At 72.6% G+C, this 220,704-nt stretch carries 217 protein-coding genes (2 of these 217 running past the window's edge); 129 read left to right on the forward strand and 88 right to left on the reverse strand.

Features of this window, described 5'->3' with window-relative positions; translation table 11 throughout:
* Both ABIQ69_RS01625 and ABIQ69_RS01630 read right to left on the reverse strand, forming a co-directional pair.
* On the reverse strand, window positions 1-522 hold the 5' portion of the coding sequence (locus ABIQ69_RS01625; protein WP_350348655.1) for a LytTR family DNA-binding domain-containing protein. The gene continues 219 nt to the left of window position 1, outside the view; 522 of the gene's 741 nt are visible here — the first part of the coding sequence; its start codon is at window positions 520-522; its stop codon lies beyond the left edge, outside the window.
* Window positions 519-1,712 carry a histidine kinase gene (locus ABIQ69_RS01630; protein WP_350348656.1) on the reverse strand — a complete coding sequence of 398 codons (1,194 nt, stop codon included), beginning with the start codon at window positions 1,710-1,712 and terminating at the stop codon, window positions 519-521. Before ABIQ69_RS01630 ends, ABIQ69_RS01625 begins: the two co-directional genes overlap by 4 nt.
* A gap of 196 nt (window positions 1,713-1,908) precedes the next feature.
* Between ABIQ69_RS01630 and ABIQ69_RS01635 the strand changes: the two genes are divergently transcribed.
* The 6 genes from ABIQ69_RS01635 to ABIQ69_RS01660 all read left to right on the forward strand — a co-directional run bounded on the left by ABIQ69_RS01635 (window position 1,909) and on the right by ABIQ69_RS01660 (window position 5,986).
* Entirely contained in the window at window positions 1,909-2,298 is a 390-nt protein-coding gene (locus tag ABIQ69_RS01635; protein WP_350348657.1) for a DUF485 domain-containing protein, read from the forward strand.
* Entirely contained in the window at window positions 2,295-3,911 is a 1,617-nt protein-coding gene (locus ABIQ69_RS01640; RefSeq protein ID WP_350348658.1) for a sodium/solute symporter, read from the forward strand. The genes ABIQ69_RS01635 and ABIQ69_RS01640 overlap by 4 nt, the downstream gene beginning before the upstream one ends.
* 378 nt (window positions 3,912-4,289) lie before the next feature.
* Window positions 4,290-4,829, forward strand: a complete 540-nt coding sequence (locus tag ABIQ69_RS01645; protein WP_350348659.1) for a hypothetical protein — start codon at window positions 4,290-4,292, stop codon at window positions 4,827-4,829.
* A 78-nt stretch (window positions 4,830-4,907) separates the two neighbouring features.
* Window positions 4,908-5,474 carry a hypothetical protein gene (locus ABIQ69_RS01650; RefSeq protein WP_350348660.1) on the forward strand — a complete coding sequence of 189 codons (567 nt, stop codon included), beginning with the start codon at window positions 4,908-4,910 and terminating at the stop codon, window positions 5,472-5,474.
* A complete protein-coding gene (locus ABIQ69_RS01655; protein ID WP_350348661.1) occupies window positions 5,456-5,572 on the forward strand; it encodes a hypothetical protein in 117 nt (38 codons plus the stop codon). The genes ABIQ69_RS01650 and ABIQ69_RS01655 overlap by 19 nt, the downstream gene beginning before the upstream one ends.
* 9 nt (window positions 5,573-5,581) lie before the next feature.
* Window positions 5,582-5,986: a hypothetical protein gene (locus ABIQ69_RS01660; protein ID WP_350348662.1), complete on the forward strand. Its 405-nt coding sequence runs from the start codon at window positions 5,582-5,584 to the stop codon at window positions 5,984-5,986.
* Between the two features lie 201 nt (window positions 5,987-6,187).
* On the opposite strand, the gene lpdA is transcribed toward ABIQ69_RS01660, so the two are convergent.
* Window positions 6,188-7,585, reverse strand: a complete 1,398-nt coding sequence (lpdA, locus tag ABIQ69_RS01665) for a dihydrolipoyl dehydrogenase (protein WP_350348663.1) — start codon at window positions 7,583-7,585, stop codon at window positions 6,188-6,190.
* Between the two features lie 9 nt (window positions 7,586-7,594).
* A complete protein-coding gene (locus ABIQ69_RS01670; RefSeq protein ID WP_350348664.1) occupies window positions 7,595-8,170 on the reverse strand; it encodes a signal peptidase II in 576 nt (191 codons plus the stop codon).
* Window positions 8,171-8,274: 104 nt separating this feature from the next.
* Between ABIQ69_RS01670 and ABIQ69_RS01675 the strand changes: the two genes are divergently transcribed.
* The 13 genes from ABIQ69_RS01675 to erm all read left to right on the forward strand — a co-directional run bounded on the left by ABIQ69_RS01675 (window position 8,275) and on the right by erm (window position 18,074).
* Window positions 8,275-9,273, forward strand: a complete 999-nt coding sequence (locus tag ABIQ69_RS01675; protein ID WP_350348665.1) for a DMT family transporter — start codon at window positions 8,275-8,277, stop codon at window positions 9,271-9,273.
* Window positions 9,274-9,423: 150 nt separating this feature from the next.
* Window positions 9,424-9,783 carry a GntR family transcriptional regulator gene (locus tag ABIQ69_RS01680; RefSeq protein WP_350348666.1) on the forward strand — a complete coding sequence of 120 codons (360 nt, stop codon included), beginning with the start codon at window positions 9,424-9,426 and terminating at the stop codon, window positions 9,781-9,783.
* Window positions 9,780-10,685, forward strand: coding sequence for an ABC transporter ATP-binding protein (locus ABIQ69_RS01685; RefSeq protein ID WP_350348667.1), 906 nt, complete (start codon window positions 9,780-9,782; stop codon window positions 10,683-10,685). The genes ABIQ69_RS01680 and ABIQ69_RS01685 overlap by 4 nt, the downstream gene beginning before the upstream one ends.
* Complete coding sequence (locus ABIQ69_RS01690) at window positions 10,682-11,458, forward strand: hypothetical protein (RefSeq protein WP_350348668.1); 777 nt, start codon at window positions 10,682-10,684, stop codon at window positions 11,456-11,458. The genes ABIQ69_RS01685 and ABIQ69_RS01690 overlap by 4 nt, the downstream gene beginning before the upstream one ends.
* Before the next feature lie 179 nt (window positions 11,459-11,637).
* A complete protein-coding gene (locus ABIQ69_RS01695) occupies window positions 11,638-12,396 on the forward strand; it encodes an ABC transporter ATP-binding protein (protein WP_350348669.1) in 759 nt (252 codons plus the stop codon).
* Window positions 12,393-13,742, forward strand: a complete 1,350-nt coding sequence (locus ABIQ69_RS01700; protein WP_350348670.1) for an FtsX-like permease family protein — start codon at window positions 12,393-12,395, stop codon at window positions 13,740-13,742. Before ABIQ69_RS01695 ends, ABIQ69_RS01700 begins: the two co-directional genes overlap by 4 nt.
* 9 nt (window positions 13,743-13,751) lie before the next feature.
* Window positions 13,752-14,081: a chorismate mutase gene (locus ABIQ69_RS01705; protein WP_350348671.1), complete on the forward strand. Its 330-nt coding sequence runs from the start codon at window positions 13,752-13,754 to the stop codon at window positions 14,079-14,081.
* Complete coding sequence (locus ABIQ69_RS01710) at window positions 14,078-15,061, forward strand: SDR family NAD(P)-dependent oxidoreductase (protein ID WP_350348672.1); 984 nt, start codon at window positions 14,078-14,080, stop codon at window positions 15,059-15,061. The genes ABIQ69_RS01705 and ABIQ69_RS01710 overlap by 4 nt, the downstream gene beginning before the upstream one ends.
* Complete coding sequence (locus ABIQ69_RS01715; protein ID WP_350348673.1) at window positions 15,058-15,324, forward strand: hypothetical protein; 267 nt, start codon at window positions 15,058-15,060, stop codon at window positions 15,322-15,324. Before ABIQ69_RS01710 ends, ABIQ69_RS01715 begins: the two co-directional genes overlap by 4 nt.
* A gap of 7 nt (window positions 15,325-15,331) precedes the next feature.
* Window positions 15,332-15,751 carry a pilus assembly protein CpaE gene (locus ABIQ69_RS01720; RefSeq protein ID WP_350348674.1) on the forward strand — a complete coding sequence of 140 codons (420 nt, stop codon included), beginning with the start codon at window positions 15,332-15,334 and terminating at the stop codon, window positions 15,749-15,751.
* Complete coding sequence (locus ABIQ69_RS01725; RefSeq protein WP_350348675.1) at window positions 15,748-16,290, forward strand: hypothetical protein; 543 nt, start codon at window positions 15,748-15,750, stop codon at window positions 16,288-16,290. The genes ABIQ69_RS01720 and ABIQ69_RS01725 overlap by 4 nt, the downstream gene beginning before the upstream one ends.
* 49 nt (window positions 16,291-16,339) lie before the next feature.
* Window positions 16,340-17,002 (forward strand): VIT1/CCC1 transporter family protein, encoded by a 663-nt coding sequence (locus ABIQ69_RS01730; RefSeq protein WP_350348676.1) that lies wholly within the window; start codon window positions 16,340-16,342, stop codon window positions 17,000-17,002.
* A gap of 238 nt (window positions 17,003-17,240) precedes the next feature.
* Window positions 17,241-18,074, forward strand: coding sequence for a 23S ribosomal RNA methyltransferase Erm (gene erm, locus ABIQ69_RS01735; RefSeq protein ID WP_350348677.1), 834 nt, complete (start codon window positions 17,241-17,243; stop codon window positions 18,072-18,074).
* A gap of 28 nt (window positions 18,075-18,102) precedes the next feature.
* Here the strand turns inward: erm and ABIQ69_RS01740 are convergent, their stop codons facing one another.
* Window positions 18,103-18,705: a helix-turn-helix domain-containing protein gene (locus ABIQ69_RS01740; RefSeq protein WP_350348678.1), complete on the reverse strand. Its 603-nt coding sequence runs from the start codon at window positions 18,703-18,705 to the stop codon at window positions 18,103-18,105.
* Window positions 18,706-18,767: 62 nt separating this feature from the next.
* On the opposite strand from ABIQ69_RS01740, the gene ABIQ69_RS01745 reads away from it, so the two are divergent.
* Both ABIQ69_RS01745 and ABIQ69_RS01750 read left to right on the forward strand, forming a co-directional pair.
* On the forward strand, window positions 18,768-19,544 hold the full coding sequence (locus tag ABIQ69_RS01745) for an ABC transporter ATP-binding protein (RefSeq protein ID WP_350348679.1): 777 nt from the start codon (window positions 18,768-18,770) through the stop codon (window positions 19,542-19,544).
* Window positions 19,544-20,854 (forward strand): FtsX-like permease family protein, encoded by a 1,311-nt coding sequence (locus ABIQ69_RS01750; protein ID WP_350348680.1) that lies wholly within the window; start codon window positions 19,544-19,546, stop codon window positions 20,852-20,854. The genes ABIQ69_RS01745 and ABIQ69_RS01750 overlap by 1 nt, the downstream gene beginning before the upstream one ends.
* Before the next feature lie 88 nt (window positions 20,855-20,942).
* On the opposite strand, the gene ABIQ69_RS01755 is transcribed toward ABIQ69_RS01750, so the two are convergent.
* From ABIQ69_RS01755 to ABIQ69_RS01770, 4 genes are all read right to left on the reverse strand, one after another.
* The gene (locus ABIQ69_RS01755) at window positions 20,943-21,197 is read right to left on the reverse strand and encodes a hypothetical protein (protein WP_350348681.1); all 255 of its coding nucleotides are present in this window, start codon (window positions 21,195-21,197) and stop codon (window positions 20,943-20,945) included.
* Window positions 21,194-21,742 (reverse strand): NUDIX domain-containing protein, encoded by a 549-nt coding sequence (locus ABIQ69_RS01760; RefSeq protein ID WP_350348682.1) that lies wholly within the window; start codon window positions 21,740-21,742, stop codon window positions 21,194-21,196. Before ABIQ69_RS01760 ends, ABIQ69_RS01755 begins: the two co-directional genes overlap by 4 nt.
* Window positions 21,743-21,767: 25 nt before the next feature.
* A complete protein-coding gene (gene purL / locus ABIQ69_RS01765) occupies window positions 21,768-24,044 on the reverse strand; it encodes a phosphoribosylformylglycinamidine synthase subunit PurL (RefSeq protein WP_350350057.1) in 2,277 nt (758 codons plus the stop codon).
* Between the two features lie 176 nt (window positions 24,045-24,220).
* Entirely contained in the window at window positions 24,221-24,682 is a 462-nt protein-coding gene (locus ABIQ69_RS01770) for a DUF3817 domain-containing protein (protein WP_350348683.1), read from the reverse strand.
* Between the two features lie 83 nt (window positions 24,683-24,765).
* On the opposite strand from ABIQ69_RS01770, the gene ABIQ69_RS01775 reads away from it, so the two are divergent.
* From ABIQ69_RS01775 to ABIQ69_RS01785, 3 genes are read left to right on the forward strand one after another with little or no spacing between them, the layout of a single operon-like run.
* Entirely contained in the window at window positions 24,766-25,311 is a 546-nt protein-coding gene (locus ABIQ69_RS01775) for a hypothetical protein (protein WP_350348684.1), read from the forward strand.
* A gap of 9 nt (window positions 25,312-25,320) precedes the next feature.
* Complete coding sequence (locus ABIQ69_RS01780; protein WP_350348685.1) at window positions 25,321-26,358, forward strand: hypothetical protein; 1,038 nt, start codon at window positions 25,321-25,323, stop codon at window positions 26,356-26,358.
* Between the two features lie 9 nt (window positions 26,359-26,367).
* Window positions 26,368-26,907, forward strand: coding sequence for an adenine phosphoribosyltransferase (locus tag ABIQ69_RS01785; protein WP_350348686.1), 540 nt, complete (start codon window positions 26,368-26,370; stop codon window positions 26,905-26,907).
* 27 nt (window positions 26,908-26,934) lie between these two features.
* Here the strand turns inward: ABIQ69_RS01785 and ABIQ69_RS01790 are convergent, their stop codons facing one another.
* Window positions 26,935-27,447 (reverse strand): tetratricopeptide repeat protein, encoded by a 513-nt coding sequence (locus ABIQ69_RS01790; protein ID WP_350348687.1) that lies wholly within the window; start codon window positions 27,445-27,447, stop codon window positions 26,935-26,937.
* Window positions 27,448-27,533: 86 nt separating this feature from the next.
* Between ABIQ69_RS01790 and ABIQ69_RS01795 the strand changes: the two genes are divergently transcribed.
* From ABIQ69_RS01795 to ABIQ69_RS01805, 3 genes are all read left to right on the forward strand, one after another.
* Complete coding sequence (locus ABIQ69_RS01795) at window positions 27,534-27,989, forward strand: Fur family transcriptional regulator (RefSeq protein ID WP_350348688.1); 456 nt, start codon at window positions 27,534-27,536, stop codon at window positions 27,987-27,989.
* Window positions 27,990-28,074: 85 nt separating this feature from the next.
* Complete coding sequence (locus ABIQ69_RS01800; protein WP_350348689.1) at window positions 28,075-29,583, forward strand: catalase; 1,509 nt, start codon at window positions 28,075-28,077, stop codon at window positions 29,581-29,583.
* A gap of 274 nt (window positions 29,584-29,857) precedes the next feature.
* Window positions 29,858-31,003, forward strand: a complete 1,146-nt coding sequence (locus ABIQ69_RS01805; RefSeq protein WP_350348690.1) for a M14 family zinc carboxypeptidase — start codon at window positions 29,858-29,860, stop codon at window positions 31,001-31,003.
* Window positions 31,004-31,079: 76 nt separating this feature from the next.
* Here the strand turns inward: ABIQ69_RS01805 and purQ are convergent, their stop codons facing one another.
* The 9 genes from purQ to ABIQ69_RS01850 all read right to left on the reverse strand — a co-directional run bounded on the left by purQ (window position 31,080) and on the right by ABIQ69_RS01850 (window position 40,360).
* Window positions 31,080-31,778, reverse strand: a complete 699-nt coding sequence (purQ, locus tag ABIQ69_RS01810; RefSeq protein WP_350348691.1) for a phosphoribosylformylglycinamidine synthase subunit PurQ — start codon at window positions 31,776-31,778, stop codon at window positions 31,080-31,082.
* A 14-nt stretch (window positions 31,779-31,792) separates the two neighbouring features.
* Window positions 31,793-32,122, reverse strand: coding sequence for a phosphoribosylformylglycinamidine synthase subunit PurS (gene purS, locus ABIQ69_RS01815; RefSeq protein ID WP_350348692.1), 330 nt, complete (start codon window positions 32,120-32,122; stop codon window positions 31,793-31,795).
* 134 nt (window positions 32,123-32,256) lie between these two features.
* The gene (locus ABIQ69_RS01820) at window positions 32,257-32,694 is read right to left on the reverse strand and encodes a hypothetical protein (protein WP_350348693.1); all 438 of its coding nucleotides are present in this window, start codon (window positions 32,692-32,694) and stop codon (window positions 32,257-32,259) included.
* 155 nt (window positions 32,695-32,849) lie between these two features.
* Window positions 32,850-34,109: an aminotransferase class V-fold PLP-dependent enzyme gene (locus ABIQ69_RS01825; protein WP_350348694.1), complete on the reverse strand. Its 1,260-nt coding sequence runs from the start codon at window positions 34,107-34,109 to the stop codon at window positions 32,850-32,852.
* Entirely contained in the window at window positions 34,106-35,134 is a 1,029-nt protein-coding gene (locus ABIQ69_RS01830; protein ID WP_350348695.1) for an amidohydrolase family protein, read from the reverse strand. Before ABIQ69_RS01830 ends, ABIQ69_RS01825 begins: the two co-directional genes overlap by 4 nt.
* A 3-nt stretch (window positions 35,135-35,137) precedes the next feature.
* Window positions 35,138-36,004: a tryptophan 2,3-dioxygenase gene (gene kynA, locus ABIQ69_RS01835; RefSeq protein ID WP_350348696.1), complete on the reverse strand. Its 867-nt coding sequence runs from the start codon at window positions 36,002-36,004 to the stop codon at window positions 35,138-35,140.
* 9 nt (window positions 36,005-36,013) lie between these two features.
* Complete coding sequence (locus ABIQ69_RS01840; protein WP_350348697.1) at window positions 36,014-38,269, reverse strand: GMC oxidoreductase; 2,256 nt, start codon at window positions 38,267-38,269, stop codon at window positions 36,014-36,016.
* Window positions 38,266-39,708 (reverse strand): MFS transporter, encoded by a 1,443-nt coding sequence (locus ABIQ69_RS01845; RefSeq protein WP_350348698.1) that lies wholly within the window; start codon window positions 39,706-39,708, stop codon window positions 38,266-38,268. Before ABIQ69_RS01845 ends, ABIQ69_RS01840 begins: the two co-directional genes overlap by 4 nt.
* 76 nt (window positions 39,709-39,784) lie before the next feature.
* Entirely contained in the window at window positions 39,785-40,360 is a 576-nt protein-coding gene (locus ABIQ69_RS01850) for a TetR/AcrR family transcriptional regulator (RefSeq protein WP_350348699.1), read from the reverse strand.
* A gap of 227 nt (window positions 40,361-40,587) precedes the next feature.
* Here ABIQ69_RS01850 and ABIQ69_RS01855 point away from each other — a divergent pair, with 227 nt between their 5' ends.
* On the forward strand, window positions 40,588-41,220 hold the full coding sequence (locus tag ABIQ69_RS01855) for a TetR/AcrR family transcriptional regulator (RefSeq protein ID WP_350348700.1): 633 nt from the start codon (window positions 40,588-40,590) through the stop codon (window positions 41,218-41,220).
* On the opposite strand, the gene ABIQ69_RS01860 is transcribed toward ABIQ69_RS01855, so the two are convergent.
* From ABIQ69_RS01860 to purD, 3 genes are all read right to left on the reverse strand, one after another.
* The gene (locus ABIQ69_RS01860; RefSeq protein ID WP_350350058.1) at window positions 41,217-42,077 is read right to left on the reverse strand and encodes a VOC family protein; all 861 of its coding nucleotides are present in this window, start codon (window positions 42,075-42,077) and stop codon (window positions 41,217-41,219) included. The two genes, ABIQ69_RS01855 and ABIQ69_RS01860, sit on opposite strands and share 4 nt — an antisense overlap.
* Window positions 42,078-42,159: 82 nt before the next feature.
* The gene (locus ABIQ69_RS01865) at window positions 42,160-43,113 is read right to left on the reverse strand and encodes a phosphoribosylaminoimidazolesuccinocarboxamide synthase (protein ID WP_350348701.1); all 954 of its coding nucleotides are present in this window, start codon (window positions 43,111-43,113) and stop codon (window positions 42,160-42,162) included.
* A gap of 20 nt (window positions 43,114-43,133) precedes the next feature.
* On the reverse strand, window positions 43,134-44,462 hold the full coding sequence (gene purD / locus ABIQ69_RS01870; protein WP_350348702.1) for a phosphoribosylamine--glycine ligase: 1,329 nt from the start codon (window positions 44,460-44,462) through the stop codon (window positions 43,134-43,136).
* 51 nt (window positions 44,463-44,513) lie between these two features.
* Between purD and ABIQ69_RS01875 the strand changes: the two genes are divergently transcribed.
* Both ABIQ69_RS01875 and ABIQ69_RS01880 read left to right on the forward strand, forming a co-directional pair.
* Window positions 44,514-44,885, forward strand: a complete 372-nt coding sequence (locus tag ABIQ69_RS01875) for a sterol carrier family protein (protein WP_350348703.1) — start codon at window positions 44,514-44,516, stop codon at window positions 44,883-44,885.
* Between the two features lie 67 nt (window positions 44,886-44,952).
* A complete protein-coding gene (locus ABIQ69_RS01880; RefSeq protein ID WP_350348704.1) occupies window positions 44,953-45,372 on the forward strand; it encodes a hypothetical protein in 420 nt (139 codons plus the stop codon).
* A gap of 67 nt (window positions 45,373-45,439) precedes the next feature.
* On the opposite strand, the gene ABIQ69_RS01885 is transcribed toward ABIQ69_RS01880, so the two are convergent.
* Entirely contained in the window at window positions 45,440-46,339 is a 900-nt protein-coding gene (locus ABIQ69_RS01885) for an alpha/beta hydrolase (RefSeq protein ID WP_350348705.1), read from the reverse strand.
* Window positions 46,340-46,473: 134 nt separating this feature from the next.
* Window positions 46,474-47,931, reverse strand: coding sequence for an amidophosphoribosyltransferase (gene purF / locus ABIQ69_RS01890; RefSeq protein WP_350348706.1), 1,458 nt, complete (start codon window positions 47,929-47,931; stop codon window positions 46,474-46,476).
* 343 nt (window positions 47,932-48,274) lie between these two features.
* Between purF and ABIQ69_RS01895 the strand changes: the two genes are divergently transcribed.
* Window positions 48,275-49,228 (forward strand): hypothetical protein, encoded by a 954-nt coding sequence (locus ABIQ69_RS01895; protein WP_350348707.1) that lies wholly within the window; start codon window positions 48,275-48,277, stop codon window positions 49,226-49,228.
* A gap of 46 nt (window positions 49,229-49,274) precedes the next feature.
* On the opposite strand, the gene ABIQ69_RS01900 is transcribed toward ABIQ69_RS01895, so the two are convergent.
* Both ABIQ69_RS01900 and ABIQ69_RS01905 read right to left on the reverse strand, forming a co-directional pair.
* Complete coding sequence (locus tag ABIQ69_RS01900; protein ID WP_350348708.1) at window positions 49,275-49,709, reverse strand: hotdog fold thioesterase; 435 nt, start codon at window positions 49,707-49,709, stop codon at window positions 49,275-49,277.
* A 193-nt stretch (window positions 49,710-49,902) separates the two neighbouring features.
* Window positions 49,903-50,514 carry a zinc-binding alcohol dehydrogenase gene (locus ABIQ69_RS01905; protein ID WP_350348709.1) on the reverse strand — a complete coding sequence of 204 codons (612 nt, stop codon included), beginning with the start codon at window positions 50,512-50,514 and terminating at the stop codon, window positions 49,903-49,905.
* Between the two features lie 80 nt (window positions 50,515-50,594).
* Here ABIQ69_RS01905 and purM point away from each other — a divergent pair, with 80 nt between their 5' ends.
* Together purM and ABIQ69_RS01915 are read left to right on the forward strand one after the other, a co-directional pair.
* Window positions 50,595-51,698 (forward strand): phosphoribosylformylglycinamidine cyclo-ligase, encoded by a 1,104-nt coding sequence (gene purM / locus ABIQ69_RS01910; protein WP_350348710.1) that lies wholly within the window; start codon window positions 50,595-50,597, stop codon window positions 51,696-51,698.
* Between the two features lie 5 nt (window positions 51,699-51,703).
* Window positions 51,704-52,462 (forward strand): LLM class flavin-dependent oxidoreductase, encoded by a 759-nt coding sequence (locus ABIQ69_RS01915; RefSeq protein ID WP_350348711.1) that lies wholly within the window; start codon window positions 51,704-51,706, stop codon window positions 52,460-52,462.
* A gap of 101 nt (window positions 52,463-52,563) precedes the next feature.
* Here the strand turns inward: ABIQ69_RS01915 and ABIQ69_RS01920 are convergent, their stop codons facing one another.
* Window positions 52,564-52,761 carry a DUF3073 domain-containing protein gene (locus ABIQ69_RS01920; RefSeq protein ID WP_350348712.1) on the reverse strand — a complete coding sequence of 66 codons (198 nt, stop codon included), beginning with the start codon at window positions 52,759-52,761 and terminating at the stop codon, window positions 52,564-52,566.
* Between the two features lie 145 nt (window positions 52,762-52,906).
* Here ABIQ69_RS01920 and ABIQ69_RS01925 point away from each other — a divergent pair, with 145 nt between their 5' ends.
* A complete protein-coding gene (locus ABIQ69_RS01925; protein WP_350348713.1) occupies window positions 52,907-54,076 on the forward strand; it encodes an NAD(P)-binding domain-containing protein in 1,170 nt (389 codons plus the stop codon).
* Here ABIQ69_RS01925 and ABIQ69_RS01930 read toward each other — a convergent pair.
* Window positions 54,060-54,956: an EamA family transporter gene (locus ABIQ69_RS01930; RefSeq protein ID WP_350348714.1), complete on the reverse strand. Its 897-nt coding sequence runs from the start codon at window positions 54,954-54,956 to the stop codon at window positions 54,060-54,062. The genes ABIQ69_RS01925 and ABIQ69_RS01930 overlap by 17 nt on opposite strands.
* Before the next feature lie 176 nt (window positions 54,957-55,132).
* On the opposite strand from ABIQ69_RS01930, the gene ABIQ69_RS01935 reads away from it, so the two are divergent.
* From ABIQ69_RS01935 to ABIQ69_RS02005, 15 genes are all read left to right on the forward strand, one after another.
* On the forward strand, window positions 55,133-57,124 hold the full coding sequence (locus ABIQ69_RS01935) for a beta-L-arabinofuranosidase domain-containing protein (protein ID WP_350348715.1): 1,992 nt from the start codon (window positions 55,133-55,135) through the stop codon (window positions 57,122-57,124).
* A 53-nt stretch (window positions 57,125-57,177) separates the two neighbouring features.
* A complete protein-coding gene (locus tag ABIQ69_RS01940; RefSeq protein ID WP_350348716.1) occupies window positions 57,178-58,887 on the forward strand; it encodes an ABC transporter substrate-binding protein in 1,710 nt (569 codons plus the stop codon).
* 6 nt (window positions 58,888-58,893) lie between these two features.
* Complete coding sequence (locus ABIQ69_RS01945; RefSeq protein ID WP_350348717.1) at window positions 58,894-59,853, forward strand: ABC transporter permease; 960 nt, start codon at window positions 58,894-58,896, stop codon at window positions 59,851-59,853.
* A complete protein-coding gene (locus ABIQ69_RS01950) occupies window positions 59,853-60,848 on the forward strand; it encodes an ABC transporter permease (protein ID WP_350348718.1) in 996 nt (331 codons plus the stop codon). Before ABIQ69_RS01945 ends, ABIQ69_RS01950 begins: the two co-directional genes overlap by 1 nt.
* Window positions 60,845-61,708 carry an ABC transporter ATP-binding protein gene (locus ABIQ69_RS01955; RefSeq protein ID WP_350348719.1) on the forward strand — a complete coding sequence of 288 codons (864 nt, stop codon included), beginning with the start codon at window positions 60,845-60,847 and terminating at the stop codon, window positions 61,706-61,708. The genes ABIQ69_RS01950 and ABIQ69_RS01955 overlap by 4 nt, the downstream gene beginning before the upstream one ends.
* Window positions 61,705-62,586, forward strand: coding sequence for an ATP-binding cassette domain-containing protein (locus ABIQ69_RS01960; RefSeq protein WP_350348720.1), 882 nt, complete (start codon window positions 61,705-61,707; stop codon window positions 62,584-62,586). The genes ABIQ69_RS01955 and ABIQ69_RS01960 overlap by 4 nt, the downstream gene beginning before the upstream one ends.
* Entirely contained in the window at window positions 62,583-63,914 is a 1,332-nt protein-coding gene (locus ABIQ69_RS01965; protein WP_350348721.1) for an alpha/beta fold hydrolase, read from the forward strand. Before ABIQ69_RS01960 ends, ABIQ69_RS01965 begins: the two co-directional genes overlap by 4 nt.
* The gene (locus ABIQ69_RS01970; protein WP_350348722.1) at window positions 63,911-65,374 is read left to right on the forward strand and encodes an aminopeptidase P family protein; all 1,464 of its coding nucleotides are present in this window, start codon (window positions 63,911-63,913) and stop codon (window positions 65,372-65,374) included. The genes ABIQ69_RS01965 and ABIQ69_RS01970 overlap by 4 nt, the downstream gene beginning before the upstream one ends.
* A 28-nt stretch (window positions 65,375-65,402) precedes the next feature.
* Window positions 65,403-66,071, forward strand: a complete 669-nt coding sequence (locus ABIQ69_RS01975) for a GntR family transcriptional regulator (RefSeq protein ID WP_350348723.1) — start codon at window positions 65,403-65,405, stop codon at window positions 66,069-66,071.
* A 139-nt stretch (window positions 66,072-66,210) separates the two neighbouring features.
* The gene (locus tag ABIQ69_RS01980; RefSeq protein ID WP_350348724.1) at window positions 66,211-67,398 is read left to right on the forward strand and encodes an FAD-dependent oxidoreductase; all 1,188 of its coding nucleotides are present in this window, start codon (window positions 66,211-66,213) and stop codon (window positions 67,396-67,398) included.
* Window positions 67,395-67,718: a (2Fe-2S)-binding protein gene (locus tag ABIQ69_RS01985; protein WP_350348725.1), complete on the forward strand. Its 324-nt coding sequence runs from the start codon at window positions 67,395-67,397 to the stop codon at window positions 67,716-67,718. Before ABIQ69_RS01980 ends, ABIQ69_RS01985 begins: the two co-directional genes overlap by 4 nt.
* Complete coding sequence (locus tag ABIQ69_RS01990) at window positions 67,715-69,202, forward strand: FAD-dependent oxidoreductase (RefSeq protein WP_350348726.1); 1,488 nt, start codon at window positions 67,715-67,717, stop codon at window positions 69,200-69,202. Before ABIQ69_RS01985 ends, ABIQ69_RS01990 begins: the two co-directional genes overlap by 4 nt.
* Window positions 69,199-70,131 (forward strand): dihydrodipicolinate synthase family protein, encoded by a 933-nt coding sequence (locus ABIQ69_RS01995; protein WP_350348727.1) that lies wholly within the window; start codon window positions 69,199-69,201, stop codon window positions 70,129-70,131. Before ABIQ69_RS01990 ends, ABIQ69_RS01995 begins: the two co-directional genes overlap by 4 nt.
* Before the next feature lie 32 nt (window positions 70,132-70,163).
* On the forward strand, window positions 70,164-71,165 hold the full coding sequence (locus ABIQ69_RS02000) for a proline racemase family protein (protein WP_350348728.1): 1,002 nt from the start codon (window positions 70,164-70,166) through the stop codon (window positions 71,163-71,165).
* A gap of 10 nt (window positions 71,166-71,175) precedes the next feature.
* Window positions 71,176-72,696 (forward strand): aldehyde dehydrogenase (NADP(+)), encoded by a 1,521-nt coding sequence (locus ABIQ69_RS02005; protein WP_350348729.1) that lies wholly within the window; start codon window positions 71,176-71,178, stop codon window positions 72,694-72,696.
* 67 nt (window positions 72,697-72,763) lie between these two features.
* Here the strand turns inward: ABIQ69_RS02005 and ABIQ69_RS02010 are convergent, their stop codons facing one another.
* On the reverse strand, window positions 72,764-74,872 hold the full coding sequence (locus ABIQ69_RS02010; protein ID WP_350348730.1) for an APC family permease: 2,109 nt from the start codon (window positions 74,870-74,872) through the stop codon (window positions 72,764-72,766).
* 132 nt (window positions 74,873-75,004) lie between these two features.
* Between ABIQ69_RS02010 and ABIQ69_RS02015 the strand changes: the two genes are divergently transcribed.
* Together ABIQ69_RS02015 and ABIQ69_RS02020 are read left to right on the forward strand one after the other, a co-directional pair.
* Window positions 75,005-75,739 carry a copper resistance CopC family protein gene (locus tag ABIQ69_RS02015; protein WP_350348731.1) on the forward strand — a complete coding sequence of 245 codons (735 nt, stop codon included), beginning with the start codon at window positions 75,005-75,007 and terminating at the stop codon, window positions 75,737-75,739.
* Window positions 75,736-76,098, forward strand: a complete 363-nt coding sequence (locus tag ABIQ69_RS02020) for a hypothetical protein (RefSeq protein ID WP_350348732.1) — start codon at window positions 75,736-75,738, stop codon at window positions 76,096-76,098. Before ABIQ69_RS02015 ends, ABIQ69_RS02020 begins: the two co-directional genes overlap by 4 nt.
* Window positions 76,099-76,149: 51 nt before the next feature.
* Here ABIQ69_RS02020 and crcB read toward each other — a convergent pair whose 3' ends face one another.
* Genes crcB through ABIQ69_RS02045 form a run of 5 tightly spaced genes read right to left on the reverse strand, consistent with a single transcriptional unit; the run spans window position 76,150 to window position 79,013 of the window.
* Window positions 76,150-76,533, reverse strand: a complete 384-nt coding sequence (gene crcB, locus ABIQ69_RS02025) for a fluoride efflux transporter CrcB (protein WP_350348733.1) — start codon at window positions 76,531-76,533, stop codon at window positions 76,150-76,152.
* Complete coding sequence (locus ABIQ69_RS02030) at window positions 76,530-76,949, reverse strand: CrcB family protein (RefSeq protein WP_350348734.1); 420 nt, start codon at window positions 76,947-76,949, stop codon at window positions 76,530-76,532. The genes crcB and ABIQ69_RS02030 overlap by 4 nt, the downstream gene beginning before the upstream one ends.
* Window positions 76,950-76,958: 9 nt before the next feature.
* Window positions 76,959-77,477, reverse strand: coding sequence for a GNAT family protein (locus ABIQ69_RS02035; protein ID WP_350348735.1), 519 nt, complete (start codon window positions 77,475-77,477; stop codon window positions 76,959-76,961).
* Between the two features lie 55 nt (window positions 77,478-77,532).
* The gene (locus tag ABIQ69_RS02040) at window positions 77,533-78,141 is read right to left on the reverse strand and encodes a PadR family transcriptional regulator (protein WP_350348736.1); all 609 of its coding nucleotides are present in this window, start codon (window positions 78,139-78,141) and stop codon (window positions 77,533-77,535) included.
* The gene (locus ABIQ69_RS02045) at window positions 78,138-79,013 is read right to left on the reverse strand and encodes a DUF4097 family beta strand repeat-containing protein (RefSeq protein WP_350348737.1); all 876 of its coding nucleotides are present in this window, start codon (window positions 79,011-79,013) and stop codon (window positions 78,138-78,140) included. The genes ABIQ69_RS02040 and ABIQ69_RS02045 overlap by 4 nt, the downstream gene beginning before the upstream one ends.
* A 342-nt stretch (window positions 79,014-79,355) precedes the next feature.
* Between ABIQ69_RS02045 and ABIQ69_RS02050 the strand changes: the two genes are divergently transcribed.
* Complete coding sequence (locus ABIQ69_RS02050; RefSeq protein ID WP_350348738.1) at window positions 79,356-80,114, forward strand: MerR family transcriptional regulator; 759 nt, start codon at window positions 79,356-79,358, stop codon at window positions 80,112-80,114.
* 94 nt (window positions 80,115-80,208) lie between these two features.
* Here the strand turns inward: ABIQ69_RS02050 and ABIQ69_RS02055 are convergent, their stop codons facing one another.
* The gene (locus tag ABIQ69_RS02055) at window positions 80,209-80,889 is read right to left on the reverse strand and encodes a hypothetical protein (RefSeq protein WP_350348739.1); all 681 of its coding nucleotides are present in this window, start codon (window positions 80,887-80,889) and stop codon (window positions 80,209-80,211) included.
* A 62-nt stretch (window positions 80,890-80,951) separates the two neighbouring features.
* On the opposite strand from ABIQ69_RS02055, the gene ABIQ69_RS02060 reads away from it, so the two are divergent.
* Window positions 80,952-82,406, forward strand: coding sequence for a PLP-dependent aminotransferase family protein (locus tag ABIQ69_RS02060; RefSeq protein WP_350348740.1), 1,455 nt, complete (start codon window positions 80,952-80,954; stop codon window positions 82,404-82,406).
* A 286-nt stretch (window positions 82,407-82,692) separates the two neighbouring features.
* Here the strand turns inward: ABIQ69_RS02060 and ABIQ69_RS02065 are convergent, their stop codons facing one another.
* Window positions 82,693-84,201: an LPXTG cell wall anchor domain-containing protein gene (locus ABIQ69_RS02065; protein WP_350348741.1), complete on the reverse strand. Its 1,509-nt coding sequence runs from the start codon at window positions 84,199-84,201 to the stop codon at window positions 82,693-82,695.
* Window positions 84,202-84,313: 112 nt separating this feature from the next.
* Window positions 84,314-85,408, reverse strand: coding sequence for a hypothetical protein (locus ABIQ69_RS02070; protein ID WP_350348742.1), 1,095 nt, complete (start codon window positions 85,406-85,408; stop codon window positions 84,314-84,316).
* 144 nt (window positions 85,409-85,552) lie between these two features.
* On the opposite strand from ABIQ69_RS02070, the gene ABIQ69_RS02075 reads away from it, so the two are divergent.
* From ABIQ69_RS02075 to ABIQ69_RS02090, 4 genes are all read left to right on the forward strand, one after another.
* Entirely contained in the window at window positions 85,553-88,909 is a 3,357-nt protein-coding gene (locus ABIQ69_RS02075; RefSeq protein WP_350348743.1) for an efflux RND transporter permease subunit, read from the forward strand.
* A 125-nt stretch (window positions 88,910-89,034) separates the two neighbouring features.
* Window positions 89,035-89,382, forward strand: coding sequence for a heavy metal-associated domain-containing protein (locus tag ABIQ69_RS02080; RefSeq protein ID WP_350348744.1), 348 nt, complete (start codon window positions 89,035-89,037; stop codon window positions 89,380-89,382).
* Window positions 89,379-89,972: a DUF305 domain-containing protein gene (locus ABIQ69_RS02085; RefSeq protein WP_350348745.1), complete on the forward strand. Its 594-nt coding sequence runs from the start codon at window positions 89,379-89,381 to the stop codon at window positions 89,970-89,972. Before ABIQ69_RS02080 ends, ABIQ69_RS02085 begins: the two co-directional genes overlap by 4 nt.
* A 95-nt stretch (window positions 89,973-90,067) precedes the next feature.
* Window positions 90,068-90,820, forward strand: coding sequence for a GntR family transcriptional regulator (locus tag ABIQ69_RS02090; protein WP_350348746.1), 753 nt, complete (start codon window positions 90,068-90,070; stop codon window positions 90,818-90,820).
* A gap of 28 nt (window positions 90,821-90,848) precedes the next feature.
* Here the strand turns inward: ABIQ69_RS02090 and ABIQ69_RS02095 are convergent, their stop codons facing one another.
* From ABIQ69_RS02095 to ABIQ69_RS02105, 3 genes are all read right to left on the reverse strand, one after another.
* Window positions 90,849-91,670: an ABC transporter permease gene (locus ABIQ69_RS02095; protein ID WP_350348747.1), complete on the reverse strand. Its 822-nt coding sequence runs from the start codon at window positions 91,668-91,670 to the stop codon at window positions 90,849-90,851.
* On the reverse strand, window positions 91,667-92,692 hold the full coding sequence (locus ABIQ69_RS02100; RefSeq protein ID WP_350348748.1) for an ABC transporter ATP-binding protein: 1,026 nt from the start codon (window positions 92,690-92,692) through the stop codon (window positions 91,667-91,669). The genes ABIQ69_RS02095 and ABIQ69_RS02100 overlap by 4 nt, the downstream gene beginning before the upstream one ends.
* 108 nt (window positions 92,693-92,800) lie before the next feature.
* Complete coding sequence (locus ABIQ69_RS02105; protein WP_350348749.1) at window positions 92,801-94,927, reverse strand: copper-translocating P-type ATPase; 2,127 nt, start codon at window positions 94,925-94,927, stop codon at window positions 92,801-92,803.
* On the opposite strand from ABIQ69_RS02105, the gene ABIQ69_RS02110 reads away from it, so the two are divergent.
* The 6 genes from ABIQ69_RS02110 (at window position 94,913) to ABIQ69_RS02135 (ending at window position 98,461) form a co-directional block, all read left to right on the forward strand.
* Entirely contained in the window at window positions 94,913-95,167 is a 255-nt protein-coding gene (locus ABIQ69_RS02110; protein ID WP_350348750.1) for a hypothetical protein, read from the forward strand. The two genes, ABIQ69_RS02105 and ABIQ69_RS02110, sit on opposite strands and share 15 nt — an antisense overlap.
* Before the next feature lie 208 nt (window positions 95,168-95,375).
* Complete coding sequence (locus ABIQ69_RS02115) at window positions 95,376-96,392, forward strand: NAD-dependent epimerase/dehydratase family protein (protein ID WP_350348751.1); 1,017 nt, start codon at window positions 95,376-95,378, stop codon at window positions 96,390-96,392.
* Between the two features lie 45 nt (window positions 96,393-96,437).
* Window positions 96,438-97,370, forward strand: coding sequence for an arginase family protein (locus ABIQ69_RS02120; protein WP_350348752.1), 933 nt, complete (start codon window positions 96,438-96,440; stop codon window positions 97,368-97,370).
* Window positions 97,371-97,391: 21 nt separating this feature from the next.
* Window positions 97,392-97,886, forward strand: coding sequence for a histidine phosphatase family protein (locus ABIQ69_RS02125; RefSeq protein ID WP_350348753.1), 495 nt, complete (start codon window positions 97,392-97,394; stop codon window positions 97,884-97,886).
* A gap of 133 nt (window positions 97,887-98,019) precedes the next feature.
* Window positions 98,020-98,151, forward strand: a complete 132-nt coding sequence (locus tag ABIQ69_RS02130) for a hypothetical protein (protein WP_350348754.1) — start codon at window positions 98,020-98,022, stop codon at window positions 98,149-98,151.
* Window positions 98,152-98,164: 13 nt separating this feature from the next.
* A complete protein-coding gene (locus ABIQ69_RS02135) occupies window positions 98,165-98,461 on the forward strand; it encodes a DUF503 family protein (protein ID WP_350350059.1) in 297 nt (98 codons plus the stop codon).
* A gap of 75 nt (window positions 98,462-98,536) precedes the next feature.
* On the opposite strand, the gene ABIQ69_RS02140 is transcribed toward ABIQ69_RS02135, so the two are convergent.
* Window positions 98,537-99,004 carry a VOC family protein gene (locus ABIQ69_RS02140; RefSeq protein ID WP_350348755.1) on the reverse strand — a complete coding sequence of 156 codons (468 nt, stop codon included), beginning with the start codon at window positions 99,002-99,004 and terminating at the stop codon, window positions 98,537-98,539.
* Between the two features lie 102 nt (window positions 99,005-99,106).
* Between ABIQ69_RS02140 and ABIQ69_RS02145 the strand changes: the two genes are divergently transcribed.
* Window positions 99,107-100,081 carry a WYL domain-containing protein gene (locus ABIQ69_RS02145; protein ID WP_350348756.1) on the forward strand — a complete coding sequence of 325 codons (975 nt, stop codon included), beginning with the start codon at window positions 99,107-99,109 and terminating at the stop codon, window positions 100,079-100,081.
* Between the two features lie 32 nt (window positions 100,082-100,113).
* Here ABIQ69_RS02145 and hutI read toward each other — a convergent pair whose 3' ends face one another.
* The 4 genes from hutI to ABIQ69_RS02165 all read right to left on the reverse strand — a co-directional run bounded on the left by hutI (window position 100,114) and on the right by ABIQ69_RS02165 (window position 105,122).
* A complete protein-coding gene (gene hutI, locus ABIQ69_RS02150; protein ID WP_350350060.1) occupies window positions 100,114-101,397 on the reverse strand; it encodes an imidazolonepropionase in 1,284 nt (427 codons plus the stop codon).
* Window positions 101,398-101,411: 14 nt separating this feature from the next.
* On the reverse strand, window positions 101,412-103,112 hold the full coding sequence (hutU, locus tag ABIQ69_RS02155) for a urocanate hydratase (protein ID WP_350348757.1): 1,701 nt from the start codon (window positions 103,110-103,112) through the stop codon (window positions 101,412-101,414).
* An 85-nt stretch (window positions 103,113-103,197) separates the two neighbouring features.
* Window positions 103,198-104,469, reverse strand: coding sequence for a HAMP domain-containing sensor histidine kinase (locus tag ABIQ69_RS02160; RefSeq protein ID WP_350348758.1), 1,272 nt, complete (start codon window positions 104,467-104,469; stop codon window positions 103,198-103,200).
* Complete coding sequence (locus ABIQ69_RS02165) at window positions 104,433-105,122, reverse strand: response regulator transcription factor (protein ID WP_350348759.1); 690 nt, start codon at window positions 105,120-105,122, stop codon at window positions 104,433-104,435. The genes ABIQ69_RS02160 and ABIQ69_RS02165 overlap by 37 nt, the downstream gene beginning before the upstream one ends.
* A 108-nt stretch (window positions 105,123-105,230) precedes the next feature.
* Here ABIQ69_RS02165 and ABIQ69_RS02170 point away from each other — a divergent pair, with 108 nt between their 5' ends.
* From ABIQ69_RS02170 to ABIQ69_RS02185, 4 genes are read left to right on the forward strand one after another with little or no spacing between them, the layout of a single operon-like run.
* A complete protein-coding gene (locus ABIQ69_RS02170) occupies window positions 105,231-105,794 on the forward strand; it encodes a hypothetical protein (RefSeq protein ID WP_350348760.1) in 564 nt (187 codons plus the stop codon).
* On the forward strand, window positions 105,791-106,915 hold the full coding sequence (locus ABIQ69_RS02175; RefSeq protein ID WP_350348761.1) for a peptidoglycan-binding protein: 1,125 nt from the start codon (window positions 105,791-105,793) through the stop codon (window positions 106,913-106,915). The genes ABIQ69_RS02170 and ABIQ69_RS02175 overlap by 4 nt, the downstream gene beginning before the upstream one ends.
* A gap of 5 nt (window positions 106,916-106,920) precedes the next feature.
* Window positions 106,921-107,571 (forward strand): ABC transporter ATP-binding protein, encoded by a 651-nt coding sequence (locus ABIQ69_RS02180; protein ID WP_350348762.1) that lies wholly within the window; start codon window positions 106,921-106,923, stop codon window positions 107,569-107,571.
* The gene (locus tag ABIQ69_RS02185) at window positions 107,568-108,770 is read left to right on the forward strand and encodes an ABC transporter permease (protein WP_350348763.1); all 1,203 of its coding nucleotides are present in this window, start codon (window positions 107,568-107,570) and stop codon (window positions 108,768-108,770) included. Before ABIQ69_RS02180 ends, ABIQ69_RS02185 begins: the two co-directional genes overlap by 4 nt.
* 57 nt (window positions 108,771-108,827) lie before the next feature.
* Here ABIQ69_RS02185 and ABIQ69_RS02190 read toward each other — a convergent pair whose 3' ends face one another.
* Both ABIQ69_RS02190 and hutH read right to left on the reverse strand, forming a co-directional pair.
* A complete protein-coding gene (locus tag ABIQ69_RS02190; protein WP_350348764.1) occupies window positions 108,828-110,267 on the reverse strand; it encodes a peptidoglycan DD-metalloendopeptidase family protein in 1,440 nt (479 codons plus the stop codon).
* Between the two features lie 197 nt (window positions 110,268-110,464).
* Entirely contained in the window at window positions 110,465-112,069 is a 1,605-nt protein-coding gene (hutH, locus tag ABIQ69_RS02195) for a histidine ammonia-lyase (protein WP_350348765.1), read from the reverse strand.
* A gap of 85 nt (window positions 112,070-112,154) precedes the next feature.
* Between hutH and ABIQ69_RS02200 the strand changes: the two genes are divergently transcribed.
* Together ABIQ69_RS02200 and ABIQ69_RS02205 are read left to right on the forward strand one after the other, a co-directional pair.
* Entirely contained in the window at window positions 112,155-112,949 is a 795-nt protein-coding gene (locus tag ABIQ69_RS02200; protein ID WP_350348766.1) for an IclR family transcriptional regulator, read from the forward strand.
* A gap of 134 nt (window positions 112,950-113,083) precedes the next feature.
* Window positions 113,084-113,743, forward strand: a complete 660-nt coding sequence (locus ABIQ69_RS02205; protein ID WP_350348767.1) for a DedA family protein — start codon at window positions 113,084-113,086, stop codon at window positions 113,741-113,743.
* On the opposite strand, the gene ABIQ69_RS02210 is transcribed toward ABIQ69_RS02205, so the two are convergent.
* Both ABIQ69_RS02210 and ABIQ69_RS02215 read right to left on the reverse strand, forming a co-directional pair.
* The gene (locus tag ABIQ69_RS02210; protein WP_350348768.1) at window positions 113,688-115,445 is read right to left on the reverse strand and encodes a glycosyltransferase; all 1,758 of its coding nucleotides are present in this window, start codon (window positions 115,443-115,445) and stop codon (window positions 113,688-113,690) included. The genes ABIQ69_RS02205 and ABIQ69_RS02210 overlap by 56 nt on opposite strands.
* A gap of 37 nt (window positions 115,446-115,482) precedes the next feature.
* On the reverse strand, window positions 115,483-116,079 hold the full coding sequence (locus tag ABIQ69_RS02215) for an antibiotic biosynthesis monooxygenase (protein WP_350348769.1): 597 nt from the start codon (window positions 116,077-116,079) through the stop codon (window positions 115,483-115,485).
* A 191-nt stretch (window positions 116,080-116,270) separates the two neighbouring features.
* Between ABIQ69_RS02215 and ABIQ69_RS02220 the strand changes: the two genes are divergently transcribed.
* Window positions 116,271-116,699: a cupin domain-containing protein gene (locus ABIQ69_RS02220; protein ID WP_350348770.1), complete on the forward strand. Its 429-nt coding sequence runs from the start codon at window positions 116,271-116,273 to the stop codon at window positions 116,697-116,699.
* Window positions 116,700-116,724: 25 nt separating this feature from the next.
* Here ABIQ69_RS02220 and ABIQ69_RS02225 read toward each other — a convergent pair whose 3' ends face one another.
* From ABIQ69_RS02225 to ABIQ69_RS02235, 3 genes are all read right to left on the reverse strand, one after another.
* Entirely contained in the window at window positions 116,725-117,549 is an 825-nt protein-coding gene (locus ABIQ69_RS02225; protein ID WP_350348771.1) for an anti-sigma factor, read from the reverse strand.
* Window positions 117,546-118,124 carry an ECF RNA polymerase sigma factor SigK gene (gene sigK / locus ABIQ69_RS02230; protein ID WP_350348772.1) on the reverse strand — a complete coding sequence of 193 codons (579 nt, stop codon included), beginning with the start codon at window positions 118,122-118,124 and terminating at the stop codon, window positions 117,546-117,548. Before sigK ends, ABIQ69_RS02225 begins: the two co-directional genes overlap by 4 nt.
* Before the next feature lie 101 nt (window positions 118,125-118,225).
* Complete coding sequence (locus ABIQ69_RS02235; RefSeq protein WP_350348773.1) at window positions 118,226-119,941, reverse strand: cytochrome c biogenesis protein CcdA; 1,716 nt, start codon at window positions 119,939-119,941, stop codon at window positions 118,226-118,228.
* Window positions 119,942-120,107: 166 nt separating this feature from the next.
* Between ABIQ69_RS02235 and ABIQ69_RS02240 the strand changes: the two genes are divergently transcribed.
* The 3 genes from ABIQ69_RS02240 (at window position 120,108) to ABIQ69_RS02250 (ending at window position 121,908) form a co-directional block, all read left to right on the forward strand.
* Complete coding sequence (locus ABIQ69_RS02240) at window positions 120,108-120,773, forward strand: fasciclin domain-containing protein (protein ID WP_350348774.1); 666 nt, start codon at window positions 120,108-120,110, stop codon at window positions 120,771-120,773.
* A 94-nt stretch (window positions 120,774-120,867) separates the two neighbouring features.
* On the forward strand, window positions 120,868-121,284 hold the full coding sequence (locus tag ABIQ69_RS02245; protein WP_350348775.1) for a DUF4383 domain-containing protein: 417 nt from the start codon (window positions 120,868-120,870) through the stop codon (window positions 121,282-121,284).
* 30 nt (window positions 121,285-121,314) lie between these two features.
* A complete protein-coding gene (locus ABIQ69_RS02250) occupies window positions 121,315-121,908 on the forward strand; it encodes a hypothetical protein (protein WP_350348776.1) in 594 nt (197 codons plus the stop codon).
* Window positions 121,909-122,007: 99 nt separating this feature from the next.
* Here ABIQ69_RS02250 and ABIQ69_RS02255 read toward each other — a convergent pair whose 3' ends face one another.
* Window positions 122,008-122,958, reverse strand: coding sequence for an aldo/keto reductase (locus ABIQ69_RS02255; protein ID WP_350348777.1), 951 nt, complete (start codon window positions 122,956-122,958; stop codon window positions 122,008-122,010).
* A 60-nt stretch (window positions 122,959-123,018) separates the two neighbouring features.
* On the opposite strand from ABIQ69_RS02255, the gene ABIQ69_RS02260 reads away from it, so the two are divergent.
* Window positions 123,019-123,375: a MerR family transcriptional regulator gene (locus tag ABIQ69_RS02260; protein ID WP_350348778.1), complete on the forward strand. Its 357-nt coding sequence runs from the start codon at window positions 123,019-123,021 to the stop codon at window positions 123,373-123,375.
* Between the two features lie 15 nt (window positions 123,376-123,390).
* Here the strand turns inward: ABIQ69_RS02260 and ABIQ69_RS02265 are convergent, their stop codons facing one another.
* The 3 genes from ABIQ69_RS02265 to ABIQ69_RS02275 are packed head-to-tail and all read right to left on the reverse strand — an operon-like array spanning window position 123,391 to window position 125,974.
* Window positions 123,391-124,401: a YihY/virulence factor BrkB family protein gene (locus tag ABIQ69_RS02265; RefSeq protein WP_350348779.1), complete on the reverse strand. Its 1,011-nt coding sequence runs from the start codon at window positions 124,399-124,401 to the stop codon at window positions 123,391-123,393.
* 10 nt (window positions 124,402-124,411) lie between these two features.
* Window positions 124,412-124,978: a GNAT family N-acetyltransferase gene (locus tag ABIQ69_RS02270; protein ID WP_350348780.1), complete on the reverse strand. Its 567-nt coding sequence runs from the start codon at window positions 124,976-124,978 to the stop codon at window positions 124,412-124,414.
* Between the two features lie 45 nt (window positions 124,979-125,023).
* Window positions 125,024-125,974: an alpha/beta hydrolase gene (locus ABIQ69_RS02275; protein ID WP_350348781.1), complete on the reverse strand. Its 951-nt coding sequence runs from the start codon at window positions 125,972-125,974 to the stop codon at window positions 125,024-125,026.
* A gap of 354 nt (window positions 125,975-126,328) precedes the next feature.
* On the opposite strand from ABIQ69_RS02275, the gene ABIQ69_RS02280 reads away from it, so the two are divergent.
* Window positions 126,329-128,452, forward strand: coding sequence for a DEAD/DEAH box helicase (locus ABIQ69_RS02280; RefSeq protein ID WP_350348782.1), 2,124 nt, complete (start codon window positions 126,329-126,331; stop codon window positions 128,450-128,452).
* Between the two features lie 23 nt (window positions 128,453-128,475).
* On the opposite strand, the gene ABIQ69_RS02285 is transcribed toward ABIQ69_RS02280, so the two are convergent.
* Window positions 128,476-130,590 (reverse strand): DEAD/DEAH box helicase, encoded by a 2,115-nt coding sequence (locus ABIQ69_RS02285; protein ID WP_350348783.1) that lies wholly within the window; start codon window positions 130,588-130,590, stop codon window positions 128,476-128,478.
* Between the two features lie 109 nt (window positions 130,591-130,699).
* On the opposite strand from ABIQ69_RS02285, the gene ABIQ69_RS02290 reads away from it, so the two are divergent.
* The 7 genes from ABIQ69_RS02290 to ABIQ69_RS02320 all read left to right on the forward strand — a co-directional run bounded on the left by ABIQ69_RS02290 (window position 130,700) and on the right by ABIQ69_RS02320 (window position 138,485).
* On the forward strand, window positions 130,700-131,080 hold the full coding sequence (locus tag ABIQ69_RS02290; RefSeq protein ID WP_350348784.1) for a hypothetical protein: 381 nt from the start codon (window positions 130,700-130,702) through the stop codon (window positions 131,078-131,080).
* Between the two features lie 205 nt (window positions 131,081-131,285).
* A complete protein-coding gene (locus tag ABIQ69_RS02295; RefSeq protein WP_350348785.1) occupies window positions 131,286-132,605 on the forward strand; it encodes an MFS transporter in 1,320 nt (439 codons plus the stop codon).
* A 172-nt stretch (window positions 132,606-132,777) separates the two neighbouring features.
* Entirely contained in the window at window positions 132,778-133,980 is a 1,203-nt protein-coding gene (locus tag ABIQ69_RS02300; protein WP_350348786.1) for an acetyl-CoA C-acyltransferase, read from the forward strand.
* A complete protein-coding gene (locus tag ABIQ69_RS02305; RefSeq protein WP_350348787.1) occupies window positions 133,977-134,744 on the forward strand; it encodes an enoyl-CoA hydratase/isomerase family protein in 768 nt (255 codons plus the stop codon). The genes ABIQ69_RS02300 and ABIQ69_RS02305 overlap by 4 nt, the downstream gene beginning before the upstream one ends.
* Window positions 134,741-135,610, forward strand: coding sequence for a 3-hydroxyacyl-CoA dehydrogenase family protein (locus ABIQ69_RS02310; protein ID WP_350348788.1), 870 nt, complete (start codon window positions 134,741-134,743; stop codon window positions 135,608-135,610). The genes ABIQ69_RS02305 and ABIQ69_RS02310 overlap by 4 nt, the downstream gene beginning before the upstream one ends.
* A 23-nt stretch (window positions 135,611-135,633) precedes the next feature.
* Window positions 135,634-137,727 carry a phenylacetic acid degradation bifunctional protein PaaZ gene (gene paaZ / locus ABIQ69_RS02315; RefSeq protein ID WP_350348789.1) on the forward strand — a complete coding sequence of 698 codons (2,094 nt, stop codon included), beginning with the start codon at window positions 135,634-135,636 and terminating at the stop codon, window positions 137,725-137,727.
* 38 nt (window positions 137,728-137,765) lie between these two features.
* Complete coding sequence (locus ABIQ69_RS02320) at window positions 137,766-138,485, forward strand: YdeI/OmpD-associated family protein (RefSeq protein WP_350348790.1); 720 nt, start codon at window positions 137,766-137,768, stop codon at window positions 138,483-138,485.
* Window positions 138,486-138,496: 11 nt separating this feature from the next.
* Here the strand turns inward: ABIQ69_RS02320 and ABIQ69_RS02325 are convergent, their stop codons facing one another.
* The 3 genes from ABIQ69_RS02325 to paaI all read right to left on the reverse strand — a co-directional run bounded on the left by ABIQ69_RS02325 (window position 138,497) and on the right by paaI (window position 140,958).
* On the reverse strand, window positions 138,497-139,126 hold the full coding sequence (locus ABIQ69_RS02325; RefSeq protein ID WP_350348791.1) for a TetR/AcrR family transcriptional regulator: 630 nt from the start codon (window positions 139,124-139,126) through the stop codon (window positions 138,497-138,499).
* 63 nt (window positions 139,127-139,189) lie between these two features.
* Window positions 139,190-140,443 (reverse strand): phenylacetate--CoA ligase PaaK, encoded by a 1,254-nt coding sequence (gene paaK, locus ABIQ69_RS02330; RefSeq protein WP_350350061.1) that lies wholly within the window; start codon window positions 140,441-140,443, stop codon window positions 139,190-139,192.
* Between the two features lie 95 nt (window positions 140,444-140,538).
* Window positions 140,539-140,958 carry a hydroxyphenylacetyl-CoA thioesterase PaaI gene (paaI, locus tag ABIQ69_RS02335; protein WP_350348792.1) on the reverse strand — a complete coding sequence of 140 codons (420 nt, stop codon included), beginning with the start codon at window positions 140,956-140,958 and terminating at the stop codon, window positions 140,539-140,541.
* A 119-nt stretch (window positions 140,959-141,077) separates the two neighbouring features.
* Between paaI and paaA the strand changes: the two genes are divergently transcribed.
* From paaA to ABIQ69_RS02365, 6 genes are read left to right on the forward strand one after another with little or no spacing between them, the layout of a single operon-like run.
* Window positions 141,078-142,028, forward strand: coding sequence for a 1,2-phenylacetyl-CoA epoxidase subunit PaaA (gene paaA, locus ABIQ69_RS02340; RefSeq protein ID WP_350348793.1), 951 nt, complete (start codon window positions 141,078-141,080; stop codon window positions 142,026-142,028).
* On the forward strand, window positions 142,028-142,333 hold the full coding sequence (gene paaB, locus ABIQ69_RS02345) for a 1,2-phenylacetyl-CoA epoxidase subunit PaaB (RefSeq protein ID WP_350348794.1): 306 nt from the start codon (window positions 142,028-142,030) through the stop codon (window positions 142,331-142,333). The genes paaA and paaB overlap by 1 nt, the downstream gene beginning before the upstream one ends.
* Window positions 142,330-143,205, forward strand: a complete 876-nt coding sequence (gene paaC, locus ABIQ69_RS02350; RefSeq protein WP_350348795.1) for a 1,2-phenylacetyl-CoA epoxidase subunit PaaC — start codon at window positions 142,330-142,332, stop codon at window positions 143,203-143,205. The genes paaB and paaC overlap by 4 nt, the downstream gene beginning before the upstream one ends.
* Window positions 143,202-143,702, forward strand: a complete 501-nt coding sequence (gene paaD / locus ABIQ69_RS02355) for a 1,2-phenylacetyl-CoA epoxidase subunit PaaD (RefSeq protein WP_350348796.1) — start codon at window positions 143,202-143,204, stop codon at window positions 143,700-143,702. Before paaC ends, paaD begins: the two co-directional genes overlap by 4 nt.
* On the forward strand, window positions 143,702-144,940 hold the full coding sequence (paaE, locus tag ABIQ69_RS02360) for a 1,2-phenylacetyl-CoA epoxidase subunit PaaE (RefSeq protein ID WP_350348797.1): 1,239 nt from the start codon (window positions 143,702-143,704) through the stop codon (window positions 144,938-144,940). Before paaD ends, paaE begins: the two co-directional genes overlap by 1 nt.
* A gap of 27 nt (window positions 144,941-144,967) precedes the next feature.
* Window positions 144,968-145,753, forward strand: coding sequence for an enoyl-CoA hydratase/isomerase family protein (locus ABIQ69_RS02365; RefSeq protein WP_350348798.1), 786 nt, complete (start codon window positions 144,968-144,970; stop codon window positions 145,751-145,753).
* Between the two features lie 21 nt (window positions 145,754-145,774).
* Here the strand turns inward: ABIQ69_RS02365 and mnhG are convergent, their stop codons facing one another.
* The 6 genes from mnhG to ABIQ69_RS02395 are packed head-to-tail and all read right to left on the reverse strand — an operon-like array spanning window position 145,775 to window position 152,162.
* Window positions 145,775-146,122, reverse strand: a complete 348-nt coding sequence (gene mnhG / locus ABIQ69_RS02370; RefSeq protein ID WP_350348799.1) for a monovalent cation/H(+) antiporter subunit G — start codon at window positions 146,120-146,122, stop codon at window positions 145,775-145,777.
* The gene (locus ABIQ69_RS02375) at window positions 146,119-146,391 is read right to left on the reverse strand and encodes a monovalent cation/H+ antiporter complex subunit F (RefSeq protein WP_350348800.1); all 273 of its coding nucleotides are present in this window, start codon (window positions 146,389-146,391) and stop codon (window positions 146,119-146,121) included. Before ABIQ69_RS02375 ends, mnhG begins: the two co-directional genes overlap by 4 nt.
* A complete protein-coding gene (locus ABIQ69_RS02380; RefSeq protein WP_350348801.1) occupies window positions 146,388-147,074 on the reverse strand; it encodes a Na+/H+ antiporter subunit E in 687 nt (228 codons plus the stop codon). Before ABIQ69_RS02380 ends, ABIQ69_RS02375 begins: the two co-directional genes overlap by 4 nt.
* On the reverse strand, window positions 147,071-148,660 hold the full coding sequence (locus ABIQ69_RS02385; protein WP_350348802.1) for a Na+/H+ antiporter subunit D: 1,590 nt from the start codon (window positions 148,658-148,660) through the stop codon (window positions 147,071-147,073). The genes ABIQ69_RS02380 and ABIQ69_RS02385 overlap by 4 nt, the downstream gene beginning before the upstream one ends.
* Window positions 148,657-149,139, reverse strand: coding sequence for an NADH-quinone oxidoreductase subunit K (locus ABIQ69_RS02390; RefSeq protein WP_350348803.1), 483 nt, complete (start codon window positions 149,137-149,139; stop codon window positions 148,657-148,659). Before ABIQ69_RS02390 ends, ABIQ69_RS02385 begins: the two co-directional genes overlap by 4 nt.
* Window positions 149,136-152,162, reverse strand: a complete 3,027-nt coding sequence (locus tag ABIQ69_RS02395) for a Na+/H+ antiporter subunit A (RefSeq protein ID WP_350348804.1) — start codon at window positions 152,160-152,162, stop codon at window positions 149,136-149,138. Before ABIQ69_RS02395 ends, ABIQ69_RS02390 begins: the two co-directional genes overlap by 4 nt.
* Before the next feature lie 86 nt (window positions 152,163-152,248).
* Between ABIQ69_RS02395 and ABIQ69_RS02400 the strand changes: the two genes are divergently transcribed.
* Together ABIQ69_RS02400 and ABIQ69_RS02405 are read left to right on the forward strand one after the other, a co-directional pair.
* Window positions 152,249-153,517, forward strand: coding sequence for a hypothetical protein (locus ABIQ69_RS02400; protein WP_350348805.1), 1,269 nt, complete (start codon window positions 152,249-152,251; stop codon window positions 153,515-153,517).
* Window positions 153,514-154,458, forward strand: a complete 945-nt coding sequence (locus ABIQ69_RS02405) for a sulfurtransferase (protein ID WP_350348806.1) — start codon at window positions 153,514-153,516, stop codon at window positions 154,456-154,458. The genes ABIQ69_RS02400 and ABIQ69_RS02405 overlap by 4 nt, the downstream gene beginning before the upstream one ends.
* A 22-nt stretch (window positions 154,459-154,480) precedes the next feature.
* Here ABIQ69_RS02405 and ABIQ69_RS02410 read toward each other — a convergent pair whose 3' ends face one another.
* Window positions 154,481-155,356, reverse strand: a complete 876-nt coding sequence (locus ABIQ69_RS02410; protein ID WP_350348807.1) for a class I SAM-dependent methyltransferase — start codon at window positions 155,354-155,356, stop codon at window positions 154,481-154,483.
* A gap of 149 nt (window positions 155,357-155,505) precedes the next feature.
* Between ABIQ69_RS02410 and ABIQ69_RS02415 the strand changes: the two genes are divergently transcribed.
* Window positions 155,506-156,471 (forward strand): FKBP-type peptidyl-prolyl cis-trans isomerase, encoded by a 966-nt coding sequence (locus ABIQ69_RS02415; protein ID WP_350348808.1) that lies wholly within the window; start codon window positions 155,506-155,508, stop codon window positions 156,469-156,471.
* Window positions 156,472-156,540: 69 nt separating this feature from the next.
* On the opposite strand, the gene ABIQ69_RS02420 is transcribed toward ABIQ69_RS02415, so the two are convergent.
* From ABIQ69_RS02420 to ABIQ69_RS02440, 5 genes are all read right to left on the reverse strand, one after another.
* Window positions 156,541-157,125 carry an ECF transporter S component gene (locus tag ABIQ69_RS02420; protein WP_350348809.1) on the reverse strand — a complete coding sequence of 195 codons (585 nt, stop codon included), beginning with the start codon at window positions 157,123-157,125 and terminating at the stop codon, window positions 156,541-156,543.
* 92 nt (window positions 157,126-157,217) lie between these two features.
* Entirely contained in the window at window positions 157,218-158,150 is a 933-nt protein-coding gene (locus tag ABIQ69_RS02425) for an energy-coupling factor transporter transmembrane component T (protein WP_350348810.1), read from the reverse strand.
* The gene (locus ABIQ69_RS02430; RefSeq protein WP_350348811.1) at window positions 158,147-159,925 is read right to left on the reverse strand and encodes an ABC transporter ATP-binding protein; all 1,779 of its coding nucleotides are present in this window, start codon (window positions 159,923-159,925) and stop codon (window positions 158,147-158,149) included. Before ABIQ69_RS02430 ends, ABIQ69_RS02425 begins: the two co-directional genes overlap by 4 nt.
* A gap of 111 nt (window positions 159,926-160,036) precedes the next feature.
* Window positions 160,037-161,455, reverse strand: coding sequence for a chromosome partitioning protein (locus tag ABIQ69_RS02435; RefSeq protein ID WP_350348812.1), 1,419 nt, complete (start codon window positions 161,453-161,455; stop codon window positions 160,037-160,039).
* Window positions 161,456-161,712: 257 nt separating this feature from the next.
* Window positions 161,713-163,029, reverse strand: a complete 1,317-nt coding sequence (locus ABIQ69_RS02440) for a nucleotide disphospho-sugar-binding domain-containing protein (protein ID WP_350348813.1) — start codon at window positions 163,027-163,029, stop codon at window positions 161,713-161,715.
* 174 nt (window positions 163,030-163,203) lie between these two features.
* Here ABIQ69_RS02440 and ABIQ69_RS02445 point away from each other — a divergent pair, with 174 nt between their 5' ends.
* Window positions 163,204-163,620 carry a transferase gene (locus tag ABIQ69_RS02445; protein ID WP_350348814.1) on the forward strand — a complete coding sequence of 139 codons (417 nt, stop codon included), beginning with the start codon at window positions 163,204-163,206 and terminating at the stop codon, window positions 163,618-163,620.
* 103 nt (window positions 163,621-163,723) lie between these two features.
* Here ABIQ69_RS02445 and ABIQ69_RS02450 read toward each other — a convergent pair whose 3' ends face one another.
* Window positions 163,724-164,773 carry an LLM class flavin-dependent oxidoreductase gene (locus ABIQ69_RS02450; RefSeq protein WP_350348815.1) on the reverse strand — a complete coding sequence of 350 codons (1,050 nt, stop codon included), beginning with the start codon at window positions 164,771-164,773 and terminating at the stop codon, window positions 163,724-163,726.
* A gap of 202 nt (window positions 164,774-164,975) precedes the next feature.
* Here ABIQ69_RS02450 and ABIQ69_RS02455 point away from each other — a divergent pair, with 202 nt between their 5' ends.
* From ABIQ69_RS02455 to ABIQ69_RS02465, 3 genes are all read left to right on the forward strand, one after another.
* Window positions 164,976-166,496: an FAD-binding oxidoreductase gene (locus tag ABIQ69_RS02455; RefSeq protein WP_350348816.1), complete on the forward strand. Its 1,521-nt coding sequence runs from the start codon at window positions 164,976-164,978 to the stop codon at window positions 166,494-166,496.
* Between the two features lie 165 nt (window positions 166,497-166,661).
* The gene (locus ABIQ69_RS02460) at window positions 166,662-168,014 is read left to right on the forward strand and encodes a DUF4407 domain-containing protein (RefSeq protein WP_350348817.1); all 1,353 of its coding nucleotides are present in this window, start codon (window positions 166,662-166,664) and stop codon (window positions 168,012-168,014) included.
* A 138-nt stretch (window positions 168,015-168,152) separates the two neighbouring features.
* Window positions 168,153-169,355, forward strand: a complete 1,203-nt coding sequence (locus ABIQ69_RS02465; protein ID WP_350348818.1) for a hypothetical protein — start codon at window positions 168,153-168,155, stop codon at window positions 169,353-169,355.
* A gap of 24 nt (window positions 169,356-169,379) precedes the next feature.
* Here ABIQ69_RS02465 and ABIQ69_RS02470 read toward each other — a convergent pair whose 3' ends face one another.
* Entirely contained in the window at window positions 169,380-169,766 is a 387-nt protein-coding gene (locus ABIQ69_RS02470; protein ID WP_350348819.1) for a hypothetical protein, read from the reverse strand.
* A 98-nt stretch (window positions 169,767-169,864) separates the two neighbouring features.
* Here ABIQ69_RS02470 and ABIQ69_RS02475 point away from each other — a divergent pair, with 98 nt between their 5' ends.
* The 4 genes from ABIQ69_RS02475 (at window position 169,865) to ABIQ69_RS02490 (ending at window position 172,435) form a co-directional block, all read left to right on the forward strand.
* Window positions 169,865-170,863: an LLM class F420-dependent oxidoreductase gene (locus ABIQ69_RS02475; RefSeq protein WP_350348820.1), complete on the forward strand. Its 999-nt coding sequence runs from the start codon at window positions 169,865-169,867 to the stop codon at window positions 170,861-170,863.
* Window positions 170,864-170,917: 54 nt separating this feature from the next.
* On the forward strand, window positions 170,918-171,718 hold the full coding sequence (locus ABIQ69_RS02480; RefSeq protein ID WP_350348821.1) for a hypothetical protein: 801 nt from the start codon (window positions 170,918-170,920) through the stop codon (window positions 171,716-171,718).
* A 73-nt stretch (window positions 171,719-171,791) separates the two neighbouring features.
* A complete protein-coding gene (locus tag ABIQ69_RS02485; RefSeq protein WP_350348822.1) occupies window positions 171,792-171,989 on the forward strand; it encodes a hypothetical protein in 198 nt (65 codons plus the stop codon).
* On the forward strand, window positions 171,986-172,435 hold the full coding sequence (locus tag ABIQ69_RS02490) for a hypothetical protein (RefSeq protein WP_350348823.1): 450 nt from the start codon (window positions 171,986-171,988) through the stop codon (window positions 172,433-172,435). The genes ABIQ69_RS02485 and ABIQ69_RS02490 overlap by 4 nt, the downstream gene beginning before the upstream one ends.
* Before the next feature lie 42 nt (window positions 172,436-172,477).
* Here ABIQ69_RS02490 and ABIQ69_RS02495 read toward each other — a convergent pair whose 3' ends face one another.
* Both ABIQ69_RS02495 and ABIQ69_RS02500 read right to left on the reverse strand, forming a co-directional pair.
* Window positions 172,478-172,756, reverse strand: a complete 279-nt coding sequence (locus ABIQ69_RS02495; RefSeq protein WP_350348824.1) for a glutaredoxin domain-containing protein — start codon at window positions 172,754-172,756, stop codon at window positions 172,478-172,480.
* 55 nt (window positions 172,757-172,811) lie between these two features.
* A complete protein-coding gene (locus tag ABIQ69_RS02500; RefSeq protein ID WP_350348825.1) occupies window positions 172,812-176,375 on the reverse strand; it encodes a TM0106 family RecB-like putative nuclease in 3,564 nt (1,187 codons plus the stop codon).
* Window positions 176,376-176,492: 117 nt separating this feature from the next.
* Here ABIQ69_RS02500 and ABIQ69_RS02505 point away from each other — a divergent pair, with 117 nt between their 5' ends.
* A complete protein-coding gene (locus tag ABIQ69_RS02505; RefSeq protein WP_350348826.1) occupies window positions 176,493-176,882 on the forward strand; it encodes an MmcQ/YjbR family DNA-binding protein in 390 nt (129 codons plus the stop codon).
* Between the two features lie 55 nt (window positions 176,883-176,937).
* On the opposite strand, the gene ABIQ69_RS02510 is transcribed toward ABIQ69_RS02505, so the two are convergent.
* The gene (locus tag ABIQ69_RS02510; protein WP_350348827.1) at window positions 176,938-177,570 is read right to left on the reverse strand and encodes a TetR family transcriptional regulator C-terminal domain-containing protein; all 633 of its coding nucleotides are present in this window, start codon (window positions 177,568-177,570) and stop codon (window positions 176,938-176,940) included.
* A gap of 69 nt (window positions 177,571-177,639) precedes the next feature.
* Between ABIQ69_RS02510 and ABIQ69_RS02515 the strand changes: the two genes are divergently transcribed.
* From ABIQ69_RS02515 to ABIQ69_RS02530, 4 genes are all read left to right on the forward strand, one after another.
* Entirely contained in the window at window positions 177,640-178,689 is a 1,050-nt protein-coding gene (locus tag ABIQ69_RS02515) for an agmatine deiminase family protein (protein WP_350348828.1), read from the forward strand.
* Entirely contained in the window at window positions 178,686-180,422 is a 1,737-nt protein-coding gene (locus tag ABIQ69_RS02520) for an amidase (protein WP_350348829.1), read from the forward strand. Before ABIQ69_RS02515 ends, ABIQ69_RS02520 begins: the two co-directional genes overlap by 4 nt.
* A 113-nt stretch (window positions 180,423-180,535) precedes the next feature.
* Complete coding sequence (locus ABIQ69_RS02525; protein WP_350348830.1) at window positions 180,536-181,291, forward strand: SDR family NAD(P)-dependent oxidoreductase; 756 nt, start codon at window positions 180,536-180,538, stop codon at window positions 181,289-181,291.
* A 37-nt stretch (window positions 181,292-181,328) separates the two neighbouring features.
* Window positions 181,329-183,191, forward strand: coding sequence for a DUF2207 domain-containing protein (locus tag ABIQ69_RS02530; RefSeq protein ID WP_350348831.1), 1,863 nt, complete (start codon window positions 181,329-181,331; stop codon window positions 183,189-183,191).
* A 25-nt stretch (window positions 183,192-183,216) separates the two neighbouring features.
* Here the strand turns inward: ABIQ69_RS02530 and ABIQ69_RS02535 are convergent, their stop codons facing one another.
* Complete coding sequence (locus ABIQ69_RS02535) at window positions 183,217-184,737, reverse strand: molybdopterin-dependent oxidoreductase (RefSeq protein ID WP_350348832.1); 1,521 nt, start codon at window positions 184,735-184,737, stop codon at window positions 183,217-183,219.
* A gap of 90 nt (window positions 184,738-184,827) precedes the next feature.
* On the opposite strand from ABIQ69_RS02535, the gene ABIQ69_RS02540 reads away from it, so the two are divergent.
* Window positions 184,828-185,772 (forward strand): NADP-dependent oxidoreductase, encoded by a 945-nt coding sequence (locus tag ABIQ69_RS02540; RefSeq protein ID WP_350348833.1) that lies wholly within the window; start codon window positions 184,828-184,830, stop codon window positions 185,770-185,772.
* A gap of 85 nt (window positions 185,773-185,857) precedes the next feature.
* Window positions 185,858-186,658: an SDR family oxidoreductase gene (locus ABIQ69_RS02545; RefSeq protein WP_350348834.1), complete on the forward strand. Its 801-nt coding sequence runs from the start codon at window positions 185,858-185,860 to the stop codon at window positions 186,656-186,658.
* 16 nt (window positions 186,659-186,674) lie between these two features.
* Here the strand turns inward: ABIQ69_RS02545 and ABIQ69_RS02550 are convergent, their stop codons facing one another.
* From ABIQ69_RS02550 to ABIQ69_RS02560, 3 genes are read right to left on the reverse strand one after another with little or no spacing between them, the layout of a single operon-like run.
* Window positions 186,675-187,385, reverse strand: coding sequence for an alpha/beta family hydrolase (locus ABIQ69_RS02550; protein WP_350348835.1), 711 nt, complete (start codon window positions 187,383-187,385; stop codon window positions 186,675-186,677).
* Window positions 187,386-187,412: 27 nt separating this feature from the next.
* Window positions 187,413-188,258 (reverse strand): TspO/MBR family protein, encoded by an 846-nt coding sequence (locus tag ABIQ69_RS02555; RefSeq protein ID WP_350348836.1) that lies wholly within the window; start codon window positions 188,256-188,258, stop codon window positions 187,413-187,415.
* Window positions 188,255-189,367 carry a YbdK family carboxylate-amine ligase gene (locus ABIQ69_RS02560; RefSeq protein ID WP_350348837.1) on the reverse strand — a complete coding sequence of 371 codons (1,113 nt, stop codon included), beginning with the start codon at window positions 189,365-189,367 and terminating at the stop codon, window positions 188,255-188,257. Before ABIQ69_RS02560 ends, ABIQ69_RS02555 begins: the two co-directional genes overlap by 4 nt.
* A gap of 202 nt (window positions 189,368-189,569) precedes the next feature.
* Between ABIQ69_RS02560 and ABIQ69_RS02565 the strand changes: the two genes are divergently transcribed.
* Window positions 189,570-189,788, forward strand: coding sequence for a hypothetical protein (locus ABIQ69_RS02565; RefSeq protein ID WP_350348838.1), 219 nt, complete (start codon window positions 189,570-189,572; stop codon window positions 189,786-189,788).
* 63 nt (window positions 189,789-189,851) lie between these two features.
* Here ABIQ69_RS02565 and ABIQ69_RS02570 read toward each other — a convergent pair whose 3' ends face one another.
* Window positions 189,852-190,928 (reverse strand): FUSC family protein, encoded by a 1,077-nt coding sequence (locus ABIQ69_RS02570; RefSeq protein WP_350348839.1) that lies wholly within the window; start codon window positions 190,926-190,928, stop codon window positions 189,852-189,854.
* Window positions 190,929-191,009: 81 nt separating this feature from the next.
* Here ABIQ69_RS02570 and ABIQ69_RS02575 point away from each other — a divergent pair, with 81 nt between their 5' ends.
* The 4 genes from ABIQ69_RS02575 to ABIQ69_RS02590 all read left to right on the forward strand — a co-directional run bounded on the left by ABIQ69_RS02575 (window position 191,010) and on the right by ABIQ69_RS02590 (window position 194,228).
* The gene (locus ABIQ69_RS02575; RefSeq protein ID WP_350348840.1) at window positions 191,010-191,474 is read left to right on the forward strand and encodes a MarR family winged helix-turn-helix transcriptional regulator; all 465 of its coding nucleotides are present in this window, start codon (window positions 191,010-191,012) and stop codon (window positions 191,472-191,474) included.
* Complete coding sequence (locus tag ABIQ69_RS02580) at window positions 191,471-192,325, forward strand: 3-hydroxyacyl-CoA dehydrogenase (protein ID WP_350348841.1); 855 nt, start codon at window positions 191,471-191,473, stop codon at window positions 192,323-192,325. The genes ABIQ69_RS02575 and ABIQ69_RS02580 overlap by 4 nt, the downstream gene beginning before the upstream one ends.
* Window positions 192,326-192,415: 90 nt before the next feature.
* A complete protein-coding gene (locus ABIQ69_RS02585) occupies window positions 192,416-193,246 on the forward strand; it encodes an MBL fold metallo-hydrolase (protein WP_350348842.1) in 831 nt (276 codons plus the stop codon).
* A gap of 58 nt (window positions 193,247-193,304) precedes the next feature.
* Complete coding sequence (locus ABIQ69_RS02590; protein WP_350348843.1) at window positions 193,305-194,228, forward strand: 5'-3' exonuclease H3TH domain-containing protein; 924 nt, start codon at window positions 193,305-193,307, stop codon at window positions 194,226-194,228.
* Window positions 194,229-194,308: 80 nt separating this feature from the next.
* Here ABIQ69_RS02590 and ABIQ69_RS02595 read toward each other — a convergent pair whose 3' ends face one another.
* Together ABIQ69_RS02595 and ABIQ69_RS02600 are read right to left on the reverse strand one after the other, a co-directional pair.
* Window positions 194,309-194,806 (reverse strand): hypothetical protein, encoded by a 498-nt coding sequence (locus tag ABIQ69_RS02595; RefSeq protein ID WP_350348844.1) that lies wholly within the window; start codon window positions 194,804-194,806, stop codon window positions 194,309-194,311.
* 65 nt (window positions 194,807-194,871) lie between these two features.
* Entirely contained in the window at window positions 194,872-195,309 is a 438-nt protein-coding gene (locus ABIQ69_RS02600; RefSeq protein WP_350348845.1) for a pyridoxamine 5'-phosphate oxidase family protein, read from the reverse strand.
* A 76-nt stretch (window positions 195,310-195,385) separates the two neighbouring features.
* Between ABIQ69_RS02600 and ABIQ69_RS02605 the strand changes: the two genes are divergently transcribed.
* Window positions 195,386-195,721, forward strand: coding sequence for a gamma-glutamylcyclotransferase family protein (locus ABIQ69_RS02605; RefSeq protein WP_350348846.1), 336 nt, complete (start codon window positions 195,386-195,388; stop codon window positions 195,719-195,721).
* Window positions 195,722-195,751: 30 nt separating this feature from the next.
* Here ABIQ69_RS02605 and ABIQ69_RS02610 read toward each other — a convergent pair whose 3' ends face one another.
* On the reverse strand, window positions 195,752-196,558 hold the full coding sequence (locus tag ABIQ69_RS02610; RefSeq protein ID WP_350348847.1) for a class I SAM-dependent methyltransferase: 807 nt from the start codon (window positions 196,556-196,558) through the stop codon (window positions 195,752-195,754).
* 88 nt (window positions 196,559-196,646) lie between these two features.
* Complete coding sequence (locus ABIQ69_RS02615) at window positions 196,647-197,675, reverse strand: LacI family DNA-binding transcriptional regulator (RefSeq protein WP_350348848.1); 1,029 nt, start codon at window positions 197,673-197,675, stop codon at window positions 196,647-196,649.
* Between the two features lie 164 nt (window positions 197,676-197,839).
* Between ABIQ69_RS02615 and ABIQ69_RS02620 the strand changes: the two genes are divergently transcribed.
* The 6 genes from ABIQ69_RS02620 to ABIQ69_RS02645 all read left to right on the forward strand — a co-directional run bounded on the left by ABIQ69_RS02620 (window position 197,840) and on the right by ABIQ69_RS02645 (window position 207,201).
* Window positions 197,840-199,132 (forward strand): sugar ABC transporter substrate-binding protein, encoded by a 1,293-nt coding sequence (locus ABIQ69_RS02620; RefSeq protein ID WP_350348849.1) that lies wholly within the window; start codon window positions 197,840-197,842, stop codon window positions 199,130-199,132.
* Window positions 199,129-200,031, forward strand: a complete 903-nt coding sequence (locus ABIQ69_RS02625) for a sugar ABC transporter permease (RefSeq protein ID WP_350348850.1) — start codon at window positions 199,129-199,131, stop codon at window positions 200,029-200,031. The genes ABIQ69_RS02620 and ABIQ69_RS02625 overlap by 4 nt, the downstream gene beginning before the upstream one ends.
* Window positions 200,031-200,957: a carbohydrate ABC transporter permease gene (locus ABIQ69_RS02630; protein ID WP_350348851.1), complete on the forward strand. Its 927-nt coding sequence runs from the start codon at window positions 200,031-200,033 to the stop codon at window positions 200,955-200,957. Before ABIQ69_RS02625 ends, ABIQ69_RS02630 begins: the two co-directional genes overlap by 1 nt.
* A 2-nt stretch (window positions 200,958-200,959) precedes the next feature.
* Window positions 200,960-202,885 carry a beta-L-arabinofuranosidase domain-containing protein gene (locus ABIQ69_RS02635; protein ID WP_350348852.1) on the forward strand — a complete coding sequence of 642 codons (1,926 nt, stop codon included), beginning with the start codon at window positions 200,960-200,962 and terminating at the stop codon, window positions 202,883-202,885.
* Window positions 202,886-202,910: 25 nt separating this feature from the next.
* Window positions 202,911-203,975, forward strand: a complete 1,065-nt coding sequence (locus ABIQ69_RS02640; protein ID WP_350350062.1) for a LacI family DNA-binding transcriptional regulator — start codon at window positions 202,911-202,913, stop codon at window positions 203,973-203,975.
* Window positions 203,976-204,225: 250 nt separating this feature from the next.
* Window positions 204,226-207,201: a PxKF domain-containing protein gene (locus ABIQ69_RS02645; RefSeq protein ID WP_350348853.1), complete on the forward strand. Its 2,976-nt coding sequence runs from the start codon at window positions 204,226-204,228 to the stop codon at window positions 207,199-207,201.
* Window positions 207,202-207,261: 60 nt separating this feature from the next.
* Here the strand turns inward: ABIQ69_RS02645 and ABIQ69_RS02650 are convergent, their stop codons facing one another.
* The gene (locus tag ABIQ69_RS02650) at window positions 207,262-208,080 is read right to left on the reverse strand and encodes an ATP-binding cassette domain-containing protein (RefSeq protein WP_350348854.1); all 819 of its coding nucleotides are present in this window, start codon (window positions 208,078-208,080) and stop codon (window positions 207,262-207,264) included.
* 87 nt (window positions 208,081-208,167) lie between these two features.
* Here ABIQ69_RS02650 and ABIQ69_RS02655 point away from each other — a divergent pair, with 87 nt between their 5' ends.
* The 8 genes from ABIQ69_RS02655 (at window position 208,168) to gap (ending at window position 217,737) form a co-directional block, all read left to right on the forward strand.
* Entirely contained in the window at window positions 208,168-209,121 is a 954-nt protein-coding gene (locus ABIQ69_RS02655; RefSeq protein WP_350348855.1) for a DJ-1/PfpI family protein, read from the forward strand.
* A 3-nt stretch (window positions 209,122-209,124) separates the two neighbouring features.
* The gene (locus tag ABIQ69_RS02660) at window positions 209,125-209,628 is read left to right on the forward strand and encodes a metallophosphoesterase (protein ID WP_350348856.1); all 504 of its coding nucleotides are present in this window, start codon (window positions 209,125-209,127) and stop codon (window positions 209,626-209,628) included.
* 140 nt (window positions 209,629-209,768) lie between these two features.
* Window positions 209,769-210,791, forward strand: a complete 1,023-nt coding sequence (locus tag ABIQ69_RS02665; protein WP_350348857.1) for a LacI family DNA-binding transcriptional regulator — start codon at window positions 209,769-209,771, stop codon at window positions 210,789-210,791.
* A gap of 170 nt (window positions 210,792-210,961) precedes the next feature.
* Window positions 210,962-212,251, forward strand: a complete 1,290-nt coding sequence (locus tag ABIQ69_RS02670) for an extracellular solute-binding protein (RefSeq protein WP_350348858.1) — start codon at window positions 210,962-210,964, stop codon at window positions 212,249-212,251.
* A gap of 122 nt (window positions 212,252-212,373) precedes the next feature.
* Window positions 212,374-213,285, forward strand: coding sequence for a sugar ABC transporter permease (locus tag ABIQ69_RS02675; RefSeq protein WP_350350063.1), 912 nt, complete (start codon window positions 212,374-212,376; stop codon window positions 213,283-213,285).
* Window positions 213,285-214,271 carry a carbohydrate ABC transporter permease gene (locus ABIQ69_RS02680; protein ID WP_350348859.1) on the forward strand — a complete coding sequence of 329 codons (987 nt, stop codon included), beginning with the start codon at window positions 213,285-213,287 and terminating at the stop codon, window positions 214,269-214,271. Before ABIQ69_RS02675 ends, ABIQ69_RS02680 begins: the two co-directional genes overlap by 1 nt.
* A 66-nt stretch (window positions 214,272-214,337) precedes the next feature.
* The gene (gene yicI, locus ABIQ69_RS02685; protein ID WP_350348860.1) at window positions 214,338-216,602 is read left to right on the forward strand and encodes an alpha-xylosidase; all 2,265 of its coding nucleotides are present in this window, start codon (window positions 214,338-214,340) and stop codon (window positions 216,600-216,602) included.
* 139 nt (window positions 216,603-216,741) lie between these two features.
* Window positions 216,742-217,737, forward strand: coding sequence for a type I glyceraldehyde-3-phosphate dehydrogenase (gene gap / locus ABIQ69_RS02690; protein WP_350348861.1), 996 nt, complete (start codon window positions 216,742-216,744; stop codon window positions 217,735-217,737).
* 123 nt (window positions 217,738-217,860) lie between these two features.
* Here gap and ABIQ69_RS02695 read toward each other — a convergent pair whose 3' ends face one another.
* Window positions 217,861-218,670, reverse strand: a complete 810-nt coding sequence (locus ABIQ69_RS02695) for an NAD(P)-dependent oxidoreductase (RefSeq protein WP_350348862.1) — start codon at window positions 218,668-218,670, stop codon at window positions 217,861-217,863.
* A gap of 162 nt (window positions 218,671-218,832) precedes the next feature.
* Here ABIQ69_RS02695 and ABIQ69_RS02700 point away from each other — a divergent pair, with 162 nt between their 5' ends.
* A complete protein-coding gene (locus ABIQ69_RS02700; RefSeq protein WP_350348863.1) occupies window positions 218,833-220,059 on the forward strand; it encodes an enolase C-terminal domain-like protein in 1,227 nt (408 codons plus the stop codon).
* A protein-coding gene (locus tag ABIQ69_RS02705) for a hypothetical protein (protein ID WP_350348864.1) crosses the window boundary here: on the forward strand, window positions 220,059-220,704 show its 5' portion. It continues 440 nt past the right edge of the window; only the first 646 of its 1,086 coding nucleotides appear in the window; it begins with the start codon at window positions 220,059-220,061; the stop codon falls past the right edge of the window. Before ABIQ69_RS02700 ends, ABIQ69_RS02705 begins: the two co-directional genes overlap by 1 nt.

Here is a 220,704-nt window from a genome sequence, read left to right on the forward strand (position 1 = left end):
CACGAGGTAGCTGGCCTCCTCGGTGTGCAGCCGGGCGTAGTCGCCCTGGGCCTGCACGTAGCGGACGTCGTCGCGGCGGATCATCCGGGTCGTGCCGCCGAGGGTGACGGCGATCATCTCGGGTTGCCTCGGCGGGGCGGGCTCGGCCGCCGAGGTGCTCTTCATGGCCTCGACGATGCGGCCGACCGAGCGCTGCAGTCGCTCGGCGCGGACGGGCTTCAGCAGGTAGTCGACGGCGGCCAGGTCGAACGCCTCGAGCGCGCCCTCCTCGTCGGCGGTGACGAACACGAGCGCCGGCGACTGCTCGAACCGCTGCAGCGCGCGGGCGAGGTCGAAGCCGTTCAGTCCGGGCATGTGGATGTCGAGGAAGGCGGCGTCGACCGGCTCCCGGGTCAGGAGCCGGATCGCCTCGGATCCCGACGCGGCGACGTGGATGACCCCGATCCTCGGGTCCTGCCGCAGCAGGAAGGCCAGCTCGTCGATGGCGGGCTGCTCGTCGTCGGCGATGAGGACGGAGATCACCGTTCGATCCTGCCATCGGGGTCGCGTCCGGGCTGCGACTTCGGGACGCGCATCCGCACCAGTGTGCCGGCGCCGAGGTTCGTCTCCACGACGAGGCCGTGCTCGTCGCCGTAGACCTGGCGGAGCCGGGCGTCGACGTTCCTGAGGCCGACGTGCTCGCCCGCGGCGCCGCCCGCCAGCACGCGCTCGAGCACGGCAGGGTCGATGCCGACGCCGTCGTCCTCCACGCTGATGTCGGCGAACGCGCCCTGGTCTTCGGCGGTGATGGTGATGCGTCCGCCGCCTTCCTTCGCCTCGAGGCCGTGGCGCACCGCGTTCTCGACGAGCGGCTGGATCGAGAGGAAGGGCACGACCGTCGACAGCACCTCGGGCGCGATCTGCAGCGTGACGAGGAGCCGGTCGCCGAAGCGTGCGCGCTCGAGCCGCAGGTAGCTGTCGATCGAGCGCAGCTCCTCCGCGACGGTGGTGAAGTCGCCGTGCCTGCGGAAGGAGTACCTGGTGAAGTCGGCGAACTCGAGCACCAGCTCGCGCGCCGTCGCCGGGTCGGTGTTGATGAACGATGCGATGGCGTTCAGCGAGTTGTAGATGAAGTGGGGGCTGATCTGGGCACGGAGCGCGCGCACCTCCGCCTCGGCCAGCGCGGCGCGCGAGGCGTCGAGCTCGCCGAGCTCGACCTGGGCCGCCACCCAGTCGGCGACCTCGCCGGTGGCGCGCGCGAGCCCGGCGCGCACGGTCGGCTCGAACGCGACCACCGCGCCGACGGCCCGGCGCCCCACGAGCACGGGGGCGGCCGCGGCATCCGTCTCGGTGCTGCCGACCCGGATGCCCCGCTGCACCTGCGGCTTGCCGCTCGCCGCGACCTGTGCGGCGAGGGCGGCGGCCGTCGGGCGCAGCGCCTCGTCGCCGTCGACGGCGACCTCGCCCGACAGGTCGGCGAGCGCGAGGGTCTCCGCGCCGAGCAGGGCGCGCAGGTGCCGGGTCGCGCGTGCGGCATCCTGTTCGCCCAGCCCGCCGCGCAGGTGCGCCGCCGCGCGAGAGGCGAGATGCAGGGTGCGGTACGTCGCGCGCTCCTCGTCGGTGCCGAGGTCGCGGGAGGCGAGCACCATGCGGCGCAGCAGCACGATCACGCCCACGGCGAGGGCGCCCGCGGCGACGCCGGCGACGGCGGCGAGCAGCATCGACTCGGGCATGCGTCCACGGTAGCCGTCGTTCGTCGTCGCCCGCCCGCCGTTCGTCGCAGCATCGGCGCCGTTCACCGACGACGAGCGGCGGAGGGGCCCGGCCGGCCGGCGCCCTCGGCACGATGGGCACACCGCGAGCGGATGATGACCGCGGAACGCGGCGGGGCTCCCGCCCCGCCGGAACCCCCCTCGAAGGAGAGACGCCATGGGCAACGACGCCCTGAGCGCGGACCGGGCGACGCTGGAACACGTCGACTACCGCGCGGTGCAAGCATCACCTGAATTCCAGAAGCTGCGGCGCACCCATCGCAGCTTCGTGTTCCCCGTCCTCGGCGCCTGCCTGGTCTGGTACCTGGCCTACGTGCTGCTCGCCGTGTATGCGCACGACTTCATGTCGACCCGCGTGTTCGGCAGCGTGAACGTCGCGATGCTGCTCGGCCTCGCCCAGGTCGTCACGACGTTCGCCGTCACCATGTGGTACGTGAGCTTCGCGAACCGCAAGCTCGACCCCGACGCCGAGCGCATCAGGACCGAGATCGAAGACGGCGCCTTCCGCGAGGCCGGCGCCGGCGACGCCGAGGGGGTCGCCCGATGAGCGTGCACCTCGAAGCCGCCACCACCGCCCCCGGCGAACCGTGGCTCAACATCGCCATCTTCGGCGCGTTCGTGGCGATCACCATGGTGATCGTCTTCCGCGCGAGCCGGAACAACAAGACCGCCGCCGACTACTACGCGGCCGGGCGCTCGTTCACCGGCGGGCAGAACGGCTCGGCCATCGCCGGCGACTACCTGTCGGCGGCGTCCTTCCTCGGCATCGTCGGCGCCATCGCGATGACCGGGTACGACGGGTTCCTCTACTCGATCGGCTTCCTCGTCGCCTGGCTCGTGGCGCTGCTGCTCGTCGCCGAGCTCCTGCGCAACACCGGCCGGTTCACCATGGCCGACGTGCTGAGCTTCCGGCTCAAGCAGCGGCCAGTCCGCATCGCCGCGGCGACCACCACGCTCGTCGTCTGCTTCTTCTACCTGCTCGCGCAGATGGCGGGCGCGGGCGGCCTCGTGTCGCTGCTGCTCGGCGTGAGCGACGGGCTCGGCCAGTCGCTGGTCATCACCGTCGTCGGCGCGCTGATGATCCTCTACGTGCTCGTCGGCGGCATGAAGGGCACCACCTGGGTGCAGATCATCAAGGCGGTGCTGCTCATCGCGGGCGCCGGCGTGATGACCGTGTGGGTGCTCGCGGTGAACGGGTTCGACTTCTCGGCCCTGCTCGACAAGGCCGTGGCGGTCGCCGAGAACCCGGCGATCCTCGACCCCGGCCTGAAGTACGGCGTCTCCGAGGTCGCGAAGATCGACTTCGTCTCGCTCGGCCTCGCGCTTGTCCTCGGCACCGCGGCCCTGCCGCACGTGCTCATGCGGTTCTACACCGTGCCGACGGCCAAGGAAGCGCGCAAGTCGGTCGTCTGGGCGATCTGGCTCATCGGCATCTTCTACGTGTTCACGCTCGTGCTGGGCTACGGCGCGGCCGCCCTCGTCGGCCCCGCGGTCATCGCCGCAGCGCCCGGCGGCCCGAACTCGGCGGCCCCGCTGCTCGCGTTCGAGCTCGGCGGCCCGCTGCTGCTCGGCCTGATCTCGGCGATCGCGTTCGCGACGATCCTCGCGGTCGTCGCCGGGCTCACGATCACCGCGGCGGCGAGCTTCGCGCACGACATCTACGCGTCGGTCGTGAAGAAGGGCAAGCCCGAGGCGGGCGCCGAGGTGAAGGTCGCGCGCCGCACCGTCGTGATCATCGGCGTCGTCGCGATCATCGGCGGCATCGGTGCCAACGGCCAGAACGTGGCGTTCCTCGTGGCGCTCGCGTTCGCGGTCGCGGCGTCGGCGAACCTGCCGACGATCGTGTACTCGCTGTTCTGGAAGCGGTTCACCACGAAGGGCGCGCTCTGGAGCATGTACGGCGGCCTCATCTCGGCGATCGTGCTGATCGTCTTCTCGCCGGTCGTCTCCGGCTCCGAGACGTCGATGCTGAAGACCGAGGCGATCGACTTCGCGTTCTTCCCGCTGTCGAACCCCGGCATCGTCTCCATCCCGCTCGCCTTCTTCCTCGGCTGGCTCGGCACCGTGCTCGACAAGGGCAAGGAAGACCCCGAGAAGCAGGCCGAGATGGAGGTGCGTTCGCTCACGGGCGTCGGCGCGGAGGGGGCGACCCAGCACTGATCGCCGTCTCACGGCTCCGGCGGCGGGCGGTCCCACCCGCCGCCGGACACGACTTCGACCCGGTCGGAACGCCTGCCCGGACCGGGTCGAAACCTCGAGGGGGCGGTGGCTTCGGCCACCGCCCCCTTGTGCTGCGTCGCGAACGACGCGCGTGAGGGATGCCCCGCCCGGGGCCCCCCTCACATGTTGATCATGTTGGAAGGCGCCCGGGATTACGCGGAAGTAGCGGCGGCAGTCCGCGATGAGTCCGCAAGACGCTCGCCGAGGACCCTTCACGACCGTGGCCCGTTCCCAGGAATAGGAGAGGCGAAGCGGGTACCTGAGCCGCCCCCACATCTGGGGGCGCGAGCGTTTCCACCCCCGCCGTAGTCTGCCCTCATGTCTGAGCCAGCAGGCACGGAAGATCGAGACGCATCAGTCGGGGCCTCGGCGGCGATCCCCTCAAGGGAACCGGGCGCACTGCCGAGGTGGGTTCTGCCGGTCGGCACAGGCGTTGGTGGCTTGCTTATCGGGTTGGCCTTGGGCGGTGTCGTCGGCGGCGTGATCGGTAGTACCACTACGTCAGCGAGAGTCGATGCCCAACGTTCGGCAGAAGCCACCGAGGCCGAGGCGGCTGCGTCCGAACTCTTCCGAGGAGCAGTACGGGCTTGCGGTGCGAATCAAAGTTACGCTCTGGTCGAAGACGACGGCCGCACTTTGACACTCGAGCACGAGGGTGAAGAGGATTCCGCGGGATTGGATGCCAGCGAAGTGTGGTGCATCGTCGAGGAGCTCGACGCGCCCGCGGCGGTCATTTCGCACATGGAGCAGACCACATCCATGGACGGCCGCCAGAGCGAGGCATGGGACAACATCGAAGTGTCCTGGTCGTATCACCCGGACCGGGGCATGGACAGCGTTTGGAGGATCACCGAGTAGCGACTGAGCCCAATTCGCGTTTCCCTGCAGAACCTCGGCGGTGAGCGTTAGCCTGAGCTAGACCGGGAGGAAGTAGCTGTGGACGAGCTGTATTTGACCCCGCTCTACACACAGAGCAATGCAGCAGGGATGCTGGGCATGCCCCAGTCGACCTTCAACCACTGGGCGACCGGCTACGAGACGATGGCCGGTAACCGAAAGCCGGGTTTCATCACGGTTGCTCGCCCGGGTCGCGGATACACCGTCCCCTTCGTGGGACTTGCTGAGGCTTGGATTGTGCGAGCGTTCACGAAGGCCGGCGTGCGCGTGTCCCGGATTCGGCCAGCGCTTGAGAAGCTCCGAACAGAGATCGGCATAGAACACGCGCTCGCGAGCGACCGGCTCAAGACCGACGGTGCAGAGATTCTCTGGGACCTTCGCCAGCAGGATGCGACGTTCGACGACAATCGCCTTGTCGTGGTCCGTAACGGCCAAGCTACCTTCGGTGAGATCGTTCGGGAGCACCTCCGCCACGTCGACTACCGCGATGGGTTCATCGGGCAGCTGCGGATTCCACGTGCTGATGGGGCTGATTTACCGTCAACCCGCAGATCAACTTTGGGCAACCAACGCTCACGGAATACGGGGTGCGTATCGACGACGTGATCGATCGTGTTCTCGCTGGTGAATCCATCGAGGATGTCGCCTCGGACTTCGATCTCCCAACGGAGACGGTCTCTAACCTGGCACTGGCTGCCGCGTAGGCCTGGCCAGTGGACGGCTTGCGGTTCTTTGCAGACCGAAGTCTTGGAGATCACGAGGTGCCATCGGCTCTGCGAGCAGCCGGCTGGCAAGTGATCAGCATGCGTGAGCGGTACGGAAGCGTCACGGCTCAGCAGCTCGCCGACATCGATTGGATCGCGGATGCCACGGCGGCTGGTGAAGTGCTTCTGACCGGCGACAAGGCGATTGCGAAGCGCCCGCTGGAAGCACGCGCTGTTCGCATCGCTCGGGCTCGTGTCTTCGCATTGGGAAGCAGCCAACTGACTGGCCGCGACAAGGCAGAACGGCTCCTAGGAGCGAGCAGAGCAATCTCCCGGCGCGCTGTCCGGGAAGCTGGGCCATACGTTATCAGCGGCACCGGCCACGGCCTTGAGCGACTGAGGCTCTTCGAGTAAACGTCTTGCCGTTCGCGCGTGCGCGCTCCACGCGCGCGTGCGTAGGCGTGACCGGGAGGACTGAGCACGACGTGATGTGCCCAGTCCGCAACCAGCCCGCAGAATTCCCACCACTTGCCGATTGCTGCCAACAACAGCCAATAGCGAAATCACCGGCAGAACAGGCGATTCAATGGTCGCCAACACCAGCTAATTACGTACCTACATGTTGATCATGTGCCCCGCGAGGCCGTGGATCGCGTCCTGCAGCGCCTCCGACAGCGTCGGGTGGGTGTGCACGTTCCGGCCGAGCTCGAGGGCGCCCAGGTCCCACTTCTGCGCGAGGGTGAGCTCGGGCAGCAGCTCGGACGCGTCGGGGCCGATGAGGTGGCCGCCGAGCAGCTCGAGGTACTTCGCGTCGGCCACGAGCTTCACAAAGCCGATCGGCTCACCGAGGCCGTTCGCCTTGCCGTTGGCCGAGAACGGGAACTTCGACACGACCACGTCGTAGCCCTCGTCGCGCGCCTGCTGCTCGGTGAGGCCGAAGCTCGCCACCTGCGGGATGCAGAACGTGGCACGCGGCATCATCCGGTAGTCGCCGAGCGCCATGGTCTCCGCGCCGCCGATGGTCTCCGCCGCGACGATGCCCTGCGCCTCGGCCACGTGGGCGAGCATGAGCTTCGCCGTGACGTCGCCGATCGCGTAGATGTGCGGCACGTTCGTGCGCATGAAGTCGTCGATCGCGATCGCACCGCGCTCGGTGAGCTGTACGCCGGTGGTCTCGAGGCCGAAGCCCTCGACGTTCGGCGCGAAGCCGACCGCCATGAGCACCTTCTCGACCTCGAGCGAGCCGGGCTGGCCGTCGGCGCCGGTGTAGGCGACGGTCACCGAGGAGCCCTGATCGGTGACGGACTCGACCTTGGTCGAGGTGAGGATCGGCACGCCGAGCTTGCGGTACTGCTTCTGGATCTCCTTCGAGACCTCGACGTCCTCGTTGGGCAGCGCACGATCGAGGAACTCGATGATGGTGACATCCACGCCGTAGTTCTTCAGCACATACGCGAACTCCATGCCGATGGCGCCGGCGCCGACGATCGCGATCGACTTCGGCAGCTCGCGGGTGAGGATCTGCGATTCGTACGTGACGACGTTCTCCGACAGCTGCACACCGGGCAGCAGGCGCACCTTCGAACCGGTCGCGATGATCGCGTTGGCGAAGGTGTGGGTCTCGACGGTGCCGTCGGCCTTCGCGACGTCGATCGTGTTCGCGTCGCGGAACGTGCCGCGGCCGTCGAGCTCGGTGATGCCGTTCTTCTTCATCAGGAAGTGCACGCCCTTGACGTGCTTGTCGGACACCTGGCGGCTGCGGTCGAAGGCGGCGCCGAAGTCGAAGCTCGCGTCGCCCGTGATGCCGAAGGTCGCGGCCTCCTCGCGGAAGAGGTGCGCGAGCTCCGCGTTGCGCAGCAGCGCCTTCGAGGGGATGCAGCCCACGTTCAGGCACACGCCGCCCCAGTACCGCTCTTCGATGACGGCGACGCTGAGGCCGAGTTGCGCGGCGCGGACGGCGGCGACGTACCCGCCGGGTCCGGCGCCGAGGATGATGACGTCGAAGTGGCTCATGCCGCCAGCCTATGCGTCGTCGTGGCGCTCCGGGGCGGTCGAGGCGGATGCCCCGGCGTCGGTGCCCGGGTCATGGGCAGGCCGCTCATCGGTCGGCCGGAGGCGGAGTCCCATGGCGCTCAGCACGAGCAGCAGCAGGGCGCCCGCGAACAGGGCGATGTCGGCGACGTTGCCGATGAACCAATTCGCGTAGGCGAGGAAGTCGACCACGTGCCCGCGGGCGAAGCCCGGCTCGCGGAAGAGACGGTCGAGCAGGTGCGTCGTGGCCCCGCCGAGGAGGAGACCGACGCAGACGGCCCACGCGCGCGACCTCGTGCGCCAGGCGAACCAGGCGGCGACGGCCACGCCGACCGCGGCGAGCACGGTGAACACCCACGTCGACCCGCTGCCCATCGAGAACGCGGCACCGGGGTTGTAGGCCAGCTGCAGCCCGAACAGGTCGCCGAGGAGTGGGATGCGCTCGCCCTCGACGAGCTCCTGCTCGGCCCAGAGCTTGCTGAGCTGATCGGCGACGAGGACGGCCGCGGCGATCGCCAGGGCGATCCATGGAGCCGCCTTGGTGAAGTGCTGCACGCGTTCGGTCACCTGGACATCCTCGCAGGCGTCAGGCGCTGCCGTCGTTCGGCGGATTCCGGACAACGTCCCGTGGGAGACATCCGCACGTCCGAGGCCGGCCGTACGCTCGACCGGTGACCGAACGCACCGTCGAGCAGGCTCCCGCCGAGGCATCCGCGACCCGCACCGGTGTGCTGTCGGCGTGGCTGCAGTTCCTCGCGATGGGACTCGTGTGGGGCTCGAGCTTCCTGTTCATGAAGGTCGCGCTCGAGGGCGTCTCCTTCGGGCAGATCGCGTGGTCGCGGACCCTGCTCGGCGCGATCGCCCTCGGCATCATCGTCGCGATCATGCGTCCCCGCGTGACGGGCGCCGACGGGCGACCCGGCCCGATCCTGCCGCGGGAGCCGGCGGTGTGGGGGCACTTCCTCGTGGTGTCGATCACGACGTGCGTCGTGCCCTACCTGTGCTTCGCGTGGGCGGAGCAGTACGTGTCGTCGAGCCTCGCGTCGATCTACAACGCGACGACCCCGATCATGACCGCGCTCATGGCGACGCTCGTGTTCCGGGTCGAGCGTCTCGGCGCGAGCCGGTGGTTCGGCGTCGCGCTCGGCATCCTCGGCGTCGTCGTGGTGATCGCGCCGTGGCAGCTCGCCGCCCTCACGGGCAGTGTCGCCGGGCAGCTCGCGTGCCTCGTCGCGACGCTCTGCTACGGGTTCACGTTCGGGTACCAGCGACGCTTCCTCAGTCAGCGCCCGATCGCCCCGGCGACCTTCGCCTTCCTGTCGATCGGCGTCTCGGCGGTGGTGATGCTGCTGCTCACGCCGTTGCTCGTGCTGCACCCCGTCGAGATCGACTGGTCGGGCGATGGTTGGGCGGTCGTGGCATCCCTGCTCGCGCTCGGCGTGCTCGGCACTGGGCTGGCCTACATCTGGAACATCAACGTGCTGCGGGCCTGGGGACCGACGGGCACCTCGACGGTCACCTACGTCACGCCGGTCGTGGGCGTCGCGCTCGGCATGGCGCTGCTCGGCGAGCGGCTGAGCTGGCATGAGCCGGCCGGCGCGGTGCTCGTGCTCATCGGCATCCTCTTCGCGCAGGGCCGCCTGCGGCTGGGCGGCCGCGCCGGCCGCTGAGCGTCGCACCGCCCGATCACGGCGCATCCGTTTCTCGATCGGATGTTGACATCGGCGCGCGCACATGCTTGGTTAGTTACTGAAGTAACTAACCAACGAGGTCGGCACCCGAACCGATCTCGCGCACCGCACACAACCAGATGGGCCGGCATGGACGAATCACGCCCGATCTTCATCCAGATCGCCGAACAGGTCGAGAACGACATCATCGACGGCGTCCTCCCCGAGGACTCGCAGGTGCCGTCCACCAACGAGCTCGCGGCGTTCTACCGCATCAATCCGGCCACCGCTTTGAAGGGAGTGACCCGCCTTGTCGACGACGGCATCCTGGTCAAACGAAGGGGCATCGGCATGTTCGTGACCCCCGGCGCCCGGGCCCGCCTCGTCGAACGACGCCGGGCCGACTTCACCGCCGAATTCCTCCGACCGCTCATCGTCGAAGCCGAGAAACTCGGCATCGGCATCGACGAACTCGTCAGCCTCCTCCAGGCCGAAAGGATCCACTCATGACCCGCACCGTCGTCCGCGCGAGCGGACTCACCAAGCGCTACGGTGCCTTCACGGCGGTCGACCACGTCGACTTCGCCCTCGAGGAGCACCGCATCTACGGCCTCCTCGGTCGCAACGGCGCCGGGAAGACCACGATCATGCAACTGCTCACCGGGCAGCTGTTCGCCGACGACGGCCGGCTCGAGGTCTTCGGCCGCGAGCCCGCCGAACACGCCGACGTGCTGCGCCGGCTCTGCTTCATCGCGGAGTCGCAGCGCTACCCCGAGGACTTCATGCCGATGCACGTGCTGAGGGCCGCGCCGTGGTTCTTCGAGAACTGGGATGCGGAGTTCGCCGAGCAGCTCGTCGCCGACTTCCGGCTGCCGCTGAAGCGGCGCATCAAGAAACTGAGCCGCGGCCAGCTGAGCGCTGTCGGCGTCATCGTCGGCCTCGCCTCCCGCGCCGAACTCACGTTCTTCGACGAGCCCTACCTCGGGCTCGACGCCGTCGCCCGGCACATCTTCTACGACCGCCTGCTCGAGGACTACGCCGAGCACCCGCGCACGATCGTGCTGTCGACCCACCTGATCGACGAGGTCTCGAACCTCCTCGAGCACGTCATCCTCATCGACCAGGGCAAGATCCTGCTCGACCGCGACGCCGACGAGGTGCGCGGCTCCGCCACCACGGTGGCCGGTCCGCGGGCCGCCGTCGACTCGTTCGTGGCCGACCGGCCGGTGATCGGCCGCGAGGGCCTCGGCGGGCTCTCCTCCGTGACCGTCGACGGACGTCTCGACCAGGCCGACCGCATCCGGGCGGCCGAGCTCGGCCTCGAGCTCGCACCCGTCTCGCTCCAGCAGCTCATCGTCCACCTCACCGGCGCCGACCTCGCCGGACCGACCGAACAGGAGGCCGCAGCATGACCGCCGTCGCCACCGCCCCCGCCGACACGGAGGCACGCACGACCCGCCGGTTCCGCCCGGCCGACGTCTGGCGGATCGTCCGCCTCCACGCCGTCAATCCGAGCATCTTCTTCGGAGTGCCGTGGATCATCCTCGGCGCCGCGTGGGCGATCTCGGTGATCATCGCGCTCATCATCACGAGCGCGGGCGCGCCCCACGAGGACGTCAGGGAGGGCATGCGGTACAGCTGGGCCGTCATCTCCCCGCAGTGGTACCTCGTCGTGGTGGGCGTGCAGGCCATCGCGTACACCTTCTCGTTCGCCCTCGGCTTCGGCACGACACGGCGCGACTACTGGCTCGGCACGGCGCTGATGTTCGTCTTCGTCGCGGTCGAGATGGCGGCCGGCATCGCCACGCTCGTCCTCATCGAGCAGGCGACCGGCGGCTGGTGGGTCGGCGCGGCGATGTTCGACTCGCTCTGGTACGGACAGCAGGGCTGGCTCGTCGACTTCTACACCGCGTTCGCGATGCAGATGCTCGTGCTCTTCATCGGGGCGAGCGTGACGACCATCTACATGCGGTGGCGCATGCGGGGCATGCTCGTGCTGATGTTCAGCGTCATCGCGCTCCTCCTCGGCTTCATCGCGGTCGTGACCCTCTCCGGCTGGTGGCCGCAGGTGATGGCCTGGTTCGTCGACATCGGCATCGTCGGCGTGTTCACGCTCATCCTCGGCCTGGCGGTCGTGTCGGCCGTGACCGGGTACCTGGTCATCCGCCGGGCGACGCCCCGCTGATCGACCGGCCGGCCGGGCGAAGTCCGGCCGGCCGCATGGGCCGCGGCGCGGCATCCGTTGGGGGACGGATGCCGCGCCGCTCGCCGTATCCGCGGTCATCCCGGAGGATGACGGCGACGGCACCGGATCATGCTGCCGCCCGACGCGGGGGATGCCTCGGCGGCGCGAGCCTGGGGAGCATGAGTTCCTTCGTGCTCGAGGCCACCGGCCTCGTCAAGTCCTTCGGTCAGACCCACGCGCTCGCCGGCGTCGACCTCTCGGTGCACACCGGGGAGTCGGTGGCGATCATGGGCGCGTCGGGTTCGGGCAAGACCACGCTGCTGCACTGTCTCGCGGGCATCGTCGCGCCCGACGCCGGCTCCGTCGTGTACCACGGCGGCTCGTCACGCGTCGAGGTCACCGCCCTCTCCGAGCGTGAGCGGTCGCGCCTGCGCCGTGAAGCGTTCGGCTTCGTCTTCCAGCAGGGACTGCTGATCCCCGAGCTCACCGCGACCGAGAACGTCGCGCTCGCGCTGATGTTGAACGGGATGCCCCGGCCGAAGGCCGAGGAGTACGCTCGCGGCTGGCTCGCAGCCCTCGGGCTCGCCGGCATGGAGGAGCGCCGCATCGGCCAGCTCTCGGGCGGGCAGGCCCAGCGCGTGGCGATCGCGCGGGCGCAGGTGGCGGGCGCGCCGGTGGTGTTCGCCGACGAGCCGACGGGCGCGCTCGACTCGGCGACCTCCGCCGAGGTGATGTCCGCGCTCCTCGACTCGACGGTGGGGCAGGGCCGCACGCTCGTGCTCGTGACCCACGACCCGCAGGTCGCCGCGCGCTGTGCCCGGACGGTGCATATGCGCGACGGCCGCATCGAGGCGGTGGCGCAGGCGGCGCCTGCGGCATCCGACGTACCTGCGGCAGCCGTCGTGCCCGGGGCATCCGCTGCCGAGGCCCGCGCATGATCGGCCGCATCGCGTGGCTGCTCGCCCGCCCGACCCGGCAGGATGTCGCGACGGTCGCCTTGCCCGTGACCGCGTTCGCGATCGTGACCGCGCTCGTTTGCACCGTGCTCGGCGGTGCGCAGTCGTTCTGGACGTGGACCGACGACTACGCCGTCACCTACCAGGCGCTCGCCGTGGTGGCGCTCGTGCTGCTCGTGGTGCCCCTCGCCTCCCTCGGCGGGTCCGCCGCGCGGCTGTCGGCCCGTCGCCGCGACGACCGGCTCGCCACGCTGCGCCTGCTCGGCGCGACGCCGGGCGCCGTGCAGGCGCTCGCCGTGATCGAGGCCGGCGTCCTCGCCCTTGCGGGCTCGCTCGTCGGGCTCGTGCTCTACGTGGTGCTGCTGCCCGCGCTCGCGCTCATCCCGTTCCGCGGCGAGATGCTCGGGTTCGCGGGCGTCTGGCTGGGCGGCTGGGCCGTGCTGGTGCCCGTCGCCGTCACGGCGCTCGCCGTGGTCAGCGCGATCCTCGGGCTTCGCCGGGTCGTCATCTCGCCGCTCGGCGTGCGCACCCGACAGGAGGCTCCGAAGGTGCACTGGGTGCGCGGCCTCATCGGCTTCGGCGTCGTCGTGGTCGCGTTCGGCGTGATGGCGGTGCTGCAGGTCGCAGGCAGCGTGCTCGTCATCCTCGCCATGCTGGCGGCCGCGTTCGGCGGCAGCCTCGCGGTGCTGAACCTGACCGGGCCATGGGTGCTCCGCCTCATCGCGAAGGGGCAGGCCAAGCGCGCGAAGACCCCGGCGCGCCTCATCTCGGCTCGGTCGGTGCTGGAGTCGCCGAAGGCGGCGTGGCGTCAGGTGTCTGGGGTCGCGATGACGAGCTTCATGGCCGTCTTCGCCGGGTCCGGCGTCGCGGTGCTCGACGCCATGGGCGCCTCGACCGCCGACCGCGAATCGGTGCTGCTCATGGCCGACATCCGCACCGGCCTGCTCATCACGGTCATCGGCTCCTTCCTGATGGTCGCCTGCTCGGTCGGCGTCAACCAGGCGGCCGGCGTGCTCGACCGGCGCGGGCTCTACCGCTCGCTCGACATGCTCGGGATGCCGCTCGAGGTCATGGACGCCGCACGTCGTCGCGCCGTGATGTCGCCGCTCCGCGTCGTCTCGATCGGCTCGGCCGTCGTCGCCGCGATCGTGATGCTGCCGCTCACCGGGATCGCGCTCGTCGTCGCACCGCTCTCGCTCCTCGTCATCGCAGGCGTTCTCGCCGCGGGCATCGCGGTCGTGTGGCTCGGCCTCAGGGCCACCAGGCCGGTGCTGGCGCGGGCCGCGCAGGGCGCCGACCAGGGAGCGGGGGCGGCTGTCGTCGCCTAGGGTCGAAGCATGAGTGCCATCGACGATCGCGACGCGGCGATGACGGAGCTGCTCGGGATCCGCTCGAGCATCGACAACATCGACGCCGCCCTCATCCACCTGCTGGCCGAGCGGTTCAAGTTCACCCAGCAGGTCGGCCGGCTGAAGGCCAGCCACGGCCTGCCGCCGAGCGATCCCGACCGCGAGAAGCGTCAGATCGCGCGGCTTCGCGCGCTCGCCGAGGAGGCACACCTCGATCCGGCGTTCGCCGAGAAGTGGTTCAACTTCGTCGTGGCCGAGGTCATCCAGCACCACGAGGAGCTCGCGGGCAACTCCGGCGCCGCGTCGGCCGAGCTGTGAGCTGGTATCCGGCGCCGCTGCCCGATCTCGAGGGGCGCCGGTTCGCGGTGACGGGCGCCAACGCCGGGCTCGGCTTCTTCACGAGCGCCCGGCTCGTGGGTGCGGGTGCGCACGTCGTGATGACGGGGCGGAGCCCCGAGCGGCTGGATGCCGCGGCCCGGGCGATCCGCGAACGGGTCGAGGCGGGCCGGGCGTCCGGCGAGACGGGCGGCTCGGTCGAGACGCTCGTCGTCGACCAGGCCTCCCTCGGCTCGGTGGCCGCCGGTGCGGCGCGGCTCGTCGAGCTGGCGGCCGCCGCCCCGTTCGACGGCGTGGTGCTGAACGCCGGCATGGTGCACACGCCGCGCCGCCGGGAGACGAGCGTCGACGGCCACGAGCTCGTGCTCGCGACCAACGTGCTCGGCCACTTCGCCCTCCTCGCCGGGCTGCTCGCGACACCCGCGACGCCCGGAGGCAGTGGTTCGGCGCTCGCCGCCGGTGCCCGCATCGTCACCCTCGGCTCGCTGTCGACCCGGCTCTCGACCTTCCGCGTCGACGACCTCGAGCTGACTCGCGGCTACGACCTGTGGCGCGCGTACGCGCAGTCGAAGATCGCCGCACAGGCGATCGGGTTCGAGCTGGATCGCCGGCTGCGGCGAGCGGATGCCCCGCTCCTCAGCGTCGTCGCCCACCCCGGCTACTCGATCTCGGGGCGGACGCCCACGGTTCCCGGGGTGAACGAGCCGTCGCGCGGCACGCGGTTCGCCGACTCGCTGCAGGCGGCGTGGGCGCAGGGCAAGCACCGCGGCGCGGAACCGATCCTGCACGCGCTCACGGCCGACGGAGTCGAGGGCGGGCAGTTCTGGGGGCCGCGCGCGCTGGTGAAGGGCGCCCCGAGCCTGCAGCGCGCGACGCGCACCTCGACCGGCGCCGGCATCGGTGCGAAGGTGTGGTCCTTCGCCGAGCGGGCCACCGGGCTCGTCGTCCCGCTGGGCCCATGATCCGCCGCCTGCTCGGAGCGTGGTGGGCCACGCCGCGCGTGCGCCGCACCGTCGCGGTCGCACTCGTCGCGATCGGAGCGCTGTTCGTGCTGATCGGCGTCGTGTCGGCGCGCTGGGGACTGCTCGTCGTGGGCATCGTGGTGGCCGGCCTCGGTGCCGGCGCCGGGCCCGCCCGGATCCGCGCGCGGGGCGACGCCCGGCGCGGCGGTGCGACCCGCGGCGGCGGCGCCGAGGGGCCGCGCTCCGGCGCCGACGGGAGATGATGGATCGATGATCAGCCGTGAACTGGCCGTCGCACTGAAGCAGGCCGGCCTCGCCTGGCATCCCGAGTCGGGCGATCGATTCCAGCTCGACCTGCCCGACGACGTCGAGGCCGAGATCGAGGCCGACGTCTTCACCGTCAGTGAGATGACGATCGAGTCGCATCGCACCCCGTCGGGCACGATCCTCGGGTTCAACGGCACCACCGAGTGGGCGCTCGACTCGGTGACGGTCGGCGACGCCGTCTGGCTGCCGCGCGAGGACCAGCTGCGGGAGCTGCTGCGGAGCACGTTCCGTGCGCTCCGCCGACTGGCGGACGCCTTCGAGGTCGAGGTCGAGATCGCCGGCGAGCCGATGCGGTTCGAACACCCGGATCCCGCGGAGGCCTACGGGCTCGCGCTGCTGGAGCTCATCGGACGGTCGAGATGACCGACGGAGGTGCGGACGCGTCAGGGGGCTCGCCCGTCGAGCGCGCGCAGGCCGCGGTGGAAGCCGCCGTCGCGGAGCTTCGCGCCGGCGGAGCGCGGGACGAGGCACTCGCCGCCTTCGTGCCCGAGCGCCGCGTGCTCGGCATCCGGCGCTCGCCGCGTCTCGTGCCCGACGGGCGGGTCTGGCGGGCCGGCGCGCTGCTGCTCGGCTCCGACGGGCGGCTCTTCGCGACCGGCCGGGTCGTCCGCGCCGAACGTCCGGCGCGCCGCAGCGTGCTCGCCGCCTCCGTCGCCGAGCACCGCGCCCTCCAGGCCGCAGCCGTCCGGGGTGGGCACCCGGAGGGCGAATCGGTGAACTTCGACGCCGTACCGGTGTCGTACGAGGAGCTGATCACCACCGGTGCCTCAGGCCCGCTCTTCCTCAGCGACGGCGACGTCCTCGTGCGATGGAACGCCTCCGTGCCCGACGCAGGCACGGAGATCGGGCGCTACCTGCGCGACCGCGTCGACCTGCTGGTCCATCCGCCGCAGGGCGCGTAAGCCCGCGCGTCGCACCGGCTTCGACCCGCCCATGCGGGAGGGTGGCCGCATGGCCTGGGTGCGCTCGGAGGGCTTCCGGTCGTCGGTCGTGGCCTCGACCGACGGCATCATCGGCACCGCCGGTGTGCTGCAGGGGTTTGCGGGCGCCGGCGCGTCGAGCACCACGCTGCTCGTGGCATCCATCTCGGCCCTCGTCGCCGGCGCGGTCGCCGGATTCGGCTCGAAGTACGCCGAACTCGCGGCCGAGCGCGACGCGGAGCAGGCGCTCATCGCCGACGAGGTCGAGGACCTGCGTGATCCGTCGGACGACCTGGCCGGCCTCGCGGCCCGGTTCGTGGCGCACGGCGTCCGCCCCGAGATCGCACGCGCCGCGGCCGCCGACCTCTTCCGGCACGATGCACTCGAAGCACAGCTGGAGTTCGAGCACGGCATCGGCGAACCCCTCCGGCCGTCGCAACCGCTGCTCGGCGCACTCGCCGACGCGGCGGCGATCGTGCTCGGATCGGCGCTGCCGCTGCTGATCCTCGTGATCTATCCGGCGGCCTGGGAGGAGTGGGCGGTCGCGCTCGCCGTGATCATCTCCCTCGCCATCGCCGCCCTGCTGATCTCGCTGTCCGCGCGGACCTCGGTCTGGCGAGCCCTCGGGCGCACGGTCGGGGTGGGCGCGTTGACCATGCTGTGCACCTACCTCGCCGGCGCGCTCATCTTCTGAGCGGCCAGCGGCCAGCTGTCGGCCGTGGTCCGTCGTCCGTCGTGCCGGGATGGCCCGGTCGCCGGTTTGCTAGGCTCGGCGACCGTGTCGTGCAATTTCACTGCGATGATCATTCGGCCCCGCACCGCCTGAGGCGGAGCGTCGGCCCTTCTCTGCGACCCTTCGCCTCGGCCCGTGACCATGGCCGGTGCGCGTTCGGCGCGCCCGGCTGCCCGGTTCTCCAGCCAGCGGAGCAGCAGTGCGCACCCATCGATCTTCTTCATCCTTCCCGTCCCGACCCTCCTCCCGCGTCCCGTCGCCGGCCGGCGGCCGGCATGAGCTCGGCCAGAACTTCCTCGCCGACGAGCGCGTGATCGGCCGCATCGTCGAGCTCGTCGCGGCCACGACCGGCCCGATCGTCGAGCTCGGTGCGGGCGGCGGTGCGCTCACGCGCCCCCTCGCCGGCCTCGATCGCCGAGTCACCGCGCTCGAGCTCGATCCGCGACGCGCCGACGCGGTGCGCCGCGACCTCGGTCGTCGCGCCCGCATCGAGCGGGCGGACGCCCTGGCGTGGCGGCATCCCGACCAGCCGCACGTCGTCGTCGGCAACGTGCCGTTCCATCTGACGACCGCCATCCTCCGGAAACTGCTCGCCGAGCGCACCTGGACGGACGCGGTGCTGCTCACGCAGTGGGAGGCGGCCCGGCGTCGCTGCGGCGTCGGCGGAACGAGTCAGCTCACCGTGCAGTGGGCGCCCTGGTACGAGTTCGCGCTCGACCGGCGGGTGCCGGCGCATGCCTTCCGGCCGGTGCCGTCGGTCGACGGCGGGTTGTTCACCGTGCGGCGTCGCCCCGACCCGCTCGTGCCGTCGCGCGACCGCACCGCCTACCAGGCCTGGGTGGCGTCGGTGTTCGGCGGCCGCGGCCGGGGGCTGGCGCAGATCCTCGCGCGCACGAGGCATCCGCTGCCCCTCTCCCGCGGGCGGGCGTTCCTCGCTGCTCGTGGTCACCGGCCGGACGCGCTGCCCGGGCGGCTGTCACCCGAGGACTGGGGCGCGCTCTGGGCGGAGGTGCGGCGCATGCATCGCGGGTGAGCGAGCCGGCCCCGCGCGGCGGAATCGGCTACCTCGCCGGGGCCGCTGCGGCGATCTGTCGGGCCGTCGGCGCCGCGTCGGGGTCGATGAGCCATTGCGCAGCGACCCCGACGAGCGTCGCGTAGTACCTGGCGCCGGCGGCTTCCGCGGCTTCCGCCGCAGCGGGGTCGTCGGGCGCAGCCGGTCCGTCGAAGGCGCGTGCCAGCGCCTGCCGCGCCACGCGCTGACCGTCGGCGATCATCGCCCGGATCTCCTCGTCGACGTACGCCGACGACAGCGACTCGAAGTTCACGAACCACAGCGCGCGGTTCTCGCGGATCGAGTCGATGACCCGGCCCCACAGCGCCTCGTGATCGGCCGGCCGTGACTCACCGCCCGCCTCGGCCGGCTGGGCCGTACCGCCCGGCTCGGCCGGCCCGGCTGCGAGCGCGGCGAAGAGCACGTCGCCCCACTCGCGGTTCAGTTCCTGCAGCACCTCGGTGAGCAGTTGCTCCTTCGAGCCGAAGTGGTAGTTGATCGAGGCCTGGTTGGCGCCCGATGCCGCAACGAGATGGCGCACGGTGGTGCGCTCGTAGCCGATCGTCAGCAAGCATTCGCGCGCGGCAGCTCGCAGCTTCTCCCGGTTGCCCATGCCGTTCATCCTATGGTAAACAAACGACTGAAACAAACGTTTATCTATCGAAGGGCGGCGTCATGCCTGCACGGACCGACAACAGCACTCCAGCCCTCCGGGCGAGTGAACTCCAGCACGAATACGCCGGCGAGAGCGGGGTCGTCCGCGCGCTCCGCGGCGTCGACCTCAGCGTCGCGAGGTCGGAGTTCGTGGCGATCATGGGGCCATCGGGCTCGGGGAAGACCACACTCCTGAACTGCGCCGCCGGGCTCCAGCGCCCGACCGGCGGCTCCGTCGACCTCGGCGGGCGAGCGCTCGACCGCCTCGATGAGACCGACCTGGCCCGGCTCCGACGGCGCGAACTCGGCTTCGTGTTCCAATCCTTCAATCTCCTCCCGGCGCTCTCCGTGGTCGACAACATCGAGTTGCCCATCCGGCTCGACGGGCGGCGCCCGCGCCGCCAGGCCACGCTCGAGCTGCTCGCCCGCGTGGGGCTGGCGAACCGGGCCGGCCACCGCCCCGACCAGCTGTCCGGCGGCCAGCGCCAGCGGGTCGCCGTGGCTCGAGCACTGATCACCGCGCCGCAGATCGTCTTCGCCGACGAGCCGACCGGTGCGCTCGACCTCCGCAGCGCCCATGACGTGCTCGAGCTGCTCCGCGGCCTCGCGGATCACGGGCAGACGATCGTCATGGTGACGCACGATCCGATCGCGGCGGCGTTCAGCGACCGCGTGCTCTTCCTCGCCGACGGCCGCATCGTGTCGGAACTCGTCTCACCCGACGCCCAGACGGTCGCCTCGCGGATGGCCGAGCTCGTCGAGTCGGCGGAGCTCGCCGCGAACGTGGCGGCGGGCTGATGTTCGCCTTCGCGGCACGGTCGGTGTTCCAGCACCGGGCCACCTCCCTCGCGACGGCGATCATCGCCGTCGTCGGCATCGCGCTCGTCAGCGCCATGGCGGCCCTGCTCGACACCGGCCTCGCGGACGAGCGGCCGAGCGAGTTCCTCACCGTCTTCCCGCTGATCGTCGGTGGCTGGATCGTCGCGATCGTCGTGTTCGCGATGGTCTCCACGGTCGCGGTCGCGCTCGAGGCGCGCGCCGGGGAGTTCGTGGGAATCCGGTTGATCGGTGCCGAACCACGCCAGATCAGGGCCCTCGTGACGATCGAGACCGCCCTGGTCGCGGCAGTCTCGACGGTGCCCGGCCTCGCGCTCGGGTACGTGCTCGGCTGGGGGCTGTGCTCGCTCATCGGCGCTGTCGGGCCGGTCGGTGCGGCTCCGGCGTACGCCCCTGGTATCCCGCTGCCGCTGCTCGGCGGGGTCGCGGTCTTCGCGGCCGCGATGATCGCCGGGTTCGTGAGCAGCCGCCGCGCAGCGCGCGGCAGCGTCCTCGGCGAGGGCCCGGCCGAGCATGGCGCTCGGGTGAGCGCCCGCACGAGGCGGATCGCCGCCTCGGTGGTCCTCGCCGTCGGCGTGGCATCCGCACTGGCCGCGCTCGCGTTCGACGCCGGAAGCGTGCTCACCACCGCGATGACCGGGCCGGCCTGCGTCCTCATCGCCGTGGGACTGAGTCTGCTCGCATCCGAGCAGACCGCGATCGTGAAGACCGTGCTGGCGCGGTCGAGTCGTCGCGGCTCGGCGTCGCGCTGGCTCGCGGCGCGCAACCTCGGGGCCGCTCCCGACCGCTCCCGGCCGCTCGTCACGTTCCTCACGCTCTTCGTGGGCATCGCCGCCGGCACGCTCAGCATGCAGGGCATCGAGAACGCGTCAGCCGGCTCCGCGCCCGATGCGCAGCTGATCGCCTCGATCAACTACCTCGTCGTCGGCCTCCTCGCCACCTTCATGGCGGTCGCCCTCGTCAACAACCTGATCGCCATGATCCTGCGCCGCCGACCCGAGTTCGGCATGATGCGACTCGTCGGGGCGACACCCGCGCAGAGCCGCGCCGTGCTGCTGCAGGAAGTGCTGGCGACGGCGTCGACGAGCGCCGTGGCCGGAGTCGCAGGGGCGCTCGTCGCCGGCATCCCGTACGCGATCGTGAAGACCGGGTCGGCCGCCGCCGCGTTCGCGCCGCTCCCGTACCTCGCGGTCGGGGTCGTGGGGGTCGGCCTCGCGGTGGTGGTCTCGGCGCTCACCACCGCACGCGCACTCCGGGGCATGCCCGCGTGAGGCGGTGACGGATGCGTCACGTGCGTCGGCGGTCAGGCAGCACCGCCGACGCGCGACCGCGCCGGTGCCCGGTCGGGACCGGACGGCCTCACCGCTCGGCCGCGCCGTCGCCCCGGTCGCCGGCGCGGCCGCCGTGCTCCTGCTCGTGCACCGCCTCGATCATCACGTCCTGCACGCCGCGCTGGCCGGTGTGCAGCTCCTGGTGCTTCTCGAGTGCGCCCACGTACGGCGAGAACGCCGCCCGGAAGCGCGCGCCCTTCGGCGCCCGCGCGGCACGGACCACCGTGCCGATCACGAGCGCGACCACGAAGAGCGCAACGAGGATCATGACCGGCTCGGTCACGCCGGCGCGCCCTCGTCGGCCGGATCATCCGGGTCGAAGCCGAAAGCCGTGATGGGCAGCAGTGTGCCGTCGCGGTATCCCTCGAGCACGAACCGCTCGTGGTGCACCAGTCGGTCGGGCAGCGCCTCGAGCGCGAACCACTCCAGCGCGTCGGCCTTCTGCTCGACGAGCGACGGGATGCCCCGCCACGACCGGCACGCGAAGAACACGTCGAGGCGCTGGTCGACGTCGCGCCCGGTCGGCGCGGTGCGGTGCATGGCGGTCAGCGCCTCGAGCGCCGGTCGCGCGACCTCGACGCCGAGCTCCTCGGCGGTCTCGCGCACCGCACAGGCGAACACCGACTCCCCGGGGTCGACGTGGCCGGCGGCCGAGGCCGCCCACCAGCCGTCGTAGTACCCGGTGCCGGCGCGCCGCTGCAGCAGCACGCGTTCGTGCGGGTCGCCACGCTCACCCTCGACGAGGAAGACGTAGGCGGCGGGGATCAGCGCGAACCGGCCGTGGGCGGCGGCGTACCCGTCTGAGTACGTCTGCCGCTCCTCGCCCATGCGCCCGCTCCGCTCCGGCCGGACCTCAGTACCCGACGACCGGGCCGAACGCGTTGGCGAGCGGGGCCCGGTTGACGGTGCGGAGCTCGTCGATCGTGACGGTGAAGGCGTCCTGCACCTCGAGGGCGCCCGACGCGGCATCCGTCACGCCGATGCGGCGCACCGGGTAGCCGCGCCCTTCGCAGAGGCCCTGGAACTTCACGTCGTCCTCGCGGGGAACGGTCACGATGACCCGGCCCGCGGACTCGGAGAACAGCGCCGTCGCGAGGTCGATGCCGGCGTCCTCGACGACCTCGCCGAGGAAGACGCGCGCGCCGATGCCGAAGCGGGAGACCGCCTCGGCGAGGGCGATCGCGAGGCCGCCGTCGGAGAGGTCGTGCGCCGAGTCGATGAGGCCCTCGAGCGAGGCCGCCCGGAGGAGTTCCGCCAGGCGCTGCTCGGCGGCGAGGTCCACGGCCGGAGGCCGGCCGCCGAGGTGACCATGCACGACTCCGGCCCAGGCCGAGCCGTCGAGCTCGGCACGCGTGTCGCCCAGCAGGTAGATGTTGTGGCCGTCGTCCTGCCAGCCGCTCGGGACGCGGCGCGCCACGTCGTCGATGACGCCGAGCACGGCGATGACCGGAGTCGGGTGGATCGGCACGTCGCCGGTCTGGTTGTAGAACGAGACGTTGCCGCCGGTGACGGGGATGCCGAGCTCGAGGCATCCATCGGACAGTCCCTCGATCGTCTCGGAGAACTGCCACATGACCTCTGGGTTCTCGGGCGAGCCGAAGTTCAGGCAGTCGGAGACGCCCATCGGAACCGCGCCCGTAACGGCGACGTTGCGGTACGCCTCCGCGAGGGCGAGCTTCGCGCCCTGGCGCGGGTCGAGCTGCGAGTAGCGGCCGTTCGCGTCGGTCGCGACCGAGACGCCCAGCCCCGACTCCTCGTCGACGCGGATCATGCCGGCGTCGTCGGGGGCGCCGAGCGCGGTGTTGCCGAGCACGTACGAGTCGTACTGGCTCGTCACCCACGCGGCATCCGCCTGGTTCGCCGAGCCGACCAGCTTCAGGAACTGCTCGCGGATCTCCTCAGGCGTCGCCGGCCGCTCGAGGCGAGCGGCGGTGTCGGCCTGCAGCGCGTCGATCCAGGTCGGGTAGGCGACCGGCCGCTCGTAGACCGGGCCGTCGACCGCGACGGTGCGCGGGTCGACGTTGACGATCTCCTGGCCGCGCCAGGTGATCGACAGCCGGCCGGTGTCGGTGACCTCGCCGAGCACGCTCGTCTCGACGTCCCACTTCTTCACGACTTCGAGGAAGCCCTCCAGCTTCTCGGGCCGCACGATCGCCATCATGCGCTCCTGGCTCTCGCTCATCAGGATCTCTTCAGGCGTGAGCGTGGGGTCGCGCAGCAGCACCTCGTCGAGCACGATCGACATGCCGCCGTCGCCGTTGGACGCGAGCTCGCTCGTCGCGCACGAGATGCCGGCCGCGCCGAGGTCTTGGATGCCCTCGACCAGGTCGCCCGCGAACAGTTCGAGGCAGCACTCGATGAGCACCTTCTCGGCGAAGGGGTCGCCGACCTGCACGGCGGGGCGCTTGGTCGGGCCGCCCTCGGCGAACGTGTCGGAGGCGAGGATGGATGCCCCGCCGATGCCGTCGCCGCCCGTGCGGGCGCCGAAGAGCACGACCTTGTTGCCGGCGCCCTTCGCGTTGGCGAGGTGCAGGTCCTCGTGGCGCATGACGCCGACGGCGAGCGCGTTCACGAGTGGGTTGGCCTGGTAGGTCGGGTCGAACCAGGTCTCGCCGCCGATGTTCGGCAGGCCGAGGCAGTTGCCGTAGAAGCTGATGCCCGAGACCACGCCGTGCACGACGCGCGCCGTGTCGGGGTGATCGATCGCGCCGAAGCGCAGCGCGTCCATGACGGCGACGGGGCGGGCGCCCATCGAGATGATGTCGCGCACGATGCCGCCGACGCCGGTCGCGGCGCCCTGGAACGGCTCGATGTAGCTCGGGTGGTTGTGCGACTCGATCTTGAAGGTGACGGCCCAGCCCTCGCCGATGTCGAGCACGCCGGCGTTCTCGCCCATGCCCACCATCAGGTGCTGCTTCATCTCGGGCGTGACCTTCTTGCCGAACTGGCGCAGGTAGATCTTGCTCGACTTGTAGGAGCAGTGCTCGCTCCACATGACCGAATACATCGCGAGCTCGGCGCTCGTCGGACGGCGGCCGAGGATGTTGCGGATCCGCTCGTACTCGTCGGGCTTCAGCCCGAGCGCCGCGTACGGCTGCTCCTTCTCGGGCGTGGTCGCCGCGACCTCCACGGTGTCGAGCGCGGGGGTCGCCCCGGAGCTCGGCGCGGGCGCAGCGGTCGTGGCGGTGGTTTCGGTGGTCACGAGGGCGAGCTCCAAGAAACGGCGGCGGGCGGATGCCGCGGGCGGATGCCTGACCCTGCGAGTCTACCGGCCGCCGTGGCAGGCTGTTCCGCCGCGTGCGGGCGTCATGCCTTGCGGCCTCCGGGCGGGCCGATGACGAGGAGCGCCGCGAAGACGGCGGCGATGCCGACGACGGCGACGACGGTGAGCAGCACCGGTCGGGCGAGGAACCAGCGCAGCATCCGGTTCACCCAGTTGCCGTCCGCGGGGTGATCGGATGCCTCGCTGCGCCAGGCGCCGTCGAGTCGGCCGTGCCGCACGAGCCACGGCTCGAACGGGATCGTCGCGTACGGCACGATTGCCGTCACGACGCCGAGCGCCATGAGTCCGACGCTCCACCGCTGATTGACGCCGACGAGCACGACGCTGAACGCGTACGCGAGGAAGACGAAGCCGTGGATCGACCCGCCCACGAGGACCGCGTCGTCGACGCCGGCGGCGTACTTCAGGATCATCGCGACGATGAGGATCGTCCAGGTGACGGCCTCGGCGAAAGCGAGGGCACGGAAGAGGCGCTTGGGGGTCACCCTTCCATCCTCGCGAAGTCGGATGGGAGAGACATCCGTCGAACGATGGAACGGCGGACGGTCCAGCCGATACGATGCGGCTCATGACGGGCGGCGGGGAGGGCTCGACGGGCGCCGTGCGGGCGGCCGTCGCCCAGCGGGCCGGCCTGGTGCTTCGTGCATACCGAAGCGAGTCGGCGATCTACGGCGTCATCCTCGTCAGCGCGCTCATCGGCATCGGCTGGAACGAGGACACCGATCTCGAGGTGCTCGGGTTCACCCTCGGCACGGTCCTCGTGTTCTGGCTCGCGCATGTCTACGCGGGCGCGATCGCGCGCGAGGAGGCGGCCGCCGGCGAGACGCGCTGGCGGTCGATCGTCCGCGCCGTGCGGGCGTCGGCGGCGCACTCGATGGGCCTGCTGCTCGCGATGGTGCTCCCGATCGTCTTCCTCGGCCTGTCCGCCCTGGGGGTTCTCGACGAGTACGTCGGCTACTACCTCGCGCTGTGGGTGGGGGTGGCCGTGCTCGCGGTGATCGGCTGGACGGCCTCCGCCCGTCGCGGCAGCCCGTGGGGCTTCCGACTCCTGTCGGCGGTGCTGACCGCGAGCCTCGGGCTGATCGTCATCTGGCTGAGCGCGCTGGTGCACTGAACGATGGCGGTGGAGGATCCGGCGGCGGAGGATTCGGCGGCGCAGATCGGCAGCTTCGAAGTGAGTCGTGAGGCACTCGACGCGGACGGCGAGCCGCTCGAGGAACTCCTCGCTCGGCTCGGCTGGAACGACGCGGTCGAACTGCCGAGGGATGCGCCGGCGACGGGTTGGCGGGTGCTGCACAGCACGGAGCGGTTCGTCGGGGTGGGGACGCCGCTCGAAGGGGAGCCGCTGCGCTGGCGCATCGGTCAACTGACGACGCCGACGGATGGGTCGCCGCAGTTCGCGGTGCACCCGGACGCCTTCCCGCAACGGCCGGGTCGTGTCGAGCGTCGACGCGGACTGGAGCTCCGCTGGCCTGCGACGACGATCGCCGAACCCGACCTCGACGGACCGGCGATCGACATCGTCAACACCGGCGGGGAACGATGGCGCCCGGACGGCGACGCGTTCCACGTGGCCGCCGTGTTCTCGAGCCCCGACCGCAATCCCGACGGCGTGTGGTTCGGCTTCGTGGGCGGGGAGCCGCGCGCCCCCGCCCTCGACCCCGGCGAGTACGTGCGCGTGCGCGCGCGAATCGACGAGAACCAGTGGCGTGACCTCAAGCCGGGAACGTACGACGTACACGCCTATCTCGTCTCGCTCGGGCTGCGGACGATCGAGCCGCTGCGCGTCGAGATCGGTGCCGACGCGATCGAGGCACACCGGCCCAAGCGCGGACCAGGCCGGACATTCGACGCGGCCGATCACCAGGCGCGCCTGCGCGAACGCCTGGGGAGCATCGACGCCCTCATCGCCGCCCGCGACCATCTGCCCGACCTGCTGGAGGGGATCAGCGGACTCGACGACGATGCCGCGGTCGGTGAGATCGCGCGACGACTGGAGTGCTCACCGGAGGCGGCGAGAATGGTGCTGCACACGCCGCTGCTGCGGCTGCGCCGCCAGGCACCGGATCGACTGGCGCAGGAGCGTGCGGACCTGCTGCGTGCATTGGGCGGATCCGCCGGCGGCGACCGCCCGGGTGGGCTGCCCAGGCCGCCGCGGTAGCCTTGGCCGGTGAACGCGCCCGATTCCGACGCCCGCGCCCTGGTCGAGTCCCACCTCGCGCTGATCCCCGACTTCCCCGAGCCGGGCATCCTGTTCCGCGACCTGACGCCGGTGTTCGCCGACGGTCCCGCGTTCCACGCCCTCTCCGAGGCGCTCACCGCGCCGTTCGCCGGCACCTTCGACCACCTCGGCGGCGTCGAGGCCCGCGGCTTCCTGCTCGCCGGCGCCGCGTCGGCGCTGTGCGGCGCCGGCGTGCTGACCGTCCGCAAGGCGGGCAAGCTGCCCCGCGCCGTCCTCCGCGAGGAGTACGCGCTCGAGTACGGCACCGCCGCGCTCGAGGTGCACGAGGGCGAGCTGCCGCCCGGTTCGCGGGTGCTGATCGTCGACGATGTACTGGCGACCGGCGGTACCGTGGGCGCCGCAGCGCGGCTCATCGAACGCGCCGGCTGGGTGGTCGCGGGCATCTCCGTCGCGATCGAGCTCGTCGACCTCGGCGGCCGTGAGGCGCTCGGCGACCGCTACGAGGTCCGGAGCCTGCTGCAGTACTGAGTCGACCGGCCGTCACCCCGCGGCGACTCAGCGCGCCGCGTCGAGACCTGCGAGGTACGCCGCATTGCCCCGCATGGATGCCTCGTACCGCAGCACCTCGGGCGTGCGCACCCGGTCGAGCACGAGTTCCATGAGCTCCGCGACCGCGCCGTCGCTGCGGCCGGCGGCGTGCAGGCTGAGCGCGTGCGCGAGCCGCACCGAGTCGGAGTCGGGGAACTCGGCGCGTGCCCGGTCGAGCACGGCGACCGACTCGTCGAAGCGGCCGAGCACCCGGAGCGTGCTGCCCTGCTGGAGCAGGCACTTCCGCAGCGTCTCGCCGGTGAGACCCGCGGCGAGGGCACGCTCGTAGTAACCGAGCGCGGTGTCCTCCTCACCCGCCGTGTCGTACGCGCCGCCCACCTCGTAGAGCACCTCGGGCACGTCGGGGTGCTCGTCGAGGACGGCGAGGAACGCGTCGATCGTGGGCTGCATGTTCGCGCGGTCGCGGGCGTCGAAGATCTCGCGCAGGCGCTCGAGCAGGGCGGGGGATGCGTCGGCCATCCGGCCATTGTCGCTCGTGCAGCGTCGTGGCGTGACATCCGCTCAGTTGTTTTGAATGAATCAAAACAACTGCTAGCGTCGATGGCATGAGCACCGCCCCCGCATCGACGTCGACGGCGCTCGCCGACGCCGAGCGGCACCTGCGCGCCGCCGGCCTCAAAGTGACCGCGCCGCGCCTGGCGGTGCTCGACGCCGTCACCGGCAACGGGCATCTCGACGCCGAGGCGGTGCACGAGCGCATCCGCGCCGACCTGCCCGGCACCTCGCTCCAGTCGGTCTACAACGTGCTCGGCGCCTTGCACGGCGCAGGCCTCCTCCGCCGCATCGAGCCTGCCGGCTCGCCGGCGCTCTACGAGAGCCGCATCGGCGACAACCACCACCACGTCGTCTGCACGCGCTGCCACGCCGTCGCCGACATCGACTGCGTCGTCGGTGAACCGCCGTGCCTCGTGCCCGCCGACGCGGGCGGCTTCGCCATCCACACCGCAGAAGTCACCTTCTGGGGCCTCTGCGCCGAATGCCGGCAGGTGCCGCCGGCGTAGGCCGCGGCATCCGCTCTCCGACCGCCTCGCCGAGGCGGCCGTCGGCGTGCCCGCACGCCGGATCACCACCCAACCGAAGGACGATATGTCGAACTCCACGACCCCGCCCACCACCACGCAGACCGGCACGCCCGTCGCGAGCGACGCGCACTCGCTCACCGTCGGCGCCGACGGCGCGACGGTGCTGCACGATCGGTACCTCGTCGAGAAGCTCGCCCAGTTCAACCGCGAGCGCATCCCCGAGCGGATCGTGCACGCGAAGGGCGGCGGCGCGTTCGGCCGCTTCGAGGTGACGGCGGATGTCTCGGCCTACACCCGCGCGGCCGTCTTCCAGCCCGGTACCGAGTCCGAGACGCTGCTGCGCTTCTCGTCGGTCGCGGGCGAGCAGGGATCGCCCGACACCTGGCGCGACGTGCGCGGGTTCTCGCTGAAGTTCTACACGGCCGAGGGCAACTACGACATCGTCGGCAACAACACCCCGGTGTTCTTCATCCGCGACGCGATCAAGTTCCCCGACTTCATCCACTCGCAGAAGCGTCTGCCGGGCTCGGGCCTGCGCAACGCCGACATGCAGTGGGACTTCTGGACCCTGTCGCCCGAGTCGGCGCACCAGGTGACCTACCTCATGGGCGACCGCGGCCTGCCGAAGTCGTGGCGCGAGATGCAGGGCTACGGCTCGCACACGTACCAGTGGACCAACGCCGAGGGTGAGCGGTTCTGGGTGAAGTACCACTTCCGGTCGCAGCAGGGCGACCTGCACCTCGACGCCGAGACCGCTGAGGCCATCGCCGGCGCCGACGCGGACTACTACCGCCGCGACCTGTACGAGGCGATCGAGCGGGGCGAGTTCCCGAAGTGGGACCTGTTCGTGCAGGTCATGCCGTACGAGGACGCCAAGACGTACCGGTTCAACCCGTTCGACCTCACCAAAGTGTGGCCGCACGCCGACTACCCGCTCATCCCGGTCGGCACGCTGACGCTCGACCGCAACCCGCAGAACTTCTTCGCGGAGATCGAGCAGGCGGCGTTCTCGCCCGCGAACACGGTGCCCGGCATCGGCATCAGCCCCGACAAGATGCTGATGGCGCGCGTGTTCAGCTACCCCGACGCGCAGCGCTACCGCGTGGGCACGAACTACAACCAGCTGCCGGTGAACGCACCGCACGCGGCGCCGGTGCACAACTACTCGCAGGACGGCGCGCAGCGGCACCACTTCAACGCGCCCAACGTGCCCGTCTACGCGCCGAACTCGTTCGGCGGCCCGGTCGCCGACGCGGCCGTCGCGGGCGAGGGCTCGTGGGAGGGTGACGGCGAGCTCGTGCGCACGGCGTACACGCTCCGCGCCGAGGACTCCGACTTCGGCCAGGCCGGCACGCTCTACCGCGAGGTCTACTCGGACGAGGCGAAGGCGCGCCTCCAGCGGACCCTCGCCGGCCAGGCGAGCGCGATCACGATCGACGAGATCCGCGAGCGCTTCTTCCAGTACTGGACGAACGTCGACGCCGAGCTCGGTGCCGCCGTGCACGCGGCCTACCAGGCAGGCGTGAACGCGGATGCCCCGCAGCAGCCGGAGGCCGACGGCGCCGCGGCGTAGCCGGTCGGACGGAGGGGAGGTCGCTCGCGCGGCCTCCCCTCTCGCGTCGTTCGGGGCGCATCGGGGCGCGGCGGCGCGCGTCGCGCGGGTGCTCCGAGTGGGCTCCGGCGGGACGTTCGGAGCGGCCCGCGCCCCAGCGGAGGACGCCCGTCCCTTGACCCCCCGTTCGGGGGTGCATACGCTCGCATCAACGTCCGCGGGAAAGCCTCTTCCGAAGCATTCCCGCGGACGCGCGTCGCATCCGCGGCGCAACGAACTCGAGGGGGAGTCTCAGATGCACACTGGCGTCACGCCGCACCACCGCCGTCGCACCACCACCATCACGGCAGCAGCAGTCCTCGCACTCACCGCCCCGCTCACCGCGGCCGCACCCGCCATCGCCGACGCGAACTTCCCGTCGCCCGAGGGCAGCACGAACATCTCCTCCATCGCCACCTACGACGACCTCGTCGCCGAACTCGGCAAGCTCGAGCAGACCTCGCGCTTCGGCGTCGACGTCTTCACCCTCGCCGAAGCCGGCACGGCGGTCTCCACGTCGGAGCAGGGCCGCGACCTCTACGTCGCCACGGTCGGCGACGGGCCGGAGCACGTGTGGCTGCAGGGCCGCATCCATGGCAACGAGCCGTACGGCACCGAGTCGCTGCTCGCCGTGCTGAAGGAGCTCGGCACCAACGGCTCGGCCGACGCGACCCTGCTGCGCGACACCTACACGTTCCACGTCATCCCGATGTACAACCCCGACGGGTCTGAGGCGAACATCCGCCACACGATCCTGCAGGACGGCAGCGAGCGGCGCATCGACCTCAACCGGGACTGGGGCGAGGGCAAGTTCGCGGCCGCCGAGTCGGAGGCCTTCTACGAGTACTGGACCATGGTCGACCCGGCGTTCGCGGTCGACATCCACCACCAGGGTCTCAAGACCGAGCGCGGCGACGGCGACGAGGTAACCCTCTCGCTCGGCGTCTCGCTCGCCCCGGGCGGGCCCACGCTGCCCGGCATCGAGGGAAGCGCCTACGACGTGCTCACCCGGCAGATGCAGGTGCACGTCTACGACGAGCTCTCGAAGTACGGCTCCATCAACATCGACCGGTACGACGTCGGCCGCGGCATCGAGATCGACATCAAGGGCGGCGTCGTGTCGGCCATGATGCTCGGCCTGAACCACGACGGGCTGAACCCCGAGGGCCACAGCAACCCGGCGATCTTCTTCGAGACCAGCGGCAACACCAGCGACGGCAGCCTTGGCCAGAAGGCCCGCGGCAAGTCGATCCAGCAGAACGTGCGGGCGCTCACCGAGCTGCTCGTCGGCATGGCCACCGGCGAGGTGCAGCAGGAGGACCCGGCTCGCTGGGACGAGATCCCGCATGCTCCGGTGACCGCCTACCAGACCGACGACGGGGTCATCCCGGCGTCGTTCTGACCCGCGCTTCCCGAACGCGAAACGGCGGCAGGCCCCCGATGGCGACCTGCCGCCGTCGGCGTCTGGGTGATGCGGGCTACGCCTCGACGAGGCTGCGGCGGATGACGCTGGTGAAGAATGCGAGCCCGTCGACGCCCGACCGCATCGCGGCGGCCGTGTCGGGGCCGAAGCCGGGCTCGACCGCGTGCTCGGGGTGCGGCATGAGGCCGACGACGTTGCCGCGCTCGTTGGTGATGCCGGCGATGTCGCGGAGCGAGCCGTTGGGGTTCACGTCGACGTAGCGGAACACCACGCGGCCCTCGCCCTCGAGCCGGTCGAGCGTCTCGTCGGAGGCGATGAATCCGCCCTCGCCGTTCTTCAGCGGGATCGTGATCTCCTGACCCGCCTCGAAGCCGCTGGTCCAGTCGGTCGACGCGTTCTCGACGCGCAGCACCTGGTCGCGGCAGATGAACGAGCCGTGGTCGTTGCGGATGAGCCCGCCCTCGAGCAGGTGCGCCTCGGTGAGCATCTGGAAGCCGTTGCAGATGCCGAGGACCGGCATGCCGCGGTTCGCCGCGTCGATGACCTCGGTCATGATCGGGCTGAGCGACGCGATCGCGCCGCAGCGGAGGTAGTCGCCGTAGCTGAAGCCGCCGGGCAGGATGAGCGCGTCGACGCCGTCGAGGTCGTGCGAGCCGTGCCAGAGGGCGACGGGCTCGCCGCCGGCCAGGCGGACCGCGCGCTGCGCGTCGCGGTCGTCGAGCGAGCCGGGGAAGGTGATGACGCCGATGCGCATGTCGGGTGCCTGCCTCAGTGCGTCTCGCCGGCGGGGGCGGTGAAGCCGGCTGCGGTGGATGCCTCGCCCGCGGCCTCCTCGGCCAGCTCGGCGTTCGAGATCTCGTAGTGGATGCCCACGACGTCTTCGATGACGGAGTTGGAGAGGATCTCCTCGGCGATCTGCTGCACCGACGCCTTGAGTGCGTCGTCGACCGGTCCGTCGACGGTGAGTTCGAAGCGCTTGCCGACGCGGACGCCGCTGATGCCGGCGTGTCCGGTGCGGGCGAGGGCGCCGGCGACCGCCTTCCCCTGGGGGTCGAGCAGTTCGGCCTTGGGCATCACGTCGACGACGATGGTGGGCACCGCGGTTCTCCGTCCGGTGTCGAGAGAGTGGGAATGCCTCGATTCTACCGGGACCGGGCGGGTGCCCCCAGCACCCGCCCGGCATCTGCGGCGACGGCCCGCGGTGTGCGGACGCCGCAGCTCGTACGCGCAGCTCAGCGCTTGGCGATGGCCTTGATGACCAGGCCGAGCGCCACGGCCGCCGCGGCACCCACGGCGATGACCTTGCCCGGGCTCTCGCGGTACTTCGCCTTGACGTAGCCGACGCCCTCTTCGACGAGCTCGCGGCCCGACTCGTAGGCCTGCTTCGCCTGCTCCTGTGCGGCGCCGAGGGCGTCGGTCCCGGCGTCCTTCGCCTGCCCGGCCGCGGACTTCAGGTTCCCGAGAACCTCGTCGACGGTGTCCTTGGCGTCGTCGGCGCCGGCCGCCGCGGCTCCCCGGGCGTTCTCGGCTGCGCTCGCCAGGTCGGGGCCGGCGTTCTGCGCGGCCGTCTTGGCGTTCTCCGCGGCGCGTGCCGCGGCATCCTTCACGTTCGAGGCGGTGCTCTGCGCCGTCTCCGTGGCCTCCGCAGTCGTGCGGTTCGTGTCCGTCATGCTGCCCTCCTGCCGTTCGGGATCCGGGCCGCGCCGTGGAGGGCGCGGCCGTCCGGTGATCGGGCCATGGTACGTCCGCGACCCTGCGGCGACCTGATGCGGACGGTGGGGTTGTCAGGCCGTTCGGCGGGTGCTATTCAGGCCAGACCGGCGCGTCAGGCCAGTCCGGCGCGCTCGGCGAGCACCTCGCGGAGCACCGCGCGAGCGGCGTCGAGCCCGCGATGGACCTCTTCGTAGCTCGTCGACAGGGGCGAGAGGCCGATGCGGAGGCCGCCCGGATCGCGGTAGTCGGGGATGACGTCGCGCTGCCAGAGCCTCGCGGTGACCTCGCGCATGGCCTCGTGGTGCAGCGTGATGTGGCCGCCGCGCTCGTCGGGGTCGGCGGGCGAGGCGAGCGTCACGCCGTGCGGTGCCAGCCAGGCCTCGGCGAGCTCGATCGCGTACTGGGTGAGCGCGACGGACTTCGTGCGGATCGCCGCGATGCCGGCTTCCTCGATCATCGCGAGCGTTTCGTCCATCGGCAGCATGGCGAGGATCGGCGAGGTGCCGGAGAGGAATCGGCGAATCCCGCGCACCGGCTCGTAGGCGGGTCCCATGGCGAACTGGTCGGCCGAGCCGAACCAGCCCTGGATGGGCTGGGTGAGCACGCGCTGCAGGTCGTCGCGCACGTACGCGAAGGCAGGCGACCCCGGCCCGCCGTTCAGGTACTTGTAGGTGCAGCCCACGGCGAGGTCGAAGCCCCACGCGTCGGCGCGGATCGGCACCGACCCGGCCGAATGGCAGAGGTCCCAGAGGATGAGTGCGCCGGCGTCGTGTGCGATGCGGGTGAGCTCGCGGGCGTCGGCGAGGTACGCCGAACGGTAGGCGACGTGCGACAGCACCACGAGGGCGGTCTGCGGGCCCGCGACCTCGGCGAGCTGTTCGGGCGTGACCCCGGCGGTGAGGTCGACGTCGATCCACCGCAGACGGAGCCCGCGCTCGCGGGCGATGCCGTCGAGCACGTAGCGGTCGGTGGGGAAATTGTCGGTGTCGAGGACGATCTCGCGCCGTTCGGGATCGCGCGCGAGCTGGGCATCCACCGCGGCGCGCGCGAGCTTGTAGAGCAACACGGTCGTCGAGTCGCCGATGACGGTCTGACCGGCCTTGGCCTCGATCACGGCGCGGCCGATCCGGTCGCCGATCTCGGTCGGCAGCTGCAGCCAGGCTTCGTCCCAGCCTCGGATGAGCCGGCCGCCCCACTCCTCGGTCATGAAGCGCTGCATGCGCTCGATGGCCGCGACCGGCGGCCGGCCGAGGGAGTTGCCGTCGAAGTAGACGAGGTCGGTGTCGTGACCGGCGAAGCGCTTGCGGTAGTGGGCGAGCCCGTCGGCGCGGTCCATTCGGCGGGCGTACGCGAGCAGGGGGTCGAGGCTCATGGGTCGAGCTCCTCCAGTTCTTCGGCGGGCAGCAGGCGGGCGCCGGCGAGCCAGGCCGGCACCTCGGCGAGCGTGGCGGGCGGCGGACCGGCGACGAAGGTCACCACCCCGTCGAGTCCCCACGCCTCGCGGTCGGCCGCGGGCCACGGGTCGGTGAGCGCCTCGATGAGGGCGTGCGCGTCGAGACCGGCGGCGACGAGCGCGTCGAGTTCGCGGCCGTTCACGCCGTCGGGCAGATCGCCGTTGCCGAGATCGGTGCCGTAGAGCACCCGGCCGCCGGCCTCGCGGAAGCGGCGGAGGTTCGACACGGCCCGGTCGAGGTCGCCGGGGACGCCGTCGCGCGCGTGGATGTCGAGGGTCGAGATCCACGCCTGCCCCGCCGCCGCCGCGGCGCTCGCGAGCAGCTCGTCGGGCAGCGCCTCGGTCCACGGCGTGTGGACCAGCACGTCCGCGCCGGCGTCGATCGCGCGGCGCGCCGTGCCGTCGCCCTCCGCGTGCACCGCGACGCCGAGCCCCCGCTCGTGCGCCGCACGGACGATCGCGGCGAGCGTGGCGTCGTCGAAGACGGGTCCGGCGTCGGCGTTCAGCACGACCTTGACCACGGATGCCCCGAACACGGCCTGCTCGTCGACCGCGAGCTCCGCGGGGCCGGGCAGCGAGCCGGTCGCCGCCGGAGGGGGGCCGGCCGGCACCTCTCTGAGACTGCCGTCGCGGAGCCACCACCGCCCGCCGGGGTAGCCGCCCGGCGCGGTGAGGAACTGTCCCGCGAACCGGATGGCGGGCAGGCCGTCGGCGGCGGCCAGCCGCGCCACGACCGCCGGGTTCGCCCCGAGGTCGACGACGCCCGCGATACCTCCGCCCGGCAGACGCTCGGGGTGCACCATCTCGAGGTGCACGTGGTGGTCGATCAGCGCCGGCAGCGCGGTGCCGGTCTCTCCGGGGTGGTCGCCGTTGAGCGATCGTCGCACGGGGCGGGCGAGCGGTCCGAGGTCGACCGGGTCGTGGGGTGCGGCGGGTCGAGGCATCCGTCAGCCCGGGATCTCGGTGCGCACCGCGTACAGCTCGGGGAAGAACGTGAGCTCCAGCGCTCGCCGCAGGAACGGGGCGCCGCTCGAGCCGCCGGTGCCGGTCTTGCCGCCGATGATGCGCTCGACCGTCTTCAGGTGGCGGAACCGCCAGAACTGGAAGTTGTCCTCGAGGTCGACGAGCTCCTCGCAGGTCTCGTACGCGGCCCAGTGGTCGTCGGGGTCGGCGTAGATCGCGCCGAACACGGGGACGAGCTCGGGCTGGAAGGTCCACGCCTGGGTCACGTCGCGGTCGAGGATCGCCGCCGGCACGGGGTAGCCGGCGCGGGCGAGCAGCCGCAGGAACTCGTCGTAGAGGCTCGGCGCCTCGAGCGCCTCGCGGAGGATCGCGGTCGCCGCGGCATCCGATTCGAAGACCTGCAGCATCTTGGCGTTCTTGTTGCCGAGCACGAACTCGACGGCGCGGTACTGGTACGACTGGAAGCCGCTCGCGCTGCCGAGCACGCCGCGGAACTGGCCGTACTCGCTCGGCGTGAGGGTGGCGAGCACCGACCACTGCTCGGTGAGCGTGCGCTGGATGTGCTTGACGCGGGCGATGCACTTGAGCGCGGGCGCGAGCTCGTCGGCGCGGAGCAGATCGCGCGCCGTCTCCAGCTCGTGGAGCACGAGCTTCAGCCACAGCTCGGTCGTCTGGTGCTGGATGATGAACAGCAGCTCGTCGTGGTGCTCGGGTCGCGAGATCGGCCGCTGGGCCGAGAGCAGGGTCGGCAGGTCGAGGTAGCCGCCGTAGCTCATCCGATCGGAGAAGTCGGTGACGACGGATGCCTCGATGGTGCGGGTGTTCTCGGTCACGCCCTCGGTCTCGGCCACCCGGCCAGCCTACGCGGCGGCCGCGGACGCCGTCGGGTCGTGCGGCCTCGGCGGCCGAGGGGGCCGCGGCGGTCGGATGGCTCGCACCGCCCCGGCGCCGAAGAACCCGGCGAACCGGGCGAGGACCCGGAGGCGCCTGGCGGTGGTGAAGCCCACGCCGCGGAGGGAGCTGGCGAGCCGGACGAGGTCGACCGTACCGATGCGGAGCTCGCCCGCGCCGAGGGCGCCGTCGGCATCGCCGATGACGAGCTGCAGCCGCGTGAGCGCCGCGACCGGCGAGAGCGGGCCGCGGGGCAGCTTCGCGCCGACCAGGCGGAGGGGGCGGCCGTCGTCGGCTCGCGCGTCGAGGACGTACCTCATGAGTTCGCGCTCACCGTCGGGGAAGAGCTCGAGTCGGCCGCGAACCGGCTGCCGCGTGGCGAGCCCGTCGACGTCGAGCAGACCGGTCACGGTGAGCGGATGCCGCCGAGCCGCCCGGAACCGGTGCCAGCCGGGAAGCTCGGCCGTGAGCCGCAGCCCCGCCCGGCGTTCCTCCCCATCGACCGAGAGCGACCCGTTCAGTCGCTCGGCGAACCGCACGCCGTCGCCCTCGCGGGTCCGGCGCTCGCGCGCCATGGCCGCGACCGCGGCATCCTCGGGCGCCGGCATCGGTTCGACGTCGTCCCACTCGGGCGCACGCCAGTCCGCGTCACCGGTGAGCGTGCGCACGGCGTGCTCGATCGATCGCTCCGCGAGGGCGAGGATCGTGGCCGACGGGTTGGCGCCCGTCGCCGTGGGAACCGCCGCGCCGTCGACGACGAGCAGGCCCGGGTAGCCGTGCACGCGGCCGAACTCGTCGATGACGCCGTCGTCGGCGTCGGCACCGATGGGCGCGCCGCCGAGGGGATGCACCGTGATCGGGGTGCGCAGCAGCGACCAGGTCGGCACCGCCATGGGACGTCCGCCCAGGTGGCGCGCGACGAAGCCGCCGACCCTCGCCTGGGCCCGCGTCAGGCGTCGATGGGCGCGGGCATCCCACGAGACCGTCGCCCGGTGGCGCCGGTCGAGGCCGATCCGGCCGGTCGCGGCATCCCGGCCCATCAGCAGCAGCGCGAGCGTGTCGCGGCGCGGGCGGGCGGTGGCGGCCGCGCGCGGGGCGCGGTCGCCTCGGCGGGCCGACGGCCGGCGGGCCGGGCCCGTCCGCCTCCGCCACGGCACGGCGTCGCGGGCGATCTCCGCGAGGAGGGCGGAGAGGGGCGCCGGGATCGCGCCGTCCTGCACCTGGAACCAGACGGGCTCGCCGCGCTCCTCGACATCGAGCACGGTGCTCGTCGTGATGGTGGGGCCGCGCCCCGCTTCGAGGCCGGGACTCGTGCGGCGCAGGAACGTCAGCGCGTCGCCGTTGCCCGAGAAGTGCTCGCCGAGCCGGTCGGAGAGCGCGGGCAGCGTGCCGAGCACGTCGCGCTGGCGGAGGAGGAGCTCGGTCGTGCCGACGGCACCGGCCGCGAGCACGACGGTCCGCGCGCGCCGGCTGCGCGTGGTGCCCGAGCCGAGTTCGCGCCAGGTCACGCGGTACCCGCCGGCGTCCGGCTCGATGCGCTCGACTTCGGCGCCCGTCACCGCGGCGGCCCCGTGCTGCTCCGCGACGGCGAGGTAGGTGAGGTCGAGGCTGCGCTTGGCGCCGCGCCGGCAGCCGATCACGCACTCGCCGCAGAACGCGCAGCCGAGCTGGGCGACGCCGTGCCGGTTCGGCACCGGCACGTCGGGCTCCGCGGAGAAGCGGACCGCCAGGTTCGGCCGGATGGTGCCCTCCGGGCGGCCGATGCGCTCGGCGAGCCGCTCGATGCCGTGCGCTCGGGCGGGCAGGTCGCCCCGGTCGGGGTCGGCGGCGACGGGTGCCACCTCGAGCATGTGGGCGGCGAGGTCGTAGTACGGGTCGAGGGCGTCCCGTCGGAGGGTGCGGGGCCACCGCTCGTCGTCGAAGACCGCCTGCGCGGCCCGCGCGAAGACGTTGGCGTAGACGAGCGACCCGCCGCCCCAGCCCGCCGCCTGCACACTCACCATGCGGTCGAGCCAGCGCACGTCGTAGAGGCCGTGTTCTAGGTTCCACAGCCAGCCGGCGTCGAGCCGGGGCTCGCGCGGGAAGTCGTCGGGCCGGAAGCGGCGTCCTCGCTCGAGGACCAGGACCTCGAGACCCGCCTGGGCGAGCCGGGCCGCGGCGACCGCGCCGCCGAAGCCGCTGCCCACCACGATGGCGTCGACGGGCTCGCCGTCGCGGCCGCTCATCGGGCACCTGCCCGCGGCGCGACGACCAGCGTGACGACGGCGGCGACGGCGACGAGGACCGCCGCGCCGGCGAACACGAGCGAGAGGCCGCCCGCGGTCGCCTGGGCGGGGGCGGCGCCGGCGGCCGAGAGCGCATCGGTCCGCATGACGGCGAGCGTGGCCAGCACCGACATCCCGAGCGCGCCGCCGAGCTGCTGGCTCGTGTTCACGAGACCGCCGGCGAGTCCGGCCTCGCCGCCCGCCACGCCGTGCACGGCGAGCTCGGTCGCGGTGACGAAGGCGCCGCCGAGGCCGAGACCGATCACGAGGGTCGGCCCGAGCACGTGCACCGCGAAGTCGGCGCCGGCCGGGGCGAACGCGAGCCAGGCGAGCCCGGCGGCGAGCACGAGCAGAGACCCCGCCAGCACCAGCCGGGTGCCGAGGCGGCCGACCAGCGCGGGCACGATGCCGGCGACGAGGACCAGGGCGACCGCGAGAGGCAGCTGGGTGAGGCCGGCCGCGAGGGCGTCGAGCCCCATGGCCGCCTGCAGGAACACGGAGAGGGCGTAGAAGAGGGCGACCATAGCGCCACCCGCGAGCAGCATCACGAGGTTGCCGGCGAGCACCGACCGGTTGCGGAAGATGGCGAACGGCACCAGCGGGTCGGCGGCACGTCGCTCGACGAGCACGAACACCCCGCCGAGCACGACGGCGGCGGCGGCGAGGCCCCACACGACCGGGTGGCCGAAGCCGAGCTGCTCGGCGCTCGAGAGCGCGGCGACGAGCGCGACGAGGGCGGCGGTGACGGATGCCGCGCCGGCGACGTCGATGCGGCCGGAGACCGACTGGCGGTCGCGCCCGACGAGGCGCGGGACGACGACGAGCACGAGCGCGCCGATCGGCACGTTCACGAGGAAGACGGCGGGCCACCCGAAGGCCGCCGTGAGCAGCCCGCCGAGGAGGACGCCGGCGGCGCTGCCCGCGCCGGCGACGGCGCCCCAGACTCCGAGCGCCCTGGCCCGTTCGCGGCCCTGGAACAGCCCCGTGACGAGGGCGAGGGCGGCCGGGGCGAGCAGGGCCGCGGCGGCGCCCTGCACCGCGCGGGAGGCGAGCAGCACCCCGCCGACGGGCGCGAAGGCCGCGGTCGCCGAGGCGAGGACGAAGCCGGCCACGCCGACGAGGAAGACCCGGCGGTGACCGAAGCGGTCGCCGAGGCGTCCGCCGAGGAGGAGCAGGCTGCCGAACGGCAGCACGTAGGCGGTGATGACCCAGGCGAGGGCGGCGGGGCCGAGCCCGAGGTCGGCGCCGATGGTAGGGATCGCGATGTTCACGATCGACGCGTCGAGTACGACGAGGAACTGGGCGAGGGCGAGCGCGGCGAGCGCCCACCAACGACGCGGGGAGGGGGTGGATGTCTCGCGCTGAGCGCCGGCGGGCTCGAGGGTGGTGAGGTCGTGCATCGGAGTTCCCTTCATGGATGAGTGACTAGTCAGTCACTAATTGGGGCATGGGTGAAGGCCGCGGACCGCGGCCGGGTCAGTCGGCCGTCTCGAAGGATGGGTGGCGGATGCCGCTCGCGAGGACCTTGGCCCAGTGGGCGGTGGAGTCGTCGATGCCGAGCGTCACGATGAGGTGGCAGAGCTGCCCGAACGCGATGAAGCGCTGGACCGCGGCATCCGGGGCGCCGCTGCGCGACGAAGCGAACTCGGTGACGCTCGCGTACCCGCGGCGGAGCGCCGCGCCGATCTCGGGGACCTCGGCCGCGGACTGGGCGTGCACCTGCAGCATGAGCAGATCGCGGTCGGCGATGAGCGCCGCATACGCGCCGCCCATGGCGTCGAGCACGGCGTCGGGCGAGTGGCCCTCCGCAGATTTCGCGCCCTCGGCCAGTGCGCTCAGGATGCGCTCGTGGCAGGCCTCGAGGGCCGCGACGAAGAGCGCCTCCTTGCCCGGGAAGAGCTTGAAGACGTAGGCCGGCGAGATCTTCGCGGCGGCGGCCACGTCGGCCACGGTCGTGGCGCGGTAGCCGGCCCGTGCGAACGTCGCGATGGCTGCCTGCACGACGAGTGGGCGGCGGGCGTCTGCGGTGGAGAGTTTGGTCGAACCGGGCATATGAGTGACTATACACTCACTCTTTCGGCGGCCGCAAGCGTGCACCCGGAACGCCGGGTCGCCGGGATCGCGAAGTGGTGGACGCGGCGAGCGCCCCCTGCCGACCGGAGGATCGGCTCTCGCCCGCCGCGCCCGGACTCGCCCCCCAGCGAGCCCTGGGCGCCCCGTGTTCGGGAATCGGAACGCCTTCTCCGTATGTTAGCGCAGGACCGCGGTAGGCTCGAATGATGAGCTCCGCCACCTCGACCCGACGCGATGCACGACGGAACCACGAGCGTCTCCTCACCGAGGCCAAGGCGCTCTTCACCGAGCGCGGCATCGACGCACCCCTCGACGAACTGGCCACCCGAGCCGGTGTCGGCGCCGGCACCGTGTACCGCCACTTCCCCACCCGCGACGCGCTGCTGCGCGAGGTGTACGACCAGGCCATCGACATGTTCCAGGAGCTCGCGCCCGAGATCCTCGGCGCCCCGACCGGGTGGCGCTCGATCGAGCTGTTCGTCGAGCGGCTGAGCGAGTGGGTCGCCGCCACGCCGTACCTGCCCGAGCTGATGCGACGCGTCGCCGAGGGCGACCCCGGTCACCGCCCCGGCCTCGAGTTCGAGGCCGCGCTCGACGGCGTCGTCGAGCGCGCGAAGGCTGAGGGGTCGCTGCGACCCGACGTCACGGGTGTCGACCTGAACGTGCTGGTCAACATGCTGGGCTCGCTCGGGCGATTCGGCGGCGACTACCTGCCGTTCTGGCGGCGACAGCTGGCCATCGTGCTCGACGGGCTGCGCGCGCGGCCCGATCTGGAGCCGCTGCCCGCGCCGTCGCAGTCATTCGCCGACTTCCACGACATGGCGCACCACCAGCGCTAACCGGCCGCGCGCACCTCGACGAGGTTCGCCCACGGGTCGTCGAAGGCGAGCGTCCGCCCGTCGTCGCGGGCCGGCATGCCGAAGTGCGACATCCGCTCACCCAGTTCGCCGAGATCGTCGGCCGTGGGCACGACGATCTCGACCTTGCCGAGCCCGAGGGCGAGCTGCCTGCGGCCCGCTCCGGCGCTGTTCCACGTGTTCATCGCCAGGTGGTGGTGATACCCGCCGGCCGAGACGAACAGCGCCTGCGAGCCGAGGCTCGCCGTGGTCTCGAAGCCGAGCCGGTCGACGTAGAACTCGCGGGCGCTCGCGATGTCTCCGACGGACAGGTGGACGTGGCCGACGACGGCGTCGCCGAGGTGCGCAGCCGGGGCCGCGTCGTCACGCGAGGACGCCGCGGCGGCGCCGGCCTCGGTGAGGTGCTCCCGCAGGTAGGCGTTCGGATCGAGGAAGATCGTCGCCATCTCGACCTGCCCGTGGGTCCAGCTCCACGTGCAGCGGTCGCGGTCGAAGTAGAGCTCGACGCCGTTGCCCTCGGGGTCGGTGAAGTAGAAGGCCTCGCTCACGAGGTGATCGGCGCTGCCGGTGAAGGTGCCCGGGTAGCGCGAGGCCACCGAGAAGATCGCGGTCGCGAGCGCCTCGCGGGTGTCGAAGAGGATCGCCGTGTGGAACAGCCCGGCGTCGCGAGGGGACGCGTGGCGCAGCTCGGGTGCGTGTTCGAGGATGACGATCGGCGTGGCGCCCCGGCCGAGCACGGCGACAGGCCCGTCGTGCCGGAGCAGCTCGAGGGTCACGCCGTCGCGGTAGTACCGGATCATGCCGTCGAGGTCGGCGACCCGGAGGGTCACGGCGCCCATACCGGTGTCCGCGGCGAGCAGTCCGGCCCGATCCGGGCCATTGGTTGTAGTCACAACTAATCCAACGGCCGCCGCTCGGGGGCTATTCCCCGGCTCGCCCGCTCAGACGCTCGAAGAGCTCGCGGTAGGTCGCCGCGGTCTGTGCGACGATCTCGGCGGGCAGCGTGGGCGGCTCCTCCAGGGCGTCCTGATCCCAGTTCGCGGCGAGCCAGTCGCGCACGATCTGCTTGTCGAAGCTCGCGAGCCGCACCGACGCCGGCGCATCCGTGCGGGCGTAGGCCGCGGCATCCCAGTACCGGCTGGAATCGCTCGTCAGCACCTCGTCAGCGAGCGTGACGATGCCCGTCTCGCGGTCGGCGCCGAACTCGAACTTCGTGTCGGCCAGGATGACCCCGCGCGCCTCCGCGATGGCCGAGGCGCGGCGGAACACCTCGAGCGAGAGCGTGCGCAGCTGCTCGGCGACCGTCTCGCCCACGAGCTCCACCGTGCGCTCGTAGGAGATGTTCTCGTCGTGCTCGCCGAGCGGGGCCTTCCAGGCCGGCGTGAAGATCGGCTCGGGCAGGCGGTCGCCGTTCTCGAGGCCGGGCGGCAGCTGCAGGCCTCCGATCGCCCCGGTCGCCTGGTACTCCTTGAAGCCGCTGCCGGTGAGGTACCCGCGCACGACGCACTCGATCGGGAACATGTCGAGGGTCCGGCAGAGCGTGGCGCGCTCGGCCACCTCGCCCGGCACCTCGGGCAGGAAGGACTGCCACCGGTCGTCGAGGGGCTCCGCGAGGTGGTTCGGCACGTCGGGCAGCTGCTCGAACCACCATCGGGTGAGCCGGGTGAGCAGTGCGCCCTTGCCCGGGATCGCCGGCTCGAGGACCCGGTCGTAGGCGCTGACGCGGTCGCTCGCCACGACCAGCACGACCGGCGAGAGCGACAGCGGGTCGCCCGTCCACGTGTCGTCGTCGTCGAGCACGGCGGTCGGCACGTACAGGTCGCGCACCTTGCCCGAGTAGACGTGCGTCCAGCCGGGGAGGGTTCCGTCGGTCATCAGGGTCTCCTGCGGGTCGATCAGTCGGCGACGCGCGCCGCGATGTCGGTGCGGTACTGGCCGCCCTCGAGCCGGATGCGGCCGAGCGCCTCGTACGCCCGGCGCCGGGCGTCGGCGAAGTCGCCGCCCACAGCCACGACGTTGAGCACGCGTCCACCGGTCGCCACCAGGTGGCGTCCACCGGCACCGTCGTCGACGACCGCGGTCGCCGCGTGCGCGACATGCACGCCGGGAACGGATGCCGCGTCCTCGACGCCCTCGAGGGGCCTGCCGGTCAGCGGCTGCTCGGGATAGCCCTCGCTCGCGAGCACGACGGTCACCGCGGCATCCGGTGAGAACACCGGCCGCTCCAACCCGCCGAGCCCGCCCGTGGCGGCGGCGAGCAGCAGCCCCGAGAGCGGGGTCTCGAGGCGCGGCAGCACGACCTGGGTCTCGGGGTCGCCGAACCGCGCATTGAACTCGATCACGCGGATGCCCCGGCTCGTGAGGATGAGCCCGGCGTAGAGCAGGCCGATGAACGGGGTCTGCTCCGCGGCGAGCTGGCGCACGGTCGGCAGCGCGATGGTCTCGACGACCTCGTCGACGAACGCGCCCTCGTCGCCGAAGGTGCCGCCCCGCCCGTCGGCGGCGTCGGCGAGCCACGGCAGCGGCGAATAGGCGCCCATGCCGCCCGTGTTCGGCCCGGCATCGCCGTCGCGGAGACGCTTGTAGTCCTGCGCGGGCGAGAGGGGCAGCACGTTGGTGCCGTCGGAGAGGAGGAACAGCGAGACCTCCTGCCCGTCGAGGAACTCCTCGATCAGCACGGGGCCCTGCTGGAGGTAGTGGGCGGCGTGGGCGAGTGCGGCGTCGCGGTCGTCGGTGACGAGCACACCCTTGCCGGCGGCAAGGCCGTCGGCCTTGACCACGTACGGGGCGCCGAACTCGTCGAGCGTGGCGCCCACCTCGTCGAGCGTGTCGGCGAGGCTCGCCCGGCCGGTGGGCACGCCGGCAGACTCCATGACGCGCTTGGCGAAGGTCTTCGAGCCCTCGAGGGCGGCGGCCGCCTTGCCGGGGCCGAACACCGGGATGGAGCGTGTGCGCAGCGCGTCGGCGACGCCCGCGACGAGCGGCGCCTCGGGGCCCACCACGACGAGCTCGATGTCGTTGTCGATCGCATAGTCGGCGACGACGACCGGGTCGGTCGGATCGAGCGCGATGGTCGTGACGCTGCCCCGGCCCGACGACGTGGGGCTCGCGGCGATGCCCGCGTTGCCGGGAGCGGCGGTGATCTCGTGGCCGGCCTCCTCGGCCAGGAGGGCGAGGATGATCGCGTGCTCGCGCGCGCCGGAACCGAGGACGAGGATCTTCACCTCTTCAGGGTACTGGGCGGCCCGGGGGCGGACCGCGCCAGAATGGACCGCATGGCACGAGCGAGGATCGACGATCTGGCCGGGCGCGACGCCGTCGCGACGTGGCGTGCGGCGCAGGACGGCGGGGCATCCGCCGACCGCCAGACGCTCGCGCTCGCAGTGCGGTATACGTTGCAGGTGCTCGCCGAGGTCGCCCCGGGCGGCACGGTGGAGGTGCGGGTGCCGCCGTTCGGCGCCGTGCAGTGCATCGAGGGCCCGCGGCACACGCGCGGCACGCCGCCCAACGTGGTCGAGACGGATGCCGCGACCTGGCTCGCCCTCGCGACGGGCTCGCTCGGCTGGGAAGACGGCCGGGCCGCCGGCCGCATCCATGCGTCCGGTCAGCGCGCGAACCTCGACGGGCTGCTGCCGATCATCCGGTGAGCGGCGACCGGATGCGGCGCTTCCAGGGGATTCGGGCGCTCTCAGGCGGATGCGGGACAATGGGCGGGTGAGCGAGACACCAGACGAGGCCCGCCGACGCGACGACGACGTCGAGGACGCCCTCGTCCCGGCCGACGAGGCATCCGTTCCCGCCGACCCGGCCGAGGCATCCGCGCCGGTCGTCGTGCCGATGGTCGTCACCTCCGACGTCACCGACGAGGCCGTGACCGTGCGCCGCGCACCGCGGTACGGCCGCTTCATGGTGCTCGGCGCGGCGCTCGGCGTCGTCCTCGCACTCATCCTGACGTTCGCGTTCCCCGAGAGCGACGAGTTCGACCGCGGGCAGGTCTTCGGGTTCCTGCTGCTCGGGCTCGGGGCCATCGGCGTCGCCTTCGGCGCGCTCGTCGCGCTCCTCTTCGACCGAGTGCTGGCCGGCCGCGCGGGCACCGCGATCGCCGAGCACGAGTCGAGCCACCGCGCCGACTGAGGCGCCGCGACTCACGCGCCCCGACTGAGGCGGCCCGACTGAGGCGCCACGACTGTGGTGCCGCGCGTCAGCGCATCGCGAGCACGCGGAGCACCGCGTCGGCGAACTCGGCCGGCGCCTCCTGCGGCAGATCGTGGCCGATGCCCGGCAGCTCGCGGTACGCGTAGCGGCCGGTGAACCGGTCCCGGTCCTCGTCGCCGGGCGGACCGCCCACGCCGTCGGCGCCGGACTCGAGCACGATGGTCGGCACCGTGATCACCGGTTCGCCCGCGAGCTCCGCCTCCATCGCCGCATACGCGGGGTCGCCGGCGACGAGTCCGAACCGGTGCCGGTAGGAGTGCACCACGACGTCGACGAAGTCGGGGTTGTCGAGGCTCGGCGCGCTCGCCGCGAAGGCCGCCGCCGCTCCGGTCCATTCGGGCGACCACGTGGTCCAGAGCAGTTCGCAGAGCTCGCGCCGATACCGCTCGAGGCCGCGCCGGCCGCGCTCGGAGTGGAAGTAGTACTGGTACCAGTACGTGCGCTCCCACTCGGGACGCGCGGGCTCCTCGCCGAAGCGCGCCCCGAAGAGGTTGTACCCGCCCACGGTCACCAGCCCGGCGATGCGCTCGGGATGCAGCGCAGCGACGACGCACGAGGCACGGCCGCCCCAGTCGTAGCCGCCGACGACGGCCCGCTCGATGCCGAGGCCGTCGAGCAGGTCGAGCAGGTCCTGCCCGAGCGCCGCCTGCTCGCCCGAGCGCAGGGTCGCGGGGTCGCGGAAGCGGGTCGGCCCGGACCCGCGGAGGTACGGAGCGATCACCCGCAGGCCGGACGCCGCGAGCACGTCGGCGACCTCGTCGTATGCCCGCACGTCGTACGGGAAGCCGTGCGAGAGCACGACGACGGGGCCGCCGGGGTCGCCGGCCTCCTCGTACGCGATCTCGAGGACGGGGGTGACGACGGTGCCTCGGCGCGTGAATCCCATCGCGCCAGTCTGCCGCGGCCCCGTGACATCGGCCCCTGACATCGGCCCCGTGGCATCCGCCAGTGGCACCCGCCCCGCGACATCCGGACCGCGACGCGCTGCGTGGCCTTCGCCGGCGACGTCCGACGGCTGCGTCAACTGAGCTGCGTGCGCTCCAGCCAGCCGAGGTATTCCTCGGTGATGGTGCCCGTCACGTACTCGCCGGTGAAGCACGACAGGTCGAGCTCGGTGATGTCGGTGCCCTCAGTGATCGCGGCCTGCAGGTCGGCGACCTCCTGGTAGATCATGTGGTCGGCGCCGAGCTCCGCCGCGATCTCGGGGATCTTGCGGCCGTGGGCGATGAGCTCCTGCCGGCTCGGCATGTTGATGCCGTAGACGTGCGGGTAGCGCACCGGGGGCGCCGCCGAGGTGAAGGTCACCTTGTTGGCGCCGGCGTCGCGGGCCATCTCGACGATCTGCTTCGACGTCGTGCCGCGGACGATCGAGTCGTCGACGATGAGCACGTTCTTGCCCTTGAACTCGGTGCCCATGGCGTTCAGCTTCTGCCGGACCGAGCGCTTCCGCTGCGCCTGCCCGGGCATGATGAACGTCCGCCCCACGTAGCGGTTCTTGTAGAAGCCCTCGCGGTATTCGATGCCGAGCTTCTGGGCGACCTGCATGGCCGACGGCCGCGACGAGTCGGGGATCGGCATGACCACGTCGATGTCGCCGAGCGGCATATGCGTGGCGATGGTGTCGGCGAGGCGGTTGCCCATGCGCAGTCGTGCCTCGTAGACCGAGATGCCGTTCATGATCGAGTCGGGCCGGGCGAGGTAGACGTACTCGAACGAGCACGGCACGAGCCGGGGGTTCCTCGCGCACTGGCGCGAGATCATCTCGCCGTCGAGCGTGATGAAGATCGCCTCGCCGGGCGCGACGTCGCGCACGACCTCGTAGTCGCCGTTCTCGAGCACGAGCGACTCGGAGGCGACGATCCACTCGGGCTTGCCGGTCGCGGTCTCGCGCCGGCCGAGGATGAGCGGACGGATGCCGTACGGGTCGCGGAAGGCGAGCAGGCCGGCGCCTGCGATCATCGCGATCACCGCGTAGGAACCCTCGACGCGCTCGTGCACCTGCTCGACGGCGGTGAAGACCTGGTCGGGGTCGAGTGCGAGCCCCGAGATCTGGCCCTGCAGCTCGGTGGCCAGCACGTTCAGCAGCATCTCGGTGTCGCTCGTGGAGTTCACGTGGCGGCGGTCGATGCGGAACAGGTCTTCCGAGAGTTCGCGGGTGTTCGTGAGGTTGCCGTTGTGGACGAGGATGATGCCGTAGGGCGCGTTCACGTAGAACGGCTGCGCCTCCTCCTCGCGCTCGGCGGCGCCCTTCGTCGTGTAGCGCACGTGGCCGAGGCCCATGTTGCCGAGCAGCGACCGCATGTCGCGGGTGCGGAAGGCCTCGCGCACCTGCCCCTTGGCCTTCGCCATGTGGAACGCCGGACCGTCGGCGGTGGCGATGCCCGTCGAGTCCTGCCCGCGGTGCTGCAGGAGGAGCAGGCTGTCGTAGATCTGCTGGTTGACGGGCTCGGTGGAGACGATGCCGACGATGCCGCACATGCGAGCGATGGCTCCTCGGGGGGTGGGAAGGGCGTCCGAGCTGGACGGGACAATCCTCCCACACGCGCGCGTGTGAGCCGGCTGGGCGTGGGCCGCTGCTCAGCTGAGCATGCGCGACGGCATCGTGACGGTGCGGCCAACCGAGGAGTCTACGTCCGGTCCCGTCGCCGTGGGGCGGATTCCTCGGATGCCCGCGGATCTTCGTCGGTGTCCACGAACCTCGCCCGCGGTGCTCCCCCCGAACGGGGCACATGTGTCACGCTCTCCGACATTCCGTTCACCGCGGCCCAGGTGCACCGGAACATGGGGGGATCGGGCCGCCATCAGAGAGGACCACACGTCCATGAAGCTCACTTCACTGCGCGCCGGGCTCGCCGGCGCGGCGCTCGTCGCCGCGGGGCTGCTGGCCGCGCCGACGGCGGCGGTCGCCGCCGGTTCGCCCGAAGGCGCCCCGCCGTCCGTCGATCACGTCGACCTTCCGGCGGCGGAGTCCGCGGCGGCCGCCGGTTACTGGACGGCCGAGCGCATGCGGGCCGCGATCCCGGCGGATGTGCTCGTCGCCGACAAGGTGGCGTCGACGCCCGCCGCCGAGGTCGCGAAGGGCGCGCCGATGACGTACGGCTCGCCGGCGGCGGCCGACAGCGTCGACCTCCAGGCCGCGAGCGAGGCGCCCGTGCCGAACATCGGCAAGGTGTTCTTCACGCTGGGTGGCCGGAACTACGTCTGCTCGGCGAACTCGGTCAGCGCGGCGAACGGCAGCACGGTCGCCACGGCCGGCCACTGCATCCACAGCGGCAAGGGCAAGTACGCCAGCCGGTGGATCTTCGTGCCCGCATACGAGAACGGCGCGGCGCCCTACGGGCAGTGGGCGGCCGTCTCCTATTCGGCTCCCACGCAGTGGACGAAGGGCGGCGACCTCAGCTACGACACCGGCTTCGTGAAGGTCGGCACCCTGAACGGCCGGACGCTCGCCGCCACGGTCGGAGCATCGGCCATCGCCTTCAACCAGGCGCGCGGGCTCGCGTACAGCGCGTTCGGGTATCCCGCCGAGGCGCCGTTCGACGGGGAGAGCCTGCAGTCCTGCGCCGGCACGGCCACGGCGGACCCGTACGGCCAGTCGCAGTCGCAGGGCATCCCCTGCGACATGACCGGCGGCTCGTCGGGCGGACCCTGGTTCCTGTCGTCGGGAGCGCAGAACTCGTTGAACAGCTTCGGGTACAACAACATCCCGAACGTCATGTTCGGCCCGTACTACGGGTCGGTCGCACAGGCCGCGTACACGGCCGCCGCGTCCTGATCCCCGAGCGACGCCCCCGCGCCGACCGATCGGCGCGGGGGCCGTCTCAGTACTCCGACGGCTTCGCGAGCACGGCCATCGTGCACCGCGAGACGCACACGAGGCGCCCCTGCTCGTCGGTGATGCGGATGTCCCATACCTGCGTCGTGCGGCCACGGGACAGCGGCCGGGCCTCGCCCGTCACCCAGCCCTCGGCGACGGGGCGCACGTGGTTGGCGTTGATCTCCATGCCGACGCAGTAGTTGCGCTCGGGGTCGACGGTGAAGCTCGCGCCCCAGCTCGCGAGCGTCTCGGCGAGCAGTACGGATGCCCCGCCGTGCAGCACTCCGCCCGGCTGCCGGGTGCGCTCGTCGACGGGCATGCGGCCCTTCAACGAGTCATCCGTGAACTCGGTCATCTCGATGCCGAGCGCGCGGATCGCGGTGCCGTCGCAGCGGGAGTTCGCCCACTCGACGCTGGGCTCGCCGAACCAGATGCTCATGCCGTCGAGTCTCGCACGCCGCTCCCGCGCGACACTCGACCCCCGCCTGCCGACCCCCCGCCACCCCGGCCCGCGAAGTCGCACAAACCGCGCCCATTCGCGCTGGATGGCAGCAGTTTGCGCGACTTCACGGGTCCGCGGAGGGGGTGACGGAGGGTGGCGGAGGCGGGGCACCGAGCGGGAGGGACCGGCCTCAGGCGAGCTCGGCGATGATCGGGTGGATCGCGTCGTCGAAGGCCGCCGCATCGGCGCGGAGGGAATCGGTCACCGCGACCGTCATGCTGCCGATCCACCAGACGCCCGTGCCCTGGAAAGGCACGATCTCGACGTTCAGCTCGAAGGAGTGCGCCCGCCGGCCGACCTCCCGCTCGTGCTCGGCGATCGTGCCGGCGTACGCGCGGTACGAGTCACCGCGACGCGCGGCCGACGCCGAACGGTACTGCTCGTGCGCCCACTCCGCCCACGCCCGCGCAGCCTCCGCGTGCGGCAGGATCGCCTGATGCAGCTCCTCCGCGCCCGTCGTGGGCAGCGCGACGTCGGTGTCGTACGCCTCGACGAGCTCGAGCGGCACGGGCGAGGGGTGCGCCTCTGGCTCCACCGTCATGGCCCACCACTCGCGCCACTGGCGTTCGAGCGCATCCTGCCGGTCGGTGGGCAGCGGGCCGCCCGTGGCGCCGATGTCACGCAGCCGGGGGAGTTCGACGGGGGAGGCGATGGCCAGCACTTCGCGCAGGTACAGCGCCAGGAGCACCGCCCGGCTCGCGTTCTCCCGGATCACCCACGATGGCCCGCCCCCCGCGTGCATACCTGAATTCTAGTCGCGTTCAGGCGTTCCGGCCCGGCTCCGCGCGGGATCGCCGAGCGTGTCGCGGGTAGGCTTGTCGGGTGAGCGCGAACTCGTCCTACGCCGCTGCCGGAGTCGACACCGCCGCCGGCGATCTCGCCGTCGAGCTCATGAAGGAGGCGGTCGCGAAGACCCACGGGCCGAACGTGCTCGGCGGGGTCGGCGGGTTCGCCGGGCTCTACGACCTCTCCTTCGCCAAGGACTACGCCAAGCCGCTGCTCGCGACCTCGACAGACGGCGTCGGCACGAAGATCGCGATCGCCCAGGCGCTCGACGTGCACGACACGATCGGACAAGACCTCGTCGGCATGGTCGTCGACGACATCGTCGTGGTGGGCGCGACCCCGCTGTTCATGACCGACTACATCGCGTGCGGCCGGGTCGTGCCCGACCGCATCGCCGCGATCGTCACCGGCATCGCCCGGGCGTGCGCCGAGACGGGCACCGCCCTCGTCGGCGGCGAGACCGCCGAGCACCCCGGGCTCATGGGTGCCGACGACTACGACGTCGCCGGTGCGGCCGTCGGCGTCGTCGAGGCCGACCGCGTGCTCGGGGCCGAGCGGGTGGCCGGCGGTGACGTCGTGCTCGCGATCGCGTCGAGCGGCCTGCACTCGAACGGCTTCTCGCTGGTGCGCAAGATTCTCGCCGACCGCGGCATCGGGTACACGGATGCCTCGGCCGAGCTCGGCACCACGTGGGGCGAGGCCCTCCTCGAGCCGACCCGCCTCTACTCCGGTCAGCTCGTGCAGCTCCTCGCCGGTGCCCACGGCTCCGCGGTGCACGCCCTCTCGCACGTCACGGGCGGGGGTCTCGCCGCGAACCTCGCCCGGGTGCTGCCCAAGGGATCGCGAGCCGAGCTCGACCGGTCGACGTGGTCGCCCGCGCCGGTGTTCCGGGTGCTGAACGAGCTCGCCGGCACGAGCCTCGAGTCGACTGAGGGCACCTGGAACCTCGGGGTCGGCTTCTTCGCCGTCGTCGACGCGGGCGCCGCGGCATCCGTCATCGCCGAACTCGGCACGCTGGGGCTGCCGGCCTGGCAGGTCGGCGCCGTCGAGATGGGCGAGGCGGCCGGCGAGGGCTGGGAGCAGGGCGCCAAGGGCGTCGACGGGGGAGCCGTCCGGCTCGTCGGGACGTACGCGGACTGACGCGCATGCGTGCCGCGGTCTCGATCGGCATCACCGGCCGGGTGGCCGCCTCCGACGTGCGCGCCTTCGCGCCGCGGGTCGAAGAGCTGGGCTTCCGCGCGCTGTGGGTGAACGACGTCCCGGGGGGCGATTCCCTCGCCGCACTCGCCGCGGCCGCGGAGGTCACGACGACGCTCCGCCTCGCGACCGGAGTCGTCCCACTCGACCGGCGCCCCGTCGCGACGCTCGACCTCGACGGGCTGCTGGCGGAGCGGCTCACGCTCGGCATCGGCTCGGGCGGCCTGGCGCACCCGCTCGGGGCGATGCGCGCCGGCCTCGACGAGCTCCGCACCCGCACGGAGGCCGAGCTCGTGCTCGGCGCGCTCGGCCCGCGCCTGCGGCGGCTCGCCGCCGAGCGGGCCGACGGGGTCCTGCTCAACTGGCTCACGCCCGCGGGCGCCGAGTCGGCCATGGCCGACCTCCGCCGCGACGCGGGCGAGCGCCGGGCGCGAGGCATCCTCTACGTGCGGACCATCGTCGACGACGCCTCCCGGCCCGCGCTCGAGCAGGAGGCCGCGCGATACGCGCGCATCCCGGCGTACGCTGCGAACCTCGAGCGGCAGGGCGCGCAGGCGATGGATGCCACGCTCACGAGCGCCGACGGCCTCGCCGCGTACGACATCGTCGACGAACTCGTGCTGCGGGCGATCACGCCGACGGGGTCGCTGGATGAGCTCGTCGACTTCGCGGAGGCCGCTGCCTCGTGGGTCGAGGCGGCGCGATGACCGCGACTTGGCCGGCAGCATCTGCCTTCGTCGGCGCGCACGCGCACGACAGAGCCGTCATCACCGAACCCGAGCGGCCGGCGATGCGTCGTCGGTCAGGTTCAGCGCTGGGGGCTGTCGCCCGGTACGTACGAGTCGTCGTCGGCGTAGTCCGCCCACTTCGACGCCTCGTCTTCATACGGGTCATGCTGCGAGCTGGTGAGCTCACGCTCAAGCGCGCTGTAGTCGGTTTCCGGGCTGAAGTACTTCAGCTCCCGAGCGACCTTGGTGTGCTTGGCTTTCTGACGGCCGCGCCCCATGCGTGACCCCCTTACGACATCTGGCCGGGTGGAATGCACTTCACCCGGCTCTACTGATAAATGACAATCCCAGGTGATGAGTTTAGCACCGACGCACGGCTCGCCCTCCGGGCCGTTCACAGCTGAGACGTGCTGAGATGGACTCGTGACGAGCGTGCCCGAGCGTGTGAAGGTGGCCGTGATCGGCGCCGGGCAGGCCGGCCTGTCGGTCGCGTTCTATCTGCGGCGGTTCGAGCTCGTCGCCGACGAGGATTTCGTCATGCTCGACCGGGCGCCCGGCCCGGGCGGCGCATGGCAGCACCGCTGGTCGTCGCTGAAACTCGGCACCGCGCACCGCGTGAACGACCTGCCCGGGATGGTCGACCTCGGGCTGAGCTTCGACACCGCCGACCGCTCGCTGCCGGCGCGTGAGGTCGTCGCCGACTACTACGGCCGGTTCGAGGAGCACTACGACCTGAAGGTGCATCGGCCGATGCACGTGCGACGTGTCGAGAACGACGGCGCGGACCTCCGCATCCTGTTCGAGGATCATTCGCCGCGGCCCGTGGAGGAGCAGCGCTCGCGCGGCTTCTTCGGCCGTCGCCGGAAGACGTTCGAGGAGGTCTCGGGCCCGTCCTTCCCGCAGCACGCGCTGCGCGCGCAGTTCCTCGTGAACGCCACCGGCACGTGGGGGTCGCCCTTCGTGCCGTACTACCCGGGTATGAGCGACTTCCGCGGGCGGCACCTGCACACCTCCGACTACGTCGACGCCGAGGACTTCCGCGATCAGCACGTCGTGGTCGTCGGCGGCGGGACGTCGGCGATCGGCTTCATGCTCGAGCTCGAAGACGTCGCGGCCGGACTCACCTGGGTGTCGCGCCGGCCCATCGACTGGCTCGATCGGCAGGAGCTCGACCTCGAAGGCGCGTCGGCCGCGGTCGCGGCGCAGGACGAGGCGGCGAGGTCGGGCCGTGCGCTGCCGTCGATCGTGAGCGGCACGGGCGTGCCGAAGAGCCGCCGCATCGCCGCAGGCATCGAACGCGGCCTGCTCGTCGCCAAGCCCATGTTCGACCGCATCGAGGCCGACCGGGTCGTCTGGGACGACGGCACCGAGGCGCGCGCCGACGCCATCATCTGGGCCACGGGCTTCCGTCCCGAACTGCGCCACCTCGCGCCGCTGAAGCTGCGCGAGAAGGCGGGCGGCATCACGATCGGCCAAGGCGCGTCGTGGTCGGACCCGCGCATCTTCCTCGCCGGCTACGGGCCGCAGGCCTCGACCATCGGAGCGAACCGCGCGGGCCGGATGATCGCGCGCCAGATCATGGCGATGCTGTAGGCGGAGCCGGGGCGTCGCCGCCCGCGCGGCGGGCCGTGCGGACCGCGCCGATCGAGGCTGCGACGACGAGGCCGACCGCCAGGACCGCCACCCACGTGAAGGTCTGGCCGAGCAGCAGCAGCCCGGCGATGGTGGCGATCGCCGGGGCGAGGCTCATCAGCACGGCGAACGTCGACGAGGGGAGCCGCCGGAGCGCCACGAGCTCGAGGGCGTACGGGATGGTCGAGCTGAGCAGCGCGACGGCCGCGCCGAGCGCGAGCACCTCGGGGCGGACCAGCACCGCGCCCGAGGTCGCGATGCCGAACGGCAGGATCGCGATCGCTCCGATCGCCAGGGCGATGGCGAGGCCGTCGAGTCCGGGGAACCGCCGGCCGGTGCGGGCGGACAACAGGATGTACCCGGCCCAGGTGGCGCCCGTCGCGGCGGCGAGCGCCACGCCGAGCGGGTCGAGATGGCCGAAACTGCCTTGGCCGAGCAGCGCGACGCCGATCGCGGCGAGGATCGCCCAGAGCCAGGACGCGGCTCGCCGGCCGGCGAAGACGGACAGGACGAGCGGGCCGAGCACCTCGATGGTCACGGCGGCCCCGAGCGGGATGCGTTCGAGCGAGAGGTAGAACAGCGCGTTCATCAGGGCGAGCACGACCCCGAAGGCGATGACGGTCGCCCACGAGCCCGCTGCGTGGCCGCGCAGGCGCGGCCGGGTGAGAAGGACGAGCACGAGGGCCGAGAAGACGAGTCGCAGTGCGACCATGCCGATCGCCCCGGTGGTGGGGAAGAGGATGACGGCGATCGAGGCGCCGACCTCCTGGCAGGTGAGACCGGCGACGACGAGGGTCACGGCGGCACCCCGGCCGTGGCGGGCGTGTTCGCCGCTGGTCACGAACCGACGTTAGCGCCCGGACGGTCGGGCGCTCGTGTTTCGGGCGCGTAACGACCTGGGCCGATCACCCCGCGGGCTCTTGACGTCACCGTGTCGGTGCTGCGTAACATGTCACCCACTTCATCTGTAATATGTCACGTCGTACAGTGTCGTGCCGAACCGAGGAGCCGCCTCGCATGTCCCAGTCCCCCTCCCCGACCGTCCAGGTCTTCGAGCAGGCCCGGTGGAGCGCCGCGATCGCCCCCGTCGGCGGCGTTCGTCGTCCGCTCGGCGCCACCGAGGTCGAGCTCACGGGCGGCACACTCGCCGGCTGGCAGGCGAGGAACCGGGCCGCCACCCTCGCCCACGTCATCGCTCAGCTGCGCGAGGCCGGCAACCTCGAGAACCTCCGCCGTATCGCGGAGCCCGACGGGCCGGCCGCGGCCGAGCCGTTCCGCGGCCGCTACCCGTTCCTCGACACCGACGTCTTCAAGACGGTCGAAGGCGTCGTCTACGAGCTCGCACGCGACGGCGGTGCCGATGCCGGCACCCGCGACTTCTACGAGGAGGCGGTCGACCTCATCCAGCGCGCCCAGCGCGAGGACGGCTACCTGAACAGCCACTTCCAGGCGCCCGACATCGATCGCGAGCCGTGGTCCGACCTCGCCTGGGGGCACGAGCTCTACAACCTGGGGCACCTCATCCAGGCCGCCGTCGCCGCCGAGCGCCGGCTCGGCGACGATCGCCTGGTGCGCGTCGCCATCGCGTTCGCCGATCTCGCGGTCGCACGCTTCGGACCCGACGGCGATCCCGAGGTCTGCGGCCACCCGGAGGTCGAGATGGCGCTCGTCGAGCTCGCCCGCGAGACCGGCGACGACCGGTACCTCGAGCTCGCGCGCCTCTTCATCGATCGCCGCGGACACGGCACCGTCGAGCTGAAGATCTTCCCCGCCGAGTACTTCCAAGACCACGTGCCGCTCCGGGACCTCGACTCCGTCACCGGTCACGCCGTGCGCATGGCCTACCTCGCGGCCGGAGCGGCCGACGTCGCGATCGAGACCGACGACGCCGAGCTGCTCGCCTCGCTCGAGCGCCTGTGGGACGACATGGTCGCCACGAAGCTCTACCTCACGGGCGGTCTCGGCAGCCGTCACTCCGACGAGGCGATCGGCGACCGCTTCGAGCTGCCGAGCGAGCGCTCGTACAGCGAGACGTGCGCCGCCATCGCCGTCATGCAGTGGGCCTGGCGGATGTATCTGGCTGACGGCCAGGCCAAGTACCTCGACGTCTTCGAGACCGTGCTCCACAACGCGTACGCCGTCGGCATCTCCGACGACGGCCGGGCGTTCTTCTACGACAACCCCCTGCAGCGGCGGCCCGACCACCAGCAGCGCTCCGGAGCCGAGACGCACGGCGAACTGCTGCGCCGCGCCTGGTTCGTCTGCCCGTGCTGCCCTCCGAACATCGTCCGCTGGACGGCGGAGCTGCAGGACCACGTCGCCGCCCTGGCCGGGCGTGACCTCGAGCTCGCCCAGTACGCCACCGGGCGTGTCGACGCGGGCGGGCTCGCGCTCGACGTCGAGACCGACTACCCGTGGGACGCGCAGGTCCGGATCCGGGTGCGCGAGGCCGCCGGCGACGCCGCGCGGCTCGTGCTCCGTGTGCCGGGATGGTGCCGAGGGGCATCCGTCGCGCTCAACGGCGTCTCGCTCGGCGACGATCTCGCGCCCGGCTGGGTGGCGGTCGACCGCCGGCTCGCGGCCGGCGACGTCGTCGAGCTCGTCCTGCCCATGCCCGTCCGCGCCCACGGGGCCGATCCGCGGGTCGACGCGCTGCGCGCCTCGGTCGCCTTCGCGCGCGGCCCCGTCGTGTACTGCGCCGAGCAGGTCGACCAGCGCGTCGACCTCGACCTCGCCGTGCTCGACCCCTCGGCGGCCGCCTCGGCGACGGCGACGATCGATCCCGTCACGCGCCACGCGGACCCGGCGACGCGCACCATCCGGGTCGCCGCCGCCTCGACGCCCGCGCCTTCCGGTGGCCTCTACCCCGAGCTCCACCCGGCGGAGACCGGGCACGACGGCGGGGCATCCGCGGCACCCGGTGCCGAGGCGGAGCTCACCCTCGTGCCCTACCAGCTCTGGGGCAACCGTGGCGCGGGCGCCATGCGCGTCTGGCTCCGCACCGCCTGAGCCACCCCCACCTCCCCGAGACCGACGCACCACCCAACCACGAAGGAGATCACATGAAGAAAGGCACCGTGTTCATCGGGCTGGCCCTCGCCGGCTCGCTGGCACTGACCGGCTGCACCGGCGGTTCCGGCGGCTCCGGCTCCGGCTCCGGCTCCGGCTCCGGCAGCGGGCTCAGCGGCGAGCCCGCGACCGGCGGCACCCTCCACGTGCTGCAGAACGCCGACTTCTCCCACCTCGACCCGGCCCAGGGCTTCGACGGCGGTGTCAACAACTTCTACCGCCTCATCTACCGCACCCTCACCACGCAGGGCGCGGGCGAGGGCTCGGAAGGCACCGAGATCGTCCCCGACCTCGCCGTCTCGCTCGGCGAGCCGAACGAGGACAACACCGTCTGGACGTACACGCTGAAGGACGACATCTTCTTCGAGGACGGCACGCCCATCACGAGCGCGGACGTGAAGTTCGGCGTCGAGCGCTCGCTCGACCCGTCGATCGCGATCGGATCGCCCTACGCGAAGATCGTCCTCGACATCCCCGAGGGCTACGAGGGCTACTACCTCTCGGGCCCGCTCGACTCCATCGAGACGCCCGACGAGAAGACCATCGTCTTCCACCTGAACCAGCCCTACGCCGACTTCGACGCCGTCGTCGGCCAGGCGCCGTTCACCCCCTTCCCGGCCGACGCCGGGGTGACCACCACGAGCATCGACCAGCAGCCGATCGCCTCGGGCCCCTACCGGGTGACCGAGTACCAGCGCGGCAGCACCCTCGTGCTCGAGCGCAACGAGCACTGGGACGCCGCGACCGACGAGGTCCGCACGGCCGCTCCCGACTCGTTCGAGTGGACCTTCGGCCTCGACGCCGCCACGATCGACGAGCGCATGATCGCCGGCCAGGGCGACGACGCGAACGCGATCGCCGGATCCGTCGCACCCGCCTCGATCGCGCGCATCCAGACGCCCGAGATCAAGAACCGCACCATTGCGGGTCTGCAGGGCTGCACGACGTACATGGGACTGAACACCACCAAGCCCGGCATGGACAACGTGCTGGTCCGTCAGGCCATCAACGTCGCGATGGACAAGGAGGCGGTGAAGGATGCCACGGGCGGCAGCCAGCTCGCCGACATCGCGACCACGATCCTGCCGCCGACCGTCGTCGGCCGCCAGGAGTTCGACCTGTACGGCACCGAGGACCAGACCGGCGACCCCGAGAAGGCCAAGGAGATGCTCGCCGAGGCCGGCTACCCCGACGGGTTCGAGTTCACGCTCGACATCCGCAACCAGCCGAAGATGCAGGCGCAGGCCGAGGCCGTGCAGCAGGCGCTCGCGAAGGCGGGCATCACGGTGAACTTCAACCTCATCGACACGTCCACCTACTACGAGGTGATCGGCACGACCTCGCAGCAGCATGACGCGGCCATCACCGGCTGGTGCCCCGACTGGCCGACGGGTGCGACCTTCCTGCCGCCGCTGTTCGAGGGCTCGCAGATCTTCGAGAAGGGCAACTCGAACATCGCCCAGCTGAACGACCCCGCGATCAACGAGCGGATGGCCGAGATCCGGCTCATGACCGATGTCGACGAGGCGAACGCCGCCTGGGGCGAGCTCGACGAGCAGATCATGGAGCTGGCCCCGCAGGTGCCGCTGCTCTACGAGAAGACGGTCATGGTCGTCGGTGAGAACATCGCCGGCGCGTACAGCCACGCCGGGTTCTCGGGCGGCATCGACTACGTCTCGGTCGGACTGAAGAACGTCGACTAGTCGCATATGAGCACGGTTCCCAGCGAACTGGCCGTCGAGACCGAGGCGAAGGGGGCACTGCCTTCGGGCGGTGCCCCCACCCCGGCCCGGCGCGTCCTGCACTCGCTCCGCACGTCCCCCGGCGCGATCGCGAGCATCGCGATCATCGCCGCGATCTCGCTCATGGCGATCCTCGCGCCCGTGCTCTCGGCCATCACCGGCTGGGACCCGTACGAATTCGACCAGAGCGCGATCGACTCCGACCTGGGCGGGCTGCCGATCGGCCCGCTCGGCGGCGTCAGCGCCGAGCACTGGTTCGGCGTCGAGCCCGGCAACGGGCGCGACATCTTCATCCGCATCGCCTACGGCGCCCAGGTGTCGCTGCTCATCGCGGTGAGCGCCACGATCGTCACCACGACGATCGGCGTGGTCCTCGGCATGGTCGCGGGCTACTTCGGCGGGGTGGCCGACCAGATCATCTCCCGCGTCATGGACTTCCTCATGGCGTTCCCGACGCTCATCTTCATGATCGCGCTGCTGTCGGCGCTCCCGGCCGGCAACCGGCCGGCGCTGCTGGTGATCGTGCTCAGCATCTTCGGATGGCCCTACACCGCGAGGATCATCCGCGGCCAGACCATGTCGCTTCGGAACAGCGAGTTCGTCGAGGCGGCCCGCTCGTCGGGCGCGACCCCCCTCCGCATCGCGTTCCGCGAGGTGCTGCCGAACCTCCGCGGCACGATCATCGTGCTCGCCACGCTCGCCGTGCCCGGCTACATCGGCACGGAGGCCGGACTGAGCTTCCTCGGCGTCGGCGTGACCCCGCCGACGCCGTCATGGGGGCAGATGATCGCCACGGCCGTCGGCTGGTACGCCGTCGACCCGATGTACTTCCTCATCCCCGGCACGTTCCTCTTCCTCACCGTGTTCGCCTTCACCGTCCTCGGCGACCACCTGCGGAAGACCCTCGACGCGGGAGACGCCGCCTGATGCTCCTCTATCTGCTCCGCCGCGTGCTCGCCGGCGTGCTCGTCCTCTTCCTCATCTCGCTGTTCACCTTCGCGATCTTCTTCTGGCTCTCGCCGGATCCCGCGGTGCAGATCTGCGGCAAGACCTGCACACCGGAGCGCATCGACCAGATCCGGTCGCAGCTCGGGCTCGACCTGCCGTTCCTGCAGCAGTACTGGCAGTTCGTCAGCGGCATCTTCGTCGGCCGCACGTACGGCGAGGGCGCCGGGGCCGTCACCTGCGCGGCGCCGTGCCTCGGCTTCAGCTTCCAGACCAACCAGTCCGTCACGGACATGATCGCCGAGCGCCTCCCCGTGAGCGTGACGGTCGCCGTCGGCGCGGCGGTGCTGTGGCTGCTCGCCGGAGTCGGCGGCGGCCTGCTGAGCGCCGTGAAGCAGGGGACGGGCTGGGACCGCACCGTCATGTTCGGCGCGCTCGCCGGCATCAGTCTGCCGAATTACTTCGTCGCACTGCTCCTGCAGTACGTCCTCGTGGTGCAGCTGCAGTGGCTGCCGTTCCCGCACGCGGCGGACTTCGCGGAGGATCCGGTGGCCTGGTTCCAGGCCTACCTCATGCCATGGATGGTGCTCGCCTTCGGCTACGCCGCGATGTACTCGCGGATCGTCCGTACGAACGTCATCGACACGCTCGGTCAGAACTTCATGCGGACCGCCCGGGCCAAGGGTCTCGACCAGTCGCTCGTGATGCGGCGCCACGCGCTCCGGCCGTCGCTGACACCCGTCGTCACCCTGTTCGGCATGGACTTCGCCGGCCTCCTCGGCGGCGCTCTGATCACCGAGACGGTGTTCGGCCTGAACGGCGTCGGCAAGCTCGCCGCCGACTCGATCACGAAGAACGACCAGCCGGTGATCATGGGGGTGACCCTGCTCGCGGGCCTCCTCGTCGTCATCGGGAACATGGTCGTGGATGTCGCGTACACGGGTCTCGACCCGCGAGTGAGGGTGAGGTCGGCATGAGCATCACATCCGCAGCACGGACGATCTCGATCCCGGTCGTGGGGGCGCCGCTGCTCGAGGTCGAGCACCTGGGCGTGAGCTTCCCGACCTCTTCCGGAACCGCGGCCGTCGTCCGCGACGCCTCGTTCGTCGTCGAACCCGGCACGACCCTCGGCATCGTCGGCGAGTCGGGCTCGGGCAAGTCGATGACCTCGCTCGCGATCATGGGCCTGCTGCCGCGCGGCGGCACTGCGACCGGCAGCGTGCGGCTGTCGGGTCACGAGCTCCTCGGGCGTACGGACCGCGATCTGCGGCGCATCCGGGGCGACCGCATCGCGATGGTCTTCCAGGACCCGCTGTCCTCGCTGAACCCGTACTACACGATCGGGCTGCAGATCACGGAGGCCTACCGTGCGCACCGCGGCGGCAGCCGCGCGGCCGCGCGCAAGGTCGCCGTCGAGGCGCTCGACCGGGTGCGGATCGCCGACCCGGAGCGCCGGTTCGACCAGTACCCCCACCAGTTCTCGGGCGGCATGCGGCAGCGCATCATGATCGCCATGGCGATCTGCCTCGAGCCCGACCTCGTCATCTGCGACGAGCCGACCACGGCGCTCGACGTCACGGTGCAGGCGCAGATCCTCGACCTGCTCGCCGACCTGCAGCGGGATACCGGCATGGGGATGATCTTCATCACGCACGACCTCGCCGTCGTCAGCCGGGTCGCCGACGACGTGCTCGTGATGAAGGACGGCGCCGAGGTCGAGCGCGGCACGACCGAGCAGATCTTCACGGCGCCGCGAGCCGCCTACACGCGAGCGCTGCTCGACGCGCTGCCGCGCATCGACGACCCGTTCGAGAGCCTGAAGGGAGTGCAGGCATGAGCGCCGCGCCCATCCTCTCCGCACGCGGCCTCACGAAGGAGTTCGTGACCCGCGGCAGCGGCAAGATCGTCGCCGGCCGCACGCGGTTCACCGCCGTCGACGACGTGAGCTTCGAGGTGCCGCGTGGCGGCACGCTCGGCATCGTGGGCGAGTCGGGGTCGGGCAAGTCGACCACGGCGCGGATCATCGCCAAGCTCATCGAGCCGACCCGGGGCAGCCTCGAGTTCGACGGCGAAGACGTGACGGCGGCCACCGGGCGGGCGCTCGCGTCGTTCCGCCAGAACGTGCAGGTCGTGTTCCAGGACCCGTACTCGTCGCTGAACCCGAAGCACACCGTCGAGCGGCTGATCTCCGCGCCGCTCGACTATCAGCGCATCACACCGCCGCAGGGCCGGCGGGCGTTCGTGGCCGAGCTGATGGAGCGGGTGGGCCTGAATCCCGATCACGCCCAGCGCAACCCGGCGCAGTTCTCGGGCGGGCAGGCCCAGCGCATCGGCATCGCCCGCGCGCTCGCGCTTCGGCCGAAGCTCGTCATCTGCGACGAGGCCGTCTCGGCGCTCGACGTGTCGGTGCAGGCCCGGGTCATCAACCTGTTGAACGAGCTGAAGGCCGACCTCGGGCTCAGCTACGTGTTCATCGCGCACGATCTCGCCGTGGTGCGGCAAATCGCCGACACGATCGCGGTGATGCATCGCGGGCGCATCGTCGAGGCGGGCAGCCGTGACGACGTGTTCGAGCGTCCGCAGGACGAGTACACCAGGTCGCTGCTCGCGGCCGTGCCGCGCATCGATCCCGACTGGGACCGGCGGCGTCTCGAGATGCTCGCCGCCGAGGCGGCGGGGCGAACGGCGGTCGGCGCCGGGGGAGGAGCGGCATGATCACTGCCGAGTACACGATTCCCGGCGTGCACGTGCGCGATCACGTCGAGCGGGTGCCGCTCGACTGGTTCGGGAACCCGGATGCCGCGACCATCTCGGTCTTCGCTCGAGAACTCGTGGCGCCGGAGCGCCGGAACGAGGACCTGCCGCTCCTCGTCTACCTGCAGGGCGGGCCGGGGGGCAAGGGACCCCGGCCGACCGGGCCCGACGGGTGGATCGGCGAGGCGCTGAAGACGCACCGCGTGGTGCTGCTCGACCAGCGCGGCACCGGCCGCAGCACCCCCGTCACCGGCCGCACCATCGGTCGGGCGGGCGACGCGGCCGCGCAGGCCGACTACCTCTCCCGGTTCCGGGCGGACTCGATCGTGGCCGACGCCGAGCACCTGCGCACCACGGTGTTCGGCGGCCGCCGGTGGTCGACCCTCGGCCAGAGCTACGGCGGCTTCCTCACCCTGACCTACCTGTCGCAGGCGCCCGAGGGGCTCGCGGCCTGCTACGTCACCGGCGGACTCGCGAGCATCCACCCGGATGCGGCCGAGGTGTACCGCCGCACCTACCCGCGGACCGAGCGGAAGAACCGCGAGTTCTACGCCAGATACCCGCACCATGAGGCATCCGTCGCACGGATCGCCGACCGCCTCGCGGCGCAGGACGTCCGGCTGTCCGACGGAGACCGGCTCACCGTGCGCCGGCTCCAGAGCCTCGGCATCGATTTCGGCATGAAGCCCGGTTACGAGCGCATGCACTACCTCGTCGACGAGGCGTTCGACGAGGCATCCGGCGAGTTCACCGAGACGTTCCTCGCGCAGGTGCTCGCACGCAGCTCGTACGCCGACAACCCGCTGTTCGCGGTGATGCAGGAGTCGATCTACGGACACGCGGGCGGCGGAGCTACGGCCTGGGCAGCCGAGGCCGAGCGGGCGCGGCATCCGCAGTTCGCGGAGACGGCCAGACCGCTGCTCTTCACGGGGGAGATGATGTACCCCTGGATGTTCGCGCAGATCCGCGCCCTGCGGCCCTTCGAAGCGGCCGTGCACCGGCTCGCCGAGCACGCGGACTGGTCGCCCATCTACGACCTCGACCGGCTCGCCGCCAACGAGGTGCCGGTCGCGGCGGCCGTCTATTTCGACGACATGTACGTCGACGCCGACCTGCAGCTCGAGACCGCCCGCGCGGTCGGCAACGTGCAGGCCTGGGTGACCAACGAGTACGAGCACGACGGCATCGGATCGGAGCGGGTGTTCCCCCGGCTCGTCGAGCTCGTCGCCCAACGCGGCGGACCCCGGCCCGACCGGGCCCGCCCCGAACCGAAGGGAGCCGCGGCATGACCGACACCGCGCACCGCCACGACCACCCGACCGCTCCCGCGGCAGCCACCAGCATGCCGGTGCCGGCCGAGCCCGACCCGCGGCTGCCGAGGCTCGCCGAGATCCCGGCCTTCCTCGACTACATGGCCACGGGCTGGGGCACCCCCGATCGCACGCCGAACGTCGAACCCGGCGCCGCGGCCGCAGCGGCCGAGCACCGGGCCCGCCTGTCCGCCGCGTTCCCCGGTCGGATGATCGCCGTCGCGGCGGGGCGCGCCCCCGTGCGCTCCAACGACACGTCGTACGACTTCCGGCCAGACAGCGACTTCTTCTGGCTCACCGGATGCCCCGTCGAGGACGGCGTGCTGCTGCTGACGCCCGCCGCGGGCGGGCACGACGCGACGCTGTACCTGCCGCCGCCCGCCTACCCCGGCGACGTCGACTTCTTCCGGGATGCCGCGCACGGCGAGCTGTGGGTCGGGTCGGCGCCGAGCCTCGACGACTGGGCCGGCGCGCTCGACGTCGCCGTCGCGCCGCTCAGCCGGCTCGAGGAGGCGCTCCGCGCGGCCCGAGACCTGCTCGCCGGCGGCGCGCCGGGGCATCCGCTGCTCGTGCCCGGACGCGACTCGGCCGAGCTCGGCCGGGTCCTCGCCGAACTGCGGATGATCAAGGACGCGTGGGAGATCGCCGAGCTGCGCCACGCCGTCGACGCCACGATCGAGGGGTTCGCCGACGTCATCCGCGAGGTGCCGAGGGCGATCGAGTGGGGCGGGGAGCGCTGGCTGCAGGGCACGTTCGACCGGTACGCGCGGACGGCCGGCAACGGGCCCGGGTACGCGACGATCGTCGGCAGCGCCGGACACGCCCCGACCCTGCACTGGGTCCGCTGCGACGGACCGGTCGTGCCCGACGAGCTGCTGCTGCTCGACATGGGCGTGGAGACGCGCTCGTACTACACGGCCGACGTGACGCGGACCTTCCCGGCGTCCGGGACGTTCTCCGCACCGCAGCGCGCCGTGCACGACCTCGTGGAACGCGCGCACCGGGCCGGGCTCGCCGCCGTCGGCCCCGGCCGGGCGTTCACCGACTTCCACCAGGCCGCGATGGAGGTCATCGCGACGGGCCTCTCCGACTGGGGGCTGCTGCCCGTCTCGGTCGACGAGGCGCTCTCGCCGCAGGGGCAGCAGCACCGGAGGTACCTGGTGTGCGGCATCGGCCACCATCTCGGCCTCGACGTGCACGACTGCGCGCAGTCGAGCTACGCGGCCTATCAGGGTGCGACGATGAGCGAGGGCATGGTGCTCACGGTCGAGCCGGGGCTCTACTTCCATGCGTTCGACGAAACGCTGCCCCCCGAGTTGCGGGGCATCGGCGTGCGCATCGAGGACGATATCTTGATCACGAGCAGTGGTTCCGAGGTGCTCTCCGACGCGTTGCCGCTCGACGCCGGTGGCCTCGAGGACTGGATGCGCACCCGGTGAGGTCGCGCACGGAGAAGAGAGGCCGGCGATGAGCCTGCAGATGATCAAGCCGCCGGAGCAGCGGAGCCTGCGCTCGCACGTCGAGCAGGCGCTGTCGGCCGCGATCATCTCGGGCGAGCTCGCTCCGGGCACGCTGCTCACCGTGCCGACGCTCGCGACGCAGTTCGACGTGTCGGCGACGCCGGTGCGCGAGGCCATGCTCGACCTCGAGAGCCGCGGGTTCGTCGAGCCCGTGCGCAACAAGGGTTTCCGGGTGACCGAGGTGAGCGACGAGGTGCTGCGCGAGCTCGTCGAGGTGCGCCAGCTGCTCGAGCCGCCCGCGATGGAGCGCCTCGCGACGATGTTCCCCGAGGAGCGCATGGGGGAGATGCGCCGGGTGGCGGAGCTGATCGTCGAGGGGGCGGCGTCGGGCGACCTCCAGGCGTACCTCGCGGCAGACCTCGAGTTCCACCTCACGCTGACGCAAATGCTCGGCAACCGGCTGCTCGTCGACATCGTGCGCGACCTCCGTTCACGGACGCGTCTGGTGGGCCTCGCGACGATGCTCGAGTCGGATCGACTCGGGGAGTCCGCCGCCGAGCACCTGCTGCTGCTCGACCACTTCGCCGCCGGCGATGCCGCGGCGGCACGCGACCTGATGCATCGGCACATCCACCACACGCTCGGCTGGTGGGCCGGCAACCCCGAGCAGGAGTAGCCGGGCAGGGGCGCTGCGGCGACCTTCGACGCGGTGCGCGCAGCGTGCCGGGGGGTCCTTCCATTTCAATGAAATGTGTGACATATTACTGATCGGCGACACCGTGTCGCCAGGGCGGTCGGCGACGAAGGAGGCGGACATGGCGTACGACGTGGCGATCATCGGCGCCGGCATCGTCGGCGCCGCATGCGCCCGCTCGCTCGCAGCCGAAGGACTCCGCGTCGTCGTGCTCGACCGCTCCGCCGCCGCCTCCGGTACGACCGGCCGCGGCGAGGGCAACCTCCTCGTCTCCGACAAGGCGCCCGGACCCGAGCTGACGCTCGCCCAGCGGGCACGCGCCCTCTGGCCGGTCCTCGCCGACGAGCTCGCCGACGAGCTCGGCCCGGCCTTCCCCGGCATCGAGTTCGAACCCAAGGGCGGGCTCGTCGTCGCCACCACCGAGGCCGGTGCCGCCCCGCTCGCGGACTTCGCCGCGGCGCAGCGCGCCGCCGGAGTCGACGCCAGGCAGATCGGCGCCGACGAGGCGCTCGAGCTCGAGCCCCACCTCACGCGGGACATCAGCGCCGCCGTGCACTATCCCGAAGACGCCCAGGTGCAGCCCGTCATCGCGACCGAGGCGCTGCTCGCCTCCGCCCGCAGGCACGGCGCCGAGGTCCGTACCGGCGTGGAGGTGACGGGCCCGCTGCTCGACGTCCGCGGGCGCCTCCGCGGGGTCGCCACCTCAGCCGGCGACGTCGCCGCGGACCGCGTCGTGCTGGCCGCCGGCCCCTGGACGGCCGAGGTGAGCGAGCGGCTCGGCGCCCGCCTGCCCGTCCGGCCCCGCCGCGGCATGGTGCTCGTGACCACCCGCATGCCGCACCGCGTTTTCCGCAAGGTCTACGACGGCGACTACTTCGGGGCCACCCAGTCCTCCGATGCCGCACTGCAGACCTCGAGCGTCGTGGAGTCCACGGCCGCCGGCACCGTCCTCATCGGCTCCAGCCGGGAGCAGGTCGGCTTCGACGACCGGCTCCGGGTCGAGGTGCTGCGGCAGGTGGCCGCCAAGGCGCTGCGGCTCTTCCCCTTCCTCGCGGGCGCCTCCGTCATGCGCGCCTACGGGGGCTTCCGGCCGTACATGCCCGACCACCTGCCCGTCATCGGCGCCGACCACCGGCTCGACGGGCTCTGGCACGCCACCGGCCACGAAGGAGCCGGCATCGGGCTCTCGCTCGCGACCGCGGAACTCGTCGCCGCCGGCCTCACCGGCGCCGCAGCCCCGGTCGATCCGGAGCCCTTCTCACCCGCTCGACCGAGCCTCGCGCCCCACCTGACGGGAGCGGCCGCATGAGCGCCCGCATGCTCCCGCCGGCCTCCGACCCCATCCGGCCGGATGCCTCCGACGCCATCACGATCCGCATCGACGGCGAACCGGTCGGCGGCGTGGCCGGACAGACGATCGCGGGCATCGTGCTCGCCAACGGCCGGCTCGCCTGGCGCCGGACCTCGGCCGACGGCCGACCCCGGGGACTGTTCTGCGGCATCGGCGTGTGCTTCGACTGCATCGTCACCGTGAACGGCGACAGCGACGTCCGGGCCTGCCAGCGCCGGGCCTGCGACGGCGACGACGTCCGCACCCAGCACGACGAGCTTCCGGAGGCGACGCGATGAGCGCGATCCTCGTCGTCGGTGCAGGGCCCGCCGGACTCGCGGCCGCGCGCGCCGCCCGCGCGCGCGGTGCTGAGGTGATCCTGCTCGATGCCTCTGACGAGCTCGGCGGCCAGTACTGGCGGCACCTCCCCCCGCAGCGGCCCGCGGCGCGCGAACGGATGCTGCACCACGGCTGGGCGCGCTTCGAGCGGATGCGCCGCGAGCTCGTGGCAGATGCCGGCTGCGAGGTGCTCGTGAACGCGCAGGTCTGGGCGATCGAACCCGCAGACCCCGCCGACACGGTCGTCGCAGCCGACGGCCGGATCGACGACACCGCACGCGCCTCGCTCGTCGTCCACGTGCTCGTGGGCCCCGCCGACGGCGCGGACCGCGAGGCACGGAGCATCCGCCCCGACGCGATCGTGTTCGCGACCGGCGCGCACGACCGCACCCTGCCCTTCCCCGGCTGGGACCTGCCCGGTGTCTTCACGGCGGGCGCCGCGCAGGCGCTCGCGAAGGGCGAGCGCGTCGCCGTCGGCGAGCGGGTCGTCGTCGCGGGCGCCGGCCCGTTCCTGCTGCCGGTCGCGGCCTCGCTCGCCGCGACGGGCGCGCGGGTCGTGGGCGTCCACGAGGCCAACCGCCCCGCCAGGCTCGCCGCCGGCTGGCTGCCGCGGCCCTGGGCCCTGCTCCGCGCGACCGGCAAGGCCGCGGAGCTCGCCGGCTACGCCTGGAACCACGTGCATCACCGCATCCCGTACCGCACGGGCAGCGCCGTGATCGCCGCCCACGGCACCGATCGGGTCGAGGCCGTGACGGTCGCCCGGCTCGACCGCGACTGGCGGCCCGTCGCTGGCACCGAACGACGTATCGAGGCCGACGCCGTCTGCGTCAGCCACGGATTCACCCCGCGGCTCGAACTGCCGATCGCGGCCGGATGCGCCATCGGCCCCGACCGGTTCGTCGTGGTCGACGAGCGGCAGGCGACGAGCGTCCCCGGTGTCTACGCCGCAGGCGAGATCACCGGCATCGGCGGCGTCGACGCCGCACTCGCCGAGGGCGCCGTCGCCGGCCACGCGGCCGCCGGCGGCTCGACCGCGGACGCGGGGATCGGCAGAGCGGTCCGCGCCCGCGCGACGTTCACCGACTTCGCCGCGCGCATCGAACGCGCGCACGGCATCCGCCCCGGCTGGACCGCCTGGCTCGACGACGGCACGCTCGTCTGCCGGTGCGAGGAGGTTCCGTACGGGCGCCTCCGCCGCACCGGCGAGGCGACCTGCTCGACCGGCCTGCGTTCGCTGAAGCTCACGACCCGAGCCGGCCTCGGCATCTGCCAGGGCCGCATCTGCGGGCGCACGGTCGAACACCTGCTCGGCGGCGACGGCGGCTTCGCCGACGGCGTGAGCACCGACCGGCGGCCCATCGCCGCACCCATCCGGCTCTCCGAGCTCGCCGGCTCGGCCGCCCCGTCACGCCCGACCGGGCTCCCACGAAAGGAAACCCCATGACCGACCGCTTCGACCTCGGCGGCGTCGTCGTCGCCACGACGCTCGCGTTCAAGGAGGACGCCGCTGCGCCGGCGGGCCTCGCCGTCGACTACGACCGGTTCGCCGAGCACTGCGACTTCCTGATCAGCAACGGATGCCGCGGCGTCGGGCCGAACGGCTCCCTCGGCGAGTACTCCTCGCTCACCGACGCCGAACGGCGGAAGGTGATCCAGGTCGCCGTGGAGGCCGTCGGCGGGCGCGGCCTCGTCGTCGCCGGCGTCCACGGCGTGGGCTGGCACCAGGCCGTGCAGTGGGCCGAGTACGCCAAGGAGGACGGCGCCGACGGCGTGCTCGCGCTGCCGCCGACGATCTACCGGGCCAACCGGTCGGAGGTCGTCGAGCACTACACGCGCCTGAACGAGGTCGGCCTGCCGATCATGCTCTACAACAACCCCATCGACACCAAGGTCGACCTCACCCCCGACCTCGTCGCCGAGCTCTTCCAGCTCGAGAACGTCGTCGCGATCAAGGAGTTCACCACCGACATCCGCCGCGTGCTCGAGATCCAGGAGCTGTGCGACATCGACGTCATCGCGGGCGCTGACGACCTGCTCTTCGAGTCGCTCGTCGTGGGCGCGACCGGCTGGTTCGCCGGCTACCCCAACGCGTTCCCGAAGGAGGCCGTCGAGATCTACAACCTCGTCCGCGCCGGCGAGATCGAGGCCGCACGGGAGCTCTACAAGGGCCTCGTCGCCGTGTTCCGGTGGGATTCCAAGACCGAGTTCGTGCAGGCGATCAAGCTGTCGATCGACATCGCCGGACAGAGCTACGGTGGACCCACCCGTCCGCCGCGCGGACCGCTCTCTGCCGAGCACGAGGCGACCGTGCGCCGTGACACGCTGAAGGCACTGGAGTACGCGGCGAGCCGCAACCTCGTCTCGGCCCGCTGACGGGCCGTCCGGAACCGGCAGGAGATCCACCCATGCGTTCGAACCGAGTGATCACGGCGGTCGACTCGCACACCGAGGGGATGCCGACGCGCGTCGTGACCGGCGGCGTCGGCGTCATCCCCGGCGCGACCATGAACGACAAGCGCCTGCACTTCATGGCGCACCTCGACGACCTGCGCCTGTTCCTCATGAACGAGCCGCGCGGGCACGCCGCGATGAGCGGGGCGATCCTGCAGCCTCCTACCCGGTCGGACTGCGACTGGGGCGTCGTCTACATCGAGGTGTCGGGGTGCCTGCCGATGTGCGGGCACGGCACGATCGGCGTCGCGACGGTGCTCGTCGAGACCGGCATGGTCGAGGTCGTCGAGCCGGTGACGGAGATCCGGCTCGACACCCCCGCCGGGCTCGTCGTCGCCCGCGTGCAGGTCAGCGACGGGCACGCCGACTCGGTGACGATCGAGAACGTGCCGAGCTACGTGGAGGCGCTCGACACCGCGGTCGAGGTGCCGGGACTCGGGCGGGTGCCGTACTCGATGGCGTTCGGCGGCAACTTCTACGCGATGGTGGAACTCGATGACGTGGGCCTGCCGTTCGACCGGTCGCACCAGCAGGAGATCCTCGCCGCCGGGCTCGCCATCATGGACGCGATCAACGAGCAGGCGCCGCCGCGACATCCGACCATCGAGGGCCTCGACCACTGCCACCACGTCGAGTTCATCGCATCGGGCTCCGACGCGAAGCTCTCGCGGCACGCGATGGCCATCCACCCCGGATGGTTCGACCGGTCGCCGTGCGGCACCGGAACCTCGGCCCGGATGGCCGAGCTCTGGGCCAGGGGCGAGCTCGCCCTCGACACCGACTTCGTCAACGAGTCGTTCATCGGCAGCCGCTTCGTCGGCCGCCTCATCGCCGAGACCGAGGTCGACGGCCGTCCGGCGGTCATCCCGACGATCACCGGTCGGGCGTGGGTCACCGGCATGGGCCAATACCTGCTCGACCCCAGCGACCCGTTCCCCACCGGATTCCAGTTCTAGGAGCATCGAGATGACCGACGACACCCCCGCCCAGGACCTGGACGCGATCGCCGCCCGGGCCGCCGCCGCCGCCGGCCCCTTCGCCGACACGAGCCCCACGGAGCGTGCGCGTGCGCTCGTCGCGGTCGCCGACGCGCTCGAGGCAGACGCCGACGAACTCGTCGCGATCGCGATGCGCGAGACCGGGCTCGCCGAGCCCCGCCTGCGCGGCGAACTGAAGCGGACCGCGGTCCAGTTGCGCCTGTTCGCCGACACGATCGTCGACGGCGCCTACCTCGACGTGCGCATCGACCTGGCCGACCCCGACTTCGTCCTGGGCCCGCGGCCCGACGTCCGGCGCACGCATGTGCCGGTCGGGCCGATCGTGAACTTCGCGGCGTCGAACTTCCCGTTCGCGTTCTCGGTGGCGGGCGGCGACACCGCCGCGGCGCTGGCGGCGGGATGCCCCGTGATCCTGAAGGGCCACTCCGGGCACCCGGAACTCTCGCGCCGCACGGCGGCCGTCGTCACCGACGCGCTCGCCGGGGCCGGCATGCCCGACGGCGTGTTCCAGCTGGTCACCGGGCAGGAGGCCGGCGTCACGATCCTGCAGGACCCGCGCGTGAAGGCCGGCTCGTTCACCGGCTCGATCCCCGCAGGTCGGCTTCTCGCGGACATCGCCGCAGCCCGGCCTGCGCCGATCCCCTTCTACGGCGAGCTCGGCAGTGTGAACCCGGTCTTCACGACCGCGGCGGCGATCGCCGAGCGCGGCGCGGAACTCGCGGCGGGCTACGTCGCGAGCGTGTCGGGCTCGGCCGGTCAGCTCTGCACGAAGCCCGGGTTCCTCTTCGCGCCCGAGGGACATGGCCTCGATGCCGCGATCGCCGAGGCGGCGTCCTCACTGGCCGAGCACCGCATGCTGAACCCGCGCATCGCCGCGGGCTACCGCGACCGCCGCGACGAGGTGCTCGCCGCCGCCGGCGTGCGCACGATCGCCGAGGGTGGCGTGCGGTTCGACGACGACGGCCACGGGTGGGTGACGCCGACGATCGTGGCGGTGCCGCTCGACGACCTCGTCGCCGGCCGCGACGTGCTGCTCGAGGAGTGCTTCGGACCGCTGTCGATCCTCGTCGAGGTGGGCCGCGCGACCGGGCCCGCCGAGCTCGCCGCGCTCGTGCCCACCCTCTTCGCGGGCAACCTCACGGCGACGCTGCACGCCGGGGCCGGCGAGCAGGGCGAGGACGTGCGGACGCTCGTCCGCGTGCTCACCGAGCACGCCGGACGGGTGCTGCTCGGCGGCTGGCCGACGGGTGTCGCGGTGACCCCCGCCATGCAGCACGGCGGTCCATGGCCCGCGACGACGAACGATGCGTCGACCTCGGTCGGCACCGCGGCCATCTCGAGGTTCCTGCGTCCGGTCGCCTACCAGGGTGCCGCCGAGGAGTTGCTCCCGCCGCCGCTGCGGAGCGACAACCCGTGGGGCGTGCCGCAGCGCATCGCCCCCGCGGGCGAGTCCGCGGAGTGGGGCGGGCGCGCCGTCGCGACCTCGTGAGCCGCCGGCCTGACCGCCTGAGCCGGGTCGGCGCGTCAGCGCGGCATGCGGTCAGCGGGGCGTCCGGTCAGCGGTGCTGCTTCGCCGGGGCATCCGTCATCGGCCGCCGTGGCACGGGCCGCACCGGCTCGCCGCGGCGGTCCTGACCGGGCAACGGACGCGAGCGCCGGCCGTAGATCAGGTCGGAGGAGTCGAGCAGCCACGGAACCAGTGCGACGGTCACGCCGTGCACGAGCATCAGCTTCTGGCGGATGCGCCGCGCCTTGTGGTTGTGCAGGATGTTCTCCCACCAGTGGCCGACGATGAACTGCGGCATGTACACCGTCACGACCTCGGAGCCGTGCTCCGCCCGGTGCTGCTTGATGTACTTGATCAGCGGGTAGCTGAGGTCGCGGTAGGGCGAGGACAGGATCCGCAGTTTCACGTGGATGTTCTGCTTGACCCAGTCCTTCTTCAGCTGCTTCGTCTGGTCGTCGTCGAGGGAGACGTGCACCGCCTCGAGCGAGTCGTGGCGGGCGGCGATGGCGTAGTCGAGGGCCTTCAGGGTCGGCTTCTGCATCCGGCCGACGAGGACGATGGCGTGGTCGCCTGAGGCGCCGAACGTGGTGACCGGGTCGACCTCGATCTCCTTCTCCACGTCGCGGTAGTACCGGTTCACACCCATCATCAGCACGAACAGGATCGGCATCAGCACGAAGACGATCCACGCGCCGTGGGTGAACTTCGTCACCGTGACCACGATCAGCACGACCGCGGTCATGAGCGCGCCGACCGCGTTGATCACGAGCGCCCGCAGCATCGCGCCGCGCGAGAGCGCGCGGTCATCGGGCGTCGGAGGATGTGCTGGCCGCCGCTCGCGCTTGGACCCGGCCGGATGCCGCAACCGGGCGAGCTCGCGAAGCCAGTGCCGCACCATGCCCGTCTGCCCGAGCGTGAACGAGACGAACACGCCGATGATGTAGAGCTGGATCAGGACCGTGAGGTTCGCCTGGAAGACGAGCAGGATGACGCTCGCCGCCAGGGCCAGGATGATCACGCCGTTGGAGTAGATGAGCCGGTCGCCGCGGGTCGACAGCGACTTCGGCGCATACCCGTCGCGCGCGAGCACCGAGCCGAGCAGCGGGAAGCCGTTGAACGCGGTGTTCGCTGCGAGGAGCAGCACCAGCGCCGTCGACGCCTGGATGACGTAGAACGGCACCGAACCGTCCCCGAACGTCGCCGCCGCCACCTGGGCCATGAGGCTCGGCTGCGGCTCGGTCGCGCAGCCCTCCCAGCCGATCAGGTTGCAGGGCACCTCCGCGTAGTGCACGTTCGAGATGAGGGCCATCGCGGTCAGCCCCGCGAAGAGCGTGATGGCGATGCCGCCCATGAACACGAGCGTCAGCTGGGCGTTGCGGATCTTCGGCACCCGGAACGCCGGCACGCCGTTCGAGATGGCTTCCACGCCCGTCAGGGCGGAGCATCCGCTCGCGAAGCTGCGCAAGAGCAGCAGCACGACCGCCGCCTGCGTGAGCGACTCGGCCTGCACGTCGTACCCGGCGGACTCGGCGACCGGCGCGTCGCCGAACGCCGTCCGCGTCAGGCCGACGACGATCATGAGGAAGACGCTGCCAATGAACAGGTACGTCGGCACCGCGAACGCCTTCGACGACTCGCTGACGCCGCGGAGGTTCACGGCCGCGAGGATGATGACGAAGAGCACCGCCAGCTCCACGCGGAAGGGGTTCAGCTCGGGGATGGCGGAGATGATGTTGTCGACGCCGGAGGCGACGGAGACGACGACCGTCATCACGTAGTCGACGAGCAACGCGGATGCCACGACGAGCCCGGCCTTCTCGCCGAGGTTCTTGTGCGCGACCTCGTAGTCGCCGCCGCCGGACGGGTAGGCCCGGATCAGCTGCCGGTAGCTCAGCACCACCGTGACGAGCAGCACGACGACCGCGAGCGCCACCCACGGGGTGAAGGAGAGGAACGCGAGGCCGCCGACGAGGAGGATCATCACGAGCTCCTGCGGGGCGTAGGCCACCGAGGAGAGCGGGTCGCTCGCGAAGATGGGGAGCGCCAGGCTCTTTGGAAGGAGCTGTCCTTCGAGTTTCTCGGTGGGCAGAGGGTCGCCGATGATCCAGTGCTTCGGCGACTTCAGCTCAGCGGGAGGTGTGTCCGCCTCATTTGTCACGGCGGTCGAGACTACACCCGCCACGGGGCCTGTCAAGTCGGCCGGCGCAGGCGATTTTCGCAGGTGCCGCCGCAGATCCTGCCGGGGCTCACCACAGACCCCGTGCAGGCGTCGTTGCTAGCATGTGGCGCCATGACCCCCAGCAGCCAGCTCCCCCTCCGCCGCCGTGCCACGGCCCGCCTCACGCGCCTCGCCGGTGCCGCGCTCGCCGCGGGTGCGCTGCTCGGTCTCGCTGGTCTCGCGGCCGCGCAGCCGGCCTTCGCCCACGACGAGCTGCTGGGGTCGACGCCCGAGAACGGGGAGGTCTTCGACACCGCTCCCGAGCAGGTCGAGCTCACGTTCTCGAACGACGTCATCGCCGTCGGCTCGGTGATCGAGGTCGTCGATCACCACGCCGAGCCGGTCGAGACCGGCGAGACCACCGTGCTCGGCCCGGTCGTGAGCGCCGCGCTGCCGGCCGACCTCTCCGGCGAGTACCAGGTGCGGTGGCGCGTCGTCTCGAGCGACGGCCACCCCATCGAGGGCACCATCGACTTCGGCGTCGGGGCGGATGCCACGGGATCGTGGGCGTCCGAGGCGCCGCACGACGGCGCCGGGTCGGGCGAGGAGAGCGCCGAGGATGCGGGCGACGGTTCCGCCGACGACGCGACCGGCGCGAACGGGTGGGCGATCACCGGGTTCGTCGTGGGTGCGCTCGCCGTGCTCGGCCTCGTCGCCGCGATCCTCGTCCGAACGGTGCGGCGCCCGCAGGCGCTCGGCACCGGCGGGGGAGCCGCCGACCGCCGAGATGGTGCGGAGGGTGCGGCGCGCGAGGAGCGTGACGACTCGGCCGGCGGCTCGGGCTCGAGCGACGGTCCGCTCGCATGACCGCGGTGTCGGACTGGGTCGCGGTCACCCGCGACGACGGCGAGACCGTGGGTTACCTCGACTCGCAGAGCCCCGACTACGACCCGGTCGTGCCGCGCAACCGCCTCGGCCACGCCGTCGGCGAGCCGCAGTCGTACGTCGACGCCGAGGAGCTGCTCATCTCGCGAGGCATCGGCGAGCTCGCCGAGCACTGGTCGCTCGACGGCGGCGGCCAGGCGCTCGCGATCGCCGAGCTCTCCCCGGCCGGCATCGTGCTCCGCGACGCGCTGCTCGCCAAGGCGCTCGTGCCGACGGAGGACGTCCGGGTCGCGTGGCCCGACCTCGACGGGCGCCTGACCCGGTTCACCGCGTCGCGCTGAACCGGACTGAGCCCTCGCGCGGGCACCCTCGTCGTGCCCGCGGCCGCCGATTCAGCGCGTCAGCAGGTAGGCGGCCGCGCAGGCGGCCACGCCGAGCACGAGCGTGACCGCCACGTTCAGCACGGCGGCACGCCAGCGACCGCCGGTGGCGAGTTCCACGGTCTCCACGGTCCACGTGCTGAACGTCGTGAGCCCCCCGCAGAACCCCGTCACGAGGATGAGTCGTACATCCTCGCCGACCGCGGCGCGTTCGGCGAGGCCGATGATCGCGCCGGCGACCGCCGACCCCGCGACGTTCGCGATGAGGATGCCGCCCGGCAGATGCCCGGGCCGCACCGGGAGGGCTCGGGAGAGCGCGTACCTCGCGACCGCGCCGACCGCGCCCGCGACGAGCACCGCGGCGACCACCCACGGCGTCAGCGTGCCCGCCGTCACAGCGTCGCCCCCGCGTCGGTGACCTCGCCGGGCATCGGGCGGTGGGCGAGGCGGGAGCCGAGCGCGAGGCCGGCGCCGGCGAGCAGCAGCCCGCCGATCACCGACGCGGCGAGGTAGCCGGCCGCGACCGGCCAGGCGCCCGCGGCGCCGAGCAGCGTGAGCGAGGCGGCGACGGCCGAGAGCGTCGTGAACGAGCCGAGCACGCCCGCGCCGACGCCCGCCTTGACCCAGGTGGGCGTCGCTGGACGGGTCCAGAGCCCGCCGGCGAGCCAGCCGAGGACGAACGCCCCGGCGAGGTTCACAAGCAGGGTCGAGACCGGGAAGGCGTCGTCGGCGTGCGGCAGGAGGAGGTCGGCACCGAGCCGGAGGGCGGTGCCGACGAGTCCGCCGGCGAAGACGGACAGGTACGTGCGCACCCCACGAGGCTACGCGCCGGCGCCGGTGTCTTCGGCCCGGTGGACCCAGACGGATGAACGCGCCCAGGTGCCCTTCGGGTACTCGAAGGGCTCCTCGCCGACGAGCACGAACCCCGCCTTCCGGCAGATGGCGTTCGACGCGGCGTTCTCGACGCGCGGGTACGCGTACACGTCGACGGCGCCGTGCGTCGCGCGCGCGTCGTCGAGCACGGCGAGGAGCGCGGCCGTCGCGATGCCGCGGCCCTGATGTGCCGCCTCGACCGCCCACCCCGTCTCGAAGGCTCCCGAGCCGTGGTGGCCGTCGGGCCAGGTGCCGATGCTGCCGACGCCCTCGGGGTGGTCGGGGGTGACGATGCGGAACATCCGCGCGCCGCCCTCGCGCCAGAGCCGCAGGTACCTCGCGTGACGCTCGACGAGCGCCTGCTCGCTCTCGGGCCCGCCGAGGAACGCCGTCATCTCGGGCGTGTTCGCGCGCCGGAGCGTCTCGAGGCCGTCGTCACCCCACTGCTGCAGCCGCACCTCGGTCATGTCGCGAGTGAACCGGGCGCCGCCGACATCCGGCGGCGCCCGGCGTCGGATGTCGTCAGCGCGAGAGGTCGGCGAGCAGCGCGTCGCGCACCTCGCCGAGCCGGCGGCGCAGCGCCGCCACGGTCTCCCCCGAGACCCGGCTGCGGTGCGCATGCGTGCGCAGGTCGGTCCGCACCTGCTGCCGGAACTCGTTGATCGCCAGCTCCGCCTCATGCAGGGCGCGGTTGGACTCGGCGTGCAGGTTCGTCGTCGACGTGGCATCCTTCGCGGCGCGCTTGGCCTCGCGGGCGGCGCTCGCGAGCTCGGCCCGGAGCGTCCGCATCGCCTCGTCGACCTCGGCGCGCACGCCGTCGGCGAGGCGGCGGACGGAGTCGGTCACCTCGTCCTCGATGGCGTCGAGCTCGTGGCGTCGGCTCGCGAGCTCACGGCGCCCGGCGTCGGTGATGGCGTAGACGGTCTTCCGGCCGTCGGCGGACTTCGTGACGAGCCCCTCCTCCTCGAGCTTCGACAGCCGGGGGTAGATGGTGCCGGCGCTCGGGGAGTAGGTGCCGCCGAACCGGTCGGACAGCGCCTGGATCAGCTCGTAGCCGTGTCGCGGTCGCTCGTCGAGCAGGGCGAGCAGATACAGCCGCAGGTTGCCGTGGGCGAAGACGGGCGGGGTCATTCGGATGCCTCGCCGTCGGTCGCCGCCGAGGCGGAGGCATCCGTCGCCCCTGCCCTGCCGGCGTTCGCGGGCGCGCGGTGCATGATCGAGATGTCTCCCGAGACGCTGTTCGCGGCGAGGTCGAGCCACTGGCCCGCGAGCTCGCCGGTGACGCGCTCGAAGCCCTTGCCGAGCATGCCCTTGAACCGGCTGTCGTCGATGAAGAGCGTGCCGCTCACGGTGTTGACCCGGTAGCGGGCGCCGGCGCCCTCGTCGAAGCGGAGCGTGAGCTTGCCCGACACGGTGTTGGTGTCGACGCGCGACGGGGTGCCGTGGGCGTCGACGATGAGGTCGCCCGACACCGTGTCGGCGGCGAACACGACGATCTCGCCCGAGGCGATGACGTCGCCCGTCACGGTGTGCGCCGTCACGCGGCCGACGTGGTTGCCCGCGGAGACCTCACCGGAGACGCTCGACAGCTCGATGTCGCCGGAGTGGTTGTCGACCACGAGGTCGCCGGAGACGGTGCTGAACTTCGCGTCGCCGTCGAAGCCCGAGACGAGGGCGTCGCCCGAGACGATGCCGAGCTTCAGGGCGACCTGGCGGGGCGCGAGGATCGAGACCTGGGCGCGGGCGCTGCCCGCGAAACCCTTGAACGCCTCGATGAAGTTGTCCCAGCGCAGCTGCGGGTGGTCGATCTCGAGCCGGTCGCCGTCGATCGTGACGGCGAGCTCCTTGCCGGTGACGCCCGAGATCTCGACGCGGGCGCCGGGCTCGTCGTGGGCGATGACGTCGACCTTCCCGCCGATGAGGCTGATCTTCAGGTGCCGGACGAGCTCGAGGTCGATGATGCGGCTCTCGCCCGGGGCGATGCTCCACTTCTCGATGGACATGTGCGGTGCTCCCTGGATACGGCGGCCCGGTCGGCCGGAGGTCGGTGACGCGATATATCGCGATTGCTGAGAACACGATATATCGCGTTTGCGCGAACCGCAACCCGAGGATGCCCCGTACGGGAGCGCCGCGCCGGATGCCCGTGTCGGCGGGATTCGCCGGTGTGGACCAGGTCCGACCGGCGAATCGTGCCGACACGCGTGCCGAGCCGTGGGAGCCCGTGACAAGGTCGGCGGCGTCCACGGCTTGACATTGACGTTGCGTCAAGTTCTAGCGTGGCATCCAGACCGGCGAACCCGCTGGTGCACGACCGGAGATCACGACGCGGAAGGAGGCGGACGATGGACTGGTCCATCCAGGAGATCGCGAAGCTCGCCGGCACGACGAGCCGCACACTGCGGCATTACGACGACCTCGGGCTGCTGCCGCCCACGCGGATCGGCTCGAACGGCTACCGCTACTACGACCAGGCCGCCCTCGTGCGACTGCAGCGGATCCTGCTGCTGCGCGAGCTCGGCCTCGGTCTGCCGGCGATCGCCGAGGTGCTCGCGGGCGAGACGTCGCAGACGCATGCGCTGGCCGGCCACCTCGCGTGGCTGCGGCAGGAGCAGCAGCGGCTGGCGCGCCAGATCGCGTCGGTCGAGAAGACGATGCACGCCGTGGAAGGGGGTGAACAGATCATGGCACCAGAGATGTTCGACGGGTTCGACCACACGCAGTACCGCGAGGAGGTCGAGCAGCGCTGGGGCGCCGACGCGTACGAGCGCGGCGACCGCTGGTGGCGCGGCATGAGCGACGAGGAGCGCGCGTCCTGGAAGGCCCGCACCGCGCAGCTCGGCGCCGACTGGATGGCCGCCGCCGAGCGCGGCGTCGCGGCCGACTCGGCCGAGGCGCGGGCGCTCGCGAAGCGGCACGTGGAGTGGCTCACGGGCGTCCAGGGGACGCCGGCGGCGACGCCGGGCGGCGACCTCAAGGGATACGTGCTCGGCCTCGGCGACCTCTACGTCGCCGACCCGCGCTTCGCTGCGAACTACGGCGGCCAGCGGGGCGCCGAGTTCGTCCGCGACGCGCTCCGCATCTACGCGGAGGCGGAGCTGTAGTCCGCCAGGCCGGTGCGGAGGCCCACCGAGTCTCCGCTCATGGAGCGCCGCGGCCCCCGAGGTGTCCCGCCTCGGGGGCCCCGGCCGTCTGGGGTCAGGGAGTCGTGGGGGCGGCGGTCGCCGCAGCGGTCGCGGAGGTCTCCCGCCAGTCCGCCGGCGCCCGCCGGATGGCGAAGAGCGGGATGGTCCAGCCGCAGAGCGGCCCGATCGTCGCCGCGAACAGCACGGTGCCGATGCCGACGTTGCCCCCGAGCAGCCAGCCGGCCGTGAGCACGGTCAGCTCGATGCCGGTGCGGACGATCCAGATCCGCCAGCCGGTCACCCGGTGCAGGCCCGTCATGAGGCCGTCTCGCGGCCCGGGGCCGAAGTGCGCGCCGATGTAGAGGCCGGTCGCGATCGCCAGCACGACGATGCCGGCCGGGAGCAGCAGCATCCGCACCCAGAGGTCGAGTCCCTGGGGGATGAGCCACAGGCCGACATCCGCCGACGGACCGACGAGCAGCGCGTTCATGACCGTGCCGAAGCCGAGGCGCTGCCGGAGGGGGATCCAGATGAGCAGCACGACGCCGCTCACGAGCACGGTGATCACCCCGAAGCTCAGCCCGGTGTGCTTCGCGATGCCCTGCGTCAGGACGTCCCACGGCGAGACGCCGAGCTCCGCGCGGACGATGAGGGCGATCGCGATGCCGTAGAGGAAGAGGCCCGCGAAGAGCTGGATCAGCCGCCGCGTGAGGATCGGTGCGGGATCGTCGAACGAGGGGAGGCGGCGCGGCATGGAACCATCCAATTGCGCGATTGGCCTTTCAGCAAGATGCCAATTGGCCTAACGTGGCCTGCATGTCGGATGCCTCGCTGAGCGCCAGAGCGCTCGAGACCCTCCTCGGCGCCTGGCGCGGGGCCGCGTCCGAGGGCACGGCCGGCGAACCCGTCTACCGCGCGCTCGGCGAGCGGATCCGCCTCCTCGCCATCGACGGACGCATCCCCGTGGGCACCCGGCTGCCCGCCGAGCGGGATCTCGCCGACCGGCTCGCGCTCAGCCGCACGACCGTCACCGCCGCGTACCGGCGCCTGCGCGAGCAGGCGCTGCTCACGAGCGTGCGCGGATCGGGCTCCGTGGTGCGCCTCCCCGGCGCGCCCGCCGTCCCGTCCGTCGGGGGCGAACCGGCCACGATCGACTTCTCCAAGGCGGCCCCGCCCGCCCTGCCGTGGCTCGCCGAGGTCGCCCGCGAAGCCGTCGACGACCTGCCCGCGCAGCTCGCGGGCCACGGCTTCGACCCGGTGGGCCTGCCCGCGCTGCGCGAGGCGATCGCCGACCGGTACACGGCCCGCGGCCTGCCGACCTCGCCCGACGAGATCATGGTGACGATCGGCGCCCAGCACGCGATCGCCCTGCTGTCGCGGGCGCTCATCGGCCGCGGCGACCGTGCGCTCATCGAGGCGCCCACCTACCCGCACGCGTACGAGGCGCTCCGGGCCGCCGGCGCCCGGCTCGTGCCCGTCGCCGTCTCGCCGCACGACGACCAGTTCGGGGCATCCGACGAGGCTGAGGCGCTGACGCGAGCCATCCGCCACGCGAACCCCGTCGCCGCCTACCTGATGCCCGACTTCCAGAATCCGACCGGCCGAACCATGAGCGAGGCCACCCGCGAGCGCGTGCTCGACGCCGCAGCCCGGCAGGGCACCGTCGTCATCGCCGACGAGACCATCGCCGAGCTCGACATCGACCGCGGCTTCGCGCCGCGGCCGCTCGCCGCGTACGGCCCCGCGGTGCTCGTCGGCTCCACGGGCAAGACGGTCTGGGGCGGCATCCGCATCGGCTGGATCCGCGCAGAGAAGCCGCTCCTTCGCCGCGTGCTCGCCGTGCGCCCGCCGGGCGATCTCGGTACGCCCATCCTCGAGCAGCTGATCATCACGCGCATGCTCGGGCGGATGGACGACGTCCTCGCGCTCCGCCGGGCGCAGCTGCGAGCCGGCCGCGACCGGCTCGAGCGACTGCTCGCCGACGCCTTCCCCGACTGGCACGTGCCGCACGTCGACGGCGGCATCGTGACCTGGGTCGGGCTCGGCGCCCCGGTCAGCTCGCAGCTCGCGCTCGCCGCTCGCACCCACGGACTCGTCGTGGCCGCCGGTCCGCGGTTCGGCATCGACGGGGCGTTCGAGCGCTTCCTGCGACTGCCCTTCTGCCAGCCGGCCGACGAGATGGATGCCGCGGTCCGGGCGCTCCGGCTCGCCTGGGACTCGATGCCCGGCATGCCGGCCGTCGAGTCCGGGTTGGCGTCGGAGGTCGTCTAGACCGAACGCGCCGCCCGCAGGCGGCACAGCTGCGGGCGCGGGTGGGCGGCGGCCCGGACGCATGGCCCGGACCGCCGCCGTTTCTCCTCATTCCCCAGGTCCCCCTGCGGATTCCCTTCGATCCTGTGGTGGAGCGCCGGGTCGGCGGTGGGGGACAACCGCCGACCCGGCCGGCCGGTCGGGTACTACCGGCCCCGCCGCGCGCCGGTGAGGCGCGCGGGGTCGAGTCCCCGCATCGGGCGGGGAGCCCGGGGTCGCCGTCCCCCGGCGGCCCCGGGGCCGCCCGTCAGCGACGCAGAGCGAACCGCCGGAAGCCGACGAGCAGCAGGCCCGCGAGGAGCGCGAGGCCGGCGAACCCGAGGGCCGCGGTGTCGGTGCCCGTCGAGGCGAGCGAACCGGACGCGCCGGCGGCGAGTGCCGTCGCCGAACCCGAGCCGGCGACCGTCGACGAGCCGCCGTCACCCGGCGTGCCGGGGTCCGTGGGGTCGGTCGGGTCGGTCGGGTCCGTGGGGTCGGTCGGGTCGGTCGGGTCCGTCGGGTCGGTCGGGTCGGTCGGGTCCGTCGGGTTCACGACCGTCGTCGGCCCGTCGGTCTCGCTGTCGCCGATCACCGAGATGGCGTTGCCGCCGATCGTGATCGGCAGCGAGATCCCGGGGATCAGCTGCGTGCCGCCCAGGAGGCTGCCAGACCCGTCGGTCGTGGCCCCGCCGGTGCCGCCGGTGCCCGGCGTCACGACCGTCTCCGCGCCCGACGACGTGGAGTCGCCGATGCCCGAGATGGCGTTGCCGCCGACCGTCACCGGCAGGCCGACCACCGGGAGCACCTGCGTGCCGCCGAGGATCGAGTCGGTGCCCGAGGTCTCGGCGCCGGAGGCGCCGGAGCCCGACGTGCCAGAGGAGACGCCGGTGGAGGCATCCGTGGACTGGCTGTCGCCGATCACGCTGATGGCGTTGCCGCCCACCGTGACGGGAGCGCCGATCGCGCCGACGACCTGCGTGCCGCCGAGGATCGAGTCGGTGCCCGAGGTCTCGGCGCCGGAGGCGCCGGAGCCCGACGTGCCAGAGGAGACGCCGGTCGAGGCATCCGTGGACTCGCTGTCGCCGATCACGCTGATGGCGTTGCCGCCCACCGTGACCGGCGCCGAGATGCCCGGGACCAGCTGCGTGCCGCCGAGGATGGAGTCCGTGCCCGAGGTCGACGCGCTGCCGCCGGCCTGCGTTCCCGAACCGTTCGAGACCTCGGTCGAGGAGTCCTCGGCCGAGGAGTCGCCCACGAGGCTGATCGCGTTGCCGCCGACGGTGATCGGCAGCGACACGTTCACGAGGCCCTGCGTGCCGCCGAGCAGCGAGTCGTCGCCGCTCGTCTCAGGTGCGGGAGCAGGAGCAGGCGCCGGCGCGGGCGCCGGTGCGACCTCGGTGGCGGCGTCCGTCGACTCGCTGTCGCCGATGACGCTGATGGCGTTGCCGCCGATCGTCACCGGGACCGACACCTCGATCAGGGCCTGGCTGCCCGAGCCGATGCCGTCGTCACCCGACGTGACGGCGACGGGCGCGGACTCGCCGCCCGAGGCGACCTCGGTGGCGGCGCCGTCCGACGACGAGTCGCCGACCAGGGAGATGCCGTTGCCCGAGACCGTGATGGGCAGGTCGATGGAGATCCCGGCCTGGGTCGCCGAGAGGATCCCGTCATCGCCGCTCGTCTCCGAGGCGTTGGCGATGCCGGCACCGAGGAGCGTGAGCCCTCCGGTGACGAGGGTCGCGTACAGCGCCCTCACGGCGAATTGCTTCGCGTTCATGATCAGTCCTCCTGACTGAGTTGGGTGGATTCGCTCCCGCGCGGGGAGCATGACCGTGTCCGTCTGCGTGACGGCGCGCGGGAGCGCGACCGAGCAGACGGGACGGCACCCGTCAGTCAGGGGTGGTGTCGGTCTCGAAGACCGGCGACGACGGCAGCGCGTCGTCGACCGAGTTGAGCGCGAGCGACGCGAGCGCGTCGAGCTGGAAGGCGGCGGATGCCGCGTCGGAACCGCTGAGGCCGCCGGCCTGGCCGCCCTGCGCCGAACCGCCGGCGCCCGGCGCGCCCGGCGCGCTCGCGGGCGCGGCCGGCGTGGCGGGAGCGCCCGGCGTCTGAGCCGGGGCGAGGTCGGCGGAGCCGCCTGCAGGCGCGGAGCCCGGCGGCGCGCCTGATGCCGCACCGGAGCCGGCGCGAAGTGACTGCGAGCCGCCCGGCGGCGCGTCGGAGACGCTCGCGGGCGCCGCGCCCGGCGGGCCGGGATCGCCAGAGACCACGCCGCCGGAGGCCGGAGCGCCGGGTGGTGTGGCGGGCTCGTCGACCCCGGGGTCGGTGCCCGTACCCGGCAGCAGCGGAACGTCGGGGAGGTCGGGCAGGATGCCGCCGTCGGGCAGCGACCCGGTCGAGCCGACGACCGCGCCGAGCGTGTCGTCGACCAGGCCGGTGACGGGCGTGACGACGGTGCCGAGCGTGTCGTCGCCGAGCAGTCCGCCGACGATCGGAAGGGCGCCGACGATCTGGTCGAGGCCTTCGGTCACGGGGTCGACGATGCCACTGACCGTGCCGCCTCCGGCGACGCCGGAGACCACGTCGGTGACGCCGCCCACGACCTCGGTGACCGTGCCGTCGACCGCGTCGACCGTGCCGTCGACCGCGCCGGTCGTGGTGTCCACGACTTCGGGCACGACCTCGACGACCTCGGCGACGGGCTCGGGCGCGACCTCGACGACCGGCTCCAGCACCTCGTTCACCGGCGCGACGACCGTGCCGACGACGCCGCCGAGCAGGTCGCCGACGGCACCCGTGGTCGACGAGACGTCGCCCAGCAGACCGCCGACGGCGCCGAGCAGACCGCTGCCGTCGCGCTCGTCGGCGGAGGCCGATTGCGCCCCGGAGACGAGGCTGATCACGAGCCAGCCGGCGGAGACCGCGGTGCCGAGAAGGGCATACCGAAGCACCGGTCGACGCACACGCGCGGTCGCTTCGGTCATCGGATCACCCCCGCCTCTCTGCACGATAACCGACGGGCCTCGCGTGACGAGACCCCCGAACGGGGGCCAAATCCGACCGAACGGCGCTCGGCATTCAGCTTCTCGTGACCTTTCGGACACACGTGTCCTGAGAGAATCGACCCCATGTCCCTGCTTGCCAAGCTCAGCATGAAGAACCGCGCCCTCATCGCGCTCGTCACGATCGTGGTCGCGATCTTCGGCGGCATCTCGCTCACGAGCCTCAAGCAGGAGCTGGCCCCCTCGATCGAGTTCCCGCAGCTCATGATCGTGACCAGCTACCCGGGCGCCTCGCCCGACATCGTCAACACGGATGTCTCCACCCCCATCGAGACCGCGATCCAGGGCATCACCGGGCTCGAGTCGACGTCGACGACGAGCTCGACCGGACTCTCCCGGGTCACCGCGAGCTTCACCTACGGCACCGACCTCGCGTTCGCCGAGCAGAAGCTGCTGTCGTCGGTCAACCGCGTCCAGGGGCAGCTGCCGGAGGACGTGGACCCGCAGGTCGTCGCGTTCAGCCTCGACGACTTCCCGGTGATCTCGATCGCCGTCACCGGCGCCGACGACATCAGCGCCCTCTCCGACGAGATCACCCGAACCACCCTCGGCGAGATCGAGGACATCGACGGCGTCCGCGAGGCCAGCCTCGTCGGCGACATCGGCCAGCGCGTCACCATCACGCCAGACCAGGCGAAGCTCGCCTCGTTCGGTCTCACCCAGCAGGCCATCCGCGACGCCCTTCAGCAGAACGGCGTGCTCGTCCCGGGCGGCACCGTCACCGAGGGTGACACGACGTTCTCTGTGCAGACGGGCACCCGGCTGGGGAGCGTCGACGACCTCGCGGCGCTGCCGCTCGTCGGGGCCACCCAGCAGCAGCCGTCCCTTCCCGACGCCGGTGACGGCGAGGGTTCGCCCGACACGGGCGCTGCCCCCGAGGCCGGCGCGGACGCCGGTCTGGCCGCCGGGGCGATCACCGCGCCGAGCGCCGTCGCCGTACCCGCCGAGGTCACCATCGCGGACGTCGCGACCGTCGAGCTCACCGACAACCCCGTGACGAGCATCTCGCGCGTGAACGGCGAGCCCGCCCTCACGATCTCCGTCACGAAGCTGCCCGCCGCGAACACCGTCGAGGTGTCGAACGCCGTCACCGCCCTGCTGCCCGATCTCGAGTCGTCGCTCGACACGACGAACCCCGGGGCATCCTTCACCGTCGTGTTCGACCAGGCGCCCTACATCGAGCAGTCCATCGAATCGCTCGCGACCGAGGGCCTGCTGGGTCTCCTCTTCGCGGTGATCGTGATCCTCGTCTTCCTGCTCTCCGTTCGGGCGACGCTCGTGACCGCGATCTCCATCCCGACGTCGGTGCTCATCACCTTCATCGGCCTCCAGGTCGCGGACTACACGCTGAACATCCTCACGCTCGGCGCCCTCACCATCGCGATCGGCCGTGTCGTCGACGACTCGATCGTGGTCATCGAGAACATCAAGCGGCATCTCGTCGCCGGCGTCGACAAGGCCTCCACCATCGTGCGCGCCGTGCGCGAGGTCGCCGGCGCGATCACCGCGTCGACCATCACGACCGTCGCCGTGTTCCTGCCGATCGCGCTCGTCGAGGGCGTCACGGGCGAGCTGTTCCGGCCGTTCTCGCTCACGGTCACGATCGCGCTCCTCGCGTCGCTCCTCGTCGCGCTCACCATCGTGCCGGTGCTCGCGTACTGGTTCCTGAAGCCCGCGAAGCCGCATAAGCACGACGAGCAGTCGGATGCCGCGGCGGCCGCGTTCGTCGACGAGGAGGCTCCCGGGCAGCCCGTCGACGAGCTCGAGCACCCGTCGCGTCTGCAGCGCGGTTACCTGCCGATCATCGAGTGGACGCTGAAGCACGGGGTCGTCACCCTCGTCGTCGCGGTGCTCATCCTCGGCGGCACGCTCGCGCTGACGCCGTTCATGAAGACGAACTTCCTCGGCTCGTCGGGGCAGAACACGTTCCAGGTGACCCAGGAGCTGCCGGTCGGCACGAGCCTCGACGCACTCGACGAGGCCTCGACCTCGGTCGAGCAGGCGCTGCTCGACACCGAGGGCGTCGAGACCGTGCAGACCTCGATCGGCTCGGGCGGGCGCGGGCTCGCCGCCGTGCTCGGCGGGGCGAGCGCGACCGTCACCTACTCGGTCACCACCGACGAGGGCGCCGACCAGGACGCGCTGCAGGCCGAGGTGCGCGAAGAACTCGACGGCATCGACGACGCCGGTGAGATCACGCTCGCCGCGTCGAGCGGCTTCGGCGCCTCGAGCGACATCGAGGTCGACATCACCGCCTCGAACGCGGAGGACCTGCAGGCCGCGACCAACGCGGTCGTCGACGAGCTCGACGGCATCGACTCGCTCGCGCAGGTCTCCTCGAACCTCGAACAGGGGCGTCCGTACATCGCCGTCGAGGTCGACCGGGCCGCTGCCGCCGCGGCGGGCTACTCGGAGGTCGCGCTCGGCGGCTACGTCTCGGCCGCCATGTCGCCGCAGAGCGCCGGGTCGATCGTCATCGACGAGAAGACCCTGACGATCTACCTCGCCACCGACGCCCCGCCCGCCACGGTCGAGGAGCTGCAGGCGCTCGAGGTGCCGACGCCCGCCGGGCTCGTGCGGCTCGACACCCTCGCCACCGTCGAAGAGGTCGACGGGCCGGCCACCGTCACCACGGTGCAGGGCCTGCGCAGCGCCACCGTCGCGGCGACCCCGTCGGGCGACGACCTCGGCACCGCGAGCGCCGCCGTGCAGGTCGCGGTCGACGAGGTCGACCTGCCCGCCGGCACCTCCGCCTCCATCGGCGGCGTCACCGCCGACCAGACGGAGTCGTTCTCGCAGCTCGGCCTGGCGCTGCTCGCCGCGATCCTCATCGTCTACATCGTCATGGTCGCCACGTTCCGGTCGCTGCTCCAGCCGCTGCTGCTGCTCGTGTCGGTGCCGTTCGCCGCGACCGGAGCGATCGCACTGCAGGTGGCCACCGGCATCCCGCTCGGCGTCGCGTCGCTCGTCGGCGTGCTCATGCTCGTCGGCATCGTGGTGACGAACGCCATCGTGCTCGTCGACCTGGTGAACCAGTACCGGGATCGCGGCATGAGCGTGCGGGAGGCGCTGCTGCACGGGGCATCCCGTCGTCTGCGGCCGATCCTCATGACCGCGCTCGCGACGATCTTCGCGCTGCTGCCCATGGCGCTCGGGATCACCGGGCACGGCGGGTTCATCTCGCAGCCGCTCGCGCTCGTCGTCATCGGCGGCCTGCTGTCGTCCACGGTGCTGACCCTCGTCGTGCTGCCCGTGCTCTACGACCTCGTCGAGGGCGGTCGCGAACGTCGCCGCGCGCGGAAGGCGGAGCAGTCCGGAGGCGCCGGGGGAGGAGCGCCCGTCGACGGTGCGCCTGCGGACGGAGGGCCGGTCCCGGCCGGTGCGGCGCCTGCGGCGCCGGCCCCGACCCCGCCCACGGACTGACGCGGGTCCCGCCGGCCGCGCCGCGTCGTCCCGTCGCCCGGTCGTCGGGTGGTCGGTGCGCCTGGCTGTGGACATAGGTACCCCAGGGGGGTATAGTACAGATGACGAGACGGAAGGACTCCGACATGACCACCACCCCCGCCGACGCCCGCCTGCTGCCCCTCGCCGACGAGGCCGCCGACGCCTCGTGCTCGTGCTGCGCCGTGCCCGCCACCACGTCCGCGAGCGCCGACGAGCAGGCCGCCGCGACCGACGCGATCGTCGCCGAGTACGCCGTCGCGGGCATGACCTGCGGCAACTGCGTCGCCCACGTCACCTCCGACCTGTCCGCGCTCGAGGGCGTCCGTGCCGTCGAGGTCGACCTCGTCGCGGGCGGCGTCTCCACCGTCCGGGTGACGAGCGACGTCGCCCTCGAAACCGACGTCGTCGCCGAGGCCGTCGCCGACGCCGGGTACCAGGTGGTGCAGCGATGAGCCGCCGGCGAGGCATCCCGCTGCTCGGCGCCGTGGGACTCGCGGGCGTGCTCGCCCTGACCGGCTGCGCGACGTCCGCGACCGAGGCCGGCGGCGGCCACGACGGGCACGGGTCCGCGAGCGAGGCACCCGCCGAGGCATCCGCCGCCGACGTGATGTTCGCGCAGATGATGATCCCGCACCACGAGCAGGCGCTCGAGATGAGCGCGATCGTGCTCGCGAAGCCGGGTCTTGCGCCCGAGGTCGCCGAGCTCGCTGAGGAGATCCAGGCGGCGCAGGGCCCGGAGATCGCCCAGCTCGAGCAGTGGCTCGAGGAGTGGGGCGAGCCGCGCGAGATGCCCGAGGGCCACGGCCACGAGATGGACGGCATGCTGAGCGACGACGAGCTCGCCGCCCTCGAGTCGGCCGATGCCGAGACGGCGTCGACGCTGTTCCTCGAGCAGATGATCGCCCACCACGAGGGCGCCGTGGCGATGGCCGAGGAGGAGCTCGAGGCGGGCACCCACGAGGGTGCACTCGAGCTCGCTCAGGCGATCGTCGACACCCAGACCGCGGAGATCGAGCGGATGCGGGAGCTCCTCGCGGGCTGACCGGCACGCCTCGCCCCCGCCCGTTCACGCAGAGTTCACGCGGCCGTCTCCCCGGCTCCATCGGCACCGGGCGGGCGCGTTCGTAGGGTCGAGACATGTCCGCCACCACCGCGCCCGTCTCCCAGCGCGTGCGCGCGGAGCTTCGCCAGCGCATCGAGCGCGGCGAGTGGACGCCCGGCATGTCGCTGCCGAGCGAGGCGGCGCTGTGCCGCGAGTTCGGCACCTCGCGCGGCCCGGTGCGCCGGGCGCTCTCCGCGCTGCGCGCCGAGGGGTTCGTCGTCGGCGGACGCGGTCGCCCGCCCGTCGTGGGCAAGGTGGTGCCGGCGCAGTCGCTCTCGACCTTCAAATCGTTCACGGAGTGGGCGCGCGAGGAGGGCAAGACGCCCGGCACCCGTACGCTCGTGCTCGAGCGCAGGGCCTCGACGTCGACCGTCGCCGGGCTCCTCGAACTCGACGAGGGTGCGGTCGTGGTCGACCTGGTGCGGGTCCGGCTGCTCGACGACGTGCCGATCATGATCGAGCGGGCCTCCTTCGTGCCCGACGTCGGACGCTACCTCTTCGGCTTCGACCCCGACTCGGGGTCGGTGTCGGCCGAGCTGGCCCGCCACGGCGCACCGCTCGTGAGCGCCAGGCACACCATCGACGCGGTCGCCGCGAACCGGCTCGACGCCGAGGCGCTCGGCATCGCGGCCGGCGCACCGCTGCTCCGCGAACGGCGGCTGTCGAAGGATGCCTCGGGCCGGCCGGTCGAGCACGCCGAGGCGAGGTACCGGTCGGAGTTCGCGACGTTCCGCGTCGACAACCGGGCCATGGATGCGAGCCCCATCGAGGTGCGCTCCAGCGAGTGAACGCACCCCGACGGGCGGCATCCGGTGCTCACATCGAGCGCTGGTACGCGCGGATCGAGCGCACGGCCCACGCGAACGCGAGTGCCGCGATCGCGGCGAGCAGCGCGGTGCGGCCGGCCGCGAGCGACCAGTCGAGGTCGCCGGCGAGGCCGTCGCGGGCGATCTCGACCGCCCACGTCATGGGGTTCCAGGCGGCGACGGCGGCGACCCAGTCGGGCAGCAGCGAAGCGGGCATCATCGTCGTCGAGAGGAAGGTGGCGGGCAGCACCACCGTCTGCGAGAGCCCGATCAGGGCGACCTGGCTGCGCGTGGTGAGCGCGACGGCCGTCGACGCGCAGCAGAACGCGGTCGCGAGCAGCGTGGCCGCCGCGAGGGCGATGAGGATGCCGCCGGCTCCGCCGGGGTAGCGGGCACCCGCGAGCCAGCCGATGCCGAGCACGATCGCCGACTGCGCCAGGTTGATCACGAGCTGCTGCAGCAGCTGCCCGGTGATGATCGCCGACCGCGCGATCGGTGCCGTGAGCAGCTGGTCCATGACGCCGGATCGCATGTCGTCGATGTACCCGGTGCCGGCCCAGGCGCCCGAGTACAGCACGGTCATCATCAGCACGCCGGGCACGAGGTAGGCGATGTAGCCGCCGTCGCCGAAGGCAGGCAGCTCGCCGAGCGAGGAGTACACCTGGCCGAACAGGACGATCCAGATGATCGGCTGCAGCAGCGACATGACGGGGCCCCAGGCCTGCCGCCAGGTGCCAAGCATCCAGCGGGCGCACACCTGCCCCGTCTGGGTGAACCAGCTCGCGTCGTGCGCGGCCGTGGTGGACGTGGTGGCGACGAGGGCGGTGCTCATGCCGCGGCTCCTTCCTGGTGGGCGGCGCCGCGCGCCGCGGTGTCGATGCTCCGGCCGACGTGGTGCAGGTAGACGTCGTCGAGGCTGGGTCGCGACGCGGCGACCGCGCCGAACGGGATGCCGCTGCCCTCGAGCGCCGCGATGACGCGGCCGACCGCGGCCGAGGCGTCGTCGGTGCGGGCGACGAGCGAGCCGACCGGCCCGTTCACCTCGACGACGACCTCGCGGAGCGCGGGGATGCCGGCGACCGCGAGCCGCACGGCCGCGGGGTCGGGCTCGAAGAGCGCGACGCGCACGGTGTCGCCGCGGAGGGCGGACTTCAGCTCGGCCGCGGTGCCCTGCACGACCTTGGTGCCGTGGTCGATGATGACGAGCTCGTCGGCCAGGCGGTCGGCCTCTTCGAGATAGTGCGTGGTGAGCACGACCGTGAGCCCGCCCTCGGCGGACAGTCGGCGGATCTCGGCCCACATCGCGGCGCGCGCCTCGGGGTCGAGCCCGGTCGTGGGCTCGTCGAGGAAGAGCACCTCGGGCCGGTGCACGAGCGCGCACGCGACGTCGAGGCGGCGGCGCATGCCGCCCGAGTACGAGCCGACCGCGCGCGAGCCGGCGTCGGTGAGGCCGAACTCGTGCAGCAGTGCCGTCGCCCGTTCGCGGGCGGCGATGCGGGAGAGCCCCCGCAGGCGACCGGCGAGCGCGAGGTTCTCCGCGCCGGTGAGGAGCGGGTCGGCGCCCGTGCCCTGCGACACGTAGCCGACGGCGCGGCGCACGGCCGCGGCATCCGTCGTGACGTCGTGTCCGGCGACGCTCGCCCGGCCGGCGTCGGGGCGCGACAGCGTGGTGAGGATCTTCGTGGTCGTCGACTTGCCGGCGCCGTTCGGGCCGAGCATGCCGAAGACCGAGCCGCGCGGGACCTCGAAGTCGAGGCCGCGCAGGGCGGGCACGGGGGTGCGACCGCGGCGGTAGGTCTTCTCGAGCGCCTCGGCGACGATCGCGGTCGCTCCGGCACCAGTCATCTTGATCATGCCGAGTACTGTAACAGATCAACTACCAAACCACACGAACTGATTCCGGCGCCGAACGACGAAGGACCGGCCCGCGAACGGACCGGTCCTCCTCATCGTGAGGTGCGGCTAGCCGCGCTCGAGCACCGCCCTGGTGGATGCCTCGGGCGCGAGGTCGAGTCGCCGGAGCAGCTGCGCGTTCAGCGCCACGATCACCGTCGACAGGCTCATGAGGATGGCGCCCACCGACATCGGCAGCACGAACCCGATCGGCGCCAGCACGCCCGCCGCGAGCGGGACCGACAGCAGGTTGTACCCGGCCGCCCACCACAGGTTCTGCGTCATCTTGCGATACGTCGCCCGGGACAGCTCGATCACCGACAGCACCGATCGCGGATCGCTCGAGGCGAGCACGACCCCCGCCGAGGCGATCGCCACATCGGTGCCTGCGCCGATCGCGATGCCCACGTCCGCCTGCGCGAGCGCCGGGGCGTCGTTCACCCCGTCGCCCACCATCGCGACCGTGAGTCCCTCGGACTGGAGCTCCTGCACCTTCGCCGCCTTGTCCTCGGGCCGGACGCCGGCGTACACCCGGTCGATGCCGAGCGCGACCGCGACCGACCGCGCCACCGGCTCGGCGTCGCCCGTGATCATCACGACCTGCACGCCGAGCGCGTGCAGCGCGTCGACGGCCTCCTTCGACTCGGGCCGCACCTCGTCGGCCAGCGCGATCGCGCCCGCCACCTCGCCGTCGACCAGCACGTGCAGCACCGTCTGGCCGGCCTCGCTCCAGCCGGCGGAGGCGGCGAGCGGCTCGGCGCCGGCCCCGGCGAGCATCGCCGGACCGCCGACCTGCACCGCACGACCGTCGACCTCGGCGCGCACACCGACGGCGGCCGACGCTTCGAACCCGGATGCCGCGGGCACGGCGAGCTGCCGCCGCGCGGCGTCGGCCACGATGGCCTTCGCCAGCGGGTGCTCGGAGTCGCCCTCCGCGGCCGCCGCGAGCGCCAGCACGCGGTCGGCGTCGAAGCCGGCGGCGGCGACGGCGTCGGTCACCGCCGGCTCGCCCTTGGTGAGGGTGCCGGTCTTGTCGAACAGCACGGCGCCGACGGTGCGCATCGTCTCGAGCGCGAGCCGGTCGGTCACGAGCACGCCGCCCTTCGCGGCCCGCTCGGTCGCGATCTGCACCACGAGCGGGATCGCGAGGCCGAGGGCGTGGGGGCACGCGATCACGAGGACCGTGATGGTCCGGACGACGGCGTCGTCGGGGTCGCCGAGCAGCGTCCACGCGATCGCCGTGAGGACGGCCGCGCCGAGCGCGAACCAGAACAGCCAGCCCGCGGCACGGTCGGCCAGCCGCTGCGCCCGCGACGTGGACGCCTGCGCCTGGGCGACGAGGCGCTGGATGCCCGCGAGTGCGGTGTCGTCGCCGATCGCGCCGACCCGCACGCGGATCGCGGTGTCGGTCGCCACTGTGCCCGCGACGACGTGGTCGCCCGGGCCGCGGCGCACCGGCCGAGACTCGCCCGTGATCATCGACTCGTCGACGTCAGCCGTGCCCTCGATCACGTCACCGTCGGCAGGCACCCGCCCGCCGGGGCGCACGACGACCACGTCGCCGACCGCGAGCTCGGACGGGGCGACCCGCTCGATCGTGCCGCCGTCGGCGCCGCCGACCACCCGCTCGGCCTCGTCGGGCAGGAGCGCCGCGAGGGCGTCGAGCGCGCTCGAGGCCTGCATGATCGACTTCATCTCGATCCAGTGCCCGAGCAGCATGATCACGATGAGGAGCGCGAGCTCCCACCAGAAGTCGAGGTGGTGGCTGAGCAGGCCGAGGCTGGCGCCCAGGCTCGCGAAGTAGGCGACCGTGATCGCCAGCCCGATGAGGAGCATCATGCCGGGCTTGCGTGCCTTCAGCTCCGACCAGGCGCCGGTGAGGAACGGCTTACCGCCCCAGAAGTACATGACGGTGCCGAGGATCGGCGAGATCCATGCGATCGCCGGGTTGTCGGGCAGCGGGTAGCCGAGGATCGAGGCGAACATCGGGCTGAACGCGATGGTCGGGATCGCGACGACGAGCATGATCCAGAAGAGGCGGCGGAACTGGCCGACGTGATCGCCGTGGCCGCCGTGGCCGCCGTGGCCTCTGTGACCGGAATGGCCGGCGTGACCGTCGTGGGCCTGATGCGCGTCGTGGCCGGCGTGGTGGTCGTGGCCGGCGTGCGCCTCGGATGCCTCATGCCCGGCGTGCATCGAGTGGCCCTCGTGACCGTCGTGGCCCTCGTGACCGTCGTGGCCCGCGTGCGCGTCGTGCGCCTGCGGGCCCTCGTGCCCGTGATGGCCCTCGTGCCCGTGATGGTCTTCGTGACCCTCGTGCTCGTCGTGTCCCGCGTGCGCATCGTGCTCGTGGGCCGCGTGCTCCTCGCGCCGTGTGGTGTCCATTCGATCGTCCTCCTGGGATCAGGCTATACCCCATGGGGGTATTCGCGATAGGACAACGGCGCGACCGGCATCCGCATTCCCGCACCGATCACGCGCGACGTGCTCGACGGTACCGGCGACGCGCGCGGGAGCCAACCCCCGCGGTGACGGCGCGATCGACCGGGGCTGACCGGCGCGCGGCGTCCGCCCACGGCAGACGCCGTACGCGGCGGGCGAACACCGCGTGCGGGGCATCCGATCGCCGTGCTTGCATGAGCCCATGGACCTGCTCATCCTCGGTGGAACGCAATGGGTCGGCCGCGCGCTCGCGGCCGAGGCGCTGGCGCGCGGGCACGCGGTGACCTGCCTCGCGCGCGGCGAAGCCGGCGAAGTGGCGCCCGGCGCCGACCTCGTGGTAGCCGACCGGACGCAGCCCGGCGCGTACGACGCGGTCGTGGATCGCGAGTGGGACGCGGTGATCGACGTCACGCGCGAGCCGCTGTTCGCGCGCGAGGCGGCGGCCGCGCTCGCGCCGAAGGCCCGGCTCGGGGTGTTCATCTCGACCGGGAACGTGTACGCGCACCACGACGTGCCGGGAGGTGACGAGTCGGTCGAGCTCCTGCCGCCGCTCGAGGCCGACCGCTCGACGCCAGAGACCTACGGCGAGGCGAAGGTCGCGTGCGAGCTCGCGTACCGCGCGGCGTTCGGCGACCGCCTGCTCATCGTGCGGCCGGGCCTCATCGGCGGGCCCGGCGACCCGTCCGGCCGCACCGGTTCGTACGTCGTGCGCGCCGCCCGCGACACCGAGGCGCCGATGCTCGTACCCGACATCCCGGAGGCCGCGGCCCAGTTCATCGACGTGCGCGATCTCGTCGCCTGGGTGCTGCAGGCCGTGGAGGACGGTCTCACGGGCACGTTCAACGCCGTCGGCGACCGGTCGACGTTCGGCGCCCTGCTCGACGTCTCGCGCCAGGTCGGGGGGCACGCCGGCGAGGTCGTCGCCGCGCCGTCGACGTGGCTCGAGTCGCGGGGCGTGAACGAGTGGTCGGGCCCCGACTCGCTCGCGTTCTGGATCATCGACCCGTCATGGTCGGGCTTCCAGGACCGGTCGAACACCGCGGCCGTGCACGCCGGCCTCCGCGTGCGGCCCGTCGAGGACTCCCTGGGCGACGTGCTCGCCTGGGAGCGCGAGCAGGGCCTCGACCGCGAGCGCGGCGCCGGGCTGTCGCCCGCCCGCGAGGCGGAGCTCATCGCCGACTGGCGCGCGTCGGGTCCGGGATCGCAGACGACGACCTGATCGGATGCCTCGGCGCGGGGCATCCGGCGCCGTTAGCGTGAGGGCATGGCCCTCTCGCACGATCCGAACTGGCCCCGCGCGGGCGGCTGGCCCGCCCTCGACGACCTCGCGCCGGACGAACGCGCGGGACTCGCGCTCATCGGCGTGCCCGCCTGGCGCACCTCGCTGTCGCCGACCGCCGCGCACGCGACGCCCGCCGCGATCCGCGACGCGCTCGCCCGGTACAGCCCCGCGCTCGTCCCCGATCGGCGCTCCGCCGGAGCGGCCGCCCCGCTCGATCTCGACGAGGCGATCGCCGTGGTCGACGCGGGCGACGTCGACGAGCCCGACGGTCCGGAGGGCGAAGCCCGCACGCGTGCCGCGGTGCGCCGCGCCCTGGAGGTCACCGACACGGTTCTCGCGCTGGGCGGAGACAACTCGGTCACGGTCGCCACCGCGCTCGGCGCATGGGGCGAGGACCTCGGCACTGCCGGGCTCGTGACGATCGACGCGCACTACGACCTCCGCGACGGCGTCTCCAACGGCTCGCCGGTGCGCCGGCTCGTCGAGGGGGGCCTCGACCCCGCGCGCATCGTGCAGGTCGGCATCGCGGACTTCGCCAATTCCGCGGTCTACGCACGGCGTGCTGCCGACCTCGGCATCACCGTCATCCACCGCGACGAACTGCACGGGCGGTCGCCGGCCGACGTCATGGCCGAGGCGATGGAGATCGCGGGCGCCGGCGGCGGGCCGGTGCACCTCGACGTCGACGTCGATGCGTGCGATCGCTCGGTCGTGCCCGCATGTCCGGCCTCGGTGCCCGGGGGCCTCGCGGCGTGGGAGCTCCGCGCGCTCGTCCGGGCCGCGGCGCGCGACCGGCGCGTGCGGTCGGCCGACCTGGTCGAGATCGACGCGACCGCCGACGCGCCCGACGGCCGCACCGTCCGGCTCGCCGCCCTCTGCGTGCTGGAGTTCGCGGCGGGGGTCGCGCTGCGCTGACCGCGGTGGAAGGCTGGCAGCGTGAAGACGTTGCTCGTCGTCCGCCACGCGAAATCCGACTGGGGCCACCCCGGGCTCGACGACCACGACCGGCCGCTGAACGACCGCGGCCTCCGCGACGCGCCGCGCATGGGCGAGCGGCTCGCGGCGAGGGGGCTCGTGCCCGACGTCATCCGGTCGAGCACCGCACTTCGCGCGCGGACCACCGCGGCGCTGCTCGCCGAGGCCCTCGGCCGCGATCCCGGCTCCGTCGAGCTCGACGCCTCGATGTACGCCACCGGCGCGGCGCACCTGCTGGAGGTGATCCGCGGGCTCGACGACGCCGCAGGCACCGCCATGCTCGTCGGTCACAATCCCGAGTCGAGCGCCCTCGTCGTGCGCCTCACCGGCGAGTTCGCCGAGCTGCCGACGTGCGCAGTCGCCGAGATCCGGCTGCCCGTCGATCACTGGGCGGATGCCTCCGCCGATGCGGCCGAGCTCGTCCGGGTCGACACGCCGAAGGACGGGACGCGCTGACGCGGAGCCGGCATCCGCTAGCAGCCGATCGAGCCAGCCACAACGGGTTCCGATGATCCGGCCGACGGCGCACGATGTCCGACGAGGGACGACGCGGGTCGGGAGATCCGATGGGCGGACGAAGGGAGCCATCATGACGGACCAGGGAGCGGGAGCGAAGCCGAGCCAGGCCGAGGGCGAGGATCCGCGCGACGACGAGCAGCGCGTGGAACCGGCTCAGGGCAAGCCGTCCCAGGCGGAGGGTGAGGACCCCGACCGTTCGTGACAAGGGCGTCACCGTGTGGATCGGCTGGGCCGAGTTCGACCTGCTCCTCGGCGACGTGCACTCGCTGAAGGCGAAGCGCGCGGTGCTCCGCCCGCTGCTCGCCGGGCTGCGGCGCGAGACCGAGGCGAGCGTCGCCGAGGTCGGTGCACACGACCTGCACCGCCGGGCCGTCGTCGGCGTGGCCGTCGTGGCGGCGAGCGCCGGATGGGTGGGCGATGTGCTCGACCGGGCCGAACGGCTCGCGGCCGAGCAGCCCCACCTGGTGCTGCTGTCGGTGCGCCGACGCCTTCGGCGGAGCGAGGACGATTGAGCCGGCGCCCGACCCGACCGCGCGTCGACGTCGGGTGCACCGGCGTCGCCGCGCGGTCGGGTCGGACGGCCAGGGTCAGACGCCGGACGGCGAGGCCGCGACGTCGAGGATCCACGTCACGCCGAACGGGTCGACGAGCATCCCGAAGCCCGGGCTCCAGGCCGACGCGGCGAGGGGCTCGATGATCGTCGAGCCGACGGCGAGACGCTGCCAGACGGCGACGACCTCGTCGAGGGTCTCGCCGCTCACCGACACGAAGAACGGCCGGTCGGTGACGGTCGCGCCGTGTTCGCGCGTGGTCGATCCGGCGTTGCCGGCCGAACCGCCGGATTCACCGGGGATGTCGTACGCCATCACGCGGAATCCGGTGGGTGAGTCGACCCGGCCGAAGACGATGCCGTCGGCGCCCGGGGCATCCTTCGGCATGCCGACGTCGCCGTAGGTGGTCGCGCTGAGTTCGCCGCCGAAGACGGAGCGGTAGAACTCGAGCGCCTGGCGCGCGTCGCCGCGGAAGTTGAGGTGGGTGGTCGTGGTCAAGCTCATGTCGGTTCCTCCGGTGATCGCCCGGGCGATTCCCGGGGGTACCACCAGACTGTCGACAGTGCAGGTCAGATCGTGTCCTGGACTCCGAGTACCTTGAGGGACATGACCGCACCGACATCGCGACTGCTGCAGCTCCTGTCGCTGCTGCAGACCCGGCGCGACTGGCCCGGTGCGGTGCTCGCCGAACGTCTCGGCATCAGCGACCGCACCGTGCGCCGCGACGTCGACCGGCTCCGAGAGCTCGGGTACGCCATCACCGCGACCATGGGGCCCGACGGCGGCTACCGCCTCGACGCCGGCGCCGACCTGCCGCCACTGCTCTTCGACGACGATCAGGCCGTCGCGCTCGCCGTCGGCCTGCAGACGGCGGCCGTCGCCGGCGTCGAGCTCGAGGAGGCCGCCCTCCGAGCGCTCACCACCCTGCGGCAGGTGCTGCCCAGCCGGCTGCGACACCGGATCGACGGCCTCGAGATCGTCGCGATCCCGGGTCGCCCCGGCGACGGGCCCACGGCACCCGTCTCCGCGGAGACCCTCGTCGAGCTCTCCACGGCGATCCGGGCCCGACAGGTGCTGCGCCTCGACTACGCCTCAGCGGTTCCGCATGCCGAGCCGGCACGGCACCGCGTCGAGCCGCACCACCTCGCATTCGCCGGCGGCCGCTGGTACCTGCTCGCCTGGGACCTCGACCGCGCCGACTGGCGCGTCTTCCGCGCCGACCGGGTCGCGCCTCGCACCCCGCTCGGCGGGCGGTTCGAGCCCCGTCCGGTGCCGGGCGGCAGCGCGGCCGCCTTCCTGTCCGCCCGCTTCAAGGGCTCGCGCGACGCCGACGAGTGGCCATGCACCGGAACGGTGGAACTGGGCCTGCCCGCCCGCGAGGTGCTGCCCTTCGCCGGCGACGGCACGGTCGAAGACCTCGGCGACGGGCGATGCCGGCTGCGCTCCGGCTCTTGGTCGTGGGTCGCGCTTGCGGCAGCGCTGAACCGGTTCGACACCGACATCGACGTCGTCGAGCCCGAGGAGCTGCGAGCGGCGTTCCGCACGCTCGCCGAACGGAACGCCGCCACCGCGGGCCGGTAGGCGGAGGCGCGAAGCCGGGGTCGGCCGGCGCGTCAGACCGGGTCGCCGGCGAGGACCGGGTCGCCGACCAGCACGCCCTCGCGCCACACCCGACGCACCAGCGGCACGCCGGGCCGGTAGGCGAGGTGCACGTGGCCCGGCGCGGCGAGCTCGACGAGGTCGGCGCGCATCCCGGGCCGCAGGGCCCCGACGTCCTCGCGGCGGAGCGCCCGCGCGCCGCCAGCGGTCGCCGCCCACACCGCCTCGGCGGGTGTCATCCGCATGTCGCGCACCGCGACCGCGATGCAGAACGGCATCGAACTGGTGAAGCTCGAGCCCGGGTTGCAGTCGCTCGCGATCGCCACCGTGACACCCGCGTCGATGAGCCGGCGCGCGTCGGGGTACGGCTGCCTGGTCGAGAACTCGACGCCGGGCAGCAGGGTCGCCACCGTGTCGGAGCCGGCGAGCAGCGCGACGTCCGCGTCGTCGAGGAAGGTGCAGTGGTCGACGGATGCCGCACCGAGTTCGACGGCGAGCGCGACGCCCTCGCCCGGGCCGAGCTGGTTGCCGTGCACGCGCACCCCGAGCCCCGCCTGCCGCCCGGCCTCGAGGACCCGCCGCGACTGCGCGGGCGTGAACGCCCCGCGTTCGCAGAAGGCATCGACCCAGCGCGAGGACGGCGCGCACGCGTCGAGCATCTCGCCGACGACGAGGTCCACGTAAGCGTCGGCGCCCGGGCCGTCGGGCTCGCGGAACTCGGCCGGCACGACGTGCGCACCGAGGAAGGTGACCTCCTCGGTCACCTCGGCCGCGAGGCGCACGAGCCGCGCCTCCGTCGCGACATCCAGCCCGTACCCCGATTTCACCTCGAACGTCGTGGTGCCCTGCGCGTGCAGCTCGGCCACGAATCCCGCGAGCCGAGCGCGCAGGACGTCGTCGCTCGCGGCGCGCGTGGCCGCGACCGTGGAACGGATGCCTCCGGCCTCGTACGGCCGCCCGGCCATGCGCGCGGCGAACTCGTCGGCGCGGTCGCCGCCGAACACCAGATGGGTGTGGCTGTCGACGAAGCCGGGCAGGACGGCCCGCCCACCCGCGTCGACGACCTCGACCGAGGCATCCCGGCTCGCCCGGTGCTCCTCCCCGTCCCGCCGGTCCGCAGCGTCGACCGCGCCCGGCAACTGCTCCGAGGCGTGGGCCGCCGGTCCGACCCAGGCCACCCGGCCGTCTTCGACGAGCACCGCCGCATCGCGGACGATGCCGAGCGGACCGCCCGCTCGGCCGGGCGCCGGATCGTTCGTCACCAGCTCGCCGATGCCCGTCAGGAGCATCCGGCGCACCGCCCCGCCGTCGTTCATCGGCCGGACGGCTCCCCATCGAGCATCGGCACCCGCAGGCCGCGCTCCCGGGCCACCTCGATCGCCCGGTCGTACCCCGCGTCGACGTGGCGCATCACGCCCGTGCCGGGATCGTTCACCAGCACCCGGGCGATCTTCTCCGCGGCGAGGTCCGTGCCGTCGGCCACGACGACCTGCCCGGCGTGGATCGATCGGCCGATGCCCACGCCGCCGCCGTGGTGGATCGACACCCACGTCGCCCCCGAGGCGGTGTTCAGCATGGCGTTCAGCAGCGGCCAGTCGGCGATCGCGTCGGAGCCGTCGGCCATCGACTCGGTCTCGCGGTACGGGCTCGCGACGCTGCCCGCGTCGAGGTGGTCGCGGCCGATGACGACGGGCGCCGACAGCTCGCCGGAGGCCACCATCTCGTTGAACCGCAGCCCCGCGAGGTGACGCTCCTGGTAGCCGAGCCAGCAGATCCGCGCCGGCAGGCCCTCGAAGTGCACCTTCTCACCCGCCTGCGTGATCCAGCGGCGCAGGTGCTCGTCGTGCGGGAACAGGTCGAGGATGGCCCGGTCGGTCGCGGCGATGTCGGCCGGGTCGCCCGACAGCGCCGCCCAGCGGAACGGCCCCTTGCCCTCGGCGAACAGCGGCCGGATGTACGCGGGCACGAAGCCCGGGAAGTCGAACGCGTGCGCATAGCCGCCGAGCTTCGCCTCCGCGCGGATCGAGTTGCCGTAGTCGAAGACCTCGGCGCCCCGCGCCTGGAAGTTCACCATCGCCTCGACCTGCTTGGCCATCGACCGTCGCGCCAGCCGGGTGAACTCCGCCGGGTCGAGCGCCGCGAGTTCGCGCCACTCGCCGACGGCCACCCCCTCGGGCAGATAGGCGAGCGGGTCGTGCGCACTGGTCTGGTCGGTGACGATGTCGATCGGCGCCTCGCGGTCGAGCAGCTCGGTGAAGACGGTCGCGGCGTTGCCGACGACGCCGACGCTCAGCGGCTCCCGCGCCTGCTTCGCGGCGAGCACCCGCTCGAGCGCGACGTCGAGCGACGGCGCGACCTCGTCGAGGTAGCCGTGCTCGACCCGCCGACGCAGCCGAGACTCGTCGACGTCGACGATGAGCACCGCGCCGCCGTGCATGGTGACGGCGAGCGGCTGCGCGCCGCCCATGCCGCCCGCGCCGCCCGTGAGCGTCAGCGTGCCGGCCAGCGACGCGCCCGCGGGACCCTCGCCGCCCTCACGCCGGGCCGCGAGCTTGCGCGCGACCGCGCCGAAGGTCTCATAGGTGCCCTGGAGGATGCCCTGCGTGCCGATGTAGATCCACGACCCGGCCGTCATCTGGCCGTACATCGTGAGCCCCAGGTGCTCGAGGCGGCGGAACTCGGGCCACGTCGCCCAGTCGCCGACGAGATTCGAGTTCGCGATGAGCACCCGCGGCGCCCACTCGTGGGTGCGGAACACCCCGACGGGCTTGCCCGACTGCACGAGCAGCGTCTCGTCGGCCTCGAGGGACTCGAGCTCGCGGACGATGGCGTCGAACGCCTCCCAGCTGCGGGCCGCGCGGCCCGTGCCGCCGTAGACGACGAGGTCTTCGGGGCGTTCGGCGACCTCGGGGTCCAGGTTGTTCATCAGCATGCGGAGCGGCGCCTCGGTCTGCCAGCTCTTCGCGGTGAGGGCCGAGCCCCGAGCGGCGCGGACGGTGCGAGCGTGGGTCATGCTCCGATGCTCGTGCAGGCCGTGGCGGCGGGCAACGTCCGCCGTGGCCAGATTGTCCGGAATCCCGGACGCACCGCGATCGCGCTCACCCCTCGGCGTCGCCCCGCTCCGCCGACCCGTCGAGCGCGAACCCGTACTCCTCCCGCGGCAGGGTCACCGTCGCCACGAGACCGCCCCCGCGTCGCGCTGCGAGGTGCAGGGCGCCGCCGTGCGCCTCCGCGATCGCACGCACGATGGAGAGGCCGAGTCCGGCGCCGGCGGTTCGGCCGCGGTCCGGAACGCCGCCGCCGAGCCGCCGGAACGGCTCCACCAGTCCGGCCACGGCGTCCTCGGCCACGACCGGCCCGGAGTTCGACACCTCGAGCCGGGCGCGGCCCGTGGCATCCGTGCCGGTCGCGACCCGCACCCATCCGCCGGCGTCGAGGTTGTGCCGTATCGCGTTCTCCACGAGGTTCCGGACGAGGTGCGCGAGCAGCACCGGGTCGCCCGCGGTCGGGGCCTCGCCGAGCTCGAGCGCGAACTCCGGCGCGGCATCCGGCGCGACGTCCCGCGAGAGCCCGGGAGCGGAGCCGGGGTCGCCACGCACGCCGCCGGCCGGCGACGTCGCGTGCTCGGCGAGGTCGGCGAGGTCGACGAAGCGCCGTTCAGCGAGTTCGCGCTCCGACCGGGCGAGCAGCAGCAGCCCGTCGATGAGCCGGTGCTGGTCGGCGTTCACGTCGAGCAGCTCGCGTGCGAGCGCGCGGACGTCGTCACTCGCTCCGGGGCGGGCGGCCGCGACCTCGACGAGGGCGCGCTCGACCGCGATTGGCGTCCGCAGCTCGTGCGACGCGTTCGCGACGAACCGACGCTGGGCGTCGAACGCGGCGTCGAGCCGGTCGAGCATGTCGTCGAACGTGTCCGCGAGCTCGGTCACGTCGTCGCGCGGGCCGTCGAGCCGGAGCCGCTCGTGACGGCGCCCCTCCGGCGCCGCCGCGATCCGGGCCGCCGTGGCGGTGATGGCACTGAGGGGCCGGAGCATCCGCCCCGCCACGACCCAGCCTGCGGCCGCGGCGAGCGCGCCCACGACGACGACAGCGATCGAGCCCTGCGTGAGGAGCGCGCCGAGCGCCTGGTCGCGTGCGGCGCCCATGATCTGCACCGTGTACTCGTACGTGAGCCGGTCTCCCGCGGGAAGCGTCGGCGACGGCTCCCAAGGACTGCTGCAGCAGACCGACGCGTTCACCACGGCGGCGTCGTCGATGAGGCGTTGCTGCACGAGGGCCCAGGTGAGGCCGAGCATCACGAGCCCGGCCACGAGGAAGAGCGCGCCGTACACCGCGGTCAGCCGCACCCGCAGCGGCAGCCGGAACCGCCACATCGGATGCGGTACCCGACGCCCGGCTCGGTCTCGATGACCGACGCGTCGCCGAGCTTCCGGCGCAGCTTCAGCACGGTCACGCGCACCACGCCCGTGAACGGGTCGAGCTGCTCGTCCCACGCCTTCTCGATGAGCTGTTCGGCCGAGACGTAGCCTCCATCGGCAAGGAGCAACTCGACGAGCACCGCGAACTCCTTCTTCGACAGCGGCACGTAGCGGCCGCGGAAGACCACCTCGCGGTGGTGCGGGTCGACGCGCAGGCCCGAGCGCTCGAGCACCGGCGGCGCCGCGGGGCGCGACCGGCGGCCCAGGGCGGCGACGCGCGCGCCGAGCTCCGCGAACGCGAACGGCTTCGGCAGATAGTCGTCGGCACCCATCGCGAGTCCCGCGACCCGGTCGTCGACGCTCGCCGACGCGGTGAGCATGAGCACGCGCGGCGGCGCGTCGAGGGCGAGGATGCCCCGGCACACGTCGTCGCCGTGCACCACGGGAAGATCGCGGTCGAGCACGACGACGTCGTAGTCGTTGACGCCCACGCGCTCGAGCGCCTCGGCGCCGTCGCCCGCCACGTCGACCGCGTGCGCGACCCGGCGCAACCACTCGGCGACGGCATCGGCGAGCCGGGGCTCGTCTTCGACGACCAGAACGCGCATCCGCCCATTGTGCCCGCGTCGCGGGTTTCACGGGCGTTAGCGTCGGCGCTCACGCCCAGGGAACCGGCGACCCGGTGGACTGACGTCCGACGACGGAAGGACTCCGAGATGCAGCAGACCTCAGCCCGCGCCCGCTGGGCATCGGCCGGTGCCGGCCAGCCGGGCCGGGGCATCCTCTGCGCCGCCGTTGCGCTCGCGCTCGCCCTCGCCGGCGCCGGCTGTGCGACGACCGAGCGTGCGGAGGTCGCGTCGTTGGCCGACGGGACGCGCCCGGCGCCGGCCGCGAGCGCCGAGCCGTCGGCCGACGTCAGCGGCGACCCCGTCCGACTGGTCGAGTGCGTCGCGGAACACGGCATCGACATGCCCATGCCGGTGGAGGAGGGCACCACGTTCACCTACACCTACCCGGAGGACGTGGCCGCGTCGGAGTTCGAGGCGGCGCTCGCCGCCTGCGACGCCTACCTGCCGGGCGGCGGCGAGCCGGCCGACACCGATCCCGAGACCATCTCGCGGTTGCGAGAGCTCGCCGAGTGCATGCGCGCAGAGGGCATCGCCGGGTACCCCGACCCGGGCCCCGACGGGATCATCCGGATGGAGCCCGACAGCGGCATCGACGTCACGACTCCCGAGTACCAGGCGGCCCAGGAAGCGTGCGCGGGGGCGGAGCGATGACCGACGAGGCGCCCGACGATCGCGCCGCTCCGCGCCGCGGCATCCGGATCGCGGCCCGGGCCGGTTGGCTCGCCCTCGTCGCCGCGACGGGGGCGGGCGTCGTGCTGACCGCCGCTGCGGCCGTGGGGTTCGGGGGCGAGCCGGCGGCCGACGCGGGGGCGAGCGGCGGCCTCGCCTCGCCCGCGACGGTCGCGGTCGAGCGGCGCGACCTCGTGGCGACCACCGAGCAGGCTGCGCGCGTCGCGCGGCGCTCGGAGACGGTGGTGCGGGGTCACGGCGGCGTCGTCACCTGGCTGCCCGCGGTCGGGACCGTCGTCGAGCCGGGCGGGCAGCTCGCCCGCGTCGACGACGCGCCGGTCGTGTTGATCGGCGGTTCGCTGCCCGCCTATCGACCGCTGACGCCGGGCGCCGAAGGGGCGGATGTCGCCCAGTTCGAGGCGAACCTCGCGGCCTTCGGCTACGCCGGGTTCGAGGTCGACGACCGGTACACCTGGTCGACGGCGGCGGCGGTCGAGCGGTGGCAGCGCGACCTCGGCGTCGAGCCGACCGGCGTCGTCGCGCCCGACCGGGTCCAGGTCGCCGACGGCCCGGTCGAGGTGATCGCACGAGCGCTCGCCGTCGGCGACCCCGCGGACGGAGTGCTTCTCACCGTCGCCGGGCGTGAGCGGGTCGTGAGCGTCGACCTCGACGAGGCCGATCGGAGGTTCGCGATCGTCGGCGCGGCGGTGTCGATCCGTCTGCCGGACGGGACGACGCTGCCCGGCCGGATCGAGGCGGCGGACAGCGTGGTCGAGCCCGCCGCGCCCGGCTCGGGGGCGGAGGCACGCACGGTGCTCCGGCTCACGATCGTGCCCGACGACGCCGCGATGCTCGCGTCGGCGCCGCCGTCGACGGCGACGGTGGCGTTCGAGGCCGAACGCGTCGAGGACGTCCTCGTCGTCCCGATCGGTGCGCTCCTGGCGCTCGCCGAGGGCGGCTACGCCGTGGAGGTCGTCGAGACGGATGCCTCCGCCGAGCGGCCGACGAGCGTCGTCGGCGTCGAGACCGGCCTCTTCGCGGCCGGCTCCGTCGAAGTGCGTGGCGCGCTCGCCGAGGGCGACGAGGTGGTGGTGGCGGAGTGAGCGCGATGGTGGAACTCGAGGGCGTCGGTCGGCGCCACGGCTCGGTCACGGCGCTGAGGGACGCGTCGCTCGTCATCGGCGAAGGCGAGTTCGTGTCGATCGTCGGCCCGTCGGGGTCGGGCAAGTCCACCCTGCTGCAGCTGATCGGCACCCTCGACCGGCCGAGCTGGGGCACCGTGCGGATCGGCGGCCACGATGTCGGGCGGCTCGGGGACCGGCAGCTCGCGGCGCTTCGCGCCCAGCGCATCGGGTTCGTCTTCCAGCAGTTCCACCTCGCGCCCGCGGCGACCGCGGTCGAGAACGTCGCCGACGGCCTGCTCTACGCCGGCGTCCCGCGCCCGAGGCGTCGCGCGCGCGCCGCGGAGGCGCTCGAGCGCGTCGGGCTCGGGCGCCGGTTCGGGCACCGGCCCCATCAGCTCTCCGGCGGCGAGCGGCAGCGCGTCGCGGTCGCGCGGGCCATCGTCGGCCGGCCCGATCTCCTGCTCGCCGACGAGCCCACCGGCAATCTCGACTCGGCCTCGGGCGCCGGCGTGCTGTCGTTGTTCGCGGGCCTGCACGCATCCGGCACGACCGTGGTGATGATCACCCACGACGCCGAGATCGCCGCACGGGCGCCCCGGCGGATCGCGCTCCGCGACGGCAAGGTGCAGGCGTGAGCCGCGACACCGGAGCTCCCGGACCCTCGCGCCTCGGCATCGCGGACCTCCTCCGCGTGGGCGCCGCCGGGCTCGGCGGGCGCCCGCTGCGGACGGCGCTGTCGGCGCTCGGCATCGCGATCGGGATCGCCGCCATGGTGGCGGTCGTCGGCATCGCGAGCTCGGGCCGCGTGCAGCTCGACCGGGAGCTCGACCGCCTCGGCACCGACCTCCTGCGCGTCGCGCCCGGTGCCGACCTCTTCGGCGAGGCGACCGCGCTTCCCGCCGCCGCGCCGGCGATGATCGCCCGCATCGGGCCCGTCACCGACGTGGCCGCGACCGGGTCCGTGGAGGCGAAGGTGTACCGCAGCGACCTCATCGCTCCCGAGGCATCCGGCGGCATCGCGGTGCTGACCGCCGGACCCGAGTTGCTCCCGACCGTCGGCGCCGAGCTCGCGGCGGGAGCCTGGCTGAACGACGCGACGGCGCAGCTGCCCGCGGTCGTGCTCGGGGCGACGGCGGCGCGACAGCTCGGGGTCCACCGCGTGGGCGTGCAGGTGCTCGTCGGCGACGAGTGGTTCACCGTGACGGGCCTGCTCTCGCCCGTGCCGCTCGCCGAGGAGCTCGATCTCGCCGCGCTCGTCGGCGCCCCGGTCGCGGCGCGGCTGCTCGGGTTCGACGGGCATCCGACGACCGTGTACACCCGCTCGGACGACGCGGCGGTGGAGTCCGTGCGGGCGGTGCTCGCCGTGACGGCGAACCCGGCGGCACCGAACGAGGTGGCCGTCTCGAGGCCGTCCGACGCGCTGGCGGCGAAGGGCGCGGTCGATCAGGCGTTCACCGGCCTCCTCGTCGGGCTCAGTGCGATCGCGCTGCTCGTCGGGGGCGTGGGTGTCGCGAACACCATGGTGATCTCGGTGCTGGAACGCCGCGGCGAGATCGGCCTGCGCCGGGCGCTCGGGGCGACGCGCGGGCACATCCTGGCGCAGTTCCTCGTGGAGAGCACGCTGCTCTCGGTCGCGGGCGGTGCCGGCGGGGTGCTGCTCGGGGTCGCGGCGACGGCGCTCGCGGCCGCGGCTCGCGGCTGGCCGGTGTTCGTCCCCGTGTGGGCCTCCCTCGGGGGGCTCGTCGCCACGGCGCTGGTGGGCGCGGCGGCGGGCCTGTACCCGGCCGCGCGGGCCGCGCGGCTGTCGCCGACCGACGCGCTCGCGGCTGCCTGAGCGGCCGGGCTCGGCGGGATGCTGCCCGGTCTCAGCCGAGCGCGACGAAGCGCGACCTCAGCCGAGCGCGATGCCGCGGGCCGCGAGGAACGGCCGGGCGTCGACGGCCACGCCGCCGAGGCGCACCTCGAAGTGGAGGTGGCAGCCGGTCGAGGCGCCCGTGGATCCGACGGTGCCGATGAGCTGGCCGGCGGTGACCGACTGGCCGGGGGACACGAGGATGCCGCCGTCTGAGAGGTGCGCGTACCCCGTGGAGACCCCGGCGCCGTGATCGATGAGGATCCAGTTGCCGTAGCCGCCGCTCGGACGCGCCTCGACGACGAGTCCGCCGGTGGCCGCGAACACCGGGCTGCCGCACTGGGCCGCGACATCGGTGCCACGGTGGAACTCGTTCACGCCGGGAAGGGGCTTGTCGGGACGAGGACCGAACCCGTCGCTCAGCCGGCCGCTCACGGGGGACGACCAGCCCTGCTCGCTCAGCTGGCCCGAGTCGGCGGGCAGCGAGTCGACGAGGGCGACGCTCGTTGCCGCGACCTTGGTCTGCAGACCCTGGAGTTCGGCACGCGCCGCCGCGACGGCGGCCTCCGCGTCGCGGACCGCCTGCTGGCGCTCGGCGACCGGGACGGCGTCGACCTCGGCCCACGCCTCGTTCGCGCGCTCCTCGGCGGCGTCGGCCTTGGCATCGAGCCGCTTCGCGAGGGCCAGCAGCTCGTCGGCGTCGCCGCCCAGCTCCGTCATGCGCGCCATCCCGCTGAGGCCGGCGAGCAGGTCGCGGCCCGATCCCAGCGCGGCGGCGGCCGACGCGTTCGCGGCCTCGGCGCCGCGCCCGGCGCCGAGGGAGACCTTGGCGGCGCGGTCGGCCTTCTCGCGGGCGACCTCGGCCGCCTCGTCGAGCTGCTCGGCGACGGTGCGGGCCACCTCCTGCTCGGCCTTCGCCGAGGCGAGGTCGGCCTCAGCGGCGCGCAGCTGCTGCGTCGCACGGTCGACGGCGGTGCGGAGGCTGAGGAGCCCGGCGAGCTGGGGGTCGGGCCCATTCGCGATGCGCAGCACGGGGCCGTCGCCGATGAGCAGCGGAGCACGCGGCGCGGGCGCCGGCGGGGCGGGCGGTGCCGACGTCGGCGGTGCCGTGGGCCCGGGCGTGGGCGTCGGAGTGGGTGTCGGAGTGGGCGTCGGCTCGGGCGTCGGCGTGGGTTCCGGTGTGGGCGTCGGTTCCGTCGTCGGCTCCGGCGTCTCCGTGGGGGCCTGCGTGCCGCCCGTGCCATCGTCAGCCGGCGGCTCGGACTCCTGAGTCGTGTCGTCCGCGACCGGCGCCTCGGTCGTCACGACCTCGGGGGCGGGAGCCTCTTCCGCGTGCACCGGCGAGACCCCGCCGAACGCGAGGGCGGCGGAGGCGAGACCCGCGACGGCTGCCGTGACGGCCCGCCGAGCATTCCCTGCCCGGAGCGGGTCGAATCGTCCGAGCTCGACACGCTCGGGAAGTTCACGGCTCGACGTCATCAGCGGTTCCAGTCGTCGGCTTCGGGTGCCGACGTCCCCCAGTCTGGCACCGGGTCCAGAGGGGCACAACACCTGATCCGGCGAGTTCACCCCCCGTTCGGGTGGTCGGCCCGGCGGACGTCATCCGGGTCGACCGGAGCGGCCGCCGCGTCGCGATCCGAGCGGCCGCACGTTCCCGGGACCGGCGGCCGGCCGCCTCAGACGAGCGGCCCGGCGCCCTCCTCGGCTGCCGCGCGCACCCGGCCGGAGCGGACGAGCTCGACCACCGTCTCGATCTCGGGCGAGAGGAAGCGGTCGGGTCCGGGACCGCCGGGCGCCTCCGTCACGAGCCGCACCACGCTCCCGGTTGCGGCACCCGGCTCGAGCGGCGCTCGAAGCGAGAGCCCTCTCGCCGCGGTCATCGTCTCGATGGCGAGCACCCGGGCGAGGCCGTCGACGGCTCGTCGCAGCTTTCGCGCCGCGGCCCAGCCCATCGACACGTGATCCTCCTGCATCGCCGACGAGGGGATCGAATCGACCGAGGCCGGCACGGCGAGGCGCTTCAGCTCGCTCACGATGCCCGCGGCCGTGTACTGGGCGATCATCAGCCCCGAGTCGACGCCGACCTCGTGGGCGAGGAAGGGCGGCAGGCCCTGGTTGCGCGCCGGGTCGAGGAAGCGGTCGGTGCGTCGCTCGCTCATCGACGCGACATCCGCGACGGCGATCGCGAGGAAGTCGAGCACATACGCCACCGGCGCGCCGTGGAAGTTGCCGTTCGACTCGACGCGGCCGTCGACCGTCAGCACAGGGTTGTCGATGGCGCTCGCGAGCTCAGCGTCGGCGACGTTCGCCGCGTGGGCGAGCGTGTCGCGCGCGGCGCCGTGCACCTGGGGAGCGCAGCGCAGCGAGTACGCGTCCTGCACGCGCGTGCACTCCGGACCCTTGTGGCTCGCCACGATCGGCGAGCCGGCGAGCAGGGCGCGGAGGTTCGCGGCGGAGTCCGCCTGACCCCGCTGCGGCCGGAGCCGGTGCAGGTCGGCGGCGAAGACCGCGTCGGTGCCCATGAGGCCCTCGACGCTCATGGCCGCGGCGACGTCGGCCGTGGCGAGCAGCGCGCGGAGGTCGTGGACCGCGAGGGCGAGCATGCCGAGCATGCCGTCGGTGCCGTTGATGAGGGCGAGGCCCTCCTTCTCACCGAGGCGGAGCGGGGCGATGCCGGCCGCGGCCAGGGCGGACGAGGCATCCATCAACCGGCCCTCGGCCGGCTCCGCTGGCTCGCCCGTCGAGTGCACGCGGACCTCGCCCTCGCCCATGGCGACGAGCGCGCAGTGGGCGAGCGGCGCGAGATCGCCGGAGCAGCCGAGCGAGCCGTACTCGCGGACGACCGGGGTGATGCCCGCGTTCAGGATTGCGGCGTACGTCTCCACGGTCTCGCGGCGCACGCCGGTGCGTCCCGTCATGAGCGTCGACAGGCGCAGCAGCATGAGCGCACGCACGACCTCCCGCTCGACCTCGGCGCCCGAGCCGGCGGCGTGCGAGCGGATGAGGCTGGCCTGCAGCTGCGCCCGGCGGTCTTCCGCGATGAACGTCGTGGCGAGCGCGCCGAACCCGGTCGAGATGCCGTAGTGCGGTTCGGGGTCGTTCGCGAGCGCCTCGATGACGGTGCGGCTCGCGGCGACCTGCTCGAGCGCACCCGGTTCCAGCACGACGGATGCCCCGTGCCTGGCGACGGCGACGACGTCGTCGATGCGGAGGGGGCCGGTGCCGACGACCACGGTGGTGTCGGGTCCGGCGGCGCGGTCGGTGATCTGCGTGGTGCCCATCCTCCGATTCCACCGCGGTCGCGACGCCGCGGGAACGCGGGCGGGTACGCTGGCGTCCGGGATTCCGGACACGCGGAGGTGGACGATGGGCGGATCAGGCGGCGCGACCGCGCGGTCGAAGGTGCCCGCCGCGGACCAGACGCTCGCCATCCTCGCCCACCTCGCCGCGCAACGCGGCCCGGTGCCGGCCGCCACCATCGCGGCAGCCCTCGGCCTGCCGCGGTCGACCGTGTACCACCTGCTCCAGGTGATGCAGGAACGCGGCTTCGTCGTGCACCTGCCCGAGGAGCGGCGGTACGGGCTCGGCATCGCCGCCTTCGAGCTGTCGAGCGGGTTCAGCCGCCAGCAGCCGCTCGCCCGGCTCGGCCGCCCCCTCGTCGCCTCGCTCGTCGACCGGGTCGGCCAGAGCGGTCACCTCGCCGTCCTGCACGGCCGCGACGTGCTCTACCTCGTCGAGGAGCGGGCGCCGCGGCGTCCATCGCTCGTCACCGACGTCGGTGTGCGGCTGCCCGCCCACCTCACGGCGACCGGGCGCGCCATGCTCGCGGCGCTGCCCGCCGCCCAGCTGCGCGCGCTCTACCCCGATGCGGCGGCGTTCGCCGACCGGGCCGGGGCCGCCGAGGCATCCGAGTGGACGTACGGCCGGCTGAAGCGCGTCCTCCAGCGGGTCCGCGCCGACGGGTGGGCCGCCGAGGACGGCGAGGTGACACCCGGCCTCGCGTCGGTCGGCGCGGTCGTGCTCGACCACGTCGGGTGGCCGGCCGCCGCGATCGCCGTCACCTACCCGGATGCCACGTCCGAGGCATCCGCCGGCGACCTGGTGCCCATGGTGCGGGAGGCGGCCGCGGCGCTCTCGCGTCGCATCGGCGCGCACCGCTGAGCACGCACGGCACCCTCCGCTGAGCCCTGCCTCGCTGAGCCGCGCACCCAGACTCCGCTCAACCTGCCCGGGTAGCGTGGCGCGCGCCGCCGAGCACCGATCATCGACCGCCGACCACGAGAGCAGCCGAGACCATGCTGACGACCGCCGCCGACCACGGATTCACCGGACTGACCGGCTTCGCCGCCGATGTGCTGACCGCGCTCGGCGACCTCGGCGTCGGGGTGCTCGTCTTCCTCGAGGTGCTCATCCCGCCGATCCCGAGCGAGGTGATCCTGCCGTTCGCGGGCTACCTCACGCAGGCGGGCGACCTGCACCTCGGCCTCCTCATCCTGTGGTCGACCGTCGCCTCGGTCGCGGGCGCCCTGCTGCTCTACGCGCTCGGCGCCTTGATCGGCCTGGAACGCGCCATCCGATGGATCGCGTGGACCCGGCTCGTGAGCCGCACCGACCTCGAGCGGGGCGCCGCCTGGTTCCACCGCTTCGGACGGTGGTCGGTGCTGGTCGGGCGGATGATCCCCGGCATCCGGAGCCTCATCTCGCTGCCCGCGGGAGCCGACCGCATGCCGCTCGTGACGTTCGCGGTGTTCACCGCGATCGGGTCGGGCGCGTGGAACACGTTGCTGATCGGGCTCGGCGCTGCGCTCGGGACGCAGCACGCACAGCTCGAGGGCGTGCTGCAGTACCTCGACTGGGTCGTCTACACCGCGCTCGCCGCGGCGCTCGTCGTGCTCGTCGTCAGGCGGATCCGGGAGCATCTGCAGGTCCGCCGGAGCGCGGCCGCCGAGGACTGAGGACGCTCCGCAGCCGGTCTGCGAGGCGGCGCGGCACCGAGCGGGTGTCGGGGTGCTGCAGGCAGGCTCGCAGATCGATCATCGCGGCACCCCGGCCCCACTGCAGGCGGACCTCGATGCGCCGTCCTCGCGCGAGGAACGACGTGGCCTCCGGGTCGAGCGTGACGCGGATCCGCCCGCCGTCGGCCGGTTCCGCGGTGCGGCGCAGCACCCGCGTCGTGCCGCGCGGCCGGAACGAGATGACCACCGGCTCCCCGGCGGATCCCTCGAGGCGGCAGGTGAACCGGAGCCGGCCGTGCCGGAGGCGCAGCCGCGGGCGCGTCACGGCCACCGTGTCACGAGCCGCTGCGGCGGCGCGTCCGCCGTCGGCGACCTGCGAACGGGCCGTGTGCTCGGCGAGCACCTCGCGTTCCAGCTGGAGCCAGCGCCGGGTCACGGCCTCGTCGTCGAACGCCTCCGCCGTCGCGCGAGCCGCCGACCGCATGGCCGCGAGCTGCTCGTCCGGCATGGTGGCGATGGCGCGGATCGCGGCCGCGGCGGCGCCGCGGTCGCCGGCGCCGACGAGGAACCCGTTCACGCCGTGCTCGATGAGGTCGGCGGGGCCGTACGGCACGTCGTACGCGATGGGCAGGCATCCACGAGCCATGGCCTCGACGAGCACGAGCGGCGCGCCCTCGCTTCGGCTGGTGAGCAGCATCCACGACGCGTCGGCGAACCGGGATGCCGCGTCGCCGAGGTGACCTGTGAAGGTCACCTCCCCCTCGCCGTCTGCCGCGAGTCGCTCGAGCCGTGCCCGTTCGGGGCCGTCGCCGATCACCGTGAGGTGCGCGGCGACGCCCTGCTTCGTCGCGAGGCCGACCGCCGCGATGGCGTCCTCGACCCGCTTCCGGGGTGTGAGCCCGGCCACCACGAGCCCCGCGAGGCGGTCGCGGTCGCGCGGCGGCTCAGGCGGCAGAGGGCGCCCGTTCGGAATCACGCGCAGTGCGCCGGCATCCGTCAGCAGCTGCTCCGCATCGGTCCGCTGGCGTTCCGTGAGGAAGACGACCGCGTCGAAGCGCTCCGGCTTCGACAGGGCGGTCCAGCGCGACCGGCGGAGCGGCGCGATCGGCCTCGCCGACCCCGAGAGGTGCGAGGCGTGCACGACGTGCACCGTCGCGAGGCTCGCGAGGTCGAGCCGCGCGGCGAACGGCGCCATGGTCTTGCTGTCGACGACCGCGACGGCCGGTCGGTCGCCCACCAGCTCGGCGATCCAGTCGCGGTAGAAGGCCCACGCGCCGTCCCACGAGCCGGTGGTGTGGCCGTCGGCATCGACGCGGACGAGCCGCCGCCGAGCCGCCCCAGGCTCGCCGATGCGCTCGTCACGGAGGGCGACCGAACCATCCGCCCGCAGGTGCTCGACCACCGCGACGCCCGCCGCGCGGGCCTTCCGCACCCGCCCGCCCGCGCCGCGGGCCTCGGCGAACGGATTGCGCAGCAGGACGCCGGCGAGTCCGCCGCGCTCGGCGACCCGCGCCTCGGCCTCCGCGAGGTCGAGCACGGGGTCGAAGGTGAGCACCTGGACCGGCCGGCCGGTCGCCGCGGCGAGTGTCCGCGATCGGTGCAGCAGAGCCGCCGTCATGCCGCCGAAGGCGTCGGGGATGGTCCAGGTCAGCGCCAGCCGCTCCACGTCATCCGCCCCCGCCGTCGCCGCATCGATCCCCACGGGAGCCAGAGTGTAGCGACGGGGGCTGTGCGGCCGCTCAGCGCGAGCGTGCGAGCCAGCCGCGGAGCGCCCTCGTCACGAACGGCAGCACCCAGTACGTCATCACCGGGGTCAGCACCAGCGTCGTCACCAGCACCCGGAGCCAGAGCGGCAGCTCGCCCCAGCCCGGCACGGGTGTCATCAGATACGTGAACACCAGGTTCACCGGGAAGAAGCCGAGCCAGATGGTGACCGCCTGCTTCCAGCGCGGCGGGGCAGCGGTGACGGATGCCTCCGCCTCCGGCGACGAGGCATCCGCGACGGCGACCGAGCCGGTCGGCGGCTCGTCGAACCAGCCCTCGATGCCGGTGCGCCGGCGGCTGCGCTCCGAGCGCACGAACCCCTCGCCCATCGAGAGCCACCAGGCGCGTTCGCTCGAGCGCTCCCAGGCGTCGAGCGTCTGCTCGTCGGCGAAGCGGTAGAGCATGTGCCAGACGGTCGAGTCCTCTCCGGCGCGCACCCAGCCCGAGCCGAGGAAGCCCGGGTACTTGTTCGCGAGGTTCACGCCGGTCTGCACCCAGACGGTCGCCTCGGAGATTCGCGAGGGGTCGACCTCGCGCCGGATGGACACGGTGATGGGCTGGCTGGTCGTCATGGGAGGAGGGCTCTCTCGAGGTCGCGGATTCTGTCCGCCGAACGGGTGAGCGGGACGAGGGCCGGCGGGTGTCGCGGGCGCGTCCGGGGTTCGAGTGTAGGCGGTGCGTGTTTCGGGGCGGTAACCGGGGTGCGCGCGGGCGGGCGAGGTCGCCTGCCGAACCGGGTCGGCGGCCCGGCTAGGCTCGCGCCGTGAGCGACTACCAGGTGCTGCAGATCGGCCGGCTCGACGAGTGGCGCGACCACTACGGCGGGTTCCGCCCCGACAGCTCCCGCGACGGCCGGCGCGTCGTCGACCACGAGATCCAGATGCAGTACATCGGCATGACCGCGAACGCGCTCGAGCCGGGAGAGCAGGCCGGGTACTGGCACCGGCACGCCCGCATCGAGGAGCTCTATGTCTTCCTCGAGGGCCGCGGCGAGTTGGCGCTCGACGACGACATCGTCGAGGTGGGCGCCGGCACCGTCGTGCGGGTGGGCCAGGGCGTGTGGCGCACGTGGCGTTGCCGCCCCGACAGCGAGGGGCAGCTCCGCTGGCTCTGCATCCGCGCCGGCGGCGCGGAGCTGCCGCACCTGCCCGACGACTCCGAGCGCGGACCCGAGCGCCCGCTGCCCTGGTAGAAGGCCGGTCCGGCCGCGACGCAGCTCAGGCCGAGGTCGGGATGACCACGACCGGGTCGCTCGTCGGCTGCTCCGACCCGCCGGCGGGCTCGACCGTGATGCCGACCGCGACGCCCGGAGCGAACTCGCCCTCGAGCAGCCGCCACGCCTCGTCGCCCCGCATGTCGAACGTGCCCGCCGAGACGGCGCCGGCGTCGTCGATGTACCAGAGCTCGTAGGTCTGCTCGCGGCCGAGGTCGTCGAGGCCCTCGGCGACGACCGCGCTGCGCCCCTGCTCGGCCGACCACACGAGGGTCACCTCGCCGCCGCCGGGCACCTCGGCCGTCGTCTGCTGCGCATCGGATGCCTCGGCGAGCGCCGTCATCTCGCGCTGCGCGCCCCAGCCGTTCGGGCCCGACCAGTTCACCCCGACGATCGTGCCCGCGACGAGCACCGCGGCGGCCGCGGCCGACGAGAGCACGACGGCGAGCCGGCGCCGGTTGCGGCGGATCGCGAGCTCGTCCACGGGCTCCTCGGCGAGCACGGCGAGCGTGGGCGGGGCGGGGTCCTCGCGCAGGTCGCGCGGTGCCGCGGTCGGGCGCGGGGCGGCTGGTTCCTGCTCGAGCTGGTCGAGCCGGGCGAACACGCTCGCCTTCACCCCGGCGGGCGGTGCGGCAGGCGGCAGCGCCTCGCCGAGGCCGGCCGCGGCGGCCCGGAACGACTCCACGTCAGCGCGGAGGTCGGGCGAGGTCGCGAGCGCGCGCTCGAAGCGGGCGAGGTCGTCGCCGTCGAGCGCGCCGAGCGCGTACAGCGGCGCGAGCTCGCGCAGGTCGTCGCCGGGCGCCTGGTCCGGGTCATCCGTACGGTTCATGTCGTCACCCCCAGCAGGTCTCTCAATCGGATCATGCCGTCGCGCAACCGGGTCTTCACGGTGCCGAGCGGTACTCCCAGTCTCGCCGCGATCTCGGACTGGCTGCACCCGTCGTAGTACGCCAGCGACAGGCACTCCCGTTGCGCGGCGCTGAGCCCGGCGAGCGCGCCGGCGACGCGTTCGTGTTCGACGGCGATCTCGGCCTCCTCGGCGACCCCGTCGACCGGCACGTCGAGGTCGCGCGCGCCGACCCGCAGGTCGCGGTCGCGTGCGGCCTGCGCGGAGCGGACCCGGTCGACCGCGCGCCGGTGGGCGAGCGTCAGCAGCCATGTCACGGCCGCACCGCGGGCCGGGTCGAACCGTGCCGCCGACTGCCAGGCTTCGAGGAACACGTCCTGCGTGACCTCCTCCGCCTGCGCCGCGTCGACGAGGAGGCGGCGCACGAGGCCGAAGACCCGCGGGGCCGTCTCGTCGTACAACCGGCTGAAGGCATCGCGATCGCCGCCCGCCGTCGCCACGAGGAGCTCCTCGAGGGTGCGGACGAGCGGCTCGCGCTGTCCTCCGCCGTCGACCATGTGGTCCAGCATGTCAGAGCGCGGGCCCGCGGCCGGAGGGTTGCGGAACCCGACCGGCGGCGTGCAGAGCGTCAGCGTCGTCATGGGTGCGATCGCCGTCGTCATCCGAACGTGAACGAGTAGGCCTCGACGCCGGCCGGCACCTCGACGGTGAGCAGGCCCGTGGCGGAGGCATCCGTCGCCCGCAGTTCGTAGGATCGCGGCACGCCCGAGACCTCGATGCGGCGCTCGCGGTCGCCGTCGCGGAGCATAACCGTGCCGTCGCCGGCGAGCACCATGCGCACCTCGCGCGCCTCGTAGGCGAGCCGGATCGCCGCCGTGCCGTCGCGCGGGGTGATGGACTGCGTGCCGAGCGACCAGGCGCCGTCGAGCGCGAACGAGTCGTCCGGCTGCTCGTCGGGCAGGGCGAACGCGGTGGTCGAGCGCCGGTACGGTTCGGTGCCCGCGAAGTTCACCTGCTTCGTCGTGCCGAGGTAGGTCTCGGGCGTCGTCGAGCCCGCGGTCGGCGTGGCGTCGTCGACCCCGGTCGGCGCGGGGAGCGTGGCATCCGGGTCCGCCGCCTGGAGGAGCTCGCGGATCAGGCGCTCGGTGCGGTCGTAGTGCCCCTCGCCGAAGGCGACGTGGCGCACCGTGCCCTCCGCGTCGATGAGGTAGTGGGCCGGCCAGTAGCGGTTGCGGTACGTCGTCCACGTCGAGAGGGTGTTGTCGAGCCCCACGGGGTAGTCGATGCCGAACGACTCGATGCCCGCCTGCACATTCCTCGGCTCCTTCTCGAACGCGTACTCGGGCGAGTGGATGCCGACGACGGTGAGGCCCGCATCGCGGTACGTCTCGTCCCAGGCGGTGACGTGCGGGATCGAGCGCTGGCAGTTGATGCAGGAATACGCCCAGAAGTCGATCAGGACGACGCGCCCGCGGAGCTCCTCGAGGTCGACGGCGGCGCCGCCTGCGGTGTTGAACCACTGTTGGATGCCTCGGATCGACGGTGCCTTGCCGCACGACTCGAGCTCGGCCGAGCCGTTCGTGCAGTTCGACAGCTCGCGGTTCTCGTCGGTGACGAGACCGCCCAGGTCCAGCGCCTCGGTCACCTCGTCGGACGCCGCGAGCTGACGCTGCAGGTCGGCCGTGTAATCGGGCACCAGACGCTGCAGCGCCTGCGGCAGGTTGAAGGCGAGCCCGGCGGCGAGCGCGATCATCACGACCCCGCCGGTGATGCGGATGCCCCGCTGATGCCGTCGGAAGGTATCGAGCCGTTCGGCCATGCCGCGCCCGGCGAGGGCGAAGAACAGCAGCGGCGCGGCCGCGCCGACCGCGAACGACAACGTGAGCACGACCGTCTCGACACCGATGCGGCCCGTCGACCCGGCCACCGTGATCGCCGCGAGCACCGGCCCGGCGCACGGCACGTACACGGCGCCGAGCGCGAGGCCGAGGCCGAAGCCGCCGCGATCGGTGCCGACGGCTCTCCGGGGGATCCACGAGAACGGCTTCTCGAGCAGCTCCTCGAAGCGCGGCACGATCAGGCCGATGCCGATGAGGGCGAGCACCACGAGGCCCGCCCAGCGGAGGACGTCCTGCGGGAGGCCGAGGAGGCCGAGGAGCAGTGAACCGACCAGCGTCACGAGGCTGAAGCTGACGACCAGGCCCGCGATGACGAGGTACGGCCGCCACCGGCTCGGCCGCGAGCGCCCGTCCGCGTCGCCGCGCGCGCTCTGCGCGCCGCCTGAGAGCAGGATCACGGGCAGCACCGGCAGGATGCACGGCGAGATGCCGGTGATCAAGCCGCCGGCCAGGCCGATGAGGGCGAGAGCAAGCACGGGATACCTCGTTTCGCGGGGGTCATCGGTGATTCGGAGCGGCGGCCCGATCCGATTGGACGACGGGCGTCGAACCCGCTCGGAATGTCCTCCAATCCGTTCGGCGCCCGCCTCCGAATCCCTCATGACGGCCCGCTCGGGGTCGCCACGTCGAAGGAGGAGATCCATGCGATCGTTCCGCAGCACCCGCACCGCCCTGGCCGTGTTCTCGATCACGGCCGTCGCCGCCCTCGGCCTCGCCGGCTGCACCATGGGCGACACCAGCGCCACCGAGTCGGATGAACCCGCCATGTCGGAGGAGGCGACGCCGAGCGAAGAGGCGATGGAGATGGACCCGGCCGCCGACCTCGTCGGTCCCGGATGCGCCGCCTACGCCGAGCAGGTCCCCGACGGTCCCGGATCCGTCGTCGGGATGTCGCAGGACCCCGTCGCCGTGGCCGCCTCGAACAATCCGCTGCTCACCACGCTCGTGGCCGCGGTGTCGGGGCAGCTCAACCCGGAGGTCGACCTCGTCGACACCCTGAACGGCGACGAGTTCACGGTCTTCGCACCCGTCGACGACGCGTTCGCGAAGATCGACCCCGCCACCATCGAGTCGCTGAAGACGGATGCCCCGACGCTGAGGTCGATCCTCACGTACCACGTCGTCCCCGGGCAGCTCTCGCCCGACGAGGTCGTCGGCACGCAGACCACCGTGCAGGGCGGCACCGTCGAGGTCACCGGCTCGGGAGACGAACTCACGGTGAACGGCGCGAACGTCATCTGCGGTGGCGTGCACACGGCGAACGCGACGGTCTACCTCGTCGACTCGGTGCTCCTGCCCGCGATGTAACGGCCGTGACGGCGGGCCGCGCCGAGGCGTCGGCCCGCCGGCCACGGATCCATCACCACCCGCGGCATCCGCCGCTCATCCCAAGGAGGGAATCATGCGCAACTCCCCGAACCGCATCGTCGCGACGGTGTTCGGCGCGGTCTACCTGCTCGTCGGCCTGCTCGGCTTCGCGGTGACCGGCGGCGTCGGCTTCATCGCCACCGAGGGCGGGCTGCTCCTCGGCGTCTTCGAGGTCAACCCGCTGCACAACGTCGCCCACCTGCTGATCGGCGCTGCGCTGCTCATCGCCGGACTCGCGAACGTCGCGGCGGCGAAGACCACCAACACGGTCATCGGCGCGGCGTACCTGCTGCTCGGCATCGTCGGGTTCTTCCTCGCGGGCACCGCGGCGAACATCCTCGCGCTGAACACGCCCGACCACTTCCTGCACCTGGCGAGCGCGCTCGTGCTGCTGGGCGTCGGGCTCGGCGCCGAGCGCACCTCGCGCACCGCACACACGGCGACGGCGTAGGGGCCGGCCGTGTCGGCACTTGGAGGCCTCATGCGGAGCTGGCCGATGCTCGCCGCCGTGGGCGCCGGACTGGTGCTCATCGCGGTGGCGGCGGGTGCCGGGGGCGCCTCGGCCTGGGGGATCGCGGCGTCGATCGTCCTCACCGGGTGCGGCGCCGCCGCCCTCGGCTGGGGGGTGCTCGCGCTGCGGGCCGGCGAGGTGCCGGCGCCCCGCGCGACGCTCGTCGCGTCGGCGGGTGCGCTTGCGGCGTCCGGGGCGCTCGTCGCCTCGGGCGCCGCGCCGAGCCTCGGCATCGCGGTGCTCCCGCTCGCCGTCGCCGACGTCTTCCTGCTCGTCGTCGCGGTGGCCGCGGCGGCCGAGTTCCGGGCCGGGCGCCGGCCCGCACGAGACGACGGACGCCGCCGTTCCGCTCGGGATGGCCGCGACGAGCTCGATGACCGCGACGGCTCCGCCGGCCGCGTCGGCCGCGACGGCTCTGCCGGCGGCGGCGGCCTCTCGGTGGTCGGCCTGCTGCTCGGGGCCGCGCTCGTGTCGGGACTCGCCACGCCCGCGCTCGCCGCGACCGATGCCGGTGAGCTCGCCGTGCCCCACGGCGAGCTGCACGGAGGCGGGCACGGCCACTGACTCCGTCGTCGTCGCATCGTGGCGACGAGTGCGATGACGACGGACCCGAGGCGGCCCCGGGATTACCCGCCCGGGGCCGCCGCTTCATGTCCGCCCCCGTCAGGCCGGAGCGTCGAGCCGGGCCCGCTGGTCGTCGGTGAGCTCGAGCTGCACCCCCGTCAGCGCCGCGTCGAGCTGCTCGAGCCGGCTGCCGCCCAGGATCGGGAGGATGGGGGTCGTGCCACCGGTGAGCCAGGCGAGCACGACCTGTCCGCGGGTGGCACCGACCTCCGCGGCGACGGCGTCGAGCGCGCCGAGCCTCGCGGTGCTGCCCGGGTGGTCGAACACGGGGTCGATCGTCTTCGCGGGGTTGTCGTAGGCGCCGCTCAGCAGCGGCGTGTACGCCCACAGGTCCATGCCGTTCTCGACCGCGAAGTCGACTTGCTCGTCGCTCATCAGACCGAACCGGTGGTTCTGCCCGGCGGGCCGGGTTCCGGGACGCGGCACAAGGAGGCTGCGGCTCAGCTGCAGCGCGCTGAACGGCGTCCCGCCGATGGCCACCGCGTGGGCGCGGGCGCGTTCCATCCGCCAGGCCGGGTGATTGGATGCCCCGAGCTGCACCGCGACGCCCTCGTCGACGAGCTCGGAGAAGGTCTCGGCGGTCTCCTCGATCGGCGTGGTCCGGTCTTCCATGTGCGCCCAGAGCAGGTCGACCCGGTCGACGCCGAGGCGCTCGAGGCTGCCCGCGATCGCCTCGCGGATCGCCCGCCGCGAGAGGCCCTCCCGCGATGCGGGCCATTCGCCGTCGCCGATGGGCTCGGCGCCGACCTTCGTGGAGAGGCGCACGCGCTCGCGCACGCCGGGGTTCGCCGCCAGCCACCGGCCGAGCACCGCCTCGCTCTGCCCGCCGAAGCCGGTGTCGCTCGCCCAGAAGCTGTAGCAGTCGGCCGTGTCGATCCAGGTGCCGCCCGCCTCGACGAACCGGTCGAGCAGGGCGAACGAGGTGCGCTCGTCGATCGTCGTGCCGAACATCATCGCACCGAGGGCCAGGGGAATCGTGGTCGTGGTCATGCCGCAAGCCTGCATGCTGGAGTGCGCTCCAGCTCAAGCCTCGAGGGGCAGAATGGCGCCATGGACGCCCTCACGCCCGCCCAGGTCGCCGAGGCGACGGGCTTCAGCCTCGACACGCTGCGGTACTACGAGAAGGAAGGGCTCATCCGGCCCGTCGAACGCACCGCGGGCGGGCGGAGACGCTACCGCCGCGCCGACGTCGACTGGCTCGACCTCATCAAGTGCCTGCGTGACACCGGCATGCCGATCGCCGATCTGAAGCGCTACGCCAGGCTCGCGCAGGACGAGTCCACCCTCACCGAACGCCTCGAGCTGCTCGAGGCCCACGACCGCACCGTACAGGCCCAGATCGACCGCCTGCGCCGGCAGCAGGAACAGCTGCACCACAAGATGGACTGGTATCGCGAGCAGCTCTGAGCCGGAGGCATCCGGTCATCCGACGCCGTCGACGCCCGACGGCGGTCGCAGCTCGGCCGACGCGCGCACGTCGGCGTTGCGCTGCTCCCGGTTCTTCCGGACCATCCGGTCCTCCCGCAGCGGAAGCTGCAGGTGCTCTTCCGCCGGGATGCCCGCGCGCAGCTGCCGGACGCGTTCGACCTCCGTGTCGAGCACGGCGCCGAACACGACCGCGAGGTTCGACAGCCACACCCACAGGAGGAACGCCACCGCGCCGCCGAGCACCCCGTAGTTGCGCTCGTAGGTGCCGAACCCCACGACGTAGAGACCGAAGATCGCCGTCGTCACCACCCAGGTGACGAGGGCGGCGGCGGCGCCCACGCTGAACCAGCGGAAGTGGCGACGCTTCACGTTCGGCGTCGCCCAGTAGAGCAGCGCGATGACGGCCGCGACGAGGAGGGCCGCGACCGGCAGTTTCGCGAGATCCCACCACAAGACGACGCCCTCGTCGAGCCCGATGCCGCGAGCCACGGTCTCGGCGACCGGGCCGGTGCCGATGAGCAGGATCGCCACGCACGAGGCGAGCACCACGACGACGGCGGCGACGAGCAGCATGGCGGGGCGCGACGCCCAGAACGGGCGGCCCTCCTCGACGTGCAGGATGCGGTTCATCGCGCGCCCGAAGACGCCGAGGTACCCCGACGCCGACCACAGCGTGCCGACGACGCCGACGAGGATCGCGAACCAGTGGTGCGAGGCGCCGAGCAGCTGCTCGATGGGCTCGTCGAGCGCCGCGACCATCGAGTCGCCGCCGAGGTCGGACACGACCTGCAGCACGTCCTTCGTCACGGCCTCGGCGGAGCCGACGGCGCCGATGACCGCGAGCGCCGCAAGGAGCGCGGGGAACACGGCCAGCGTGGCGTAGTACGTGAGGGCCGCCGCGATATCGGCCGACTGGTTGATGCGGAACTCGTGCCACGTGCGGCGGAGGATGACGCGCCAGTCGTCGCGGGTCATCCGGATCGGGGAGTCGGTGTGCTCGCTCATGCGCCGCCGTTCAGATCGTCCGCGTGAACGCGACCCGGTGCTCGCCCGGCCCGTCGTAGTCGCGCCACGCACGCACCCCGTCGATCTCCGTGTCTCCTGTGAGCTCGAAGCCCATCGCCCGGTGGAACGCCTGCGACCTGCGGTTGCCCGGCCCGGTGATCGCCTCCACCCGCGTGCAGCCGGCGGCGCGCGCCTCGTCGAAGAACGCGCCGTACAGCGTGCGGGCGAGGCCCGAGGTGCGCAGGTCGGGGCGGACCCCCACGAAGTGGATGTACGCGACCTCCGGCCGGCTGCTGGAGTGGAATCCGATCAGGAACGCGGCGAGGCCGGCGTCGTCCTCGCCGAGGAACGACGTGTCGGCGAAGTGCTGGAAGAACAGGCGCGGCAGCAGCAGCGGCAGATGGGTGGTCGGCGGCAGGCCCCACCAGTCGGCGATGACGGCGGTGACGGGGCCGTGGTCGTCGGGCGTGGGTCGGCGCAGCACCAGACCGGGCGGCAGGGCCGCGCCGGCCGGCAGCGCGATCGACGGGGCGTCGGGGGCCCCGGGCGTCGGGTGGGCGGGATTCGGTTCCGGCACGAGCCGATGATGGCAGGTCGGATGCCGCTGGTCGAGGTGCTTGCGCTATCCGAGGTGCGCGTGCAGGAACGCCGCGACGCGTGCGCGGAGCGTTTCGTCGAGGATGCCGATCGAATGGTTCGCCCCGGGCACCACCGCCAGCTCGACCGGGATCCCCGCGGCGTCGAGGGCGTCGGCGTAGCCGAGGGACTGTACGAGCGGCACGACCTCCTGCTCGGCGTGACCGATGAAGACGGGCGGGTCGGTCGGATCGAGATGCGTCGTCGCCGAGGCATCCGCCGCCTGCTCGCACGCGCCCGACGCGACGTCGGCCGGATCGCAGCCGAGATACGCGCCGGCGATGCCCTGCAGCCACGCCGACGATCCGCCGAGCGCGTCGAGCGCGATCGGGCCGGACAGCTCGGCCACCGCCGCGACGCGCGACCCGACGTCGGTCGGGCCCTCGCCCCTCGCACCGATGAGCGCCGCGAGATTGCCGCCCGCGGACCCGCCGAACACCCCGATGCGCGCCGGGTCGATGCCGAACCGCTCGGCCTGAGCCTCCTCGCGCAGCCACTCCACCGCGAGGGCCACGTCGTCGGGCTGCGCCGGGAACGTCGCGTCGGGCACGAGGCGGTAGTTGACGGATGCCGCGACGAAGCCCTCGCTCGCGAGCCAGAGACACACGTTGCGCCAGTCGGCGTTGGCCTTGTCGCCGCGTGCCCAGCTGCCGCCGTGCACCGACACGACCGCCGGCAGGGCCGCCCCGAACGCCGCAGTGGGAGGGCTGCACACGTCGAGGGTGAGCAGCGTGCCGTCCTCGCGGGCGCCGTACTCGAGGCCGGCGTCGACGCGGATTCCCGCTGGAGCCGTGAACGTGCGGATGCCGATGATCTCGCCGCCGGCGACTTCGCTCGCGGCCTGTGCGCCGCTCGGGTCGATCTCCTGCAGGGGCAGGTGGAACCCGGAGAGCACGCCGGTGGCGGCGAGGGCGGCGGCGACGGCCGCGGCGGTCATCAGGCCCCGACGGCGCCGGGCCCCGCGACCGCCGGAGAGTCGGGATGGGGTCACGGGGGCTCCGGGTTCGAGGTGGAGTGATGCTACCTCAGGTTCGGCGCGCCGCCGAACCGCATCGGTCGGGCGCACGCGGCGGTTTCCCAGCCGCCTCCGGTATCGTGGATGCGTCGGTTCTGGACACCGCGGTTTCCCGCGGATGGGTTTGTGAGTCCAAAGGGCCGGTTTCGAGGCATTCGGCCTCGGATAGTCACCGTATGTGAACGGCCCCGGTCGACGACTGCCCGGGTTCTCAGGCGCGCTGCGCGACAGCAGCGGCCCGCCATGTACATGAGTTCAACCCAGGAAGTCCTCACCATGCCCAAGAACAAGAAGCCCGCCGGCGGCCGGCCCGCCCGCAACTTCGACCCCTCGTACGCCCGCGGCGGTGCCAACCGCGGCGGCGCCGGCGCCCGCGCGGCCGCCCAGAAGCCGGGCTCGCGCAGCGCCGGCCACCGCGGATACCGCCCCGAAGAGGCCGCCGACGGCGCACGCAAGGCGCGGTGGACCCGCGACGAGCGCATCGCCGAGGGACGCGCTCCGCACCGCGGCGACCGCGAAGACCGCGAGCGTGCCGAGCGTCCCGAGCGCCGTCAGGGCCGCGACGACCGTGCGCCCCGCCGGTTCGACCGGGATGACCGTGCTCCGCGTCGGGACGACCGGGGCGAGCGTCCTGCTCGCTCGTTCGATCGCGACGACCGTGGCCCGCGTCGGTTCGATCGGGATGAGCGTGCACCGCGTCGCTTCGACCGGGATGACCGTGCTCCGCGTCGGTTCGATCGGGATGACCGTGCTCCGCGTCGTGACGACCGTGGCGAGCGTCCTGCTCGTTCGTTCGATCGGGATGACCGTGCTCCGCGTCGGTTCGATCGGGATGACCGCGCCCCGCGCCGCTTCGACCGGGATGACCGTGCTCCGCGTCGTGACGACCGTGGCGAGCGTCCTGCTCGTTCGTTCGATCGGGATGACCGTGCTCCGCGTCGGTTCGACCGGGATGACCGTGCTCCGCGCCGCTTCGATCGGGACGACCGCGCCCCGCGCCGCTCCGACCGCGATGACCGGGCGCCGCGCCGGTCCGACGACCGCGGTGCCGAGCGCCGCCCGTCGAGCTTCTACCCCGAGCGCGACGAGCGGCCTCGCTTCACGGCCGAAGACGACGTCGTGCTCGAGCGCCTGGAGGCCGAGGCCATCCAGGCCGAGGCCGTCGACGGCGTCGGGTTCGCCGACCTCGGGCTCGGTGGCAACATCGTGCGCGCGCTGAGCGAGCTCGGTGCGGACGCGCCCTTCCCCATCCAGGCCGCGACCATCCCCGTCGTGCTCGAGGGTCGCGACGTGCTCGGCCGCGGACGCACGGGCTCGGGCAAGACCATCGCCTTCGGCGCACCCACCGTCGAGCGGCTCATGCAGCTCTGGGCCGCCGAGGGCAAGTCGGGCGGCAAGCGCCAGATGGGGCGCGCGCCCCGCGCGCTGATCCTCGCGCCGACGCGCGAGCTGGCCCTGCAGATCGACCGCACCGTGCAGCCGATCGCCCAGTCGGTCGGCCTGTTCACCACCCAGGTCTACGGCGGCGTGCCGCAGGGCCGGCAGGTCGGCGCGCTCCGCCGCGGCGTCGACATCGTCATCGGCACGCCCGGCCGGATCGAGGACCTGCTCCGCCAGGGGCATCTCGACCTCTCCGACATCCGCATCACGGTGCTCGACGAGGCCGACCACATGTGCGACCTCGGGTTCCTCGAGCCGGTGCAGCGCATCCTCCGCGAGACCCGCGCCGGCGGTCAGAAGCTGCTGTTCTCCGCCACGCTCGACACCGGCGTCGCGGCACTCGTCGACGAGTTCCTCGTCGAGCCGGCCGTGCACGAGGTCGCCGGCGAAGACCAGTCGTCGGGCACCATCGAGCACCGCGTGTTCGTCATCGACAACCGCGACAAGCGCGACATCGTGGCCCAGCTCGCGCATCGCGACGGGAAGACCCTCGTCTTCTCGCGGACGCGCGCCTTCGCCGAAGACCTCACCGAGCACCTCGAGGACTACGGGATCCGCGCGGTCGCGCTGCACGGCGACCTCAACCAGGCGCGCCGCACGCGCAACCTGCAGCAGCTCACGAGCGGCCGGGTCGACGTCCTCGTCGCGACGGATGTCGCGGCGCGAGGCATCCACGTCGACGACATCGATCTCGTGATCCAGGCCGACGCGCCCGACGAGTACAAGACCTACCTGCACCGTTCGGGCCGCACCGGCCGCGCCGGCCGGGTGGGTCGCGTCGTCACGCTGATCCCGCGGAACCGCCAGCGCCGCATGTCGGAGCTGCTCGGCCGCGCCGAGATCGACGTGGACTTCGAGGACGTGCGCCTCGGCGACGAGCTGCTCGTCGACCTCGGGCCGATCGACCTCGCCGAGGGGGCCGAGCCCGAGGCGGCCGCTGCGGAGCGCCCCGCCGACTGATCGGAGCCTCGCGCTCCGCGGGCTCAGCCGCGGAGCGCGAGCGCGAAGGGCAGCACGGCGGATGCCCCGGCGAGCCGCAGCTCGCGCGCGGCCACGGTGAGGGTCCACCGGCTGTCGGCCAGGTCGTCGACGAGCAGCACGGGCCCTGCCGGGACGTCGAGCCCGTCGGTCGAGAGCCGCTCCCAGAGCCCGGCGAGGCGGAAGGCGCTGTTGCCGCCCGGCCCTCCCGTCGGTCCGCCGTCGCGCGGGGCGAGGGCGCCGAGGTAGGGGAGCCGGCCGACCTCGGCCAGCCCCCGCGCGAGCGAGTCGACGAGCTGCGGCCGCGACCGGGACGGCATCGCGACGACCGCGACGGGCCGCTCGGCCCAGCCCCAGTCGGCGAGGACGCGCACGCACGCGGCGAGCACCTGCGGCGGCACGGGCTGGTCGGGGGCACCGGCGGCGAAGAGCTCGCGCAGGGTGCCGCCCCAGCCGAGGTCGGTGAGACGGGCGAGGGCGCGCCCCTCCTCGGCCCGCTCGCCGGGGGCGATGCGCCCCTTCACCGGCACGCCCAGGCGATCGGCGCCGGTGGGCCATTGGCCCCGGGGCTCGATCGGCACGCCGACGCGGTCGAGCGCTCCGCGCGCCGCGCTCGCCGCCTCGTCGGCGAGCCCGGTCGGGTACCACGCGCCGGCGCAGGAGTCGCAGCGGCCGCAGGGGGCCGCGGTGTCGTCGTCGAGGGTGCGCTGGAGGTACTCCATGCGGCATCCGCGGGTCTGCTCGTACTCGATCATGTGCTGCTGCTCGGCGATGCGTTCGGCGGAGATGCGGCGGTAGCGTTCGGCGTCGTAGACCCAGGGTGCGCCGGTCGAGACCCAGCCGCCCTGCACCTTCCGCACGGCGCCGTCGACGTCGAGCACCTTCAGCAGCAGTTCGAGCGGGGTACGCCGGATGTCGACCATCGCCTCGAGCGCGGGCGTCGAGGTGGGGCGTTCGAGGTCGAGTGCGGCGAGCACGCGCTCAGCGCGGTCTTGGTCGGGCATCGAGGCGGTGGCGAAGTAGTGCCAGATCTCGGGGTCTTCCGCCCCGGGCAGCAGGAGGACGTCGGCGCTGTCGGTGGCCCGGCCGGCGCGGCCCACCTGCTGGTAATAGGCGACCGGCGAGCTCGGCGCGCCGAGGTGCAGCACGAAGCCGAGGTCGGGTTTGTCGAAGCCCATGCCGAGTGCGCTCGTGGAGACGAGCGCCTTCACCTCGTTGCGCTTCAGCATGCCCTCGGACTCGGCGCGCTCGTCGGGGTCGGTCTGCCCGGTGTAGGCGCGGACGTCGTAGCCGCGCTCGCGGAGCACGCGGGCGGTGTCGTTCGCCGCCGACACGGTCAGCGCGTAGATGATGCCAGAGCCGGGCAGGTCGCCGAGGTGGCTGATGAGCCAGGCCAGCCGGCTCGTCGCGTCGGGCAGCCGCAGCACGCCGAGCCGGAGCGAGGAGCGTGCGAGCGGGCCGCGGATGGTGAGCACGTCGGATGCCCCGCCGCCCGTGCCGTCCGCCGCGCCGAGCTGCTCGGCGACGTCGGCCACCACGCGGCTGTTCGCGGTCGCGGTGGTCGCGAGCACCGGAACGCCGGCGGGCATCTGCGCGATGAGGTCGCGCAGGCGCCGGTAGTCGGGACGGAAGTCGTGGCCCCAGTCGCTGATGCAGTGCGCCTCGTCGACGACGAGGAGCCCCATGCGGCGCACGAGGGCGGGCAGCTGCTGGTCGCGGAACGCCGGATTGTTGAGCCGCTCGGGCGAGACGAGGAGGACGTCGACCTCGTCGGCGTCGAGCTGCTGCAGCACGTCGGCCCACTCGTGGGCGTTGGTCGAGTTGATCGAGACGGCGCGCACGCCGGCGCGTTCGGCGGCGGCGACCTGGTCGCGCATGAGGGCGAGCAGCGGCGAGACGAGCACGGTGGGCCCGGCGCCCGCGCGGCGCAGCAGCAGCGTCGCCACGAAGTACACGGCCGACTTGCCCCAGCCGGTGCGCTGCACCACGAGGGCGCGGCGGCGGCCCTCGACGAGCGCCTCGATGGCCTCGTACTGGCCGTCGTGGAACTCGGCGTCGTCGCGGCCGACGAGGTCGCGCAGGGCGCGGAGCGCGGCGGCCCGGGTGTCGGTCGCGGTCATCCACCCAGCTTGGCGGATGCCGCTGACAGCGACATCCGGATCGCCGCGAGGGCGGTTCCCGGCGCGAGGCATCCTTGACCGCATGGCCGGATGCCTCCACCCTGGAGCCATGACCGAGCCGCACCGGCCCGCCGCGCGCGGCGCCGCGTTCTGGATCTGCTACGCCGTCGTCGTCATCGGGGCGGGGGTGAGCCTCGCGTACTCGGTATCCGCGATCGCGGGTCAGGGCATCGACGACCCCGACGCCCTGTACGCCGGCGCCCGGAGCGTCGCGATCGTCGTGATCGCGCTCGTCGCGCCGCTGTTCCGGTCGGACGACGCGCTGCTCGCGGTCGCGGCGGTGCTGACGATCGTGCAGGGCATCGACGCGTTCGTCGGCGCGTTGCAGGGCGACCTGGTGCGCACGGTCGTGCCGCTGGTGCTGTGCCTCGTCACGATCGTGTCGGCGACCTTCCTCGCGCGGAGCGACCGGGTGCGCGGGCGCGGCTGAGCGCGGCCGCCCGTCGACGTCGGGGAGGCGCCGGCCGCAGTCCGGGCTCGGGAGGCTTGCGGCGACACCCGGGCGGTGCGGTACGCTCTGATTTCCCGACCGAACAATCGGTCAGGAAGTCGCCACCGCGACGCGCCCCGCCGAGGCCCACCCCGCCGACGCCCCCGCCCCACCTTCCCCCGCACGCCAGAACAACGGAGTTCGCATGTCGACTGCTGTCAAGGACCCCACCGAGAACCGTCGGATGCCCGCCGAGGAACGGAGGGTGCTCGCGGGCACCCTCGTCGGCACATCCATCGAGTGGTACGACTTCTTCATCTACGCCCAGGCCGCCGGGCTCGTCCTCGCGCCGCTCTTCCTCGCTCCCGTCGCCGAGTCCAACCCGGGCTTCGCCCAGGTGCTCTCGTTCGCGACGATCGGCATCTCGTTCCTGTTCCGCCCGCTCGGCGCGGTCGTCGCGGGCTACCTCGGCGACAAGCTCGGCCGCAAGCGCATGCTCGTCTTCACGCTCGTCATGATGGGCCTGTCCACGGCGCTCATCGGCGTGCTGCCGACCTACGCCGCCATCGGCGTCGCCGCACCGGTGCTCCTCATCCTCCTGCGCATCCTGCAGGGCTTCTCGGCGGGCGGCGAGTGGGGCGGCGCCGCGCTCATGGCGGTGGAGCACGCGCCGACCGGGCGCCGCGGCTTCTTCGGCGCGTTCCCGCAGATCGGCGTGCCGATCGGCATGATCCTCGCGACGTCCACGCTGTGGATCCTCACGAGCTCGATGTCGCCCGAGGCGTTCATGGCGTGGGGCTGGCGCATCCCGTTCCTCCTCTCGATCGTGCTCATCGTCGTCGGCTACGTGATCCGCCGCGCCGTCGAGGAGAGCCCGGTGTTCGAGGAGCTCCTGCGCCGCCGCAAGGAGTCGTCGGCGCCGCTCGGCCAGCTGTTCCGCCACAACACCAAGAACGTCATCCTGACGGCCGTCATCTTCATCGCGAACAACGCGGCCGGCTACCTGCTCATCGCGTACTTCGCGACCTACGCGGTCACGGCGCTCGGGATGGACCGTCCGACCGTGCTCCTCGCGACGACCCTCGCGTCGTTCGGCTGGCTCGTCTTCACGCTCTGGGGCGGCCGGCTCTCCGACCGGCTCGGGCGCGTGCGCACCTTCCAGATCGGGTACGTGTTCCTCGCCCTGTGGGCGATCCCGATGTGGTTCCTCATCGACACGGGCGACATCGTCTGGTACTTCGTCGCGCTCTTCGTCATGACGTTCGGGCTCGGGCTCTCCTACGGCCCGCAGGCGGCGCTGTACGCCGAGATGTTCCCGGCGAACGTGCGCTACTCGGGCGTCTCGATCGGGTATGCGCTGGGCGCCATCCTCGGCGGCGCCTTCGCGCCGATGATCGCGGAGGCGCTGATGAACACGTTCCACGCCTCGTGGACCATCGGCGTCTACATCGCGATCGCCTCGGTCATCTCCCTCATCGGCGTCTCGCTGGTGAAGGAGACCAAGGGCGTCGACCTGCTCGACTGACCCGGGCCGACGTCCCACGGCCCGACGAACGGCCCCGCCACCGCGCTGCGAGTGGCGGGGCCGTTCGCGTGCATGCCATAATTACTTTCCGAACGCTCGGTCAGGAATTCGACCGACGTCCGCGGCACCGGCAGGTGCCCCGCACCCGAGACGACGCAGTCAGGAGACCCGCATGGCAGAGGCCTACCTCGTCGGAGGGGTGCGCACCCCGGTCGGCCGCTACGGCGGCGCGCTCGCCGGCGTCCGCCCTGACGACCTCGCCGCGCTGGTCGTCGGCGAGGCGCTCGCCCGAGCGGGCGTGGAGCGTGCCGCGATCGAGGCCGGCGCGATCGACGAGGTCGTCCTCGGCGCGGCCAACCAGGCCGGCGAGGACAACCGCAACGTCGGCCGCATGTCGGTTCTGCTCGCCGGCCTTCCCGACTCGGTGCCCGGCCTCACGGTGAACCGGCTCTGCGCATCCGGCATGTCGGCCATCACCATGGCCGCCCAGGCGATCCGGGCCGGCGACGCCGACCTCATCGTCGCGGGCGGCGTCGAGTCGATGACCCGAGCGCCGTGGGTGCAGGCCAAGCCCGAGAAGGCGTGGGCGAAGCCCGGCGCCGCGTACGACACCTCCATCGGCTGGCGCTTCCCGAACCCGAAGCTGCTCGCCCGCGACAAGGCGACGTACTCCATGCCCGAGACCGCGGAAGAGGTCGCGAGGGTCGACGGCATCACGCGCGAGGAGGCCGACGCCTTCGCGCTCCGGTCGCAGCAGCGCGCCGCCGCGGCGATCGCTGACGGCCGGTTCGAGGCCGAGATCGTCGGCGTGGCGACCGCGCGCGGCGAGGTGCTCGTCGACGAGGGGCCGCGACCCGAGACCACGCTCGACGTGCTCGCCGGGCTGCGGCCCGTCGTCCCCGGCGGGTCCGTCGTCACCGCGGGCAACTCGAGCGCCCTGAACGACGGCGCGTCCGCGATCGTCGTCGCGAGCGCCGCGGCCGTCGAACGGTACGGGCTGACGCCGCGCGCCCGCGTCGTCACGGGCACGGCCGCCGGACTCGCACCCGAGATCATGGGCCTCGGCCCGGTGCCGGCCACCGAGAAGGCGCTCGCCCGCAGCGGTCTCACGCTCGACGACCTGGGCTCGGTCGAGCTGAATGAAGCGTTCGCGACGCAGTCGATCGCGTGCGTGCGCCGGCTCGGACTCGACCCCGAGCGCGTGAACGCCGACGGGGGAGCGATCGCCCTGGGGCATCCGCTCGGTTCGTCGGGATCGCGGCTCGTCGTGACCCTGCTCGGTCGCATGGAGCGCGAGGGCTCCAGGTACGGTCTCGCGACCATGTGCGTGGGAGTCGGCCAGGGCACCGCGCTCATCGTGGAGCGCGTCTCATGAGCGCCCGGCCGCTGCCCGAGGGCGACCGCGACGCCGTGCTCCGGATCGAACGCCAGGACGACCGGGTCGTCGCGACGCTGAACCGGCCCGAGCGCCGCAACGCGATCGATCAGGCAACGATCGACGCCCTGCACCTGCTCTGCGCGGAGCTCGAGGCGATCCCCCGCATCCTCATCCTCAGCGGGGCCGGCGGCGTCTTCGCCTCGGGCGCCGACATCGCCGAGCTCCGCGACCGCCGCGCCGATGATGCCCGGCGCGGCATCAACGCGAACGCGTTCATCCGCATCGCGGAGCTGCCCATGCCGGTGATCGCGGCCCTCGACGGGTACGCCCTCGGCGGCGGCGCCGAACTGGCCTACGCGGCCGACATCCGGATCGCGACGCCGCGGCTGCGCATCGGCAACCCAGAGACGGGCCTCGGCATCATCGCCGCGGCCGGCGCCAGCTGGCGGCTGAAGGAGATCGTGGGCGACGCGCGCGCCGCCGAGCTGCTGCTCACCGGGCGCGCGATCGACGCCGAGGAGGCGCGTGAGATCGGACTCGTCTCCGAGCTGCATCCGGTCGACGAGCTGCTGCCGGCCGCGCACGCGATCGCCGACCGCATCGCGCGCAACGACCCCGCCGCGACGATCGCCACCAAGCGGGTCTTCCGGGCGCCGCGGGAGGCGCATCCGGCGGTCGACCTCGACGCACAGGCCGAGCTCTTCGAGAGCCCCGAGAAGCACCGCCGGATGACCGAGTTCCTCGAGAGGAAGAAGCGATGAGCGCCACCGCGACCGGAGCGCCGGCCGACGTCGGCGTGCTCGGCGGCGGCCGCATGGGGGCGGGCATCGCTCACGCGTTCCTGCTTGCGGGCTCCCGCGTGACCGTCGTCGAACGCGACGCCGAGGCGGCGCAGGCGGCCTCGGCGCGCGTGCTCGAGTCCGTCGCGGCGTCCATCGCCCGCGGCACCGCCGACGACGACGAACGTGCGTACGCGGGCCGCTTCGCGACGAGCACCGACGTGGCCGACTTCGCGCGCTGCGGGCTCGTCGTCGAGGCCGTGCCTGAAGACCTCCAGCTGAAGATCGACGCGCTCACCCGCGTCGAGGCGGTGCTGCCCCCGGAGGCCGCGCTCGCCTCGAACACCTCGTCGATCTCGATCGACGAGCTCGCGGCGCTGCTCGAACGCCCGCACCGGTTCCTCGGCCTGCACTTCTTCAATCCCGTGCCGGCGTCGCAGCTCGTCGAGATCGTGCGCGGCGCCGCGACCGACGGCACTCTGGTCGCCGAGGCGCGCGAGTGGGTGCACGCGATCGGCAAGACGCCCATCACGGTGGCGGATGCGCCGGGCTTCGCGTCCTCCCGGCTCGGCGTCGCGCTCGGGCTCGAGGCGATCCGCATGCTCGAAGACGGCGTGGCCTCCGCCGAGGACATCGACGCGGCGATGACCCTCGGCTACAAGCATCCGGTGGGTCCGCTGCGGCTCACCGACCTCGTCGGCCTCGACGTGCGCCTCGGCATCGCCGAGTACCTCTCGTCGACGCTCGGCGAACGGTTCGAGCCGCCCGCACTGCTGCGCCGGCTGGTGGCCGAAGGCAAGCTCGGCCGGAAGGCCGGCGAGGGCTTCTACCTGTGGGATGCGCCGTGACCGGCGCCTCCGGAGAGGAAACGATGAGCGAGATCCTGCCGAGCTACGTGACCGGCCGGTGGTGGACGCCGGATGCCTCGGCCGAGGCATCCGCCACCGAGGTGCGCGATGCATCGACCGGCGAGGTGGTGACCCGGGTGTCGACCGAGGGGCTCGACCTCGGCGCCGCGCTCGACTACGCCCGCACCGTCGGCCAGGCGAGCCTCGGCGAGCTGACCTTCCACCAGCGCGCCGTGCTGCTGAAGCAGATGGCGCTCGCGCTCACCGAGCGCAAGGCCGAGCTCTACGAGGTGTCGAGCCGCACGGGCGCGACGAAGCAGGACTCGTGGGTCGACGTCGACGGCGGCATCGGCGTGCTGTTCACCTACTCGGGCAAGGGGCGCCGCGAGCTGCCGAACGCGAAGGTGTACGTCGACGGCGCGGTCGAGACCCTCTCGAAGGATGGCTCATTCCTCGGACGGCATATCTACACCCGGCTCCCCGGCGTCGCCGTGCAGATCAACGCGTTCAACTTCCCGGTGTGGGGGTCCCTGGAGAAGTTCGCACCCGCGTTCCTCGCGGGTGTCCCGACGCTCGTGAAGCCCGCAACCCCGACGGGGTACCTCACCGAGGCGTTCGTGCGCATCCTCGTCGAGTCCGGCCTGCTCCCCGAGGGGTCGCTGCAGCTGGTGTCGGGCAGTGTGCCCGACCTGTTCGACCACCTCCGCCTCGGCGACCTCGTCGCCTTCACCGGGTCCGCCTCGACGGCCGAGCGGCTGCGGCAGCACGAGGCCGTGCAGACCGGCGGGGTGCGGTTCACCGTCGAGACCGACTCGATCAATGCGAGCGTGCTCGGCACCGACGCCGTCGCCGGCACGCCGGAGTTCGACGCGTACGTGAAGCAGCTCGTCGTCGAGATGACGAGCAAGGCGGGGCAGAAGTGCACCGCGATCCGTCGTGCGATCGTGCCCGAGGCATCCGTCGACTCGGTCATCGATGCGGTGCGCGCCCGCATCGCGGAGCGCGTCGTGGTGGGCGACCCGCGCGCCGAGGGTGTCACCATGGGGCCGCTCGCCTCGCTCACCCAGCGCGAGGAGGTGCTGCGCCAGGTGGGCCGGCTCGAGGAGGCCGGCGGCGAGCTCGTCGTCGGGTCGACCGAGACGCCGAGCGTGCGGCTCGCCGACGGCGTGGACGGCACCGCCTCCGATGGCGCGTTCGTCGAGCCCATGCTGCTGCGGTTCCGGGATGCCTCGAGCCCCGCCCTGCACGAGGTCGAGGCCTTCGGCCCGGTGGCCTCGGTCGTCGGGTACGCCTCGCTCGACGAGGCCGTACGGCTCGTCGCCCGCGGCGGCGGATCGCTCGTCACGAGTGTCGCGACGCACGACCCGGAGGTCGCCGTGGCGCTGGCCTCCGGCATCGCGGCGTACAACGGCCGCCTCCTGCTGCTCGACCGCGACGACGCCCGCACCTCGACGGGCCACGGCTCGCCGCTGCCGAACCTGGTGCACGGCGGGCCGGGTCGCGCGGGCGGAGGCGAGGAGCTCGGCGGCATCCGCGCAGTGCTGCACCACATGCAGCGCACGGCAGTGCAGGGCTCGCCCGAGATGCTGACGGCGCTGACCGGCGTGTGGCACACGGGGGCGCCGTCGCAGTCTGGCGGCATCCACCCGTTCCGGAAGTCGCTCGCGGAGCTTCGCATCGGCGACCAGGTCGTGAGCGCGTCGCGGACCGTCACCCTCGAGGACATCGAGACGTTCGCCGAGTTCACGGGCGACACCTTCTACGCCCACATGGACGAGGAGGCGGCGGCCGCGAACCCGTTCTTCCCCGGCCGGGTCGCGCACGGGTACCTGCTCGTGTCGTGGGCGGCGGGCCTGTTCGTGGATGCCGCTCCCGGGCCCGTGCTCGCCAACTACGGCCTCGAGAACCTGCGCTTCATCACCCCGGTCTCGCCCGGCGACGCCATCCGCGTCGAGCTCACCGCGAAGCAGATCTCGCCGCGCGAGACCGACGAGTACGGCGAGGTGCGCTGGGATGCGGTGCTGAAGAACCAGCGCGACGAGCTCGTGGCCACCTACGACGTGCTGACGCTCGTGGCGAAGACGCAGGCGGAGGTGCGGGAGGCGCAACCGGCCTGATCGGCGCCTGCATCGGCGGCGGCTGGCAGACTCGGGACATGGCGGAACGGATCGGCACCCCAGGCGGCACCCCCGAGCGGCCCGCCGTGTTCTTCTCGGGGCCCGAGGAGTTCCGAGCGTGGCTCGAGGCCAACCACGACACGGCGACCGAGCTGTGGATGGGGCTCTACAAGAAGCATGTGCCCGACCGGCCGCTCACCTGGGAGCAGGCCGTGCCCGAAGCGCTCTGCTTCGGCTGGATCGACTCGGTGGCCCAGCGCATCGACGACGACGCCGTGCGCCAGCGCTGGACCGCGCGGAAGCCCTCGAGCATCTGGTCGGCGGTGAACATCGCGCACGTCGAGCGACTGACGGCCGAGGGGCGCATGCATCCGGCCGGGCTGGCCGCGTTCGAGCGCCGGCGGGCCGACCGGTCGGGGGTGTACTCGCACGAAGCCCCGCCGAAAGAGCTTCCGCCCGAGGCGGCGGCCCGGCTCGCCGCCGACCCGGCTGCGTCGGCGTTCTGGGAGGCGGCGACGCCGACCTACCGTCGCCAGGTGGTGCACTGGGTGCTCACCGCGAAGCAGGAGGCCACGCGCGAGCGGCGGCTCGTCCAGCTCATCGACGACAGCGCCGCCGGCCGCCTGGTGTCGTTCCAGCGGTACGGCGAGGTGCCGAAGTGGGTCGAGCGCGCGGCGGCCGCGGCGGCCGCTGCGCGGGGCGCGCCATCGGATGCCTCGACGGCAGGGTCTGCCGAAGACCCCCGGCCGGAGGCCTGACGCGAGGGGCGTCAGCCGAGCAGTTCCTCGACGCGATTCGAGGTGGGCATGCGAAGGCCGTCGAGCGCGATCGCGACCACGTCGTCGGCGAGCCGGTCGGCGTTCTCGCGCCCACCTGGCCGATACCACTCCACGATCGAGTTGATCATGCCGAACGCGAGGCGCGAGACGACGCTCGCGTCGATGTCGGTGCGGAGCGACCCCTCGGCCTGCGCGTCGGCGACGAGGGCCGTGACCCGCTTGTCGAATGCGCGCCGGCGCTCCAGCGCCCGCCGCTCGACCTCGGTGTTGCCGCGGACCCGGAGCAGCAGCGTGACGTACGGCAGCTGGTCGACGAGCACGTGCACGGCACCTCGGAGCACGCGGTCGAGCCGGTCGGCGGCGCGGCCGCCTGAGGCATCCGTCTCGTCGACGACGCCCTCGAGCGCGCTGAGGGCCGCATCGAGGGCGCGGTCGAGGATCTCGTCCTTCGAGGCGAAGTGGTGGTAGATCGCCGACTTCGACAGCCCGAGCCGTTCGGCGAGCACGCCCATCGACGTCGCGTCGTAGCCGAACTGGTTGAAGGCGGCCACGGCGACGTCGAGGATGCCCTGCTGGTCGTAGCCGGGGCGGCCCCGCCGGAGCGTCGCGTTCTCAGACATCGCCCTCAGTCTCCCATCTCGGTCATGCTCCGCGCGGGAGCGCGCGGCCGACGGACGCCGTGCTCAGCGCAGGTCGTACACGCGCTGGTACTTGCCCTCGCTGCGCGGCAGGGCGCCGGGCTCCTCGAGCTGCACCGCGACGGTCGATCCGATGTGCACCTTGATCCGCTGCTGCAGCACCACGGCCGCAGCCTCGCAGGTCTCGATCGACAGCTCGGGGTGGCGTTCGATCCGCACCTTCAGCGCGTCCATCCGGCCCTCCTTGCTGAGCTCGAGGATGAAGTGCGGGGTGAGCTGCTCGATGCCGAGCACGAGCTCCTCGATCTGCGTCGGGAAGAGGTTCACGCCGCGGAGGATGATCATGTCGTCGTTGCGACCGGTGATCTTCTCCATGCGCCGCATGCCGGGGCGGGCGGTGCCGGGAAGGAGGCGTGTGAGATCGCGCGTGCGGTAGCGGATGACCGGGAACGCCTCCTTCGTGAGGGAGGTGAACACGAGCTCGCCGAGCTCGCCGTCGGGCAGCACCGCCCCGGTGTCGCCGTCGATGATCTCGGGCAGGAAGTGGTCCTCCCAGAGGTGCGGGCCGTCTTTCGTCTCGAGGCACTCGTTGCCGACGCCCGGGCCCATCACCTCGCTGAGGCCGTAGATGTCGACCGCGTCGAGTCCCAGGCGCTGCTCGAGCTCGTGGCGCATCTCGTTCGTCCACGGCTCGGCGCCGAGCACGGCGACCTTCAGCGACGTCGAGCGCGGGTCGATGCCCTGCTCGGCCATGCAGTCGGCGATCGTCAGCAGATAGCTCGGCGTGCAGAGGATGGCGTCGGGGCGGAAGTCCTGGATGAGCTGCACCTGCCTGGCCGTCTGGCCGCCCGACATCGGGATGACCGTCGCGCCGAGCCGCTCGATGCCGGCGTGCGCGCCGAGGCCGCCGGTGAACAGGCCGTATCCGTACGCGTTGTGCACCTTCATCCCGGGCCGGATGCCGCTCGCGCGGAGCGACCGGGCGACCAGCGAGCCCCAGCGCTCGAGGTCGCCCGACGTGTAGCCGACGACCGTGGGACGGCCGGTCGTGCCGCTCGAGGCGTGGATGCGGGCGACCCGCTCCATGGGCACGGCGAACATGCCGAACGGGTAGGTCTCGCGGAGGTCGGCCTTCGTCGTGAACGGCAGCCGGGCGACGTCGGCGAGGGTGCGGATGTCGTCGGGGTGCACGCCGGCCTCGTCGAACTTCCGCGTGTAGAGGGGCACGTTCGCGTAGGCGTGCCGGACAGTGCGCTGCAGGCGCTCGAGCTGGAGGGCCTCGACCTCGGCGCGGGACATCCGCTCTTCGGGGTCGAGGTCGTCGAGGGCCGGGGGCACCAGGCCGGACACAGTGGCGGAGAGGGTCGTCGTCGACACGGGGGCTCCTGGGGAGGTCAAAGGGTGCGGTTCGTGGAGAGGGAGCGGCCGCGGAACTCGGCGACGGGATCGCCGTGCTCATCGACGACCGAGACGTCGTAGAGGCCCGTGCGGCCCGACCGGGTTCGGCGGACGGCGGTCGCGGTGAGGGTCTGCCCCGCGACGGTGGCCTTCAGGAAGGTGATGTCGGCGCCCGCGGCGACGGTGACGCGCTCGTCTTCGTTGCAGGCGATCGCGAAGGCGGTGTCGGCGAGGGCGAAGACGAACCCGCCGTGGGTGATGTCGAAGCCGTTGGTCATGTCCTCGCGAACGCGCATGGAGACGACGGCGTGACCGGGGTCGTCGCGTTCGACGACGAGGCCGAGGGAGGCGGAGGCGCGGTCGCGCTCCATCATCGCCCGGTTGGGGGCGGTGGCGTCGGTCGCGGCATCCGTCATCGGCTACTCCTCGTCGAGTCCGGCGCCGTTGCTGCGGCGCTGAGGATGACTATATACTAACTGAACGATCGGTTAGTAATACGGATGTCCCGAGCCGATCCCGAACCGAGGAGTCGATGATGACCGAGCCAGATGCCGCCGCCCAGGCGCTGTTCGACGAGCTCATCGCGAAGGACTCCCGCATCGAGCCGCGCGACTGGATGCCGGAGGCCTACCGCAAGACCCTCATCCGGCAGATCAGCCAGCACGCGCACTCCGAGATCATCGGCATGCAGCCCGAGTCGAACTGGATCACGCGGGCGCCGAGTCTGAAGCGCAAGGCGATCCTCATGGCCAAGGTGCAGGACGAGGCCGGCCACGGGCTCTATCTCTACTCGGCCGCGCAGACGCTCGGCATCTCCCGCGAGGAGATGATGACCCAGCTCATCGAGGGTCGCGCCCGCTACTCGTCGATCTTCAACTACCCGACCCCGACCTGGGCCGACATGGGCGCCATCGGCTGGCTCGTCGACGGCGCCGCCATCTGCAACCAGGTGCCGCTGTGCCGCGCCTCCTACGGGCCCTACGGCCGCGCCATGGTGCGCATCTGCAAGGAGGAATCGTTCCACCAGCGACAGGGCTTCGAGATCCTGCTCGAGCTCATGCAGGGCACCGAGGCGCAGCGCGAGATGGCGCAGGACGCCGTGAACCGCTGGTACTGGCCGTCGCTGATGATGTTCGGGCCCCCCGACGACCAGTCGCCGAACTCCGCGCAGTCGATGGCGTGGAACATCAAGCGGTTCTCCAACGACGAGCTGCGGCAGCGCTTCGTCGGCATGCTCGTGCCGCAGGCCGAGGTGCTGGGCGTCACCCTGCCCGATCCGAACCTCGTCTGGAACGAGGAGAAGCAGGTCTACGACATGAGCGAGATCGACTGGACCGAGTTCGACGAGGTGCTCGCGGGGCGCGGTCCCGCGAACGCCGAGCGGCTTCGGCGTCGGCGCGAGGCCCACGAGGAGGGCGCCTGGGTGCGCGAGGCCGCGGCCGAGTACGCGCGCAAGCAGGCCGCCATGCAGCGGGCGGTGGCGTGATGTCGACGCCGGGCGAGACGGGCACGGAGGCCTGGCCCCTCTGGGAGGTCTTCGTGCGGGCCAACCGTGGACTCAGCCACGTGCACGTCGGGTCGCTGCACGCGCCCGACCCCGAGATGGCCGTGCGGAACGCCCGCGACCTGTACACGCGCCGCGGTGAGGGCGTGTCGATCTGGGTGGTGCCCGCCGACGCGATCACGACGAGCGACCCCGATGCGAAGGGCGCGTTCTTCGAGAGCCCGGCCGGGAAGAACTACCGGCACGCGGTCTACTACACGAAGTCCGAGGGGGTGAAGCACCTGTGAGCGCCTCCGACCTCGACCCGCACGGCGACGTCTCGGTCGACCGGCTGACCCTCGCCGACGAGCTCGTCGGCTCGGCCGCGGGCGCCGACGGCGCGGACGGCGCCGCCGGACCGGTCGCCTCGGCGGACGTCGCGGAGTACGCGCTGCGCCTCGGCGACGACGCGCTGGTGCTCGCCCAGCAGCTCGGCATGTGGATCACCAGGGCGCCTGAGCTCGAGGAGGATGTCGCGCTCGGCAACATCGGGCTCGACCTCATCGGGCACGCCCGGTCTCTGCTGCACTACGCGGGGACCGCGACGGGTCGCAGCGAAGACGACCTGGCGTACTGGCGCGATGAGCCCGAGTGGCGCAACGCCTGGCTGTTCGAGCAGCCGAACGGCGACTTCGCTCACACGATCGCCCGCCAGCTCGTGGCCTCCGCCTACCTCTTCGAGCTCTACCGACGGCTGTCCGACTCGACCGACCCCGTGCTCGCCGCCATCGCGGCGAAATCGGTGAAGGAGGTCGACTACCACCGCGACCACGCCGTGCAGTGGACGCTCCGGCTCGTCGGCGGCACCGAGGAGTCCAGGCGGCGCATGCTCGTCGCCGTCGCCGACACCTGGCCGTACGTCGACGAGCTCTTCGACGACGACGACCTCGTCGAGCGGCTCGCCGCCGACGGCGTGGCCGTCCTCCCGTCCTCCCTCCGGGCCGCGTTCGACGAGGCGATCGACGCCGTCTTCGACGAAGCGGCGCTCGAGCGCCCCGCCGGCCGCACCGCGTTCATCGCCGCCGGCGCCGGACGCCGCGGACGGCACACCGAGCACCTCGGGCCGCTCCTCGCGGAGATGCAGGTGCTCGCCCGCGCACACCCGGGGGCGTCGTGGTGACCGCGGCCGTCGCCGAGCGCACGGCGTGGGAGGTCGCGGCCGCCGTGACCGACCCCGAGATCCCCGTGCTCACGATCGAAGACCTCGGCGTGCTTCGCTCGGTCGAGGTGGGTGACGACGGTGGCGTGCGCGTCGCGATCACGCCGACGTACAGCGGATGCCCCGCCATGGACGCGATCCGCGACGACGTCATCCTCGCCCTGACCCATGCGGGCTTCTCCGACGTGAAGGTCGATCTCGTGCTCGCCCCGGCGTGGACGACCGACTGGATGAGCGAGGCCGGCAAGGAGAAGCTGCGCCGCTACGGGATCCAGGCGCCGTCGGGGCAGGCGGCCGCCCGCCCGGCCGGCCCGGTCCGGGTGGCCCTCGCGGTGAAGTGTCCACGCTGCGACTCGCTGCGCACCCGCGAGCTCGCCCGCTTCGGCTCGACCTCCTGCAAGGCGCTCTACGAGTGCCTCGACTGCCTCGAGCCGTTCGACTACTTCAAGGTGCTCTGATGGCCGCGCGCAACCTCGGGTCGACGACGACCCGCGCCGCGGACGGCACGGCGACCGGCGGTGCGACGGGCGCCACGGATGCCTCGGTCGCCGAGGCCTTCCTCGCGTCGACCGTCGGCGGCGAGGCATCCGCCGCTTCAGGATCGCCCGCCCGGCGTCGCGCCCGCTTCCACCCGCTCGAGGTGGCCGAGGTGCGCCCGCTCACGGCCGACGCGGTCGAGGTGACGTTCGCCGTCCCCGACGAGCTCGCCGACGAGTACGACTACCTGCCCGGGCAGTACGTCGCGCTTCGCAAGGAGCTCGAGGGGCACGAGCGCCGGCGCAGCTACTCCATCTGCCGCCCGCCGGAACGCGGCCGGATCTCGGTCGCGATCAAGCGCGACCTCGGCGGCATCTTCTCCAGCTGGGCGAACGAGGAGCTCCGCGCGGGCGACACGCTCGATGTGATGAGCCCGCAGGGCACGTTCACGTCGACGCTCGACGACCTCGACGGCAAGCACATCGTCGGCATCGCGGCCGGCAGCGGCATCACCCCGCTCATGGCGCTCGCGCACACCGTGCTGTCGCGATCGGCGGATGCCTCGTTCGAGCTCGTCTACACGAACCGGTCGACGCTCGACGTGATGTTCCTCGAGGAGCTCGCCGAGCTGAAGGACCGCTACCCGTCGCGGCTGGCGCTGCACCACGTGCTCTCGCGGGAGCAGCGGACGGCGCCGCTGCTGTCGGGCCGCATCGACCAGGAGAAGCTCGAGACGATGCTCGACGTGCTGCTCCGGCCCGAGACGGTCGACGAGTGGTTCCTGTGCGGGCCGTTCGAGCTGGTGCAGCTCGCGCGCGACACCCTCGCGGCGCGGGGCGTCGACGCGAAGCACGTGCGCTACGAGCTCTTCACGACCGACGCCGACCGGGTCGAGCCGCGGCACGGCCGGCCGGTGGTCGTGCGGCAGGGCGAGCAGACCGTCGCGATCGAGTTCACGCTCGACGGGCAGTCGGCGACGGTGGAGAGCCCGGTCTCGGCGAACGAGTCGATCCTGAACGCGGCCCTGCGGGTGCGCCCCGACGTGCCCTTCGCCTGCGCGGGCGGTGTCTGCGGCACCTGTCGGGCCAGGCTCATGGACGGCAGTGTCAGGATGACCGAGAACTACGCCCTCGAGCCCGACGAGCTCGAGGCGGGATACGTGCTCACCTGCCAGTCCCACCCGACGACCGAGCGGGTCGTCGTCGACTACGACGTTTGAGCTGCGGCCGCGTCGGAACGGAGCGACATGATCGAGATCATCCTGGCCGGCGGCGTCGCCGAGATCGTGCTGAACTCTCCCGAGAAGCTGAACGCACTCGACGAGGAGGCCATCAGCGGGCTCGCCGGCGCGTACGCGGAGGTCGAGCGGCGAGCCGACGCGGGCGAGGTGCGCGCCCTCGTGCTCCGCGGCGAAGGCCGGGCGTTCTGCGCCGGCCGCGACATCTCGGGCGTCGACCCCCGAGATGACGACGTGCAGGGCTACCTCGGCGGGCTCGTCGAGCCGCTGCTGCAGCGCATGGCCGCCGTCCCGGTGCCGACGTTCGCCGTCGCACACGGCGCCTGCCTCGGAGTGGGACTCGGCCTGCTCATCGCCACCGACATCGTCTACGTCGCCGACACGGCGAAGATCGGCTCGCCGTTCGCGAACCTCGGCGCGACGCTCGACTCGGGCGGGCACGCCCTCTTCTTCGAGCGACTCGGCGCGCATCGCACGATGGACCTCATCGTCACCGGCCGCCTGATGTCGGGGGAGGAGGCCGTCACCGCCGGACTGTTCTCGCGGGTGCTGCCGGCCGACGAGGTCGTCGAGGCGACCCGTGAGGCCGCCCGCACCGCCGCGCGAGGTGCGACCCAGGCGTTCGTGGCATCCAAGCGGCTCATCGCGTCGCTCCGCGACGACCGCCTCGGGCTCTGGGCCTCGATGGCGGAGGAGAACCGCGCGCAGGCCGCGCTCTGCGACACCGACGACTACCGCGAGGGGTTCGCCGCGTTCCAGGAGAAGCGGAAGCCGGCCTTCACCGGCCGCGGGTAGTCCGCCGGTCGCGCCTCGCCATCAGTCGTCCGCGTGCGCCGCGATGTCGCGGCCGAGGTCGTCCTCGATGAGCAGGTCGCGGCGCACGTGGTCGGTGCGATAGGCGCTGCGGCCCAGCATGTGCGCCGTCATGGGCTGGGTGAGCAGCTGGAACGTCATGATGAGCACCACCGTCGTCACGACGCCCCAGGTGGGGGCTCGCAGCACGATCGCGAGCAGCACCGCGGCGAGGCCCAGCACCTGCGGCTTCGTCGCCGCATGGAGGCGGGTCAGCACGTCGGGGAAGCGCACGATGCCGATGCCCGCGGCCATCGACAGGAACGCGCTCAGGAGGATGAGCACGCCCGCGACGATCTCGCCCGCGCTCACGAGGCATCCTGCTTCGCCATGAACCGCGCGATCGAGATCGAGCCGACGACCGCGAACATCGCGAGCACCAGCAGGATCACGAGCGTGTCGGTGTGCCGGTTGATCGCCATCTCGGCGCCGAGCCCGCACATCGCGATCGCGAGCAGCACGTCGGTCGCGAGGGCGCGGTCGAGGATGGACGGGCCGCGGATGATCCGGACGACGGCTGCGAGGGCGCCGATGCCGAACATGATGCCCGCGGCGATGCTGATGAGCTGCAGGAAGGTCACATCTCCTCCTTCGAATGCGCGTCGCCCGAATACGCGTCGCCCGAGTGCGCGCCACCCGAGTGCGTGTCGTCGCGGATGCCTCGGCGCGGGGCATCCGCACCGGCTGCGCGTCGCTCGCGCCGTGCCCGCCGCACCGACTCCGCCTGCGCGCGCGTGCCGATCGCCAGCACGATCCGCTCCTCGGTGCCGAGCACGTTGCGACGCGTGCGGTCGATGTCGGCGGCCGTGCGCGTGCCCAGCGCATGCAGGTACAGCAGGCCGCGCTCGCGGTCGATGTCGACGACCACCGTGCCGGGCACGACGGAGATCGCCTCGGCCGTGAGCGTGGTCACGAGGTCGCTGCGGGTCAGCAGCTGCACGGCGATGAGCGAGTTCATCGGCTTCCACCATGGCCAGATCGCGAGGCCCGCGACCTGGAGCGACGCGACCACGACGTCGAACATCATGCGGAGGCCGAGCAGCAGGCCACGCCACGGGTTGAACCGGCCGGAGAGCAGCACCGGCGGCAGGTACAGCGCGCGCGTGACGCCGATGGCGAGGAGCACTCCGGTCACCACGGTCAGCACGTCGATGTGGTCCCAGAGCAGCAGCCACAGCACCACGAGGGCGACGAGCAGCGGCAGCTGCCGCCACGCCGACCGCCACCGCGACGGCTCGTGACCCTCGGCCCGCGCCGGGTTCATCGGATGCCTCCGGGGAACACCATCGACACGTACATGTCGGGGTCGACGAGGTTCTCCGCCGCCCGGCCGGTGAGGTCGAACAGCGGTCCCGCGAAGACCGTGAGCAGGAGCGTCACCGCCACGAGGGCCGTCGTCGCGGTTACCATGAGCCACGGCGTGGTGCGGGTCGCGGTCGTCGTGGACGTGCCGCCCTCCCATTCCTGCACGGAGTTCAGCAGCACCGACTCGTAGCCCTCGAGCTCGTCGCGTCCCCGCCAGAACGCCATGTTCCAGAACCGGGTCAGCGCGTACAGCGTGATCAGCGACGTCACGGCGCCCGCCGCGATGACCGCCCAGGTGAGCCACGCCGGGCCGCCGACGTCCGCGGGGGCGCCTTCGGCGCCGGCGACGAAGAGGCCCACCTTGCCGAGGAACCCGGAGAACGGCGGGATGCCGCCGAGGTTCAGGGCCGGCAGGAAGAACAGGATCGCGAGCAGCGGCGACGCCTTCAGCAGGCCCGCGAGCCCGTTGATCGAGGTCGCCCCGCCGAACCGCTCGATGAGCCCCGTCGTGAGGAACAGCGCGGTCTGCACGGTGATGTGGTGGACGACGTAGTAGATCGTCGCGGCGAGGCCGAGCTCCGTCGACAGTCCGATGCCGAAGATCATGTAGCCGATGTGGCTGACCAGCGTGAACGAGAGCAGACGCTTGATATCGGCCTGGGTGAGCGCGCCGAGGATGCCGACGAGCATCGTCAGCCCTCCGATCACGAGCAGCAGCGTCGATAGGTCGCTCTCTGTGAAGATCACGGTCTCGGTGCGGATGATCGCGTACACGCCGACCTTGGTGAGCAGGCCCGCGAACACGGCCGTGACCGGCGCGGGCGCCGTCGGGTAGGAGTCGGGCAGCCAGAACGACAGCGGGAACACGGCGGCCTTGATGCCGAACGCGATGAGCAGCAGCAGGTGCAGGATGAGCTGCACGCTCGACGGGAGCTCCGCGATCCGCACCGAGAGCTGCGCGATGTTCGCCGTGCCCGTCGCCCCGTAGATGAGCGCGATGGCGCTGAGGAAGAACAGCGACGACACGAGGCTCACGATGATGTAGGTCACGCCCGCCCGGATCCGCTCACCGGTGCCGCCGAGCGTCAGCAGCACATAGCTCGCCGACAGCAGGATCTCGAACCCGACGTAGAGGTTGAACAGGTCGCCCGCGATGAAGGCGTTGAACACGCCCGCCGACAGGATGAGGTACGTCGGGTGGAAGATCGAGACCGGGGTCTCGCGGTGCTGGTCGGCGATGCCCTGCCCGACGGCGTAGACGAGGACGCCGAGGAGCACGACCGCGGAGATCACGAGCATGATGGCCGACAGCCGGTCGACGACGAGCACGATCCCGAACGGCGCCTCCCAGCCGCCGACCGCGACGACCGCGCCATGCCCGGTCTCGTCGACGTTCACGAGGAGGATGGCGGCGATCACGGCGACCGCGCCGAGGACGCTCGCCGACACCGCCATCTGCGCGCGTCGGTGGCGGCCGAGGATGAGGGCGACCGCGGCGCCGATGAGCGGCAGCAGCACGACGAGCGGGACGAGGACGGCGGTCACCGGCGCACCTCCCCGTCTCCGGGCCGGGCCGGCGCGGGCTCCTCGTCGCTGGCCTCGATGATCTCCTGGATGGCGCGGTCGTCGGCGGCGGAGGAGCGGATGAGGTCGGCCGCCTCCTCCGCGTCCTCCACGAGCTCGGCCTCGTCGTCGACGAGGTCGCCCTTCTCGCCGAGCTGGGCGAGCCACCAGGACCGGTAGATGAGCGCGAGCATGAACGCCGTGATGCCGAGGTTGATGACGATCGCCGTGAGCACGAACGCCTGTGGCAACGGATCGGAGATCTCCTCGGGGTCGACGCCCTCGCCGAGGATGGGCGCGAGGCCGGGGGCGCCGCTCATCAGGTAGATGAGGATGTTCACGGCGTTGCCCACGAGAAGGAACCCGATGAGGATGCGCGTGAGGCTGCGCTCGAGCATGATCGAGATCCCGGCTCCGAAGAGCACGGCCATCAGCACGACCAGGGTCAGCGACGCGGTCATCCGCGATCACCCCCGCCCTGCGAGGCCGCCGCCACCTCGCCCGTCGGGGCGCCCTCCGCCTGGCCGGTGCCGTGCTCGGTCGCGCCGAATCCGGGATGCTCCTCCTCCGACTCCTCCTCCTGTCGGTCGACCTCGGCGCCGAGCGAGCGCAGGATGTCGAGCACGAGTCCGATGACGACGAGGTACACGCCGATGTCGAAGAGGGTGGAGGTGCCGATCGACAGCGTGCCGAGCACGGGGACGTCGAGCTCGAACCAGCTCGACTCGAACACCGTCATCCCGAACACGAGCGATGAGGCGGCGGTGCCTGCGGCGAGCAGCAGCCCGGTGCCGAGCAGCCGCCCGGCGTCGACGGGCGCGGCTTCGCCGAGTTCGTAGCGGCCGCCGGCGAGGTACCGGGCGACGAGCGCGAGGCCCGCGAGCAGTCCGCCGGCGAAGCCGCCGCCGGGGGCATTGTGCCCGACGAAGAGCAAGTACACCGACACGACGATGGCGGGGTGGAAGAGCAGCCGCACGAGCACCTCGATGAGGATCGACCGGCGGCGCGGCGACAGGGTGCGCCCGGCGAGGAGCCAGGTCTGGCGGGTCTCGGCCGCCTCTGCCGCGGCATCCGTCTCGCCTTCGACCTCGGCGAGGCTCGGCCGCGCGGCGCGGATGCTGGATGCCGGCTCGGGGACGGGCCGCAACCGGTCTCGTCGGTTCGGCTGCTCCTCGAGCCGGGGCGCGCCCCCGGTGCGCCCCGAGACGAAGAGGAGGCTCGCCACGCCCGTCGCCACGGCGACGAGCACCGAGATCTCGCCGAGCGTGTCCCAGGCGCGGATGTCGACGAGCATGACGTTCACGATGTTCTTGCCGTGAGCCTCGATCGCGAGCGCGGGCAGCCCGTCGGCGATCGAGGGCTCCACGCGTGCGCCGAGCGCGATGAACCCGACGACGGCCATCACCACGCCGGCGACTCCGCCGATGATGCCGCGCACCAGCTTGTGCACCGGAGGATGCCGCTGCGCGATCTGCTTGGGAAGCCGGCGCAGCACGAGCACGAAGACAACGAGCACGATCGTCTCGACGAGGGCCTGCGTGAGTGCGAGGTCGGGCGCGCCCGACATGCCGAACAGGAGCACGAGGCCGTACCCGGTGACGCTCACGAGGAGCACGGCGGTCATGCGCTGCTTGACGACGGCTGCGGCGACGGCCGCGATCGCCATGACCGCGGCGAGGAAGGGCTGCGACGGGTAGTCCCAGAGCCGGACGCTGCCGGGCCAGGCGGTGTTCACGATGCCGGCGAAGCCGAGCCCCCCGATGAAGACCAGCACGATGAGGGCGAGATAGCCGGGCAGCCCGCGGTGCTGGATCGCCGTCGTGACCCACGCGGCGAACTGGTCGACGACCGAGACGATGCCGAGGTATCCGCGGCCCGAGTCGAGGATCGGCGGTAGCGCCGCCTGCATGCGCGCGACGCGGGCCCTCCCCCAGACGAGAAGCGCGCCGAGCGCGAACACGGCGAGCGACAGCCAGAGTGCCGGCTCGAGGCCGTGCCAGAGCGCGAGGTGGTACCCCGTTCCGCCGGGGAGCTGGTCGGCGTAGGCCGCGAGGAGCGGCTCGATCCACGCGATCGCGAAGGCGGCGACGAGGCTCGCGACGGCGAGCACCCCCGGCGCGATGCCGATGAGCGGACTCGGGCGGTGCAGCGGCGTGGGCGCGACGTCGGGGCGCGTGAAGAACGCCCCCCAGACGAACCGCACGCTGTAGGCCACCGTCAGCACGGAGCCCGCGAACGCGCCGGCGAGGGCCAGCCAGCCCCACGCGGCGATGGCGGACTCCCCGGATGTCGCGGCCTCGAGGAACGCCGTGAAGACGCCCTCCTTCGCCACGAAGCCGAGCAGCGGCGGCACGCCGGCCATGGATGCTGCGGCGAGGATCGCGAACCCGGCGATGACCGGCATGCGCCGGCCGAGCCCCGAGAGCTTCCGCCAGTCGCGCGTGCCGGCGGCGTGGTCGACGATGCCGACGATGAGGAACAGCGCCGCCTTGAACAGGGCGTGCGCGAGCAGAAGGGCGACGCCCGCGAGCGCCGCATCGTGCGTGCCGAACCCCGTGACGAGCACGAGGAAGCCGAGCTGGCTCACGGTGCCGTAGGCGAGCAGCAGCTTGAGGTCGTACTGCCGGAGCGCACGCCAGCCCCCGACGAGCATCGTCAGGCCGCCGAGGAGGATCACGATCGGATGCCACACCGTGAGGTCCGCGTACCCGGGGGCGAGTCGCGCGACGAGGTACACGCCCGCTTTCACCATGGCCGCCGCGTGCAGGTAGGCGCTCACCGGGGTCGGTGCCGCCATGGCGGCCGGCAGCCAGAAGTGGAAGGGCACGAGGGCGCTCTTGGAGATCGCGCCGACGAGCACGAGCGCGATGCCCCACTCGCCGGCGGTGCCCGTGACCGGCGACGCCACGAGCTCGGACAGCGACGTCGTCCCGCCCTCGACCGACAGCAGCACGAGCCCCACCAGCATCGCGAGTCCGCCGAATGTGGTGACCGTGAGGGCCTGCAGGGCGGCGCCGCGGCTCTCCTTCCGACCCGTGTAGTGGCCGATGAGGAGGTAGGAGAGCACACTCGTGGCCTCCCAGAAGGTGAACAGCACGAACACGTCGTCGGCCGTCACGAGCCCCAGCATCACGCCCGCGAAGGCCAGCAGCAGCGCGGCGAACCGGCCGAGCGCCGGCTCGTCGTCGTCGAAGTACCACGTGCAGTACGCCAGGACGAGCGCGCCGACGCCGGTGACGACCAGCGCGAGCAGCATCGCCAGGGCGTCGAGCCGGAACGACAGCGCGATGTCGAGCGCGGGGATCCAGGGGATGGACTCGACGAGCGGCTCGCCCGCCAGCACGTCGGGGAGTCTGGTCAGCAGCCAGACGAACACGGCGGCGGGCAGCAGTGCGACCACGAGGAACACCCGCCGGCCGAGCAACCTCGTCAGCAGGGGCGTCAGGAGGGAGAGGGCGCCGAAGGCGACGAGGCTGAAACCCATCCATCCTCCTCGCGCCGCGCATCCGTCCGGCTTCCAGCTTAACGGGCGGGTCCTGGCATCCCTCGGCCAGCCGCTAGCGTGGGCGTGTGATCCGCGTGCTGCTGTCCGTTCTCATGGGCGCCGGGCTCGCCGGCGTCGCCGCCTGGATCCTCTCGGCCGACGACGCGTGGAGTGGGCTCGTCATCCCGTGCGTCATCGCGTTCAGCGTGCTCCTGCCCCTCGTGCTCATCGTGGGCGGGCTCGCCGGGTCGGGCGGCCTCGCCGGGCTCGCCGGCACCCCCTCGGCCGACGATCTCGCACGAGCGGAGTCCGAAGGCCGGCTCGCGCTCGCCCGGGTTCGGCGCATCACTCGCACCGGCACCTCGATCAACGACCAGCCGGTCTGCGATCTCGACCTCGTCGTCGTGCCGCGCTTCGGCTCCCCGTTCGAGGTGCGCACCCGGCGACTCGTCGATCTCGTCGAGATCCCGAGGCTGCAGCCCGAGGAGGTCGTCGTCGTGATGACGGCCGAGCGCGGCCCCTCAGCCGCCACGATCGTGATGGACCCGCCCGACGACTGGGCGGTGCAGGCGAGGTCCGACGAGCGCGTTCGGGAGGTGCGCACGGCCCCGCCGTTCACCCCGGCGCCCGAGCACGCGCAGCGCGCCGGGCTCCGACGCATCCCGCCGGCGGTCTACGTCGTCGGCGCCCTCGTTGGCGCCGCGGTGGCGCTCATCCCCGCGTACCCGACGATCGCCGCACTCATGAGCGGACAGACGACACTCGGCGAGGTGCGCCATGCCGCCTCGGACGAGGGCAGAGCCGAGGCGGAGGCGGAAGCCGAGGCCGCGGCCGAGGCGGCCGCAGGCATGTTCGTCGGCGACAACGCCGAGCGGGCGGTGGGTCTGCTGGCCGAGGAGCTCGGCTCGCCGCAGGTGACGCAGCTGTCGTTCTGGGGCAGCCGGCTCTCGGCGGTGGCGCCGAGCGCGCCCGGTGCCGCGACGCTGGACGACTTCCTCGTCGAGCGCGACGGCGTCGAACGCACGGGCGCCTCGGCCGACCAGCCCGAGCCGGGCGAGCTCGAGAGTCTGCTCTTCGACGCGTCGGCCATCGACTACTCGGTCATGCCCGGCCTCATCGCCGAGGCCAGACGGCTGAGCGGCATCGAGGAGCCCGACCCCGACCGACCCGACCAGTGGGTGTACCTCGACCGCAGCACGCCGCCGGGTTCGGACGCGGCGCAGATCGTGTTCGACGTGCCGATCTCGGGCGAGTACTACGACGCGTGGATCACCTTCTCGACGACGGGCGAGGTGCTCGCGATGCGCGGCGGAGCGCCCGGATCCGCGAGCTATGAAGCGGAGCACGCCGGATGACCCGCCCCGACGCCGCACGACGGCCGATCCTCATCGACGCGGACGAGCTGGCCGCGCGCCTCGCAGAGCACCCCGAGCGCCGCGGCGCACGCACCGTGGTGCTCGACGTGCGCTGGTCGCTGCAGCAGCCCGACGGCCGCGACGCGCATCGTGCCGGGCACATCCCCGGCGCCGTCTACGTCGACCTCGACACCGAGCTCGCCGACCACGCGCGACAGGGCGAGGGGCGCCATCCGCTGCCCGGCGAGGCCGCCCTCACCCGCGCGATGCGGCGCTGGGGGCTCCATGACGGCGACACCGCCGTCGTCGTCGACGACCTCGCCAACCAGTCGGCCGCCCGGGCCTGGTGGCTCCTGCGGTACGCCGGTTTCGACGACGTCCGGATGCTCGACGGCGGGCTCGCGGCCTGGGTCGCGGCGGGGCATCCGCTCGAGACCGGCGACGTCGTTCCGGAACCGGGTGACGCGACCGCGCACTACGGCAGCATGCCGGTGGCGGGCATCGACGAGGCGGCGGCGATCGCCGCTGAGGGCGTGCTGCTCGACGCGCGGGCCGGCGAGCGATACCGCGGGGAGGTGGAGCCCGTCGACCCCGAGGCCGGCCATATCCCCGGGGCGATCTCCGCGCCGACGGCGGCGAACGTCGGGGCCGACGGCAGGTTCCTCGCTCCCGACGCGCTGCGGACGCGCTTCGCCGAGCTCGGTGCGGTGCCCGGCGCCCGCGTGGGCGCGTACTGCGGCTCCGGCGTCACGGGTGCGCACGAGGTCGCCGCACTCGCGCTCGCGGGCATCGACGCGGTGCTCTACCCCGGCTCGTGGAGCCAGTGGTCGCGCACCGACCGGCCGGTCGCGACGGGCGCGGAGCCGGGCGGCGCGGAACGCGGCGCGGCCGGGCCGAGCGAGGCCGAGCCCGCACCTGGCCCGGACGGCGCCGAATCCTGACCGGACGCGCGCCGACCACCGATCACGCCGGTGCGACCGGTTCCTCCGGCCGGCGCCCCACGCCCACGATCGTGCCGATGTCGACGCGCGCGACGCCGTGATCGCGGAGCGCCGCGACGAACCGCCCGCGGACGCGCTCGCGCGTCTCGTCGTCGAGATCGGCGACGAGTCGCTGGCGGCCCGTGCCGAGCACGAGGCGCCAGGCGAGGTCGTCGTCGAGGTCGAGATGGCGCGGCACCTCTTCCGCGCGAACGTCGACCAGACCGAGCGTGTGCAGCCAGTGCGCGAGGGCGCCCGCGGTGCCGGGCTCCTCGTGCCGCTGCATCCGTTCCCGGAAGCCGGCGACGGCGTCCTCGCCGGCCTCCGCCTCGACGGCGGACACCAGCAGTTCGGTGAAGCCGCTGAACGCGTCGGCGCCCCACAGTGTGATCGCCACCCGTCCGCCGGGCTTCGCGCGGGAGACGAGCTGCCGCGCGCCGGCGTCGAGGTCGTCGAAGAAGAAGACGCCGAGCACGCACTGCACCAGGTCGTACCCCTCGGTCTGCCACTCCGCCACGTCGGCGACGTGGAAGGAGAGCTGCGGCAGCAGGTCGCCCGCGGCGCCCTCACCGCGGCCGGCTCCGAGTGCGGCGGCGCGCGCCCGGGCGAGCTCGATCATCGGGGCGGCGACGTCGACGGCGTCGACCAGTCCGTCGGGTCCGACCAGCTCGGCGGTGGGCACGGCGGACGCGCCGTCGCCGCAGCAGGCGTCGAGCACGAGCTCACCCAACTGCGGGTCGGAGCGCAGGATCGTCGCCAGGGAGATCGGCTCCCACAGTTCCGCGTCGAGGTCCGCGAATGACGAGGCATCCTCGACGAATCTCCTGACGGCATCACGCACGTCGGTTTGTTCCCCCATGGGTATATCATGCCGCCTGCCGCCCCCGGCGGCGAGGATCGCGCCCGGCTGCGCCGCGAATCGGCTCGACTCAGGCAATCGTGATGCGGAGGGGGCAGACTGGTCGGGTCCTGACCTCGATCGAAGTGAGCTCATCCATGAATCGCGCCATGCGCCGCGCCGCGCCCGTCGCGCTCGCCGCCGTCTCCGCCCTCGTCCTGGCCGGATGCGCCGGCGGCGGAGACGCCGAGTCGACCCCCACCCCGACCGCCGCCGCCTGCATGGACGTCAGCTCGGGCGACCTCTCCGACGGCGTGAAGGTCGAGGGCGACTTCGGCGCCGCCGAGCCGACGGCGACCTTCGACACCCCGCTCGAGACCAAGAAGCTCGAGCGGACCGTCGCCATCGAGGGCGACGGCGACGAGACCGCGGCGGGCGACGTCGTCGACGTCGTCATCAGCATGTTCTCGAGCACGAGCGGCGAGCGGCTCGTCTCCCAGCCCGCGCAGCTCGGCGTCGGCGACGACACCGTGCTCGAGGCGTTCGGCGCCTCGATCGACTGCGTCCCCGTCGGCTCGCGCACCGTGACCGTCGCCCCCGCCTCCGCGGTGTACGGCGACCAGGGCAACGAGACCATCGGTGTCGCCCCGGGCGAGGCGGTCGTCATCGTCGCCGACGTCACGGGCATCGTCGAAGAGCCGACCCCCGAGCCGCTGCCGACCCCGGCCGAGTGGACCGAGAACGTCCCGGAGGTCACGTTCAACGGCGACGAGGCGCCCACCGTCGTGATCCCCGACGCTCCCGCATCGACCGAGCTGCAGCTGAAGGTCCTCGAGGAGGGCGACGGCGCCACGGTCGGCGAGGGCGACAGCGTCACCGTGCAGTACGAGGGCATCAACTGGGCCACGAAGGAGAGCTTCGACAGCTCGTACTCGCGCGGCGAGCCCGCCACGTTCTCCACCTCGGGCGTCATCACCGGCTTCGCCGCGGCGCTCGTCGGCCAGAAGGTGGGCACCAAGCTCATCGTCACGATCCCGCCGGAGCTCGGCTACGGCACCGACCCGGCCGCGCACGAGCTCGGCGGCCAGACGCTGGTGTTCGTCGTCGAGATCGAGGACACGCAGGCGGCCGAGTAGGGCCGGCGCACGACGAGGGCCGGGGCGATCGATCGCCCCGGCCCTCGTCGTCTTCGCGATGGTCGCCGGTCAGCCGGCCGCCGGCTCCTGCCGGGCCGCGACCGCCGGCGCCGCCTGACGCGGCTGCAGCCCGCGCGCCACACCGGCAGCCTCCAGGCGGGCGGCGATGGACCGGCCGACCCAGATCGCCGCCACGTTCGAGGCCGTGCCGATCACGGCATACGCCGCCTGCATCCACACCGGGTTCGCGCCGAAATCGAGGTAGGCCATGGAGTACAGCGAGTACGCGAGCCCGAACACGGCGGCCCCGACGTACCAGATCCAGGCCCGCCACGAGCGGTAGCCGCCGAGCGCGATGGGGATCTCGATCATGGCGCCGACCATGAGGGAGGTGAGGATCGCGGACGGACCCTGCGGCGTGAGCCCGGCGTTGACGATGCCTGCGATGAGCCCGGTCAGCAGCGCCGTGCCCGGGCGCCGGATCAGGGCGAACGCCACGACGAACGGCACCGTCCACACGCCGGAGAGCACGGCGTAGAGCAGCGGCATCGCGGCGGCGATCGACGCCGAGATCCAGTTCAGTGGCACGAGCAGCAGTCCGCCCGCCGTGCCGATGGCGGCGCAGGTGAGCAGGATGCGGGTGGGCAGCTTCACGTCGGGTCTCCTGTCGGGGGTGCGGTGGGCGCCGGCGGCGCCGGCCGGGGGTGCGGCGGCGGTGTGCTGCGCCGTACGTCGCGGGGACGCGGTCATGCGCGGACGCCGGAGCTGTCGGGCGACAGCGCCCCGAACCCGACCGTCAGGCCCCACCAGTAGACGAGCGCCGCGAACGCCCAGAACACGACGACGAAGACGCTGTCGCGCACCCGCCACCGGCTGATGGTGCGCTCGGTGCGGGTCGGATGCGCCCCGAACGCCCTCGCGTCCATCGCGAGGGCGACCCGCTCGGCGTGCCGGATCGCGCTCGCGAGCAGCGGGATCGCCAGACCCACGGTGCGGCGCGCCCAGGCGACTGGTCCGCGGCCGTGGTCGGTGCCGCGCACCCGGTGCGCGGCACGGATGACCTCGAGCTCGTGGCCGAAGCGCGGCACGAAGCGAAGCGCCGCGAGGGCCGTGTATCCGATGCGGTACGGCACCCGGAGGTTCTGCACGAGCGCGCGGACGAGCTCGGGGCCGCCCGTGGTGAGCCCGGCGATGAGCGAGAGCATCACGAGCGCCGCGATGCGCACGGCCGTCGCGACGCCGACGAGGTACGCGGCGAGCGTGAACCGCCAGTCGCCCACGTACGCGAGCACCACGGATGCTCCGGGCGCGTCGACCGGGATGCGGGCCGGGTCGACCCACACGCCGAAGCTCAGGCCGAGCAGGGCGACCAGCACCGGCGTGCCGACGACGAGCGCGACGACGGCGCGCGGGCGCAGGCTCGCCCCGACCAGGATGAGCAGGAGCGCGCCGATGAGGATCGCCGCCGGGATCGGCACGCCGCGCGTGAAGATCAGCGCCACCATGACCGGCAGCGGCGCCGCGAGCTTCGCGAGCGGGTTCAGCGCATGCAGGAACCGGCCGCGCGCGGGCCGGCGCTCGGCGAACGGGTCGATGGCGCCGGTGGAGCCCGCCCCCGGAGCGGCGGCCGCCGGCGAACCGGCGACCGGCGTGGATGCGGTGCGCGCTGCCCCGCTCACGCCGCCGCCTCCGAGGAGCGCGGCAGCTGCGACATCCGCGTCACCGTGCGCCACGCGGGATGGTTCGCGAGTCCGCGCGTCGCCCGCGCGAGCGGGGGATGCCGCAACCCGGCCTGCTCGATGAGCGGGCCAGCCAGCACCTCCGCCGTGGGGCCGGCACCGAGCAGCCGCCCCTCCGCCATCACGGCCGTGCGCGTCGCGTGGTCGGCGACGAGCTGGAGGTCGTGCGTCACCACGACGATCGTGGTGCCCTGCTCGTTCAGGTCGCGGAGCATGGCGAGGAGTTCGGAGGCCCGCTCGCGGTCCTGTCCGAAGGTCGGCTCATCCAGCGCGAGCACGGGGGCCCCGGCCACGAGCGCCGTGCCGACCGACAGGCGTCGCTTCTGGCCGCCCGAGAGGAGGAACGGGTGCTGTCCGGCCAGCCCGTCGAGTCCGAAGCGGCGGAGCATCCCCTCGACGACGGCCGCCCGCTCGCCTTCCGCGACGCCCTGCACGAGGAGCCCGACCTCGAGCTCCTCGGCGACCGTGCCCGCGACGAACTGGTGCTCGGGGTTCTGGAACACGAAGCCGATACGGCGGCTGCGCTCGCGGGCGTCGGCCCGCACCGGGTCGAGTCCGAGCACGTCGATGGCGCCCGCCGGGGCGGGAATCACTCCGGCGATGGCCTGCAGCAGGCTCGTCTTGCCCGCGCCGTTCGTGCCCACGATGGCGAGGAACTCGCCCGCCTGCACGTCGAGGTCGACGTCGTGCACGACGACGGGGCCTCGCCGTCCGCCCCGCTGCACCGAGAGTCCGCGGACCCGGATGGCCGGGTCGCCGGCCGCCCGGTCGCCGGCCGCCCCGACGTCGGTCGCGGTCGGGTTCGTCGCCGTGCCGGTCGCCCCGTCGCTCAGCGGCGCCGGGAGGGAGGCCCGCGCGTCGAGCGCCTCGGCGAGCTCCGACGGCGTGAGCGGCAGGGGCTCGAGCAGGACGCCGGCCTCGCGGAGCCGCAGCGCGGCGAGCGTCGACACGGGCAGCCACACGCCGAGAGCGAGGAGCTCGTCGGCCCGCTGCTGCAGCACCTCGCGGGCCGGCCCGTCGACCACGAGCCGGCCGGCGCGGTCGAGCACCACGACGCGGTCGACGAGGTCGACCGCCGCGTCGAGGTTGTGCTCGACCAGGACGATGGCGTGGTCGCGCTCGCTCGCGAGCTCGCGCAGCACCGCGTACACCTCGTCGATGCCCGCGGGATCGAGGTTCGCCGTGGGCTCGTCGAGCACGAGAACCGGCGAGGCCATCGCGAGCGCGCAGGCGATGGCAAGGCGCTGACGGCCGCCCCCTGAGAGGCGGTCGGGGTTCTCGTGCCGGCGCTCCCAGAGCCCGACGAGCTTGAGCGCGCGCTCCGCCCGAGCGAGCACCTCCTCCGCAGGCACGAGCTGGTTCTCAGGGCCGAAGGCGACCTCGTCGAGCAGCGTCCCGGTGACGACCTGCGCATCGGGGTCCTGGAAGACCATCGCGACGTGCTCGCTCAGCACCCCGACCGGGTGGTCGCGGCTGTCGAGCCCCGCGATGCGCACGGTGCCCTCGACCTCGGCCGGCACCGCGTGCGGGATGAGGCCGTCGAGGGCGAGCGTGAGCGTCGACTTGCCGCACCCCGACGGGCCGAGGATCAGCACGACCTCACCCGGTCGCACCTCGAGGCTCACGCCGTCGGGTGTCGACGCGCTCGCGCCCTCGTGTCGGATGCCGACGCGGTCCAGCGCGAGCAGCGGCTCGGCGTGGGCGTCGGTGGTCATGGCGGTCCCGGGCGGTGGCGCCGGCGGGTGCGCCGGCGGCGAGGCATCCGGTGCTGGACCGGCTTAGGCTAGCCTAACCTCGTTTGCCGGCCGGCACCGCCGGCCCGGCGTTCAGAGCCGCTCGGCGATGACCGCGGCGGCCGAGAGCCACGCGTCGCGCGTCTCCTCGGAGAGTGCGTCGAAGTCGATCGGGCCGCCGTCGACCAGCGCCGGGTCGAACGGCACCTGCGTGACGGCCGACGTGACCTGGCTGAAGTGCGACTCGAGCCGGTCCGTCAGCCGCGGGTCGGGCTTCGCCGAGGGGGCCGCGAGGATCGTGACCGCCTCGTCGACCTTCTGCCCGAAGCCCTTCTCGCGGAGGCCGTCGAGCAGCCAGGCCGCGCTCGCCGCGGTGTCCTCGCGGACCGTCGACACGATGACGAGCTGGTCGGCCGCCGCCACCGAGGCCACCCAGTTCGAGGCGCGCATGTTGTTGCCCGTGTCGATGAGGATGAGCCGGTAGTAGCGGGCGAGCATCGCGTGCAGGCGGTCGAACGCGGCCGCATCGATCGTCGACGAGGCCGCGGCATCCTCATCGGAGGCGAGCACGTCGAAGCGGGCGTCCACCTGCGTGCGCACGTACGCGTCGAGCCGGGCGAGGCTCGCGCTGCCCGCGTCGGCGAAGCTGTCGAGGTCTTCGAGCAGGTCGACCGCGGTCCGGTGATGCGGCGCGTGCTGGGCGCGCCAGCCGAGCGTTCCGCGGGTCTCGTTGTTGTCCCAGGCGAGCGTCGAACCGCCCCGCAGGGTGCCGAACGTCGCCGCGAGCAGCAGCGTGCTCGTCGTCTTGTGCGCCCCGCCCTTGGGGTTCAGGATCACGATCGTGCGCGACCCGTCGAGCCGGCGCTGCACCTTCCGTTCGCGTTCGAGCCGCGAGCGCTCGGCGCGGCTCGGTGTGGGGGAGATGACGCCGCCCGTGGCGCGCCTCACGGCTCCGCGCCAGCCGGTCGTCGCGCGGTCCCGACGCGGTCGGCTGCGCGAGTTCAGCAGGTCGTCGACGGTGGGCTTCGGGGCGGCCGAGGCGACCGGCCGGCCGGCCGGAACCGGGTCCGCGACGGGTGCGGCGGCAACCGGCGCCGCCGGGGCGGGGGCCGCAGCCGCAGCGACGGGCGGCGCGACCGCCGAGACCGGCGGGGCCGCCACGGGAGCGGCCGCCGGCACCGGCGCACCGGGCAGGGGCGGCAGGCCGGCTCCGCCGGTCGGCGAGGCGAAGCCGAGCTGGTCGGCCGGAAGCGGCTCGGGCGCCGGCGGCGCGGGCTCGGCGACCGTGCCGTCGGGGTGCACCACGAGGGGCCACCGCGACGAGCCCTCGACGAGCGTCGCCGTCACGGGATGTCCCGCCGAGGCGGCCAGGAGGCGCACCGCCTCGACGACGCGGTCGCGCAGCGCATCGCCGTTGGCCGCCATGAGGTGCTCGATCTCGCCGTCGAGGTGCACCTCCGCGGCGGTGCTCGACCGAAGATAGACGGTCGCCTGACTCGGGGTGGTGGTCACAACAGCTCCTCACGTGCTCGCACGGGCGGGTGGGGAGCGCGGCGCCTCACCGGCCCGGGTGCCGTGCGTCGCTCCCGGGCGTCCGCGCATGCGCGCTCCATCCCCCGGTCAACGAGCGTACCGGGAGCGCCCGAGCGGCCGCTGAGAGCGGGTCCGGTGCGATAAGCGACGCGGACGCCCGAGCGGCCGCCGTGAGCGGGCCGGTGTGACGAGCGGCGCCGGCGCGGGGAGCGGTCCGGCGCGGAACGCGCCCGCCGTCAGCCGACCGGGGTCTGCAGCCGCAGCCGCGCCGCCGCGACCTGGGCCTCGAGCTCCTCGGCGATCAGCTCGAACGTGTCGTAGCCGGCGATCGCCCGGGCCAGCGCTCGAGCTCGGTCGCGGTAGTCGCGGTCGGCGAGGATCCGAGCGACCGCATCGCCGACGGCGCGCGGCGTCGGAGTGCCGGTGCGGAGGTTCACGCCGACGCCCGCCCACTCGGCTCGCGCCGAGACCTCGGGCTTGTCCTCGGTCTCGCCGGCGGCGACGATCGGCACCCCGAAGCTGAGGGCGTACTGGGTGCCGCCGAAGCCGGCGTTGGTCACGAAGACGTCGGTCTTCGGGAAGAGCAGGTCGTACGGCAGGAACTCGGCCGCGCGCGCGTTCGCCGGCAGCTCGCCGAGCTCGGCGACCGGGCGGCCGCCCGTGGAGACCACGACGAGCACGTCGAGATCGGCCAGGGCGTCGAGCGTCGGCCGGACGAGCCGCCCGAAATCGCGGTTGTCGATCGTCCCCTGGGTGACGTGCACGACCGGTCGGTCGGCGCGGTCGAGCTCGTCCCACCAGGTCGGCAGCGCCGCGGCGACCGGGGCGGGCGGCAGCACGGTGCCCGCGAATCTGACGTTCGGCGACAGATCGTGCCGCGGGTATTCGAACTCGGCGGCGGACAACTGCAGGAACCGGTCGAAGCGGCGCGAGAAGTCGAGCACGAAGGCGTCGAGCGCGGGCCGGCCGAGTGAGCGGAGCACGTCGTCGGCGAGGCGTTGCGTGCGGCGGAAGACGACGCGCTGCACGAGCAGGTTGAGCGCGCGGTTCCGCAGACGGCCGGCCGGGCTCGCGTTCGGGCGGAGCCCCAGGCCGTAGGGCGCGACGTCCGTGCTCGACTGGCTGAGCGGCACGACGCCGACCGCGATGATCGGCGGCCGGCTCGTCGGGTCGTCGAGCAGCAGGGGGACGGCGCCCGCGAAGGCGGCCTCGACGATGACGGCGTCGGGGGAGAGTTGGGCGATCGCCTCCTCGAGTGCCCGCGTCTGATCGGGGATGGGACGGATGAACACGGTCTGGATGTCGTATTCGAGTTTGGCGACGCCGCGGTGCCGGTCCCGCTCCGGGAGGTGATCGTGCATCTGCCGGTCGTCGTAGTCGGCGAGGCCGCCGAGCGGCAGGTGCCGGGCGCCGGCCTCTTCGACGCTCGCACGGAACCGCGAACCGGTGAGGACGGCGACGTCGTGGCCGCGGGCGGCGAGGTCGCGGGCGATCGCGACGATGGGGCCGACATGGCCCTGGATGGGGTTGGCGCAGAGGAGGTAGGTGGACATGACGAGCGACCGTAGTGACGCTGAGGATGCCTCGACAAGAGAATCCGGCGCCGTTCAGGGCCAGCCCGTCGCGGTTTCAGTGGCAGCACCGAGAGTCCGGGAATGTCCAGGTCAGACCGGGTGTTGTACCAATGTCCGGACGGATCTGACTCCCGTCCGCGAAGGGAGGAGCCCGTGGGCATCCACTACGTCGAGTTCGAGGACGACGCCGGGGTGCTGCGGCGGTACCGCAAGCACCCGAACGGCCGCGGCCTCGTCGCGACGACTGCGAAGGTCGACCCGACCGCCTTCGTCGACCCGACCGCCTACGTCGACCCCGGCGCCGAGGTGCAGCCGCACGCGACCATCGGCCCCGGCGGCTGGGTCGATCGCGATGCGATCGTCGCCGAGCGCGCCACGATCGGGGTCAACGCGCACGTCGGCCGCCGAGCCGTCGTCGGCCGCAACGCCATCGTCGGCCCCTACGCCGAGATCGGCGCGGACGCGCGCATCCAGAACGGCGCTCGCGTGCCCCGCGAGCAGGTCGTCGAGGCGGGCGGCGAGTACCGCGCGTCGAACGACGACCTGCGCCGGCTCGGCCTCGCGGCCTGAGCCGTCGCGCGAAGCACAGCAGGATGCCCCGGGCCAGATGCCCGGGGCATCGTCGTATCGGGGCGACTCAGCTCGCCGGGGCGACTCAGCTCGCCGGGGCGACTCAGCTCGCGAGGGCGCCCGCGAGCAGCTCGAGCGTCTGCACGCGACCAGGCGTGGCATCCGCGGGTTCCGCCTCGTACGTCCCGCCGATCGGGACGACCATGATCTCGTCGACGCCGTGGCGCTCGGCGAGGCGACGGAGCTCGGCGGCCGAGGCATCCGGGTCGCCGATGATCCAGCGTCGCCGCATGCCGGCGATGACCTCCTCACCGATCGAGTCGCGGGGCGCGGCGAGCGCCTCCTCGACCGTCTCGAGCGGGCGCATGGGCTTGTTCGTGCGCAGCCTCGCCATGGAGTGCAGCTGCGGCAGCGCCCGGTCGGCCGCCTCCTCGGCGGTCGGGGCGACCGAGGCGTTGACGGTCAGGAACGTCTCGGGTGCGGGATGCGCCTCGCTCGGCCGGTACTCGGTGCGGTACAGCTCGAGCGCCCGCTCAAGGCCCTCGCCCGAGAAGTGGTTCGCGAAGACGTACGGCAGGCCGAGCTCGGCGGCGAGCTTCGCGGAGTAGTCGCTCGAGCCCAGCAGCCACAGCGTGGGCGTCGCCTGCGCGGCCGGCGTCGCGGTGATCGGGTACTCGCGTCCGCTGGTGAGGCGCAGCGTCGCGCCGTCGGGGGAGAGGAGGCTCAGGATGTCGGCGATGTGGTCGGGGAACCGGTCGACGTCGGCCGTCGGCCCCGAGATGCGCAGCAGCTGCGTGATGACGGGGTCGCTGCCCGGCGCGCGCCCGATGCCGAGATCGATGCGCCCGGGCGCCAGCGCCTCGAGCGCCGCGAACTGCTCGGCGACGACGAGCGGGGCGTGGTTCGGCAGCATGACGCCGCCCGAGCCGACGCGGATCCGCTCGGTCTTCGCCGCGATCGCGGCGATGAGCACGGGCGGGGTCGTCGACGCGACGGCGGGCATGTTGTGGTGCTCGGCGAACCAGTAGCGCTCGAAGCCGAGGCGATCGGCCGCGCGCGCGAGCGCGACGGACGAGGCGACGGCGTCGGCCGAGGTCTGCCCGGTCCGCACCGGGATGAGGTCGAGTACGGACAGGCGGGGCGTCGTGGTCATCCACATGGGCAACGGCTCGACCGCCGGCCCTATTCCGGAGGGGGCGGGAGAACCCTGAGGCGATCGGCGGGAGCGCCCTGACGCGCCGGATCGGCGCCGCCGCTCCAATGGTGGGGCGTCGTGCGCGTCGCGGGGACTCCCGCGGCCGTCGAGCAGCCCGAGTGCGCCGGCCCGCGACGAGACCCCGAAAGGATCCAGCAGAGTGAACACCCCTGTGCCCGCCGGCGCCGAGCCGGCACTCCGCGACGACGAGTCGCGCGCCGATCACATCGCCCCCGTCATCCCGCTCGCCGACACCACGACGAACGGCGCGGATGTCTCCACCCTGAGCCTCCGCGAGGCGCTCGCACTCCTCGCCTCCCGCCTCGACGGCCGGCTCGCGATCCCGGGCGACCCCGGCTGGGACGAGGCGCGCTCCGCGTGGAACCTCACCGTCGACCAGCGGCCCGTCGCCGTCGTCGTGGCGGCCTCGGCCGCCGACGTGGTCCGCACCGTCGAGACCGCCCGCGACGTCGGGCTCTCCGTCGCGCCGCAGGCGACCGGCCACAACGCGGCGCCACTCGCCGCCGACCACGGGCTCGCCGACGCGATCCTGCTCCGCACGCACGAGCTGCGCGGCGTGGAGGTCGACCCCGACGCGCGCGTCGCCCGCGTGGAGGCCGGAGCCCTCTGGGGCGACGTCGTCGCCGCGGTCGCGCCGCACGGGCTCACCGCGCTCGCCGGGTCGTCGCACGACGTCGGCGTCGTCGGGTACACGCTCGGCGGCGGCGTCTCGTGGCTCGCGCGCTCGCACGGGCTCGCGGCCAACCACGTGCTGTCGATCGAGCTCGTGACCGCCGAAGGGCACCTGCGCCGCGTCGACGCCGAGCAGGACCCGAGCCTATTCTGGGCCCTGCGCGGCGGCGGCGGAGACTTCGGCATCGTCACCGCGATGGAGTTCCGGCTGCACGAGGTGGCCGACGTCACGGCGGGCATGCTGCTCTTCCCCGTCGAGCGCGCGGAGGAGGTCCTGCAGGCCTGGCGTGAGTGGACCACGACCGCGCCGGCCTCCGCGATGAGCGTCGGGCGCGTGCTGCACCTGCCCCCGCTGCCCGAGCTGCCGCCCTTCCTCTCGGGACGCTCGGTCGTCGTCGTCGAAGCGGTCGTGCAGGAGTCGCCCGACCGGGCCGACGGCCTGCTCGCGCCCCTGCGCGCGCTCGGCGCGGAGCTCGACACGTTCCACCCGCAGCCGACCGCCGAGCTCCTCGCGCTGCACATGGATCCGCCCGAGCCGTCGCCCGGCTTCGGCGACGGGATGACCCTCGACGAGCTGACCCCGGAGGCCGTGCGCGCCTTCGTGGGCGCCGTCGGCGGGGCATCCGGCACCGCGCTCATGACGATCGAGATCCGCCATCTCGGCGGGGTGCTCCGGCCAGCGGCCGCGTATCGGGCCGCCGCCGGCTTCGCGGTGCCCGCTCCCGGGGCGACCGCCGGCTTCGATGCGGAGTACCTCGTGTTCGCGGGCGGTATGGCGCTGCCGGGCATGGAGGATGCGCTGGTCCGCTCGCTCGGCCGGCTGTTCTCCGCCATCGAGCCGTGGCGGGCCGACGTCGAATACCTGAACTTCGCCGAGCACCGCCGCGACCCCCGCCGGCTCTTCGGCGACCGGCTCGAGCGCCTGCGCGAGATCAAGCGGGCCGTCGACCCGACCGGGGTGATCCGGTCGAACCACCCCGTGCGCTGAGCGCCGCGCCCGCCCGCCCGTCCCGCCGTGCGCGCGGTGGCTCGGGCCGGCGGGCCGCTCGCACGCCCGCCCCGCTCGGCTCCGGGACATCCGGGGGTTCTCCCGAGTGACGCCGCCGGGCTCGCGGAGTATCGTGACGGGCCTGGAAACGGACGGGGGCCCACCATGAGCCGATTCGGCGACGCGTTCGCGACACTCGCGGGGGCACGCGAGGACGTGCTCGAACGGGCGCCGGGGCAGCGACAGCGCTACGTCGCCATGGGCATCGTGCTCATCGCGACCGCCGCCGTCTCCGCCGCCGCCGCATCCTTCGCCCTCGCGATGGCGCTCACCGCGCCGGTGTGGGTCGCCGTCGTCGTGGGCCTGATGTGGGGCCTCGTGATCCTCGCGATCGACCGCATGCTCGTGGTCGGGATGCCGCGTCAGCCGCGAGCCTCCGCGAACCTGCTCGTCGCCCTGCCTCGGGTCGCCCTCGCCCTCGTCATCGGCGTCGTCGTCGCCACCCCGCTCACCCTCCAGGTCTTCGAGCGCGAGATCGCCGCCGAGACCGAGGTGATGGCGCTCGAGGCGAAGCAGGCGTTCGAGGAGGAGCTCGCGGCCGACCCGCGCTACGCCGAGATCGACGAGCTCGCCGCGAGCGTCGCCGCGCAGCGGGAGCTCATCACCGCCGGCGGACGTGACGCGCTCGCCGCGGACCCCGACTACGTCGCCGCACAACAGGCGACCGCCGCCGCGCAGGCCGCGTACGACGAGGCCAACCGCGTGTGGCTCGCCGAGCTCGACGGCACCGGCGGCACGGGCATCGTCGGCGACGGCCCGATCACGCAGTCGAAGAAGCTCGACCGCGACGGCAAGCTCGCGGCGCTCGACGCCGCGAAGGCTGCAGAGGCCGAGGCGAAAGCCCAGGCCGAGGCGCGGCTCGAGGCCGGCGCAGCCGAGTCGGTCGCGCAGGCGGAGGCGACGCTCGCCGAGGACAGCGAGCGCCTCGACCGGCTCGTCGCCGCCCGCGACCTCGAGACCGCACGCTTCGAGGCCGCGGCGGATCAGAGCACCGGGATGCTGGCGCGCCTGGAGGCCCTGTGGCGCATCGGCGAGCGGAACACCCTGCTCGGGTTCGCGCATCTCATGATCGCGCTGCTCTTCGTCTGCATCGAGCTCATGCCCGTGCTGACGAAGACCCTGCAGAACCTCATGGCGCCGACGGCGTACGACGAGGTCGCGACGATCACCGACGAGACCATCGTCGAGGCCGAGCGCGACCGCACAGCCGAACGGCTGCGCGCTGCACGCGACGATCTGGCGCCGACGGTCGAGGTCGCGCGTTACCGCGCCGAGCTGCGCCGGGAGTCGGGCCGCCGCGTCGCCGACGCCTTCGTGGCCCGTCAGGAGGAGGCGGAGCTCGCCGCGGTCGACGAGTGGGCCGACCAGCGCGCCCCGTTCATCGCCGCCCGCGCCGTGCGGGAGTGGGAGCGCGACGCCGACGGCGCGCCGGTCGACTCGCCTCGAGCGAACGCGTAGCCGGGCGGTCGGCTGGTCCCACCTGACGGTGCCCTGAGCGTCCGCGCTCGGGGGGTGTCGCTCGGAGCCCGGCCTTCATAGGCTGGGGGCGTGCGACACCGCTGTCGCGGGTCGCGAGCATCCCCGGGGGAGGAACGCATGACCGTTCATTACGAGTTGCCCACCACGGCCGATTTCACCGCACTGGCCGGGGTCCACCACCCGGCGATCTCGATCTACGCGTCCACCTCGCCGGTGGTCGCCGAGCGCGAACGCGCCGAGGTCGCCGTGAAGAGCGGGTTCGACGAGGCGATCGAGCAGGTGCGCGCATCGGGCGCGGCCGCGCACGAGGTCGAGGCGCTCCGCGCCCGGCGCGACGCGATCCTCGGCGACCAGCAGCTGTGGGGCAATCTCGCCCGTTCCCTGGCCATCTTCGTGGCTCCCGAGTTCGAAGAGGTCTTCGTGCTGCCGAACCGGCTCGACGACGCCGTGCACGTCGGCTCGCATTTCACGCTCGGGCAGCTGCTGCGGGCTCCGAGCCAGGATCAGGAGGCGTTCGCGATCACGATCTCCGCGAACGAGTGGTGCCTCTGGCACGCGACGCCCACCGACCGGGCGTTCAAGCTCGACGTCGACGCCGAGGGCGTGGCGAACCTCGACGAGGCGACGAACCGCGAGCCGAACGAGGAGAAGCCGCGCGGACACAACCGGGCCGCCGGAGCCAGCCAGGGCGGGGCGAGCCGGCTCATGGGAGACGAGGGCCGCAAGACCCTCCTCGACCTCTACGCCAAGCGGGTGGTCGACGTCGTCCGCCGGGCGCTGCACGAGCTCGACCCCGACGAGCGCGTGCCGCTGTTCGTCTTCTCCGCGGAACCGCTGCTCAGCCTGTTCATCGAGCGGGTGCGGAACGCCCGGCGCATCGTGCCGGTCGCCGGCGGCTCCGACCGGCTGAACGCCGCCGAGATCGATGAGGCCGTGCGGCTGCAGCTGGCGAAGCTGAACGTGCGCGAAGCCGCGGCGCAACTGCACTCGCTCACGGAGGGCAGCGCGGGGCGCGTCGAGCGCGATCTCGCCGCGATCGCCCATGAGGCGGCCGATGGTGCGGTCGAGACGTTCTGGTTCGACTTCACCACATCGGTGAACGGCACGCTCGACCGGGAGTCGGGAGCCATCCAGTTCGCGAGCGATCACGGCGCCGGCGACGCGCTCGCCGACGGCAGCCACGCCGGCGACCTGCTGCCCCAGCTCGCGCTGCTCGTGATCGCGAAGGGCGGCAAGGTGGTCACGGTGCGCGGCGACGACCTCGACGGCTCGGTGTGGAGCGGACCGGCGATGGCCGAGCTGAGGTTCGCACTGGCCTGAGCGGGAGCCCGACCGGCAAGCCGCTCAGTCGCGCGCGACCGCGAGCGCCCCGCGCCGCGGCGAGCCGCCCGCGGCCGCGAGTTCGAGGACGGGCAGCCGGATGGGGTCCCGCCACCCGAAGCGGATGACGACCTCGTCGGCCTCCGAGTCTTCGATGATGGCCTCCACGCTGGCCGGCGTCAGCACACGTGCGGATGCGTCGCGCGGGGCCTGCTCACGGAGCGCGAGCCAGAGGCTCGTCGGGTGGGGCACCACCCCGGGGTTCGCGGCGGTGAGCTCGAGGCTCCAGCCCGCGCTCGGGCAGAGGCCTTCGCCGGTGACCCGGATCAGCCGGCTGCCGCAGGATCGGACGGCGGTCGCCCGGAAGTCGGAGGCGTCGAAATCGCAGTGTTGCGTGCTCGATCGGTTCATGCGGGCGAACCTACGAGCGGTGGGGCATCCCGGCATCAGTGCTGCCGCTGAGATCGGACGGCAGGAGCGGCCGCGCAGCGCAGCCTAGGCTGGTGCGCATGCGATTCGGAATGTTCGTTCCCCAGGGGTGGCGTCACGATCTCGTCGGCATCGAGCCGGCCCGGCACTGGAGCACGATGCGCGAGATCGCCGAGCGCGCCGATGCGCCCGACTCGCCCTGGGAGTCGATCTGGGTCTACGACCACTTCCACACCGTCCCCGTGCCGTCGACGACGGAGGCGACGCACGAGGCGTGGTCGCTGATGTCGGCGTTCGCCGCGTCCACGACGCGCGTGCGACTCGGTCAGATGTGCACCTGCATGGGCTACCGCAACCCCGCGTACCTCGCGAAGGTCGCTGCCACCGCCGATGTCGTGTCGGGCGGCCGCGTCGAGATGGGCATTGGCGCGGGCTGGTACGAGCACGAATGGCGCGCGTTCGGCTACGGCTTCCCGGATGCTCCCGAGCGGCTGCGGATGCTCCGCGAGGGCGCCGAGATCATGCACCAGGCGTGGACCACGGGCACGGCGACGTTCCACGGCGAGCACTACGACGTCGACGGCGCCATCTTCCAGCCGATGCCGCTGCAGGAGGGCGGCATCCCGATGTGGATCGCCGGCGGCGGCGAGAAGGTGACGCTGAAGATCGCCGCGCAGTACGCGTCGTACACGAACTTCTTCGGCAGCCTCGAGGAGTTCACCCGCAAGTCCGAGATCCTCCGCGGGCACACCGAGCGGGCGGGCCGTGACTTCGCCTCGATCACCCGATCGGCGAACTTCAACACCGTCATCGGTGAGGATGCCGCGGACGTCGAGCGCCGGCTCGCCGTGATCGAGGCTCGCGTCGCGCCGTACCTCGGTGCGGAGGCGACCGCCCGGTTCCTCGGCGACTACCGCTCGGAGGGCGCCCTCGTCGGCACCGTGGCCGAGGTCACGGCGAAGCTGGCGGAGGCCAAGGAGCGCGGGCTCGCGTACGCGATCTCGTACTTCCCCGAGGCCGCGTACGACCGTTCCGGCATCGAGCTCTACGAGCGCGAGGTCATCCCCGCGCTCCGCTGAGCGGGCGCGACGGCTGAGCCGTACGCGGCGGCATGACGCCGGTAGCGTGAGCGCATGCGCTGGCAGTCGGATGTCTCGCGCGGCGACTGGGTCCGCGAACGCATGGCCGACCGCTTCGGCCATCTCGCGCAGATCCTGCCGACCGGGTTCCCGGCGTACGTGCGCGTCTTCCATCCGCTCGACGCCCGGAGACCGGTCGGCGTGACGTGGCGTGAGGTCGCATACGGTCGGCGCCCGACCGCGTGGGAGCATCGGCCGGCATCGTGGCGAGAGGTCGCGGACGAGGTGGGCGCGACGTGGCATCCGCTCGTGCAGTGGCAGCGGATCCCGGAGGCGGCGCCCGCAGACAACGTCCGCGACGGAGGCGTGCCGGCCCGAGCGGGTTGGCGCGCCGACGCACCGGAGGCCGGTCGGTTGGATGCCGCGCACCTTTCCGCGCTCGCCGTGGTGCTCGCTCGGCACACCGCGACGCCCGAGCGCGGCTCGGCCGCCGTCTGGGAGGGCTGGGGCGACTCGTTCCGACGGCTCGATCCCGCCGCCGCGACCGGGCCGCGACTGCGGCTGCCGGGCCGCGCGCACCTGCTGTTCGACGCGGGCATCGCCGAGTTCGAGGCATCCGACTGGCCCTCGCGGGCGCCGTGGGTGCGCGAGGGCGAGCCGCGACCGGTGTCCCCGAGCCTCATCTGGCCCGAAGACCGGGCGTGGGTGCTCGCGACCGAGGTCGACTTCGACTCGACCGTCATCGGCGGCAGCCCGGCGCTCGTCGCCGATGTGGTCGCCGCAACCGGCGTCGAGGCGGCCCCGATCCCCGACGATGCCGATCTCAGCTCCGACGGCGACCGGGTGAACCGCTGACTCGCGTCATGATCGGCCGCCTACGCAGTCACCTCCGGTGACGTCGCCCAGCCGGCGTCGTGGAGGAGGAACCATGCGGGCTCGCCGCAGCGGCGCGCGCCGGGAGCGCACGCACTTCGAGATCGTCACCTCGGCTCTGGGGGAGTCGTTCATCCCCTGTGTCTGCGACCGCCGGCGCGATCACGTGCGCCTGACCTCGTTCCACCTGCCGGCCGAGCGGGTCGATGCCACCGAACCGGGCGAGCCGTGGACGCGCACCCGGGCCTCATGACCGCCAGACATCGCGCTCGGCCGCGGCGGCGCGACCAGCTCGCGCGCCTCGACGCCGCGCGCGCCCGGCTCGACGAGGCGATCCGTCACGAATTCACCGCGAAGCTGCCGCCGATGCTGAGTGTGGCCGAGCTCGCCGAGCTCACCCGCTCGACGTCGCACGCGGTGCGCGGGCTCGTGCAGAGCGGCACGATCGCGGCGCGCTTCAGCGACGGGAAGTACGAGATCTCGGTGGCGGAGAACTGGGAGACGATCCGCAAGCTCCGGCCGAGACTCCTCGGCGGCCCCTCCGCCGAGGGCGCGACCGCCGAGGAGGCGGCGCCGGCGCGCACGCCCGTCTGGATCGACGCCGAACTGGCACGTGCGCTGCAGCAGCACCTGCTGCGGACCGGTGAGGACCTCGAGACCGTCGTCGCGCGCGGCCTCGAACCGCGCGCCGACGCCTGAGGCCGGTCAGGCCTCAGAGTCGGGTCGAGCGTCTACGACGGCTCAGGCGGCCGTTTCGGCGACCTCGTCGAGCTTTGCGCCGAGCTCGGCGTCGGTGGGCTCGGTGAAGTGGGTGCCGTCGGGGAAGACGACGACCGGGATGTTCGTGCGGCCGCTGATGGCCTTCGCACGCTCGGCGCCGTCGACGACGACCTCGAGATCGACGTAGTCGTACTCGACGCCCCGGCGCTCGAGGAGCGCCTTCGACCGGCGGCAGTCGCCGCACCAGGCGGCGCCGTACATCGTGATGCGGGCAGGGTGCAGGTCGGTGGGGGAAGTCACGTCAGTACCCTACGCGGGAAGGCTGTGCACTATTCCCGGGCGGGACGGGGCCACGTCAGTCCACGAGGGCCGGCGCGGGAGCCGGGTCGAGCGCGTCGGCGCCGACGAGCCGGATGAAGGCGCTCAGCTGGGCGACGCCTTCGGGTCGGTGCGGCAGGGCGTCGAGCAGCCCTGGGGAGTAGAGCAGGTACGCGGCCCACTTCGCCCGCGAGATCGCGACGTTCAGCCGGTTCTTCAGGAGCAGGAACTCGATGCCGCGCGGCGCCGCCGACGCGGAGGAGGCGGCGAGCGAGACGATCGCGACAGCGGCCTCCTGGCCCTGGAACTTGTCGACCGTGCCGACGGGGACGCCCGTGAAGCCGGCGCGGTCGAGCGCCTCGCGCACCGTGGTGAGCTGCGCGTTGTACGGCGTGACGACGATGAGGTCGGCCTCGCCGAGCGGGCGCGGCGGCGCGACCACGGTGCCGGCGGCGCTGTCGTCGGCGTCGTGCCAGGCGCGGCCGAGCAGTGATCGCACCAGCTCGACGACGGCTTCGGCCTCCTCGGGCGAGTACGTCGTGTTGTCTTCGTGGCGGACCGGGATGGCGTGCAGACCAGGTTCGACCCCGTCGAGGCGCCGTGCCGACGCGACGGGGTGCGAGCGGAGCTCGCCCTCGTAGGCGAGGCGCGACACGGGCGCCGCGACCGCGGGGTGCATGCGCCGGCTCTCGGCGAGGAAGTACCCGTACTCGTCGGGGAGGACCTCGTGACCGTCGGCCACCCAGCCGAGCGCCGAGGTATCGACGGGCTCGGGGTGCTGCGCCTGGCTCACCTGCGGCAGCTGCTGCGGGTCGCCGAGCAGCAGCAGGTTGCGGGCCGCGAGCGAGACCGCGATGGTCGACGCGAGCGAGAACTGCCCGGCCTCGTCGATTACGAGCAGGTCGAGCGAACCGCGCGGGACGCGCTTGACGTTGCAGAAGTCCCACGCGGTGCCGCCGATGACGTATCCGCCCGGGAGCTCGGCGGTGAAGCTCGCGAGGTCGTCCTTCCGGGCGAGCGCGGTGAAGGTGCGCGTGCCGACGTCGGCCGGGTCTTTCGCGGCCTTGCCGACGCGGCCGGCGTCGAGTCCGGCCTCGACGACGGCCTCGAGCACGTGTTCGACGACCGCGTGCGACTGAGCGACCACGCCGATCTTCCAGCCGTGGTCGGCGACGAGCCGGGCGATGACGTGGGAGGCGACGTAGGTCTTGCCTGTGCCGGGGGGACCCTGCACCGCCAGGTAGGAGTGCTCGAGTCGGCGCACCGAGCTCACCACCGCGTCGACGTAGTCGATGCTGTCGATGAGCAGGGTGAGCCCGCCGGCGACTCGCGGCGGGAGCCGGCGCAGCACATCCATCGCGGGGTTCAGCGGCAGCGCGGGCTGGGCGCCGGGGATGGGCGACGCCCACTCGGCGATGGCGAGGCGCAGGGCGTCGCTCGAGGGCGGGCGCCCGGGGCCGACCGCCATGGGCAGCGCCTGCCAGGTCACGCCGGCCGCGGCGCGCTCCTCGATCAGCAGGCCGGTGTCGGTGACGCCGATGATCGTCGCCTCGGTCGTGCGGCGCTGGCCGGGCCGGCGCACGCCCGACGGCACGCCCGAGTCGGCCTCGTAGAAGAGGAAGACGCCCGCGCCCACCGAGAACTTCGAGCCAGGCGCGATCCGGCCGGCGAGGCGGATCTCGCGGCGCGGGCTGTGCCAGTTGGGCTCCTCGTGCCAGGCGGTCTCGATGCCCGACACCGCCGGATCGACCACCAGCACGTCGCGGTCGTTCTCCCACGAGTCGACGGGCTGGTCGGCGCGCAGGAAGTGCGCCCACCAGAAGCTCTTCGACTCCCGCTCGTGGTAGTCGATGGCGGCTGAGGCGAGCGCGAGGGCGGCGTGGTCGGGGTCTCGCCCTTCGCCGGGCGCGGTGGGGCCGGCCAGCTCGCGCAGCGCGACGGCGAGCGGCGAGGCGACGTACACCTTGCCCGCGGGGCGATCGAGCAGCTCTTCGGGCGGCACCGGCACGATGCCCTCTCGGCGGGCGATGCCGATGAGCCAGTCGCGCAGCCGGCGCGTCGAGACGCAGTCGTAGCGGTTGTAGTCGGCGAGGTCGTCGAGCACCGCCTGAGCCTCGGCTCGATCGGCGGGGTCGGTCGAGTCGGCGAGGGTGCGTGCGCGGACGTACTCGGTGATCGAGTCGCCGCCCGACTTCACGTCGGCCTCGCGCAGCTCGGTACCCATGTACAGCGGCTCGAGCTTCTTGATGGAGTACGAGCGGCTGCCCACGCGCACCGCGCGCTTCACGATGGGGTAGAGGTCGACGAGCACGCCGTCGGCGAGGAGCTGGTTGACGTCGGCTTCGCCGACGCCGTGGCGCGCCGCGATCGCCGTGAGGTGGGTGCGCTCGTAGGCGGCGTAGTGGAAGATGTGCATGCCCGGATGCACCTGCCGCCTGAGTTTCACGAGCTCGAGGAAGCGCAGCAGGGCCTCGCGCTCTTCGGCGAACGAGTGCGCCCAGAAGGCGGTGTACTGCTCGCGGTCGTCGACCATGCCCCACAGATAGTCGAGGTTCCAGCTCGTGGCGTCGCCTTCGGTGTAGAGCGGGTCGCCTTCGAAGTCGAAGAAGAGGTCGCCGGCCGAGGGCCGCGGGATCGCCGCGAGGGACGCGGCGTCGCGCACCTCGACGGGCGGGGCGAGCGGCGGGTCGCCCGGGGTGAGGGTACCCGCGGCCTCGGCGGCCGCAACGGCGGATTCGGCCTCGAGTTGCAGCCGGGCCTGCGCGCGGAGGTTCTCGACGGTCGAGTCGATGAGGTGCGGAACGGGCCCGGTGGAGGCGGCGAGCTCGTCGATGGTCGTGATGCCGGCCGCGGCGAGGGGCTCGCGCTGGGTGACGCGGAGTCCGCCGACCATGAGCACGTCGCGGTGCGCCTGCACCTCGAGCTCGCAGGTCGGGCATCGGCCGTCGTGCCGGTACCTGGGGTCGCCCCAGGCGACGGGGCCGGTGTCGGCCACGCGCTCGTCGACGAGCTGCCTGAGCCGGGCGACGCGCTGCACGTAGACGGGCGTGATGTCGTCGCGCCGGTGCTCGCTCGACGAGCCGTCGCCGAGGAGCAGCTCGACGACGTCGTCGCAGGGGATGCCGATGCGGTCGAGCTGGGCGGCGTATGCGGCGAGCTGCAGCAGCGCGGTCACCCGGGCGTGCCGGGCCAGCTTGCTGTCTTGCACGCGGTAGCGGCCGTCGGGCCGGCGGACGATGAAGTCGGCGAAGCCGATGAAGCCGTCGTCGGCGAACGTCGCCTGGTACACCACGGGTGCGCCGGACCTGAGCGCGTCGATCGTCTGAGCGACCGCCTCGGCCACGGCCTCGCGGTCGCGCACGGGCGGCTGCGCGATCTCGACCACGCCGTCGCCGAACCGTTCGCGGTACCGCTCGAGCACGCGCAGCTCGTGCTCGGTGCCGAGCATGCCGGCCCGCTGCAGCATGGCGTCGGTGTCGGGCTCGAAGAGCGTGTCGCGCCCGAGCTTGACGTCGAGCTCGCGGAGGAAGGCGAACTCGCAGTCGGACGCCTTCTTCAGGTCGCTCGCGCTCGTGACCACGGAGCCGTCGACGATGAACATGCGGCTCCTCCTGACCGGCCCGGGCGGGTTCCCGACGTGCTGCCACGCTAGCGCGCACCGCCGACACCCGGGCGCGGGGCGTTGTCCCTGCACGGCCGCCGGCGTAGGTTGACGGCCATGGACTGGGAGCGGGTCCGAGAGCTGGCGCTCGGCATGCCGGGCGCGACCGAGCACGTGAGCCGAGGCGCGGCGCACTGGCGGGTGGGAGGCCGCGGCTTCGTGTGGGAGCGGCCGCTCCGGCGGACCGACCTCGCGCACCTCGGCCTCGCCGAGCAGGAGGGGCCGGTGCTCGGCGCGCGCGTCGAGGACGAGGCTGTGAAGTTCGCCCTGGTCGAGCAGGACCCGTCCGTCTTCTTCACGACGCCGCACTTCGACGGCTTCCCGGCGGTCCTCGTCCGGCTCGATCGCATCCCCGAACGCCGACTCGCCGAACTGGTGCAGGAGGCCTGGATCGCCGTGGCGCCGCCGAAGCTCGCCGACGCCTGGCTGACGGAGCATCCCGACTGACGCGGAAGGATGCGTTCCGGGCGAGACGCACGCGGGACCCGCAGCGGCGACCGCGTCAGCCGGCGGCCGCCGCCAACGCGCCGCGCGGCATCCCGAGCATGCCTTCGACGGCGTGTCCGATGCGCGATCCGCGGTCGGCGGCGTCCTCCCAGCGCACGAGTGCGTGGGCGTTCAACCCGTCGATGATGCCGAGCAGCTGCCAGGCGACGGATGCCGCGTCGTCGGTGTCGAACTCGCCGGCGGCGATCCCGGACTCGAGGAGGCCCTGCACGAAGTCGCGCCAGACGTCCATCTCGTCGCGGACGCGGGCGGCGAGCGCGTCGTTCCGGCGGCCGAGGGCCCACGCCTCGACCCAGACGAGGGTGACCTGGTCGCGGGTGCCGTCGAGGAGGGTGTCGAGGAGGCGCGCGAGCCGGCTGGCCGGGGTCGGCAGTGCTCCGATGAGGTCGCCGAGCTCGTCGAGCTCGGCCGAGACGATGGCGCCGAAGGTCGCCGCCACGAGTGCGTCCATGTTGGGCTCGTAGTGGGCGACGAGCGCGGGGGTGACGCCGATGCGCGCGGCCACGCCGCGGAGGGTGACGGCCGTGAGCCCGTCGGCGAGGGCGAGCTCGCGCGCCGCGCGCGTGATCTCGTCGCGGCGCTCGCCGGGTGGCTTGCGGGGGGCGCGCGGGCGTTCGACTCTTGACATCTCGGCCCCAGTCTAGGTAGCTTCGGGGCAATTATTGATCAATTGATCAATATTCGCGAGGAGGAACCGATGGCCTGGCGCATGCCCGCCGAGACCGCACCGCACGAGCGCACGTGGATGGCGTTCCCGCGCGAGGGCACGACCCTCGGCGAGGGCGCCGCCGAGCGCGAGGAGGGCTACGAGGCGTGGACCGCGGTCGCCCACGCCGTGGCCGAGTTCGAGCCGGTCACCATGGTCGTCGACCCCGCCGAGCGAGCGCGCGCCCGGCGCATGCTCGGCGACGGCATCGAGCAGGTCGAGGCACCCGTCGACGAGTTCTGGATGCGCGACCACGGCGCCACGTTCGTCGTCGACGACGAACGCCCCGGCGTGCTCGGCGCGGTCGACTGGGTGTTCAACGGCTGGGGCGCGCCCGCCTGGTCGGAGTGGCGGCAGTCCGCCGAGCACGCCCGCCTCATGGCGGGTCTGGTGGGGGCCGAGCTCGTCTCGAGCCTGCTCGTCAACGAGGGCGGCGGCATCCACGTCGACGGCGAGGGCACCGTGCTCGTCACCGAGACGGTGCAGCTCGACCCGCGGCGCAACCCCTACGCCGACCGGGCCCGCGTCGAGGCCGAGCTCGCCCGCACGATCGGCGCGACGAAGGCCGTCTGGCTGCCCCGTGGGCTCACCCGCGACTACGACGACTTCGGCACGAACGGCCACGTCGACATCGTTGCCACGATCCCGTCGCCCGGCGTCCTCCTCCTGCACGACCAGCGCGATCCGTCGCACCCCGACTTCGAGGTGAGCCGCGAGCTGCGCGCGCTGCTGTCGGAGCAGACGGATGCCGCGGGCCGGCGGTTCGAGATCCTCGACCTGCCGGCTCCCGCGACGCTCCGCGACGACGAGGGCGTCGTCGACTACAGCTACGTGAACCACCTCGTCGTGAACGGTGGCATCATCGCGTGCGGGTTCGGCGAGCCCGAGGCTGACGCCAGGGCGCGCGACATCCTCGAAGCCGCCTACCCCGGCCGGCGCGCGGTCACGGTCGACGCGCGACCGTTGTTCGCCCGAGGCGGAGGCATCCACTGCATCACGCAGCAGCAGCCCGCCGTCGGCGCCGCCGGAGCGGGCCGATGAGCGCGTTCGACGTGGTCGAGGCGTCGATCGCCGAGCTCAGGGGCGCCCTCGAGCGCGGCGCCGCAACGAGCGTGCAGCTCGTGCAGGCGTACCTCGAGCGCATCGCCGCGTACGACGCCCCGGGCACGGAGACCGCGCTGAACGCCGTCGTGGTGCCCAATCCCGAGGCCCTCGCCGAGGCCGCCGCGTCCGATGCCCGGCGCGAGCGGGGCGAGCTGCTCGGCCCGCTCGACGGCATCCCGTACACCGCCAAAGACAGTTATCTCGTCCGCGGCCTCACGGCCGCCGCTGGCAGCCTGGCGTTCGAGCACCTCGTCGCGCAGCGCGACGCGTTCACGATCGAGCGGCTGCGCGGCTCCGGCGCGATCTGCCTCGGCCTGACGAACATGCCCCCGATGGCGAACGGGGGCATGCAGCGCGGGGTGTACGGCCGCGCCGAGTCGCCGTACAACGCCCGCTACCTCACCGCGGCCTTCGGGTCGGGCTCGTCCAACGGGTCGGGCACGGCGACCGCGGCGAGCTTCGCGGCGTTCGGCCTGGGCGAGGAGACCTGGTCGTCGGGGCGCGCGCCCGCCTCGAACAACGCGCTCTGCGCCTACACCCCGAGCCGGGGCATCATCTCGGTGCGCGGCAACTGGCCGCTCGTGCCCACGATGGACGTCGTCGTGCCGCACACCCGCACGATGGCCGACCTGCTCGAGGTGCTCGACGTGATCGTCGCCGACGACCCCGAGACCCGCGGCGACTTCTGGCGGGCGCAGCCGTGGATCGAGCTGCCGGCCGCGTCGGCGGTGCGGCCCGCGTCGTATCCGGCGCTGGCGCCCGCGGATGTCCCCGAGGCGAAGGCGGCCCTCGCCGGCAAGCGGTTCGGCGTGCCACGCATGTACGTGAACGCCGACCCGGAGGCCGGCACGGCCGAGCCCGGCGGCTCGGTCGGCATCGGCGGCCCCACCGGCCGGCGCATCGAGACCCGTGCGTCCGTGATCGAGCTGTGGGAGGCAGCGCGGGCGGACCTCGAGGCGGCGGGCGCCCAGGTCGTGCTCGTCGACTTCCCGGCGGTGTCGAACTACGAGGGCGATCGTCCCGGTGCCCCGACGATCGCGACGCGCGGGCTCGTCAGCCATGAGTACCTGCGACGCGAGATCGTCGACCTGTCGGCGTGGGCGTGGGACGACTTCCTCCGGGCGAACGGCGACCCGGCGCTCGGCACGCTCGCCGACGTCGACGGCGCCCGCATCTTCCCGCACCCCGAAGGCGCGCTGCCCGACCGCTACGACGGCTTCGAGGACGACATCATCGCCTACCCCGACTGGGTTCGGGCGCACGGGGATGCCACCCTGACCGGCATCCCGGAGCTCGAGGCGGGCCTCCGCGGGCTCGAGGAGACCCGCCGCCTCGACCTCGAGGTGTGGATGGACCGGCTCGGACTCGACGCCGTCGTCTTCCCCGCCGTCGCCGACGTCGGCCCGGCCGACATGGACGTGAACGAGGCATCCGCGGATCTCGGCTGGCGCAACGGCGTGTGGGTGGCGAACGGCAACCTCGTGCCGCGCCACCTCGGCATCCCGACCGTCACCGTGCCGATGGGCACGATGGCCGACATCGGCATGCCGGTGGGACTCACGTTCGCCGGCCGCGCCTACGACGACACGGCGCTGCTCGCGCTCGCGGCCGCGTTCGAGGCGACCGGCGGGCGCCGCACCGAGCCGCCCCGCACGCCCCGGCTCGGCTGACCGGGCCCGGGCGCGCGGCTGAAGGCGCTCCCAGACGGCGGGCCTACGCTGAGCGTGGACGGGCCGCCCGAGAAGGGATCCCGGCTCCGCGCCCGCCCGGGAAGGACCATCCCATGGCTCAGTACGACGTGCACGGCCGCTCCGCGATCGTGACCGGGGCTGGCAGCGGCATCGGCCGCTCGGTCGCGCTCCTGCTCGCGGCGAACGGCGCCTCGGTCGTCGTGAACGACCTGAACGCGGAGCACGCCGAGCGCGTGGTCTCCGAGATCCGTGACGCCGGCGGCACGGCGACGGCGTCGGTCGGCGATGTGACGGATGCCTCGTGGATCGCCTCCTCCGTCGAGGAGGCCAACGCGCTCGCGCCCCTCAAGATCGCCGTGAACAACGCCGGCATCGGCGGAGCAGCCGCCCTCGTCGGCGACTATCCCGACGACAGCTGGGACAAGGTCATCGGCATCAACCTCAACTCGATCTTCCACAACCTGAAGGCGCAGCTGCCCGCGATCGCCGCGAACGGCGGCGGCGCGGTCGTGAACATCGCCTCCATCCTCGGCAGCGTGGGCTTCGCGAACTCGTCCGCCTACGTCAGCGCGAAGCACGGCGTCGTCGGCCTCACGAAGAACGCCGCCGTCGAATACGCCACCCAGGGAGTCCGCGTGAACTCCGTGGGCCCGGGCTTCATCAAGACGCCGCTCATCGACGCCAACCTCGACGACGCGGCCCAGCAGTTCCTCGTGTCGAAGCATCCGATCGGCCGGCTCGGCGAGCCCGACGAGGTGGCCGCACTCGTGGCGTTCCTCGCGAGCGACGCGGCGAGCTTCATCACCGGCAGCTACCACCTCGTCGACGGCGGGTACACCGCCGTCTGACGCGGGTGCTGTGGCCCGGCTCTCCTAGGCTGAGGGCGTGTCCGCCACCAGAGCCGCCGCCCTCCTGCTGACCGCAGCGCTCCTCTCCGGGGCCAGCGCCGCCACCGCATCGCCAGCGGTCGCCGCGCCGGCGGCCGCGACCGCGGCGCCCGTGGCGGCGGCCGTGCCCGCCGACGTCGACGACTTCTCCTTCGACTCGTTCACGGGCGAGTACACCCTCGGGCGCGACGCCGAGGGCCGCTCCACGCTCACGACCGTCGAGACGCTCGTCGCGCGGTTCCCCGAGACCGACCAGAACCGGGGCATCCGCCGCTCCCTCGTCGACACGTACGACGGCCATCCGACCGGGCTCGACGTCGTCTCCGTGACCGACGAGACCGGCGCTCCGCGCCCGTACGAGGAGGACTCCGAGGACGGCGTCGTCACCCTCACGATCGCCGCGGACGACTACGTGCACGGCGCGCAGACCTACGTCATCACCTACACGCAGCACGATGTGACCCGGTTCTTCGCCGACACAGATGCGGACGAGTTCTACTGGGACGTCAACGGCACCGACTGGGCGCAGCCGTTCGCGCGCGTCACCGCCGACGTCCAGCTCGCCGACGGGCTCGCCGAGCACGCCACGGGCGCCGTCGACGCGGCCTCGGGAGCGGCAGGCGCCGACGGGCCGGCGACGATCGCCGAGACCGACGACGGCTGGCGGTTCGAGGCCACCGCCCTCGGGCCGGGCGAGAACCTCACGTTCGCGATCGGGTTCGAACCGGGCACATTCACCCCGCGGCCCGACGGGTTCACGGCCATGCCCTTCCCCGCGCTCTCCGCCGGGGGCGCCCTGCTCGCGCTGCTCGCCGCCGCGTGGGCCGGCGTCGTGCGCCGGCGTCGATTGCGGGATGCCCCGGGCCGGCCGGTCATCGTCCCCGAGTACCTGCCGCCCAAGGGGGTCGGGGTGCTGCTCGCCTCGGTGATCGGCAAGCACACCACGCACGCGATCCCGGCTGAGATCCTCCAGCTCGCCGTCCTCGGCCGCGTCCGGGTCGTCGAGGTGGAGAAGTCGGGCTGGCTGAGCTCGAAACCGGCGTTCGAACTCGAGTACGTCGACGAGCGCGACCGCCGCACCCGCGGGCTCCGCGATGTGCCGCCGACGGCCGACGACGTCGAGGCGCTGCACGCCCTCTTCGGCGCGACCCTCACCCCCGGCGAGCGCCGGGAGCTCGGGTCGAGCGATCAGAAAGCGGCGAAGCGGCTGCACGAGCTCGTCGTCGCGGTCGCCCGCCGGGCCACCTCTGACGGCTACCGGCGGAAGCTCCCCGGCGGCCTCATCGCAGGGGTGCTCGCGGCCGCCACTGCCGCGTTCGCGGCGGCCTTCGTCTTCGCCGTCGTCTCGTTCGACCAGGCCGTCGGCGGATTCTGGCCGCTCGCGACGCTGATCGTCGCCGGGCTCGCCTTCGTCGCCGCCATCGTGCTCGTCGCGAAGGTGCCGCTCGAGTCGAAGGGCGCCGAGCTCCGCGACCACCTCGCGGGGCTCGAGCTGTACATCCGCCTCGCGGAGAAGGACCGGCTCGCGTATCTGCAGTCGCCGCAGGGCGCCCTCCGCGAGCCTGTCGCCGCAGGGGACCCCGAGCAGGTGCTCCAGCTCAACGAGAGACTGCTGCCCTGGGCCGTGCTCCTCGGCCAGGAGAAGGCGTGGACCGCCGAGCTCGGCCGGGCCTACGAGCGCCTCGGCCGTCAGCCCGACTGGTACACCGGCCAGCATGCGTTCAACGCCGCGGTCTTCGCGTCGGCGATCGGCGGCATGAGCCAGAGCGTCACCTCGACGTACTCCGCCGCCAGCGGCGGCTCCGCGGGCGGCGCCTCGTCCGGCGGCGGCGGTGGCGGCGGCGGAGGCGGTGGGGTGTAGCAAGGAGCGTTGCTGCCCTGACCGCTCAGCCGACCTCGACATCGACGGTGTGCAGCCCGGTCGCGCCGTCGGGCACGACGCCCTGTTCGACCGCCGTCTGCACTTCGCCGTCCGCGCTCGTCGCACGAACGCGGAGGGTGTGACTGCCGGCCGAGGCATCCGCCCAGTCGTACCGCCACTGCACCCACGTGTCGGCCGAGATCGCGGTGGCGAGCCGGGCGGGGCGCCACGGCCCATCGTCGATCTGCACGTCGACGGCGGCGATGCCGACGTGCTGGTGCCACGCCACCCCGGCCACGACGATGCGCCCGGCCGTCAGCGCCTGCCCGCGCCTCGGGACGTCGATACGGCTCGACAGCTTCACCGGTCCGCGCTCGCTCCAACCGCGATCCGTCCAGTAGGCGGATGCCTCGTCGAACCGGGTGACCTCGAGCTCGGTGACCCATTTCGTGGCCGACACGTAGCCGTAGAGGCCGGGCACGACCATGCGGACGGGGAACCCGTGCTCGAGCGGCAGCGGTTCGCCGTTCATCCCGACCGCGAGGATGGCGTCGCGGTCGTCCTGCAGTACGGCAAGGGGCGTCGACGCCGTGAACCCGTCGATCGAGCGCGACAGCACCATGTCGGCCTCGGCGGTCGGCTCGGCCCTGGCGAGGAGTTCCCGGATGGGGTGGCCGAGCCATACCGCGGTGCCGATGAGTGAACCGCCGACCTCGTTCGACACGCACGCGAGGGTCGTCGTGCTCTCGGCGAGCGGGAGGGCGAGGAGCTCGTCCCAGGTGATCGTCACCTCGCGTGCGACGAGACCGTGGATGCGCAGGCGCCAGCCGGACGGGTCGATCTCGGGCACGCGGAGCGCGGTGTCGATGCGGTAGAAGTCGGCGTTCGGCGTGATGAGCGGCGTGAGGCCGTCGACGTCGAGGGCGGCACCGGCCGGGATGATCGCCGTCGTCGTCGGACGGGGCAGGACGACGGCGTCGCGGAGGGCCTGCACCGCGCGGCGTCCGGTCTGCAGGGCCGTCCCGGCGAGCGCGGCGAGGAGGCCCAGCGCCGCGCTGCCCCCGGCCCAGGCGAGGAAGCGCCGACGATTCTGGTCGGGCTCGGGGAGGCGTCGCACGAGCAGCGTCACCGCGAGGGCGCCGGCCGCACCGGCCACGAGTGAAGGCAGGACCGCGAGGGGGCCCGCGCCCGATCTCGTGGCAGCTGCGACCGCGCCCACGACGCCGAGCGCGATGAACACGACCCGCCCCCAGGGCGGGCGGCGGGCTTCCAGCACCCCGGCTGCGCCGGAGACGGCGAGCAGCACGAGCAGGATGCCGCCGATCAGGGCGAGCTTGTCGGCCGTGCCGAAGAGCCCGATCGCGGCATCCTTCGCCCACGGCGGGGCGAGGTCGACGAGCGCTGCGCCGACCACGACCACCGGTCCGGACTCGGGCGCCGCGACGGCGGCGGCGAGCTCGCCGAGCCCCGCCGCGACGGCTGCGGCCGCGACGCCCGCGAGCGCCTCGCGCCACCGCCCGGTGCGGCGCGGCTGGGGGCCGGACATGCGCCCAGCGTAACCGGGCTGCCGTCTGGCGGCGCCGGTACGTAGGCTGGCAGGTGGGGCGCGACGCCCCACCGGAGGAAGGGGCACGGCATGCCGTTCGCGATCCAGTACGACCGATTCGGCGGACCCGAGGTGCTGGAGCTGCGTGAGATCCCGTACTCGACGCCGGGGCCGGGTCAGGTCGTCGTCGAGGTGCGCGCCGCCGGCGTGAACCCGATCGACTGGAAGCTGCGCGCCGCGATCCGTCCGAGCGGCGAACTGCACGGCTGGCGTGGCGTCGGAACGGATGCCGCGGGCGTCGTCACCGCGGTCGCCTCCGACGTCGATGAGGTCGCCCCGGGTGATGAGGTCATCGTCTCCGACGCGAAGGGCGCGTACGCCACGGAGCTCGTCGTCGGTGCCGGACATGTCGCCCGGAAGCCCGCTGGCCTTCCGTGGGAGCAGGCGGCGGCGATCCCGATCCCCGCCGGCACTGCTTACCAGGTGCTCCGCTCGCTCGGCGTGGGGAAGGGCGACACCCTGCTCTGGCACGCGGGCTCGGGCTCGGTCGGCCAGTTCGCGATCCAGTTCGCACGGGCGGCCGGCGCAGAGGTCTTCGCCACGGCGAGCGAGCGCAATCACGACCGGCTCCGCGAGCTCGGAGCGATCCCCGTGACCTATGGCGAGGGCCTCGCCGACCGGGTCCGTGCCGCGGCGCCCGGCGGGATCACGGTCGCGGTCGACGCTGCCGGCACCGACGAGGCGATCGCCGTGTCGAAGGAGCTCGTCGCCGACCACGACCGCATCGGCACGATCGTCCAGGGCGCGAAGGCCGCCGAGCTCGGCATCCGCGCCTGGAGCGGCGGCAACCCCGTGCCGCTCACCGCCGAAGAGCTGGCCCTCCGCGCCGAGGCCGTGCCCTACGCCGCCGAGCTCGCCGCGCGAGGCGAACTCGACATCGAGATCGCGCACCGGTACCCGCTCGCCGAGGCCGCGGAGGCCCACCGGCAGAGCGAGACCGGCCACGTGCGCGGGAAGATCGTCCTGCTGCCGTAGGTCGGGGTATCCCGATTCACAGCCCGGAATCAGGTCCATCTGCTCTTCGCTCCGACCGCCGCCGGATGGGCGTAGCGTCGGCGATATGAGCAGAACGTATGTGATCACGGGTGCCGGATCCGGCATCGGCGCAGCCACCGCCGCCCTCCTCACCGAGGGTGGGAACCGCGTCATCGGCGTCGACCTGAAGGGCGCCGACATCACCGCCGACCTCTCCACGCCAGACGGGCGCTCCGGCGCCGCACAGACGGCGATCGCCGAGGCCGACGGCCGAATCGACGCGGTCGTCGCCGCGGCCGGGATCTCGGCCCCCTCCGCCCTCACGGTCGCGGTGAATTATTTCGGCGTCGTCGGCTTCCTCGACGCGCTCGCGCCGACGCTCGCCGAGGCGGAGGCTCCGCGCATCGCGGTGGTGAGTTCGATGGCCTCGCTCCAGCCGAACTCGGCCGAGCTCGTCGAGGCGATGCTCGCCGGTGACGAGGCCCGCGCGCTGGAGCTCGGGGCGGCGCTCGCCGACCAGGGGCCCGAGGCGGGCTACCTGAACTACCCCTCCTCGAAGCGCGCCCTCAGTCGCTGGGTGCGCCGGGAGTCGATCACCGCCAGGTACGCGGGCGCCGGCATCCCGCTGAACGCCGTCGCACCCGGCACGGTGGTGACGCCGATGACGGCGCCGCTGCTGGAGAGCGAGGAGGGTCGGGCGATGGTGGATGCCGCGGTGCCGATGCCGCTCAACGGCCACGCCGACCCCTCGGTGATCGCGCGCCTGCTCGTGTGGCTCACCAGCGAGGAGAACACCCACGTGACGGGCCAGACGATCTACATCGACGGCGGCGCCGACGCGACGCTGCGGGGCGACGACGTGTGGAGCTGGGCCGACCCGCGCTGAGCGGCGCGGTGCGTCGTCAGCGCTCGGCGTGCGCGCGGACGAAGGCCGCCACGGCCGGCGCGAGCCCGGCGCCGACCTCGTCGGCCGGCCGCTTCCGGCCCTTCACCTCGAAGGAATGACCGCCGCCCTCGATCCACTCGAGGGCGGCGTTCGGGCCGATGCGGGCGGTCGCGTCGGCGAGCTGCTCGTTCGGGATCGCGAACGGGTCGTTCGTGCCCTGCAGGAACAGCATCGGCAGCGTGAGGCCGATGAGGTGCTCGTCCCTCGGGCGGTCGGGCTTGCCCGGCGGGTGCAACGGGTAGCCGACGAACACGAGTCCGGCGGCCGGCATCCCCTCGGCGACGGCCATCGAGGCCATGCGCCCGCCGTACGACTTGCCCGATGCCCAGATCGGCTCGCCGGCAGAGCCCGCCTCGGCGGCGAGGTGCTCGGCCGCCGCCACCGCGGCGCGCCAGGCGGCGATCGCCGGTGCCGGCCGGCCAGGCATCCGTCTGCCCTGCTCCCGGTACGGGAAGTTGAACCGCAGCGTCGCGAGTCCGGCGTCGCGCAGTGCGCGCGTGAAACCGGTGAGGAACGGATGCTCCAGGCCGGTGCCGGCCCCGTGCGCCACGACGACGGTGGCATCGGCACCCGGCGGTCGCCCGCTCAGCGCTGAGACCGGTGCGCCGTCGACATCGAACTGCAGGGCGGTCTCGCCGGGATCGGCCGGCGCGGGCGAGTCGGTCATGCTCCCATCGTCTCGCACCGGCGGGGATCAGTCCCGGACCGGTCCGAGCCGGCGGGTGCGCGCCGCGATCACGCGTGCGGTGAGCGTGCTCGCCACGATCACGACGATGCCCACGATGGCCGCGATCGCCACCGGCACCGAGTGCGGCTCGCCGGTGAGGCGGCCGACCGCGATCCAGGCGAGCCCCCACGACGCGGCGAGCATGGGGGCGAGCCCGCCCCGGCTCGCGACGCCGAGTGCTGCGACCGCGATCGTCGCGACCGCGATGACCACGATCGCCCACACCTCCGCCGGGATGCCGGCACCGTCGAAGCCGCTCGCCGCGAGCGCGGCCGCGACGTTCGCCGCGGTCGCGATCGAGACCCAGCCGAGATAGAGCCCGATGGTGCCGTCGGTGATGAGCGCATCGGCCAGGTGATGCGGGGGATGCCGCACACACGTCCAGTACGCCCAGCACAGCACCGCCAGCAGCACCGCGATCACGGCCACGCTCAGCCAGAGGAGGCCGGCCTGCACGGAGAGGATCCAGGCCGCGTTGAGCAGCAACGAGGCGGCGACCGGATACGCGAGGCGGCGCTGCCGGTCGGCGGCGCGCTGCGCGGGCAGGAACTGCCAGACGGCGTAGACGAGGAGCCCGAAGTAGATGAGCGTCCAGATGGCGAACGCCGGACCGGCCGGCGCGATCGGCGTCGCATCCGCTGCAAGCGCGCCGCCCGCGGCATCCTGGATCCGGGTGCCGCCCGCCGCGCCCGATCCCACGAACGCGCCGACCACGGCGACCACCGCACTCACCGCCACCACGCACTGCCGGACGAGGTCGGCCGCACGACTGCGCCCGGCGTGCGAGGCGCCGGCCCGCTCCGGCCCGCTCATGCCGCCCATTCCGTGGGGCCGCCCGCGATCGTCGTCTGGAACAGCCGGCCGAGACGTTCGCCGCCGCCGCGGAGGAACGCGCTGCGCTGCCTCGCCGCTCCCGTGCCGAGCTGGGTCAGCCGGGCCACGAGCTCGGCCGTCACCTCGAGATCGCCCTCGGCCTCGAGCTGCGGGCCCACGAGCGCGAACAGCCGGTCGAGGACCGACCGAGCGTCGGCCAGCTCTCCCAGCACGGGGTCGTAGACCTGCGCGCGCAGGCCGGCGTGCGCGGAATGCAGCACAGCGGCCGACAGCAGCTCCGGTGCGACATCCGTCTCCTCGATGTCCCGGCCGTCGGTCTCGATCGCATGGCGGACGAGCGCGCGGCAGAGCGCCGCGACGAGCAGCGTGTCCTCGGCGGTCAGCTGGGCGTCGGCCATCCGGAACTCGATCGTCGGGAGGTGCTCGGAGAGCCGGATGTTCCAGGCGATGAGCGCGAGGTCGGTCATGCCGCCGATGCCGAGGAGACGGCGGATGCGCCGGTCGTAGTCGTTGGCGTCGCGGAAGCGCGGCGGTGAGCCGGCGGTGGGCCACCGCCGCAGCTGCACGGTGCGCCAGCTCTCGTAGCCCGTGTCGTACCCGCGCCAGAACGGCGAGTTTCCGCTGATGGCCGTGAGCAGCGGGAGCCACGGACGCGCCGTGTTCAGCGCGATCACGCCCGCTTCGCGGTCGGGGATGCCGACGTGCACGTGCAGGCCGCTCATCTGGTGGTCGGCGATGAGGCCCGCCATGTCGCGTACGATCCGCTGGTACCGCTCGTCGTGCGTGATGGAGGGGAACGCGAGCGTGTCGGGTGGAGTGCCGATGCTCGCGGCCAGCACGCCGACCCGCTCGGCCTCGTCGGCCACGAGCCGGCGGAAGCCCGACAGCACGGGCAGCGCACCGCCCAGCGTGTCGAACACGGGCGAGGCGTGCTCGATCTGCGAGGCGAGGAACTCCTTGTGGGTGGTCGCCGACCACTCGGGGTCCTCGTGCAGCCGGGCGAAGAGGGGCGCGGCGACATCCGCCGGCCTCAGGGTCTCACGGTCGAGGAAGATGAACTCCTCCTCCACGCCGAACGTCGCGTGCATGCCTTCCCCCTTCGGCCGTGCTTCGAGCCTGCGGGGGCGCGTCGGCGGGTGTCAACCCCCTACCGACTGAGGTCGCGCTCGGGCATGAGGGCGTACGGGGTTCCGGGACGGGGGCTCCGTGCACCAGGACGCCGCCGCGTGCAGATCCGGGACGCGGCGGGGCATCCGGCCGATGTCGGCGGCCGCGCGTACCGTGTGAGCCATGACCGACCAGATGCAGCTGAACGTCGCGCACCAGGTGCTCGACGACCCGTGCCCCCGCTGCGGATCCCTGACGGTCCGCGCCATCGTCTACGGCCCGCTCGACTTCGCCGTCGAGGCCGAGCCGCTCGACGCCGTGAGTGTCGACGACGCCCCCATCTTCGACTGCCGCGACTGCGGTTTCGAGTGGGGCCTCGCGGTGCGCGACCTGCTCGGCTGAGCTGCCAGCGCCGCATCCTCGGGCGGCGCGATCCGCTCAGCCGACCGCGGCGGGGCGGTCCCGTCAGATGGCCGCGTCCTCGGCGTTCCTGCCCGGGCCGCGGTCATCCTCATCCCCGTCGAGCAGCTCCTCCCGGATGCGCCGGAGGTCCTCCATGAGCGAGCCGACGAGGATCCAGTGCCCGGATTTCGGCGCCGTGATGACGAGCGGCGAGGTCAGCGCCGGGATCGCCGACGTGAGCGGCTCGGGGTCGACCTCCGCGAGGTGGACCGCCAGGCGCACGTCGTGCGCGGCGCGGCGCAGCTGCTCGGCGATCGCGCGCACGGTGGGCTCATCGGAGAGCGTCGGGTCGTAGTGGTCGAATACGGCCCGGGTCATCCCGATCGCCTGCGTGACGATCGGGCCCAGTCGCTCGAGCAGGGCGCGCTGCTCGGCGAGCTCGCCTCGGTGGGCCGAGCGCCGGGGGTTGAGCGTGAGGGATTCCTCGCCGGCGCGGATGGCCTCGTCGGCCTGGTCGCGCATGGGTCGCATCAGGCGGGCTTCGAGCATGAGCTCCTGCATCGCCGCAGGCGACTGCGGCGTCTCGAGTGCGCTCGCGAGGCGCTCGAGTGAGCCGGCGAGCTCGCCGCCGAGCAGGGCGAGGTCGCGGCGAGCGGGGGCGAGCGCGACGGGCGGCACGATGAGCGCGTTCACGATGATGCCGATGACGGCGCCGATGAGGGTCTCGAGCACCCGGTCGAGCGCGTACTCGGGGGAGGAGGCGCCGAGGGCGAGCACGAGCATGGCGCTGATCGCGACCTGGTTCGAGGTGCCGGGCGTCATCTTCAGCGCCCACGCCACGAGCATGGCGATGACGATGGCGACGAGGACGACCCAGCTCGCCGAGCCGAACGCGAACGAGAGTCCGGTCGCGACGATGACGCCGAGCACGACGCCGACGCTCCGCTCGACGGCCTTGCCGAGGGACTGGTTCACGCTGGGCTGCACGACGAGCAGCGCGGCGATGGCGGCGAAGACGGGCAGCGGCCCGGGGATGAGCCATCCGGCGATGAGCCACGCGGCGATGGTGGCGACGGCGGCCTTGGCGACCTGGAGCAGCGGCATGCGCCCCGCAGCCCGCAACGTCGTCGCGATCTTCATGCCCCAACGCTAGCCCGGTCCGCGTGTTGCGGAATGCAACACCGGAGCGTAGCGTTGCACTATGCAACGGAAGGAGTGGTGGTGACACGTCGAGACGATGCCGCGGGCATCCTGCGCGAACTCATCGTGATCTCCCGCCGCGGAGTCGCCGACGCGCGAACCGCGCGGATCCGGTTGAGCCTCACCGACCAGTCGATCCTCGGCTACATCGTCGACCACCCGGGAGCCCGGTCCACCGACATCGCCACCGCGTTCCGGCTGAACCGCTCCACGGTCTCACGACAGCTCGCCAACCTCGCCCGGCTCGGGGTGGTGCGCGAACGCGCCGACGAGGCATCCGCGTCATCAGGAGCAGGCGGCGCACCCGTGCGCGGCCGCCCGCTCGAACTCACCGACACCGGCTGGGCCGCGTACCACGAGGCCATCGCCATCCTGCAGTCCGTCGTCGACCACCAGCTCGGCGACTGGACCGATGCGGAGGTCGCCCGCTTCGCCCGCGACCTCCACCGCTTCAACACCCACGAGGAAGAAGGAACCACCCCATGACCGCCCTCCAGAACGTCACCGTGCTCGGCACCGGCGTGCTCGGATCCCAGATCGCCTTCCAGACCGCGTACCACGGCCACCCGGTCGTCGCGTACGACATCAGCGACGACGCGCTCGCCGCCGCACGCGAGCGCTTCGCGAAGCTCGCCGACACCTACCGCGCCGAGGTCGACGGCGCCGCCGACGGCCGGGCCGTCGCCGCCCTCGAACGCATCCGCCTCTCCAGCGACCTCGCCGACGCGGTGCGCGACGCCGACCTCGTGATCGAGGCCGTGCCCGAGCAGCCCGAGATCAAGGCCGACACCTACGCCAAGCTCGCCGCCGTCGCGCCCGAGCACACCGTGTTCGCCACGAACTCCTCGACCCTGCTGCCTTCGAGCCTCGCCGAGTCGACCGGCCGCCCCGCGAAGTTCCTCGCGCTCCACTACGCCAACCGCGTCTGGCAGCACAACACTGCCGAGGTCATGGGCACCCAGTGGACCGACCCCGAGGTCTACCGTCAGGTCGTCGAGTTCGCCGAGTCGACCGGCATGGTGCCCATCGAGATCAAGAAGGAGAAGGCGGGATACCTGCTGAACTCCCTGCTCGTGCCGCTGCTGCAGGCCGCGGGCGAGCTGCTCGTCGACGGCATCGCCGAGCCCGAGGCGATCGACAAGACCTGGCGCATCGGCACCGGCGCGCCCATGGGTCCCTTCCAGATCTTCGACATCGTCGGTCTCACGACCGCGTACAACGTGTCGATGATGGGCGGGCCGAAGCAGCAGGAGTTCGCCGCGCTGATCAAGGAGCGCTACATCGACGAGGGCAAGCTCGGCGTCGCCACCGGCGAGGGCTTCTACAGCTACCGCTGAGCTTGCGCTGAACCGGCGCATCGGCTGCACGAACGGATGCCCCGCTCCCGGCTCTATCGCCGGGGCGGGGCATCGTCGTAGCATCCAGCCATGGTCGAACGTCCGACGCTCACCCACATCGGCGGACCGTCGCTGCTCATCGAGCTGGCGGGCTGGCGCATCCTGGTCGACCCGACGTTCGACCCGCCCGGCCGGCGGTACTCGTTCGGCTGGGGCACCTCCTCGGTGAAGACCGCGGGGCCGGCGCTCGCCGCGGCCGACCTCGGCCCGATCGACGTCGTCCTGCTCACGCACGACCAGCACGCCGACAACCTCGACGACGCCGGTCGCGAGCTGCTGCCGGCGGCCGGCGAGGTCATCACCACCGCGGCCGGAGCCAAACGCCTTCGCGGCGTCGACGGGCTCGGCGCCGTCGTCGGGCTGAAGCCGTGGAACACCGCGGAGATCGATGCGCACGGCGGCACCAACGGCGCCGCGGCGCCCGACCGGCCGCCGCTCACGGTGACCGCGACGCCGGCGCGGCACGGTCCGCGCTTCTCCAAGCCGATCGTGGGCGACGTGATCGGCTTCGCGATCTCGATCGGCGACCGCCCCGAGACGGCCATCTGGATCACCGGCGACACGGTGCTGCACTCAGGCCTCCGCGACACCGCCGCGCGTCTCGACGTCGACGTCGCCGTGCTGCACCTCGGCGGCGTGCGCTTCCCGATCACCGGCGGCCTGCAGTACACGATGACCGCCTCTGGTGCGGCAGAGCTCGTCGAGCTCGTGCGTCCGCGTCGTGCGGTGCCCGTGCACTTCGATCAGTGGTCGCACTTCCATGAGCAGGGCGCCGCGGCGCGCGAGGTGCTCGACAACGCCAGCGCGTACGTGCGCGAGCGCGTCCTGTGGCTGACGGAAGGCGTGCCTCGGGAAGTCTGAGGTGCCGCCCCGCGGAGTTCGAGGTGCCGCTCCGCGGGCGACGTGGAAGGATCGGCTCGTGGCCGACCGACTCATGCTCCTCGACACCGCCTCCCTGTACTTCCGCGCGTTCTACGGCGTACCCGACTCGCTCACCCGGGAGGACGGCACCCCGGTGAACGCGGTGCGCGGGCTGCTCGACATGATCGCGAAGCTCGTCACCGACTTCGAGCCGACGCAGCTCGTCGCCTGCTGGGACGACGACTGGCGGCCGGCCTGGCGGGTGGCGCTCATCCCGACGTACAAGGCCCACCGCGTCGAGCGTGAGGTCGACGGCGGCCCCGACGTCGAGCAGACGCCGCCGGGCCTGGTGAGGCAGGTGCCGCTCATCCGCGAAGTGCTCTCGCTCCTCGGCATCGCCGTCGTCGGCGCGCCAGAGCACGAGGCCGACGACGTCATCGGCACGCTCGCGACCGGGGCATCCATGCCCGTCGACGTGGTGACCGGCGATCGGGACCTCTTCCAACTGGTCGACGACGCCACCGGGGTCCGCGTGGTCTACACCGCCCGCGGCATGAGCAAGCTCGAGGTCCTGACCGACGCATCGGTCGTGCAGAAGTACGGCGTGCTGCCGCAGCAGTACGCCGACTTCGCCGCGATGCGAGGGGATGCCTCCGACGGCCTCCCGGGTGTCGCCGGCGTCGGCGAGAAGACCGCGGCCGGCCTGCTGCAGGCCTTCGTCGACCTCGACGGCATCCGTGAGGCCGCAGCCACGGGGGCGGCCGGGATGTCGGCCGGCGTTCGCGCGAAGCTCACCGCGGCGGCCGGATACCTCGACGTCGCACCGCAGGTGGTCGAGGTGGTGCGCGACCTCGACCTCGGGGAGTTCGACGCGACGCTCCGGCCCGTCGACGGAGCGCGACGCGATCGGCTCGAACACCTCGCCGTCGACTGGAACCTCGGCGGGTCGGTCGCGCGCGTGCTCGCGGCCCTCGACCGCTGAAACGGAGGGCGGGCGGCCGCGCCGGCTGAGGTGAGCGGGCGGTCGGCCGACGGCGGTGCCGGCGACGGCCCGTCAGCGGATCAGCCGGAGACGGTTCCGACGGAGACGACTCCGCCGGCGACGACGACGGTCGGCCGGTCGGCGGGCAACGGCTCGGGATGCCACGCCGGCGGCATCGGCCACTCGGCGCCGGTGTCCGCCGCGAGGAAGGCGAGCCAGGCGTACGCCATGAGCGCGATCGCGACCGCGCCGAGCACGGCGCCCGCGAGCCCCGCGATGGACCCGATGCGCGGCGACCGCCGCCCCGGGTCGCTGACCTCACCGCTGACGCGCTCGGAGTCCGTGTCCGCGTCGGCTGCGTCGGCCCGGAGGCGCAGATGACCGGCGAGCCCGAACCACACGGCGAGCGCACCGAAGCCCGCGATCCAGACGATGCCGAAGGGTCTCGACCAGAGCGGCGCGAGCAGTCCGAACGCGATCGCGCCCACGCCGAGCACCAGGCCGGTCCACGCCATGAGCGCCGACCACCCGGGCCCGACGGCGGCCCCGCCGCCCCAGACCGGCGGCTCGCCGCTCACCGGGCCACTCCGCTCACCAGGCGTCGCCGCTCACCGGGAGACTCCACGCGCCCGTGTGACCCCGCTCACCAGGCCATGAGCCGATCCGGCGTGAACACGATGACCGTGTCGAACTTCGCCGCAATGTCGTCGAGGCCCATGCCGTAGTCGCGGATCGCGTCGGCGTACTTCGCCTCGTACGCGTCGCGGAAGGCCGCCAGCCACTCAGCCGCCGGACGCTCCGAGATCTCGGCGCGGCCGTTCATCACGACCACCTCCTCGCCGAACCGATCGCCCTGCAGGTGCACGAGCACGGGCGATCCGCGGCGCACGTGGGCGACCTTGGCCGTCGTGGGCTCGCTGAACACGAGCAGGCGGCCCTCGTGCCACCAGAACCAGACGGGCACGGCGTGCGGTTCGCCGTTCGCACGAACGGTGGTGAACCAGACGATGAGGTCGCGCTCGAGCTTCTCGAGCGCCTTCGCGTGCGCGGGGACACTGGGATCGAACAGCTCCGTCGTCATGGCCACGACGCTACCCGCGGCCACCGACACCGACACCGGCCGCCGGAGCGAGCGAGCCCCTGGGTAGGGTGTCGGCATGGTGGAACGGCTCTTCTCGTACGGCACGCTCCGGCTCCCGCGGGTGCAGCGCGAGACGTTCGGGGCCGAACTGCCCACCACGCCCGACGCGCTGATCGGCTGGCGGCTGGGCACGCTGCGCATCACGGATGCCTCGGTCCTCGCGCTCAGCGGCGAGGCGGAGCATCCCATCCTCGTGCCCACCGGCGACCCGTCCGACCGCGTCGAAGGTGCGGTCCTGGAGCTCACGCCGGAGCAGCTGGACGCCGCCGACGCGTACGAGGTCGACGACTACCGGCGCGTGTCTGCGACGCTCGAATCCGGCCTCGACGCCTGGGTGTATGTGGCGCGCTGAGCGCTGCGCCGGGTCGGCGCGCACCGTCGCTCACGGCGCGTCCACCGCGACCGCCCACGCACGCAGCGGAAGCGTGATCGAGCCGTCGTGCGCCGTCGGGAGCCGCCGGCGCAGCAGGTCGCGGAGGGCGTCGCGATGGTCGGCCTCGAGGCCGACGACGTACGCGGGCGCCGGGCCCTGTCCGCCAAGGAACGGCTGCCAGTAGTCGTCGAAGTCCGCGAAGCGGGCGACCACCTCGATCGCGCCGACACGCGCGTCGACGCCGAACGCCTCGCCGAACAGGCGGCCGAGCGGTTCGGGCTTCGCCCACCGGAACCGGGCGCCCTCGTCGAGTTCGGCCACGGCGGGATCGAGCTGCACCGCGGCGTCGAAGAACTCCCGGATCAGACACATCCCGTCGCCGTAGTCCCACAGATAGGCGGCGACGAGACCGGCCGGGCGCACCACGCGTCGCCATTCGGCGAGCGCCGCCCCGGGATCGGGGACGAAATTCAGCACGAGGCCCGCGACCACGACATCGACGGCGGCGGCCGGGAGCGGCAGTGCCGCGGCATCCCCCTCGGCGAGCCGAGCGCGCTCGCCGAGCCGAGCCCTCGCGGTCTCGAGGAACCCGGCCGACGGGTCGACGCCCAGCACGGACGCGGGCGCGCATCGATCGAGGACGGCCTCGGTCAGCACTCCGGTGCCGCAGCCGACGTCGACCCAGTCGCGGCCCGCGGGTGCGGCGAGCCAGTCGAGGAACCGGGGCGCGACGAGTCGGCTCCACCGGCCCATGTACCGCTCGTAGGGGGCGCCGAGCTGGAACCGGTCGTCGGGCGCGACAGGACGCGAGGACATGGGGGAGTTCTACGCCTCGCCGCACCGCGCCGCAAGACGCGCGACGGCGCCGCATCCCCGGGCGCCGCACCCGCGGCGGCCCGTGCGATCAGCGCCGCTGGATCGTCGACGCCCGGATGACGAGGCGGACGGGCAGCCGCTCGATCCCCGCGTCGGGCTCGACGCCGTCGATCGCCTCGAAGATGCGCATGGCGGCCGCGCGGCCGAGCTGCTGCAGGTTCGCGTCGATGCTCGTCAGCTCGGGCCGGGAGTTCGTGGCGAGCACCTCCCAGTTGTCGTAGCCGATGACGGCGACGTCTTCGGGCACTCGCTTGCCGAGGTCGCGGAGCGTATCGAGCACGCCGCGGGCGATCTGGTCGGAGCCGCACACGATGCCGTCGACCTCGGGGTGACGGGCGAGCAGCATCGCGGATGCGTCGCGGCCCCAGTGCTCCGACCAGTTGGACGTCATGACGTCGCCGACGAGTTCGAGCCCGGCATCGGCGAGGGCGGCGAGGACGCCGACGGCTCGGTCCTGCGAGGCGGCGTACGCGGGGTCGCCGCTGATGTGGGCGATGCGCGTGCGCCCGCACGCGATGAGGTGCTCCACCGCCATGCGGCCGCCTGCGACGTTGTCGGGGGTGACGGAGACGTCGGCCGGGTCGTCGGACGGGGCGTACGCGTAGACGACGGGCACCGGGATGTCGTGACCGAGCGAGGGGCGGGCGTCGGTCTGTCGGCCGACGACGATGATGCCGTCGACGCGGCGGTTGAGCAGGGCCTTCAGGTGGTGCTGCTCGCGGATGGTGTCGCCGCGGGCGTCGCACAGGAAGACGTTGATCTGGCCGGCGCCGAAGGCGTCTTCCGCGCCCATGAGGATCGGGATGACGAAGCGGCCGTCGAGGTCGCTGGTGAGCAGGCCCACGGTGCCGGTGCGGCCGGCGATGAGACTGCGGGCCAGCTGGTTCGGTGTGAACGCGAGCTGCTCCGCGGCCTCGAGGACGCGGCGGCGGGTGGTCGGAGCGACCTGGTCGCGACCGTTGATCGCCTTCGAGGCGGTGGCGAGCGAGACGCCCGCGAGCCGCGCGACGTCGCTCAGCGTCGCGGTCCTGCCGCTCTGCGATTCGGTTCGCGCCATGCTCCGCCTTTCGACTGAAACGGTACCGGAAGACGCTCTTGACGCCCATGAGATTCACACTGTAGCGTGCCGAAAGGCATTTCGGTATTTTCGAAATGCGCCCTGTCAGCAGTCGCATTCCCCGGCTCCACGGAGCCCCTCAACGATGAGCGAGGAGATCACCCATGACACGCATGAATCGCCGGATGACGCGGGCGGCGGCGCTGCTCGCAGCCGGCGCCCTCACGGTCGGCCTGGCCGCGTGCGCGAACGGCGGCGAGGCCGCCACGAGCCTTTCGGACGCCGGCGCCGAGGGCGTCGACGACGGCTCGACCCTGACCCTCTGGACGCGGGCCCCGCTCGAGAAGCAGGCGAAGCTGCTCGTCGAGGCCTACAACGAGAGCCACGACAACCAGGTCGAGCTCACCGTCGTGCCGAACGACGACTACGTCGCGAAGGTGGGCGCGGCCGCCGGCTCGGGCGGGCTGCCCGACCTCTTCGCCGCCGACATCGTGTACGTGCCGAACTGGGTCGAGCAGGGCCTCTTCCAAGACCTGACGGCCAACATCGACGGCCTCGACTTCAAGGACGACATCAACCAGGGCCACCTCGCCGCCGGCACCGCCGACGGCAAGGAGCACGTGCTGCCCTTCGTGCTCGACCTCTCGATGCTGTTCTGGAACAAGGAACTCGCCACCGAGGCCGGGCTCGACGCCGAAGCCGGGCCGGCCGACCTCGCCGAGTATGCCGAATGGGCCAAGGCGATCCAGGCGCTCGGCAAGCCCGACACCTACGGCACCGCCACCGGCCTCAGCTGTGGCGGATGCCTCGTCTTCACCTGGTTCCCGAGCGTGTGGGCCGACGGCGAGGAGGTGCTCTCCGACGACGGCACCGAGTCGCTGCTCGCGAGCGACACCGCGAAGGAGGTCTACTCCACCTGGAAGGACCTCTGGGACTCCGGCGCCGTGCTGCCCGCCTCGAAGGACGAGACCGGAGCCACCTGGACCGCCGCGTTCACCGAGGGCAAGGTCGGCCTCATGTTCTACCCCGCGACGCTGCTCTCGTCGACCCCGTTCGACGCCGGAGTGGCCGGCATCCCGGGGCCGAACGGCGGCGCTTCTACGTTCGTCGGCGGTGACGGCATCGGCATCTCGAAGGACTCGAAGAAGGCCGCACAGGCGTGGAACTTCCTCAACTGGATGATGTCGGAGGAGGCGCAGGTCGGCGTCCTCGCGAAGAACAACGACGTCGTGTCCCGCTCGGACCTCGCCTCGAACGAGTACTCCGAGAAGGACCCGCGCCTCGTCACGATCAACGAGGTCGCCGGCAACGGCGACACCCCGGTCGCGATCAACTTCCAGCAGGCGTTCAACGCGCCGAACAGCCCGTGGCTGACACTCGTGCGCAACGCGGTCCTCGGTGACGGCGAGACGGTCGACGCCGACAACGACGAGATCACGGCGGTGCTCTCGCAGTGACCACCGCTCTCCGCGGCGCCGGGCGGGTCACGCCCGCCCGGCGCCGCAGCGCTCTCGCCGGCTGGCTCTACGCCCTGCCGACGGCGCTGTTCGTGCTGCTTCTGTTCGTGCTCCCGCTGCTGCTCGTGCTGCAGATGTCGGGCAGCGACTGGCCGCTGCTCGGCGGCAACCAGGGCTGGAACTTCCCGGCGAACTACGCCGACGCCGTCTCGAACCGGTTCTTCTGGGCCTCCGTCGGCTTCACGCTCACCTACACCGTGCTCACCACGGTCATCCTGCTCGCGCTGAGCCTCGGGCTCGCCATGCTCGTGCAGGAGTCGACGAGGTGGAAGGGCTTCCTCCGCACGGCGTTCCTGGTGCCGAGCGCCCTCGGTCTCGCGAGCGCGTCGCTGCTCTTCTACGTGCTCTACTCGCCCATCGCCGGCCCCTTCGCCGATCTCATGTCCTCCTGGGGCTTCACCTTCCTCGGCAGCCCCGAGGGCGCCCTGTGGTCGACGATCTTCCTCATCGTCTGGCGGTACGCGGGTTTCTACATGCTGCTGATGCTCGTCGGCCTGCAGGGCATCCCCGACGACGTGTACGAGGCCGCCCGCATCGACGGGGCATCCCGCTGGCAGACGTTCCGCAGCGTGACGCTGCCGTTGCTGCGGCCGACGCTCGCCCTCACGACGGTGCTCTGCGTGACGGGCTCGCTGCTCGCGTTCGAGCAGTTCTACATCCTCACCAAGGGCGGCCCCGACAACTCGACCATCACCGTGGTGCAGCTCATCTACAGCATCGCGTTCCAGGGCCAGAACGATCTCGGCGTGGCGGGTGCGCTCTCGGTGATCGTGCTCCTCGCCCTCGTGGTGGTGAACATCGCGCAGATCCGCGCGTTCGGCAAGCACGCGGAGGACTGATGACGACGACGATGACGCGCGGCCGCTCCACTGGCCGGCCGGCCACCGACTCCACGATCGCGATCGTCGCACCCGGCCACCGGGGCGGGCGGCGGCGGCCGACGACCTTCGCCGGCATCGCGCTGCGGACGCCCTACTGGGTGCTCACCGCCGGGCTCGCGCTGCTGTTCCTCTACCCGCTGATCTGGACGGCGATCTCCTCGGTCTCGCCGCTCGCCGGCACGAACCAGGTCGACGGCTGGGGCTTCGGCAACTACGTCACGCTCGCGAACTACCAGGCGGGCATCTGGGTGTACCTGCTGAACTCCACCTTCGTGTCGCTGCTGACGGTGCTGCTCACGCTCACGGTGTCGCTCCTCGGCGGCTACGCGTTCGCGAGGTTCCGGTTCCCCGGCAAGGACCTGCTGTTCCTGTCCACGCTCGCGATCCTGATGGTGCCGTACGCGACGCTGCTGATCCCGCTGTACGTGCTGCTCAACGCCGTCGGCCTGTCGAACTCGCTCGTCGGGGTGGCGCTCGTGCTGACGATGTTCCAGCTCCCGTTCTCGATGTTCATGATGCGCATCTCGTTCGAATCGATCCCGAAGGAGATGGACGAGGCGGCGATGGTCGACGGCTGCACCAGCTGGTCGGTGCTGTGGCGGGTGCTCGTGCCGGCGGTGAAGCCGGGGCTCATCACGGTGGGGCTCTTCGCCTTCCTCGCGGCGTGGAACGACTTCATGGCGCCGCTCATCCTCATCAACGACTCCAACCGGATGACCCTGCCGCTCGCGGTCTCGAACCTCAGGGGGCAGGTGCAGGGCGTCGTCGACTACGGCGCGACCGAGGCCGGCGTCGTGGTGCTGGCGCTGCCGTGCATCCTGCTGTTCCTGATCCTCCAACGTCACTACGTGCGCGGCTTCATGTCGGGCGCCTTCAAAGGATGAACATGATTTTCCAGACCACGACCACCACCGTGCACGCCGTCCCGGTCGCACCGTCGAACGGTGCGCTGCGCCCGCTGGGCCTCGACGAGGTGCGGATCACCGGCGGCATCTGGGGACGCCGCCAGGAGGTCAACGGCAGCGCGACGCTCGCCCACCTCGAGCACTGGCTCGAGCGCGAGGGATGGCTCGCGAACTTCGATCTCGCGGCGGCCGGGGCCGGCGGCGCCGCGGAGCTCGTCGCGCGCCGCCGTGGCCGGGAGTTCTCGGACTCCGAGGTGTATAAGACGCTCGAGGCGTTCGCCTGGGAGATCGGGCGGCGAGGCGGCGACGACGAGCTCGAGGCGCGGTTCCGCCGCATCGTCGAGCGCGTCGGTGCGGCGCAGGAGGAGGACGGCTACCTCAACACCCGATTCGGCCGGCCCGGGCAGCCCCCGCGCTGGTCAGACCTCGAGTGGGGGCACGAGCTGTACTGCCTCGGGCACCTGTTCCAGGCGGCGGTCGCCCGGTTCCGGACGCGGCCCGACGCCGACGATGGACTGATCGGCATCGCCCGCCGCGCGGCCGATCTCGTCTGCTCGGTGTTCGGACCCGGCGGCGACGAGCGCATCTGCGGCCACGCCGAGGTCGAGGTGGGGCTCGCCGAACTGGGCCGTGCGCTGGGCGAGCCCCGCTACGTCGAGCAGGCGCGCCTGTTCGTCGAACGGCACGGCCGGGGCACGCTCCGCGACATCGAGTGGGGACGGTCCTACTACCAGGACGACGTGCCGGTCCGTGACGCCGAGGCGCTCCGCGGTCACGCCGTGCGCGCGAACTACCTGGCTTCAGGCGCCGCCGACGTCGCCGTGGAGACGGACGATGCGGAGCTGCGGCAGGTGCTCGGCCGGCAGTGGCGGCGCACCGTCGAACGGCGCACGTACCTCACGGGCGGGCAGGGGTCGCACCATCAGGACGAGGCGTTCGGCGAGGACTGGGAGCTGCCCGCCGACCGCGCGTACTCCGAGACGTGCGCGGGCATCGCGTCGGTGATGTTCGGCTGGCGGATGCTCCTCGCCGAGGCCGACCCCGGCTACGCCGACCTCATCGAGCGGACGCTGTTCAACGTGGTCGAGACGTCGCCGTCGGCGGAGGGCACCGCGTTCTACTACGCGAACACGCTGCACCAGCGGGTGCCCGGCGCCCCGGCGGAAGCCGATGCCGTCTCGCCGCGGGCGCACTCGTCGCTGCGAGCGCCGTGGTTCGATGTGGCGTGCTGCCCCCCGAACACGGCGCGGACGTTCGCGAGCCTCGCCGGCTACGTCGCGACGGCCGACGAGCACGGCGTGCAGCTGCACCAGTACGCGCCGGCCGAGGTGCGCACCCGGCTCGCCGACGGGCAGGAGGTCGCGTTCGACGTCGACACGACGTATCCGGCATCGGGATCGGTGCGGGTGCGCGTCCTGACGGATGCCTCGTCGCCGTGGCGGCTGTCGCTGCGGGTCCCGCCCTGGGCGGCGGGTGCGGAGTGGCGGATCCGCGGCGTCGAGGGCGGCACCGAGCCGTGGTCGCCGGCGGAGCCGGGCGTCGTCACGATCGACCGGCCCTTCGCGGCCGGCGACGAGATCGAACTGCTGCTGCCGATGGCCCCGCGCTTCACGGCGCCCGATCCCCGCGTCGACGCGGTGCGCGGATGCCTCGCCGTCGAACGCGGCCCGGAGGTGTTCGCCCTCGAGTCGGTCGATCTCGCAGGCACCGCGCTCGAGGCGTCCGACTTCGCCGACCTGCGCGTCGACCCCGCCGTGCCGCCTCGGGAGGACGCCGGGCGCGTGCTCGTGACGCTGGTCGACGCGCGCACCGGCGCGCGCGACGAGGTGCCGCTCGTGCGGTACCACGAGTGGGCCGAGCGCGGGCCGTCGACGATGCGGGTGTGGCTGCCGGTGCTGGGGGTCTGAACCGGGCGCGCCGGGGTATCGTCGAATCGGCGTCGAATCGGTTCGACGCGAGCGAGGAGCTGCGGTGGCCACGATCGGGGATGTCGCGCGAGCTGCCGGGGTCTCCCGCAGCACGGTCTCGTACGCCCTGTCGGGCAAGCGGGCGATCTCGGAGGAGACGCGCGAGCGGATCGCACGGGCGATCGAGGCGCTCGGGTTCACGCCCAACGCGGGCGCGCGTGCCCTGGCGACGTCGCGCACGATGGTCATCGGGCTCTTCGTGCAGTTCTTCCCCGACGAATTCCCACCCGCGATGCTGCAGTACGTCCTGCCGATCTCGGATGCCGCTCGCGAGGCGGGCTACGACATCCTGATGGTCACCGATGAAGATGGGCCCGGTTCGCTGCAGCGCGTCACCGACTCTGGCATGGTCGACGGGGTCATCCTGCTGAATGTCGGCCACGACGACCCGCGGGTGGCTCCGCTCCGGGCGGCGCGGCAGCCGGGCGCGCTCGTCGGGCTCCCGAAGGACACCGAGGGGCTCGACGTGTTCGACCTCGACTTCGGCGAGGCCGCTCGCTCGGTCATCGATCACCTGCACGGGCTCGGCCACGAGGAGATCGTGCTCATCTCGCCGCACGAACACGTCATCGCGCGAGGTGGGGCGTACGTGTGGCGGTTCCGGGAGGCGGCGCTGGAGCGGGCGGGGCGGTACGGGATGCGGATCCACGCCTCCTACGGCGAATCGCAGCAGCCGGCCGTCGCGGCGGCGCTCCACTCGATCCTCGACGCGTCGCCTGCGGCGACCGCTCTCGTCGTCCACAACGACGCCATGATCGCGGGGTTGCCGCTCGTGCTCGCAGCGAGGGGCGTCCGGGTGCCCGACGAGCTGTCTGTGGTCGGGGTCTATTCGGAGGAGTTCGGCCGGGTGTTCTCCTTGCCGTACACGGCGGTCGAGACCGCGCCCGACGTGCTCGGCCGTGCGGCGGTCGGCGCGCTGGTGCAGCGCATGCGGGATCCGGAGTCGGCCGGGGCCCCCGTCGTCGGTTTCGTCGAGCCGAAGCTCGTCGACCGGCGCAGCACGAGCCGCGGTCGTTCCCGGGGCCACTGACCGTCGGCGGTCCGCGCGGCCGAAAACCCTTGCGGTCTTCAGGATGCCAGTGTTTTAATGCCGTCGAACCGGTTCGACAAGGATTCCGTGCCGAAAACTTTCGGCACCCGGATCGGACGCTCGATCAATGGAGACGAAGCAGATGAACAGCACATTCCTGGCACGAGGGCGCGGGGGCGCCCCGGGTGACGATGAGCGGCGCTCCTGGCGCAGGCCGAGACCCTCGCGCCGACGGCGCGCTCTGGCGGCGATGACCGCGACCGCGGTGGTGGCGGCCGGCGGCCTGCTCGCCACGGTTGCGCCCGCCGAGGCTGCACCCGGCCCGGCGAGCACGCTCGTGGTCGAGGCCGATCAGCCGTTCCGCCCGGTCACGCACCTCGCGAGCGGCTCGCTCTACGGCCTCGCGGGCGCGAACGTGCCGGCCCTCGAGAAGATCCTTCCGATCAAGCCGCACACCTTCATGCAGAAGCCGGAGGGCGGCACGCAGCAGCCCACGGGGGATGCGCTCACGGTCGCCGACACCGCCAAGGCAGCCGGCGCCGGGGTCGTGATCCGGCTCGTCGACTACCTGCCCGGCTGGCCCTACCGCTACGACAAGGCGGCCTGGCTGCCGGCGGTCGAGAAGATGGTGAACGACACGAAGGCCTCGGGCAAGACCAACATCGTGGCGTACGCGATCTGGAACGAGCCCGACATCACGTGGCAGACCGCGAACGGCTCGTTCTTCGACCTCTGGACCGAGACGTACCGGCTCGTCCGCCGCCTCGACCCGACGATGCCGATCCAGGGCCCGAGCTACTCCGACAACATCAGCAGCATGCGCGCCTTCTTCGAGCACGCGAAGGCCACCGACACGCTGCCGGATGTGATCGAGTGGCACGAGCTCATCCGCTCGTCGAAGATCAAGGGCGACGTCGAGAACGTGCGACGCATCCTCGCCGAGCTGGGGATCCCGGAGCGGCCGATCGACATCGCCGAGTACGCGGCGCCGGCGGAGGTCGGCCTCTCGGGCCCGCTCGTCGGCTATATCGCGAAGCTCGAGCGCTACGGCATCACCCGGGCCGAACTGCCGTTCTGGAACCAGTCGGGTGCGCTCGGCGACCTGCTGACGGGGCGCGACGGCGACCCCAACGGCGCGTACTGGCTGTACACCTGGTACGCCCAGATGAGCGGCCAGATGGTGACCACCACGCCGCCCTCGAACGAGAGTCCGCTCGACGGTGCGGCTTCGGTCAACGACGCGGGCGACGAAGTGCGCATCATCACCGGCGGCAACACCGGCCCGACCTCGGTGAAGATCAACGGCCTCGACCAGCTGGCCTTCGGCGACCAGGTGAACGTCCAGCTCGACTTCACCGCCTCGTACGGGCGCACCGTGAAGACCGACGGACCGATCACGATCTCCACCACGACGTACGAGGTCGGCGAGGACGGCTCGATCACGGTCCCCATCGTGATGAACCCCACCTACGGCTACCAGGTGGTCGTCACGCCGGCGGGCGACCCCGACGACCTCGCGGGGACCTACTCGCTGACCAACATCAACTCGGGGCTCGACCTCGCCACCGAGGGCGGCGCCACCGACGCAGGCACGCCCGTGGTGCAGTCGAGCACGGCCGGTCAGGTGTGGAAGGCCGAGCCCGCAGGCTCCGGTCTGTACAAGATCGTGCACACGCCGAGCGGCCGCGTGCTCGCCGTGAAGGACGCCTCGACCGCCAACGGAGCACCCGCCGTGATCGTCGACGACACCGGTGCCGAGGTCGAGCGCTGGCAGCTCGTTCCCGACGGGAAGGGCAGCGTCCGCCTGGCCAACTACGCCACCGGCAAGACGCTCGGCGTCGCGGACATGACCAAGAACGACGGAGCACCGGTGATCCAGTGGACCGACGGTTCGCCGACATCCAACTGCGTGCCGAACGGCGCCCGCCAGCCGGGCCGGATCGGCACCGCGCTCGACTTCTGCCGGACCACGTCGTACGGCTCCCTGCCCAGCGGGATCGTGAGCGGGCTGACCGGCGACTGGTCGATCTCGACGTGGATCAAGCCGGCAGCGCTGTCGAACTGGTCTCGCGTGTTCGATTTCGGCACCGGTCAGACGGTCAACATGTTCCTCACGCTCAACGCGGGCGGCGCCGGACCGAGGTTCGCTATCACGAACAGCGGCGCCGGCGGTGAGCAGCGTCTCACCTACGGCGGGCAGAACTTCCCGCTGAACGAGTGGTCGAACGTCGTCGTGACGGTGTCGGGCACGACCGGCCGCATGTACCTCAACGGCACGGTGGTCGCGACGAACACCAACATGACCGTCAAGCCGTCTGCGCTCGGCACCACGACCCGCAACTACCTGGGCAAGTCGCAGTACAGCGACCCCGCGTACGACGGCGCGATCGACGATTTCGCCATCTACAACCGGGCACTGTCGGCCGCCGAGGTGACGGAGCTGGCCGGAGGCCGGGCGGCCACGGGCGACGTTGCGCGGTACGCGTTCGACGAGGCCGGCGGATCCACGATCGTCGACTCCTCGGGCAACAACCGGAACGGCACCATCGTGCTCGGCTCCGGCGGCTCGACGAGCACGACCGCCACCGACGCGCAGACTGCCGACCGCTTCTGGAAGCTGACGCGCGTCGACATCACCGCTCCGGTGGTGAACCTCGCCTGCCCCGCCGAACCGGTCATCCTCGGGTCCGCCGCGACGGCGACGTGGAGCGCCGTCGAGGAGGAGCACGGGTCGGGGCTCGCGACCCCCGCCGAAGGGACGATCGAGCTCGACACCTCGAGCGTCGGGGCGAAGACCGCGACCGCACCCGCCGGCACCGCGGTCGACGCGGCCGGGAACGCCTCGGCCGAGGTGAGCTGCGACTACGCGGTCGTCTACGACTGGGGCGGCTTCCTGAGCCCCGTCGACAGCGGCGACGTCGTGAACTCCGTGAAGGCGGGCAGCAGCGTGCCGGTGAAGTTCAGCCTCGCCGGTGACCAGGGCGACGGCGTACTGGTCGAAGGCTCGCCGACGATCGAGTTCGGCCCGTGCGGTTCCTCGGGCACGACCGACGCGATCGAGCAGACCGCGACGGCCGGGGCCAGCGGACTGAACTACGACGCCGAGACCGACACGTACACCTACGTGTGGAAGACCGAGAAGTCGTGGGCCGGCACGTGCGGCACGCTCGCGGTCCGACTCGACGACGGCACCACCCATACGGCGCGCTTCGCCTTCGTGAAGTAGCGCGAGCCACCGATGCGGTGTGCGGGTTCCCACGAGCCCGCACACCGCATCCGTGCGTCCTCAGGCCGCGCGCGGTCCGCGGACGGCGCGCGCCGCCCAGCGACCGTCGTCGCGCGTGACCCGGATCGGATGCTCGAATGCGCGCGTCACGTGCTCGCTCGTCACGACATCCTCGACGGGGCCCGACGCGACGATGCGACCGTGCGAGAGGAGCAGGGCGTGCGTGGTGGTCGCCGGCAGTTCCTCGAGGTGGTGGGTGACGAGCACCGAGGCGAGCGAGGGGTGCGTGCGCTCGAGGTCATCGACCGTCTCGAGCAGCTGCTCGCGCGCGGCGACGTCGAGCCCCGTTGACGGCTCGTCGAGCAGCAGCAACTGCGGATCGACGGCGAGGGCGCGGGCGATGAGCGCGCGGCCGCGTTCGCCCTGCGAGAGGGTAGGCCAGCGCGCGCCGGTCAGCGCCTCGAGTCCGAGCGCGAAGATGAGCCGGTCGGCGAGGGCGAGCTCGTCGGCGGTCGGATGCCAGTGCGGCGGGAGCTCCACACTGCCGGTGAGCCCGCTCAGCACGACCTCGCGCACCGAGCGCGGACTGGTCAGCGGATGCCTCGGATTGACGTGGCCGATCCGGCGGCGCAGCGCCTGCAGTTCGACCCGGCCGAGCTGCTCGCCCATCACCCGCACGATGCCCGACGACGGGTGCGCGACGGCGCCGCACATCGCGAGGATGGTGCTCTTGCCCGCGCCATTCGGCCCGAGCAGCGCCCAGTGCTCGCCGGCCCGCACGGTGAACGTGACGTCGTCGAGGATCCGCGTGCCGTCCCGCCGGAATCCGACGTGCTCGAGCTCCAGCACCGCCTGACGCCGGCTCGCGTCATCCCCCATCAGGCTCCTCCTCCGATCATCCGCTGCGGAGCCGCGCTCCGCCGCCGTCAGCCTACGCGCGGGCCGCGCCCCGGTACGCTCCAAGGCATGACCGGGCGCAACCACCGCGTCGCCGTGCTCGTGCTCGAGGGGGCGAAGCCGCTCGACGTGGGCATCCCCGCGCAGATCTTCACCACGCGCCAGTCGATGCCGTACGAGGTACGCGTGTGCGGCCCGGCGCCCGGGCTCGTGACGGGCGGCGACGGCCTGTCGTACCACGTCGCCGACGGGCTAGAGGCGTTCGACTGGGCCGACACGGTGTTCATCCCCGGGTACCGGCATCCCGACCGCGAAGACCCGCCCGCCGAGGTGGTCGCCGCGCTCCGGGCGGCGCACGAGCGGGGCGCCCGGCTCGCGGCGATCTCGACCGGCGCGTTCGCGCTCGCCGCCACGGGGCTGCTCGACGGCAAGCGGGCGACGACGCACTGGCACTACACGAAGGCGCTGCAGGCGAGGCATCCGCTCGTCGACGTCGACGAGAACGTGCTCTTCGTCGACGAGGGGAACGTGCTGACCTCGGCCGGTGCAGCGTCGGGCATCGACCTGTGCCTGCACCTCGTGCGGCGCGACCACGGCGTCGGCCTGTCGAACCACGTCGCCAGGCGGCTCGTCGCGGCACCGTATCGGAGCGGCGGGCAGGCGCAGTACGTGCCGCGGAGCGTGCCGGAGGAGCTCGGTCCGGTGTTCGCCGCGACGCGCGAGTGGGCCCTCCGCCACCTGGCCGAACCGCTCACCGTGGGCGATCTCGCCCGGCACGCGAACGTGTCGACGCGGACGTTCTCGCGCCGCTTCGTCGAGGACACCGGGTACACGCCCATGCAGTGGGTGCTCCGGGCGCGCGTCGACGTCGCGCGCGAGCTGCTCGAGCGCAGCGAGCTCGGCGTCGAGCAGATCGCGGCGGAGGTCGGGCTCGGCACGGGGGCGAACCTGCGGCTGCACTTCCATCGGATTCTCGGCACGTCGCCGAGCGAGTACCGGCACACGTTCGTGCAGGGAGGCTGACGGATGGCGACGCGGATGCTCCTGCTGTCGGACACGCACGTGCCCGCGCGGGCCAAGCGGCTGCCGGACGAGGTGTGGCGGGCGGTCGACCGCGCCGATCTGGTGGTCCACGCCGGCGATTGGGTGGATGTCGCGACGCTCGACGCCCTCGAGCAGCGGGCGGCCCGGCTCGAGGCGGTGTGGGGCAACAACGACGGGCCGGCGCTCCGGGCGCGGCTGCCGGAGGTCGCGCGGTTCGAGGTCGAGTCGGTGCGCTTCGCGGTGGTGCACGAGACGGGTGCGGCCGGCGGGCGCGAACGACGCATGGATGCCGCGTACGCGGGCATCGACGTGCTGGTCTTCGGGCACAGCCACATCCCGTGGGACACGACGACGCCCGGCGGCATCCGGCTGCTCAATCCCGGGTCGCCGACAGACCGGCGCCGGCAGCCGGTCTGCACGATGATGACGGCGGTCGCGGACGCCGGTGACCTGCGGGATGTGACGCTCGTCCCGGTGGCGCGCTGACGCGGCACCGAAATGTTGGATTCTCGAACAAACAGCTTGCGCCCCGTCTCGGTCTGTGCGTATGCTCGCTCACACGTCGTCGAAGCGCTTCGAAATCGAAGCGCATCGACGGCCTCGACAACGGAGCCGAAGGAGACGTCATGGTGACCATCAGCGACGTGGCGCGTGCCGCGGGCGTCTCCATCTCGACCGTCTCCTACGCCCTCTCGGGCAAGCGCACCATCACCGCCTCCACGCGAGCTCGCATCGAGGCGGCGATCCGCGAGCTCGAGTACCAGCCGCACGCGGGCGCCCGCATGCTCGCCGGCGCGAGGACCAACATCCTCGCGCTCTCCGCACCCATCCATGCCGACGGGCACCTGCCGACGCACATGCGCTTCGTGACCGCCGTGGTCGACACCGCGCGCCGGCACGACTACGACGTGCTGCTCCTCGCGACCGACGACGACGTCTCGGGCATCCGCCGGGTCGCCGCATCGTCGCTCGTCGACGGCGTCGTCGCGATGGGCGTGAAGGCGCACGACGAACGCGTCGAGATCGTGCGACGCGCAGCCCTTCCCGCGGCGTTCATCGGGGTGTCGGGCGACCACGGCGACGGCGTCGCCAGCGTCGACCTCGACTTCGAGCGCGCCGGGCGGCTCGCCGTCGCGACGCTCGCCGATGCCGGCCACCGCGCGGTGGGCGTCGTCGGCCACCCGCCGACCTACCTCGAGCGCGGGACCGGATTCGTCCAGCGGTTCAACGCCGGGCTCGAGGCGGAGGCGGCGGCACGGGGCATCCGTCTCGACGTCGTCTCGCCCACGCTCGCGCGAGGGGATGCCGAGCGCGCGTTCGACGACCTGCTCGCGGCGTCGCCCGAGATGACCGCCGTGCTGTTCCACTGCAACGAGCCGGTCGTCGAGGCGGTGCTGCGCCGGATCGCCGAACGCGGACTCGAGGTGCCGACCGACCTGTCGGCGTTCGCGGCCTGCGCGAGCTACGACACCGCGCACCTGGCGATCCCGCTCAGCAGCATCCCGCTGCCGCTCGAGCAGATGTGCCGCATCGCCGTCGAGTCGGCGCTGCGACAGGTGCGCGGCGTCGACGCGGTCGGCGGCGTCGATGCCGAGCTCATCCCACCCGTCGTGGAGGATCTCGGCTCGGTGCTGCGGCCACGACGCTGACGCCCCGCCCTCGACGCTTCACCGTCCCACCACCCCACCGTCCCACAACCGAACACGGCCCGACGTCGTCCGCATCGTCGAAGCGCTTCGACAAAAGCCCGACCACGCGAACCGCACGACGAGTCATCCACCACCGCTCCGCACTGATCCACCACCGAGAGGAACAGAACATGAGAATCCCAAAGCGCGGCATCGGCGCCGTCGCAGCCCTCGCCGCCACGGCCGCCCTGCTCTCCGGCTGCTCCGCCGGCCAGCAGTCCGACCCGAACACCCTGAAGCTGTGGCACTTCGAAGGCACCGACAGCGATGTCGGCATCGCCTGGGCCAAGGCCATCGAGATCTTCGAGGAGGAGACCGGCGCCACCGTCGAGTACGAGGACAAGAGCTTCGAGCAGATCCGCTCCACGGCCAGCCAGGTCCTGAACTCCAACGAGGCGCCCGACGTCATGGAGTCGCCGAAGGGCAACGCCACCGCCGGCCTGCTGGCCAGCCAGGGCCTGCTCGCCGACATCTCCGAGGCCGTCGAGGAGTACGGCTGGGACGAGATGCTCGCCCCGTCCCTGCAGACGACGGCGAAGTACTCCGACGAAGGCATCATGGGCTCGGGGCCCTGGTACGGCGTGCCGAACTACGGCGAATACGTCACCGTCTACTACAACAAGACCGTCTTCGACGAGCTCGGTCTCACCGAGCCCACGACGTACGCCGAGTTCGAGGAGATCCTCGACACCTTCGCCGCGCAGGGCACCACCCCGCTCGCCGAAGCGGGCGGTGAGTACCCGCTCGGCCAGCTCTTCTACCAGCTCGCGCTCTCGCAGGCCGACCGGCAGTTCGTCGACGACTACCAGCTCTACGAGAACCCGGTCGACTGGCAGGGCCCCGAGCTGACCTACGCCGCCGAGAAGATCGCCGAGTACGTGGAGAAGGGATGGATCTCGGCCGACTCGACCGGTCTCAAGGCCGAGGACATGGGCGTCGGCTTCATGAGCGGCGAGTACCCGATGATGGTGTCCGGCTCCTGGTGGGCGGGCCGCGTGATCAACGAGTCCACGTTCGAGTGGGACACGTTCCCGTTCCCCGAGTCCGACCTCGTGCCCGGCTCGTCCGGCAACATCTGGGTCGTGCCCGAGAACGCCGCCAACAAGGAGCTCGCGTACGAGTTCATCGACATTACGATGCGTCCCGAGATCCAGGCGCTCATCGGCAACAACGGCTCGATCCCCGTGGCCGCCGACCCCGCCGACATCACCGATGAGAAGTCGGCGGCGCTCATCACCGAGTTCAACGAGGTCGTCGAGCGCGACGGGCTGGCGTTCTACCCGGACTGGCCCACGCCGAACTTCTACGACCAGCTCGTCGGCGCGCTGCAGGAGCTCGTGAACGGCACCCTCACGCCCGAGCAGACGCTCGAGCAGCTCGGCACCGAGTACGAGGACGGCGTCGCCGACATCGTCGGCTGAGGCCCACACCCGCCGGCGGGTCGCATCGACGCGCCCGCCGGCGGCACCTCCCACCATCGAAAGGAACCGACGTGGTTTCCACCCTCGCCGAGCGACCCCGCGGGTCGCGGCGCTCCGACGGCATGAGCGCCATCTCGGGCATGCGATCGAGCGGGTTCTGGTTCTACCTCATCCCCGGCCTGGTCCTGTTCACCTTCATCATCCTGATCCCGCTGGTCTGGAACGTGTACCTGAGCTTCACGGACTGGCGGGGCGTCCGCCCGCCCGAGTTCATCGGCTTCGAGAACTGGATCGAGCTCTTCCAGGACCAGAAGTTCTGGGCGTCCTTCCGCAACTCGCTGTCGATGATCGTGGCGATGGTGATCATCCCGACGCTGCTCGGACTCGTGCTCGCAGCGCTGCTCTTCGACGTCATCGGCCGGAAGTTCGGCGGTCGCGTCGCGAGCTTCCTGCGGGCGACGTACTACCTGCCGCAGATCCTGCCCGTCGCGATCGCCGCGATCGTCATCGGCTGGATCCTCCGGCCCGAGAACGGCGCCCTCAACACCGTGCTCGAGGCCGTCGGGCTCGGCGCGCTCCAGCACAACTGGCTGGGCAGCCCCGACACGGCGATGCTCTCGATCATGGCCGTCATGGTCTGGGTGCAGATCGGCTACCCGGTCGTGATCTTCATGGCGGCGTTGCAGCGGGTCGATCCCGAACTGTACGAGGCCGCCGAGCTCGACGGTGCCGGCTGGTTCCAGCGGTTCCGCTACATCACGGTGTCGGCGATCCGCCCCGAGATCTTCGTCGTGACGCTGACGTGCACCATCGCGGCGCTGAAAGTGTTCGGCCCGATCTACGCCCTCACCGGCGGCGGCCCGGGCACGGCGACGATCGTGCCGAGCTACTACTCCTACATCGAGTTCTTCCAGAGCCAGCAGGTCGGCTACGGCGCCACGATCGCGACCGCGCTGACGATCGTCGTCGTGCTCGTGGCCATCGGCTTCATCCGGCTCCAGACCCGCGTCGAACGATCGGAGGGAGAGCGCTGATGTCGCACACCGAGACTCCCGGCATCCGCGATGCCGACGCCATCACCCCGCTGTCCGCGGCCGGGGCGGGCACCGTGCCGCTCGTCGGCGCCGACCTCGCCGGCGAGCCGGCCGGCCGGCCGGACCGCCGTCGGCGGAGCCGTGGCGACCAGGCCCCGAAGGCGAAGAAGACGGCGAAGGACTGGATCTGGCTGATCGTCGCGATCGCGTTCGGCGTGCTCGTCGCGGTGCCGTTCATCCTGATCCTGATCAACTCGTTCAAGTCGCCGGCCGACTACAACACGTCGGGGCCGCTGCTGCTGCCGAAGGAGCTCTACTTCGACGGCATCGTGAACTTCTGGAACCGGGTCGACTTCCCCGAGAAGCTCTGGAACAGCTTCCTCATCTCCGGCTCGGTCGCCGTGCTCGCGGTGGCGCTCTCGGTGCTGAACGCGTACGCCCTCGGCATCGGGCGGGTGAAGTACCGCACCGGCATCCTGCTGCTGTTCCTGCTGGCGGATCTGATCCCGCAGGAGGCGCTGCTCTTCCCGCTGTACTACATGTTCAAGTCGGTGGGGCTCTACGATACGCAGCTCGCGATCATCATCATCTTCACGGTGATCCAGGCGGCCTTCGGCACCTACCTGCTCTCGAGCGTGTTCGGCACGTTCCCGAAGGAGGTGCTCGAGGCGGCCGCGCTCGACGGCGCCGGGCGCTTGCGCACCCTCGTGAAGGTCGTGCTGCCGATCAGCAAGGGCACGCTGTCGGTGCTGCTGATCTTCTTCTTCATCTGGACGTGGAACGAGTTCCTCATTCCGCTGAGCTTCCTCGTCTCCAATGACAACCAGACGGTGCCGGTCGCGATCACGACGCTGCAGGGCGACCGGCTGATGGATGTCACGACGACGAGCGCGTCCGCGCTCCTCGGCGTCATCCCGACGCTCATCTTCTTCCTCGTCTTCCAGCGCACGCTCACGCGTGGCATCACCGCCGGCGCGGTCAAGTAGGTCGTCGCCTCCGAGCACCCAGGCGGATGCCGCTCCGGCGGCCCGCTCGAAAGGAACACCCCTCCCATGAAGTTCACCGACGGGTTCTGGCAGATCCGGCCCGGCATCGAACCGCTGTACGCCCGTGAGGCGTACGACGTGCAGGCCGACGGCGAGCATCGGCTGCAGGTCTTCGCGACGACCGCGGTCATCGCCAAGCGCGGCGACACGCTGAACCGGCCGCTGCTCACGGTGACCCTGTCCTCGCCCCTGCCCGACGTCATCGGCGTCCGCATCGAGCACCACTCGGGCGGGCCCCGGCCGCAGGGCTTCGACCTCGTGGGCGCCGAGGACGGCCACGGCGTCGTCGTCGTCGACGAGACGGGCGGGTCGCTCACCTCGGGGCGGCTCACCGCGCGGGTGCGGCAGGGTGCGCCGTTCGGGCTGTCGTTCGAGGCCGAGGGCCGCGTCATCACGACCGCGGGCGATAAGTCGATCGCGAACATGCGGGTGCGCCCGGATGCGCAGCTCGACGGAGTCCCGGTCGGCAACGCCCGCGGCGGTACCGCGCGGGCCGCGGCATCCGCCTATACGCTGCAGCAGCTCTCGCTCGGCGTCGGCGAACTCGTCTACGGGCTCGGCGAGCGGTTCGGACCGCTCGTGAAGAACGGGCAGACGATCGACATCTGGAACGCCGACGGCGGCACATCGTCGGAGCAGGCGTACAAGAACGTGCCCTTCCACCTCACGAACCGCGGCTACGGCGTGCTCGTGAACGACACGGGGCATGTGTCGTACGAGGTCGGTTCCGAGGCCGTCGAGCGGGTGCAGTTCTCGGTGCCCGGGGAGTCGCTGGAGTACTTCGTGATCTACGGCGGCACGCCCGCGAAGGTGCTCGAGCGGTACACCCAGCTCGTGGGTCGCCCGGCGCGCGTGCCGGCCTGGTCGTACGGGCTCTGGCTCTCGACCTCGTTCACGACCGACTACGACGAGGAGACCGTCACGCGGTTCGTCGACGAGATGGCCGCGCGCGAGCTGCCGGTGAGCGTGTTCCACTTCGACTGCTTCTGGATGCGCGAGTTCAACTGGTGCGACTTCGAGTGGGATCCGCGCACGTTCCCCGACCCCGACGGCATGCTGGCCCGGCTGCACGAGAAGGGCCTGCGGGTGTGCGTCTGGCTGAACCCGTACATCGGCCAGCGGTCGAAGCTGTTCGCGGAGGCGGCCGAGCGCGGCTACCTGGTGAAGCGGCCCGACGGCTCGGTCTGGCAGTGGGACCTCTGGCAGGCGGGCATGGGCCTCGTCGACTTCACGAACCCGGAAGCCACGCGCTGGTACCAGGACCACCTGCGGGCGCTCGTGGCGCAGGGCGTCGACTGCTTCAAGACCGACTTCGGCGAGCGCATCCCGCTCGAGGTGGAGTACTTCGACGGGTCGGCGCCCGACCGCATGCACAACCGCTACACCCAGCTCTACAACGAGGCGGTGTTCGAGGTGCTCGAGCAGGAGCGCGGTGCGGGCGAGGCGGTCGTCTTCGCGCGGTCGGCGACCGCGGGCGGGCAGCGGCTGCCGGTGCACTGGGGCGGCGACTCGACGTCGACGTACGAGTCGATGGCAGAGTCGCTTCGCGGGGGCCTTTCGCTCGCGCTGTCGGGGTTCGCGTTCTGGAGTCACGACATCGGCGGGTTCGAGGGCACGCCGGATGCCGGGGTGTTCAAGCGTTGGGTGGCATTCGGCCTGCTGGGCACGCACTCGCGTTTCCACGGCTCGGGGTCGTACCGGGTGCCGTGGGCCTTCGACGAGGAGGCCGTCGAGGTCACGCGGATCTTCACCAAGCTGAAGCTCTCGCTGATGCCCTACCTCTACCAGCAGGGGCTGGAGGCCTCGGCGACCGGTATCCCGGTCATGCGGCCGATGGCGCTGGAGTTCCCCGACGATCCGGGCGCGGCCTACCTCGACCGGCAGTACCTGCTCGGGCCGTCGCTGCTCGTGGCGCCCGTGTTCTCCGAGTCGGGCGAGGTCGACCTGTACCTGCCGGCGGGCCGCTGGACGAACTGGTGGACCGGGGAGGTCGTCGAATCGCCGGGCGGGTGGCGCCGGGAGCGGCACGGCTTCGACACGGTGCCGCTGTATGTGCGAGAGGGGGCGGTGCTGCCGATCGGGGCCGATACCACGCGCCCCGATGCGGACTACTTCGAGGGCCTCACGATCCGCGTCTATCCGGGGGCGACGGATGCCTCGGGCGTGACGGTCACCGCGCCCGATGGGCGCTCGGCGCGGTTCACCGTGTCGGGCGGGGCGGTCTCCGCCGACGGGGACGCGGGGGAGACCTGGGGGTTCGAGTTCGTCTGAGCCGCGGCATCCGCTCGGGGGCGCGGGCACGGCCGACTTGGCGTGATTCTTGCGGAACATGTCTCGACGGCCACTACCGCGAGCTGGGGCGAGGACGGAGGGTTGACGGGTACCACGGGACTACGAAAGGACCCACCCCATGACCCGCATCGCCGTCAACGGATTCGGACGCATCGGCCGCAACGTGCTGCGCGCGCTGCTCGAGCGCGACTCCGAACTCGAGATCGTCGCGATCAACGACCTGACCGACCCGAAGGGGCTCGCCCAGCTCCTCCGCTTCGACAGCACCGCCGGCCGCCTCGGCCGCCCCGTCGAGGTCGACGGCGACACGCTCGTCGTCGACGGCCGCCGCATCAAGGTCCTCGCCGAGCGCGAGCCTGCGAACCTGCCCTGGGCCGAGCTCGGCGTCGACCTCGTGCTGGAGTCGACCGGCCGGTTCACCTCGGCCGAGGCCGCGAAGGCGCACCTCGCCGCGGGCGCCAAGAAGGTGCTCGTCTCGGCGCCCTCCGACGGCGCCGACGTCACCCTCGCCTACGGCGTGAACACCGACGCGTACGACGCCGCCGCGCACACCATCGTCTCCAACGCCTCGTGCACGACGAACGCGCTCGCGCCGCTCGCGGCGGTCCTCGACGACCTCGCCGGCATCGAGCACGGCTTCATGACGACCGTGCACGCGTACACGCAGGAGCAGAACCTGCAGGACGGCCCGCACCGCGACCCCCGCCGCGCCCGCGCGGCCGGCGTCAACATCGTGCCGACGACGACCGGCGCCGCGAAGGCGATCGGCCTGGTGCTGCCGGGCCTCGACGGCAAGCTCTCGGGCGACTCGATCCGCGTGCCGGTGCCCGTCGGCTCCATCGTCGAGCTCAACACGACCGTCTCGCGCGAGGTCACCCGCGACGAGGTCCTCGCTGCCTACCGCGCCGCCGCCGAGGGCTCCCTCGCCGGCATCCTCGAGTACTCCGAGGACCCGCTGGTGTCCTCCGACATCACCGGCAACCCGCACTCGTCGATCTTCGACGCCGCGCTCACCCGGGTCGACGGGAAGCACGTCAAGGTCGTCGCCTGGTACGACAACGAGTGGGGCTTCTCGAACCGCGTGATCGACACGCTGGAGCTGCTCGCGGGCTGACCCCGCGAGCTCAGGCGTCGCGCCGGTGCGGGAGTGGAGCCCGCACCGGCGCGATTCGCGTCTCCCGGGCGCCGGCCGCGGTCGGGAGGCGGCGGCTCCCGACCGCGGCGCGTCCGCCGCTGCTCACCACGTGCCGCCGACGGGGTGCTCGTCGTCGGTGAACGCCCCGCCGAGCGGGCGCCCGGTGGGGTCGGGTGCCGGGGGTCGCGAGCCGGTGTCGCGGGTCCGTTCCTGCACGGCGTCGTCCTGGGGCTCGTAGCCGATGGCTCGCCCGGCGGCGAGTGAGAACCATGCCGGCGCGTTGGCCGAGACGCCCCAGACGATGTGGTGGCCGCCGCCCGCGAAGGTGAGGGATGCCTCGACGAGCCGGGCCATGTCGCCGGGTGAGAGCCACTGCGCCGCGGCCCGGCCGTCGCCGGGTCGCTCCTGGAACGTGCAGATGCGCGCGCTCACGATCGACATGCCGAACCGGTCGGCGTAGAGGCTGCCGAGCGCCTCCATCGCGGCTTTGCTCACGCCGTAGTACGTGTCGGGCCGGGGCGGCAGCACGTCGTCGCGGGCCGCGCGCTCGACGGGCTCGAACCCGACCGAGTGGATGGAGCTCGCGAGCAGCACCCGTTCGACGCCGGCCGCGCGGGCCGCTTCGAGCAGGGTGTGCGTGCCGTCGATGTTGACGCGCAGCAGGTCGGCCCACGGCCGCTCGGAGGAGAGGCCCGCGAGGTGGATGACCGCGGTGGCGCCGGCGAACGCGCGTGCCAGCGCATCGGCGTCTTCGATGGATGCCTCGACCAGCGTGGCGCCGGGCGGCATATCGGGCACGGGCGCGGTGTCGAGGAGCCGCAGCTCCCGGTCGGGGCGCGTGAGCAGGGGAGCGATCGCGCGACCGATGCGACCGGCGGCACCCGTGAGGACGACGACCTCGTCGATTGACATCGGGATGCTCCTTCCATACAGTTCCTAGAGTTGTGAATCCATTCACGACCGAGCGTAGCGGCTGCTCCCATCAGAGCACGCCGAAGCTCGGGAAGCACGAACTTCTGCGGGGTGGGGCGGGCGCCGCCGCCCCGCCCCGCAGAACCCCAGGAGACAGGCGTCATGAGTCGCATCCGCACGGTCGAGGTCGTCCCCATGGCCTTCCCCGACCCGCCGCTGCTGAACAGCTGGGGCGTGCACGAACCCCTCGCGCTGCGCACACTGGTCGTGCTGACGCTCGACGACGGCACCGTGGGGCTCGGCGAGACGAGCGGCGAGCAGCCGCTGCTGGGGCGCCTCGAATCGGCCGCACCACGGCTCGTCGGTGTGCGCGTCGACGACCCCGCCGCGATCGAGGCGGCCGCCGTGGCCGGGCTGCGCTCCGACGTCTCACCCGTCGAGCGACGCAAGGTCGTCGCACCGTTCGAGGTCGCGACCCTCGACGCCCTCGGGCGCCTCGAGGGCGTGCCCGTCAGTGACCTGCTCGGCGGCCGGGTGCGCGACCGCGTCGAGTTCGCCGGCTACCTCTTCTTCAAGTGGGCCGGCCATCCGGGCGCCGAGCCCGACGAATGGGGCGCCGCCGAGGACGCCGCCGGACTCGTCGAGGTCGCCCGCAGGATGCGCGAGCGGTACGGCTTCGGGTCGCTGAAGCTGAAGGCGGGCGTGTACGAGCCGGCCCGTGAGATCGCGGCCATGCGCGCCCTCGCCGCAGAGATGCCCGGCGTCCCGCTCCGCATCGACCCGAACGCGGCCTGGCGCGTCGAGACGGCCATCGAGGTCGCCGACGCGCTCGCCGACGTCGTCGAGTACCTCGAAGACCCGACGCCGGGCCTTGCCGGCATGGCCGCCGTCCGGGCGGCGACGACGCTGCCGCTCGCGACGAACATGGTCGTCGTCTCGCCCGAGACCCTCGAGCCCGCCGTCGCAGCCGGCGCCGTCGACATCGTGCTCGCAGACCCGCACTACTGGGGCGGCCTGGCGGCCACGCGCCGGCTCGGCGAGGCGTGCCGCGCTCACGGTCTCGGACTCTCGATGCACTCGAACTCCCACCTCGGCATCTCCCTCGCGGCCATGGTGCACGTCGCCGCGGCGACCCCCGAACTCGATCACGCCTGCGACACGCACTACCCGTGGAACGCCGCCTCCGACATCGTCGAACCCGGCGCGCTGGCGTTCGTCGACGGCGCCGTCGCCGTGCCCGACGGCCCCGGACTCGGCGTCGAGCTGCGCCGCGACGTCGTCGAACGACTCCACCGGGCCTATCTGGAGTCGGGGCGCACCGTGCGCGACGACACCGCGTACGCCCGCACCGTCGACCCCGCCTACGACCCCACGCTGCCCAGGTTCTGATGCGGGCCACGTTCCGGCTCTTCCCGTGGGACGTCGAGGGCGACCTCGACGCCGCCCGCGCGCTCGCCGACGACGGCATCGACCGCGTCGCGCTCGCCGCGACCTACCACGGTGCGCGGACGATCACCCCGCGGCATCCCGCGCACCGGATCGTGGATGTGCCGCATTCGGCGAGTTACCTGCGGGGTGCCTCGCCCCTGCCCGCCGGTGACTTCTCGTTCGACCGGGCGCGTGCCGAGCTCGAGGCCGCGGACATCGAGGTCGGCGTCTGGGCGGTCGTCGGACACCTGGATGCCGCGCTCCCGTCGCTCCCGCGCGTGCGGAACGCGTTCGGCGATCGTCTCGACCACGCCCCGTGCCTCTCGCACGAGGCCGTGCGGGCGGCGCTCCGCGAGATCGTCGCCGCCGCGGCCGTCGCCGCGCGCGGCGGCACACTCCATCTGGAGGCGCTCGGCTGGCAGGGCCTCGGGCACGGGTCGCTGCACGAGAAGCTGCACGGGGCCGACCTCGCCGACGGGGCCGCCGAGCTGCTGGCGCTCTGCGCCTGCGAGGCGTGCGCGGAGCGGGCCGGGATGTCGCAGGCGCAGGCCGTCGGCGCTGTGCGGGCCGCGCTCGCCCGGGCATCCGATCCGTCGCGCGCCGACG

It is taken from the genome of Agromyces sp. G08B096, assembly GCF_040267705.1.
Taxonomy (GTDB): domain Bacteria; phylum Actinomycetota; class Actinomycetes; order Actinomycetales; family Microbacteriaceae; genus Agromyces.

Excerpts from the sequence above, each read along its gene's own strand:
- ABIQ69_RS01720 (WP_350348674.1), top strand. The coding sequence starts at position 15,332 with ATGATCAGCCGTGAACTGGCCGTCGCACTGAAGCAGGCCGGCCTCGCC.
- ABIQ69_RS02655 (WP_350348855.1), top strand. The coding sequence starts at position 208,168 with ATGACCGGGCGCAACCACCGCGTCGCCGTGCTCGTGCTCGAGGGGGCG.
- ABIQ69_RS02605 (WP_350348846.1), top strand. The coding sequence starts at position 195,386 with ATGGTGGAACGGCTCTTCTCGTACGGCACGCTCCGGCTCCCGCGGGTG.
- ABIQ69_RS02055 (WP_350348739.1), bottom strand. The coding sequence starts at position 80,889 with ATGCCGCGCCGCCTCCCCTCGTTCGACGATCCCGCACCGATCCTCACG.
- ABIQ69_RS02130 (WP_350348754.1), top strand. The coding sequence starts at position 98,020 with ATGACGGACCAGGGAGCGGGAGCGAAGCCGAGCCAGGCCGAGGGCGAG.
- ABIQ69_RS02665 (WP_350348857.1), top strand. The coding sequence starts at position 209,769 with ATGGTGACCATCAGCGACGTGGCGCGTGCCGCGGGCGTCTCCATCTCG.
- ABIQ69_RS01960 (WP_350348720.1), top strand. The coding sequence starts at position 61,705 with ATGAGCGCCGCGCCCATCCTCTCCGCACGCGGCCTCACGAAGGAGTTC.
- ABIQ69_RS02475 (WP_350348820.1), top strand. The coding sequence starts at position 169,865 with ATGCGATTCGGAATGTTCGTTCCCCAGGGGTGGCGTCACGATCTCGTC.
- ABIQ69_RS02020 (WP_350348732.1), top strand. The coding sequence starts at position 75,736 with ATGACCGCGGTGTCGGACTGGGTCGCGGTCACCCGCGACGACGGCGAG.
- ABIQ69_RS02515 (WP_350348828.1), top strand. The coding sequence starts at position 177,640 with ATGGCCTGGCGCATGCCCGCCGAGACCGCACCGCACGAGCGCACGTGG.
- ABIQ69_RS02280 (WP_350348782.1), top strand. The coding sequence starts at position 126,329 with ATGCCCAAGAACAAGAAGCCCGCCGGCGGCCGGCCCGCCCGCAACTTC.
- ABIQ69_RS02050 (WP_350348738.1), top strand. The coding sequence starts at position 79,356 with ATGGACTGGTCCATCCAGGAGATCGCGAAGCTCGCCGGCACGACGAGC.
- ABIQ69_RS02470 (WP_350348819.1), bottom strand. The coding sequence starts at position 169,766 with ATGAACCGATCGAGCACGCAACACTGCGATTTCGACGCCTCCGACTTC.
- sigK (WP_350348772.1), bottom strand. The coding sequence starts at position 118,124 with ATGGTCGACGGCGGAGGACAGCGCGAGCCGCTCGTCCGCACCCTCGAG.
- ABIQ69_RS01940 (WP_350348716.1), top strand. The coding sequence starts at position 57,178 with ATGAAGAAAGGCACCGTGTTCATCGGGCTGGCCCTCGCCGGCTCGCTG.
- ABIQ69_RS01775 (WP_350348684.1), top strand. The coding sequence starts at position 24,766 with ATGACGGGCGGCGGGGAGGGCTCGACGGGCGCCGTGCGGGCGGCCGTC.
- ABIQ69_RS02635 (WP_350348852.1), top strand. The coding sequence starts at position 200,960 with ATGATTTTCCAGACCACGACCACCACCGTGCACGCCGTCCCGGTCGCA.
- ABIQ69_RS01850 (WP_350348699.1), bottom strand. The coding sequence starts at position 40,360 with ATGCCCGGTTCGACCAAACTCTCCACCGCAGACGCCCGCCGCCCACTC.
- ABIQ69_RS02015 (WP_350348731.1), top strand. The coding sequence starts at position 75,005 with ATGACCCCCAGCAGCCAGCTCCCCCTCCGCCGCCGTGCCACGGCCCGC.
- ABIQ69_RS02305 (WP_350348787.1), top strand. The coding sequence starts at position 133,977 with ATGAGCGCCCGGCCGCTGCCCGAGGGCGACCGCGACGCCGTGCTCCGG.
- ABIQ69_RS02310 (WP_350348788.1), top strand. The coding sequence starts at position 134,741 with ATGAGCGCCACCGCGACCGGAGCGCCGGCCGACGTCGGCGTGCTCGGC.
- paaB (WP_350348794.1), top strand. The coding sequence starts at position 142,028 with ATGTCGACGCCGGGCGAGACGGGCACGGAGGCCTGGCCCCTCTGGGAG.
- ABIQ69_RS01840 (WP_350348697.1), bottom strand. The coding sequence starts at position 38,269 with ATGAGCGGCCGCGACGGCGAGCCCGTCGACGCCATCGTGGTGGGCAGC.
- paaK (WP_350350061.1), bottom strand. The coding sequence starts at position 140,443 with ATGTCCCGCGCCGAGGTCGAGGCCCTCCAGCTCGAGCGCCTGCAGCGC.
- ABIQ69_RS02700 (WP_350348863.1), top strand. The coding sequence starts at position 218,833 with ATGAGTCGCATCCGCACGGTCGAGGTCGTCCCCATGGCCTTCCCCGAC.
- ABIQ69_RS02505 (WP_350348826.1), top strand. The coding sequence starts at position 176,493 with ATGGACTGGGAGCGGGTCCGAGAGCTGGCGCTCGGCATGCCGGGCGCG.
- ABIQ69_RS02365 (WP_350348798.1), top strand. The coding sequence starts at position 144,968 with ATGATCGAGATCATCCTGGCCGGCGGCGTCGCCGAGATCGTGCTGAAC.
- ABIQ69_RS02200 (WP_350348766.1), top strand. The coding sequence starts at position 112,155 with ATGGGCGGATCAGGCGGCGCGACCGCGCGGTCGAAGGTGCCCGCCGCG.
- ABIQ69_RS01845 (WP_350348698.1), bottom strand. The coding sequence starts at position 39,708 with ATGCACGACCTCACCACCCTCGAGCCCGCCGGCGCTCAGCGCGAGACA.
- ABIQ69_RS02075 (WP_350348743.1), top strand. The coding sequence starts at position 85,553 with ATGTCCCTGCTTGCCAAGCTCAGCATGAAGAACCGCGCCCTCATCGCG.
- ABIQ69_RS02680 (WP_350348859.1), top strand. The coding sequence starts at position 213,285 with ATGTCGCACACCGAGACTCCCGGCATCCGCGATGCCGACGCCATCACC.
- ABIQ69_RS02695 (WP_350348862.1), bottom strand. The coding sequence starts at position 218,670 with ATGTCAATCGACGAGGTCGTCGTCCTCACGGGTGCCGCCGGTCGCATC.
- ABIQ69_RS02250 (WP_350348776.1), top strand. The coding sequence starts at position 121,315 with ATGCGGAGCTGGCCGATGCTCGCCGCCGTGGGCGCCGGACTGGTGCTC.
- ABIQ69_RS01630 (WP_350348656.1), bottom strand. The coding sequence starts at position 1,712 with ATGCCCGAGTCGATGCTGCTCGCCGCCGTCGCCGGCGTCGCCGCGGGC.
- ABIQ69_RS01715 (WP_350348673.1), top strand. The coding sequence starts at position 15,058 with ATGATCCGCCGCCTGCTCGGAGCGTGGTGGGCCACGCCGCGCGTGCGC.
- ABIQ69_RS01820 (WP_350348693.1), bottom strand. The coding sequence starts at position 32,694 with ATGACGGACACGAACCGCACGACTGCGGAGGCCACGGAGACGGCGCAG.
- paaI (WP_350348792.1), bottom strand. The coding sequence starts at position 140,958 with ATGACGGATGCCGCGACCGACGCCACCGCCCCCAACCGGGCGATGATG.
- ABIQ69_RS02070 (WP_350348742.1), bottom strand. The coding sequence starts at position 85,408 with ATGACCGAAGCGACCGCGCGTGTGCGTCGACCGGTGCTTCGGTATGCC.
- ABIQ69_RS01980 (WP_350348724.1), top strand. The coding sequence starts at position 66,211 with ATGGCGTACGACGTGGCGATCATCGGCGCCGGCATCGTCGGCGCCGCA.
- ABIQ69_RS02610 (WP_350348847.1), bottom strand. The coding sequence starts at position 196,558 with ATGTCCTCGCGTCCTGTCGCGCCCGACGACCGGTTCCAGCTCGGCGCC.
- ABIQ69_RS02630 (WP_350348851.1), top strand. The coding sequence starts at position 200,031 with ATGACGACGACGATGACGCGCGGCCGCTCCACTGGCCGGCCGGCCACC.
- ABIQ69_RS02660 (WP_350348856.1), top strand. The coding sequence starts at position 209,125 with ATGGCGACGCGGATGCTCCTGCTGTCGGACACGCACGTGCCCGCGCGG.
- ABIQ69_RS02485 (WP_350348822.1), top strand. The coding sequence starts at position 171,792 with ATGCGGGCTCGCCGCAGCGGCGCGCGCCGGGAGCGCACGCACTTCGAG.
- ABIQ69_RS02300 (WP_350348786.1), top strand. The coding sequence starts at position 132,778 with ATGGCAGAGGCCTACCTCGTCGGAGGGGTGCGCACCCCGGTCGGCCGC.
- ABIQ69_RS02265 (WP_350348779.1), bottom strand. The coding sequence starts at position 124,401 with ATGAGCGAGCACACCGACTCCCCGATCCGGATGACCCGCGACGACTGG.
- ABIQ69_RS02225 (WP_350348771.1), bottom strand. The coding sequence starts at position 117,549 with ATGAACCGTACGGATGACCCGGACCAGGCGCCCGGCGACGACCTGCGC.
- ABIQ69_RS02550 (WP_350348835.1), bottom strand. The coding sequence starts at position 187,385 with ATGACCGACTCGCCCGCGCCGGCCGATCCCGGCGAGACCGCCCTGCAG.
- ABIQ69_RS02245 (WP_350348775.1), top strand. The coding sequence starts at position 120,868 with ATGCGCAACTCCCCGAACCGCATCGTCGCGACGGTGTTCGGCGCGGTC.
- ABIQ69_RS01900 (WP_350348708.1), bottom strand. The coding sequence starts at position 49,709 with ATGAGCATCTGGTTCGGCGAGCCCAGCGTCGAGTGGGCGAACTCCCGC.
- ABIQ69_RS01645 (WP_350348659.1), top strand. The coding sequence starts at position 4,290 with ATGTCTGAGCCAGCAGGCACGGAAGATCGAGACGCATCAGTCGGGGCC.
- ABIQ69_RS02275 (WP_350348781.1), bottom strand. The coding sequence starts at position 125,974 with ATGACCGCCGCGGCCGTCGCCGCCGCCCTCGCCGCCACCGGCGTGCTC.
- paaE (WP_350348797.1), top strand. The coding sequence starts at position 143,702 with ATGGCCGCGCGCAACCTCGGGTCGACGACGACCCGCGCCGCGGACGGC.
- hutH (WP_350348765.1), bottom strand. The coding sequence starts at position 112,069 with ATGGGCACCACGCAGATCACCGACCGCGCCGCCGGACCCGACACCACC.
- ABIQ69_RS02615 (WP_350348848.1), bottom strand. The coding sequence starts at position 197,675 with ATGGCGCGAACCGAATCGCAGAGCGGCAGGACCGCGACGCTGAGCGAC.
- ABIQ69_RS02115 (WP_350348751.1), top strand. The coding sequence starts at position 95,376 with ATGGACCTGCTCATCCTCGGTGGAACGCAATGGGTCGGCCGCGCGCTC.
- ABIQ69_RS01920 (WP_350348712.1), bottom strand. The coding sequence starts at position 52,761 with ATGGGGCGCGGCCGTCAGAAAGCCAAGCACACCAAGGTCGCTCGGGAG.
- ABIQ69_RS01915 (WP_350348711.1), top strand. The coding sequence starts at position 51,704 with ATGCGTGCCGCGGTCTCGATCGGCATCACCGGCCGGGTGGCCGCCTCC.
- ABIQ69_RS02450 (WP_350348815.1), bottom strand. The coding sequence starts at position 164,773 with ATGACCACGACGCCCCGCCTGTCCGTACTCGACCTCATCCCGGTGCGG.
- ABIQ69_RS01635 (WP_350348657.1), top strand. The coding sequence starts at position 1,909 with ATGGGCAACGACGCCCTGAGCGCGGACCGGGCGACGCTGGAACACGTC.
- ABIQ69_RS02285 (WP_350348783.1), bottom strand. The coding sequence starts at position 130,590 with ATGACCGCGACCGACACCCGGGCCGCCGCGCTCCGCGCCCTGCGCGAC.
- ABIQ69_RS02100 (WP_350348748.1), bottom strand. The coding sequence starts at position 92,692 with ATGATCAAGATGACTGGTGCCGGAGCGACCGCGATCGTCGCCGAGGCG.
- ABIQ69_RS02140 (WP_350348755.1), bottom strand. The coding sequence starts at position 99,004 with ATGAGCTTGACCACGACCACCCACCTCAACTTCCGCGGCGACGCGCGC.
- ABIQ69_RS01700 (WP_350348670.1), top strand. The coding sequence starts at position 12,393 with ATGATCGGCCGCATCGCGTGGCTGCTCGCCCGCCCGACCCGGCAGGAT.
- ABIQ69_RS02080 (WP_350348744.1), top strand. The coding sequence starts at position 89,035 with ATGACCACCACCCCCGCCGACGCCCGCCTGCTGCCCCTCGCCGACGAG.
- ABIQ69_RS02670 (WP_350348858.1), top strand. The coding sequence starts at position 210,962 with ATGAGAATCCCAAAGCGCGGCATCGGCGCCGTCGCAGCCCTCGCCGCC.
- ABIQ69_RS02095 (WP_350348747.1), bottom strand. The coding sequence starts at position 91,670 with ATGAGCACCGCCCTCGTCGCCACCACGTCCACCACGGCCGCGCACGAC.
- ABIQ69_RS01740 (WP_350348678.1), bottom strand. The coding sequence starts at position 18,705 with ATGGGCAACCGGGAGAAGCTGCGAGCTGCCGCGCGCGAATGCTTGCTG.
- ABIQ69_RS02240 (WP_350348774.1), top strand. The coding sequence starts at position 120,108 with ATGCGATCGTTCCGCAGCACCCGCACCGCCCTGGCCGTGTTCTCGATC.
- ABIQ69_RS01680 (WP_350348666.1), top strand. The coding sequence starts at position 9,424 with ATGGACGAATCACGCCCGATCTTCATCCAGATCGCCGAACAGGTCGAG.
- ABIQ69_RS01990 (WP_350348726.1), top strand. The coding sequence starts at position 67,715 with ATGAGCGCGATCCTCGTCGTCGGTGCAGGGCCCGCCGGACTCGCGGCC.
- ABIQ69_RS02535 (WP_350348832.1), bottom strand. The coding sequence starts at position 184,737 with ATGTCCGGCCCCCAGCCGCGCCGCACCGGGCGGTGGCGCGAGGCGCTC.
- ABIQ69_RS01970 (WP_350348722.1), top strand. The coding sequence starts at position 63,911 with ATGACCGACACCGCGCACCGCCACGACCACCCGACCGCTCCCGCGGCA.
- ABIQ69_RS02585 (WP_350348842.1), top strand. The coding sequence starts at position 192,416 with ATGGTCGAACGTCCGACGCTCACCCACATCGGCGGACCGTCGCTGCTC.
- ABIQ69_RS01950 (WP_350348718.1), top strand. The coding sequence starts at position 59,853 with ATGCTCCTCTATCTGCTCCGCCGCGTGCTCGCCGGCGTGCTCGTCCTC.
- ABIQ69_RS02490 (WP_350348823.1), top strand. The coding sequence starts at position 171,986 with ATGACCGCCAGACATCGCGCTCGGCCGCGGCGGCGCGACCAGCTCGCG.
- ABIQ69_RS02565 (WP_350348838.1), top strand. The coding sequence starts at position 189,570 with ATGACCGACCAGATGCAGCTGAACGTCGCGCACCAGGTGCTCGACGAC.
- ABIQ69_RS02165 (WP_350348759.1), bottom strand. The coding sequence starts at position 105,122 with ATGCGCGTTCTGGTCGTCGAAGACGAGCCCCGGCTCGCCGATGCCGTC.
- ABIQ69_RS02560 (WP_350348837.1), bottom strand. The coding sequence starts at position 189,367 with ATGCACGCGACGTTCGGCGTGGAGGAGGAGTTCATCTTCCTCGACCGT.
- ABIQ69_RS02170 (WP_350348760.1), top strand. The coding sequence starts at position 105,231 with ATGCAGCAGACCTCAGCCCGCGCCCGCTGGGCATCGGCCGGTGCCGGC.
- ABIQ69_RS02600 (WP_350348845.1), bottom strand. The coding sequence starts at position 195,309 with ATGACGACGGAGCTGTTCGATCCCAGTGTCCCCGCGCACGCGAAGGCG.
- ABIQ69_RS01705 (WP_350348671.1), top strand. The coding sequence starts at position 13,752 with ATGAGTGCCATCGACGATCGCGACGCGGCGATGACGGAGCTGCTCGGG.
- purQ (WP_350348691.1), bottom strand. The coding sequence starts at position 31,778 with ATGCGCATCGGCGTCATCACCTTCCCCGGCTCGCTCGACGACCGCGAC.
- ABIQ69_RS01855 (WP_350348700.1), top strand. The coding sequence starts at position 40,588 with ATGAGCTCCGCCACCTCGACCCGACGCGATGCACGACGGAACCACGAG.
- ABIQ69_RS01745 (WP_350348679.1), top strand. The coding sequence starts at position 18,768 with ATGCCTGCACGGACCGACAACAGCACTCCAGCCCTCCGGGCGAGTGAA.
- ABIQ69_RS02395 (WP_350348804.1), bottom strand. The coding sequence starts at position 152,162 with ATGGGTTTCAGCCTCGTCGCCTTCGGCGCCCTCTCCCTCCTGACGCCC.
- ABIQ69_RS02215 (WP_350348769.1), bottom strand. The coding sequence starts at position 116,079 with ATGACGACCAGCCAGCCCATCACCGTGTCCATCCGGCGCGAGGTCGAC.
- ABIQ69_RS02160 (WP_350348758.1), bottom strand. The coding sequence starts at position 104,469 with ATGTGGCGGTTCCGGCTGCCGCTGCGGGTGCGGCTGACCGCGGTGTAC.
- ABIQ69_RS02480 (WP_350348821.1), top strand. The coding sequence starts at position 170,918 with ATGCGCTGGCAGTCGGATGTCTCGCGCGGCGACTGGGTCCGCGAACGC.
- ABIQ69_RS02295 (WP_350348785.1), top strand. The coding sequence starts at position 131,286 with ATGTCGACTGCTGTCAAGGACCCCACCGAGAACCGTCGGATGCCCGCC.
- yicI (WP_350348860.1), top strand. The coding sequence starts at position 214,338 with ATGAAGTTCACCGACGGGTTCTGGCAGATCCGGCCCGGCATCGAACCG.
- ABIQ69_RS01685 (WP_350348667.1), top strand. The coding sequence starts at position 9,780 with ATGACCCGCACCGTCGTCCGCGCGAGCGGACTCACCAAGCGCTACGGT.
- ABIQ69_RS02570 (WP_350348839.1), bottom strand. The coding sequence starts at position 190,928 with ATGAAGATCGCGACGACGTTGCGGGCTGCGGGGCGCATGCCGCTGCTC.
- ABIQ69_RS02260 (WP_350348778.1), top strand. The coding sequence starts at position 123,019 with ATGGACGCCCTCACGCCCGCCCAGGTCGCCGAGGCGACGGGCTTCAGC.
- ABIQ69_RS01965 (WP_350348721.1), top strand. The coding sequence starts at position 62,583 with ATGATCACTGCCGAGTACACGATTCCCGGCGTGCACGTGCGCGATCAC.
- ABIQ69_RS02500 (WP_350348825.1), bottom strand. The coding sequence starts at position 176,375 with ATGTTCATCGTCGACGGCTCCGTGGTCACGAGCGCGAGCGACCTGAAG.
- ABIQ69_RS01955 (WP_350348719.1), top strand. The coding sequence starts at position 60,845 with ATGAGCATCACATCCGCAGCACGGACGATCTCGATCCCGGTCGTGGGG.
- ABIQ69_RS01830 (WP_350348695.1), bottom strand. The coding sequence starts at position 35,134 with ATGCCTCGACCCGCCGCACCCCACGACCCGGTCGACCTCGGACCGCTC.
- ABIQ69_RS02465 (WP_350348818.1), top strand. The coding sequence starts at position 168,153 with ATGACCGTTCATTACGAGTTGCCCACCACGGCCGATTTCACCGCACTG.
- ABIQ69_RS02205 (WP_350348767.1), top strand. The coding sequence starts at position 113,084 with ATGCTGACGACCGCCGCCGACCACGGATTCACCGGACTGACCGGCTTC.
- ABIQ69_RS01885 (WP_350348705.1), bottom strand. The coding sequence starts at position 46,339 with ATGGGATTCACGCGCCGAGGCACCGTCGTCACCCCCGTCCTCGAGATC.
- ABIQ69_RS01825 (WP_350348694.1), bottom strand. The coding sequence starts at position 34,109 with ATGAGCCTCGACCCCCTGCTCGCGTACGCCCGCCGAATGGACCGCGCC.
- ABIQ69_RS02675 (WP_350350063.1), top strand. The coding sequence starts at position 212,374 with ATGAGCGCCATCTCGGGCATGCGATCGAGCGGGTTCTGGTTCTACCTC.
- ABIQ69_RS01875 (WP_350348703.1), top strand. The coding sequence starts at position 44,514 with ATGGCACGAGCGAGGATCGACGATCTGGCCGGGCGCGACGCCGTCGCG.
- ABIQ69_RS02460 (WP_350348817.1), top strand. The coding sequence starts at position 166,662 with ATGAGCCGATTCGGCGACGCGTTCGCGACACTCGCGGGGGCACGCGAG.
- ABIQ69_RS01800 (WP_350348689.1), top strand. The coding sequence starts at position 28,075 with ATGTCGAACTCCACGACCCCGCCCACCACCACGCAGACCGGCACGCCC.
- ABIQ69_RS01730 (WP_350348676.1), top strand. The coding sequence starts at position 16,340 with ATGGCCTGGGTGCGCTCGGAGGGCTTCCGGTCGTCGGTCGTGGCCTCG.
- ABIQ69_RS01795 (WP_350348688.1), top strand. The coding sequence starts at position 27,534 with ATGAGCACCGCCCCCGCATCGACGTCGACGGCGCTCGCCGACGCCGAG.
- ABIQ69_RS01750 (WP_350348680.1), top strand. The coding sequence starts at position 19,544 with ATGTTCGCCTTCGCGGCACGGTCGGTGTTCCAGCACCGGGCCACCTCC.
- ABIQ69_RS02580 (WP_350348841.1), top strand. The coding sequence starts at position 191,471 with ATGACCGCCCTCCAGAACGTCACCGTGCTCGGCACCGGCGTGCTCGGA.
- ABIQ69_RS02180 (WP_350348762.1), top strand. The coding sequence starts at position 106,921 with ATGGTGGAACTCGAGGGCGTCGGTCGGCGCCACGGCTCGGTCACGGCG.
- ABIQ69_RS02005 (WP_350348729.1), top strand. The coding sequence starts at position 71,176 with ATGACCGACGACACCCCCGCCCAGGACCTGGACGCGATCGCCGCCCGG.
- ABIQ69_RS02430 (WP_350348811.1), bottom strand. The coding sequence starts at position 159,925 with ATGACCACCGACGCCCACGCCGAGCCGCTGCTCGCGCTGGACCGCGTC.
- ABIQ69_RS02440 (WP_350348813.1), bottom strand. The coding sequence starts at position 163,029 with ATGTCCACCTACCTCCTCTGCGCCAACCCCATCCAGGGCCATGTCGGC.
- paaA (WP_350348793.1), top strand. The coding sequence starts at position 141,078 with ATGACCGAGCCAGATGCCGCCGCCCAGGCGCTGTTCGACGAGCTCATC.
- ABIQ69_RS02510 (WP_350348827.1), bottom strand. The coding sequence starts at position 177,570 with ATGTCAAGAGTCGAACGCCCGCGCGCCCCCCGCAAGCCACCCGGCGAG.
- ABIQ69_RS01640 (WP_350348658.1), top strand. The coding sequence starts at position 2,295 with ATGAGCGTGCACCTCGAAGCCGCCACCACCGCCCCCGGCGAACCGTGG.
- ABIQ69_RS01805 (WP_350348690.1), top strand. The coding sequence starts at position 29,858 with ATGCACACTGGCGTCACGCCGCACCACCGCCGTCGCACCACCACCATC.
- ABIQ69_RS02645 (WP_350348853.1), top strand. The coding sequence starts at position 204,226 with ATGACCGCGACCGCGGTGGTGGCGGCCGGCGGCCTGCTCGCCACGGTT.
- ABIQ69_RS02120 (WP_350348752.1), top strand. The coding sequence starts at position 96,438 with ATGGCCCTCTCGCACGATCCGAACTGGCCCCGCGCGGGCGGCTGGCCC.
- ABIQ69_RS01985 (WP_350348725.1), top strand. The coding sequence starts at position 67,395 with ATGAGCGCCCGCATGCTCCCGCCGGCCTCCGACCCCATCCGGCCGGAT.
- ABIQ69_RS02290 (WP_350348784.1), top strand. The coding sequence starts at position 130,700 with ATGACCGAGCCGCACCGGCCCGCCGCGCGCGGCGCCGCGTTCTGGATC.
- ABIQ69_RS02190 (WP_350348764.1), bottom strand. The coding sequence starts at position 110,267 with ATGACGTCGAGCCGTGAACTTCCCGAGCGTGTCGAGCTCGGACGATTC.
- ABIQ69_RS02520 (WP_350348829.1), top strand. The coding sequence starts at position 178,686 with ATGAGCGCGTTCGACGTGGTCGAGGCGTCGATCGCCGAGCTCAGGGGC.
- hutU (WP_350348757.1), bottom strand. The coding sequence starts at position 103,112 with ATGACCCACGCTCGCACCGTCCGCGCCGCTCGGGGCTCGGCCCTCACC.
- ABIQ69_RS02105 (WP_350348749.1), bottom strand. The coding sequence starts at position 94,927 with ATGCACGCCGGGCATGAGGCATCCGAGGCGCACGCCGGCCACGACCAC.
- ABIQ69_RS02175 (WP_350348761.1), top strand. The coding sequence starts at position 105,791 with ATGACCGACGAGGCGCCCGACGATCGCGCCGCTCCGCGCCGCGGCATC.
- ABIQ69_RS02555 (WP_350348836.1), bottom strand. The coding sequence starts at position 188,258 with ATGAGCGGGCCGGAGCGGGCCGGCGCCTCGCACGCCGGGCGCAGTCGT.
- ABIQ69_RS02525 (WP_350348830.1), top strand. The coding sequence starts at position 180,536 with ATGGCTCAGTACGACGTGCACGGCCGCTCCGCGATCGTGACCGGGGCT.
- ABIQ69_RS02320 (WP_350348790.1), top strand. The coding sequence starts at position 137,766 with ATGGCGGAACGGATCGGCACCCCAGGCGGCACCCCCGAGCGGCCCGCC.
- ABIQ69_RS01725 (WP_350348675.1), top strand. The coding sequence starts at position 15,748 with ATGACCGACGGAGGTGCGGACGCGTCAGGGGGCTCGCCCGTCGAGCGC.
- lpdA (WP_350348663.1), bottom strand. The coding sequence starts at position 7,585 with ATGAGCCACTTCGACGTCATCATCCTCGGCGCCGGACCCGGCGGGTAC.
- ABIQ69_RS02415 (WP_350348808.1), top strand. The coding sequence starts at position 155,506 with ATGCGCCGCGCCGCGCCCGTCGCGCTCGCCGCCGTCTCCGCCCTCGTC.
- ABIQ69_RS01905 (WP_350348709.1), bottom strand. The coding sequence starts at position 50,514 with ATGCACGCGGGGGGCGGGCCATCGTGGGTGATCCGGGAGAACGCGAGC.
- ABIQ69_RS02035 (WP_350348735.1), bottom strand. The coding sequence starts at position 77,477 with ATGACCGAGGTGCGGCTGCAGCAGTGGGGTGACGACGGCCTCGAGACG.
- paaZ (WP_350348789.1), top strand. The coding sequence starts at position 135,634 with ATGAGCGAGATCCTGCCGAGCTACGTGACCGGCCGGTGGTGGACGCCG.
- gap (WP_350348861.1), top strand. The coding sequence starts at position 216,742 with ATGACCCGCATCGCCGTCAACGGATTCGGACGCATCGGCCGCAACGTG.
- ABIQ69_RS02545 (WP_350348834.1), top strand. The coding sequence starts at position 185,858 with ATGAGCAGAACGTATGTGATCACGGGTGCCGGATCCGGCATCGGCGCA.
- ABIQ69_RS02040 (WP_350348736.1), bottom strand. The coding sequence starts at position 78,141 with ATGACCCCGCCCGTCTTCGCCCACGGCAACCTGCGGCTGTATCTGCTC.
- ABIQ69_RS01895 (WP_350348707.1), top strand. The coding sequence starts at position 48,275 with ATGAAGCTCACTTCACTGCGCGCCGGGCTCGCCGGCGCGGCGCTCGTC.
- ABIQ69_RS01790 (WP_350348687.1), bottom strand. The coding sequence starts at position 27,447 with ATGGCCGACGCATCCCCCGCCCTGCTCGAGCGCCTGCGCGAGATCTTC.
- ABIQ69_RS02045 (WP_350348737.1), bottom strand. The coding sequence starts at position 79,013 with ATGTCCATCGAGAAGTGGAGCATCGCCCCGGGCGAGAGCCGCATCATC.
- ABIQ69_RS01945 (WP_350348717.1), top strand. The coding sequence starts at position 58,894 with ATGAGCACGGTTCCCAGCGAACTGGCCGTCGAGACCGAGGCGAAGGGG.
- ABIQ69_RS02060 (WP_350348740.1), top strand. The coding sequence starts at position 80,952 with ATGTCGGATGCCTCGCTGAGCGCCAGAGCGCTCGAGACCCTCCTCGGC.
- ABIQ69_RS02380 (WP_350348801.1), bottom strand. The coding sequence starts at position 147,074 with ATGAACCCGGCGCGGGCCGAGGGTCACGAGCCGTCGCGGTGGCGGTCG.
- ABIQ69_RS01695 (WP_350348669.1), top strand. The coding sequence starts at position 11,638 with ATGAGTTCCTTCGTGCTCGAGGCCACCGGCCTCGTCAAGTCCTTCGGT.
- ABIQ69_RS02255 (WP_350348777.1), bottom strand. The coding sequence starts at position 122,958 with ATGACCACGACCACGATTCCCCTGGCCCTCGGTGCGATGATGTTCGGC.
- ABIQ69_RS02065 (WP_350348741.1), bottom strand. The coding sequence starts at position 84,201 with ATGAACGCGAAGCAATTCGCCGTGAGGGCGCTGTACGCGACCCTCGTC.
- ABIQ69_RS02650 (WP_350348854.1), bottom strand. The coding sequence starts at position 208,080 with ATGGGGGATGACGCGAGCCGGCGTCAGGCGGTGCTGGAGCTCGAGCAC.
- ABIQ69_RS02090 (WP_350348746.1), top strand. The coding sequence starts at position 90,068 with ATGTCCGCCACCACCGCGCCCGTCTCCCAGCGCGTGCGCGCGGAGCTT.
- ABIQ69_RS02085 (WP_350348745.1), top strand. The coding sequence starts at position 89,379 with ATGAGCCGCCGGCGAGGCATCCCGCTGCTCGGCGCCGTGGGACTCGCG.
- ABIQ69_RS02405 (WP_350348806.1), top strand. The coding sequence starts at position 153,514 with ATGACCCGCCCCGACGCCGCACGACGGCCGATCCTCATCGACGCGGAC.
- ABIQ69_RS02110 (WP_350348750.1), top strand. The coding sequence starts at position 94,913 with ATGCCCGGCGTGCATCGAGTGGCCCTCGTGACCGTCGTGGCCCTCGTG.
- ABIQ69_RS02620 (WP_350348849.1), top strand. The coding sequence starts at position 197,840 with ATGACACGCATGAATCGCCGGATGACGCGGGCGGCGGCGCTGCTCGCA.
- ABIQ69_RS02410 (WP_350348807.1), bottom strand. The coding sequence starts at position 155,356 with ATGGGGGAACAAACCGACGTGCGTGATGCCGTCAGGAGATTCGTCGAG.
- ABIQ69_RS01935 (WP_350348715.1), top strand. The coding sequence starts at position 55,133 with ATGTCCCAGTCCCCCTCCCCGACCGTCCAGGTCTTCGAGCAGGCCCGG.
- ABIQ69_RS01760 (WP_350348682.1), bottom strand. The coding sequence starts at position 21,742 with ATGGGCGAGGAGCGGCAGACGTACTCAGACGGGTACGCCGCCGCCCAC.
- ABIQ69_RS01995 (WP_350348727.1), top strand. The coding sequence starts at position 69,199 with ATGACCGACCGCTTCGACCTCGGCGGCGTCGTCGTCGCCACGACGCTC.
- ABIQ69_RS02000 (WP_350348728.1), top strand. The coding sequence starts at position 70,164 with ATGCGTTCGAACCGAGTGATCACGGCGGTCGACTCGCACACCGAGGGG.
- ABIQ69_RS01690 (WP_350348668.1), top strand. The coding sequence starts at position 10,682 with ATGACCGCCGTCGCCACCGCCCCCGCCGACACGGAGGCACGCACGACC.
- ABIQ69_RS01975 (WP_350348723.1), top strand. The coding sequence starts at position 65,403 with ATGAGCCTGCAGATGATCAAGCCGCCGGAGCAGCGGAGCCTGCGCTCG.
- ABIQ69_RS02145 (WP_350348756.1), top strand. The coding sequence starts at position 99,107 with ATGACCGCACCGACATCGCGACTGCTGCAGCTCCTGTCGCTGCTGCAG.
- purF (WP_350348706.1), bottom strand. The coding sequence starts at position 47,931 with ATGTGCGGCATCGTCGGCATCGTCTCCACCGAGCCCGTCAACCAGCAG.
- ABIQ69_RS02325 (WP_350348791.1), bottom strand. The coding sequence starts at position 139,126 with ATGTCTGAGAACGCGACGCTCCGGCGGGGCCGCCCCGGCTACGACCAG.
- ABIQ69_RS02390 (WP_350348803.1), bottom strand. The coding sequence starts at position 149,139 with ATGACCGCGTCGCTGACCCTGGTCGTGCTGATGGCCGTGCTCTTCGGA.
- ABIQ69_RS01865 (WP_350348701.1), bottom strand. The coding sequence starts at position 43,113 with ATGACCGACGGAACCCTCCCCGGCTGGACGCACGTCTACTCGGGCAAG.
- ABIQ69_RS02540 (WP_350348833.1), top strand. The coding sequence starts at position 184,828 with ATGCCGTTCGCGATCCAGTACGACCGATTCGGCGGACCCGAGGTGCTG.
- ABIQ69_RS01860 (WP_350350058.1), bottom strand. The coding sequence starts at position 42,077 with ATGGGCGCCGTGACCCTCCGGGTCGCCGACCTCGACGGCATGATCCGG.